The 230,686-nt window shown below is 55.7% G+C and carries 205 protein-coding genes and 8 pseudogenes (2 of these 213 only partly in view); 119 read left to right on the forward strand and 94 right to left on the reverse strand.

From position 1 onward, the window contains the following. From osmV to ACJ69_RS06040, 8 genes are all read right to left on the reverse strand, one after another. Positions 1–41: the 5' portion of an osmoprotectant ABC transporter ATP-binding protein OsmV gene (gene osmV, locus ACJ69_RS06005; protein WP_059346676.1), read on the reverse strand. Its footprint begins 1,108 nt before the window's first position; 41 of the gene's 1,149 nt are visible here — the first part of the coding sequence; the start codon lies at positions 39–41; its stop codon lies beyond the left edge, outside the window. Beyond that, a complete protein-coding gene (osmW, locus tag ACJ69_RS06010) occupies positions 41–688 on the reverse strand; it encodes an osmoprotectant ABC transporter permease OsmW (protein WP_023311514.1) in 648 nt (215 codons plus the stop codon). Before osmW ends, osmV begins: the two co-directional genes overlap by 1 nt. Positions 689–696: 8 nt before the next feature. Next, positions 697–1,596, reverse strand: a complete 900-nt coding sequence (gene osmX / locus ACJ69_RS06015) for an osmoprotectant ABC transporter substrate-binding protein OsmX (RefSeq protein ID WP_059346677.1) — start codon at positions 1,594–1,596, stop codon at positions 697–699. A gap of 18 nt (positions 1,597–1,614) precedes the next feature. Continuing rightward, positions 1,615–2,325: an osmoprotectant ABC transporter permease OsmY gene (gene osmY / locus ACJ69_RS06020; RefSeq protein ID WP_059346678.1), complete on the reverse strand. Its 711-nt coding sequence runs from the start codon at positions 2,323–2,325 to the stop codon at positions 1,615–1,617. 276 nt (positions 2,326–2,601) lie between these two features. Next, on the reverse strand, positions 2,602–3,339 hold the full coding sequence (locus ACJ69_RS06025) for a YoaK family protein (protein ID WP_059347812.1): 738 nt from the start codon (positions 3,337–3,339) through the stop codon (positions 2,602–2,604). A gap of 155 nt (positions 3,340–3,494) precedes the next feature. Further along, a complete protein-coding gene (locus ACJ69_RS06030; protein WP_054830344.1) occupies positions 3,495–4,118 on the reverse strand; it encodes a glutathione S-transferase family protein in 624 nt (207 codons plus the stop codon). 72 nt (positions 4,119–4,190) lie between these two features. Continuing rightward, the gene (locus tag ACJ69_RS06035; RefSeq protein WP_059346679.1) at positions 4,191–5,387 is read right to left on the reverse strand and encodes an MFS transporter; all 1,197 of its coding nucleotides are present in this window, start codon (positions 5,385–5,387) and stop codon (positions 4,191–4,193) included. Between the two features lie 48 nt (positions 5,388–5,435). Then, positions 5,436–6,563: an alpha/beta hydrolase gene (locus tag ACJ69_RS06040; RefSeq protein WP_071886550.1), complete on the reverse strand. Its 1,128-nt coding sequence runs from the start codon at positions 6,561–6,563 to the stop codon at positions 5,436–5,438. Positions 6,564–6,677: 114 nt separating this feature from the next. On the opposite strand from ACJ69_RS06040, the gene ACJ69_RS06045 reads away from it, so the two are divergent. The 4 genes and pseudogenes from ACJ69_RS06045 to ACJ69_RS06055 all read left to right on the forward strand — a co-directional run bounded on the left by ACJ69_RS06045 (position 6,678) and on the right by ACJ69_RS06055 (position 10,450). Beyond that, positions 6,678–7,562, forward strand: a complete 885-nt coding sequence (locus ACJ69_RS06045) for a LysR family transcriptional regulator (protein ID WP_059347813.1) — start codon at positions 6,678–6,680, stop codon at positions 7,560–7,562. Between the two features lie 186 nt (positions 7,563–7,748). Continuing rightward, positions 7,749–8,446, forward strand: a protein-coding gene (locus ACJ69_RS06050) for an IS1 family transposase (RefSeq protein ID WP_223274117.1) whose coding sequence is annotated in 2 segments (ribosomal slippage) — positions 7,749–7,998 and positions 7,998–8,446 — 699 coding nt in all. Because the reading frame shifts where the segments join, the coding sequence is not laid out codon by codon here. A 14-nt stretch (positions 8,447–8,460) separates the two neighbouring features. Next, positions 8,461–8,565 (forward strand): annotated as a pseudogene (locus tag ACJ69_RS25950) (VOC family protein); the annotation flags it as partial. A gap of 169 nt (positions 8,566–8,734) precedes the next feature. Continuing rightward, the gene (locus ACJ69_RS06055; RefSeq protein WP_054830011.1) at positions 8,735–10,450 is read left to right on the forward strand and encodes a SulP family inorganic anion transporter; all 1,716 of its coding nucleotides are present in this window, start codon (positions 8,735–8,737) and stop codon (positions 10,448–10,450) included. A 40-nt stretch (positions 10,451–10,490) separates the two neighbouring features. Here the strand turns inward: ACJ69_RS06055 and dmsD are convergent, their stop codons facing one another. The 3 genes from dmsD to ACJ69_RS06070 all read right to left on the reverse strand — a co-directional run bounded on the left by dmsD (position 10,491) and on the right by ACJ69_RS06070 (position 14,035). Next, positions 10,491–11,105 carry a Tat proofreading chaperone DmsD gene (dmsD, locus tag ACJ69_RS06060; protein ID WP_059346680.1) on the reverse strand — a complete coding sequence of 205 codons (615 nt, stop codon included), beginning with the start codon at positions 11,103–11,105 and terminating at the stop codon, positions 10,491–10,493. Between the two features lie 93 nt (positions 11,106–11,198). Then, on the reverse strand, positions 11,199–13,637 hold the full coding sequence (gene ynfE / locus ACJ69_RS06065) for a selenate/tellurate reductase subunit YnfE (protein ID WP_059346681.1): 2,439 nt from the start codon (positions 13,635–13,637) through the stop codon (positions 11,199–11,201). A 131-nt stretch (positions 13,638–13,768) separates the two neighbouring features. Further along, entirely contained in the window at positions 13,769–14,035 is a 267-nt protein-coding gene (locus ACJ69_RS06070; RefSeq protein WP_029739394.1) for a DUF1161 domain-containing protein, read from the reverse strand. A gap of 104 nt (positions 14,036–14,139) precedes the next feature. On the opposite strand from ACJ69_RS06070, the gene ACJ69_RS06075 reads away from it, so the two are divergent. Next, on the forward strand, positions 14,140–14,850 hold the full coding sequence (locus ACJ69_RS06075) for a YnfC family lipoprotein (protein ID WP_047647900.1): 711 nt from the start codon (positions 14,140–14,142) through the stop codon (positions 14,848–14,850). A 17-nt stretch (positions 14,851–14,867) separates the two neighbouring features. Here the strand turns inward: ACJ69_RS06075 and speG are convergent, their stop codons facing one another. Both speG and ACJ69_RS06085 read right to left on the reverse strand, forming a co-directional pair. Continuing rightward, the gene (gene speG / locus ACJ69_RS06080; RefSeq protein WP_029739396.1) at positions 14,868–15,428 is read right to left on the reverse strand and encodes a spermidine N1-acetyltransferase; all 561 of its coding nucleotides are present in this window, start codon (positions 15,426–15,428) and stop codon (positions 14,868–14,870) included. Next, a complete protein-coding gene (locus ACJ69_RS06085; protein ID WP_008502414.1) occupies positions 15,428–15,766 on the reverse strand; it encodes a DUF1283 family protein in 339 nt (112 codons plus the stop codon). Before ACJ69_RS06085 ends, speG begins: the two co-directional genes overlap by 1 nt. A gap of 152 nt (positions 15,767–15,918) precedes the next feature. Here ACJ69_RS06085 and ACJ69_RS06090 point away from each other — a divergent pair, with 152 nt between their 5' ends. The 5 genes from ACJ69_RS06090 (at position 15,919) to ACJ69_RS06110 (ending at position 21,729) form a co-directional block, all read left to right on the forward strand. Then, entirely contained in the window at positions 15,919–16,245 is a 327-nt protein-coding gene (locus ACJ69_RS06090; RefSeq protein WP_021241222.1) for a YnfA family protein, read from the forward strand. 110 nt (positions 16,246–16,355) lie between these two features. Beyond that, positions 16,356–17,570 (forward strand): D-mannonate dehydratase ManD, encoded by a 1,215-nt coding sequence (gene manD, locus ACJ69_RS06095; protein WP_054830010.1) that lies wholly within the window; start codon positions 16,356–16,358, stop codon positions 17,568–17,570. A 14-nt stretch (positions 17,571–17,584) separates the two neighbouring features. Next, positions 17,585–18,604 carry a Zn-dependent oxidoreductase gene (locus ACJ69_RS06100; RefSeq protein ID WP_054830013.1) on the forward strand — a complete coding sequence of 340 codons (1,020 nt, stop codon included), beginning with the start codon at positions 17,585–17,587 and terminating at the stop codon, positions 18,602–18,604. Between the two features lie 73 nt (positions 18,605–18,677). Next, entirely contained in the window at positions 18,678–20,045 is a 1,368-nt protein-coding gene (locus ACJ69_RS06105; protein ID WP_059346682.1) for an MFS transporter, read from the forward strand. A gap of 220 nt (positions 20,046–20,265) precedes the next feature. Continuing rightward, complete coding sequence (locus ACJ69_RS06110) at positions 20,266–21,729, forward strand: mannitol dehydrogenase family protein (protein ID WP_059346683.1); 1,464 nt, start codon at positions 20,266–20,268, stop codon at positions 21,727–21,729. Positions 21,730–21,772: 43 nt separating this feature from the next. Here ACJ69_RS06110 and ydfZ read toward each other — a convergent pair whose 3' ends face one another. Continuing rightward, on the reverse strand, positions 21,773–21,976 hold the full coding sequence (gene ydfZ / locus ACJ69_RS06115; protein WP_014883679.1) for a putative selenium delivery protein YdfZ: 204 nt from the start codon (positions 21,974–21,976) through the stop codon (positions 21,773–21,775). A gap of 286 nt (positions 21,977–22,262) precedes the next feature. On the opposite strand from ydfZ, the gene ACJ69_RS06120 reads away from it, so the two are divergent. After that, the gene (locus ACJ69_RS06120; protein ID WP_059346684.1) at positions 22,263–22,694 is read left to right on the forward strand and encodes a universal stress protein; all 432 of its coding nucleotides are present in this window, start codon (positions 22,263–22,265) and stop codon (positions 22,692–22,694) included. A gap of 33 nt (positions 22,695–22,727) precedes the next feature. Here ACJ69_RS06120 and ACJ69_RS06125 read toward each other — a convergent pair whose 3' ends face one another. Continuing rightward, positions 22,728–23,414, reverse strand: coding sequence for a GntR family transcriptional regulator (locus ACJ69_RS06125; protein ID WP_023311557.1), 687 nt, complete (start codon positions 23,412–23,414; stop codon positions 22,728–22,730). A gap of 91 nt (positions 23,415–23,505) precedes the next feature. After that, positions 23,506–24,252, reverse strand: a complete 747-nt coding sequence (gene ydfG, locus ACJ69_RS06130) for a bifunctional NADP-dependent 3-hydroxy acid dehydrogenase/3-hydroxypropionate dehydrogenase YdfG (protein WP_023311558.1) — start codon at positions 24,250–24,252, stop codon at positions 23,506–23,508. 142 nt (positions 24,253–24,394) lie between these two features. Here ydfG and dcp point away from each other — a divergent pair, with 142 nt between their 5' ends. The 3 genes from dcp to ACJ69_RS06145 all read left to right on the forward strand — a co-directional run bounded on the left by dcp (position 24,395) and on the right by ACJ69_RS06145 (position 31,013). Further along, complete coding sequence (gene dcp / locus ACJ69_RS06135; protein ID WP_059346685.1) at positions 24,395–26,428, forward strand: peptidyl-dipeptidase Dcp; 2,034 nt, start codon at positions 24,395–24,397, stop codon at positions 26,426–26,428. 76 nt (positions 26,429–26,504) lie between these two features. Further along, complete coding sequence (locus tag ACJ69_RS06140) at positions 26,505–28,127, forward strand: mechanosensitive ion channel family protein (RefSeq protein WP_059346686.1); 1,623 nt, start codon at positions 26,505–26,507, stop codon at positions 28,125–28,127. Between the two features lie 303 nt (positions 28,128–28,430). Further along, positions 28,431–31,013, forward strand: coding sequence for a bifunctional diguanylate cyclase/phosphodiesterase (locus ACJ69_RS06145; protein WP_059346687.1), 2,583 nt, complete (start codon positions 28,431–28,433; stop codon positions 31,011–31,013). A 101-nt stretch (positions 31,014–31,114) separates the two neighbouring features. Here ACJ69_RS06145 and uspF read toward each other — a convergent pair whose 3' ends face one another. Continuing rightward, the gene (gene uspF, locus ACJ69_RS06150) at positions 31,115–31,549 is read right to left on the reverse strand and encodes a universal stress protein UspF (RefSeq protein ID WP_054830009.1); all 435 of its coding nucleotides are present in this window, start codon (positions 31,547–31,549) and stop codon (positions 31,115–31,117) included. Positions 31,550–31,674: 125 nt separating this feature from the next. Further along, entirely contained in the window at positions 31,675–31,965 is a 291-nt protein-coding gene (locus ACJ69_RS06155; protein ID WP_054830008.1) for a DUF1330 domain-containing protein, read from the reverse strand. A gap of 67 nt (positions 31,966–32,032) precedes the next feature. On the opposite strand from ACJ69_RS06155, the gene ACJ69_RS06160 reads away from it, so the two are divergent. Then, positions 32,033–32,488 (forward strand): MarR family winged helix-turn-helix transcriptional regulator, encoded by a 456-nt coding sequence (locus tag ACJ69_RS06160; protein ID WP_232248359.1) that lies wholly within the window; start codon positions 32,033–32,035, stop codon positions 32,486–32,488. A gap of 72 nt (positions 32,489–32,560) precedes the next feature. Here the strand turns inward: ACJ69_RS06160 and ACJ69_RS06165 are convergent, their stop codons facing one another. Further along, on the reverse strand, positions 32,561–33,232 hold the full coding sequence (locus ACJ69_RS06165) for an MgtC family protein (protein ID WP_054830006.1): 672 nt from the start codon (positions 33,230–33,232) through the stop codon (positions 32,561–32,563). 457 nt (positions 33,233–33,689) lie between these two features. Between ACJ69_RS06165 and ACJ69_RS06170 the strand changes: the two genes are divergently transcribed. Then, positions 33,690–34,898: an MFS transporter gene (locus ACJ69_RS06170; protein WP_059346688.1), complete on the forward strand. Its 1,209-nt coding sequence runs from the start codon at positions 33,690–33,692 to the stop codon at positions 34,896–34,898. 19 nt (positions 34,899–34,917) lie between these two features. Here ACJ69_RS06170 and ACJ69_RS06175 read toward each other — a convergent pair whose 3' ends face one another. After that, a complete protein-coding gene (locus ACJ69_RS06175) occupies positions 34,918–35,907 on the reverse strand; it encodes a 2-hydroxyacid dehydrogenase (protein ID WP_023311563.1) in 990 nt (329 codons plus the stop codon). A gap of 210 nt (positions 35,908–36,117) precedes the next feature. Between ACJ69_RS06175 and ACJ69_RS06180 the strand changes: the two genes are divergently transcribed. Genes ACJ69_RS06180 through ACJ69_RS06190 form a run of 3 tightly spaced genes read left to right on the forward strand, consistent with a single transcriptional unit; the run spans position 36,118 to position 39,270 of the window. Next, the gene (locus ACJ69_RS06180) at positions 36,118–38,757 is read left to right on the forward strand and encodes a YdbH family protein (protein WP_059346689.1); all 2,640 of its coding nucleotides are present in this window, start codon (positions 36,118–36,120) and stop codon (positions 38,755–38,757) included. After that, positions 38,754–38,945 carry a YnbE family lipoprotein gene (locus ACJ69_RS06185; protein WP_014169918.1) on the forward strand — a complete coding sequence of 64 codons (192 nt, stop codon included), beginning with the start codon at positions 38,754–38,756 and terminating at the stop codon, positions 38,943–38,945. Before ACJ69_RS06180 ends, ACJ69_RS06185 begins: the two co-directional genes overlap by 4 nt. Positions 38,946–38,952: 7 nt before the next feature. Beyond that, positions 38,953–39,270 carry a YdbL family probable chaperone protein gene (locus ACJ69_RS06190; RefSeq protein WP_028017556.1) on the forward strand — a complete coding sequence of 106 codons (318 nt, stop codon included), beginning with the start codon at positions 38,953–38,955 and terminating at the stop codon, positions 39,268–39,270. Here ACJ69_RS06190 and feaR read toward each other — a convergent pair whose 3' ends face one another. After that, a complete protein-coding gene (gene feaR / locus ACJ69_RS06195) occupies positions 39,271–40,179 on the reverse strand; it encodes a transcriptional regulator FeaR (RefSeq protein ID WP_054830012.1) in 909 nt (302 codons plus the stop codon). It lies immediately after the preceding gene. A gap of 241 nt (positions 40,180–40,420) precedes the next feature. Between feaR and ACJ69_RS06200 the strand changes: the two genes are divergently transcribed. Continuing rightward, positions 40,421–41,920: an aldehyde dehydrogenase family protein gene (locus tag ACJ69_RS06200; RefSeq protein WP_054830005.1), complete on the forward strand. Its 1,500-nt coding sequence runs from the start codon at positions 40,421–40,423 to the stop codon at positions 41,918–41,920. A gap of 51 nt (positions 41,921–41,971) precedes the next feature. On the opposite strand, the gene ACJ69_RS06205 is transcribed toward ACJ69_RS06200, so the two are convergent. Both ACJ69_RS06205 and ACJ69_RS06210 read right to left on the reverse strand, forming a co-directional pair. Beyond that, entirely contained in the window at positions 41,972–42,586 is a 615-nt protein-coding gene (locus ACJ69_RS06205) for an FMN-dependent NADH-azoreductase (protein ID WP_054830004.1), read from the reverse strand. Further along, positions 42,583–43,347: an alpha/beta fold hydrolase gene (locus tag ACJ69_RS06210; RefSeq protein WP_059346690.1), complete on the reverse strand. Its 765-nt coding sequence runs from the start codon at positions 43,345–43,347 to the stop codon at positions 42,583–42,585. Before ACJ69_RS06210 ends, ACJ69_RS06205 begins: the two co-directional genes overlap by 4 nt. A 121-nt stretch (positions 43,348–43,468) precedes the next feature. On the opposite strand from ACJ69_RS06210, the gene ACJ69_RS06215 reads away from it, so the two are divergent. After that, positions 43,469–44,455 carry a GlxA family transcriptional regulator gene (locus tag ACJ69_RS06215; RefSeq protein ID WP_059346691.1) on the forward strand — a complete coding sequence of 329 codons (987 nt, stop codon included), beginning with the start codon at positions 43,469–43,471 and terminating at the stop codon, positions 44,453–44,455. Positions 44,456–44,464: 9 nt separating this feature from the next. Here the strand turns inward: ACJ69_RS06215 and ACJ69_RS06220 are convergent, their stop codons facing one another. Both ACJ69_RS06220 and ACJ69_RS06225 read right to left on the reverse strand, forming a co-directional pair. Beyond that, a complete protein-coding gene (locus ACJ69_RS06220) occupies positions 44,465–45,571 on the reverse strand; it encodes a GGDEF domain-containing protein (protein WP_059346692.1) in 1,107 nt (368 codons plus the stop codon). 72 nt (positions 45,572–45,643) lie between these two features. After that, positions 45,644–47,014: pseudogene (locus ACJ69_RS06225) on the reverse strand (alkyl/aryl-sulfatase); the annotation flags it as partial. Positions 47,015–47,070: 56 nt separating this feature from the next. On the opposite strand from ACJ69_RS06225, the gene ACJ69_RS06230 reads away from it, so the two are divergent. From ACJ69_RS06230 to ACJ69_RS06240, 4 genes and pseudogenes are all read left to right on the forward strand, one after another. Next, a protein-coding gene (locus tag ACJ69_RS06230) for an IS1-like element IS1A family transposase (protein ID WP_103215986.1) occupies positions 47,071–47,768 on the forward strand; the annotation gives its coding sequence in 2 pieces (ribosomal slippage) (positions 47,071–47,320 and positions 47,320–47,768; 699 coding nt in all). Positions 47,769–47,783: 15 nt separating this feature from the next. Continuing rightward, a pseudogene (locus ACJ69_RS23900) lies at positions 47,784–47,948 on the forward strand (winged helix-turn-helix transcriptional regulator); the annotation flags it as partial. Between the two features lie 68 nt (positions 47,949–48,016). Further along, complete coding sequence (locus ACJ69_RS06235) at positions 48,017–48,421, forward strand: VOC family protein (RefSeq protein WP_029740580.1); 405 nt, start codon at positions 48,017–48,019, stop codon at positions 48,419–48,421. Positions 48,422–48,439: 18 nt separating this feature from the next. Continuing rightward, complete coding sequence (locus ACJ69_RS06240) at positions 48,440–48,952, forward strand: GNAT family N-acetyltransferase (protein WP_054830318.1); 513 nt, start codon at positions 48,440–48,442, stop codon at positions 48,950–48,952. Here ACJ69_RS06240 and ACJ69_RS06245 read toward each other — a convergent pair. Continuing rightward, positions 48,933–49,721 (reverse strand): hypothetical protein, encoded by a 789-nt coding sequence (locus tag ACJ69_RS06245; RefSeq protein WP_029740578.1) that lies wholly within the window; start codon positions 49,719–49,721, stop codon positions 48,933–48,935. The two genes, ACJ69_RS06240 and ACJ69_RS06245, sit on opposite strands and share 20 nt — an antisense overlap. A 1-nt stretch (position 49,722) precedes the next feature. Then, the gene (locus ACJ69_RS06250) at positions 49,723–49,920 is read right to left on the reverse strand and encodes a hypothetical protein (protein WP_023311615.1); all 198 of its coding nucleotides are present in this window, start codon (positions 49,918–49,920) and stop codon (positions 49,723–49,725) included. Positions 49,921–50,176: 256 nt separating this feature from the next. Here ACJ69_RS06250 and ACJ69_RS06255 point away from each other — a divergent pair, with 256 nt between their 5' ends. Genes ACJ69_RS06255 through ACJ69_RS06290 form a run of 8 tightly spaced genes read left to right on the forward strand, consistent with a single transcriptional unit; the run spans position 50,177 to position 56,057 of the window. After that, positions 50,177–50,611, forward strand: coding sequence for a nuclear transport factor 2 family protein (locus ACJ69_RS06255; protein ID WP_029740577.1), 435 nt, complete (start codon positions 50,177–50,179; stop codon positions 50,609–50,611). Next, positions 50,608–51,327 (forward strand): SDR family NAD(P)-dependent oxidoreductase, encoded by a 720-nt coding sequence (locus ACJ69_RS06260; RefSeq protein WP_059346693.1) that lies wholly within the window; start codon positions 50,608–50,610, stop codon positions 51,325–51,327. Before ACJ69_RS06255 ends, ACJ69_RS06260 begins: the two co-directional genes overlap by 4 nt. Next, positions 51,324–52,583: an NAD(P)/FAD-dependent oxidoreductase gene (locus ACJ69_RS06265; protein ID WP_059346694.1), complete on the forward strand. Its 1,260-nt coding sequence runs from the start codon at positions 51,324–51,326 to the stop codon at positions 52,581–52,583. Before ACJ69_RS06260 ends, ACJ69_RS06265 begins: the two co-directional genes overlap by 4 nt. A 1-nt stretch (position 52,584) precedes the next feature. Then, positions 52,585–53,307, forward strand: coding sequence for a DUF1365 domain-containing protein (locus ACJ69_RS06270; protein ID WP_054830317.1), 723 nt, complete (start codon positions 52,585–52,587; stop codon positions 53,305–53,307). Further along, positions 53,304–54,524, forward strand: a complete 1,221-nt coding sequence (locus ACJ69_RS06275; RefSeq protein ID WP_059346695.1) for an SAM-dependent methyltransferase — start codon at positions 53,304–53,306, stop codon at positions 54,522–54,524. The genes ACJ69_RS06270 and ACJ69_RS06275 overlap by 4 nt, the downstream gene beginning before the upstream one ends. Beyond that, complete coding sequence (locus tag ACJ69_RS06280; RefSeq protein ID WP_032657304.1) at positions 54,521–55,006, forward strand: DUF2878 domain-containing protein; 486 nt, start codon at positions 54,521–54,523, stop codon at positions 55,004–55,006. The genes ACJ69_RS06275 and ACJ69_RS06280 overlap by 4 nt, the downstream gene beginning before the upstream one ends. Further along, on the forward strand, positions 55,003–55,527 hold the full coding sequence (locus ACJ69_RS06285; protein ID WP_054830316.1) for a hypothetical protein: 525 nt from the start codon (positions 55,003–55,005) through the stop codon (positions 55,525–55,527). The genes ACJ69_RS06280 and ACJ69_RS06285 overlap by 4 nt, the downstream gene beginning before the upstream one ends. Further along, a complete protein-coding gene (locus tag ACJ69_RS06290) occupies positions 55,524–56,057 on the forward strand; it encodes a DUF3833 domain-containing protein (protein ID WP_029740570.1) in 534 nt (177 codons plus the stop codon). The genes ACJ69_RS06285 and ACJ69_RS06290 overlap by 4 nt, the downstream gene beginning before the upstream one ends. Here ACJ69_RS06290 and ACJ69_RS06295 read toward each other — a convergent pair. Both ACJ69_RS06295 and ACJ69_RS06300 read right to left on the reverse strand, forming a co-directional pair. After that, entirely contained in the window at positions 56,054–56,512 is a 459-nt protein-coding gene (locus tag ACJ69_RS06295; RefSeq protein WP_054830319.1) for a DMT family transporter, read from the reverse strand. The genes ACJ69_RS06290 and ACJ69_RS06295 overlap by 4 nt on opposite strands. 4 nt (positions 56,513–56,516) lie before the next feature. Further along, positions 56,517–56,951 carry a DMT family transporter gene (locus ACJ69_RS06300; protein ID WP_029740568.1) on the reverse strand — a complete coding sequence of 145 codons (435 nt, stop codon included), beginning with the start codon at positions 56,949–56,951 and terminating at the stop codon, positions 56,517–56,519. Positions 56,952–57,046: 95 nt separating this feature from the next. Here ACJ69_RS06300 and ACJ69_RS06305 point away from each other — a divergent pair, with 95 nt between their 5' ends. Next, entirely contained in the window at positions 57,047–57,979 is a 933-nt protein-coding gene (locus tag ACJ69_RS06305) for a LysR family transcriptional regulator (RefSeq protein WP_054830315.1), read from the forward strand. Between the two features lie 5 nt (positions 57,980–57,984). On the opposite strand, the gene ACJ69_RS06310 is transcribed toward ACJ69_RS06305, so the two are convergent. From ACJ69_RS06310 to ACJ69_RS06320, 3 genes are all read right to left on the reverse strand, one after another. After that, entirely contained in the window at positions 57,985–59,013 is a 1,029-nt protein-coding gene (locus ACJ69_RS06310; RefSeq protein ID WP_047647832.1) for a methionine synthase, read from the reverse strand. A gap of 23 nt (positions 59,014–59,036) precedes the next feature. Then, positions 59,037–60,011 carry a DUF1852 domain-containing protein gene (locus tag ACJ69_RS06315; protein WP_054830314.1) on the reverse strand — a complete coding sequence of 325 codons (975 nt, stop codon included), beginning with the start codon at positions 60,009–60,011 and terminating at the stop codon, positions 59,037–59,039. 213 nt (positions 60,012–60,224) lie between these two features. After that, positions 60,225–60,704, reverse strand: a complete 480-nt coding sequence (locus ACJ69_RS06320) for a YrhA family protein (protein ID WP_407027163.1) — start codon at positions 60,702–60,704, stop codon at positions 60,225–60,227. A 53-nt stretch (positions 60,705–60,757) separates the two neighbouring features. On the opposite strand from ACJ69_RS06320, the gene ACJ69_RS06325 reads away from it, so the two are divergent. Both ACJ69_RS06325 and ACJ69_RS06330 read left to right on the forward strand, forming a co-directional pair. Then, positions 60,758–61,738: an IS5-like element IS5 family transposase gene (locus ACJ69_RS06325; protein WP_000019402.1), complete on the forward strand. Its 981-nt coding sequence runs from the start codon at positions 60,758–60,760 to the stop codon at positions 61,736–61,738. Between the two features lie 270 nt (positions 61,739–62,008). Then, on the forward strand, positions 62,009–62,548 hold the full coding sequence (locus ACJ69_RS06330; protein ID WP_047647828.1) for a DUF2058 domain-containing protein: 540 nt from the start codon (positions 62,009–62,011) through the stop codon (positions 62,546–62,548). 7 nt (positions 62,549–62,555) lie between these two features. Here ACJ69_RS06330 and ACJ69_RS06335 read toward each other — a convergent pair whose 3' ends face one another. Together ACJ69_RS06335 and azoR are read right to left on the reverse strand one after the other, a co-directional pair. Then, complete coding sequence (locus tag ACJ69_RS06335) at positions 62,556–63,242, reverse strand: RluA family pseudouridine synthase (protein WP_059346697.1); 687 nt, start codon at positions 63,240–63,242, stop codon at positions 62,556–62,558. An 89-nt stretch (positions 63,243–63,331) separates the two neighbouring features. After that, positions 63,332–63,937, reverse strand: coding sequence for an FMN-dependent NADH-azoreductase (gene azoR / locus ACJ69_RS06340; RefSeq protein ID WP_008502313.1), 606 nt, complete (start codon positions 63,935–63,937; stop codon positions 63,332–63,334). Positions 63,938–64,142: 205 nt separating this feature from the next. Here azoR and hrpA point away from each other — a divergent pair, with 205 nt between their 5' ends. Continuing rightward, on the forward strand, positions 64,143–68,045 hold the full coding sequence (gene hrpA / locus ACJ69_RS06345) for an ATP-dependent RNA helicase HrpA (protein WP_059346698.1): 3,903 nt from the start codon (positions 64,143–64,145) through the stop codon (positions 68,043–68,045). A 70-nt stretch (positions 68,046–68,115) separates the two neighbouring features. On the opposite strand, the gene ACJ69_RS06350 is transcribed toward hrpA, so the two are convergent. From ACJ69_RS06350 to ACJ69_RS06370, 5 genes are all read right to left on the reverse strand, one after another. Next, positions 68,116–68,775 carry an O-methyltransferase gene (locus ACJ69_RS06350; protein WP_054830121.1) on the reverse strand — a complete coding sequence of 220 codons (660 nt, stop codon included), beginning with the start codon at positions 68,773–68,775 and terminating at the stop codon, positions 68,116–68,118. A 75-nt stretch (positions 68,776–68,850) separates the two neighbouring features. Further along, positions 68,851–70,230, reverse strand: coding sequence for an efflux transporter outer membrane subunit (locus ACJ69_RS06355; protein ID WP_059346699.1), 1,380 nt, complete (start codon positions 70,228–70,230; stop codon positions 68,851–68,853). Continuing rightward, the gene (locus ACJ69_RS06360; RefSeq protein ID WP_059346700.1) at positions 70,227–71,309 is read right to left on the reverse strand and encodes an HlyD family secretion protein; all 1,083 of its coding nucleotides are present in this window, start codon (positions 71,307–71,309) and stop codon (positions 70,227–70,229) included. Before ACJ69_RS06360 ends, ACJ69_RS06355 begins: the two co-directional genes overlap by 4 nt. 22 nt (positions 71,310–71,331) lie before the next feature. After that, positions 71,332–72,984: an MFS transporter gene (locus tag ACJ69_RS06365; RefSeq protein WP_047647823.1), complete on the reverse strand. Its 1,653-nt coding sequence runs from the start codon at positions 72,982–72,984 to the stop codon at positions 71,332–71,334. A gap of 158 nt (positions 72,985–73,142) precedes the next feature. Continuing rightward, entirely contained in the window at positions 73,143–74,462 is a 1,320-nt protein-coding gene (locus ACJ69_RS06370; RefSeq protein ID WP_059347814.1) for an MFS transporter, read from the reverse strand. Positions 74,463–74,850: 388 nt separating this feature from the next. On the opposite strand from ACJ69_RS06370, the gene ACJ69_RS06375 reads away from it, so the two are divergent. After that, the gene (locus ACJ69_RS06375; protein WP_047647822.1) at positions 74,851–75,645 is read left to right on the forward strand and encodes a YdcF family protein; all 795 of its coding nucleotides are present in this window, start codon (positions 74,851–74,853) and stop codon (positions 75,643–75,645) included. Between the two features lie 53 nt (positions 75,646–75,698). On the opposite strand, the gene gap is transcribed toward ACJ69_RS06375, so the two are convergent. After that, positions 75,699–76,700: a type I glyceraldehyde-3-phosphate dehydrogenase gene (gene gap, locus ACJ69_RS06380; RefSeq protein WP_054830120.1), complete on the reverse strand. Its 1,002-nt coding sequence runs from the start codon at positions 76,698–76,700 to the stop codon at positions 75,699–75,701. A 189-nt stretch (positions 76,701–76,889) separates the two neighbouring features. Here gap and cybB point away from each other — a divergent pair, with 189 nt between their 5' ends. Continuing rightward, positions 76,890–77,420, forward strand: coding sequence for a cytochrome b561 (cybB, locus tag ACJ69_RS06385; protein WP_059346701.1), 531 nt, complete (start codon positions 76,890–76,892; stop codon positions 77,418–77,420). 45 nt (positions 77,421–77,465) lie between these two features. Here cybB and ACJ69_RS06390 read toward each other — a convergent pair whose 3' ends face one another. Together ACJ69_RS06390 and ACJ69_RS06395 are read right to left on the reverse strand one after the other, a co-directional pair. Further along, complete coding sequence (locus ACJ69_RS06390) at positions 77,466–78,533, reverse strand: oxidoreductase (RefSeq protein WP_054830122.1); 1,068 nt, start codon at positions 78,531–78,533, stop codon at positions 77,466–77,468. A 13-nt stretch (positions 78,534–78,546) separates the two neighbouring features. Then, complete coding sequence (locus ACJ69_RS06395; RefSeq protein ID WP_059346702.1) at positions 78,547–79,290, reverse strand: DeoR/GlpR family DNA-binding transcription regulator; 744 nt, start codon at positions 79,288–79,290, stop codon at positions 78,547–78,549. Between the two features lie 739 nt (positions 79,291–80,029). Here ACJ69_RS06395 and ACJ69_RS06400 point away from each other — a divergent pair. The 4 genes and pseudogenes from ACJ69_RS06400 to ACJ69_RS06415 all read left to right on the forward strand — a co-directional run bounded on the left by ACJ69_RS06400 (position 80,030) and on the right by ACJ69_RS06415 (position 99,845). Next, positions 80,030–81,367 carry a TolC family outer membrane protein gene (locus ACJ69_RS06400; RefSeq protein ID WP_059346703.1) on the forward strand — a complete coding sequence of 446 codons (1,338 nt, stop codon included), beginning with the start codon at positions 80,030–80,032 and terminating at the stop codon, positions 81,365–81,367. Positions 81,368–81,488: 121 nt separating this feature from the next. Next, positions 81,489–97,841, forward strand: a pseudogene (locus tag ACJ69_RS06405) (Ig-like domain-containing protein); the annotation flags it as partial. Between the two features lie 114 nt (positions 97,842–97,955). Beyond that, positions 97,956–98,653 (forward strand): IS1 family transposase gene (locus tag ACJ69_RS06410; RefSeq protein WP_223274117.1). Its coding sequence is split into 2 segments (ribosomal slippage): positions 97,956–98,205 and positions 98,205–98,653, totalling 699 coding nucleotides; the frame shifts between segments, so codons are not numbered across the junction. A 1-nt stretch (position 98,654) separates the two neighbouring features. Beyond that, positions 98,655–99,845, forward strand: a complete 1,191-nt coding sequence (locus ACJ69_RS06415; protein WP_232248344.1) for an EAL domain-containing protein — start codon at positions 98,655–98,657, stop codon at positions 99,843–99,845. 29 nt (positions 99,846–99,874) lie between these two features. Here the strand turns inward: ACJ69_RS06415 and ACJ69_RS06420 are convergent, their stop codons facing one another. The 3 genes from ACJ69_RS06420 to ACJ69_RS06430 all read right to left on the reverse strand — a co-directional run bounded on the left by ACJ69_RS06420 (position 99,875) and on the right by ACJ69_RS06430 (position 101,536). After that, positions 99,875–100,147, reverse strand: a complete 273-nt coding sequence (locus ACJ69_RS06420) for a DUF883 family protein (RefSeq protein ID WP_059346704.1) — start codon at positions 100,145–100,147, stop codon at positions 99,875–99,877. A gap of 119 nt (positions 100,148–100,266) precedes the next feature. After that, entirely contained in the window at positions 100,267–100,935 is a 669-nt protein-coding gene (locus ACJ69_RS06425; protein WP_054830369.1) for an epoxyqueuosine reductase QueH, read from the reverse strand. 124 nt (positions 100,936–101,059) lie between these two features. After that, on the reverse strand, positions 101,060–101,536 hold the full coding sequence (locus ACJ69_RS06430; RefSeq protein ID WP_029740546.1) for a GNAT family N-acetyltransferase: 477 nt from the start codon (positions 101,534–101,536) through the stop codon (positions 101,060–101,062). A gap of 89 nt (positions 101,537–101,625) precedes the next feature. On the opposite strand from ACJ69_RS06430, the gene ACJ69_RS06435 reads away from it, so the two are divergent. Next, a complete protein-coding gene (locus ACJ69_RS06435) occupies positions 101,626–102,588 on the forward strand; it encodes a LysR family transcriptional regulator (RefSeq protein ID WP_054830365.1) in 963 nt (320 codons plus the stop codon). Positions 102,589–102,920: 332 nt separating this feature from the next. After that, complete coding sequence (locus tag ACJ69_RS06440; protein WP_233424642.1) at positions 102,921–103,619, forward strand: substrate binding domain-containing protein; 699 nt, start codon at positions 102,921–102,923, stop codon at positions 103,617–103,619. 5 nt (positions 103,620–103,624) lie between these two features. Here the strand turns inward: ACJ69_RS06440 and ACJ69_RS06445 are convergent, their stop codons facing one another. Together ACJ69_RS06445 and ACJ69_RS23920 are read right to left on the reverse strand one after the other, a co-directional pair. Next, positions 103,625–104,215, reverse strand: a complete 591-nt coding sequence (locus ACJ69_RS06445) for a LysE family translocator (RefSeq protein ID WP_059346705.1) — start codon at positions 104,213–104,215, stop codon at positions 103,625–103,627. A gap of 456 nt (positions 104,216–104,671) precedes the next feature. Next, positions 104,672–106,462 (reverse strand): LTA synthase family protein, encoded by a 1,791-nt coding sequence (locus tag ACJ69_RS23920; RefSeq protein WP_071886595.1) that lies wholly within the window; start codon positions 106,460–106,462, stop codon positions 104,672–104,674. A 191-nt stretch (positions 106,463–106,653) separates the two neighbouring features. On the opposite strand from ACJ69_RS23920, the gene ACJ69_RS06455 reads away from it, so the two are divergent. Beyond that, positions 106,654–107,351 (forward strand): IS1-like element IS1A family transposase gene (locus ACJ69_RS06455; protein WP_103215986.1). Its coding sequence is split into 2 segments (ribosomal slippage): positions 106,654–106,903 and positions 106,903–107,351, totalling 699 coding nucleotides; the frame shifts between segments, so codons are not numbered across the junction. Positions 107,352–108,671: 1,320 nt separating this feature from the next. Further along, positions 108,672–109,079 carry a hypothetical protein gene (locus tag ACJ69_RS06460; RefSeq protein ID WP_029740541.1) on the forward strand — a complete coding sequence of 136 codons (408 nt, stop codon included), beginning with the start codon at positions 108,672–108,674 and terminating at the stop codon, positions 109,077–109,079. A 211-nt stretch (positions 109,080–109,290) separates the two neighbouring features. Here ACJ69_RS06460 and ACJ69_RS06465 read toward each other — a convergent pair. Continuing rightward, positions 109,291–110,498, reverse strand: a protein-coding gene (locus tag ACJ69_RS06465; protein WP_116799391.1) for an IS3 family transposase whose coding sequence is annotated in 2 segments (ribosomal slippage) — positions 109,291–110,177 and positions 110,177–110,498 — 1,209 coding nt in all. Because the reading frame shifts where the segments join, the coding sequence is not laid out codon by codon here. Positions 110,499–110,747: 249 nt separating this feature from the next. Between ACJ69_RS06465 and ACJ69_RS06475 the strand changes: the two genes are divergently transcribed. The 3 genes from ACJ69_RS06475 (at position 110,748) to ACJ69_RS06485 (ending at position 114,025) form a co-directional block, all read left to right on the forward strand. Then, positions 110,748–111,023: a metal/formaldehyde-sensitive transcriptional repressor gene (locus tag ACJ69_RS06475; protein ID WP_003857256.1), complete on the forward strand. Its 276-nt coding sequence runs from the start codon at positions 110,748–110,750 to the stop codon at positions 111,021–111,023. Positions 111,024–111,054: 31 nt separating this feature from the next. After that, on the forward strand, positions 111,055–112,173 hold the full coding sequence (locus ACJ69_RS06480; RefSeq protein ID WP_032657150.1) for an S-(hydroxymethyl)glutathione dehydrogenase/class III alcohol dehydrogenase: 1,119 nt from the start codon (positions 111,055–111,057) through the stop codon (positions 112,171–112,173). Positions 112,174–112,333: 160 nt separating this feature from the next. Beyond that, a complete protein-coding gene (locus ACJ69_RS06485) occupies positions 112,334–114,025 on the forward strand; it encodes a methyl-accepting chemotaxis protein (RefSeq protein WP_059346707.1) in 1,692 nt (563 codons plus the stop codon). A 117-nt stretch (positions 114,026–114,142) separates the two neighbouring features. On the opposite strand, the pseudogene ACJ69_RS06490 reads toward ACJ69_RS06485, so the two are convergent. From ACJ69_RS06490 to ACJ69_RS06505, 4 genes and pseudogenes are all read right to left on the reverse strand, one after another. Next, positions 114,143–116,523, reverse strand: a pseudogene (locus tag ACJ69_RS06490) (glucose/quinate/shikimate family membrane-bound PQQ-dependent dehydrogenase). Between the two features lie 259 nt (positions 116,524–116,782). Beyond that, entirely contained in the window at positions 116,783–117,706 is a 924-nt protein-coding gene (locus ACJ69_RS06495) for a LysR substrate-binding domain-containing protein (RefSeq protein ID WP_038417503.1), read from the reverse strand. A gap of 181 nt (positions 117,707–117,887) precedes the next feature. Then, the gene (locus ACJ69_RS06500; protein WP_024908407.1) at positions 117,888–118,772 is read right to left on the reverse strand and encodes an SDR family oxidoreductase; all 885 of its coding nucleotides are present in this window, start codon (positions 118,770–118,772) and stop codon (positions 117,888–117,890) included. Positions 118,773–118,836: 64 nt separating this feature from the next. Beyond that, complete coding sequence (locus ACJ69_RS06505) at positions 118,837–119,226, reverse strand: YdeI family stress tolerance OB fold protein (RefSeq protein ID WP_059346708.1); 390 nt, start codon at positions 119,224–119,226, stop codon at positions 118,837–118,839. Between the two features lie 138 nt (positions 119,227–119,364). On the opposite strand from ACJ69_RS06505, the gene ACJ69_RS06510 reads away from it, so the two are divergent. Genes ACJ69_RS06510 through ACJ69_RS06525 form a run of 4 tightly spaced genes read left to right on the forward strand, consistent with a single transcriptional unit; the run spans position 119,365 to position 121,858 of the window. Continuing rightward, positions 119,365–119,868, forward strand: coding sequence for a hypothetical protein (locus ACJ69_RS06510; protein WP_059346709.1), 504 nt, complete (start codon positions 119,365–119,367; stop codon positions 119,866–119,868). A 9-nt stretch (positions 119,869–119,877) separates the two neighbouring features. Continuing rightward, positions 119,878–120,324: a DUF421 domain-containing protein gene (locus tag ACJ69_RS06515; protein WP_047060810.1), complete on the forward strand. Its 447-nt coding sequence runs from the start codon at positions 119,878–119,880 to the stop codon at positions 120,322–120,324. A gap of 11 nt (positions 120,325–120,335) precedes the next feature. Beyond that, positions 120,336–120,854, forward strand: a complete 519-nt coding sequence (locus ACJ69_RS06520) for a 2-oxo-tetronate isomerase (protein ID WP_054830210.1) — start codon at positions 120,336–120,338, stop codon at positions 120,852–120,854. Between the two features lie 17 nt (positions 120,855–120,871). Continuing rightward, positions 120,872–121,858, forward strand: a complete 987-nt coding sequence (locus ACJ69_RS06525; RefSeq protein ID WP_059346710.1) for an SDR family oxidoreductase — start codon at positions 120,872–120,874, stop codon at positions 121,856–121,858. Here the strand turns inward: ACJ69_RS06525 and ACJ69_RS06530 are convergent, their stop codons facing one another. The 8 genes and pseudogenes from ACJ69_RS06530 to ACJ69_RS06565 all read right to left on the reverse strand — a co-directional run bounded on the left by ACJ69_RS06530 (position 121,859) and on the right by ACJ69_RS06565 (position 128,396). Beyond that, a complete protein-coding gene (locus tag ACJ69_RS06530) occupies positions 121,859–123,484 on the reverse strand; it encodes an alpha-amylase family protein (protein ID WP_059346711.1) in 1,626 nt (541 codons plus the stop codon). It abuts the gene before it with no gap. An 8-nt stretch (positions 123,485–123,492) separates the two neighbouring features. Next, a complete protein-coding gene (gene cydB, locus ACJ69_RS06535) occupies positions 123,493–124,503 on the reverse strand; it encodes a cytochrome d ubiquinol oxidase subunit II (protein WP_059346712.1) in 1,011 nt (336 codons plus the stop codon). Beyond that, entirely contained in the window at positions 124,503–125,906 is a 1,404-nt protein-coding gene (locus tag ACJ69_RS06540; RefSeq protein WP_029739598.1) for a cytochrome ubiquinol oxidase subunit I, read from the reverse strand. The genes cydB and ACJ69_RS06540 overlap by 1 nt, the downstream gene beginning before the upstream one ends. A gap of 68 nt (positions 125,907–125,974) precedes the next feature. Continuing rightward, positions 125,975–126,847: a manganese catalase family protein gene (locus ACJ69_RS06545; protein WP_059346713.1), complete on the reverse strand. Its 873-nt coding sequence runs from the start codon at positions 126,845–126,847 to the stop codon at positions 125,975–125,977. 15 nt (positions 126,848–126,862) lie between these two features. Then, positions 126,863–127,369, reverse strand: a pseudogene (locus ACJ69_RS06550) (ferritin-like domain-containing protein). Between the two features lie 25 nt (positions 127,370–127,394). Further along, complete coding sequence (locus ACJ69_RS06555; protein ID WP_054830211.1) at positions 127,395–127,598, reverse strand: hypothetical protein; 204 nt, start codon at positions 127,596–127,598, stop codon at positions 127,395–127,397. 23 nt (positions 127,599–127,621) lie between these two features. Then, entirely contained in the window at positions 127,622–128,116 is a 495-nt protein-coding gene (locus tag ACJ69_RS06560; protein WP_059346714.1) for a YciE/YciF ferroxidase family protein, read from the reverse strand. Positions 128,117–128,210: 94 nt separating this feature from the next. Then, on the reverse strand, positions 128,211–128,396 hold the full coding sequence (locus ACJ69_RS06565) for a con-10 family general stress protein (protein ID WP_004150795.1): 186 nt from the start codon (positions 128,394–128,396) through the stop codon (positions 128,211–128,213). Positions 128,397–128,923: 527 nt separating this feature from the next. On the opposite strand from ACJ69_RS06565, the gene hglS reads away from it, so the two are divergent. Further along, positions 128,924–130,267 (forward strand): 2-oxoadipate dioxygenase/decarboxylase HglS, encoded by a 1,344-nt coding sequence (gene hglS, locus ACJ69_RS06570; protein WP_059346715.1) that lies wholly within the window; start codon positions 128,924–128,926, stop codon positions 130,265–130,267. A 43-nt stretch (positions 130,268–130,310) separates the two neighbouring features. Continuing rightward, positions 130,311–131,816 carry a carboxylesterase/lipase family protein gene (locus tag ACJ69_RS06575; RefSeq protein ID WP_054830212.1) on the forward strand — a complete coding sequence of 502 codons (1,506 nt, stop codon included), beginning with the start codon at positions 130,311–130,313 and terminating at the stop codon, positions 131,814–131,816. On the opposite strand, the gene ACJ69_RS06580 is transcribed toward ACJ69_RS06575, so the two are convergent. Further along, positions 131,803–132,645 carry a LysR family transcriptional regulator gene (locus ACJ69_RS06580; protein WP_059346716.1) on the reverse strand — a complete coding sequence of 281 codons (843 nt, stop codon included), beginning with the start codon at positions 132,643–132,645 and terminating at the stop codon, positions 131,803–131,805. The genes ACJ69_RS06575 and ACJ69_RS06580 overlap by 14 nt on opposite strands. 114 nt (positions 132,646–132,759) lie before the next feature. On the opposite strand from ACJ69_RS06580, the gene ACJ69_RS06585 reads away from it, so the two are divergent. From ACJ69_RS06585 to rimL, 4 genes are all read left to right on the forward strand, one after another. Continuing rightward, positions 132,760–133,929: a pyridoxal phosphate-dependent aminotransferase gene (locus tag ACJ69_RS06585; RefSeq protein ID WP_059346717.1), complete on the forward strand. Its 1,170-nt coding sequence runs from the start codon at positions 132,760–132,762 to the stop codon at positions 133,927–133,929. A 22-nt stretch (positions 133,930–133,951) separates the two neighbouring features. Next, a complete protein-coding gene (locus ACJ69_RS06590) occupies positions 133,952–134,725 on the forward strand; it encodes a transporter substrate-binding domain-containing protein (RefSeq protein WP_025756391.1) in 774 nt (257 codons plus the stop codon). Between the two features lie 242 nt (positions 134,726–134,967). Continuing rightward, positions 134,968–136,623: a glucan biosynthesis protein D gene (locus ACJ69_RS06600; RefSeq protein ID WP_029739590.1), complete on the forward strand. Its 1,656-nt coding sequence runs from the start codon at positions 134,968–134,970 to the stop codon at positions 136,621–136,623. A 45-nt stretch (positions 136,624–136,668) separates the two neighbouring features. Next, positions 136,669–137,217: a 50S ribosomal protein L7/L12-serine acetyltransferase gene (rimL, locus tag ACJ69_RS06605; protein WP_059346718.1), complete on the forward strand. Its 549-nt coding sequence runs from the start codon at positions 136,669–136,671 to the stop codon at positions 137,215–137,217. Here the strand turns inward: rimL and ydcK are convergent. Beyond that, complete coding sequence (ydcK, locus tag ACJ69_RS06610; protein WP_054829735.1) at positions 137,212–138,192, reverse strand: YdcK family protein; 981 nt, start codon at positions 138,190–138,192, stop codon at positions 137,212–137,214. The genes rimL and ydcK overlap by 6 nt on opposite strands. A gap of 132 nt (positions 138,193–138,324) precedes the next feature. Between ydcK and tehB the strand changes: the two genes are divergently transcribed. Then, the gene (tehB, locus tag ACJ69_RS06615) at positions 138,325–138,921 is read left to right on the forward strand and encodes a tellurite resistance methyltransferase TehB (protein ID WP_121931793.1); all 597 of its coding nucleotides are present in this window, start codon (positions 138,325–138,327) and stop codon (positions 138,919–138,921) included. Here tehB and pepT read toward each other — a convergent pair. After that, on the reverse strand, positions 138,918–140,147 hold the full coding sequence (pepT, locus tag ACJ69_RS06620) for a peptidase T (protein WP_059346720.1): 1,230 nt from the start codon (positions 140,145–140,147) through the stop codon (positions 138,918–138,920). The two genes, tehB and pepT, sit on opposite strands and share 4 nt — an antisense overlap. A gap of 111 nt (positions 140,148–140,258) precedes the next feature. On the opposite strand from pepT, the gene ACJ69_RS06625 reads away from it, so the two are divergent. Both ACJ69_RS06625 and ACJ69_RS06630 read left to right on the forward strand, forming a co-directional pair. Further along, positions 140,259–141,854 (forward strand): ABC transporter substrate-binding protein, encoded by a 1,596-nt coding sequence (locus ACJ69_RS06625; RefSeq protein ID WP_059346721.1) that lies wholly within the window; start codon positions 140,259–140,261, stop codon positions 141,852–141,854. A 135-nt stretch (positions 141,855–141,989) separates the two neighbouring features. Then, positions 141,990–142,659 (forward strand): annotated as a pseudogene (locus ACJ69_RS06630) (DUF3313 domain-containing protein). Between the two features lie 34 nt (positions 142,660–142,693). On the opposite strand, the gene ACJ69_RS06635 reads toward ACJ69_RS06630, so the two are convergent. Next, positions 142,694–143,590 carry a DMT family transporter gene (locus tag ACJ69_RS06635; protein ID WP_029739583.1) on the reverse strand — a complete coding sequence of 299 codons (897 nt, stop codon included), beginning with the start codon at positions 143,588–143,590 and terminating at the stop codon, positions 142,694–142,696. A 174-nt stretch (positions 143,591–143,764) separates the two neighbouring features. Between ACJ69_RS06635 and ACJ69_RS06640 the strand changes: the two genes are divergently transcribed. Then, entirely contained in the window at positions 143,765–144,637 is an 873-nt protein-coding gene (locus ACJ69_RS06640; protein ID WP_059346722.1) for a helix-turn-helix transcriptional regulator, read from the forward strand. Here the strand turns inward: ACJ69_RS06640 and ACJ69_RS06645 are convergent. Then, the gene (locus tag ACJ69_RS06645; RefSeq protein WP_059346723.1) at positions 144,617–145,783 is read right to left on the reverse strand and encodes a benzoate/H(+) symporter BenE family transporter; all 1,167 of its coding nucleotides are present in this window, start codon (positions 145,781–145,783) and stop codon (positions 144,617–144,619) included. The genes ACJ69_RS06640 and ACJ69_RS06645 overlap by 21 nt on opposite strands. 92 nt (positions 145,784–145,875) lie before the next feature. On the opposite strand from ACJ69_RS06645, the gene ACJ69_RS06650 reads away from it, so the two are divergent. Then, on the forward strand, positions 145,876–146,403 hold the full coding sequence (locus ACJ69_RS06650) for a helix-turn-helix domain-containing protein (protein ID WP_054829734.1): 528 nt from the start codon (positions 145,876–145,878) through the stop codon (positions 146,401–146,403). Between the two features lie 80 nt (positions 146,404–146,483). Then, positions 146,484–148,448 (forward strand): peptidase U32 family protein, encoded by a 1,965-nt coding sequence (locus tag ACJ69_RS06655; protein WP_047647740.1) that lies wholly within the window; start codon positions 146,484–146,486, stop codon positions 148,446–148,448. Here the strand turns inward: ACJ69_RS06655 and ACJ69_RS06660 are convergent, their stop codons facing one another. Continuing rightward, positions 148,449–148,679, reverse strand: a complete 231-nt coding sequence (locus tag ACJ69_RS06660) for a DUF2554 family protein (protein WP_039262502.1) — start codon at positions 148,677–148,679, stop codon at positions 148,449–148,451. 243 nt (positions 148,680–148,922) lie between these two features. Between ACJ69_RS06660 and ACJ69_RS06665 the strand changes: the two genes are divergently transcribed. After that, entirely contained in the window at positions 148,923–149,285 is a 363-nt protein-coding gene (locus tag ACJ69_RS06665; protein ID WP_059346724.1) for a hypothetical protein, read from the forward strand. 163 nt (positions 149,286–149,448) lie between these two features. Here the strand turns inward: ACJ69_RS06665 and ACJ69_RS06670 are convergent, their stop codons facing one another. Both ACJ69_RS06670 and ftrA read right to left on the reverse strand, forming a co-directional pair. Next, positions 149,449–149,985, reverse strand: a complete 537-nt coding sequence (locus ACJ69_RS06670; protein ID WP_059346725.1) for a dihydrofolate reductase family protein — start codon at positions 149,983–149,985, stop codon at positions 149,449–149,451. A gap of 40 nt (positions 149,986–150,025) precedes the next feature. Next, positions 150,026–151,033 carry a transcriptional regulator FtrA gene (gene ftrA, locus ACJ69_RS06675; protein ID WP_054829739.1) on the reverse strand — a complete coding sequence of 336 codons (1,008 nt, stop codon included), beginning with the start codon at positions 151,031–151,033 and terminating at the stop codon, positions 150,026–150,028. A 73-nt stretch (positions 151,034–151,106) separates the two neighbouring features. On the opposite strand from ftrA, the gene ACJ69_RS06680 reads away from it, so the two are divergent. The 8 genes from ACJ69_RS06680 (at position 151,107) to zinT (ending at position 159,123) form a co-directional block, all read left to right on the forward strand. After that, positions 151,107–151,520 carry a rhodanese-like domain-containing protein gene (locus ACJ69_RS06680; RefSeq protein WP_054829732.1) on the forward strand — a complete coding sequence of 138 codons (414 nt, stop codon included), beginning with the start codon at positions 151,107–151,109 and terminating at the stop codon, positions 151,518–151,520. A 156-nt stretch (positions 151,521–151,676) separates the two neighbouring features. After that, positions 151,677–152,780, forward strand: a complete 1,104-nt coding sequence (locus ACJ69_RS06685) for a cobalamin-independent methionine synthase II family protein (protein WP_054829731.1) — start codon at positions 151,677–151,679, stop codon at positions 152,778–152,780. A gap of 202 nt (positions 152,781–152,982) precedes the next feature. Continuing rightward, entirely contained in the window at positions 152,983–154,254 is a 1,272-nt protein-coding gene (gene urtA / locus ACJ69_RS06690) for an urea ABC transporter substrate-binding protein (RefSeq protein WP_054829730.1), read from the forward strand. 22 nt (positions 154,255–154,276) lie between these two features. Continuing rightward, positions 154,277–155,851: an urea ABC transporter permease subunit UrtB gene (urtB, locus tag ACJ69_RS06695; protein WP_059346726.1), complete on the forward strand. Its 1,575-nt coding sequence runs from the start codon at positions 154,277–154,279 to the stop codon at positions 155,849–155,851. Next, positions 155,851–156,924 carry an urea ABC transporter permease subunit UrtC gene (gene urtC, locus ACJ69_RS06700; RefSeq protein WP_059346727.1) on the forward strand — a complete coding sequence of 358 codons (1,074 nt, stop codon included), beginning with the start codon at positions 155,851–155,853 and terminating at the stop codon, positions 156,922–156,924. Before urtB ends, urtC begins: the two co-directional genes overlap by 1 nt. After that, positions 156,924–157,721, forward strand: a complete 798-nt coding sequence (gene urtD, locus ACJ69_RS06705) for an urea ABC transporter ATP-binding protein UrtD (protein ID WP_059346728.1) — start codon at positions 156,924–156,926, stop codon at positions 157,719–157,721. Before urtC ends, urtD begins: the two co-directional genes overlap by 1 nt. Before the next feature lie 9 nt (positions 157,722–157,730). Further along, positions 157,731–158,429 (forward strand): urea ABC transporter ATP-binding subunit UrtE, encoded by a 699-nt coding sequence (gene urtE / locus ACJ69_RS06710; protein WP_054829729.1) that lies wholly within the window; start codon positions 157,731–157,733, stop codon positions 158,427–158,429. A gap of 52 nt (positions 158,430–158,481) precedes the next feature. Beyond that, the gene (zinT, locus tag ACJ69_RS06715; protein WP_059347816.1) at positions 158,482–159,123 is read left to right on the forward strand and encodes a metal-binding protein ZinT; all 642 of its coding nucleotides are present in this window, start codon (positions 158,482–158,484) and stop codon (positions 159,121–159,123) included. Positions 159,124–159,169: 46 nt separating this feature from the next. On the opposite strand, the gene ydeE is transcribed toward zinT, so the two are convergent. Next, on the reverse strand, positions 159,170–160,363 hold the full coding sequence (gene ydeE / locus ACJ69_RS06720) for an efflux MFS transporter YdeE (protein ID WP_059346729.1): 1,194 nt from the start codon (positions 160,361–160,363) through the stop codon (positions 159,170–159,172). 193 nt (positions 160,364–160,556) lie between these two features. Between ydeE and eamA the strand changes: the two genes are divergently transcribed. Beyond that, the gene (gene eamA / locus ACJ69_RS06725) at positions 160,557–161,459 is read left to right on the forward strand and encodes an O-acetylserine/cysteine exporter (RefSeq protein ID WP_059346730.1); all 903 of its coding nucleotides are present in this window, start codon (positions 160,557–160,559) and stop codon (positions 161,457–161,459) included. A 32-nt stretch (positions 161,460–161,491) separates the two neighbouring features. Here eamA and marB read toward each other — a convergent pair whose 3' ends face one another. The 3 genes from marB to marR are packed head-to-tail and all read right to left on the reverse strand — an operon-like array spanning position 161,492 to position 162,578. Beyond that, positions 161,492–161,710: a multiple antibiotic resistance protein MarB gene (gene marB / locus ACJ69_RS06730; RefSeq protein WP_029741246.1), complete on the reverse strand. Its 219-nt coding sequence runs from the start codon at positions 161,708–161,710 to the stop codon at positions 161,492–161,494. A gap of 32 nt (positions 161,711–161,742) precedes the next feature. Further along, positions 161,743–162,123 carry an MDR efflux pump AcrAB transcriptional activator MarA gene (marA, locus tag ACJ69_RS06735; protein ID WP_008502237.1) on the reverse strand — a complete coding sequence of 127 codons (381 nt, stop codon included), beginning with the start codon at positions 162,121–162,123 and terminating at the stop codon, positions 161,743–161,745. Positions 162,124–162,143: 20 nt separating this feature from the next. Next, on the reverse strand, positions 162,144–162,578 hold the full coding sequence (gene marR, locus ACJ69_RS06740) for a multiple antibiotic resistance transcriptional regulator MarR (RefSeq protein ID WP_008502236.1): 435 nt from the start codon (positions 162,576–162,578) through the stop codon (positions 162,144–162,146). 255 nt (positions 162,579–162,833) lie between these two features. Between marR and ACJ69_RS06745 the strand changes: the two genes are divergently transcribed. Next, complete coding sequence (locus tag ACJ69_RS06745; protein ID WP_023311775.1) at positions 162,834–163,499, forward strand: MarC family NAAT transporter; 666 nt, start codon at positions 162,834–162,836, stop codon at positions 163,497–163,499. An 85-nt stretch (positions 163,500–163,584) separates the two neighbouring features. Here ACJ69_RS06745 and ACJ69_RS06750 read toward each other — a convergent pair whose 3' ends face one another. Further along, complete coding sequence (locus tag ACJ69_RS06750; RefSeq protein ID WP_059346731.1) at positions 163,585–164,781, reverse strand: sugar transporter; 1,197 nt, start codon at positions 164,779–164,781, stop codon at positions 163,585–163,587. A 177-nt stretch (positions 164,782–164,958) separates the two neighbouring features. Here ACJ69_RS06750 and ACJ69_RS06755 point away from each other — a divergent pair, with 177 nt between their 5' ends. From ACJ69_RS06755 to ACJ69_RS06765, 3 genes are all read left to right on the forward strand, one after another. After that, positions 164,959–165,747: a PhzF family phenazine biosynthesis protein gene (locus tag ACJ69_RS06755; protein WP_054829728.1), complete on the forward strand. Its 789-nt coding sequence runs from the start codon at positions 164,959–164,961 to the stop codon at positions 165,745–165,747. Positions 165,748–165,774: 27 nt separating this feature from the next. After that, positions 165,775–166,566, forward strand: coding sequence for a PhzF family phenazine biosynthesis protein (locus ACJ69_RS06760; protein ID WP_054829727.1), 792 nt, complete (start codon positions 165,775–165,777; stop codon positions 166,564–166,566). An 84-nt stretch (positions 166,567–166,650) separates the two neighbouring features. Continuing rightward, positions 166,651–167,133, forward strand: a complete 483-nt coding sequence (locus tag ACJ69_RS06765; RefSeq protein ID WP_059346732.1) for a GNAT family N-acetyltransferase — start codon at positions 166,651–166,653, stop codon at positions 167,131–167,133. Here the strand turns inward: ACJ69_RS06765 and ptrR are convergent. Further along, complete coding sequence (gene ptrR / locus ACJ69_RS06770) at positions 167,087–167,965, reverse strand: putrescine utilization regulator PtrR (protein WP_029741251.1); 879 nt, start codon at positions 167,963–167,965, stop codon at positions 167,087–167,089. The two genes, ACJ69_RS06765 and ptrR, sit on opposite strands and share 47 nt — an antisense overlap. A gap of 98 nt (positions 167,966–168,063) precedes the next feature. Here ptrR and sad point away from each other — a divergent pair, with 98 nt between their 5' ends. From sad to ACJ69_RS06815, 9 genes are all read left to right on the forward strand, one after another. Further along, positions 168,064–169,452, forward strand: a complete 1,389-nt coding sequence (gene sad / locus ACJ69_RS06775; protein WP_059346733.1) for a succinate-semialdehyde dehydrogenase — start codon at positions 168,064–168,066, stop codon at positions 169,450–169,452. 122 nt (positions 169,453–169,574) lie between these two features. Continuing rightward, positions 169,575–171,164 carry a methyl-accepting chemotaxis protein gene (locus ACJ69_RS06780; protein WP_059346734.1) on the forward strand — a complete coding sequence of 530 codons (1,590 nt, stop codon included), beginning with the start codon at positions 169,575–169,577 and terminating at the stop codon, positions 171,162–171,164. A gap of 62 nt (positions 171,165–171,226) precedes the next feature. Beyond that, positions 171,227–172,153, forward strand: a complete 927-nt coding sequence (glsB, locus tag ACJ69_RS06785) for a glutaminase B (protein ID WP_023311792.1) — start codon at positions 171,227–171,229, stop codon at positions 172,151–172,153. After that, on the forward strand, positions 172,153–172,509 hold the full coding sequence (locus tag ACJ69_RS06790; protein WP_047060875.1) for a DUF4186 domain-containing protein: 357 nt from the start codon (positions 172,153–172,155) through the stop codon (positions 172,507–172,509). The genes glsB and ACJ69_RS06790 overlap by 1 nt, the downstream gene beginning before the upstream one ends. Positions 172,510–172,622: 113 nt before the next feature. Next, positions 172,623–174,062 (forward strand): sensor domain-containing diguanylate cyclase, encoded by a 1,440-nt coding sequence (locus ACJ69_RS06795; RefSeq protein ID WP_059346735.1) that lies wholly within the window; start codon positions 172,623–172,625, stop codon positions 174,060–174,062. A gap of 119 nt (positions 174,063–174,181) precedes the next feature. Beyond that, positions 174,182–175,147 (forward strand): sensor domain-containing diguanylate cyclase, encoded by a 966-nt coding sequence (locus ACJ69_RS06800; RefSeq protein ID WP_059346736.1) that lies wholly within the window; start codon positions 174,182–174,184, stop codon positions 175,145–175,147. Positions 175,148–175,229: 82 nt separating this feature from the next. Beyond that, complete coding sequence (locus ACJ69_RS06805; RefSeq protein WP_054829725.1) at positions 175,230–175,757, forward strand: GNAT family N-acetyltransferase; 528 nt, start codon at positions 175,230–175,232, stop codon at positions 175,755–175,757. Between the two features lie 116 nt (positions 175,758–175,873). Further along, entirely contained in the window at positions 175,874–177,325 is a 1,452-nt protein-coding gene (locus tag ACJ69_RS06810) for a tagaturonate reductase (protein WP_059346737.1), read from the forward strand. A 200-nt stretch (positions 177,326–177,525) separates the two neighbouring features. Beyond that, positions 177,526–178,440 (forward strand): bestrophin family protein, encoded by a 915-nt coding sequence (locus ACJ69_RS06815; RefSeq protein ID WP_029741260.1) that lies wholly within the window; start codon positions 177,526–177,528, stop codon positions 178,438–178,440. On the opposite strand, the gene ACJ69_RS06820 is transcribed toward ACJ69_RS06815, so the two are convergent. Continuing rightward, entirely contained in the window at positions 178,428–178,976 is a 549-nt protein-coding gene (locus ACJ69_RS06820; protein WP_054829724.1) for a GNAT family N-acetyltransferase, read from the reverse strand. The genes ACJ69_RS06815 and ACJ69_RS06820 overlap by 13 nt on opposite strands. A 117-nt stretch (positions 178,977–179,093) precedes the next feature. Here ACJ69_RS06820 and ACJ69_RS06825 point away from each other — a divergent pair, with 117 nt between their 5' ends. From ACJ69_RS06825 to ACJ69_RS06850, 6 genes are all read left to right on the forward strand, one after another. After that, positions 179,094–179,564, forward strand: coding sequence for a GNAT family N-acetyltransferase (locus ACJ69_RS06825; RefSeq protein WP_059346738.1), 471 nt, complete (start codon positions 179,094–179,096; stop codon positions 179,562–179,564). A 12-nt stretch (positions 179,565–179,576) separates the two neighbouring features. Further along, positions 179,577–180,017 (forward strand): GNAT family N-acetyltransferase, encoded by a 441-nt coding sequence (locus tag ACJ69_RS06830; RefSeq protein ID WP_054829723.1) that lies wholly within the window; start codon positions 179,577–179,579, stop codon positions 180,015–180,017. Between the two features lie 145 nt (positions 180,018–180,162). Further along, positions 180,163–181,158: an alpha/beta fold hydrolase gene (locus ACJ69_RS06835; RefSeq protein WP_059346739.1), complete on the forward strand. Its 996-nt coding sequence runs from the start codon at positions 180,163–180,165 to the stop codon at positions 181,156–181,158. Between the two features lie 44 nt (positions 181,159–181,202). Further along, positions 181,203–181,943, forward strand: a complete 741-nt coding sequence (locus ACJ69_RS06840; protein ID WP_054829722.1) for a response regulator — start codon at positions 181,203–181,205, stop codon at positions 181,941–181,943. Then, positions 181,940–183,238: an ATP-binding protein gene (locus tag ACJ69_RS06845; protein ID WP_059346740.1), complete on the forward strand. Its 1,299-nt coding sequence runs from the start codon at positions 181,940–181,942 to the stop codon at positions 183,236–183,238. Before ACJ69_RS06840 ends, ACJ69_RS06845 begins: the two co-directional genes overlap by 4 nt. A gap of 135 nt (positions 183,239–183,373) precedes the next feature. Continuing rightward, on the forward strand, positions 183,374–184,564 hold the full coding sequence (locus ACJ69_RS06850; RefSeq protein WP_059346741.1) for a cytochrome c biogenesis protein/redoxin: 1,191 nt from the start codon (positions 183,374–183,376) through the stop codon (positions 184,562–184,564). A 4-nt stretch (positions 184,565–184,568) separates the two neighbouring features. Here the strand turns inward: ACJ69_RS06850 and tam are convergent, their stop codons facing one another. Beyond that, positions 184,569–185,327 (reverse strand): trans-aconitate 2-methyltransferase, encoded by a 759-nt coding sequence (gene tam / locus ACJ69_RS06855; RefSeq protein WP_059346742.1) that lies wholly within the window; start codon positions 185,325–185,327, stop codon positions 184,569–184,571. A 384-nt stretch (positions 185,328–185,711) separates the two neighbouring features. On the opposite strand from tam, the gene ACJ69_RS06860 reads away from it, so the two are divergent. Beyond that, a complete protein-coding gene (locus ACJ69_RS06860) occupies positions 185,712–186,350 on the forward strand; it encodes an acyl-homoserine-lactone synthase (RefSeq protein ID WP_054829721.1) in 639 nt (212 codons plus the stop codon). A gap of 14 nt (positions 186,351–186,364) precedes the next feature. Here ACJ69_RS06860 and ACJ69_RS06865 read toward each other — a convergent pair whose 3' ends face one another. Further along, the gene (locus ACJ69_RS06865) at positions 186,365–187,057 is read right to left on the reverse strand and encodes a helix-turn-helix transcriptional regulator (protein ID WP_029741270.1); all 693 of its coding nucleotides are present in this window, start codon (positions 187,055–187,057) and stop codon (positions 186,365–186,367) included. Positions 187,058–187,358: 301 nt separating this feature from the next. Then, positions 187,359–187,943 carry an NUDIX domain-containing protein gene (locus ACJ69_RS06870; RefSeq protein WP_059346743.1) on the reverse strand — a complete coding sequence of 195 codons (585 nt, stop codon included), beginning with the start codon at positions 187,941–187,943 and terminating at the stop codon, positions 187,359–187,361. Between the two features lie 86 nt (positions 187,944–188,029). Between ACJ69_RS06870 and ACJ69_RS06875 the strand changes: the two genes are divergently transcribed. Further along, positions 188,030–188,803, forward strand: a complete 774-nt coding sequence (locus tag ACJ69_RS06875) for a DeoR/GlpR family DNA-binding transcription regulator (protein ID WP_054829720.1) — start codon at positions 188,030–188,032, stop codon at positions 188,801–188,803. A 38-nt stretch (positions 188,804–188,841) separates the two neighbouring features. Here the strand turns inward: ACJ69_RS06875 and ACJ69_RS06880 are convergent, their stop codons facing one another. The 5 genes from ACJ69_RS06880 to ACJ69_RS06900 all read right to left on the reverse strand — a co-directional run bounded on the left by ACJ69_RS06880 (position 188,842) and on the right by ACJ69_RS06900 (position 191,762). After that, the gene (locus ACJ69_RS06880) at positions 188,842–189,204 is read right to left on the reverse strand and encodes a TIR domain-containing protein (protein WP_029741273.1); all 363 of its coding nucleotides are present in this window, start codon (positions 189,202–189,204) and stop codon (positions 188,842–188,844) included. 149 nt (positions 189,205–189,353) lie between these two features. Then, positions 189,354–189,725: a VOC family protein gene (locus ACJ69_RS06885; RefSeq protein ID WP_029741274.1), complete on the reverse strand. Its 372-nt coding sequence runs from the start codon at positions 189,723–189,725 to the stop codon at positions 189,354–189,356. Between the two features lie 88 nt (positions 189,726–189,813). Next, a complete protein-coding gene (locus ACJ69_RS06890) occupies positions 189,814–190,242 on the reverse strand; it encodes a DUF4354 family protein (protein WP_029741275.1) in 429 nt (142 codons plus the stop codon). 38 nt (positions 190,243–190,280) lie between these two features. Beyond that, on the reverse strand, positions 190,281–190,724 hold the full coding sequence (locus ACJ69_RS06895; protein ID WP_054829719.1) for a PACE efflux transporter: 444 nt from the start codon (positions 190,722–190,724) through the stop codon (positions 190,281–190,283). 75 nt (positions 190,725–190,799) lie between these two features. Beyond that, the gene (locus ACJ69_RS06900; protein ID WP_059346744.1) at positions 190,800–191,762 is read right to left on the reverse strand and encodes an NAD(P)H-binding protein; all 963 of its coding nucleotides are present in this window, start codon (positions 191,760–191,762) and stop codon (positions 190,800–190,802) included. Between the two features lie 94 nt (positions 191,763–191,856). Here ACJ69_RS06900 and ACJ69_RS06905 point away from each other — a divergent pair, with 94 nt between their 5' ends. Both ACJ69_RS06905 and ACJ69_RS06910 read left to right on the forward strand, forming a co-directional pair. Then, a complete protein-coding gene (locus tag ACJ69_RS06905) occupies positions 191,857–192,765 on the forward strand; it encodes a LysR family transcriptional regulator (RefSeq protein ID WP_054829718.1) in 909 nt (302 codons plus the stop codon). Between the two features lie 382 nt (positions 192,766–193,147). Further along, on the forward strand, positions 193,148–194,185 hold the full coding sequence (locus ACJ69_RS06910) for an aldo/keto reductase (RefSeq protein WP_059346745.1): 1,038 nt from the start codon (positions 193,148–193,150) through the stop codon (positions 194,183–194,185). 51 nt (positions 194,186–194,236) lie between these two features. On the opposite strand, the gene ACJ69_RS06915 is transcribed toward ACJ69_RS06910, so the two are convergent. The 3 genes from ACJ69_RS06915 to ACJ69_RS06925 form a co-directional block, all read right to left on the reverse strand. After that, on the reverse strand, positions 194,237–195,181 hold the full coding sequence (locus ACJ69_RS06915) for an SMP-30/gluconolactonase/LRE family protein (RefSeq protein WP_054829738.1): 945 nt from the start codon (positions 195,179–195,181) through the stop codon (positions 194,237–194,239). Positions 195,182–195,246: 65 nt separating this feature from the next. Continuing rightward, positions 195,247–196,428: an aldo/keto reductase gene (locus ACJ69_RS06920; protein ID WP_059347817.1), complete on the reverse strand. Its 1,182-nt coding sequence runs from the start codon at positions 196,426–196,428 to the stop codon at positions 195,247–195,249. Positions 196,429–196,474: 46 nt separating this feature from the next. Beyond that, positions 196,475–197,461, reverse strand: coding sequence for an aldo/keto reductase (locus tag ACJ69_RS06925; RefSeq protein ID WP_059346746.1), 987 nt, complete (start codon positions 197,459–197,461; stop codon positions 196,475–196,477). Between the two features lie 212 nt (positions 197,462–197,673). On the opposite strand from ACJ69_RS06925, the gene ACJ69_RS06930 reads away from it, so the two are divergent. Next, on the forward strand, positions 197,674–198,582 hold the full coding sequence (locus ACJ69_RS06930; RefSeq protein WP_059346747.1) for a LysR family transcriptional regulator: 909 nt from the start codon (positions 197,674–197,676) through the stop codon (positions 198,580–198,582). A 36-nt stretch (positions 198,583–198,618) separates the two neighbouring features. Here the strand turns inward: ACJ69_RS06930 and ACJ69_RS06935 are convergent, their stop codons facing one another. Then, complete coding sequence (locus tag ACJ69_RS06935) at positions 198,619–199,518, reverse strand: LysR substrate-binding domain-containing protein (RefSeq protein WP_059346748.1); 900 nt, start codon at positions 199,516–199,518, stop codon at positions 198,619–198,621. A 139-nt stretch (positions 199,519–199,657) separates the two neighbouring features. Between ACJ69_RS06935 and ACJ69_RS06940 the strand changes: the two genes are divergently transcribed. From ACJ69_RS06940 to ACJ69_RS06985, 10 genes and pseudogenes are all read left to right on the forward strand, one after another. Next, positions 199,658–199,963 carry a hypothetical protein gene (locus ACJ69_RS06940; protein ID WP_045910563.1) on the forward strand — a complete coding sequence of 102 codons (306 nt, stop codon included), beginning with the start codon at positions 199,658–199,660 and terminating at the stop codon, positions 199,961–199,963. Between the two features lie 11 nt (positions 199,964–199,974). Next, positions 199,975–200,664 carry a type 1 glutamine amidotransferase domain-containing protein gene (locus tag ACJ69_RS06945; protein ID WP_024908508.1) on the forward strand — a complete coding sequence of 230 codons (690 nt, stop codon included), beginning with the start codon at positions 199,975–199,977 and terminating at the stop codon, positions 200,662–200,664. Positions 200,665–200,748: 84 nt separating this feature from the next. After that, on the forward strand, positions 200,749–201,696 hold the full coding sequence (locus ACJ69_RS06950) for an aldo/keto reductase (RefSeq protein WP_024908509.1): 948 nt from the start codon (positions 200,749–200,751) through the stop codon (positions 201,694–201,696). 102 nt (positions 201,697–201,798) lie between these two features. Then, complete coding sequence (locus tag ACJ69_RS06955) at positions 201,799–202,833, forward strand: amidohydrolase family protein (RefSeq protein WP_054829717.1); 1,035 nt, start codon at positions 201,799–201,801, stop codon at positions 202,831–202,833. 150 nt (positions 202,834–202,983) lie between these two features. Next, positions 202,984–203,556 carry an NAD(P)H-dependent oxidoreductase gene (locus tag ACJ69_RS06960; RefSeq protein WP_032674800.1) on the forward strand — a complete coding sequence of 191 codons (573 nt, stop codon included), beginning with the start codon at positions 202,984–202,986 and terminating at the stop codon, positions 203,554–203,556. Between the two features lie 2 nt (positions 203,557–203,558). Continuing rightward, positions 203,559–204,578 (forward strand): aldo/keto reductase, encoded by a 1,020-nt coding sequence (locus tag ACJ69_RS06965; RefSeq protein WP_059346749.1) that lies wholly within the window; start codon positions 203,559–203,561, stop codon positions 204,576–204,578. 38 nt (positions 204,579–204,616) lie between these two features. Continuing rightward, positions 204,617–204,994, forward strand: a complete 378-nt coding sequence (locus ACJ69_RS06970) for a DUF1330 domain-containing protein (protein ID WP_059346750.1) — start codon at positions 204,617–204,619, stop codon at positions 204,992–204,994. A gap of 36 nt (positions 204,995–205,030) precedes the next feature. Then, a pseudogene (locus tag ACJ69_RS06975) lies at positions 205,031–205,635 on the forward strand (NAD(P)H-dependent oxidoreductase). Positions 205,636–205,675: 40 nt separating this feature from the next. After that, positions 205,676–206,371 carry a putative quinol monooxygenase gene (locus ACJ69_RS06980; RefSeq protein WP_054829736.1) on the forward strand — a complete coding sequence of 232 codons (696 nt, stop codon included), beginning with the start codon at positions 205,676–205,678 and terminating at the stop codon, positions 206,369–206,371. 15 nt (positions 206,372–206,386) lie between these two features. Then, entirely contained in the window at positions 206,387–207,190 is an 804-nt protein-coding gene (locus tag ACJ69_RS06985; RefSeq protein ID WP_059346751.1) for a carboxymuconolactone decarboxylase family protein, read from the forward strand. A 358-nt stretch (positions 207,191–207,548) separates the two neighbouring features. On the opposite strand, the gene ACJ69_RS06990 is transcribed toward ACJ69_RS06985, so the two are convergent. Continuing rightward, positions 207,549–208,649 (reverse strand): alpha/beta hydrolase, encoded by a 1,101-nt coding sequence (locus tag ACJ69_RS06990; protein WP_059346752.1) that lies wholly within the window; start codon positions 208,647–208,649, stop codon positions 207,549–207,551. Between the two features lie 160 nt (positions 208,650–208,809). Here ACJ69_RS06990 and ACJ69_RS06995 point away from each other — a divergent pair, with 160 nt between their 5' ends. The 3 genes from ACJ69_RS06995 to ACJ69_RS07005 all read left to right on the forward strand — a co-directional run bounded on the left by ACJ69_RS06995 (position 208,810) and on the right by ACJ69_RS07005 (position 211,354). Continuing rightward, positions 208,810–209,724: an AraC family transcriptional regulator gene (locus ACJ69_RS06995; RefSeq protein WP_059346753.1), complete on the forward strand. Its 915-nt coding sequence runs from the start codon at positions 208,810–208,812 to the stop codon at positions 209,722–209,724. Between the two features lie 124 nt (positions 209,725–209,848). Beyond that, entirely contained in the window at positions 209,849–210,241 is a 393-nt protein-coding gene (locus ACJ69_RS07000; protein ID WP_232248340.1) for a hypothetical protein, read from the forward strand. 189 nt (positions 210,242–210,430) lie between these two features. Continuing rightward, positions 210,431–211,354, forward strand: a complete 924-nt coding sequence (locus ACJ69_RS07005) for an IS5-like element IS903B family transposase (RefSeq protein ID WP_001118619.1) — start codon at positions 210,431–210,433, stop codon at positions 211,352–211,354. Between the two features lie 187 nt (positions 211,355–211,541). Here the strand turns inward: ACJ69_RS07005 and silA are convergent, their stop codons facing one another. From silA to ACJ69_RS07025, 4 genes are read right to left on the reverse strand one after another with little or no spacing between them, the layout of a single operon-like run. Continuing rightward, complete coding sequence (gene silA / locus ACJ69_RS07010) at positions 211,542–214,682, reverse strand: Cu(+)/Ag(+) efflux RND transporter permease subunit SilA (protein ID WP_059346754.1); 3,141 nt, start codon at positions 214,680–214,682, stop codon at positions 211,542–211,544. Between the two features lie 10 nt (positions 214,683–214,692). Beyond that, positions 214,693–215,943, reverse strand: coding sequence for an efflux RND transporter periplasmic adaptor subunit (locus tag ACJ69_RS07015; protein WP_059346755.1), 1,251 nt, complete (start codon positions 215,941–215,943; stop codon positions 214,693–214,695). Positions 215,944–215,954: 11 nt separating this feature from the next. Next, a complete protein-coding gene (gene cusF / locus ACJ69_RS07020) occupies positions 215,955–216,296 on the reverse strand; it encodes a cation efflux system protein CusF (protein ID WP_059346756.1) in 342 nt (113 codons plus the stop codon). A gap of 28 nt (positions 216,297–216,324) precedes the next feature. After that, positions 216,325–217,710, reverse strand: a complete 1,386-nt coding sequence (locus ACJ69_RS07025; protein WP_059346757.1) for an efflux transporter outer membrane subunit — start codon at positions 217,708–217,710, stop codon at positions 216,325–216,327. Positions 217,711–217,872: 162 nt separating this feature from the next. On the opposite strand from ACJ69_RS07025, the gene ACJ69_RS07030 reads away from it, so the two are divergent. Next, positions 217,873–218,556 (forward strand): copper/silver response regulator transcription factor, encoded by a 684-nt coding sequence (locus tag ACJ69_RS07030; RefSeq protein ID WP_059346758.1) that lies wholly within the window; start codon positions 217,873–217,875, stop codon positions 218,554–218,556. Beyond that, positions 218,546–220,000: a Cu(+)/Ag(+) sensor histidine kinase gene (locus tag ACJ69_RS07035; protein ID WP_059346759.1), complete on the forward strand. Its 1,455-nt coding sequence runs from the start codon at positions 218,546–218,548 to the stop codon at positions 219,998–220,000. Before ACJ69_RS07030 ends, ACJ69_RS07035 begins: the two co-directional genes overlap by 11 nt. Before the next feature lie 3 nt (positions 220,001–220,003). Here ACJ69_RS07035 and ACJ69_RS07040 read toward each other — a convergent pair whose 3' ends face one another. Then, a complete protein-coding gene (locus ACJ69_RS07040) occupies positions 220,004–220,909 on the reverse strand; it encodes a LysR family transcriptional regulator (protein WP_059346760.1) in 906 nt (301 codons plus the stop codon). 117 nt (positions 220,910–221,026) lie between these two features. Here ACJ69_RS07040 and ACJ69_RS07045 point away from each other — a divergent pair, with 117 nt between their 5' ends. The 4 genes from ACJ69_RS07045 to ACJ69_RS07060 all read left to right on the forward strand — a co-directional run bounded on the left by ACJ69_RS07045 (position 221,027) and on the right by ACJ69_RS07060 (position 228,428). Beyond that, on the forward strand, positions 221,027–222,451 hold the full coding sequence (locus tag ACJ69_RS07045) for an MFS transporter (RefSeq protein ID WP_059346761.1): 1,425 nt from the start codon (positions 221,027–221,029) through the stop codon (positions 222,449–222,451). A gap of 69 nt (positions 222,452–222,520) precedes the next feature. Continuing rightward, positions 222,521–223,138: a CatB-related O-acetyltransferase gene (locus tag ACJ69_RS07050; RefSeq protein WP_059346762.1), complete on the forward strand. Its 618-nt coding sequence runs from the start codon at positions 222,521–222,523 to the stop codon at positions 223,136–223,138. A 257-nt stretch (positions 223,139–223,395) separates the two neighbouring features. After that, positions 223,396–225,720 (forward strand): inverse autotransporter beta domain-containing protein, encoded by a 2,325-nt coding sequence (locus ACJ69_RS07055; protein WP_059346763.1) that lies wholly within the window; start codon positions 223,396–223,398, stop codon positions 225,718–225,720. 20 nt (positions 225,721–225,740) lie between these two features. Further along, positions 225,741–228,428, forward strand: a complete 2,688-nt coding sequence (locus ACJ69_RS07060) for an Ig-like domain-containing protein (RefSeq protein WP_059346764.1) — start codon at positions 225,741–225,743, stop codon at positions 228,426–228,428. A gap of 81 nt (positions 228,429–228,509) precedes the next feature. On the opposite strand, the gene ACJ69_RS07065 is transcribed toward ACJ69_RS07060, so the two are convergent. Continuing rightward, positions 228,510–230,686, reverse strand: the 3' portion of a protein-coding gene (locus tag ACJ69_RS07065) for a response regulator (RefSeq protein ID WP_155616770.1). 1,429 nt of this gene lie beyond the right edge of the window; 2,177 of the gene's 3,606 nt are visible here — the last part of the coding sequence; its start codon lies beyond the right edge, outside the window; it ends in the stop codon at positions 228,510–228,512.

The raw sequence follows: 230,686 nt of genomic DNA on the forward strand, positions 1-230,686 counted from the left end.
TTCTGTGAAAATTGTTTAGTGAGGTTTTCCAGTTTTATCATTATCGAATCCCCTTTGGAGTCAGAACCACCTGCAGACGGTGCAGCAGCCAGTCGAGCACAATCGCTAAAAGACAAATCATCAGCGCGCCCGCAATCAACATGCGAATATCGCTTCCGCCGATGCCGTTGAGCAGCAGCAGGCCCAGACCGCCCGCGCCGATCACGGCGGCAATCGCCATCACGCCGATATTCATCACCACGGCGGTGCGGATGCCGCCGAAAATCACCGGCAGCGCCATCGGGATCTCGACCCAGCGCAGGCGCTGCCAAAAGGTCATGCCGATGCCGCGTCCGGCTTCGCGCAGGCCCGGCGGCAGGCTGTCGAGCGCCGTATGGGTGTTACGCACAATCGGCAGCAGCGAGTAGAGAAACACCGCCGTGATTGCGGGCAGGGCACCGATACCCTGACCGATCAGCGAAAACAGCGGGATCATCAGGCCAAACAGGGCGATTGATGGAATGGTCAGCACGATGGTGGCAATCCCCAGCACCGGCGTTGCCAGCCACCTGTGGCGGACAATCAGAATGCCCAGCGGTACGCCGATGATAATGGCTAAACCTACGGCCAGCGCCACCAGCCACAGGTGCTGCAGCGTCAGGGTTAAGAGGTAATCCCAGTTGTCCAGAATGTAGTGAATCGTCTCCATAGCGCCTCCTACAGCAGCTGTTTGCTACGCAGGAAATCGCGGGCGACCTGCTGCGGTGACTGATGGTCGATATCCACCTTCTTGTTCAGCTCGGTGATAACCTCGTTGTTGAGCTGGGCCGAGAGGGTGTTGAGCGCTTCTTCCAGACCGGGGTTGGCCTCCAGCGTGTCCTTACGCACCACCGGCGTCACCGCGTAGCTCGGGAAGAAGCCTTTATCATCTTCCAGCACCTTGAGGTCGAAGCCTTTCACGCGCCCGTCGGTGGTGTAAATCAGACCGGCGTCAACGAAGCCGTCGCGCACCGCGTTATAGACCAGACCGGGGTCCATCTGACGGATTTGCGGACGGTCCAGATCCATCTTGTAGGCCGCCTGTAGCGGCTTCATGCCGTCGCTGCGCCCGGCAAACTCCAGGTCTAAGCCCAGCAGCCAGTTTTTGTCCGGGTTGGTTTTACGGACCTGCTCAATCTTCGCCACCATCTCCGACATGGTGTTGATATGCTCCGCCTCGGCGCGCTTGCGCTGCATGGCGAAAGCGTAGGTGTTGTTCATGTCGGCGGGTTTGAGCCAGACCAGACCGTGCTTCGCGTCCAGGCGTTTCACCGTCTCGTAAGACTCCTGCGGCGACATGCGCTTGTTGATGTGGTTAAAGATGATCAGCGACGTGCCGGTGTACTCCCAGGTCATGTCAATCTGTTTGTTGATCATCGCGTTGCGGGAGATGACCGTAGCAATGTTGGTTTGCGGCTGGACCTGGAAACCTTTTTTCTGCAGGTACTGCACGGTCATCGCCGAGAGAATGTGCTGCTCGGTAAAGCTCTTGGTCGCCAGAATCAGCGGGGCCGCCATTGTCTGGCTGGTGAACAGCGCCGCGGCACACAGCGCCGTCAGGCCGGAAAACAGTCTCATAAAAGCTCCTTGTTATTGTTATCGAGCGAGATGTGGACTCATCGCGCGACCCAGCGCCGCCAGCAGGGTATCGAGGATCAGGGCGATCAGGGCGGTGGCCGCCGCGCCGAGGATCAGGGTCGGGAAATCGTTCAGGTAAATACCGGGGAAAATCAGCTCGCCGTAGCTGCTGGCGCCAATCAGGAACGCGAGCGGCGCGGTACCGACGTTAATGGCGGTGGCGATGCGGATCCCCGACAGCATGACCGGCCAGGCGGCTGGCAGCTCAACCTGACGCAGGCGCTGCCATTTGGTCATCCCGATGCCGTTTGCCGCTTCCAGCAGCGACGGCGGGACCGAGCACAGCCCTGCGTAGGTGTTACGCACGATCGGCAGCAGCGAGGCGAGGAACAGGGCGATGATGGCGGGCGTATCGCCAATGCCAATCACCACCATCGCCAGCGCCAGAACGGCCAGCGGCGGCAGCGTGTTGCCGACGTTGAAGATTTGCATCACATATTCGGCGATACCCCGCGCGGCCGGGCGGCTCAGCAGAATACCGGCTGGAATACCCACCAGCAGGGCAAAAAACATGGATGAGAAAACCAGAATCATGTGCTGTTGCCCGAGATAGACCAGGTCAACCAGGCGCGCCTTTATCGTCTCCATCCCGATACCCCAGACGAGGAGGGCGAGGACCACGATAATGGCGCCGACAAACAGCAGCGAACGTTTGAGTAATGGGTGCATTGCGGTGTGTCTCCCTGTGCGCATGCGTTATAGCAACCACCGGTTGCCTGTTGTTATGCCATGTTTCGGCAGGGGTATTTCACCTATAGCAAGCGTTTGGGAAGGGTTCCAGCGAAGGGGTAAAATCAGTAACCCTATGAAAACAGTGACAACCTCGGGTTAAGCCTTATGGCATAAGGGCTGATTGAGGGGCAGGCAGAATAGTCCTAAAGCGAATTTTTAGATGTGACAACGTCACATCTAATGAGCTCTTACGCCCGATACAGGTCATTATCTTCATAGAGAGGCGCGAACGCGTCGAACTCGCGTCGAGACGGTGATAATTGAAACGATAGCGACCACGGCGAGCATCAAGCCGAGCGCCAGCATGGCGTTAAATCCGATCCATCTGAACAGCAGCAGCCCCGCAATACCGCCCGTAATAAACGAGAAAAGGGTGGTTAAATGGGTTTTCAGCTGACTTTTTTGCGCCGCCGTATCTTTGGAGTAATCCCTGCGCAGCATCGCCACCATTACGGAGGCCAGGGATATCCCTGCGTCCGTCAGCGTGCCGGTAATGTGCGTCGATCTCACCCGTCCGCCGGAAAGCTGCGTGGAGGTAGAATTGTGAATGCCCATCAGGCCGCACAGAAAAAGAATAATCACGCGGTTGCTGGTGAGGGCGTGAAAATACATCTCATAGAAGGAGACGCCGGTCAGCAATATCCCCTCGACAAACAGAATCTGGCAAAAAACCAGCCTGACGTTATGGATAATGCCCCATATTACAATCATGCGGGCAAGAATAGCGCCTGCGACAAAGGAGAGAATAATCGAGCCGAAGAAAATAATATCGCTGAGATCGGTGGAGGAGACTTCGCTGGATAACTGTGAGGTGTTGCCGGTCATGTGTGAGGGGAAAAAACCAAATGCACCAAGGGCGATGGCATTCAGCAAACCTGCCGAGGTCGCCAGCCAGAGAGCAAGCCGGCGATCCTCCTTATGCGTTCGTTCTTTCTTGAGTCTAATCAGCAAGAATACCTCCAGGTTGAGCTTTGCCTGAATAGTCAGGCTAGCAAAGCGGTGCAACGGGCTGTCCAGGATATGGCTTAATTATTATTCCCTCTGACACGTTTAAGGGTTTAGTAATTAAATAAAATATCCTTGCTCATCATGGGGGCGTAAATACTTTATATCATGCCGTTATTGCCGTGACGCAAAAACGCCGGGCGCTGGTTAAGACGTTCAAACCAAGCCTCAATCGACGGCACGTCGGGCTTATCAAACGGCGTCATCTTCCAGCGATTCACCGACAGACCAAGCACCACGTCCGCAAGGGTAAACGTCTCGCCTGCCGCATAGGCGCCGGTCTGCTGCAGATGGTTTTCCAGAATGGTGATGCAGTGGTTCCACTCTTTTATTCCCGCCGCAATCCGTGCAGGGTCGTTAAAGTCCGGGTTTTTACGCCCCAGCGCCGGGAAGACATAGCGCCAGGCGTTATTAAATTCGGTTGCCTGCCAGTCCATCCAGCGCTCGACGTTGGCGCAGGCCTGCGGTTCTGCGGGCAGCAGATCGTGACGCCCGGCCTTGCGCGCCAGGTAACGGCAGATGGCGTTGGACTCCCACAGCACGAAATCGTCATCGATCAGCACCGGCACCATGGCGTTGGGGTTCAGCGCGCGGAAGGCATCCGTTTCCGTTGACGCAAAACCGCTGCCGTAATCTTCCTGTTGATACGCGAGGCCCGCCTCTTCGCAGGTCCAGAGCACTTTCCGCACGTTAATGGAGGTGGTTTTGCCGAGGATGTTAATCATGTCGCCGCTTCTCTTCACAGTGATGAATCGTTTAAAAACAATACACCAGCGGTTGAGAAAAGCGTCAACAAATCATCCGGCGAGTGATTTGTGAACACGCGAAAGCAGAAGCGTCAGCACAACCGCGCCCAGGAGCAACATGCCGCTCAATGCAAACGTGCTCTGCCAGCCGCTATGGTCGAATACCAGGCCACCGGCCGTTGAACCCAGCGCAATAGAAAGCTGGATTACGGCGACCATTAATCCGCCGCCGGCTTCAGCATCTTCCGGCAGCGTTCGCGCAATCCATGTCCACCATCCCGTTGGCGCTGCCGTCGCCAGCATCCCCCAGAAGCCTAACAGCAGAGAAACGATCCACACGCTGTGGCCGGTCAGTATCAACACGCCTGCAATAACGGCCATCAGCAGGGGAATGGCGATTAACGTCAGGTACAACGCGGCGTTCAGGACCAGAGCAACAAGCAGTGTGCCAACAAACCCCGCGACGCCGATGGTGAGTAAAATCAGCGATAAGCCGGAGGGGGTGACATGCGTGACGGTTTCGAGAAACGGACGCACATAGGTAAACAGCGCAAACTGTCCCATAAAAAACAGGCCGCAGGCCAGCAGACCGATGGAAACCACCGGCTGGCGGAATAACCCAAAGACGGATGCGCGTGACGCCGTATTTTTATTGCCGTACATATCGGGCAGGCTAAAACGTTGCCAGAGGAACGCCACTATCGCCACGGGAACCAGGCACAGGAAGGCGCCGCGCCAGCCAATGGTGGTACCGAGATAGCTCCCGAGCGGGGCGGCGACTACCGTCGCCAGCGCGTTCCCCCCGTTGAATATCGCCAGCGCGCGAGATACCTGATGCTGCGGAACGAGGCGAATGGCCGTGGCGGCGGACATGGACCAGAACCCGCCGATGGCGATACCGATCAGCGCGCGGCCTGTCATATAAACCAGATAGTTTGGGGCGAAAGCGATAATCATCCCCGAGAGCGCCATCAGGAGCGTCATGCCCAGCAGAAGGTGTTTGCGGTTCATATTCCCGGCAAGCCGGGAAAGGAAGAGGCTGGTCAGAACCGCCAGCGCGCCGGAAATCGCGATCCCCTGGCCAGCGAGCCCCTCCGTAACGCCCAAATCTCTGGCAAGGGGCGAGAGCAGGCTGACGGGCATAAATTCCGAGGCAATCAGGACAAATACGCACAGGGTCATGGCAAAAATACCGCCCCAGTGCGCGCGTTCCTCATTCTGTGGGGAGGCAGGATTCAGAGTGGACATAGTCATCTTTCACAAAGCGCCACCCGCGAAAACGGGCGGCGGAGAGGTTTATTTCAGGCTGGTTTTGAAGAACTGTTCAAACTGGCCGAACGGGATTTTCCCGGCAACGTTGTCGTAGAGATCGACATGGTTTGCGCCCGGGACAATCACCAGTTGCTTCTGCTTGCTGCCGACCGCTTTAAACGCATCTTCAGCAAAGTAGCGGGAGTGTGCCTTTTCACCGGTGACGATAAGCGTCGGGATAGTAATTTCCCCGGCGTAGCTCAGCAGCGGCATATTCATAAAGGATAATGGCGTGGTCGCGGTCCACGCGCCGGTGGAGTTGACGGAGCGCGCGTGGAAGCCGCGCGGCATGCGGTAGTAGTCATAGAACTCTTTCAGCACCGGGTGCGGGTCTGCTGGCAACGCCTCTGGCAGAATACGTTCAGCCGCCGTCACTTTGCCGTTCTCATCGACATAAATGTCATGGCCGCCGTGCGCGAAGGTCCCGTTCTCTGCATCTTTCCAGCGCTGTGCGTTCAGATACTGCAGAACGGCATGGCGGTCAGACGTTGAGTAGCGATCTTTCCCGTCGCCCACGCCGTGACCCATCGCCCGGCTCATGTCGTACATCACGCTGGTGGCGACCGCTTTCACGCGGGTGTCCATGGAGGCCGCATTCAGCGCCATACCGCCCCAGCCGCAGATGCCGAGAATACCAATGCGGTTACGATCAACCTCTTTCTGCAATCCCAGGAAATCCACCGCCGCGCTAAAGTCTTCAGTGTTGATATCCGGAGAGGCGACGTTGCGCGGTTGGCCGCCACTTTCGCCCGTATAGGACGGATCGAATGCCAGGGTCACAAACCCATTTTCCGCCAGGGTCTGCGCATACAGACCGCTGGACTGCTCTTTGACCGCGCCAAACGGCCCGCTGACCGCAATCGCCGCCAGCTTGCGGTCACCGCGGTTTTTAGGAAGATACAGATCGCCCACCAGGGTGATCCCGTACCGGTTCTGGAAGGACACCTTGCGGTGATCGACTTTGTCACTTTCGGCGAAGGTTTTATCCCATGTGCTCACCATCGAAACAGGCGCGTTTGGGTTGGTGGTTTCTGCATAGCTCATTGTTGTCACTCCACTTAATGATGCACATAGCAGCATCGCAACAGACAGTTTTTGGGTGAATGTTTTCATGAAAATAGACCCTGGGTTGTTGTGTTGCGGTCATTATAGTTAGCAGAAATAGTGCTGATTAGAGGCCGAAAGCTGCTAGGATTCATATCATATTGTTATAAATTGGTGAGCATGATGGCGAAACGGGAAAACTATAATGAGCTTTACCTGTTCATGCAGGTGGTACGGGAGGGGAGCTTCACGGCGGCTGCGCAGCGGCTTGGGCTGGCGCAATCCGGGATCAGCCGCTCTGTTCGCGAGCTGGAAGAGCGGTTGGGCGTTCAGCTTCTGGTCCGCACTACGCGCAAGCTCTCGCTAACCCACGCGGGGGAACAGCTTTACCGGACCGCCGAGTCCGCGTTCGATACGCTCGATACGGGCCTGGCGACCCTGGCACACTATCGTCAGACGCCGTCCGGCACGGTACGCATTAATGCCAGCCAGCACGCTATCGACAAATGTCTGCTGCCAAAGCTCGCCATTTTTAAACAGCGTTACCCGGACATCAGGCTGGAACTGATGAATGAAAGCCGCTTCGTCGACATTATCGCCGAGCGGTTCGATGCGGGTGTCAGACTCGGGCCGGAAGTGGGGCAGGGAATGATTGCAGTACGTATCACGCCTGATATGGAAATGGCCGCAGTGGCTGCCCCGGAACACTTCAGACGCTACGGTTTTCCCCAGACGCCTGCGGATTTAGTGGCGCACCCCTGCATTGCCTACCAGTTTGCCGACGGGAGTGACTATCAGTGGGAGCTGGTGCAGGACGGGAAAAAAATCACCCATAGGCCAGAGGGGCAATGGGCGCTGTCTGACAGCTACATGGAAGCCGAAGCCGCCCGGCTGGGGCTTGGGCTGGCCTATGTCCCGGTGGAGCTGGTGGCTGACGATCTGGAGCGCGGAACGCTTATCCGGGTGTTGCAGCGCTATAGCCTGCGCATGGACGGACTGTATCTCTATTATCCGCACCGTAACGTGTCGCCTGCGCTTAGAGCGGTGATTGATACGCTGAAAATTTAGGGCGGTGTTGTCTTTCGAGAATACGCCTCGCAAACTGCAAAGTAAGCACAGGAAATCCCTGGAAAATAATTTTCTGCAATTGACATCCTTTATTGGACACAAAACAACTCCTACATTACAGCCTGTTTCTCGGTAATGGTGCCAACTTACTGATTTAGTGTATGATGGTGTTTTTGAGGTGCTCCAGTGGCTTCTGTTTCTATCAGCTGTCCCTCCTGTTCAGCTACTGAAGGCGTGGTGCGTAACGGTAAAAGTACTGCCGGACATCAGCGCTATCTCTGCTCTCACTGCCGTAAAACATGGCAGCTACAGTTCACTTACACCGCTTCTCAACCCGGTACGCATCAGAAAATCATTGATATGGCCATGAATGGCGTCGGATGTCGCGCCAGTGCACGCATTATGGGCGTTGGCCTCAACACGATTTTACGACACTTAAAAAACTCAGGCCGCAGTCGGTAAACTCACGCATACAACCGGGCAGTGACGTCATTGTTTGCGCGGAAATGGACGAACAGTGGGGTTACGTCGGCGCTAAATCACGCCAGCGCTGGTTGTTTTACGCGTATGACAGGATACGGAGGACGGTTGTGGCGCACGTATTCGGTGAACGCACGTTGGCCACGCTGGAGCGTCTTCTGGGCCTGCTGTCGGCCTTTGAGGTCGTGGTATGGATGACGGATGGCTGGCCGCTGTATGAATCACGCCTGAAGGGAGAACTGCACGTTATCAGCAAGCGATATACGCAGCGCATTGAGCGGCATAACCTGAATCTGAGGCAGCATCTGGCAAGGCTGGGCAGGAAGTCACTGTCGTTCTCAAAATCGGTGGAGCTGCATGACAAAGTCATCGGGCATTATCTGAACATAAAACACTATCAGTAAGTTGGAGTCATTACCCCGATTTTTATGTTGCCTATCTGCGCGATCCTGACGGGCATAAGCTGGCATGCGTTTGTCAGCATTATTCTCCTGAAGCCGATACGTTCCCAGACGAAGAATAGTCACAAGCGGTCGTTTTTGAACTATGTTTAACACCAGTCAGAATAATAAAGAGTTGAACTGTTATTACATTCTGAACAGTGGCGCCTTAATCCGGAGCATTCGAAAGCCAGAACCTCACTGAGAAGTGTGCCAGCATGACGTGGCTAATATCCTTATCCGGAGAACAACGTGTTCGGAAAACAATTATTAAACTACATGCCAGGTTTACAAACTTTGTTAGCCTACGATAAAAGCTGGCTAAAACATGATGTTAAAGCCGGCTTATCCGTTGCGGCTGTCGCGCTACCCGTGGCTATTGCCTATGCTGAATTGGCAGGTGTTGGGGCAATAGTGGGGCTTTATTCCTGCGTTTTACCGATGATAGCGTATGCACTGTTTGGTTCTTCACGTCAGCTTATTGTGGGCCCTGATGCCACGACCTGCGCGGTGATTGCGGCCGTCGTGTTTCCTCTTTCTGCAGGTAATCCCGAACTGCACTGGCAGCTGACCATTATCATGACGTTGATGATGGGCGGGTGGTGCCTGCTTGCCAGTAAATTCCGCCTGGGCGCACTTGCCGATCTGCTTTCTCATCCCATCCTTACGGGTTTGCTTAATGGCGTTGCCGTGACGATTATTGTCGGGCAATTAGGCAAGGTGTTGGGGATAAAACTCGACGAAGCGCAGGTTATTGAGAAAATAATGGCCTTGCCAGGACGTCTTTCAGACAGCCATTTATTAACCGTTGGAATATCGCTTTTAACGTTAATTATTTTAATAGTTATTAAAACGTATCGCAGCCACTGGCCTGCACCGTTGATTGCCATTGTGATGACAACGCTACTGGTATGGGCGACATCTGCACAACAGTATGGTATTGCCACTATTGGAGGGGAAGGCTTCCAGCCTGGTTTACCCGTCGTTAACTGGGGCGCGTTCCAGCCCGGTCCGATGCGTGATTTAGTGATCCCGGCTTTGAACCTGGCGCTGGTCAGCTTTGTCAGCCTGATGCTGACCGCCCGCAGTTTCGCTGCGAAAAATGGCTATGAAATTAATGCTGATGCAGAGTTCAGAGCGCTGGGTATTGCGAACATTATGTCTGGGTTATCTCAGGGGTTTGCTATCAGTGGAGCAGATTCCCGGACCGCGGTTAATGATTCAGTGGGTGGGAAAAGTCAGCTGGTTTCTGTAGTCGCAGCCTTACTCATCGGTATCGTAGTGGTGTTTTTCACTCAGCCATTACAATTTATTCCGGTATCTGCATTAGGTATTGTTTTGATGTACGCATCCTGGTCATTAATTGATCTGCGCGGGTTATGGAATCTGAGGCGAAGAAATAAACAGGCATTTCGCCTGGCCTTTTTCACGTTTGGCTGTGTGTTAATTATCGGCGTCATCCAGGGGATCGGCCTTGCGGTGTTACTTGGCCTGTTACAGTTTCTGCGTACGGTGTTTCGTCCCTCTGAGCACTTACTGGGAACTGACGAAGATGGAATGATTCACTCATTAGGTAATACTACCGATATTAAAATGGTCCCGGGCGTGCTGATGTATCGATTTAACTCACCGTTGACCTATTTTAACGTGGCTTATTTTAAACGTCGGGTATTGAACCTGGTTGATGGTGCAGCATTACAACCCAAATGGGTGGTCATTGACGCCGTTGCTTGCTTCACCTATTCAGACATCAGCGTTCTGGCAACCATAAATGAGTTAAAGCGCGATCTGAAAAGTCGACAGATTACGTTAATCCTTGCGGGCAGAAAAACGGAATTAACGCGCTGGTTTAAAGATAGCCGGCCAACAATGAATGATGATGACATGATTCTGGCGCCAGACCTCTATCTGGCACTTCGGTTCATTCAAAGCAAAGAGAGTGCGAGTGAATCAGGTGGCGAGGTATAAGTTAAAGGCTTGCCCGCCACCCGCGAGCAAGCCACATCCCTTAGCGATACAGCGTCTTTTCCGCAACCGGAATAAGCAACCCGGATCGCCAGTCCGCGAGCGTTAGCTGCGCAAGCCTGCCCAGCGCGGCATAAAACGGATGCCCGGCGTTGTCGACAAACACCGACAGGAAGCGGGTGCTCCACGGCAGCAGGTGCCACGCCAGAAGCTGCTCGCACTCCGCTTCGCGGCCATTCTCGGCCAGCCACGCCCCGAGCAGCAGCAAGGTACCGAAATGATCTTCCGGCTCATTCTGCTGCATCTCAAACGCGATATTGTTCTCACGCATCCACTGGCGCAGCGCGAGGGTCGAGTCGCCAAACAGCACGGATTCACGGTCCAGCCAGACGGAACCCCACGGCGGAGCGGGCAGGGCATACGGACCAATAAACAGCCGTTGCCAGGCGTCCGCCAGCGGCTCATCGGAAGATGAGGCAAACGTATCGGCAACGGGCTGCAGCGTTTCCGCAGGCAGGGGCCAGTCCTGAACCCATTCGCCAGCGGTGAGCGCTTTCACCAGCGGCGCGGCCTGTTCGCTGTCGGGAGCGAAATAAAACAGCGCGCCCAGCACCCGGGCGCTGAACGCGAACGATTCACTATGTGAGACGTCTTTCATTAAACCTTCCTTGCTCGCGCGGATGACGCACGCGCGACTGTGTTAACCGATGATACTGACCATAGAATAAACCAGGGTCTCGTGTTTCACCCTCTACACCTTCTCAATCTGCACCAGATTGGTGTGCTGCGGGTTACCTTTTGCCAGCGGAGAAGTTCGATGGGTCGTCAGCGTGTTGATGCAGGAGCCGTGGTCGATACGATCGCCACTCATATTGGCATCGTGCCAGGCCCCCTGGCCCATGGCGCTCACGCCGGGCATGATGCGCGGCGTGACCTTCGCTTCAATTCGTACCTCGCCGCGGCTATTAAAGACGCGCACCGTATCGCCGTTCTTGATGCCGCGTTTTTCAGCATCGACAGGATTAAGCCACACCTCCTGGCGACAGGCCGCTTTCAGCACGTCGACGTTACCGTAGCTCGAGTGGGTACGGGCTTTGAAGTGGAAGCCAAACAGCTGCAGCGGGAACTGCGCGCGATCGGGTGCGTCCCAGCCGTCAAAGGTCGAGGCGTAGACGGGCAGAGGGCTGATGGTTTCATCTTTTTCCAGCTCCCAGGTGGCCGCAATCTCTGCCAGCTTGCTGGAGTAAATTTCAATCTTGCCCGATGGCGTTTTCAGCGGATTGGCTTCCGGGTTCTCGCGGAATTTTTTATAGGCCACAAAATGTCCGTTCGGATCTTTGCGCTTATAAATGCCCATTTTTTTCAGCTCGTCATAGGACGGAAGCTGAGGATCTTTTGCGAGCATTTTGGCGTACAGGAACTGGAGCCACTGTTCCTGCGTGCGTCCTTCGGTGAATTTCTGATGGATATCCGGGCCGAGGCGTTTCGCCACTTCGCTCATGATCCAGTAGATAGGCTTACGCTCGAACTTCGGTGCGGTCACGGGCTGAAGGAAAATCAGGTAGCCCATGTTGCCCGCATAATCGTTTGGAATGATGTCTTCCTGCTCGACGGTCATCAGGTCCGGTAGCACGATATCGGCATACTTCGCTGACGAGGTCATGAAGTTGTCGATGACGACAATCATTTCGCACTTGCTTTCATCCTGCAGGATATCGTGAGTTTTATTGATATCGGAGTGCTGGTTGATGATGGTATTGCCCGCGTAGTTCCAGATGAACTTAATCGGCACGTCCAGCTTATCTTTCCCACGCACGCCGTCGCGAAGGGCGGTCATCTCCGGCCCGCGGGCGATGGCGTCCGTCCAGCTGAAGCAGGAGATTTGCGTTTTGACCGGGTTATCCGGTATCGGCATACGTTCAATGGTAATGGTGTATGTCGACTCGCGCGCGCCGCTGTTACCGCCGTTGATGCCCACGTTTCCGGTAAGGATCGGCAGCATGGCGATGGCGCGCGACGTCAGCTCGCCGTTCGCCTGGCGCTGCGGTCCCCAGCCCTGGCAGATGTAGGCCGGTTTCGCGGAGCCGATTTCCCGAGCCAGCTTGATGATGCGATCCGCGGGAATGCCGGTGATGCGTGAGGCCCACTCAGGCGTTTTCGCCGTGCGGTCATCGCCCTGGCCAAGAATGTACGCTTTGTAGTGGCCGTTAGCGGGCGCGCCTTCCGGCAGCGTTTTTTCGTCGTAGCCGACGCAGTATTTATCCAGAAAAGGCTGGTCGACCAGGTTTTCGTCGATTAATACCCAGGCAATGCCCGCCACCAGTGCGGCATCGGTACCCGGACGGATAGGGATCCACTCATCTTCGCGTCCGGCTGCCGTATCGGTATAGCGCGGGTCGATAATGATCATTCGCGCGTTGGACCGCTCGCGAGCCTGCTCCAGATAATACGTAATCCCGCCGCCGCTCATGCGGGTTTCCGCCGGATTATTGCCGAACATCACCACCAGCCTGGTGTTTTCAATATCCGAGGTGCTGTTGCCGTCGTTGCTGCCGTAGGTGTAGGGCATGGCGCAGGCGATTTGCGCCGTGCTGTAGGTGCCGTAGTGGCTCAGGAAACCGCCGTAGCAGTTCATCAGGCGCGCCACCAGCGAAGCGTAAGGGGAGGAGCGGGTGATATTGCCGCCGACAATCCCGGAGGAGTAGTTGATATACACCGCTTCGTTGCCGTATTTGCTGACCACGTATTTCAGGCTGGCGGTGATAGCGTCCAGCGCTTCATCCCAAGTGATGCGCTCAAACTTGCCCTCACCGCGTTTGCCCACGCGTTTCATCGGGTAGTTGAGTCGGTCAGGGTGATTGATCCTACGGCGAATAGAACGCCCGCGCAGGCAGGCACGCACCTGATGGTTACCGTAAATATCTTCACCGGTGTTATCCGTTTCGACCCAGTACACTTCGTCGTCGCGGACGTGCAGACGCAGCGCACAGCGGCTGCCGCAGTTGACCGAGCAGGCGCCCCATACCACTTTATCTTCAGCAGGCTGAACGGCGTTCTTCACCGCGGCGGCGGCGCTTTTTAAGCTGAAAGGAAGCGAGATCCCACCGGCGGCCAGCGCCAGAGACCCTATTGCCGTAGATTTCACGAGAGTTCGACGGCTAATCCCGCCGTGATGTTCAGTATCGGACATGGCTCACCCCATCATTATAATTACGTATTATTTTTCCCGAAATGATAACCGGGCTAATGATGGGGTGAGTGTTACTGATTTGGGGGTATTAGATCTTAATCCTCATCAAATCAAAGGGGATTGAGGGTAAATTACTGAGCTTCAGCAGCCCCGTTGCCTGTACGGGTGTACAAAATTTTAAAGGTGTCGTTGGCGCAGTGGCCAACCACCTGCGTGCCCGCCTGGTCGGCCTGATCGTTGGGCACAATGCTCAGCGTAAAACCTGATTCAGGCACACCGTTGTTGATAATTTTCTGCTGAATGTCGCTTTTCACGCGTTCGCAGGAATCCGGTGCCGCCAACGCGGCCGTTGAGGCACTCATTAACAGCAGGGCGGTAATCCAGGGTAACCGTTTCATCTGTAGCTCCTTTTCTCTGTGTAGAGATTAATTTTAGCAGGATTCGTGTAAACAACTGTATTTGCTAATATGATTGGGAATAATCTCCCTGTACGGTAATAAATGTGAAGAAATACGCAGCGATAACGCTACTGGCAGCAACACTGGTGGGGTGCGACAACAGCTCCGCGCCGCTGTCGTTTACGCCCGAAATGGCGAGTTTTTCGAACGAATTTGATTTTGACCCGCTGCGCGGCCCGGTGAAAGACTTCACCCAGACGCTGCTCAACGAGAAGGGCGAAGTGTCCAAACGGGTCACCGGCACCGTGTCGACGGAAGGGTGTTTCGATACCCTGGAGCTGCACGACCTGGAGGCCAATACCGGCGTTGCGCTGGTGCTGGATGCCAATTACTACCTTGATGCGGAAACCCAGCAGCGCAAAGTGAAGCTGCAGGGGAAATGCCAGCTGGCCGAACTGCCGTCAGCCGGGATAACGTGGGATACCGACGACAACGGTTTTGTGGTGGCGGCGCACGGCAAAGAGATGGAAGTGAAGTATCGCTACGATGCAGATGGCTACCCGCTGGGCAAAACCACCGTCTCCGGCGATCAGCACCTGTCCGTCCAGTCGACGCCGTCTAAAGACGTTCGCAAAAGGATGGATTACTCGGCAGTGAGCATGTTGAATGACAAGCCGCTGGGCAACGTGAAGCAGAGCTGCGATTACGATCGACACAATAATCCGGTGAGCTGTGACCTGACGATCACGGACGATAGCGTCAAACCTGCCGTTGAGCACAAATACACCATCAAAAACACGATTGAATACTACTGAGAATAAAACCGCGCAGGTTACTGCGCGGTAGGCTTCAGCAGGCTGGCGCCTGACGGCTTGTGCCCGGCCAGATGCTGATGCTGGAAGATGCACATGCGAATGGTATTGCGGTATTCGCCGTTGATAAAGAACTCGTGAACCAGCTCGCCTTCCACCATAAAGCCCAGCTTGCGGTAAATATGGATCGCTTTCTCGTTCTCTTTGTCCACAATCAGGTAAAGCTTGTAGAGATTCAGAACGTTGAAACCGTAATCCATCGCCAGCTTCGCTGCCCGTGAGGCAAGGCCTTTTCCCTGATGCTCAGGAGAAATAATGATCTGAAACTCCGCCCGACGGTGAACATGGTTGATTTCAACCAGCTCCACAAGACCGGCTTTTTCGCCTTCACACTCCACCACAAAACGACGTTCACTCTGATCGTGAATGTGCTTATCGTAGAGATCGGACAGCTCAACAAAGGCCTCGTAAGGCTCTTCGAACCAGTAGCGCATCACGCTGGCGTTATTGTCGAGCTGGTGGACGAAGCGCAGGTCTTCACGCTCCAGCGGACGGAGTTTAATGTCGCAGGGCGCCGACATTATGGGGCTACCGTGCGGCCAGTGCGGCGATCCAGGCAGCGCAGGGTGTTTGGCTCCCAGTAGGCATTGACGTTTGCACTTTGCTGACACTTATCGCGCGCGTCAAATGCGACATCTTCTTTGTCCCACTCTTTTTCAGCACGTTTGTTGACCTTCTGACGAAGGCTGCGGGTGTCATTCCATTGTTCTTTGTCCATGGCGGCGTTCTGGCGGCTTTGCGCGCTGTCACCAGACTCAATAATGAGCTTGCTGGTTTCCGCTGTCGCAGAGGCGGCAAAGGCGAACGATGACAGCGCCAGCAGGGCTGTCAGACAAAGGCGTTTGCTTAATGTGGTCATAGCGTTTCCTTTTAAATGGGTGCAGATAATCAAGTTACCCCGAACAGATTCTACACCAAAGAGAAATGACGGCATACCCGCGGAGCAAGTATGGAAAAGTAAAGGACATTATCGGGTATGATGTCTAAATAGATCCTCACCTGACGTTAACTATGCTCAAAACGACGCTGCTTTTTTTTGCTACCGCGCTATGCGAAATCATCGGCTGCTTCCTGCCCTGGCTCTGGCTGAAGAAGGGAGGGTCCGTATTGCTGCTCATCCCGGCAAGCGTCGCGCTGGCCCTCTTTGTCTGGCTGCTAACGCTGCATCCGGCTGCCAGCGGCCGCGTCTACGCCGCTTACGGTGGTGTCTATGTCTGTACCGCGCTGCTGTGGCTACGCGTGGTGGACGGCGTCAAGCTCAGCGCCTACGACTGGGCCGGCGCGCTGATTGCCCTGTGCGGCATGCTGATTATTGTGGCGGGATGGGGGCGGGCCTGAGCCCCCTGTTTTGTGATCGTTAGCCGATTTTATGATCATTATACTTGTATGGTAGTAGGGTTGATGGGTAAATTTCCAGCATCACAACGAATGATGTAAGGAAAGGAATTATGAAGATTGTCGCGGCTGACGTGTTTGTTACCTGCCCGGGGCGGAACTTTGTCACCCTTAAAATCACCACCGACGAGGGGATTATCGGCCTCGGTGACGCTACGCTGAACGGGCGTGAGCTCTCCGTTGCTTCCTATCTGAAAGACCACCTCTGCCCGCAGCTGATTGGCCGCGATGCACACCGCATCGAAGACATCTGGCAGTTCTTCTATAAGGGTGCCTACTGGCGTCGCGGCCCGGTCACCATGTCGGCCATCTCCGCCGTGGACATGGCGCTGTGGGACATCAAAGCCAAAGCGGCCAACATGCCGCTCTACCAGCTGCTGGGCGGCGCATCCCGCGAAGGCGTGATGGTTTACTGCCACACCACCGGTCACACCATTGACGATGTGCTGGAAGATTACGCCCGCCATAAAGAGATGGGCTTTAAGGCGATCCGCGTCCAGTGCGGCGTGCCGGGCATGAAAACCACCTACGGCATGGCCAAAGGGAAGGGGCTTGCCTACGAACCTGCGACCAAAGGCGACTGGCCGGAAGAGCAGCTCTGGTCCACCGAAAAATACCTCGATTTCACACCGAAGCTGTTCGACGCGGTGCGCAGTAAATTCGGCTTCAATGAACATCTTCTGCATGACATGCACCACCGCCTGACGCCAATCGAAGCGGCGCGCTTCGGCAAGAGCATTGAAGAATTCCGCATGTTCTGGATGGAAGATCCAACGCCTGCGGAAAACCAGGCCTGCTTCCGCCTGATCCGCCAGCATACCGTCACGCCGATTGCCGTGGGCGAAGTATTCAACAGCATCTGGGACTGCAAGCAGCTCATCGAAGAGCAGCTCATCGACTATATCCGCACCACCATTACCCACGCGGGCGGGATCACCGGGATGCGTCGCATCGCGGACTTCGCCTCGCTCTACCAGGTGCGCACCGGCTCGCACGGCCCGTCGGATCTCTCGCCTGTCTGCCACGCCGCCGCGCTGCATTTCGACCTGTGGGTGCCAAACTTTGGCGTCCAGGAATATATGGGCTATTCCGAACAGATGCTGGAAGTCTTCCCGCACAGCTGGCGCTTTGATAACGGCTATATGCATCCGGGCGACAAGCCGGGGCTGGGCATCGAGTTTGATGAAAAACTGGCGGCGAAATACCCCTACGATCCGGCCTATCTGCCGGTCGCCCGTCTTGAAGACGGCACGCTGTGGAACTGGTAAACGAGGAGCGAACGATGAAAAGCGTAGTGATTCAACAGCCGAACGAACTGGTGATTGAAGAGCGGCCACGCCCGGCGCCAGGTGCAGGCGAAGTTCGCGTCAAAATCACGCTGGCGGGGATCTGCGGTTCGGACAGCCACATCTATCGCGGCCATAACCCGTTTGCGAAGTATCCACGCACGATCGGCCACGAGTTCTTTGGCGTCATTGACGCCGTGGGCGAGGGCGTAGACAGCGCCCGTCTGGGCCAGCGCGTCTCGGTCGATCCGGTGATCAGCTGCGGACACTGCTACCCGTGTTCCGTCGGAAAACCGAACGTCTGCACCTCGCTGGTGGTGCTGGGCGTCCACCGCGACGGGGGCTTCAGCGAATATGCGGCAGTGCCCGCTAAAAATGCCTGGCCTATCCCGGATGACATTCCGGATAAACACGCCGTCATGGTTGAGCCCTTCACCATCGCCGCCAACGTGACGGGGCAGGCCAACCCTACCGAGCAGGACGTTGCGCTGGTTTACGGCGCAGGGCCGATGGGGCTGGTCACCGTGCAGGCGCTGAAGGGCGTCTATAAGGTGAAGCAGGTTATCGTGGTTGACCGCATTGATGAACGCCTGAAAATGGCCCAGCGCAGCGGCGCGGACTGGGTGTTGAACAACGGTGAGCAGTCGTTGCAGGCCGCGCTGGACGAAAAGGGCATCAAACCGACGTTAATCATTGATGCCGCCTGTCATCCGGCGATTTTGCAGGAAGCGATTACCCTGGCCTCGCCGGCGGCGCGTATCGTGCTGATGGGGTTCTCCAGCGAGCCGAGCCAGATTGTCCAGCAGGGCATCACCGGCAAAGAGCTGGCGATCTTCTCCTCGCGCCTCAATGCCAACAAATTCCCGGTCGTCATCGACTGGCTGAAGAAGGGACTGATCGACCCGGAAAAACTGATCACTCATGCCTTTGACTATCACCATGTAACAGACGCCATTGAACTGTTTGAGAAAGACCAGCGGCAGTGCTGCAAAGTCTTGCTCACGTTCGGGCAATAATCATTTACGCGGTTAAGAGCCTGCGCAGACAGGCTCTATGTGGTACGCATCTTACCCTTCAGAGATAGCCATTATGACGCAAGCACAACCTCAAAGAACTACCTCCGATCTGGTGAAAGCCGCCGTTTCCGGCTGGCTGGGCACCGCCCTGGAGTTTATGGACTTTCAGCTTTACTCGCTGGGGGCTGCCCTGGTCTTTCACGAGATCTTCTTCCCGGAACAGTCAGCCGCGATGGCGCTGATCCTCGCGATGGGGACCTACGGCGCAGGCTACATAGCACGTATTGTCGGCGCCTTTATCTTCGGCAGAATGGGCGACAGCATTGGTCGTAAGAAGGTGCTGTTTATCACCATCACCATGATGGGGATCTGCACCACGCTGATTGGCGTCCTGCCGACCTACGCGCAGATTGGGATTTTTGCTCCCGTTCTGCTGGTGACGCTGCGTATCATCCAGGGCCTGGGAGCCGGGGCGGAGATTTCCGGAGCCGGGACCATGCTGGCGGAGTACGCGCCGAAAGGCAAACGCGGCATCATCTCCTCGCTGGTGGCGATGGGCACTAACTGCGGAACGCTGAGCGCCACGGCGATCTGGGCGGTGATGTTCTTTGCCCTCGATCGTGAAGAGCTGATTGCCTGGGGCTGGCGCGTACCGTTCCTTGCCAGCGTCGTGGTGATGATCTTCGCCATCTGGCTGCGTATGAACCTGAAAGAGAGCCCGGTGTTTGAGAAAGTGAACGATGCACAAACCGCGCAGCCGGACACCTCGCTGGGTTCAATGGTGAAAAGTAAATCCTTCTGGCTGGCGACCGGCCTGCGGTTTGGCCAGGCGGGCAACTCGGGTCTGATCCAGACGTTCCTCGCCGGGTATCTGGTCCAGACGCTGCTGTTCGATAAAGCCATCCCGACCGATGCGCTTATGATAAGCTCCATTCTCGGGTTTATCTCCATTCCGCTGCTGGGCTGGCTTTCAGATAAAGTAGGGCGCCGTCTGCCGTACATTATTCTCAATATCTCCGCCATTCTTCTTGCGTACCCGATGCTGTCGATCATCGTCGATAAGAGCTATGCGCCGGGGACAATCATGCTCTCGATCATCGTTATCCATAACATCGCCGTGCTGGGGCTGTTTGCGCTGGAAAATATCACCATGGCGGAGATGTTCGGCTCGCGAAATCGCTTTACCCGTATGGCTATCTCGAAAGAGGCGGGCGGTCTGGTGGCGGTGGGCTTTGGTCCGGTGCTGGCCGGGATCTTCTGCAATATGACCGGCTCCTGGTGGCCGATTGTCGCCATGCTGGTGGCCTATTCCGTGATTGGGCTGGTCTCGGCGATCCTGATGCCGGAAGTGCGCGACCGTGATTTGAGCGCGGCGCAAGACGCAGCGGAGTCCGCACCAGAAGAGAGCGTGGGTTACGGCGCGGTCTCCTCCCGGCGCTAGTGGTTCATAACTTACGCTACCTGTCACATAACTTTATCTTTATGTCACACCACATGAGCAAAAGTTAATATAAATCAAAATCTCAAACGGCAGTATCAGTATGGTTGATGGCAGTTACTTTTTTACCCCAACTGCCATTCTAGTTGGTGTAGTCAGCAGACGCAGCCGCTTCTGAAGGGGCGGCAGCGGTCCACGGCTTTCTAATTAACGAGTCTTAATCATGGAAAACACCTTATTACAGGCCAACGCGACGCTGCCTCATTACGATCGCGAAAGCCTTAAAGCACGCATTGTACATTTAGGCTTCGGCGCATTTCACCGGGCGCATCAGGCGGTGTACGCCGACATTCTCGCGGCTGAGCACGGCAGCGACTGGGGCTACTGTGAGGTTAACCTGATTGGCGGCGAGCAGCAGATTGCCGATCTGAACGCGCAGGATAACCTCTACACCGTGGCGGAGATGTCTGCCGACGCATGGACATCCCGCGTGGTTGGCGTGGTCAAAAAGGCCCTCCATGCGCAGGTTGACGGGCTGGAGACCGTGCTGGCAGCGATGTGTGAACCGCAGGTGGCGATTGTCTCGCTGACCGTCACCGAGAAAGGGTACTGCCACTCACCGGCGACGGGGCAACTGATGCTCGATCACCCATTTATCGTCGCCGACCTGCAAAACCCGCACCAGCCGAAATCCGCGCCGGGCGTGGTGGTGGAAGCGCTGGCGCGTCGTAAAGCGGCGGGTCTGCCCGCGTTTAGCGTGATGTCCTGCGACAACATGCCTGAGAACGGCCACGTGATGCGCAATGTGACCTGCGCTTACGCCCGGGCGGTAGACGGCGAGCTGGCGGACTGGATCGAGGCTAACGTCACCTTCCCGTCAACCATGGTGGATCGCATCGTGCCCGCGGTTACGCCCGATACGCTGGATAAAATCGAACAGCTGACGGGCGTGCGTGACCCGGCGGCAGTAGCCTGTGAACCGTTCCGCCAGTGGGTAATCGAAGACAACTTTGTGGCAGGACGTCCCGAGTGGGAAAAAGCCGGTGCCGAGCTGGTGTCAGACGTGATCCCGTTTGAAGAGATGAAGCTGCGCATGCTCAACGGCAGCCACTCTTTCCTGGCGTACCTGGGCTATCTGGCCGGATACCCGCATATCAACGACTGTATGGAAGATGAGAACTACCGCCTCGCCGCGCATACGCTGATGCTTAACGAGCAGGCCCCCACGCTGAAAGTGAAGGGCGTTGATTTAGGCCGCTATGCCGATCTCCTGATTGCCCGCTACAGCAATCCGGCCCTGCGCCATCGGACATGGCAAATCGCGATGGACGGCAGCCAGAAGCTCCCGCAGCGTATGCTGGACTCCGTGCGCTGGCACCTGGTGCACCAGAAACCTTTCCCGCTGCTGGCGCTGGGCGTGGCTGGCTGGATGCGTTATGTCGGCGGCGTGGACGAGCAGGGTAACGCCATCGACGTGAGCGATCCGCAGCTGGCGGTGATTCAGGCGGCGGTGAAGGGAAGTGCGGAAGGGGAAAATCGGGTTAACGCGCTGCTCGGCATTGAGGCCATCTTTGGTAAAGAGTTACCGCAGGAGCCGCGCTTCGTTGCTGCGGTGATGACCGCGTACCGGTCGTTGCTGCAAAAGGGGGCGAAAGTGACCGTCGCGCAGTACGTGTCTCAACGGTAATTCAGCACATGCCGCCGCGCGCGGCGGCATGGCTGCGCACAGCTTAGTGCATCCCCAGGCGAATCAGCTCAATCGGCTCGAACTTACCTTCGCATCCTTCCACTTCAACCGTTTTGCTGCGGCGCACCTGCGCGGCATCCAGCCCGTCGCTGTGGATCGCTTTAATCACGCCAGTTTTGCCCGTGCCGCTAATCATGACGCGGCTGCCGGTGGTGATTGCATTGCGGTTACGGTCGTATGTCATCATGGTATATTCTCCTCTCTAACCTGTTCGTTACGGCCCTATTTCAAGTTTGCCGTTCACGGGGCATATAAATACGCCTGTCCGCGCTTCATGTTTTTGTTTTTGATCAAACTCACACTTTTTTCTTTATTTCGTCGGGCGCTGACGGTTCGGGACGGTAATTTACAAAGCAGACCGTTATTTTCATTAACTGATAGTTTCGACAGGGAAGCGTTTAGGGTTGGTTTATATTCACGATGTCATTCTGGGTGCAGGAAATAACCCTTCATCGGAATAAGGAGTCAGGCTTATGTATAAGAGCATTTTGATGCCTGTAGACGTGTTTGAAATGGATTTGAGCGACAAAGCGGTTCGCCACGCGGCAAACCTGGCGAAGGCTGAGGGCGCGTCGATTACCCTGGTCAACATTCTGCCAGCCAACAGCCGGTCTCTGCTGCGCGGGTTCAACGCCGATATTAAAAAGTTTGAAGAGTATATGACCGCAGAGTCCGGCAAGAAAATGAACGAGTTAAAAAGACTGTTCGATATTGCCCCTGAGAATATTCACAGCATGGTGCGTTTTGGCAACGTCCGGGATGAAATTATCAAGCTGAGCAAGGAGGGGGAATATGATGCGATTGTGATCGGGTCGAAAAACCCGAGCATCACCACTCATCTGCTGGGTTCAAATGCGGAATCTATTCTGCGCTACGCCACGATCCCGGTGTTAGTCGTTCGTTAATCAGGTCGCCGCACCTGAAAGGGGCGGCGAATTTTACTCTTCGCTAAACCACTCGCTATTTTCCTGACGAATAAGCTGCACGGATTCGCTAATTTCCTGCAGATGCAACGTCATCGCTTTTTCCACACCGTCCGGGTCGCGTTTTTCCAGCGCGCTGAAAATATCATGATGCTGTCGGAGCAGCATTTCCGGCGGGGAGACGTGATCGAGGCTCATGTAGCGCACGCGGTCAATGGTGGCCTTGATGTTCTCGATGGTGTCCCAGGCCAGCTGACAATCCGCGATCTGCGCCAGCTTCTGGTGGAATTCATCATCCAGTTGGAAGAAATCATTGAGCTGCTTACGATCAATCGCAATACGCTGCTGATGAAGGTTCTGCTCAAGCTGGTAACACTGGTTGTCGTTGATAAGCGTTGCGGCACGGCGCGCCACCGCACATTCAATGGCCTGGCGAACGAAACAGCCGTTGCGTACCTGAGAGAGTGAAATTTTGTTCACGTAGCTGCCGCGCTGCGGGCGGATCTGAATCAGCCCGTTTTCAGCAAGCTTAATAAACGCTTCACGTACCGGCTGACGGGAAACGTCAAAACGCACGGACACCTCTTTTTCAGAAAGCGGCGTTCCCGGTGGGATCAGGCAATGGACAATATCACGTCGCAAAATGCGATAGATTTGCTGGTTAACGGGCTGGGTGGGATTGAGTTGCGATTCAGCGGCCATGAGTTGTCATTTCTCAGAGAGTTAGCCTGAACATACTACCATTCTTTTATAACCCGAAACAGACCCGGCCCGCAGGCCGGGAAGGGCAGATTTAGCCACGATGGACGCTAAGTCCGGCAAAACTCTGGCTGACTGGCATCATTTCTACAGTATTGATGTTGACGTGTTTTGGCAGCGTTGCCACCCACCAGACCGTTTCGGTCACATCTTCCGGCGTCAGCGCGTTAGCATTTTCGTAGGTTTTGCCCGCTTTCGCGTCATCGCCTTTGAAACGCACGTTGGAAAACTCGGTGCCGCCCACCAGACCCGGCTCGATATCGGTGACGCGAATGGCGGTGCCGTGCAGATCGGTACGCAGGTTAAGGCTGAACTGGCGCACAAACGCCTTCGTCGCACCATAGACGTTGCCGCCCGCGTAAGGCCAGCTCCCGGCGGTGGAGCCAATATTGATAATGTGGCCGCGGTTGCGCTCGACCATGCCAGGCAGCACCGCGCGGGTCATATAGACCAGCCCTTTGTTATTGGTGTCGATCATGTTTTCCCAGTCTTCCACGCTGGCTTTGTGTGCGGGCTCCATGCCCAGCGCCAGACCGGCATTGTTGACCAGCACGTCGATGGCGCGCCACTCGGCAGGCAGGTTGGCAATCATCTCTTCAATGGCCGCGCGGTTACGCACGTCCAGCTGCGCGGTCAGGATGCTGTCGCCTAATTCGTCCTTCAGCTCCTGCAGGCGCTCCTGACGACGGCCCGTGGCAATAACCTTGTGCCCGTTGGCGACGAAGCGACGCGTGATGCTTTCACCAAAACCTGCCGTTGCCCCGGTAACTAAAATAATCATCTCACTGTTCCTCAACGCTTTTTGTGTTGTACTAACATAGCACGGCCGCAGAGGGTGCGTTAAGGCAACATTTGTATGACGGCGTTGCAGGGGATGGCGGCCTGGCCTACTCTGGGAGGATACCCGTACTCAGGAGTGAAAGATGACGGCCACAAATCCCTTTTTTGAAATCAGCCTGCTGCCCTATCAGGCCCCCCATTTTGATGAAATCAACGACGGCCACTATCGCCCGGCCTTCGATGCAGCGCTTCGCCAGAAGCGGGCGGACGTTGACGCCATTGTGTCTCAAACCGCTGCGCCGGACTTCACCAACACCGTGCTGGCGCTGGAGAAAAGCGGCGCCATGCTCGCGCGCGTCAGCAGCGTGTTCTTCGCCATGACCTCGGCACACACCAATGCGTACCTGCAGGAGCTTGAGGAGCAGTTCTCCACCGAGCTTGCCGCGCTGGCAAACGACATCTGGCTGAATGACACGCTTTTCGCACGCGTGGAGAGCGTCTGGCAGGACCGTGCCGTGCTGGACGCCGAATCCCGCCGGCTGGTCGAGGAGACGTATCAGCGGTTTATTCTGGCCGGCGCGCGTCTCAATGAAACGGAAAAAGCTGAGCTGAAGGCGCTGAATACCGAGGCGGCCACCCTGACCAGCCAGTTCAACCAGCGTCTGCTGGCTGCCGACAAGACGGGCGGCCTGGTAGTGGATTACGCGCATCAGCTTGACGGGCTCAGCGCCAGCGAGATTGCCGACGCGGCGCAGGCTGCCGCAGAGCGAGGGCTAAACGATCGCTGGCTGATTCCGCTTCTGAACACGACCCAGCAGCCCGCGCTTTCCGCGCTGCGCAATCGTCAGACCCGCGAAAACCTGTTCAACGCGGGCTGGACGCGCACCCAGAAAGGGGACCAAAACGACACTCGCGAGCTGATCCTCCGCCTTACGGCGCTACGTGCGCGGCAGGCCCGCCTGCTGGGCTTTGAGGATTACGCTAGCTGGAGTATCGCCGACCAGATGGCGAAAACCCCGGACGCCGCGCTGGCCTTTATGCGCGGCATTGTGCCCGCCGCCCGCGCCCGGGCAGAGCGCGAGCAGGCCGATATTCAGAAAGTGATTGATGACGAGCAGGGCGGTTTCACCGTGCAGGCCTGGGACTGGGCTTTTTATGCCGAGCGCGTGCGTCAGGCAAAATATGCCCTCGATGAATCGCAAATCAAACCCTATTTTGCGCTCAATACCGTATTGCACGATGGCGTATTCTGGGCCGCAAGCCAGCTGTTTGGCATCCGCTTTGTGGAGCGCTTCGATATTCCGGTGTATCACCCGGACGTTCGGGTCTGGGAAATTTTCGACCACACCGGTGAGGGCATGGCGCTGTTTTACGGCGACTTCTTTGCCCGCGATTCCAAGCAGGGCGGGGCCTGGATGGGGAATTTCGTCGAGCAATCCTTCGAGCTTGCTGCCCGTCCGGTGATCTACAACGTCTGTAACTACCAAAAACCGGCTAACGGCGGCGTTGCGCTTCTCTCCTGGGATGACGTGATCACCCTGTTCCACGAGTTCGGCCATACGCTGCACGGTCTGTTTGCCAGCCAGCGTTTCGCCACGCTTTCCGGGACCAATACGCCGCGCGATTTCGTTGAATTCCCGTCGCAGATCAACGAACACTGGGCCAGTCATCCGCAGGTGTTTACCCACTACGCCCGCCATTACGAAACCGGTGAACCGATGCCGGACGCGCTGCGGGAAAGCATGCTCAACGCGACCCATTTCAACAAGGGTTATGACATGACGGAGCTGCTGGCTGCCGCGCTGCTGGACATGAACTGGCACGGGATTAGCGAAGCCGTTTCGAGCGTTGAAGCGTTTGAAGCGGCAGCACTGAAAAAAGAGGGGCTGGATCTGCCCGCCGTTCCGCCGCGCTATCGCAGCAGCTATTTTGCCCATATTTTCGGCGGTGGCTACGCGGCGGGATATTACGCCTACCTGTGGACGCAAATGCTGGCGGACGATGGCTATCAGTGGTTTGTCGAACAGGGCGGCCTGACTCGTGAAAACGGGCAAAAATTCCGCGAGGCGATTTTGTCCCGTGGTAACAGCACGGATCTGGCTGAACTTTATCGCAGCTGGCGTGGGCACGATCCGAAAATTGAACCGATGCTGGAAAATCGCGGGTTGAGCGAATAGAGCCCTTTGGGCAGAAAACAGAACCGGGCGTGTAGCCCGGTTTTAAACGATGGCGTGACTGCTCTGGATGGTAGACATGAACAAAGTAGTGCTATCTCTGATAAGCTCTTTAATCGTCTCAGTCTTCTTTCTCTCATTCAGCGCCATATCGGCTGAACCCCGGCTCGAACCTACGGAACAAGAACGTGCGCGGACGGTTTATATTTTCCATCAGCCCATCGTTATGCTGCAGGCGAAGTTCGGTTTCACCACGCCAGAAGAACGCGTATTACGCATTCGGGATACCTTGCGAAATTTCACGCAGGAAGATGTTCGTGAACCGCTGAAAATCATTCCTGTCACGCGCTACAACCAGCAAGGCAGACTGTTCGTAATGAACGCTAAGCCGGTCATGCTGCTGACCGAATCGGATCTGGATGAAGGGGACGATCTGACGTTAGACCAGGCTGCGCAACGTGTCCTGGCGCGTATGGAAGCGCAGCGTACCTTGCTTCGCGACCAATATGACACTCAGTGGCTTGCGCTTTCCGCTGCGAAGACCGCGGCCGGTTTCCTGGCATGGTTGATGCTGAGTTACGTTGCTTTGCGATCCTGGAGATGGGTGAGAGGATATTATCGCCGCCGGGTAGCCGAGAAACGAAGCTGGATACCTCAAAACTGGCGTCGATTTACAGGCGTCATTGAAGCCCGTCTTTATGGCTTGCTGATGTGTTTTGTAGTGATTTTAGCTTTTTATGGTTGGCTTAGCTGGGCCTTTAGCCTGTTTCCCTGGACGCGCGTCTGGGCAACATCATTAGGCGACTGGTCGTGGCATGTAATACGACAGATTGCCTTAGCGATGGCGTCCGCATTACCAGGGTTGTCGATTGTTCTTATCATTTTCTTCATTACCGCATTAATCCTTAAACTTCTAAAAGTGATCCTCAATCAGGTTGAGGCCGGGCGTTTACAGTTACCGGGACTTCATCCGGAAACCGTCGGCGCGACGCGAAAACTTATTTCCGTGATGGTGTGGTTGTTCGCGCTCTCTGCGGCTTATCCCTTTTTACCGGGTGCAAACTCGCTGGCCTTTAAAGGCATAAGCGTATTTTTTGGCCTGATGCTGACCCTGGGATCGGCAGGCGTGATGAATCATGCCATGAGTGGTCTGGTGCTTATTTACTCTCGCGCGCTGCGCAAAGGCGATGTGATACGAATCGCGGATAACGAAGGTAAGGTGAGTGAAATCGGTATGCTCGCCACCAAAATTATTACGCGAGAAAACTATATTGTTACCGTGCCCAATGCCGTTGTGGTGAGTGGCAAGATAACGAACCTCAGCGCGCAAAATAACGATGGCAGTATCAACCTAACCGTAAGCGTCACCATCGGGTACGACACGCCCTGGCGGCAGGTTCATGCCATGCTTGAGCTGGCCGCGAAGCGGACCCATTGCGTTGATCTTACGATTCCACCGCTGGTGCGGCAGCTGGCGCTGATGGACTGGTACATAGCCTATGAGCTGCAGGTCAGGCTGAGACCGGATACGTCGCTAGCCGTCGCGCGAAATGAGCTCTTCACTCACATTCAGGATGTGTTCAACGAATTCAATGTCCAGATCATGTCGCCAAACTTTGTTATGCAGCCTGAAGGAAGCGTAATGGTCGCGAAAGAAAACTGGTATGCCGCCCCCGCAACCTCGCCAAAGCGGGATGAATAAAACTGCGACCTGATATCAGGTCTTAATATAACAGAGTGAAAGCGATCCCACTAAAATAGTTATACTTATGGAGTATATACATTCTTTTTTTAAATATAAATATTGGGTTAAAAATTATACCAGGCTAAATATCTTATTGACACCGTTTAGACGGTAAAATAGTTAATGATTAATAATTTGATCTGGGTTAGAGAAATCAAATATTCTTTAGCCTCAGATTTTTAGCTATAAATTTTTGTTATTTTGTGCCGATAAATGAAAGTGGCATAAAAATCGACGCAGTAGCAGTTAAGAAGGCGAAAGATGACCCTACCTTTGAACAATCCGGGCTTCACCGATACCGAGCCTTCTAAAGGCCTGATAAATAAAACTTTTACCTATATTGTAACGTTGTTGATAAGTATTTTTATTGCGGCAATAATTTCCCTGCTAATAATAAAAGATAATGTGAATGAAATCAGCGACACGCACGATGAATTTCTGTTAAGGAAAGCCCTGGATACTCGCCAGGAAAGCATGCGAAGTCATTTGAAAGACAATGCCGAGTGGGGAGATGCCTACAAACATCTTCATCTGAACACTGACGTTCACTGGGCATGGGATAAGCAGAACCTGGGTAAGTCCCTGTATGACAACTTTGGCTACGAAGGGGTGTTTGTTCTCTCCCCGGAAGGGAGTACGCGATACAGCGTGGTTGACGGGAAACTGAAGCTTCAGGATCTGGAGCGCTGGTTAGATAAATCAACAAAAGACCGTTTACTGCGTGAAACGAGCATCAAAAACGGATCGCCGGTTTCTGTGCTGACGCTTATCGATTCCGTTCCGGCCATTGTTTCTGCGCAATGGATAACAACGGGTGATGATTCGAGCGTACAAACCCTACCCGGTAAACCTTCGACAATGGTGTTTATAGACAAGTTAACGGCTAGAAAACTCCTCACGATTGGGCAGGATGCCGGTATCCAGAACGTTCGTACTTCTCCCGCTACAGTCACTTCTCAAATAAATAATCAGACAGAATTTACCTTAAGCACCCAGAATGGGGATGTGAAAATTATCTGGGACGGTGAAAATCCTGGCCAGGCGTTAATAATTTATTTTTTGCCATTACTCATTCTTTCAGTCGTTCTGACGGTATCGATGACGGTGATATTGATGCGCCATATTATGCAAAAGGCGAGAATGCTTGACGAAAATACGTTTCTCCTCGAGCAGGCGCGGTTGAATCTTATTACGAGTGAAAAACGTTTTCGGGACGTCAGTGAAACAACCAGCGACTGGTTCTGGGAAACAGATTTATCGTTAAGGATAACGTGGCTATCGGGGCGTTTTTCTACAATAACGGGATATGAAAATAGCAAATGGATAGGCCGCAGGTTGGATGAACTCTTTCCGTCGACAAGCGAATTATCACATGACTGCGCCAGACAGCGGGATTTAACCGAACGCTTTGAATTTAAAAACTGTCCTTATACTCATGCGCAACAAACCACGTCATATTGCACGCTTCTGGCAAAATTTTCTGCTCAGCCTGATGGAACGGTGGTGTTGCGAGGCGCGGCAACCGACGTCTCTCAGGAAGTTGAAGCAACAAAACGCGTGGAGTTCCTGTCACGCCATGATGAATTAACAGGTCTGCCGAACCGGTATCATATTAAGGAATTTCTGGCTGGCAAGTTAGCGAAAGAAGACCTTAACCATTATCCCTTTGCCATGATTTGCCTTGATTTAGACAAGTTTAAACCCGTCAATGATATTTTCGGGCACTCCACCGGCGATGCACTGCTTGGTGAGGTCGCTTCACGTCTTAAAAATTGCGTTCGTCGAGGTGACTTTGTCGCACGGCAGGGAGGGGATGAATTTATGCTTCTCCTCGGCAACACCAGCCAGCAAGACCAGATTGAGGAGGTGTGTCGTCGCATCGTGCAAGAACTTAACCGTCCTTTCGCCATTGAGGGCAATGATGTGGCGATAGGCGTAAGCATGGGCATTGCGCTGGCTCCCCGGGATAGCAGCAGCGCAAACGATCTTCTACGCTACGCGGATATTGCGCTGTATCAGGCGAAACAATCCGGCAGAAACCGATGGGTCTATTATCGCCCGGATATGTCGGAAAAGTTGACCGAACGCAGGAAACTGGAATTAGAACTCAAGACCGCAATTCGCGAAGAACAGCTCTACCTGGTTTACCAGCCGCGTTATAACCTCCGGTATTCTACTATTGATGCCGTCGAAGCGCTGGTACGCTGGCAGCACCCGGCTCGGGGGACCATAATGCCCGATCAGTTTATCCCGCTGGCAGAAGAAACCGGGCTGATTATTAGCCTGAGCAACTGGGTCATACGCAAAGCCTGTGCGGAGACGAAAGATAAATTGCCGGGATTATCGGTCTCCGTCAATATTTCTGCTATCGAATTCCAGGCAAGCGATCTTGCCGAAAGGATAAAAGAGATCCTTCGCGAAACAGGGCTTGAACCCAACCGGCTGGAAATTGAAGTCACTGAAAACGTTACGCTTTCCGATCCTGAAAAAACCTTGCAGACCATGAAGTCTCTCAAAAAAATGGGCGTCCGCATTCTGATTGACGATTTCGGTACCGGCTACGCCTCACTGAGCTATCTGCGGAAGTTTCAGTTTGACGGGCTTAAGCTCGACAAGAGCTTTATTTTTACCCTCGGTGACTCGCCGCAGAACCAGTCAGTCGTGGAGAAAATTATCGGCCTGGGGAAAGCCTATTCCATGGCGGTAACCGCAGAAGGGGTGGAGACCGCGGAACAGCTGTCTTTTCTGAAAAAAAATAAATGTGATGAAGTCCAGGGCTACTTGCTTGGAAAACCGGCCGCCATTACGGACTTAAATTTAAACGCCAACAGAGTAAATATCTAAATCGCGCTTTCACTCAGGGCTGCGTAAATGAAAAACCGGGCATCGCGCCCGGTTTTTGTTATCCGCTATCCGTTCGCATCCACGAGCGTAAACGCCGTTTTCTATCTCACGACCAGGACAGGGCATTTCGCATGCCGAACCACTGCCGCAGCGTTCGAACCCAGCAAATATGTCGATATGTCAGGTTTGTGGGAAGCGATGATAATCAGGTCGGCATCGATCGTGTCAGCGAGCTTAAGGATTTGATCTTTTGGAGATCCCGTCACGGCATGAGACTGTATCTTGTCGGGAGGGATTTTGAATTGCTTAACGATTTCATCCAGCTTCGCTAAGGCCGCGTGCTGGAACTCTTTCAGCTTCGGCATTTCTACCGAATAGGCCAGGCCTAATGATGAATAATACGGTAGCGATGGAATGACAGTAAGAAAGTGAACTTTAGCTGTGTTAAGTGCTGTATGTGCCTGAACGAAGGGGATAACCATGTGCGTCAGGCTATCCTCAGAAATGTCAATTGGAACCAAAATTGAGTTATACATTTGTCCCTCCTGAGTGTTTTTCACACAACTCAGGGTAGACCGTTAATTTCAGGAAAACAGAGAGCAAGCTGTCATAACGGGTACAAATTTCGGTTATGTGATATGCGTACAGTCGAACCTGGCTGTCATTCCGTCGCGACAATGAACATTCTCGCCTCCTGGGCGAGCTGGCGTTCAGCCTTAATCGGCGCATATTTTTCCGAATGATAGAAGGCAAGGGCCTGCTCAAGGGTAGGGAATTCAAAAATGCCCGCATAGGGTAACGGCTCCACTTCCCCTTCCAGGAGCTGTGCGACAGCACCAAAATGAACGATTTTACCTCCTGCCTCTTCTAATGCAGACGTGAAGCGGGGGGCAAGGCTGGCCTGTCTGGCTGGATCAATAACGCGTAAGTTGATATGAACAAAGGCTGGCATAGCCGTTCCTTAACATGATAAATGATGTATATACAGTATTAACTTTGGCATTGATTGTCGAGATGAAATGATGAACAACATTGATGTTGCGCTGTTGAAGACGATCCCGGAAGTCTGCCCGGGGTTTCAGGCGCGCGCTGTCGCAAGGGCTATTACGCGCTATTACAATGCCTGCTTCAGACCGTTTGAGCTGACCGCCGAGCAGTTCAGCCTTTTGGTTGGCATCGGGGGTTCCCCAAATGAAACCGTTGCGGAACTCGCCGCCAGAGCGGGGGTGGATGCGACCACGCTGAGTCGAAATATCCGCAGTCTGGAATCGCGCGGCATTATCGATTCGGCTGGAGGCCGTGGACGTGCAGGGAAACGACTCACGCTGACAGCTGAGGGCTGGCGTCTGCTCGAGGAGCTCATCCCGGTCTGGCAATCCGCTAAGGAGAAATTATCTCATCTTATGGGCAGCGAGCAGCTCGGCCTGACGACGGAGATGATGAAACGCCTGGCTAAAATCAGCACAGCTTTATGAATATCTCCGCATCACCGTTCGTTTCCGGCTAAACGGCAAAGCCTAAACCGGGCGTAACGCCCGGTTTAGGTTTTATATTGCGTGACAGCTGACGGACGCGATAATTTTATTTCCGCCCATATTACCCATAATCAGATCGAGCAATTTTCGGTATTCCTCCCGGGTCATCACCTCCGCCCGGATTTCAGTTTTACCTTCTGTTTGCGCAGTAGCGGAATAAATCGCTTTCAGACTTAACGTCAACTCTTTCGCCATATCTACGATGCTTTGCCGCACCGCATCTTCATGCTCATCATTACAGGTGATTTTCAGGACATAGCATTTTTCGCCTTCATGAAGCACGGGCAGTTGATTAATTCGCTGCGCGGCTTCGCGAAGCAATATGTTAGCGCAGAGAATAATTAGGCTGGCCATGGCGGCATTCCAGAACTGGCCTAATCCGCACAGTACGCCAATTCCGGCCGAGCACCACAGCGTTGCGGCGGTATTCAAACCACGAATATTCATTCCTTCACGCATAATGACGCCAGCGCCAAGAAAGCCGATTCCGGAGACAATCTGCGCTGCGATACGCCCCGGGCTATCAGGAGAAGTCGATACCGAACTTAAAATAAACACTGCCGCACCCGTGGCAACCAGTGCATTGGTACGAAGCCCGGCCATACGCTGGCGCCACTGTCTTTCCGCGCCAATAATTGCGCCCAGCAGCATCGCTGCGAGCAGATGAGAGATATAAGGGAACATCAGCCTGTCGCCTGTTAACGTTATTAAATAATAAGCGTCAGTGCTTTGCTAAGCACATCATAACGCCGTTTAAATGCTAAGCGTGTCAGGACAACGGTGGCGGAAAGAGTGAATGAGTAAACATGAACATGCGATGCCCCACAAATTGAGTGGTTCTTACTGTGTCGGGATACAATCGCTTAAAGAGGATTGCTGCCCACCGTTTCAGGTAAGCAGCGAGAAAATCGCGCTAGCTTACCTTCGTATCGACGATAAAATAACTTTCCAACGAAGGACTCCTGTGAAAATTTATTGCCAGTATAGTCAGGGCCGATAATGAGTAAAGCGAAAAAACAGACTCCGTTATGAATTGTTTAAGTTCGGAAAGCATGTTTTTTAAGACGTCATCTGATTTTCAAAAATACCCGGTATACTACATTTTCTTTTTTAGAGGCGATAACAGACAAAGGCAGGAAGTATGTCTCTTCGTTCGCTGCGGGCATTGTGCCTGACAAGCTTTTTCATTGCGGATGTCCGCGATGGCCTCGGTCCTTTTCTCGGTATTTTTCTGACCGAACGCCACTGGACCCCCGATGATATCGGCATCCTGATGACGGCAGGTGGGCTGGCGGGATTACTGGCCACGCTGCCGGCGGGATTTATCACCGACACCTCACGCAGCAAGCGGACCGTGCTGGCGCTGGTGTGCCTGCTCATCACTCTTAGCACGCTCCTGCTCTGGTTTAGCCAGCAGAGCGCTGTTGTCGCCGTTTCGCAAATTGTCTCCGGTATCTGTGCGGCGTTTGTCGGTCCGCTGATCGCCGGAATTACCCTGGGGCTGACCGGTCAGGGCGGGTTCAGCGCGCAGGTGGGCAAAAATGAGGCGTTCAATCACGGCGGCAACTTTGTTACCGCACTGATTGCGGGCGGCATTGCGTGGTACTGGGGCGTCGGCGGGATTTTCCTGCTGATGACCTGTACCACGCTGTTAACGCTCTGCGCGCTGCTTGCCATTCGCAACGGGGATATCGACAACGACGCCGCACGAGGACTCTCTTCTTCAGCAAGCCTGCCGGTTCCCGGCTTTGCCGTGCTGATTAAAAACCGGGCGCTGTTTGTCACCGGGCTGACGCTGCTGCTCTTTCACCTGGCGAACGCCGCGCTGCTGCCGATGCTGAGCATGAGGGTGGCCGCCGCGCCCGCCTCGATCAACCCCGGTTTGTACGCGGCGGGCACCGTTATCATCTCCCAGGCCGTGATGATCCCCGTCGCCATCTGGGTCGCTAACCGAATAGACCGCTACGGCTACTGGCGCTTAATTATGCTGGCGCTGCTGGTGATGCCGGTGCGCGCGGCGCTGGCGGCGTCTACGGACGCGCCGCTCATGATGATCCCGGTACAAATCCTCGACGGGCTGGCCGCAGGGATCCTGGGGGTGGTGGTGCCGTCGTTTATCGTGGTGCTGTTGCGCGGAAGCGGGCACGTCAATGCCGGGCAGAGCGTGGTGATGCTGATGCAGGGGGTTGGGGCATCCATGAGTCCGGCGTTAACCGGCACGATTGCGGGTCATTACTCATTTGCCACGGCATTCAGCGTCCTGAGCGCGATTGCGCTGGTGGCCGTTCTGCTATGGTGGTGCTTTGCGCACCGGACCTGGGAAACAGACAGTACGCCGGGTGGGGCATAGCCGCCACCCGGCGTCACGCTTATGCCAGTTCGTTAGGGCACGCTTCGCCCTTTTCCAGCTGCTGCAGGTTACCCAGCGTGGTTTCTGAAATGCTGATCAGCGCTTCGGCAGTCAGAAACGCCTGGTGTCCTGTAAACAGCACGTTGTGACAGGCAGACAGGCGGCGGAACACGTCGTCCTGGATCACATCATTCGACTTGTCCTCAAAGAACAGATCGCGTTCGTTCTCGTACACATCCATCCCCAGCGCGCCAATTTTTTGGGTTTTCAGCGCTTCGATAGCGGCCTGAGAGTCAACCAGCCCGCCGCGGCTGGTGTTGATGATCATCACGCCATCTTTCATCTGGTCAAACGCCGCCTGGTTAAGCAGGTGGTAGTTTTCCGGCGTCAGCGGGCAGTGCAGGGAGATCACGTCAGACTGGGAGAACAGGGTCGGCAGGTCGACGTATTCCACGCCCAGCTCCAGCGCAGCGGCGCTCGGGTACGGATCGAACGCCAGCAGACGCATGCCGAAGCCTTTCAGAATGCGCAGGGCGGCGATGCCGATTTTACCGGTGCCGATCACGCCCGCGGTTTTGCCGTACATGGTAAAGCCGGTCAGCCCCTCCAGCGAGAAGTTGGCGTCACGGGTACGCTGATAAGCGCGGTGAATACGACGGTTGAGCGACATCATCATGCCAATCGCATGTTCCGCGACCGCTTCCGGGGAGTACGCCGGGACGCGTACCACCCTAAGACCCAGCTCTTTGGCCGCGTCGAGATCCACGTTATTAAAGCCCGCGCAGCGCAGGGCGATATACTTCACGCCCTGTTTTTTCAACTCTTCCAGTACCGGACGACTGCCGTCGTCGTTAACAAAAATACAGACGCCTTCACAGCCGTGCGCCGTTTTAGCGGTTTTTTCGGACAGCAGAAAGTCGAAAAATTCAAGCTCAAACCCGTAAGCCTCGTTAACATGTTGCAGATACTTTTTGTCGTACTGCTTTGTGCTATATACCGCGAGTTTCATAAGACTTTCTCCAGTGATTTTGCATTCACGTTAGCATGATTAAAATTATCTTACAATTTCTAAAATATTATTGAATTCAATAAGTTCTATCAATTATTCTAGAGCATCTATCCTTAAAAATGGCATTCCCTTCAACTGACTGCCTAAACATGCGACAATGATCGGCACTGCCGGCTTAATTCTTTCGCTAAATCAGGATATTAACTGCCCATGAAGGGTAAATATAAAGCCGCTCTTGCGCTTTTACTGCTGTTCATATTGTTGCCGCTGACGCTGCTGATGACGCTCGCCCAGTGGGTACCGACGCTCGCCGGGATCTGGCTGCCCGTCGGTACGCGCATCGCTTTCGAAGAGAGTCCGAAACTTACCCGTCACGCGCTGGCGATCCCCGATCTTCGCTATCTGGTTGAAGACTGCGAAATTGCCCGCATCGATAACGTGACGCTGTCACATCCGAGCCGCTGGAAGCTGGATATCGGCGCGCTGGATCTTAACTCCATTTGTCTGAGCAAAATCCCCCAGTCTGCGCCTTCAACGGTCGCCCCCAAAACGCTGGCACAGTGGCAGGCGGTATTACCGAATACCTGGATCACGGTTCACCGTCTGACGCTGTCGCCCTGGCAGCAGTGGCAGGGGGAGCTGCATGCGTCGCTAACGCCGTCCAGTCAGGAGATCGCCTATAAAGGCGAGCAGGTCAGCATTAAAGGCACGCTTCGCGGTCAGACGCTCTCGGTCAGCCAGTTCGATGTACAGCTGCCGGACCAGCCGCAGCCGATTAAGCTGGTGGGCGAGTTTACCCTGCCGCTGGTACCGGATGGCGTGCCGGTGAAAGGCCACGCGGTCGCGACCTTTAACGTGCCACAGTTAACGTCTCTGGTCGATGCCGATCTGGACTGGGAAGACAATCAGGGACAGCTGGTGGTGATGGCGCGGGACAATCCCGATCCGCTGCTTGACCTGCCGTGGCAGATTACGGCGGAGCAGCTGAACATCAGCGACGGGCGCTGGAACTGGGATCTTTCCGGTATGCCGCTTAGCGGGCGCGTGTCCCTTCGCGCAGACAACTGGCAGCAGGGGCTGGATAAAACCATCCTGACCGGACGGCTGAATGTGCTTACCCAGGGTGATGCGGGGAAAGGCAACGCGGTACTGAACATTGGGCCCGGCAGGCTCAGTATGGAAAACAGCGACATGCCCCTTCATCTGAGCGGCGAGGCGAAGCAAAACGATATTATTCTTTACGCCAAATTGCCCGCCACGCTGACCGGCAGCCTGTATGAACCGCAGCTGGCCTTTGAGCCTGGCGCGCTGCTCCGCTCGCGCGGGCGCATCATTGACTCACTCGATATCGATGAAATCCGCTGGCCGCTGGCGGGCGTGAAGCTGACGCAGAAGGGCGTGGACGGTCGTTTACAGGCGATTCTGCGCGCCCATGAAAACCAGATGGGCGATTTTGAACTCCACCTCGACGGCCAGGCCAACGACTTTTTACCTGATAACGGCCTGTGGCAGTGGCGCTACTGGGGGAAAGGCGGCTTTACGCCGATGCATGCCCGCTGGGATGTCGCCGGGAAAGGCGAGTGGCGCGACAATCTTATTGAGCTGACGGCGCTCTCCACCGGTTTTGACAAGCTCCAGTACGGTACGATGGAGGTCAGCAAGCCGCGTCTGCTGCTGGATCAACCGGTGCGCTGGCTGCGTGACCCCGAAAAGCCGGCCTTCAGCGGCGCGCTGTCGCTCAACGCCGGGCAAACCCGTTTCTCCGGCGGCAGCGCGTTGCCGCCCTCGGTCCTGACCTTCAGCGTCGACGGTACCGACCCCACCATTTTTCAGTTTAAGGGCGACCTCCATGCGGACAAAATCGGCCCGGTACAGGTGAACGGTCGCTGGGACGGCGTGCGCCTTCGCGGGCAGGCCTGGTGGCCGAAACAGTCCCTCACCGTATTCCAGCCGCTGATCCCGCCGGACTGGAAAATGACGCTGCGCGACGGGGAACTTTACGCGCAGGTCGCCTTCTCGGCGGCGGCCGATCAGGGCTTTGAGGCCGGTGGGCACGGCGTGCTGAAATCCGGCAGCGCCTGGATGCCGGATAACCAGATTAACGGCGTCGATTTTGTGCTGCCGTTCCGCTTCAGCGAGGGAACCTGGTCCCTCGGCACGCGCGGTCCGGTCACCTTGCGCATCGGCGAAGTGGAAAACCTGGTGACCGCACGCAACATTACCGCCGATCTACAGGGGGATTATCCCTGGACGGAGGACAATCCGCTGCTGCTCACCAACGTGAAGGTGGAAACCCTCGGCGGGAAGATCACCATGCAGCAGCTGCGGATGCCACAGCACGATCCGGCCCTGCTGCGCGTGGACAATATCTCCTCCAGCGAGCTGATCAGCGCCGTCAATCCGAAGCAGTTTGCCATGTCAGGGCCGGTGAGCGGGGCGCTGCCGTTCTGGCTGGACAATGAAAAATGGATCATTAAAGATGGCTGGCTGACCAACCCGGGGCCAATGACGCTACGCATCGACAAAGATACGGCCGACGCCATCGTGAAAGATAATATGGTGGCGGGAGCGGCCATTAACTGGCTCCGCTATATGGAAATTTCGCGTTCGTGGACGAGAATCAATTTAGATAATCTGGGTGAATTAACCATGCAGGCGACCATCAAGGGGACCAGCCGGGTGGATGGCAAAAGCAGCTCCGTCAACCTGAACTATACCCATGACGAGAATGTCTTTACCCTCTGGCGCAGCCTGCGTTTTGGGGACAACCTGCAAACCTGGTTTGAGCAACATGCGGCGATACCTGCTCCCCGCAGTTTGACTGGCAAGGAAAGTGAGGAACAACAATGAAAAAGATGGCTGGTGTGCTCACCGTTGCCGTTGCCGCGCTACTGACCGGCTGTACGCCGCGCATTGAAGTCGCTGCGCCAAAGGAGCCGATTACCATCAATATGAATGTCAAAATCGAACATGAGATCCATATTAAGGTCGATAAAGACGTTGAAACCCTGCTGAAATCGCGCAGCGATCTGTTCTGAGGATGCCATGAAACGATTAGCTCTGATTTTACTGGCGCTGGGGATGAACGTGCAGGCGGCTGCGCTGACCTTAAACGATGCACGGGCGCAGGGGCGCGTGGGGGAAACCCTGAGCGGCTATCTTGCCCCGATTCAACAGGACGCGGAAACGCTGGCGCTGGTCAATCGTATCAATGCGGCGCGCACGGAAAACTATCAGAAGCTGGCTGACAGCAATAATTTGCCGGTCGATGAAGTGGCTAAAATGGCCGGTCAGAAACTGGTTGCCCGCGCGCAGCCGGGCGAATACGTAAAGGGCATTAACGGAAAATGGCTCAAAAAGTAGTTAGCGGTAGCGCCTGCGGTATTCACCCGGCGAGACGCCAAAACGCTGCTTAAACGCCGTTGAAAAATGGCTATGGTCGGTGAACCCCCAGCTGTAGCCAATGCCCGCCAGCTTTTCATCATCACCGGTTGATTGCAGTGCCTGCGCGCAGAGATCCAGACGACGGTTTTTGATGTACTGCGCCACCACCAGCCCCTTCTCGGCAAACATGCGGTAGAGGCTGCGCACGGACATACCGCTCTCGGCGGCAATCCATTCCGGGCGCAGCGATTCAGACTGAATATGGTCGTCAATCAGCGCCACCACATGCTGGAACTGGCGCTCCTTGCGCGGCTGAATGATTTCACGCTGCTGGAATGCGGGGCGCAGCAGGCAGATCATCGCTTCGAGCGCCGCTTCGCTTTCGCGGTCACTCAGGTCGGCATTGCTCATGCTCTCCATCAGCAGGCGATGGCTCAGCTGTACCGTGGGCAAGGTGCGGGAAAGGGCGGTCGCGCAGCTTATCTCCTGGAAACGACACTGCTGCTCAATAATCTGACGGGGAACCAGCAGCGAGATCTGACGGGATTTTTCCCGCCAGTTGATCGAGCAGGGACGCGACGCGTCAATCAGCGTGATATCACCGGTTTTGAGCAGCGCGCGACGGTCATCCTGCTCAATTTCCGCGCTGCCTTCGAGCTGGAACACGGTATAAAACCAGGCATCATTACTCTGAGCGATCTCCTGACGGGAGCGGAACAGGTTAACGCCGCCTGCGGTCACGGTGCTGAGCTTCAGGCTGCGCGCATAGCTGGTCTCCAGCTCGCCGAAGAATTTCCCCCCCGTGGGCTGCGCGTTAAAACGCCCGCAAACCTGGTTAATTTGCGCCAGCCACTGCTGATACTGTTCCTGCTCGCTTGCACACGCCATCGCTTCTCTCACTGCACCGTCAACGTTTTCGCATTGTTGCATTTGTGTTGCATTTTGTCAGAGCTATGAGGCTGACTATAGGAAAGAACACTCACCGGTAACAGCGATATAAGCGGCAATTATCGCGATTTGCGGAGCCTGTCACAGGTGGCAAAGCGAATGTCACAGAGACAAAAGCGAGAACGCAAAACCCCACTTAGACTGGATGGACACCCTGCGAAGAATAACGAAGGAGTATCCTATGTCTGAATCACAGGTGGCCATTCAGCCTGCCGTACAACAATTTTTAGACCGACAGCATGGCCTGTGGATTGAAGGGCGTCAGGCCGCGTCGGACAGTGAAAAGCGGCTGAACGTCTTCAACCCGGCCACGGGCGAGGTCATTGCCTCGACTGCCGATGCCAGCGTCGACGACGTTGATCGTGCCGTCATGTCCGGCTGGCGCGCGTTTGTCGCCCGCAGTTGGGCCGGAAAACTGCCGGCGGAGCGCGAGCGGATCCTGCTTCATTTCGCCGATCTGGTCGAACAGCACAGCGAGGAGCTGGCCCAGCTTGAAACGCTGGAGCAGGGCAAATCCATCAACATTTCCCGCATGTTTGAAGTCGGCTGCACCCTGAACTGGATGCGCTATACCGCCGGGCTGACCACCAAAATTTCGGGTAAGACCCTCGACCTTTCCATTCCGCTGCCGCAGGGCGCCCGCTATCAGGCGTGGACGCGTAAAGAGCCGGTTGGCGTGGTGGCCGGGATTGTGCCCTGGAACTTCCCGCTGATGATCGGGATGTGGAAAGTGATGCCTGCGCTGGCCGCGGGCTGCTCTATTGTCATCAAGCCGTCAGAGACCACGCCGCTGACGATGCTGCGCGTGGCGGAACTGGCCAGCGAAGCGGGCATTCCGGATGGGGTGTTCAACGTGGTGACCGGGAGCGGCGCGGTGTGCGGCGCAGCGCTGACCTCGCATCCGCATATTGCAAAGGTGAGCTTTACCGGCTCAACGGCGACGGGCAAGCAAATCGCCCGCGCGGCGGCGGACACGCTAACCGGGGTGACCCTGGAGCTGGGTGGGAAAAACCCGGCTATCGTACTGAAAGACGCGGACCCGGCGTGGGTGATTGAAGGCCTGATGACCGGCAGCTTCCTGAACCAGGGGCAGGTGTGCGCGGCGAGCTCGCGCATCTATATTGAAGCGCCGCTGTTTGACACGCTGGTCAGCGGGTTTGAGCAGGCGGTGAAATCCCTCAGCGTCGGGCCGGGCATGTCGCCGGAAGCGTTTATCAACCCGCTGGTGTCGCGCGCGCACTGCGACAAGGTGCAGACTTTCCTTGATGAAGCCAAGTCGCGCAGCGCGGAGCTGATCGTCGGTAACAGGGGGCCGGAAGGCAAAGGCTATTACGTTGCGCCGACGCTGGTGGTGAACCCGGATGCCTCGCTGCGCCTGACCCGAGAAGAGGTGTTTGGCCCGGTGGTCAACCTGGTGCGCGTCGCCGACGGGGAAGAGGCGCTCCAGCTGGCAAACGACAGCGAATATGGCCTGACGGCCAGCGTCTGGACGCAGAATATCAGCAAGGCGCTGGAGTATACCGACAGGCTGCAGGCGGGCACCGTCTGGGTGAACAGCCATACGCTGATCGACGCCAACCTGCCGTTCGGCGGCATGAAGCAGTCCGGCACCGGGCGTGACTTTGGCCCGGACTGGCTGGACGGCTGGTGTGAAACCAAGTCGGTTTGCGTGCGGTATTAAAAAACACTGCCGGGTAACGCTGCGGTTACCCGGCAGGCTTTAACCCGGCGGCTATTTTAATGCTGCGGCGATGACCGATGGAATAGCGTCAAACGCCTGCGCAACGCCTCTAGTCCGGATCTCCTCACCGCGCGTCGCCCCTTCCGCACGAACGAATTCCACCCTGTCGATGCCCAGAAAGCCAAAAAATTTCTGCAGGTATCGCTCCTGAAAATCCATGTCTTCGATTGGCGTACCGTGATAGATCCCGCCGCGGGTGGAAACGACGATAATCCTTTTGCCGGTCGCATGCCCCACCGGGCCCGTCGGGGTATAGCTAAAGGTTTTTCCCGGCTGAGCCAGTCGATCTAACCAGGCTTTAAGCTGCGTTGAGACTGAGAAGTTATACATAGGGGCGCCTATCACGATGAGGTCGCTATTGAGAAATTCGTTCACAAGCGCCTCGGACAGCTCGTGTTCGCGGACGTCTTCAGCCGTAGCGTCCGTGGCTATCCGCAGCGGCCGGAAGCCTGCAGCGACGGTGCCGGTGAGATGGGCGATGGGGGTTTTAACGACGTCGCGATAGACCACCCGATCTGACGCGAGCTGGCGAACCACCTCTGCCGTCAGCTGACGTGAAAGGGAGAACTCGCCGTTAATGCTTGAATCTATATGCAGGATATTCATTTTTTTGTTTCCTTTGCGTCGGTCTGGGTTGCTCGTTCGATAAACTGGCTGACGGCATCCGGGTGGGAAATCATCGACATATGGCTGCTCTTAATACGCAGGACGGTGGCGTTCATGGCGCCGGCAAGCTGCTGCTGGACGCCGGGAGAAAGGGCGCGATCGTCTTCGGTTATCAGATACCATGAGGGCTTTTCGCGCCAGGCGGCATGTTTGACCTTCTCGCTAAAGGCGTTTGCAGCGATGGGCTGCTGCGTTGCCGTCAGCAGCTTTACGCGTTTAAGAGGCAGGTCATTGGCCATCGTGCGCTGATAGGCATCGGGATCGTCCAGCCAGATCAGCCCATTATTATCCGGGCGCATATCGGCCATCGGGGCGTTAAGGCGGGTAAGAAGAGAGGTGACCGATTCACCGCTGCCGGGGGCAAGGGCGGAGAGAAAAACCAGCTTTTTCACCTTCGGGTTATTGCCTGCCTGAGCGATGACCGCGCCAGCCCAGGAGTGGCCGACAAGGACCACTTCCCCTTGCTGACGGTCAATGACACGCTCCGTGGCGGCGACGTCATCCTTCAGCGAGGTCAGAGGGTTCTGCACTGCCGTGACGCGGTAGCCCCGGGTCTGCAAACGGTCTATCACTTCCTGCCAGACGGAACCGTCGGTAAAGGCACCGTGAACGAGGATGATGTTATTAATCCGCGCCTGTACAGGCTGGGATGCAGCCATGCAAAGCAAAGAAAGAAGAACGGGCAAGCGTGTCGGTTTCATATGCGTGACGTAATTTCCTGAGAGACGTTGAAGCACAGTGTAACGAGAGGCACAAAGAGGTTTGTAGTGTCTGAAATGACGGTTAACATACGAAATCAGACATTCTGCTCAGGCCTGAATCATGAGAATTGGCATTTTAGCGTTACCCGGAAGTATGAAATCCGCCGTGGCCGGGCTCTGCGACATGTTCTGGCTGGCTAACGAGGTGATTGCCCAGCAGCCGGCCGGCGAGGGCATATCGCCATTTGAGGCGGTCATCATCACGGCGGAAGGAAAACCGGTCCCGGACGCGCAGGGTCGGCCGATCGAGGCCGATGGGAGCTTTGCCACCGGGGGAACCTTCGACCTCGTGATAGCCTGCGGGATGAAGCTTGACGAGCAGAAACGCCCGGTCTCGCTGGCGGCGGTCCACGAGGCTGGCGCATGGCTGCGCGACCAGTATGATAAAGGCGCGATGCTTGCGGGAGCCTGTGCCGGTGGGCTGGTTCTCGCCGAGGCGGGTGTACTCAATGGCCGGGCATGCACGACGACATGGTGGCTTTACCATACTTTCCGCCAGCGTTATCCGCTCAGCAAACCCGTCTGGGGGAAAGCGCTGGTGCAGGACGCGCGGGTTATCACATCCGGCGGTCCGCTCTCGTGGGTTGACCTGGCGCTGCATATCATCCGTCTGCACGCGGGGAAGACGCTGGCGCGTCTGACGGCCGATATGGCCGTGGCTGACAGCCAGCCGTTGTCACAGCAGGTTTACGCGCCAGCAGGTTTTTTAAATTCAGTACATCCGATGATAATGAAGGCGGAACATCTCGTCCGGTATGAAAATCCGGCGATTACCGTAGAGCAGCTTGCCCGGGCGCTGAATATGACCACTCGTACCCTTCACCGAAAAATGGCGGAGGAGATGAATGAAAGCCCTAAAAACTTTTTGACGCGCATGCGCGTTGAAAAGGCGATGCGTCTCCTGGAGCAGCCGGGGTACGTCATAGCGCAGATTGCTGGCGCTTGCGGTTACGCTGACGACACGGCATTCAGGCGCGCTTTCACTGGCGTGACTGGAATGTCGCCCGGCCAGTACCGCAGGTGGATCGCCGGGCGTCAAACGGAATAGCCCCCGTTCTCAGCGGCATACTCGATCCCGCCCGGCCTCCTTCGCCCGATACAGCGCCGCATCGGCGCGGGCGATGATCTCTGTGCCCGCTAACCCTTCCGCCATGCTCGCAATTCCCATGCTCGCGGTGACATGGTCGCTAACGGTTGAGGCGCTGTGCGGTATGGACTCCGCGCGCAGGCCGTCCTGAATGCGTAAGGCCACCTTTTCAGCGATGTTTTCCGGACAGTTAAACAGGATCACCACAAACTCCTCGCCGCCGTAGCGTGACACCACATCGTCAGGCGTGCGCACCGACTGCTTCAGCACCCGCGCCACGCGCGTCAGGCAGTCGTCACCCGCCTGGTGCCCGTAGGTGTCGTTGTAGCGTTTGAAATAGTCGATATCCAGCATAATCACCGAGAAGATTTTTTTCTGCTCAACCGCGTTCTCCAGCACCACTTCCATTTTCCGGCGATTGGCGGTTTTGGTTAACGGATCCTGATGCGCCAGCGCATCCAGCCTGGAGATCAACAGCTGATTTTGCTGGTTACGTCGCCAGGCCTCGTCAAACCAACTTAGCAGGATGAAACGCCCGCAGATCAGGATCAGCGTAAAGACGCTCCAGATAACAAAAAAGTGAAGGTTGAGGCCATCGTTCCGTATCCAGCTTGCTACCGGCAGGGTGATCCAGAGCGGGAGCACAAAGGCGAGTAGCCCTTCAGGATAAAAATAGAGCGCCGTTAAGCCGGCGAGTAATAAAATAACGCACAGCGGCCAGACGTGCGGGAGCAGCAGCTGGGTGATAAACCAGAAGCAGGAGACCGACCAGATGGCGCTGCAGATAAACAGCACCACGCTGATGCCGGCGATGCGTCGCCAGGCCATGAGGATCAGCGCAGCGGAGAGGATGATAATGCCGAGCATGGAGGCATCGACTATTCTCGTCAGCTGCGGCGAGTGGGGATAAAGGGGATCGCTGGTATTAAGCAGGACGTGGCGAAGCAGGATCATCACCGCGAAGCTGATATTCACGAAGGCCAGCCACGGCAGGTTCATCGCCAGCCCGTGCATGACCATAGCATGGCGCGTTGGCCAGGTTGCCCGTTCAAGTGTCGGTTTTTTTCTTTTTTCCATTGACGCTTTTACCCTGTCTGGCTAACACGTGAAGCAGGAAAGGGCGGACGAACCGCCCTTTTGCGTGCACCGTTACGGTGTCACAATGTTAAACCAGAAATCAAACTTGTCCATATAGCTAAGCATGGCATCAAGTTTCGCGCTGTCGCCAGTAATTTTAATATTTCCGCTGTCCTGAGCCTGTTTCAGCGTCACCTCCTTGAGGATGATTTTATTCAGGGTGTCACGGTTAAGCGTCAGCGTCGCGTCCGCATCTTTTGCTTCTGCGTTCGCCGTGTGGTTCAGCACGCCGTTTTCCAGCTCGAGTTTGTACTTCCCGCCATCGCTGCCCAGATCGATGTTAAACACAGACTTGGCGTCACCCGCTTTTTGTCCGTTGATATGGACAGCCAGATAGTCAAAGAACATCTCCGGCGTCATCGCGCGCACCGTATCCGGGCTGGCGGTGTTCGGCGTTGGCCCTTTCACCACGCCGTTACGCAGCTCCTGCGCGCCGGTCAGGTAGAAGTTACGCCACGGCCCGGATTCAGCCTGATAGCCAAGCTGTTCCAGCGCATCCGCTTCCAGGTTGCGTGCCGCCTGGTTGTTTGGATCGGCAAAGACAACTTTGCTCACCACCTGCGCCACCCAGCGGTAGTTCCCCTGGTCGAAGTCGGTTTTCGCCTTGTTCAGGATGGCATCCGCGCCGCCCATATACTCCACGAATTTCTTCGCGCCTTCTTCTGGCGGCAGTTCATCCAGCGTTGCCGGGTTGCCGTCAAACCAGCCCAGATACAGCACATAGGTGGCTTTCACGTCATGGCTCACCGAACCGTAATATCCGCGGTTAGCCCAGGTATGCGCCAGTGAATCCGGGAGCTTAAAGTTAGCGGCGATTTCGTCGCGCGTCAGCCCTTCATTCGCCATACGCAGCGTCTGGTCGTTGATGTAACGATAGAGATCGCGCTGGCTTTTCAGCAGCTTGACGACGTTTTCGTTGCCCCAGGTCGGCCAGTGGTGCTGCGCCATGATGATTTCAGCTTTGTCACCCCAGCGCACAATCGCCTGGTTGATGTATTTCGACCACGGCAGCGGCTCGCGGATTTTGGCCCCGCGCAGCGAATAGGTGTTGTGCAGGGTGTGGGTCACGTCCTCAGCGGATTCAATCAGTTTTTTCTCTTCGATATACCAGAGCATTTCCGATGGCGCTTCGGATCCCGGTGCGAGCATAAAATCATAGGTCAGGCCGTCGATAACCTCTTTCTGCCCGTCTTTCTCAATGATGTTAGTCGGGGCAATCAGCGTGACCGTCCCGGCGGAGGTCGTTGTTCCAAGACCGGCGCCCACCTGACCTTTGGCATCGGGCTTCAGCAGGTTGCCATACATATAGCTGGCGCGGCGGCTCATCACGTTGCCCGCCATGATATTCTCGGCAACGGCCGCTTCCATAAACCCGGCTGGCGCGGGTGATGCTGCCAACTTACTGATTTAGTGTATGATGGTGTTTTTGAGGTGCTCCAGTGGCTTCTGTTTCTATCAGCTGTCCCTCCTGTTCAGCTACTGACGGGGTGGTGCGTAACGGTAAAAGTACTGCCGGACATCAGCGCTATCTCTGCTCTCACTGCCGTAAAACATGGCAGTTACAGTTCACATACACCGCCTCTCAACCCGGTACGCACCAGAAAATCATTGATATGGCCATGAATGGCGTTGGATGCCGGGCAACCGCCCGCATTATGGGCGTTGGCCTCAACACGATTTTACGTCACTTAAAAAACTCAGGCCGCAGTCGGTAACCTCGCGCATACAGCCGGGCAGTGACGTCATCGTCTGCGCGGAAATGGACGAACAGTGGGGCTACGTCGGGGCTAAATCGCGCCAGCGCTGGCTGTTTTACGCGTATGACAGGCTCCGGAAGACGGTTGTTGCGCACGTATTCGGTGAACGCACTATGGCGACGCTGGGGCGTCTTATGAGCCTGCTGTCACCCTTTGACGTGGTGATATGGATGACGGATGGCTGGCCGCTGTATGAATCCCGCCTGAAGGGAAAGCTGCACGTAATCAGCAAGCGATATACGCAGCGAATTGAGCGGCATAACCTGAATCTGAGGCAGCACCTGGCACGGCTGGGACGGAAGTCGCTGTCGTTCTCAAAATCGGTGGAGCTGCATGATAAAGTCATCGGGCATTATCTGAACATAAAACACTATCAATAATTTGGAGTCATTACCCAGCTCAGGCAACTTGAATCCGATGGAATCGTTTCGCGGATGGTCTATCCTCAAGTGCCACCGAAAGTGGAATATCGCCTCACCGATTGGGGGCAGGCATTATGTCCGGCGCTTGATGCAATGCTGAAATGGGCAGAAAAGCGCGAGGCTTACGCAAGCAAGTAAACCCGGCAGCCAGCACGCTGCAATGGGATAGCGTTGCCCGTAACCCATTTATGCAAAGGAAACGAAAAATGAGAACACAGAAACGATGCCTTGGCTGCGTGGCTGTTGTGGTTGATGACTACGATCGCGCTATTGAATACTACACCGACAAGCTGGGGTTTACCCTCGTAGAGGATACGCCTCAACCGGGTAAACGCTGGGTGGTCGTCTCACCCAACCCGGAAAGCGACTGCAATATTTTGCTGGCTCGTGCTTCTAACGAGAGGCAGGAAAGCTTTATCGGCAATCAATGCGGCGGCAGAGTTTTCCTGTTCCTTCAGACGGACGATTTTTGGCGCGATTACCGTGCCATGAAAGATAAAGGCGTTCATTTCTGCGAAGAACCTCGTGAGGAAGAGTACGGTACGGTGGTGGTGTTTGAAGATATTTACGGCAACCGCTGGGATCTCTACCAAAATGCCCAACGCGGGTGATTACCAGGGATACTTTTCATGACTCTTCGAATTAGACAGGCCACCGGGGCCGATTCAACGCTTTTAAGCGAGCTGGGATACCGAATCTATCCCGCCCATTTTCAGCATCTGTGGGTGTCAGACGCAGAGATGAAGGATTTTCTGGACGGCGAGTACGCGCTTTCCGTACTTGAACAGAGCCTGAAAGAGAACGCTGTTTCCTGGTATGTTGCCGAGACCGATCGGCCCGTGGGGTTCATGAAAGTGACCTGGGAAGCTCTGCTCCCGGAAACGGATAAGAAGGGCGTTCTCCTCAACAAGCTCTACCTTGATCCCGCCGAGACCGGCAAGAACTATGGCCAGATGATGTTTAACAGCATCACCGACATGGCCCGGAGCGGGGGGAAAGATTATTTCTGGCTGGAAGTGCTTGAGCAGAACGCGGGAGCGTACCGGTTCTACCAGAAGCAGGGCATGCTCTGCGTTAAGAACGTCCTTTTCGAAACCGCTTCACAGCAGAGCATTCTCATAATTATGGGGATGTCTCTTTAGGGCGAGAGCTTTCGTCGCGCTGTGCCAGCGATAGCGCGCTGGCGCTGGCGGGATCGAACAGCGAGAGGCTCTCAATCTGATTGAGTAAAATCACCTTTCGGAATGACATGGCGCTGCGGGGTTCAGAGTCGAGCGTGATGTCATGCTCCGCATACCACTTGCTGTAGTTATTCTCGATGCGAAAGTTCATCGTCTTCGCGTCTCTGTACCCGCTTAACATCGGGATCAGCACGATATTGGCCGTTTTTTCATATTCCAGCGTCGCGGTGTGGATCATGCCGACGTAAATCCGCCTGGAACGGAGCGTAACCTGCGCCAGTTCCCCTTGCTCCATACACTGATACAGCAGTTGTTCAATACCGCTCGACTGCGCCAGACGTTTGTAGAGCTTTTTCCGGCTTTCGCCGTCCAGCCTGGCGCTGCCGGCCCAGTTAGAGCGGTAGAGGCAAAACAGGATGGCAAACGCCAGCATCACGACCACCGGCGCCTGAATGCCTAAAAAGCTCCAGTTCATAAAGTCGATTTGCCAGTCTGTATATTTCGGCGAGGCAAAGTGAAAAGCGTTGTTGGCCGCAGAAAGGGCGAGCAGGAGCAGCCAGAGCAGACCGGTGGCAATCACGCCCTGCAGAACGAAAATACAGCCGTACAGCGCCACAAGAAAATAGACGTCCCAGCCAAAGGAGCGCTTGATTTTGAAGCGGGTCGACAGGTCGCGGCTGGTATACCAGTACCCGCATACCATCAGCACCATAAATATCGCCGTTCCCATATCAGGCCCTCTTCAGCATGTTGACGTGACGCAGAAAATCCTGCCGCACCTCGTTGCTTTTGTAGTTCACCGAGGCGTTCCCGTCCTGGTCGATAATGATGCGATCGCCATCTTCGACGGCTTCAATGATTTCCTGCTGGCTCATCACCTGCAGTAAGGATTCCGGGCTGGAGAAAAGGGAGAGAAAGAAACGTTTCATGCGGGCATCCTTATGAACAAAAAGGATAAGCCTGGAAGAAGACCGGCGAGTTTGCCTTAAGGATATCCTGAAAGTTAAAGCCGGGTGGCGGCTACGCCTTACCTGGACTACAAAACCCACTCTTTTGACTATATATAGGTTATTGATATATATCTAAAATAAAAAATAAATCACCACAAACTTGGACAAATAACGTTAATTGTGTAAGTTTTAATTATGCGATTACGCCACGTTGTTTACAGCCAGGATGTGACCCATGAGCACTTTGCCCTCTGTCGTGAGTCGGTTTGTTGAGTACTACGCCGCACTGGATAGCCAGCCGCCGTCCGCGCTGGTGGGGCTTTACCATTCGAATGCCACGCTTATCGATCCGTTTGGCGAGCATGACGGGATTTTCGCGCTTCAGCGCTACTTCACCCATCTGCTGGCCAACGTCGAGCATTGCCGTTTTTCCATCGATACGCCGCTATGCAGCGGGAACCGGTTTGCTGTGACCTGGGTAATGCACTGGTCGCATCCGCGCATTGCCGGGGGAGAGCCGCTCGAACTGCCGGGATGTTCGGTGGTGGACACGGAAAGCGATCTCATCACGCACCAGCGCGACTACTACGATGCGGGAGAGATGATCTACGAACACCTTCCTCTGCTGGGCTGGGCGGTACGCGGCGTGAAGCGGAGGGTCAAATCATGAAAACGGTCCTGATCACCGGCGCAAGCTCGGGCATTGGTGCCGGGCTGGCGAAATCTTTTGCTGCAGACGGCTACCACGTGATTGCCTGCGGACGCGATCCGGCGCGTCTCGAAGCGCTGCATCAGACCTGCCCCAATCTCACCGTTCGCCTGTTCGATATGACAGACAGGGACGCCTGTCGCCAGGCGCTGACCGGCAGCTACGCCGATCTGATTATTCTCTGCGCCGGTACCTGCGAATATCTCGATGGAGGCGTGGTGGATGCGGCGCTGGTGGAGCGGGTTATGGCGACAAATTTCCTCGGCCCGGTGAACTGTCTTGACGCGCTGCAGCCGCAGCTGACGGCTGGCAACCGCGTGGTGTTGGTGAGTTCGATGGCCCACTGGCTGCCTTTCCCACGGGCAGAGGCCTACGGCGCGTCCAAAGCGGCCCTGAGCTGGTTTGCCGAGAGCCTACGGCTGGACTGGGAGCCAAAAGGGATTGCCGTCACGGTGGTCTCCCCGGGCTTTGTTGATACGCCGCTGACGCGCAAAAACGATTTTGCCATGCCGGGCAGGGTGAGCGTCGAGGAGGCGGTCAAGGCGATCCGTACCGGGCTGGCGGCAGGAAAAATGCATATCGCGTTTCCTGACGGGTTCGGCTTTATTTTGCGGTTGCTCTCCGGGCTGCCCGCGTTTTTACAGCGCGCGCTGCTGCGCAGGATGGTGCGTTCATGAACATTGCGATTATCGGCAGCGGCATCGCCGGGCTGACCTGCGCCTGGCGCCTGGCCGGGCACCATCAGGTGACCTTATTTGAAGCGGGCGCCACGCCCGGCGGCCATACCGCAACGGTTGACGTGACGACGCCACAGGGCACATACGCGATCGATACCGGGTTTATCGTTTACAACGATCGCACCTATCCGCGCTTTATGGGCCTGCTCAGCGAGCTGGGCATCAGCGGGCAAAAAACGCAGATGAGCTTTTCGGTGCACAACCCGGCGACGGGGCTTGAATACAACGGACACACCCTGACGTCGCTGTTTGCCCAGCGCCGAAACCTGGTGAATCCGGCATTCTGGCGGCTGCTCGGGGAGATCGTCCGCTTCAATCGTCTGGCAAAACAGGCGCTGGACGGGGAGGTGGACCCGAACGCCACGCTGCAGACGTTTCTGGAACAGCACGGCTTCACGCCGTTTTTTGCGCGCCACTACATTCTGCCGATGGGGGCCGCCATCTGGTCCTCGTCGCTGCAGGAGATGAAGCGTTTCCCGCTGCCGCTCTTTTTGCGCTTCTTCCACCACCACGGCCTGCTGGATATCACCCAGCGCCCGCAGTGGTACGTGGTGCCGGGCGGCTCGCGAGAGTATATCCGCGCCATGCTCGACAAACTGGGCGACCGTCTGAATCTGCACCTCAATTCACCGGTGCAGCGGGTGAGCCGCCACGAGCACGGGGTTACGCTCCAGCTTGAAAACGGCAGCCATACCTTCGATAGGGTAATTTTTGCCTGCCACTCCGCCAGCGCCCTGGCGATGCTTGATGACCCAACGCTCGCAGAGCGCGAGGTGCTGGGCGATATCGGCTGGCAGCGCAACGAGGTCGTTTTACACAGCGATCCGCGCTGGCTGCCGGAGCGGCAGCGCGCGTGGGCCAGCTGGAACTACCGCCTGAGCGCGCAGGAACAGGCCAGCGCCTGCGTCACCTACAACATGAACATCCTGCAGGGGCTGCCTGCGGGCAGTCCGCTGTTCTGCGTCACCCTCAACCCGGACGCGCCGGTGGATGAGCGCTTCGTTCTGCAACGCTTTGTCTATGAACATCCGCTGTTTAACCCGCAAAGCTGGCGGGCGCAGGCGCGGCGCGGCGAGATCAACGGTCATAACCGGAGCTGGTACTGCGGGGCCTGGTGGTACAACGGTTTTCATGAAGATGGCGTGCGAAGCGCGCTGGACGTGGTCAATGCGATAGCGGCCGGAGAGGGGAACTGAGATGAACAGCTGCCTCTACCACGGCGTGTTACGCCACCGCCGCCTTCAGCCGAAAACCCACGAATTTAGCTACAGCGTCTTTATGGCCTGGCTGGATCTCGATGAACTACCGCAGCTTTCGTCCGTCGGCGTGCGGCGCAATCGCTTTGCCGCCGCCTCGTTCCACGACGCGGACTATCCGCTCGGCGCGCCGCTCAAAGAGAACGTGCTCAGCAGGCTGGAGAGCCTGACCGGGGAACGTCCGGACGGTCGGGTGATGCTCCTGACGCAGCTGCGCTATTTCGGCTTTCATTTCAATCCGGTCAATTTTTACTACTGCTACGACGAAAAGGGAACGCTGCGCTGGGTGCTGGCGGAGGTCCGCAACACGCCGTGGAATGAACGTCATTACTATGCCGTCAACGGACAGGATGCGCAGCCCACGGAAAAAGCGTTTCACGTTTCCCCCTTCAACCCGATGGACATGATTTACCACTGGCGCTTTAACGACCCGGATAACACGCTGCATATGCACATTGAAAATCATCAGGAAGCGAAGGTCTTTGACGCCACGCTCGCGCTGCGCCGGGAGCCTTTGACGCGCCCCGCGCTGCGCTCGCTGTTGCTGCGCATTCCGCTCATGACCCTGAAAACCGTTTTTGCCATTTACTGGCAGGCGCTGCGCCTGTGGCTCAAGCGCGTGCCGCTGTATAACCATCCCGTCAGCAGGAGTGAACGCTCATGACCGATCCCGTCTTTGCGTTAGAACCCGATATTCCGCGCAACGTCCGCCTCGCGCGATGGCTGCTGTTTCGTCTGTTAAGCGGCATCCGCGGCGGCTCGCTCACGCTGCGTGAAGGGGCGCAGACCTTCCATTTTGGCGAGACGTCCTCCGCGCTGCATGCCGACGTGCAGATCCTCACGCCCGGCGTCTACTGGCGCGTCTTAACGGGCGGGAGCCTTGCTGCGGCAGAAGCCTGGATGGACGGCGAATGGGAAACCGCACACCTCACGCCGCTTCTGGAGCTGCTGGCGCTCAACGGCGAGGTGCTTGGCCGTCTGGAAAACGGGTTCCGTCTGCTCGGCAGGCCGCTGGAGCGGATACGCCACTGGACGCGGCGTAACTCCCGCATGCAGGCGCGCGAAAATATTGCCGCTCACTACGATCTGGGCAATACCTTCTATGCCCATTTTCTGGATAAAGAGCTGCTCTATTCCAGCGCGCTGTTTACCGCTGACGAGCAGGATCTCACGGCGGCTCAGCGGGCCAAAATGGCGCGCCTGTGTGACCAGCTCGCGCTAAGCCCGGGTGACCACCTGCTGGAAATTGGCACCGGCTGGGGCGCGATGGCGGAATACGCGGCCCGTCATTACGGCTGTCGGGTGACCACCACCACGCTGTCGCAGGAGCAATATACCTGGGCAACCGAGCGGATCGCCCGCGCCGGGTTGCAGGATCGCGTTGAGGTACTGCTCTGCGACTATCGCGACCTCACCGGACAGTACGACAAGCTGGTCTCAATTGAGATGATTGAAGCCGTCGGGCAACGCTATCTGCCCACGTTCTTCCGCACCTGCCAGGCGCGGCTGCGCCCGGGAGGACGGATGGCGATTCAGGCCATTACCATTCAGGACCAGCGCTATCGCGACTACAGCAAAAGCGTCGATTTTATCCAGCGCTACATTTTCCCGGGCGGATTCTTGCCGAGCATCACCGCGATGAACGAGCTGATGACGCGCCACACCGATTTCGTGGTGCGCAACCTCTTCGACATGGGCCCCGACTACGCCCGCACGCTGGCCCACTGGCGGCAGCGGTTTGTCCATGCCTGGCAGGAGATTGAAAAGCTTGGCTTCGATGAACGGTTCCGCCGCATGTGGCTGTACTACTTTGGCTACTGCGAAGCCGGGTTTAACGCTCGCACCATCAGCGTGGTGCAGCTGACCGCCGAGCGCGTATGAGACGTTACCTTCAGGTCTTCCTGCTCGCCGTCGCGTTCGATCTCTACTGGGCGCTGGTGGTGCTCTTTCGCGAACAAGGCCTGATTATCTGGCTCGCGCTGGCGATCCTGGCGTGCCTGCTCTTGCCGCCTGCTTACCGTTTTTACGCCATTGGGCTGGCCGCGGCGGGCAGTTTGCTGGATGCACTCTGGGCCCTGACCGGGCTGATTGCCTTTACGGGCGAGTCCCTGATGCCGTTATGGATGGTGGCACTGTGGCTGATGTTCGCCACCGTCTGGACGCAGCTGACGCGCACCACCACGCTACCCGGCTGGCTGCTGACCCTGCTGGCCGCCGTGGGTGGACCGGTGGCCTACCTGTTCGGCGAGCGGCTGGGAGGCATCACGTTTCTGGAGCCGACCTTTATCGTCGTGAGCTGGATGGCGCCGGGCTGGCTGGTGTTGATGCTGTTTTTCCACCTGCTGATGGGGAGACAAAAATGAGATCTATAGTCTTGCTGCTTTGGCTGACGCTGGTTGTGCCTGTTGCCCAGGCCGCCGACTGGCTTGCCTGGCGGAAGGTGGGGGACGCCACGCTCACCTGGGGACCTTTCACGGTTTATACCTCCCAGCTACGTACCCCGGACGGGCGTTATAGCCGGGATAATCAGAATCAGGCGCTCATTATTACCTATGCGCGGGACATCGATCGCGATGAACTGGTTGAGGCGACCCGCGACCAGTGGCAGGCGCAGGGGATCCTGGCGCAGGAAGCGCAAAGCGAAGCCTGGCTGCGGATGCTCCGGTCCCTTTGGCCGGATGTCCGACCCGGCTCACAGCTGGCGTTTGTTCTCAATGATAAGCAGGGGCAGTTCTGGTATCGCGAGTCAGCGGCGCAAACATCCTTTATTCCACTCGGACCGCGTCAGTCGGAAGCGTTCAGCACCCGTTTTCTGGCCATCTGGCTCGATCCCCGCACGCAATATCCTGAGCTGCGTCAGCAGTTAATCGGAGGCCAAAAATGAAACGTATCCTGATGATGGCGCTGGCATTCACGATGCTGCTGGCGGGCTGTAGCACTGAGGTGGCCGAGTATCGCCAGCAGCAGCCGCGGCTTGATATCTTTCACTACTTCCAGGGCAAAACCGAAGCGTGGGGGATGGTGCAGGATCGCAGCGGCAAGCAGATCCGCCGTTTTCACGTTGAGATTGCCGGGGATGTTATCGGCGATACGCTTACGCTCAACGAGCACTTCGTCTACGACGATGGCGAGAAGCAGCAGCGGGTCTGGCATATACGCCGCGTGGGGAACGATCGCTACGAGGGAACGGCAGGGGATATTGAAGGGGTTGCAACGGGTCAGGCCGCAGGCAACGCCTTTAACTGGCATTACAGCATGAACGTGAAGGCCAACGGCAGCACCTGGCTACTGAACTTCGACGACTGGATGTACCTGCAGGATGAGACCCATCTGTTTAATAAAACCGAGATGAAGAAATTTGGCGTCACCGTCGCCACGGTGACGCTGTTCTTTACCCGTAATACCTCAGCTTAGTCTCGGACGCTGCCGGTTTTGCTGCTGGAGTAGATGAAGTACAGGGCAATCCCCAGGCACACTACCGCGCTCAGACGGCTCGGTGAAAACGGAATGGCGGGATTGCCCAGCCAGCCAAAGTTATCAATCAACATACTCATGGCGAGCTGGCCGAATATCACCGCCACCGTGGCGACGGCGGTGCCGATGCGCTGCACCGCCAGGACCATGATCACAATGTAAGGCACGCCGAACATCGCCCCGAGGAGCTGCCATTTCGGCACGTCCAGCAGCGTGACCGCCTGCTTAGGCTCAAAGAAGAAAATCAGCAGGGCGGTCACCAGCGCGCCGACGGAAAACGTCAGAAACGCGCTTTTGAAAACGCCCACGCTGCTGCCGAGCTGCCCGTTAATCGCGGCCTGAATGCTCAGCGTTGCGCCGCCGCAGACGGCGAGAAGAATCATTATCAGCGTCATATAATCACCCCTGTGCGACCAGAATCAGTGCCGCAATAATAAAAACCAGCGCCACGATACGTTTTGCGTTTATCTTCCTGTGCGGCGTACCCAGCAGGCCAAAGTGGTCAATGATCAGGCTTTTAAAAACCTGACCAGCCAGAATGCCAATCATCGTCAGAGCGATGCCGATGGTCGGCGTGGCAATCGTCAGAATGACCACGTAAACAGGGCCAAGCACGCCGCCGAGCAGCTGCCAGCCGGGCTGGGCGAAAAACGACGGGCTGCTGCGCGGGCTGAAAAACAGCATCAGCAGAAACGTCAGCGCGGCGCCGACGCCAAAAATGCTGAACGTCGCCCATAAATCGCCCACTTCTCCCCCTAATGGCCCCAGCAGCCCAGCCTCGACGGAAAGGCCCATCCCGCCGGCAATCACCAGTAAAATCAAAACAAACTGCATTACGCTTCCTCCGTTTTCAGGCGAAGAAGATTACGTCGGTAGACCCGTGAGAAAAATGCCATAATGCAGGAAACACCTTTGCAGGAAATGCATTAATGTCAGATGCCGGAAGCATGAACCTTCGCTCACTGCTGCTGTTTATTGCCGTCTATGAAACGCAGAACTTTTCCGTCGTCGCGCGACGAGAGGGAATATCCGCCTCGCAGGTGTCGCGCATTGTTCATCAGCTTGAGGACGCGCTCGGCCAGCAGCTGTTCTATCGCAATACCCGGGCGGTGATCCCCACGGAAAGCGGGCATCTGTTTATCCGCTATGCCCGGGCGATGGTCGATAACTTCGAAGAGGCGCGGCGGGAGCTGGATGAACGCTCGACCGAACCCTCCGGCACGGTCCGCATAAACGGGCCGGTATTTTTTGGACAGAGGCACGTTGCGCCCGGACTGGCAGGTCTGGCCGAGCGTTATCCACGGTTAACCATAGAGCTGACGCTGACCGATGACTTTATCGACCCGCACCGGGATGCCGCCGATCTCATTTTCCGCATCGGCACGCTGACGGATTCGACGTTCCACGCCCGTGTTTTTGGGCAGCAGCGCTACCACCTCGCCGCGTCGCCCGCGTATCTGCGTCAACACGGCGTCCCGGCCGACCCGACCGAACTGAGCCAGCACAAATGTCTGGTCTATCGCGGTTCGTCCGGGCCTAACCGCTGGCTCGTGCGTCGCAAAGGGGAGAATTGGGTGCATTATCCCGTCGCGCCGCTGATGACGTCCAATAATGCGGAGTCGCTGCTCATTGCCGCGCTGGGTGGGATGGGGATCGTCCTGTTTCCGGACTGGCTGATTGGCGACAGGCTGCTGCGGGGCGAGCTGATCGCCCTTATGCCGGATATGACGTGCGCCATCAACATGGAGCAACTCAATATTGCGGCGATCTATCCTAACGCACGTCATCCGCCCCTGAACGTCAGGGCGGTGATTGATTATTACGTGGTGTTTTTCGGCAAGCCGCTCTACTGGCAAACGTAAGGCAATTACGCGCCGAGCTCCTTGCGGATAATCTCTGCGCCGGCGCTAAGCGCTTTCAGCTTGCCGTTAGCCACCTGGCGTGAAAGCGGGGCCATGCCGCAGTTGGTTGACGGGTAAAGCTTGTCGGCATCGACGAACCGCAGCGCTTTACGCAGCGTATCGGCGACTTCCTCGGGCGTTTCAACGGCGTTGGTTGCCACATCAATCGCGCCGACCATCACCTTTTTACCGCGGATCAGCTCCAGCAGATCCATCGGCACGCGGGAGTTGTGGCACTCCAGGGAGATGATGTCGATATTAGAGGTTTGCAGCTTAGGGAAGGCCTCTTCGTACTGGCGCCACTCTGAGCCGAGCGTCTTTTTCCAGTCGGTATTGGCTTTGATGCCGTAGCCGTAGCAGATGTGTACCGCGGTTTCGCACTTCAGCCCTTCAATGGCGCGTTCCAGCGCGGCGATACCCCAGTCGTTCACCTCGTCAAAAAAGACGTTAAATGCCGGTTCATCAAACTGGATAATATCCACGCCTGCGGCCTCTAACTCACGCGCCTCCTGATTGAGGATTTTGGCGAATTCCCAGGCCAGCTTTTCGCGGCTTTTATAGTGCGCGTCGTAAAGGGTGTCGATCATGGTCATCGGCCCGGGCAGGGCCCATTTGATCGGCTTGTCCGTGAGCTGGCGCAGGTACTTCGCATCGTCCACGAATACCGGTTTCTGACGCGCAACGGCTGAAACCACGGTCGGCACGCTGGCGTCGTAGCGGTTACGAATGCGCACCGTCTGGCGATTTTCAAAATCCACACCGCTCAGGTGTTCAATAAAGGTTGTGACGAAGTGCTGGCGAGTCTGTTCTCCGTCGCTGACGATATCGATACCCGCGCGGATCTGCTCATCCAGAGACAGGCGCAGCGCGTCCTGTTTACCCGCCAGCAGTTCCTGATCCTGTAATTTCCAGGGTGACCACAGCGTTTCAGGTTGTGCAAGCCAGGTCGGCTTAGGCAGGCTGCCAGCCGTAGAAGTCGGGAGCAATGTTTTCATAATAAAAGACCTTTTTTGATGAATTAAAGCGTGTAGTTATCAGACCACTGCTCAAGAATGTGTTGGTAAGGCTTAATAAAGTACGCTTCGGTAAAGCGACCCTGTTCAATTGCCAGTCGGCTACGCTCTTCCCGGTCATAAACAATTTTGGTTAATGAATGATCCTGCTGGTTCAGATCCGGTCGGTAGTACAGTCCCGCCGCCGAGTTTGCGTTATAAATTTCCGGGCGATAGATTTTCTGGAACGTCTCCATCGTGCTGATGGTGGCAATCAGCTCCAGATCGGTGTAATCACTCAGCAAATCCCCGGTAAAGAAGAACGCGAAAGGCGCCACGCTGTTTTCCGGCATGAAATAGCGAACCTGCAGGCCCATCTTCGCGAAGTACTGTTCCGTCAGCGACTCGCCATCCGGCTGATACTCAATGCCCAGCACAGGATGCTGGTTGCCGGTGCGGCGGTAGGTGTCTTTGCTGGAGACGCTCAGGCAGATCACCGGACCCTTGCTGAAGTTCTCTTTGTATTCCGGCGAATTGACAAAGTGGCGGAAAATATTGCCGTGCAGTTCGCCAAACTTTTCCGGAATGCTGAAGTGCTGCTCGTTCTTGTTGTGTTCCAGCAGGCGCACGCTGAAATCATAATCCCGCACGTAAGAAGAGAAGTTATTTCCGACGATGCCAGGGATACGCAGGTTATTTTTTTTGTCGACAATAGTGGTTTGTAATATCTCAATGGCCGGGAACGGTTTTTCCGCGCCAATGTTCAAATCGACAGAGATGATTTCAAGCTCAACCGCGTAGCGATCGGCGTTGGGGTTATCCCAGCGCGCTAAGGCGTTAAAGCGGTTGTTGATCATCACCAGCGTATTGCGCAGGTTTTCCTGACGCTTTTCCCCGCGCGCCAGGTTGGCAAAGTTGGTGGTCGTACGCGTATTTTCTGACGGGTTGTAATTCTCATCGAAGCAACTGCGCTTAAGGGTATATGTGAAAGCTTTGCTCATTGTGGTTATGCGTCCTAAGTTCATGTTGCTAAGAAGTTGCCGATGCATAATTTATGCCTGAGCCCGCGGCGCAGGGGAAGTGACTTAATTTCAATGCAACATGAGGGAAGTTCATGAACGGACTGCGATGGTTATCTGCTTCGTGATTGTTCAGGTAGGTTTGGGAAGAGAGAGGCTGGTTGCAAATACAACCAGCAATTGATGTTGCGGATTTCAGTTCACCGTATCAATCAGCGCGGACAACAATTCGCTGAAGTTAACATGTGTTTCAATGGCATAATCCGTCGATGCTTTATCACGGATCTCGAAACAGTCATCTGTGAAGTTGTAGGCAAACACGGACATACCATCTTCACCGATGAGTACCTTGTCAGTAAGGTTCGGATCAACATAGCTTTCGTTGTCACGTATTTCAAAGTTACGAATGTAGATATTCGACCATACGGGTTCACCGTTCTCCGCCTGCACCAGGCTGTACAGCGTCAAACCGTTATACTCAAGTCCATCCATGATTTCGAACATACCAGAGTAGTCCAGCCGGTTAATGATCAGGTGTTGGATATCGTCGTAAACTCTTCTCTTCTGAGCATCCCATACAGCAGGGGCGGCTTTGTGCATCAAGTCTGCCATTACGTCAGGATCTACTGGGTTGGCTACCGGGAAATTATTGTCAACCAGGGAAGGTGCGAACAAGTCCCTGATATGAGATCATGTTTGTCATCTGGAGCCATGGAACAGGGTTCATCATGAGTCATCAACTTACCTTCGCCGACAGTGAATTCAGCAGTAAGCGCCGTCAGACCAGAAAAGAGATTTTCTTGTCCCGCATGGAGCAGATTCTGCCATGGCAAAACATGGTGGAAGTCATCGAGCCGTTTTACCCCAAGGCTGGTAATGGCCGGCGACCTTATCCGCTGGAAACCATGCTACGCATTCACTGCATGCAGCATTGGTACAACCTGAGCGATGGCGCGATGGAAGATGCTCTGTACGAAATCGCCTCCATGCGTCTGTTTGCCCGGTTATCCCTGGATAGCGCCTTGCCGGACCGCACCACCATCATGAATTTCCGCCACCTGCTGGAGCAGCATCAACTGGCCCGCCAATTGTTCAAGACCATCAATCGCTGGCTGGCCGAAGCAGGCGTCATGATGACTCAAGGCACCTTGGTCGATGCCACCATCATTGAGGCACCCAGCTCGACCAAGAACAAAGAGCAGCAACGCGATCCGGAGATGCATCAGACCAAGAAAGGCAATCAGTGGCACTTTGGCATGAAGGCCCACATTGGTGTCGATGCCAAGAGTGGCCTGACCCACAGCCTAGTCACCACCGCGGCCAACGAGCATGACCTCAATCAGCTGGGTAATCTGCTGCATGGAGAGGAGCAATTTGTCTCAGCCGATGCCGGCTACCAAGGGGCGCCACAGCGCGAGGAGCTGGCCGAGGTGGATGTGGACTGGCTGATCGCCGAGCGCCCCGGCAAGGTAAGAACCTTGAAACAGCATCCACGCAAGAACAAAACGGCCATCAACATCGAATACATGAAAGCCAGCATCCGGGCCAAGGTGGAGCACCCATTTCGCATCATCAAGCGACAGTTCGGCTTCGTGAAAGCCAGATACAAGGGGTTGCTGAAAAACGATAACCAACTGGCGATGTTATTCACGCTGGCCAACCTGTTTCGGGCGGACCAAATGATACGTCAGTGGGAGAGATCTCACTAAAAACTGGGGATAACACCTTAAATGGCGAAGAAACGGTCTAAATAGGCTGATTCAAGGCATTTACGGGAGAAAAAATCGGCTCAAACATGAAGAAATGAAATGACTGAGTCAGCCGAGAAGAATTTCCCCGCTTATTCGCACCTTCCTTAGTAAACACTGAATAAACAATAAACAAGGCTCAGGCAACAAAACGCCATACCTACTTCTCTGGCACACGCTCCGCAATTCCCGCTATAATCCCCAAAATTTCCAACCGGTTTAGAAACAATCATGACAAAACTCACCTTACAAGAGCAGATGCTGAAAGCGGGCTTAGTCAGCAGCAAAAAAGCGGCGAAAGTGCAGCGCACGGCGAAGAAATCACGCGTTCAGGCGCGCGAGGCTCGGGAAGCGGTAGAAGAGAACAAGAAAGCGCAGATCGAGCGCGACAAGCAGCTGAGCGAGCAGCAGAAGCAGGCCGTGCTGGCAAAAGAGTTTAAAGCGCAGGTGAAGCAGTTGATTGAGATGAACCGCATCACCGTGACGAGAGGCAACATCACCTTTAACTTCACCGACGGCAATCTGATCAAAAAAATCGAGGTCGACAAGCAAACCCAGGCTCAGCTGATCAACGGCCGTCTGGCGATTGCTCGTCTGGTCATCAACGCCAGCGGCGACTGCGAATACGCGATTATTCCGGCGGTGGTGGCCGATAAAATTGCCCAGCGCGATGCCGACAGCATCGTGTTAAACAGCGCGCTCAGCCAGGAAGAGCAGGACGAAGACGATCCGTACGCGGACTTCAAAATCCCTGACGATTTGATGTGGTAAAACGCATTCAGAACGGGGCGGCGTGACGGGCGTTAACCGGCTCTCCGCTCACGGGATGAATAAAATTCAACTCGCTGGCATGCAGCATCAGCCGGGGCGCGTCTTCCGCCCCCGGCGCTTCAAGACCGCCATACAGATCGCAGCCCAGAATCGGGTGCCCCAGCTGCTGGCAGTGAATACGCAGCTGATGGGTTCGCCCGGTCTCCGGTATCAGTATCACCCGCGTTAACGGCAGTCCCGTACTCTGATAAAACCGTTCCACCACCCGATAGCGGGAGCGGGCGGGTTTTCCGTTGAGGGCGCAGATCGACATCAGCGGGAACAGCGCCGGGTCTTTGGCAATCGGCGCGTCTATTATTCCCTCGTCGTTTTCCACATGGCCACAAAGCAGGGCGCTGTAGGCTTTCTCCACGCTGCGCTGGCTGAACTGCTGGCACAGCGCCGCGTTGATGGCCTTATTGCGCGCAACCACCATCAGCCCGGACGTGCCAAAATCCAGACGGTGTACCAGCGTGCAGCCGGGGAACGTCTGGACCAGACGATAATGGACGGAATCAAGGTTTTGCGGATTTTTGCCCGAGAGGCTGAGCAGACCGGAAGGCTTATCGATCAGCAGCAGATGTTCATCCTGCCAGAGGATCTGAATGTCGTCGTGACACGGTGGAGCAATAAAAGAATCAATAATCGCAGACATCAGGCCGCCCGGCTGGAGAGTGGGAGCGGATGATAACGAAATGCGGGGAAAAGAAAAACCCTCCCACCAGGCGGTGAGAGGGCAAAATCTTAGGCTGCTACCAGGCTGTCGATGGCGGCTTTCGCATCGGTCTGCGCTTTGGTCGCCACTTCCGGACCGTAAGCGATACCTTCAGCGAACACGAAGTTCACGTCAGTGATGCCGATGAAGCCCAGGAACAGGCTCAGGTACGGCGCAACCAGGTCGGTTGGGGTGTCTTTATGGATACCGCCACGGCTGGTCAGTACGATCGCACGTTTACCTTTCACCAGACCTTCAGGGCCGTTCTCGGTGTAGCGGAAGGTTACGCCAGCGCGCGCCACCAGGTCGAAGTAGTTCTTCAGCTGGGTAGGGATGTTGAAGTTGTACATTGGGGCGTTGATGACAATAACGTCGTGCGCCTGCAGCTCAGCAATCAGCTCGTCGGACAGGGCCAGCGCTTCCTGCTGACGTGGAGACAGTGGTGCATCGCTTGGGCGCAGCGCGCCAACCAGCTCGCCGTCCAGCACAGGAATTGGGTTTGCAGCCAGGTCACGCACGGTGATTTCGTCAGCGGAATGCTGTTCACGCCACTGTTCAACGAAGTAATCAGACAGCTGACCAGACTGAGAGTACCCTGCCAGAATACTGGATTTCAAAACTAATACTTTGCTCATGGGTGATTCCTGTTGTTGCATTTGATTGAAGGGGGATGCCCCGTTGCCTGTTGACACTCTATTCACAATCCTGCCACAGAGATAGCGCAATATATCGAAGCCTATGTTCGAATTTTTTGAATAAGGCGCGAAAGACGTCAATGTGGTACTCTATAGCAATCATTAAAAAGAGAGTTTATCAGGGCGTGTACTGCCTTTTAACGCTATGACAGAACAACAAAAATTAACCTTCCCGATGCTCCTGCAACAGCTTGATTCTCTGATGCTGCGCGATAAACAGCGCTTTGCCCGCCGTCTGCACGGCGTGAAGAAGGTTAAAAATCCTGATGCACAACAGGCCATTTACCAGGAGATGGCGAAAGAGATTGAACAGGCGGCAGGGAAAGTTGTGCTGCGCGAAGCCGCGCGTCCGGCAATTACCTACCCGGAAAACCTGCCCGTCAGCCAGAAAAAACAGGACATCCTTGAGGCCGTTCGCGACCACCAGGTGGTGATTGTCGCGGGGGAAACCGGCTCGGGGAAAACCACCCAGCTGCCGAAAATCTGTATGGAGCTGGGACGCGGGCTAAAAGGGCTGATTGGCCACACCCAGCCGCGTCGACTGGCGGCGCGCACCGTGGCGAACCGTATTGCCGAAGAGCTGCAGACGGAGCCGGGCGGCTGCATCGGTTACAAGGTGCGATTCAGCGACCACGTTAGCGATAACACCATGGTCAAGCTGATGACCGATGGTATTCTGCTGGCGGAAATCCAGCAGGATCGCCTGCTGATGCAGTACGACACCATCATCATTGACGAAGCGCACGAGCGCAGCCTGAACATTGACTTCCTGCTCGGCTACCTGAAAGAGCTGCTGCCGCGTCGTCCGGATCTGAAAATCATCATCACCTCCGCGACCATCGACCCTGAGCGCTTCTCAAAGCATTTCAACAATGCGCCGATTATCGAGGTGTCAGGACGCACGTATCCAGTTGAAGTGCGCTATCGCCCGATTGTGGAAGAGGCGGATGATACCGAGCGCGACCAGCTGCAGGCTATCTTCGACGCCGTTGACGAGCTGGGCAACGAAAGCGCGGGCGACATCCTGATCTTCATGAGCGGCGAGCGCGAAATCCGCGACACCGCCGATGCGCTCAGCAAGCGCGACCTGCGCCACACGGAGATCCTGCCGCTTTACGCGCGCCTGTCAAACAGCGAGCAGAACCGCGTATTCCAGCCGCACGGCGGGCGACGTATCGTTCTGGCGACCAACGTGGCGGAAACCTCGCTGACCGTGCCGGGGATTAAATACGTTATCGACCCGGGCACGGCGCGCATCAGCCGCTACAGCTACCGCACGAAGGTTCAGCGGCTGCCGATTGAGCCGGTCTCTCAGGCTTCCGCCAACCAGCGTAAAGGCCGCTGCGGCCGCGTGTCGGAAGGGATCTGTATTCGTCTTTATTCCGAAGATGATTTCCTGTCGCGTCCGGAATTTACCGACCCGGAAATTCTGCGTACCAACCTGGCGTCCGTTATCCTGCAGATGACCGCGCTGGGGCTGGGCGACATCGCGGCGTTCCCGTTCGTCGAAGCGCCGGACAAACGCAACATTCAGGACGGCGTGCGTCTGCTGGAAGAGCTCGGCGCCATTACCACCGACGAGCAGGCGACGGTTTACAAGCTGACGCCGCTGGGCCGCCAGCTCAGCCAGCTGCCGGTGGATCCGCGCCTGGCCCGTATGGTGCTGGAAGCGCAAAAGCACGGCTGCGTGCGCGAGGCGATGATCATTACCTCGGCGCTCTCCATTCAGGACCCGCGCGAGCGTCCGATGGACAAGCAGCAGGCGTCTGACGAAAAGCACCGTCGCTTCCACGACAAAGAGTCCGACTTCCTCGCCTTCGTAAACCTGTGGAACTATCTCGGCGAGCAGCAGAAAGCGCTCTCCTCGAACCAGTTCCGCCGCCAGTGCCGCGTGGATTTCCTCAACTACCTGCGCGTGCGCGAGTGGCAGGATATCTACACCCAGCTGCGCCAGGTGGTGAAAGAGCTGGGCATTCCGGTCAACAGCGAGCCGGCGGAGTACCGCGAGATTCATATCGCGCTGCTGACCGGCCTGCTGTCCCACATTGGGATGAAGGATGCCGAAAAGCAGGAGTATACCGGCGCGCGCAACGCCCGTTTCTCCATCTTCCCGGGTTCCGGCCTGTTCAGGAAGCCGCCGAAATGGACCATGGTCGCGGAGCTGGTGGAAACCAGCCGCCTGTGGGGACGCATTGCCGCGCGTATCGATCCGGAATGGGTCGAGCCGGTGGCTCAGCACCTGCTGAAACGCTCGTACAGCGAACCGCACTGGGAGCGCGCGCAGGGCGCGGTAATGGCGACCGAGAAAGTGACCGTTTACGGCCTGCCGGTGGTCGCCGCGCGTAAGGTCAACTACAGCCAGATTGATCCGGCGCTCAGCCGCGAGCTGTTTATCCGTCACGCGCTGGTAGAGGGTGACTGGCAGACGCGCCATGCCTTCTTCCGCGAAAACCTGAAGCTGCGCGCGGAAGTGGAAGAGCTTGAGCACAAGTCCCGCCGCCGCGACATTCTGGTGGACGACGAGGCGCTGTTTGAGTTTTACGACCAGCGTATCAGCCACGAGGTTATTTCCGCTCGCCATTTTGACAGCTGGTGGAAGAAAGCCAGCAAAGAGACGCCTGACCTGCTCAACTTCGAAAAGAGCATGCTGATTAAAGAGGGGGCGGAGTCGGTCAGCAAACTCGACTACCCGAACTTCTGGCATCAGGGCAACCTCAAGCTGCGTCTGACCTATCAGTTTGAACCGGGTGCCGACGCGGACGGCGTGACCGTTCATATTCCGCTGCCGCTGTTAAACCAGGTCGATGAGGGCGGGTTTGAGTGGCAAATCCCCGGCCTGCGCCGAGAGCTGGTGATTGCGCTGATCAAATCCCTGCCGAAACCGGTGCGCCGCAACTTTGTGCCTGCGCCAAACTATGCGGAAGCCTTTTTAGGCCGCGTCACGCCGCTGGAACTGCCGCTGCTGGACGCGCTGGAGCGTGAGTTCCGCCGCATGACCGGCACCACCATCGACCGCGAGGACTGGAACTGGGATCAGGTGCCCGATCACCTGAAAATCAGCTTCCGCGTGGTGGATGATAAAAACAAAAAGCTGCTGGAAGGACGTTCGCTGAGCGAGCTGAAAGAGTCGCTGAAAGGGAAAGTTCAGGAGACGCTTTCTGCGGTGGCGGACGACGGTATCGAGCAGAGCGGGCTGCATATCTGGAGCTTTGGTCAGCTTCCGGAAAGCTACGAACAGAAACGCGGTAACTATAAGGTCAAAGCCTGGCCTGCGCTGGTGGACGAGCGCGACAGCGTGGCGATCAAACTGTTCGATAACCCGCTGGAACAGCAGCAGATGATGTGGCGCGGGCTGCGTCGCCTGCTGCTGCTGAACATCCCGTCGCCGATTAAGTATCTGCACGAGAAGCTGCCGAACAAAGCCAAGCTCGGGCTGTACTTTAACCCGTACGGCAAGGTGCTGGATCTGATTGACGACTGCATCTCCTGCGGCGTGGACAAGCTGATCCACGAGGCGGGCGGTCCGGTCTGGACGGAAGAGGGCTTTGCTCAGCTTCATGAAAAGGTGCGCGCGGAGCTGAACGACACCGTGGTGGAGATTGCCAAACAGGTCGAGCAGATCCTCACCGCCGTGTTCAATATCAACAAGCGCCTGAAGGGGCGCGTGGATATGACGATGGCGCTGGGGCTCTCGGACGTGAAGGCGCAGATGGCGGGGCTGGTCTATCGCGGCTTTGTCACCGGCAACGGCTTTAAGCGCCTGGGCGATACGCTGCGCTATCTGCAGGCGATTGAAAAACGTCTGGAAAAAATGGCTATCGACCCGCACCGCGATCGCGCGCAGATGCTGAAAGTGGAAAGCGTGCAGCAGGCGTGGCAGCAGTGGCTTAACAAGCTGCCGCCGGCGCGCCGCGACGATGAAGACGTGCAGGCGATCCGCTGGATGATCGAGGAGCTGCGCGTCAGCTTCTTTGCCCAGCAGCTCGGTACGCCGTATCCGATTTCGGATAAACGTATTCTGCAGGCGATGGAGCAGATCTCCGGTTAAAACCCTTGCCCGGTTTTCTCCCTCTCCCTGTGGGAGAGGGTCGGGGTGAGGGCATCAGGCCGCACAATTTTCACCCGTTCACCATTGCCAGCGTAAACCCATCCCATCCCTTAACCCCCACCGTTTGCAGCGCGGTGGCGGTTAAGCGCGGGTTATCCCCAATCATCTCGATAAAACGGCGCACGCCCAGCACGCGCGCGTCGTCGCTTTGCCCGTTAACCACTTCGCCATCGCGCACCACGTTATCGCCGATAATCACCGTACCCGGGCGGGAGTAGTGAAGCGCCCACTCCAGATAGCCGGGATTGTTTGGCTTATCGGCATCAATAAAGATCAGGTCAAACGGCGTAACGTCACCTAGATTTTCGAGTGAATTCAGCGCCGGGCCTTCAATCAGTTCAATGCGATCGTTCAGCCCCGCGAGATGAATATTCTGGCGGGCAACATCGGCATGCGTCGGGTCAGCCTCGAGCGTAACCAGCTTTCCGTCCGGCGGCAGGGCGCGCGCCATCCAGATTGAGCTATAGGCACCCAGCGTCCCGATCTCAAGAATGCGTCTTGCCTGGGTCATGCGCACGAACAGCGCCAGCAGTTGACCCTGATTGGCCGCAACATCGTGTTCGGGTAGCCCGGCGCGCTTGTTGTTTTCCAGTACCTGACTCAGCACGTCATCGTCAGGGATAAGCGAAGAAATCATGTAATTATCTACTGCAGACCATTGTTGTTGCATAGATTGACTCCTTGGATTTTTCTCCCTCTCCCTGTGGGAGAGGGGCGGGGGGAGGGCATCAGCGCGCAAGGCGGTTCATGCATTCTTCCAGCCGCCGCCCAGCGCCCTGTACAAATCGATCTGCGCCAGCAGCAGATTATTTTTCACCTGCACCACGCTGGTCTGCACCGAGTACAGCGTGCGCTGCGCGTCCAGCACGTCCAGATAGGAGGAGTAGCCGTTGCGATTGCGGTTCTGCGCAATGCGCAGCGTCTCCTGCGCCACCTCCTGCTGGGCAAGCAGCTCCGTCAGCTGTTCCTGATAGTGCGTAATAGCATCAAGGCTGTTGTTCACTTCGGCAAACGCGTTACGCACGGTTTTTTCATAGGCGTACAGCGCCTGGTTACGCTGGGACTGGGAAATATCCACCTGCGCATTCAGCGCCTGGCGGTTCAGCAGCGGGGCAAGAATACTGCCCCCGACGCTCCAGAGCTGAAGCGGGTTGTCCAGCAGGCCGGACAGGGTGCGATCCTGTATCGATCCTGTCGCGGTCAGGTTGATCGACGGCAGCAGGCTGGCGCGCGACGCGGCAAGCGAGGCGTCTGCCGCAACCAGCTGTCGTTCGGCCTGAACGATATCCGGTCGACGGTTCAGGAGCGTAGAAGGCAGCTGTGACGGCAGCGTCAGCGGCGTCAGCGCCTCAAAGCTTTCGCTGCGCGCTACCGCGCCGGGATTGCTTCCCAGCAGCAGGCTCAGGGCGTTCTCCTGCTGTGCAATCTGATGCTGCAGCACGGGAACCTGCGCCCGCGTTGAGCGGAGTTCGGAATCCGACTGCATCAGCTCCAGACGCGAGCTGTAGCCCGTCTCAAACTGACGTTTCGCGAGCTTAAATGCCTCTTCGCGTGATTTCAGCGTGGATTCGGTCACGCGCAGCTGTTCGTCAAGCGAGAGCAGGGTGACATACCCGGACGCAACGGAAGACGCGACGGTCAAATCCGCGGCGGCGGCGGCGGCTTTTTGCGCCTCCAGCGAGGCTTCAGCGGCATTGGCCGTGCTGCGGTTGACGCCCCAGATATCCACGTCATAGCTCGCCGTCAGGCTACCTCTGTACAGCGTGCCGTAGACCGGCAGCCCGGTCGCGGCAGATTGCGAACGGGCGCGCGTCCCCGTTACGCCCGCGTCAAGCGACGGAAACAGGCTGCCGTCGGCCGCAAATACCCGCGCCTGATACTCGTTAATTCGTTCGCGGGCGATCAGCACGTCGCTGTTGTTCTTTAACGCCCGATCCACGTAGCGGTTGAGGCTGTTGTCATGAAAATTGCGCCACCAGAGCTGCTCTGCCGGGCTGGCAGGGCCGGCGTCAGCACGCCACTGGGTGGGGATGTGCAGCGTCGGCTGCGCCGGTTTTACGTCGACGGACTGGCATCCGGCGAGCATTACCGCCAGCACCAGACCGGCTATCGGGTGAAGGGTCATTGTTTGCCCTCCCGCGTATCAATGGTCACCTGCACCGACATGCCAGGACGCAGCAGGGCGGACTCCTCAGGCTTGCCGAGGACCTCGATGCGCACCGGAATACGCTGGGCGATTTTGACAAAATTGCCGGTGGCGTTGTCCGGCGTGATGGCGCTGAATTCAACCCCGGTTGCCGGCGAAATGCTCTCCACGCGGCCCTGATACGCTTTGTTGTTTAGCGCATCGACGGTGAATTTGACAGGCTGACCAACGCGCAGCTCCGCGAGCTGGGTCTCTTTAATATTGGCAATGACCCAGTGCTGAGGCGGGACGAGGGTGGTGAGATGGGTCCCTGCGGTTACATACGCCCCGAGACGCACGGCAATCTGGCCGAGCTGGCCGTCGCGCGGGGCGGTAATTCGGGTGTTTTGCAGGTCAATTTGCGCCAGCTCCAGCGCCGCTTTCGCATTTTCGACATCCGCCTCCAGCGCGCCGCGGTTCACAATTACCGTCTGCAGATCCTGACGCGACATCTCAAGCGAGGCTTTGGCCTGCTCGATATCGGCGCTGCCCTGGGCCGCGCTGGCCAGCGCCGCGTCGCGCTCGCGAATGGAAAGCGATCCGTCAGCCGTCAAATCCTTCACCCGCTTTAAATCCGCCTGGGTTTTCAGGCTCTGGGCGCGGGCATTTTTCAGCGCCGCGTCGTTTTTGGCGATCGTCGCTTCGGCGCTTTTACGCTGCTGCAGGTTGTTATTGAGCGCGGCAATTTTCATCGCCAGCTGCGCCTCGGCCTGATGCACGCGCTGACGATAGATACGGTCATCAATCTGCAGCAGCAGGTCGCCTTTTTTAACCCGTACAAAGTCCTGAACCTTCACCTCGGTGATATAGCCATTCACCTGGGGACTGATGAACGTCGTCTGACCGCGCACGTAGGCGTTGTCGGTAAACTGCGCGTGGCGGGTGAACGGCGGCAGCTGCCACGCATAAAGGATCACCAGCACGCCGACAATACCGATGGCGGCGGCGGTGAAAACGGAAACAATGCGCACATTTTTGCGGGTGTTGGCCTGCTCTTTAGCGGCATCCTGCTGACTCATAAACTCTCCAGAACTATTTCAATTATTTATTGCCGGTGGCGTTCTTAAGCGCCATACGGGCAGTGATGCGCAGGCGCAGCAAGCGCCATAAAATCCAGACCAGCGTGGCGGCAGCGATGCTCGCCGTCAGCAGATAAGTATCGTTGTAGGCCAGAATATTCGCCTCAAGCGTGGTGACCGTTTGCAGCTGCGTTATCGCCTGCGTCCCCAGCAGCGAACTGTCGCCAATCAGGCTTCGGTACATCTGGGTATAAATCTGGATACGCTCGTTGACCAGCGGATTGAGCGTGGTGAGCTGGTCCGCCAGCAGGCTGGAGTGGTACTTCTCGCGCCAGGTCTGGAAGGTTCCGAGGATCGCGGAGCCCAGCAGGCCGCCGAGGTTCTGACTCATGCCGAACATCACCGAGAAGCTGACCAGGTTACGCGGATCTGCAATCACCCCGCCAATGGCGGCCAGCATGGCGGGTGCCAGGAAGAAGGCGCTGCCGAAACCCAGCAGAAACTGGCTTAGCATCAGCTGATCCGGCCGGGTCAGGTTGTTGGACTGGCTGTCCAGCAGCGAGGCAACAATCATCAGCGCCAGAGAGGTGATGATTGGCCACGCAAGTTTCGTCGGCTTGATGGTCAGACAGCTGGTGACGATCCCGCAGACGATCCCGGCGAAAATGGACCACGCCAGGTGGGTCATCTGCTCATTCTGTAACCCCACGTACTGCAGCCAGCCGATGACGCCGGTGTTTTGCTCTGCCAGCACGATGCGGATCAGCAGCATGATGAGCCCCAGACGGACGATGCTGCCGCTCGACAGCCAGCGGGTGTTCAGCAGCGGGTTGGCGCGGTTATGTTCAAAGACGATGGCGGCCACAATCAGCACCAGCGATAGCGCCAGCGACCAGCCGATCCACGGCGCCTCGAACCACCAGTCAAGGCGGCCCAACGAGAGCACGGCGCAGAGCAGGGCCATTCCGGGGGCCATTAAAAAGAAGGTGATGAAGTCTTTCTTCTCAAAGACCTTGCGCCGATCGCCCGGCGGCAGCTTTAAGGCTATCACGCAGGCCAGAGAGATCAGCGCCAGCCCGAGCTCGAAGAAATAGAGCCCGCGCCACTCGTCCAGCTGCAGCAGTTCGGTCGAAAACAGGCGGGCCAGAGGGATAGCGAGCGAGGACCCGGTAATCCCGATGGTGAGCGCCTTCAGGCGGTGTTTCGCAGGCCAGGCCTGGATCTGATAGTAAATCCCCAGCGAGCTGAGCGCGGCGGCCACCATCCCGTGCGCGGCGCGCACCATCAGCGCCGAGCTGAGATCGTTAACGAACAGGTGGAAAAAGGTCACCAGCACGTACAGCACCAGAAAACCTTCCGTGAAGGCGCGCAGACCGTACTGCTGGCGGAACTTGACCAGCAGCAGGTTGATAGAGATGTTGGTCATGACGTAGACCGCGGGCAGCCAGGCGATTTCGGTCGACCAGGCCCCGAAGGTCCCCTGCAGATTTTGCAGGTTGGCGGTCACCACCGCATTTCCCAGCGCCCCCGTCAGGCACACCAGCAGGCCAACGACGCCGTAGGCAATGCGTTTTGGCGTAGTGTGCTCGGGTGTGGAAGGCGAACCCAGCAGGGCGGGTTTCTCATGTGGCTGCCACTCGCGAGGAGCATAAGGGTCGCGTTCGGGCAGGCGCATAACGTCGTTTACCTTAGAAATAATTGAATAATTAGCGGGCTAGCGATTCTACGTCTGCCGCAAATGATAATTCAAGTGAATATGATTTACGCATGTTAATCAAATGTAGAAGGGAAGTTTAAGGAAAAAGAGCGGCCCGAAAGTCGGGCCGACAACGATCAGAGATGTTCGGGCTGTGCCTGCAGGAGTGACGCTCGCTTAACGCGGCTGGCGCAGAAAATCGCGATTAGAGAAATGGCTACCGTGACGGCAAGATACCAGGCCACCGGAACCCAGTCGCCGTCATATTTTGCCAGCAGTCCGGTGGCAATCAGCGGCGCGGTACCGCCTGCCAGCGCGGCACCCAGCTGATAACCGAGCGTAATGCCGGTGTAGCGTACGTTTGCACTAAAAATTTCAGAGCACAGCGTGCCGAGTACCGCCGTTACCGGTGCCCACAGCACGCCAAAGGCGATGACCGTCGCGAGCACAATGCCCCAGGTTGTACCGGTATTGAGCAGCATAAACCACGGCACGATAAACAAACCCAGGATGATGACGCTCGCGGCATACATGCGTTGGCGGCCAATTTTATCCGAGAGTAGCCCCATTAACGGGATCATAACCGTGGCCACCAGGGCTCCCAGCGTCACGGCTTCCAGCGCCTGAGACTTTTGATACGTCAGCGTCGTGGTGGCATAGCTCACGACAAACGTCGAGAAGATGTAGAACGGTGCGGTTTCTACCACCTTCAGACCGGCGGCAATCAATACTTCGCGCCAGTGGTGTTTCAGGGTATCGCGCAAAGGCGCTTTCGCCACCTGGCCCGATTGTTTTACCTTCTTGAAATCAGGGGTCTCGTCGATGTCCTTACGGATCCACAGGCCGAGCAACACCAGAACCGAACTCAGCAGGAACGGGATGCGCCAGCCCCAGGAGAGGAAATCCTCCTCGCTGAACAGGGTCATCAGTGAGACGATAAAGGTCGCCATCAGCATGCCGATGGTGACGCCCGCCTGCGGAATACTGCCGAAGAAGCCTTTACGTTTTTCGGGCGCGTATTCGTAGGCCAGCAGCAGCGCGCCGCCCCATTCACCGCCAATGCCCATCCCCTGAATGATACGCATCAGGATCAGCAGAGCGGGCGCCCACAGGCCAATCATTTCATACGTGGGCAGCAGACCGATCATGACGGTTGCACCTCCCATCAAGGAGAGGGTAAGAACGAGAGTTTTTTTACGTCCGATGCGGTCGCCAATATGAGCGAAAAGTACCCCGCCAATGGGACGAATAAAAAAGGTTAATGAGAAAGAGAGATATGAGAGGATGAGCCCGATAACCGGATCGACCATCGGGAAAAAGATCTTATTGAAGACCAGCGCGGCCGCCGTGCCGTAGAGAAAATAGTCAAACCATTCAATGGCGCTCCCGGTAAGGCTGGCGATTAATACCTTCTTATTTTTTCGTAATACCGTCGTCGTACTTTCATGTTCTGTCATGACCTGAAACCCCGCCACGTTGATGATGTATGAGGTGTCACCTGGCGCGCTTCAGGTGCAACCTGTGATGATGAAAAAGGTTGTAAAATTGTTAAGCAACTTAGGGTTGGATGTTGTATTTGGCAAGCTCATGGGGGATGAAACTGGTCAGATCACGGTGAAATAAGCAGCGTTGGGTGCTTTTGCAGAGAGTATGTGCAACATGATGTTTTGTATGATGGAAAACCAAAAGCATAATATGCAGGTGCAACCCGATTGTTTTTGGATATTTCTGGTTATTTCAGAAAATGACAATTTGGGCGATAAAACAACGTCTGGTTTCAGAGTCCGTCTCTGCGTTATCGGTAAGAAGCCGCTACCCTGAAGAGACATAAAGGAGGAGTTCACCATGGTTCAGCCCCATTTTCCCATCCTGCCGGATGCCACGCTGGCGGCCATCAATACTGTCGGTGAATGGCTGGCGCAGGATGACCTGAGCGGCAGCCGCCAGCCCCCGGACGTCGATGCGGTCATCCTGGCAGGGAACGCGGTGATCCCGACCATTGAGGCGGCCTGCCGTATTGCAGCGCAGAGAGACATCCCGCTCCTGATTAGCGGCGGTATTGGCCATTCAACCGCGTTTTTATATTCAGCTATCGGCAGTCATCCGCGTTATCACACCTTACAGGTCGAAGGGCGGGCCGAAGCGAGCATTCTTGCCGACATTGCGCGGGAGTTCTGGCAGATCCCCGAGACGCGCCTGTGGATTGAGGATCAATCTACCAACTGCGGTGAGAACGCGCGTTTTAGCTGGAATATGCTGAAACAGCATCAGCGCGCAACCGGGCGGGTGTTGGTGGTGCAGGACCCGACGATGCAGCGCCGAACGATGGCGACGTTTGCCCGCGTTTGTCGGGATGAACCCGCGTCACCGCACTGGATTAGCCATCCCGGGTTTACGCCAGCGCTGCACAACGGCAAAGAGGGCGTGGAGTTTAGCGAGGTCAATAGCGGACTCTGGCCCGTTGACCGCTATCTGTCACTGGTTCTGGGGGAGCTGCCGCGTTTGTATGATGACGTTAACGGCTATGGCCCGGCCGGGCGGGATTTTATCACGCACGTTGACTTTCCTGAGGGGGTGATTGCCGCGTGGAAACAGCTGCAGCAGGACCCGGTTCTGAAGGGGGCGCGTAAGATAATCTAAGCACGGAACCATTCCCTCGCCCCATTGGGGAGAGGGTTAGGGTGAGGGGGAAATCACAGCGCCGCAAACTTATCCAGCGTCCGCACCAGCTGCGTCACGAAACCGTACTCGTTGTCATACCACGCTACCGCTTTCATCAGCTGCAGCTCCCCCGCTTCTGACACCTCCGTCTGCGTGGCGTCAAACACCGAACCGTAATGCGAGCCAATCACATCGGACGAGACAATCTCTTCGTCGGTATACCCGAACGATTTATTGCCTTGCGTCGCCTTTTTCAGCGCGGCGTTGATCTCCTCGACGGTGACTTTCTTGCCGAGAATCGCCACTAGCTCGGTGACCGAACCCGTTTTTACCGGCACGCGCTGCGCGTGACCCTTGAGCTTGCCGCTGAGCGCCGGGATCACCAGACCGATGGCCTTTGCGGCACCGGTGGTGTGGGGAATAATATTCTCTGCCGCCGCTCGCGAGGCGCGAAGGTCTTTCCCGCGCGGACCATCCACCAGCGCTTGCGTACCGGTATAGGCATGAATGGTGGTCATGGTGCCCACTTTTATTTCAAACGCATCGTTCAGGGCTTTCGCCAGCGGGGCGAGGCAGTTGGTGGTGCAGGATGCGACGGAAATAATGGTGTCACTGGCGTCAATGGTGTCGTCATTCACGCTGTAGACGATGGTTTTCATCTCACCCGCAGGCGCGGAGATCAGCACTTTCTTCGCGCCGGCGTCCAGGTGCGCCCGTGATTTCTCTTCAGAGGTATAAAAGCCGGTGCACTCCACGACGATATCTACGCCTGCGGCTTTCCACGGAATGTGCTTCGCCTCTTTTTCGGCGTACACCGCAATGGTTTTGCCATCAACAATCAGCGCATCCTCGGTGAAATCGACGCTCCACGGGAAGCCACCGTAGTTGGAATCATGCCTGAGCAGGTAGGCCAGCACTTTCGGTGAGGTGAGGTCGTTGATGGCGACGACGGTATTGCTGTCCTGGGTTTCAAGAAGGCGACGCAGTACAAGGCGCCCAATGCGTCCAAAGCCGTTAATGCCAATTTTACTCATGGTGTTCTCCTGTAAACGTGTCGATGCGACAGTTTGAACTCATCCAGGCTTAGACCATCACGGGCAGGGCGGCAATTGAAGATGCTTCATGCGGGAGGAAGTATTTGAAAAACCATACAGAAAAGTTAATGAATTTTTAAGGAAAGGGGATTATGTTGGCGCGGTAACTGTTTTTAATCGGGAAATCACATGCGCACTAAATATACAAGCCTGCAAATCGGCATCCACTGGCTGGTGTTTCTGTTAATCATCGTCGCCTACTGCGCCATGGAGTTCAAAGGTTTCTTCCCGCGCACCGCGCGTCCAGCGATCAATATGATCCACGTCTCGTGCGGTATCAGTATCCTGGTGCTGATGGTGACGCGTCTGCTGGTTCGCCTGAAATTCCGCGCGCCGCCGATTCAGCCAAAGCCAAAAGCGATGGTGACGGGGATGTCCCATCTGGGGCACCTGGTGGTGTATCTGCTGTTTATTGCGCTGCCGCTGATTGGCATTGTGATGATGTATAACCGGGGCAGCGACTGGTTTGCGTTTGGCATGGTGATGCCGCATGCGGCGGAGTCAAATTTTGATCTGGTTGATGTGCTGAAAGAATGGCACGAGACGCTGGCGAACCTGGGCTATTTTGTGATTGGCCTGCACGCGGTGGCGGCGCTGATGCATCACTATTTCTGGAAAGATAATACTCTTCTGCGCATGATGCCGAAAAAGCGTCAGTAGTCTTTAACTCTTGCCGGGTAAGCGCAGCGCCACCCGGCTTGTTTTTTAACCCAGCAGCGCACGCTCTTCGGCAGTTAACGCCAGCGCCTGCCTTGACCCCGTCTCCGACGACTTCACCGCCGCTTCCAGCACGGCCATGACCGCCAGTGCTTCAACAGGGTGGACAGGATTGGTGATTTTCCCGAGCAGCGCATCGCGTACGTTGACGTAATACTGGCGCTGATCGCCTTTCGGGGTAGGAATCGTCTGCGGTGCGCCGTCGGCCCCAAAGAACACCATGCTGTCGCCGTCTTCGCCCCAGGTTTCACTGCCCGGGATCACCCCTGCGAGCAGCTGTGCTTCCTGCTGGTCGATTCTGGCTTTCACCACGCTGCCCTTGTCCCCGTGGACGGTAAAGCGTGCCGTACCGCCAGCAACCAGCATGCTGGCGTGCAGAATGACCTTATGCTCCGGGTAGTTTAAAACCACGTGCGCCCAGTCGTTAATTTCTGCGCCGTCGCGCAGCGTCGCGATATTCCCCTGAACCGACTCCGGCAGGCCAAAGAGCTGTAGCGTCTGGTCAATCAGGTGAGGGCCCAGGTCAAACCACAGACCGCTCCCGGGGACGTTCTGCTCGCGCCAGCGCACGCGCACTTCCGGGCGGAAGCGGTCAATGTGCGATTCCAGGTGTTTAACCTTGCCGAGCGTGCCTTGCTCGATAATCTGCTTAATGCCGAGGAAATCGCTGTCCCAGCGGCGGTTGTGAAAGACGGAGAGCAGCAGCTGCTTTTCATCCGCCAGCGCAATCAGGTCGCGGGCTTCCTGCATGTCGAGGGTAAAAGGCTTATCCACGACCACGTGCTTACCCGAGTTCAGGGCCAGCGTCGCCAGCGGGGCGTGCGTGGCGTTGGGGGAGGCAATCACCACCAGATCGATATCAGGATGCTGAATAGCCTCTTCCGATGTCGCCACCACCTGTACGTCCGGCAGATCGCGTTTAACTTTCTCTTCATCACGAGAAGAGACCACGGCCAGCTTAATCCCGTCCACAGACTGGATCAGCGGGGCATGGAAGGTTTTACCGACAAATCCATACCCGATCAGCGCAATGTTGATTGTTTGAACTTTACTCATGACCTTCTCCACGTTAATTCGCGCACACCGTAACCTGCAGTGCGCTATGGTCCCCAAGCTCAGGCCAGGGACGATCTAAAAAGAGTTGTTGAATGCTGGATAACCCGGAAACCAGATACGGCTCGCAGCGGTTAATTTTCAGGTGGTCGGCGACAATCCAGTGCGCCTGGCTTGCGTCGAGCATCGCGCGTTTAACCTCGGCATCCGCTTCTTTACCTGCGCTCAACCCGAGCTCGGCATGAATGGCGCACGCCCCAAGAATGGCGATATCCGCCCGATAACGGGACAGCAAGGACAGCGTGGCGCTGCCGGCAAACAGTCGCTGCTTGTGGTCCCATTTCCCGCCGAGCAGGATCAGCTCAACGTCTTCCCGGTCGCTAAAATGCTGGGCGATATCCAGCGAGGGAGTAACGACGGTGAGCGGCCCCTGAAGAAAGGTGGCGACGGCCATCACCGTGCTTCCGGCATCCAGAAACAGGGTGGAGCCCGGTGGAACCTGCTGCGCAACCTGTTTACCCAGGCGCTGTTTGGTCTCCGGCAGCAGCGTGTTGCGGCCCTGACGGTTCATGGCGGAGAGGTTGAGCGCAATGGCTCCGCCGTGGTTCTTCTGCGCAAGGCCCTGGTTTTCAAGATCGGTCAGATCCCGACGGATAGTATCCGCTGAAACCTGCAGCTTTTCGGCCAGTTCAGCGATGCTGGCCTGGCCTTGCTCGCTGAGGATATCCAGGACATAGCGTTGACGAGCGGTTTTGTGCATGGGAGCAAATTCCTGCAAAATGTCGCAATAGTTTGCATAATACAGCATTTTGACGCAGAGAGAAGGGGATTGTGGTCATGACGATGTGCATCGGCGTGATGATTCACATGGGTGATTATTAAAATTTTATTAAGCAGGTATAAGGAAGCCGTTTTGAATGTTAATCACAATGTTATTGTTATGTTTTATTTAACGATTTGGATTATGTAACCAGTGCTTTACTCTTATGTGGATTTAAAATCTGATATTTTCATCCTGCGCGGAACTTAATTGCTTACATTAGTTTTTTAATGGTTTTTAATTCCAATCAAACCCCTCGGGTTACTAAAACTGACACTTCTTTGAAAATCTTTGTGTCTGACTCGCTCTGAAATTAACGCAAAAATGTGCATGGAAAGAATTCAGAATTTTCCTTAGATAACAGAGGGTTTATATGTTTCATCTGAAAGGACACTTTTAGGGTTTTGTCCAGAAACCCCATATTTTTTCTTAATTGTAACACCACATTAACATTGTGGGTGTAGTGGGCTATAACGCATTTTGTTATGCTGCTAACCAGTTTAAGAAATAAGTAAATTCTTAATTGAAATAAAACGCAGGCAGATCTCATCTCCAATAGAAATGGGTATGGGGAGTATTACCTTAAATTCAGCAAGGTAGCTAAATAAGATATTTGTCTAATTATCTATACCTCTTTTTGGGTATTTGCTTGAGTATCACTCAGAGTCAGGGAGATAACATGACGATATTACGAAAGCCTATGTTACGCCGATTTACAGCAGCACTGGCATTCATTTCATTAGCCATAAATACGGCTTTCGCCAATAGTAATCAGGTAGGTATTGCCCCGGTGGCAACCACAACCTTAAAAGAAAGTATTCTTTTTGCAATCGATCGCGATCCGTCAATTAGCCAGCAGGCCGCGCAATTAGGTATTGGCCAGGCACAAATAGATGAAGCGCGCAGCGGCTGGATGCCGCAAATATCATTGAACGGGAGTACGGGACACAGCCAGACCACCGATTCCAGCGGGTCGCTGAAGAATTCAGCCGCCTGGGGGCTGAGCCTGACGCAGCTGCTGTACGATTTTGGCAAGACCAATAACAGTATCAGCCAGTCCTCCGCCCAGCGCGATAGCTACCGCTATCAGCTGATGGGCACGCTTTCGGACGTGGCGGAAAAAACGGCGCTGAGCTATGTCGAGGTCAAACGCTATTCCGATCTGCTGCAGGCGGCAATCGAAAACGTACAGGCGCTCAAAAACGTCGAGCAGCTGGCAAAGCTGCGCGCAGACGCGGGCGTGAGTTCCACCTCCGATGAGCTTCAGACCCGCACGCGCATTGCCGGCATGCAGGCGACGGTCGCGCAGTATCACGCCGCCTTAAACAGCGCGCGCGCCAGGCTTGCGGTATTAACCGGAATGCAGGCAGAGGCTTATTCGCCGATGCCCGCGAATCTTGCCGTGGAGCCGGACTCGCTCAACCGCATCGATTATTCCCTGATACCGGCGGTGATGGCCGCGCAGAACATGGAACGTTCGGCTCAGTATGGCGTGGAAACGGCGAAGTCCCAGCACTGGCCGACGTTAAGCCTGAAGGGGGGGCGCACCCGTTACGAATCGGACAACCGTTCCTACTGGGACGACCAGATACAGCTCAATATCGACGCACCGCTGTATCAGGGGGGCGCGGTTTCAGCTCGCGTTCGGCAGGCGGAAGGCGCACGGGCCATGGCCTCCTCTCAGGTCGATCAGGCGCGTTTCGATGTACTGCAAAAAGCCTCCGTCGCGCAGGCTGACTGGACCGGCGCACGGGGAAGAATGGAGGCCGGAAAGCAGCAGCTGGAAAATGCGCTGCGCGCCCGGGATGTTTATAAAAATGAATACACCCTGAGCAAGCGGAGCATTAACGATCTGCTCAGCGTTGAGCAGGATGTCTGGCAGGCCACCTCAGCGAAAATAATCGCTGAGTATGACGGCTGGAGTTCGGCAATTAATTATGCTTCCGCGGTTGATAATTTAATGCCGCTTATTGGAATAGAGAAAAACGCTGCCGCAAAATTACCCGACTTGAGTTAATAAAAGACGCGCAGTGTTGCGCAAAGTAAGACTGAAAATAATGGGTGTTTTTTCCCAGGGATAGCTACATCCGTCTGGTGGACATATCCACAGGAATCCGTACACCTGCAAGGAGAAGAATATGAGTAACATAAAAGTTGTTGATGTCATCATTCGCAAAACGGCGGAGAAAACCAAATTTACCGGCGAAGGAAATCTGTCGGTCTCTATTTCATCGCCGAGCGTGATTGAAATTCAGGGCTCTGCTCAGGATGTGGCGCGTTATGTCCGTCAGGGGAAAGACCTCCTCATTTATATGAAAGATGGCAGCGTTATTCGCTGCAATAACTATTTTGTTGAAGATCCTGAAACGCAAAATCAGTCAGAGCTGGTGTTCAACGACCGTCAGGAACTGACACATATTTCTTTTGCCGATGCCGGGGAAGCGTCAGGCGTTGCGGTGACCGAGTTAACCGCGCAGGCCACACCGATTAGCAGCATTCAACCTTTCCTCGAGCAGGAAAGCGTTTTAAGCGACGCGCCGTGGGGCTGGATTGCGGGGGCTGCGTTAGGCGGCGGTGCCATCGGGGCACTGCTGGCAAACGGCGGTGACGGCGAAACTAAAACAAAAGTCATTGATAATACAAAAGAAGTTGAAAGCGCCACGCCGACCTTCCTGCTGTCGGATAAAGCGGGTGACAAGCAGGGCGTGCTGAGCGCAAACGAGATCACGGACGACATCAACCCAACCTTTAGCGGCACCGGTCAGCCGGGCGCGACCATCCAGATCAAAGACAGCAGCGGCAGCACCATTGCCAGCACCATGGTCGGTACAGACGGCACGTGGACGGTAATATTACCGACCCAGACGGACGGGGAGCACACCTGGTCGGTCGTGCAGATCGACGGCAGTAAAACCACCTCTGCGGGCAGTATCACCGTGACGGTCTCTACCGCCGATGCCGCCATTACGCTGGCCACCACGGCGGGCGATAACGTGCTGAACGCCAGCGAGCAATCTGCGGGCTTTACGCTTTCCGGTGCCAGCAAAAACCTGGCGCAGGGTACCGAACTCACCGTGACGCTGAACGGCAAAACCTACGCGGCTGAAGTCGGGGCAGACGGCGCGTGGAGCGTCAACGTACCTGCGGCAGACGCGCAGGCGCTGGGCGACGGTACCTGGACGGTTAACGTGAGCGGTAAAGACGCGGCGGGTAACACCGTCAGCGGAAGCCAGACGATTGGAGTGGATACCACCGCGCCAACCCTCTCTGTCGATACTCTCGCGCAGGACAACATCATTAATGCCGCTGAGCACAATCAGCCGCTGACCCTGACCGGTAAAACGAATGCGGAAGCCGGTCAGATCGTCACGGTCACCCTGAACGGTAAAAACTATAACGCCACGGTGGGCAGCGACGGCACCTGGTCCGTCACGCTTGCCGCGAGCGACGTGCAGGCGCTCAATGAGGGTAACCACACCCTGACGGTTAACGTGAGCGACAAAGCGGGCAACGGCTCGTCCGTAACGGCAGAATTCACGGTGGATACCGCCGCGCCGGTCGTCACCATCCATACCGTGGCGGGCGACGATATCCTCAACATCAGCGAGCAGGGCCAGGCGCACATTATTTCCGGCCAGGCGAGCGGTGCCGCCGCGGGCGATGTGGTCACCGTGACTCTTGGCGGCCAGACCTTCACCGGCGTGGTGCTGGCGGACGGCAGCTGGAGCGTCGGCGTTCCGGCGTCCGTGCTGGGCGCGCTGGGTGAAGGCAACCACACGCTTTCGGTTTCCGTCACTGACGCGGCAGGCAACACCGGCAGCGCCACGCACGGCATTACGCTGAGCGGACACCCGCCGGAATTTACGATTGATGCCATCAGCCAGGATAACGTCCTGAATGCCCAGGAGGCGATGCAGCCGCTGAGCCTGACCGGCACCAGCAACCTGCCGGACGGCACCACCGTCACCGTGACGCTGAACAACGTCAGTTATCAGGCCACCGTAGAAAACGGTATCTGGGCGGTCCAGGTGCCGGTTTCCGACGTCCTGAATCTGGCGAACACGCTTTACACCGTCAGCGTCAGCGGTACCGACAGCGTGGGTAACAGCGGTTCTGCCGAAGCAAATCTGCTGGTGGATACCGTCCTTCCGCAGGTCATTATCAATACGTTTGCGGGCGACAACCTGGTCAATAACGCCGAAGCGGGCGTCGATCAAACCCTCAGCGGTCGCGTTACCGGCGCGGCGGCGGGCGATACCGTCTCCATCACCGCAGGCGGCAAGAGCTACACCGCAACGGTTGGCAGCGACCTGACCTGGAGCGTGAAAATCCCGTCAGCGGATCTTCAGGCGTTCGGTGACGGGGATTTAACCTTCACCGCGTCCGTCACCAACGCGCACGGCAATACCGGCACCGGCGAGCGTGATATCAACATCAACGCGGAGCTGCCGGGCCTGCGCGTGAACACCATTTCCGGCGATGACGTGATCAACGCCATCGAACAGCAGCAGGATTTGAGCGTCACCGGCTCCAGCAGCCATCTGGCCGCGGGCACGCAGATTATCGTCACCATCAACAACGTTGAGTACGTCACCGCGGTTAACGCCAGCAGCAGCTGGCAGATCGGCGTTCCGGCGGCGGACCTGCAGGCCTGGACGGCTGGCGGCATGACGGTTAGCGTCAGTGCGGTAGATGCCTGGGGCAATCCCGTTTCGGCTGAACACCCGATTGAACTCGATCTGAACGCCGTGGCGGTCACCATTGATACCGTCTCCGGCGACGATCTGCTCAATGCGGCAGAAAAAGGCGGTGATTTAACCCTTTCCGGCCAGACGCAGGGCGTGGAGGCGGGGCAGACCGTGGTGGTGAAATTCGCCGACCAGACCTTCACCGCGCAGGTGCAGCAGGATGGCTCCTGGAGCCTGACCGTACCGGCCAGCGCGATGGAAACCCTGATCGACGGGCGCGCGCAGGTGAGCGTAAGCGTCACTAACGTCAACGGCAACAGCGCGGACGCCGCGCGCGTGGTCACGGTGGATACGCAGCCACCGGCGATTACGCTCGATAACCTGACCGCCGACAACATTATCAATGCGGCTGAAGCGCAGCAGGATTTAGCCTTAAGCGGTACCAGCACTGCGGAAGCGGGCCAGACGGTCACCGTCACGCTGAACGGCAAAACGTATCAGACCACGGTTCAGGCGGACGGCACGTGGCAGCTGAGCGTGCCTGCGGCTGACGTGGGTGCCCTGACGGACGGCATTGTGACCGTGACGGCCACCGTGAGCGACGTGGCGGGCAACGCCAGCAGCTCGGACCGCGTGGGTCTGGTGGACGCAACCGTACCGCAGGTGACCATTAACGACTTTGTCACCGACACCAACACCGTTAACCAGCTCGCCCATTCACAGGCGCAAATCCTGAGCGGCTCCGTCACCGGTGCGGCAGCGGGCGACCTGGTCACCATCACCATTAACAGCGTCGACTACACCACCGTGGTGGATGCGGCGGGTAACTGGAGCCTTGGCCTGCCGGCGTCCGTCGTGCAGGGGCTGACTGACGGCACCTGGACAATCGACGTCTCCGTGACCGACAGGTCCGGCAACACCGGAAGCAGTTCGCTGGATGTGGTGGTGAATACCGTGATGCCTGTCATCGGTATCAACACGCTGGCGGCGGACGACGTGATCAACGCGACCGAGAAGGGCGAAGATCTGCTTCTCTCCGGCACCAGCAACCAGCCGGAAGGCACGACCATTACGGTGATCCTGAACGGGATTCAGTACACGGCCACCGCTGACGCCAGCGGAAACTGGAGCGTGACCGTACCGGCCTCGGCCGTCAGCGCGCTGGGAGAAGCCCATTACACCGTGACGGCGAGCGTCACGGATAGCGTAGGCAACAGCGCCTCAACCACGCACGATGTGCTGGTGGACAGCTCGCTGCCGGTGGTGACGATTAACACCCTGGCGGGCGACAATATCGTTAACGCAGCGGAAGTGGCGGCAGGGCAAACCCTGACCGGTAAGGTGACGAACGCGGCTTCAGGTGACACTGTCACTATTATCCTTGGCGGCCAGACGTACACCGCTACCGTGCAGGACGATCTCACCTGGAGCCTGCCGTTAAGCGAGAGCCAGCTTACCGCGCTCGGCAACGGCGACCTCACCGTCTCCGCCAGCGTGACCAACGCGCACGGCAATACCGGCTCTTCTTCTCACGACTTCACCATCGACGCCCAGATCCCGGGACTGCGTATTGATACCGTGGCGGGTGACGACGTGATCAACGTGATTGAACACGCTCAGAACCTGATTGTGTCCGGCACCAGCACCGATCTGGCGGCGGGCAGCACCGTGACCCTGACCATCAACGGCAAAACCTATTCGGCAACGGTACTGGCGGACGGCACCTGGCAGGCGGCGGTACCGGCGGCCGACGTGTCCCAGTGGGCGGACGGTTCGCTGGATATCAAGGCCAGCGCGCAGGATGCTTCCGGCAACCCGGTGACCATCGGCACCGTCGTGGACGTCGATCTCGCGCCTGTTGCCATCACCATCAGCAGCGTGACCGACGATAACGTGCTCAACGCGGCGGAAAAAGGTCAGGACCTGGTGCTTTCCGGCACCACCTCCAACGTGGAAGCGGGTCAGACCGTTACCATCACCTTCGCAGGTAAAACCTATACCACCACGGTGGATGCCAACGGCGACTGGACCTGGACCGTTCCGGCAGCCGATCTGAGCGGCCTGAAAGACGGTGACGCAAGCGTGCAGGTAACCGTCACCAACGTGAACGGCAACGCGGCGTCTTCGGCGCAGGAATTCAGCGTCGATACCACAGCGCCGACGGTGACCATCAACACCATCAGCAGTGACAATATGCTGAACGCGGCAGAGGCGGCGCAGGATCTGACCCTGAGCGGCACCTCTACTGCCGAAGCGGGCCAGACGGTCACCGTGACCTTCAACGGCAATCAGTACACCGCGCAGGTGCAGGCGGACGGCAGCTGGACGCTCGACGTTCCGGCGGCGGACATGGCTGGCATAACCGACGGCAGCGCGGCGGTCACGGCGACCGTGTCCGATAAGGCAGGCAACCCGGCCAGCGCGGGCTCCTCGGTGCTGGTCGACACCACCGTACCGCAGATTTCGTTCAACATCGTCGCGGGCGACGACGTCGTTAATATTGCCGAGCACGGCCAGGCGCTGATCGTCTCCGGTAAGGTCACGGGCGCGCAGGCGGGTGACGTGATTACCGTGACCCTGAACGGCAAAGACTACACCGCCATGCTGGACGCGTCCGGCTGCTGGAGCGTGGGCGTTCCGGCGGCGGACGTGGGCGCGCTGGTTAACGGCGAACAGACCATCTCCGCGACACTTACCGATAAAGCCGGTAACAGCACCACCGCGACGCACGAGTTTGACGTCTCTCTGACCGCGCCGGTGGTAGCCATCAACACCCTGGCGATTGACGACGTGATCAACGCGACCGAGAAAGGCCAGGATCTGCTGGTGTCCGGCACCAGCAACCAGCCGGACGGGACCACCATTACGGTGACCCTGAACGGTATCAGCTATACGGCCACCACCGACGCCAGCGGCAGCTGGAGCATCACCGTTCCGGCGGCAAACGTCTCCGCGCTGGGCGAAGCAAGCTACGTGGTGACGGCGAGCGTAACCGACGCGGCGGGCAACAGCGCAAGCACCGGCCACAGCGTGCTGGTTGACAGCGCGCTGCCGCAGGTCACCATCAACCCTGTCGCCACGGACGATGTCATTAACGCAGCGGAAGTGGCTGCCGGGCAGACTCTGAGCGGCAAAGTGAGCGGCGCGGTGAGCGGTGACACTGTCACGATTTCAATCGGCGGCAATACCTGGACCGCGACGGTTCAGGACGATCTGAGCTGGTCGGTCAACGTGCCGTCCACGGTCTTAACCGCCATCGGTAACGGCGATCTGACCGTGTTAGCCAGCGTCACCAACGGCCACGGCAACACCGGCACCGGCGAGCGCGACATCACCATTGATGCCAACCTGCCGGGCCTGCGCGTCGATACCGTGGCGGGCGACGATGTCATCAACAGCATTGAGCACGCTCAGAACCTGATTATCACCGGCTCCAGCGAAGGCCTGGCAACGGGCGCGGCGTTAACGGTGACCGTCAACGGTAAAACCTACGCCGCAACCGTGCTGGCTGACGGCACCTGGACGGCCGCCATTCCGGCGGCAGACGTCAGCGCGCTGAATGCGGGCACGGTCACCGTGACCGTGGACGGCCAGAGCGCGGCGGGCAATCCGGTTTCCATCAGCCATGAGGTGAAGGTGGATCTGGCTACAGTCGCCATCAGCATTAACCCGATTGCCTCGGACGACGTAATCAACGCGGCTGAGAAAGGCGCGGACCTGGTGCTTTCCGGCTCTACCTCCAACGTGGAAGAAAACCAGACCGTCACCATCACCTTCGGCGGCAAATCGTACACCGCGACGGTCGATGCCAGCGGCAACTGGACGGCGACCGTACCGTCCGCCGATTTGGGCAGCCTGAAGGACGGCGATGCCAGCGTGCAGGTGAGCGTCACCAACGTCAACGGCAACAGCGCGTCCGCGGGCCGCGAGTACAGCGTGGACGCCACCGCGCCGACGGTGTCTATTGAAATTGTCAGCGAGAACAACATCATCAATGCTGCTGAAGCGCAGCAGGATCTGGTCGTTAACGGCGTGACCAACGCCGAAGCGGGCCAGACCGTCACCGTGACGCTGAACGGCGTGGACTACACCACCACCGTGCAGGCGAACGGCAGCTGGAGCGTGACCGTGCCGTCCGCGGATCTGAGCGGCATTACCGACGGCAACTACACCATCAGCGCCGCCGTGTCTGATAAGGCGGGCAACTCGGCCTCTGCGGATCGCGACGTGCTGGTGGATACCACCGTCCCGCAGCTGACCATTAACACCGTTTCCGACGACGACGTGATCAACAGCACCGAGCATGCGCAGGCACTGATTGTCACGGGTTCCGTGACCGGCGCGGCGGCGGGCGACGTGGTCACCGTCACCCTCAACGGCAAATCGTACACCGCCACCCTGGATGCCTCAGGCAACTGGAGCGTGGGCGTGCCTGCGGCGGACGTGACCGCGCTGGCCGCAGGGGATTACACCATTACCGCGGCGCTGACCGATAAAGCGGGCAACAGCAACAGCGCCACGCACGGCGTGGAGGTGAACCTGACCGCGCCGGTGCTGACCATTGACACCGTTTCCGGTGACGATGTGATCAACAATGCCGAGAAAACCCAGGATCTGACGATCTCCGGTACGGCTTCCGGCCTGGCGACAGGCGCGGTGGTGACCGTGATGCTGAACGGCAAAGCGTACAGCGCGCAGGTGGACGATAACGGAAAATGGACGACTACCGTTCCGGCGGAACAGGTCGGCGCATTGGGTGAAGCGTTGTACACCGTTACCGCATCGGCAACGGACAGCGTCGGCAACAATACCAGCACGTCGCACACCGTGAACGTGGAATCCGTTCTGCCGGGCGTGATCGTCAACACCATTGCAGGTGACGACGTCATTAACGCGGCGGAGCTGGCGGCCGGCCAGACCATCAGCGGTAAGGTGGTGAATGCCGAAGCGGGCAACACCGTGACCGTGACCATTGGCGGTAACAGCTACACCGCAACGGTGCAGAGCGATCTCACCTGGTCCGTGAACGTGCCGTCCGACGTGCTGACCGCGCTGGGCAACGGCGATTTGACGGTGTCAGCCAGCGTCACGAACGGCGTGGGCAATAGCGGAACGGGCGAGCGCGAAATCGTGATAGACGCTAACCTGCCGGGCCTGCGCGTGGATACCGTGGCGGGTGACGACGTGATCAACAGCATCGAACACGTACAGAACCTGATTATCACCGGCACCAGCGACGGGCTGGCGGCGGGCGCGGCGCTGACCGTGACCGTAAACGGCAAAACCTATCCGGCGACCGTGCTGGCGGACGGCACCTGGAGCGCCGCGATCCCGGCGGCGGACGTTGGCGCACTGAGTGCAGGCACGGTTACCGTGACCGTTGCGGGCCAGAGCAGCGCCGGTAACCCGGTTTCCATCAGCCACGATGTGACGGTGGATCTGGCGAGCGTTGCCATCAGCATCGACGCCGTTGCCACCGATGACGTGATTAACGCGGCCGAGAAGGGCGCGGATCTGGTGCTCTCCGGCACAACCTCGAACGTTGAGGAAAACCAGACCGTCACCATCACCTTCGGCGGCAAGAGCTACACCGCGACGGTGGACGCCGACGGCAAATGGACAGCTACCGTGCCGCCTGCGGATCTGGCGGGGCTGAAAGACGGCGACACCAGCGTGCAGGTGAGCGTCACCAACGTTAACGGCAACAGCGCCTCGGCGGGCCGCGAGTACAGCGTGGATGCGACCGCACCGTCCGTGACTATCAATACCCTGGCGAACGACGACATTCTGAACGCCGCTGAAGCGCAGTCCGATCTGACCGTATCCGGCACCACCACCGCTGAAGCGGGCCAGACCGTGACCGTATCGCTGAACGGTAAAGACTACACCACAACCGTCAGCGCGGACGGCAGCTGGACGCTGAACGTCCCGGCGGCGGATCTGGCTGGATTCACCGACGGCAGCGTGACCGTCACCGCATCGGTCAGCGATAAAGCGGGTAACCCGGCCTCCGTGGATCACAACCTGGCGGTAGATATCACCGCGCCTGCGGTGACCATCAACACCGTAGCGGGCGACGACGTCATTAACATCGCAGAACACGGCCAGGCGCAAATCATCAGCGGCACCGCCACCGGCGCGGCAGCGGGTGATAAGGTCACCGTCACGATTGGCGGGCAGACCTACACCACCGTGCTGGACGCGGCGGGGAACTGGAGCGTGGGCGTACCGGCGAACGTGATTTCCGGCCTCAGCGACGGCACCGTGACCGTCACTGCGTCAGTCACCGACGCGGCGGGCAACACCGGCACCGGCACGCATAACGTGACCGTCGATACCGGCCTGCCATCGGTGGCCTTCAACGCCATCAGCGATGACAACGTCCTGAACGCGGTAGAAAAAGGTCAGGACCTGAGCGTCAGCGGCACCAGCGCTAACCTCGCGGAAGGCACCTTGGTGACCGTGACCCTCAACGGTAAAAACTACACGGCGACGACCGCGGCAGACGGCACCTGGAGCCTGACGGTTCCGGCAGCGGATCTGGCCGGTCTCGGCCAGGCCAACTATACCCTGAACGCGACCGCCACCAACGGCGTGGGCAACAGCGTGAGCAATACGGCGACCCTGCTGGTCGACACCGCGCTGCCGACCGTCACCATCAACACCGTGGCGGGCGATAACGTCATCAACGCGGCGGAAGTGGCGGCAGGCCAGACCCTGAGCGGCACCGTGGCGAATGCCGAAGCGGGCAATACCGTTACCGTCACCCTTGGCGGCAACAGCTACACCGCAACGGTGCAGAACGATCTGACCTGGTCCGTGAGCGTGCCGTCCGACGTGCTGACCGCGCTGGGCAACGGCAGCCTGAGCGTGACGGCGACCGTCACCAACGGCCACGGCAACACCGGCACCGGCGAGCGCGAGATCGCTATCGACGCTAACCTGCCGGGACTGCGCATTGATACCGTCGCGGGTGATGACGTGATCAACACCATCGAGCACGCGCAGAACCTGATCGTCACCGGTTCCAGCGACGGGCTGGCGGCGGGCACGGCGCTGACCGTCACCGTCAACGGCAAAACCTATGCGGCGACCGTACTGGCGGACGGCACCTGGAGCGCGGCGATCCCATCCACCGACGTGAGCGCGTGGCCGGAAGGCACCGTCAAAATCAGCGTTACCGGCGACAGCTCTGCGGGCAACCCGATTACCATCAGCCACGACGTGACGGTGGATCTGGCGACCGTTGCCGTCAGCATCAATTCCATCGCTACCGACGACGTGATTAACGCGGCGGAGAAGGGCGCGGATTTGGTGCTGTCCGGTGCGACCACCAACGTGGAAGCCGGGCAGACCGTGACCATCAGCCTGAACGGCAAAATCTATAGCGCGACAGTAGACGACAGCGGCAACTGGACCTACACCGTACCGTCTGAGGATCTGGTACACCTCAAGGATGGCGACGCCAGCGTGCAGGTGAGCGTCACCAACGTCAACGGCAACAGCGCCTCGGCGGGCCGCGAGTACAGCGTGGATGTGACCGCGCCGTCCGTGACCATCAACACCCTTGCGGCTGACGATATTCTGAATGCCGCTGAAGCGCAGTCCGATCTGACCGTGTCCGGCACCACCACCGCCGAAGCGGGCCAGACCGTGACCGTGACGCTGAACGGCAAAGACTACACCACAACCGCAGGCGCGGACGGCAGCTGGACGCTGAGCGTTCCGGCGGCGGATCTGGCGGCACTCGGCGACGGCAGCGTCACCGTGACGGCGAGCGTCAGCGACAAGGCGGGCAACCCGGCGTCGGTTGATCACACTCTGACGGTCGACGTGACCGTTCCTGCGGTAACCATCAACACCGTAGCGGGCGACGACGTGATTAACATCGTTGAGCACGCTCAGGCGCACATCATTAGCGGCACCGCCACCGGCGCGGCAGCGGGCGATAAGGTCACCGTCACCATCGGCGGCCAGACCTACACCACCGTGCTGGACGCGGCGGGTAACTGGAGCGTGGGCGTGCCGGCCAGCGTCATTTCCGGCCTCAGCGACGGCACCGTAACCGTCACTGCATCAGTCACTGACGCGGCGGGCAACACCGGCACCGGCACGCATAACGTGACCGTCGATACCGGCCTGCCGTCCGTGGCGTTCAACGCCATCAGCGGCGACAACGTGCTGAACGCGGTGGAGAAAGGTCAGGACCTGAGCGTCAGCGGCACCAGCGCCAACCTGGCGGAAGGCACCGTGGTGACCGTGACTCTGAACGGTAAAAACTACGCGGCCACGACGGCGGCGGACGGTACCTGGAGCCTGACCGTTCCGGCTGCGGATCTGGCGGGGCTGGGTGAAGCGAATTACACCCTGAACGCCGCCGCGACCAACGGCGTGGGTAACAGCGTGAGCAATACGGCGACCCTGCTGGTCGACACCGCGCTGCCGACCGTCACCATCAATACCGTGGCGGGCGATAACATCATCAACGCGGCGGAAGTGGCCGCGGGTCAGACCATCAGCGGTAAGGTAGCGAACGCGGAAGCGGGCAATACCGTCACCGTCACCCTTGGCGGCAACAGCTACACCGCAACGGTGCAGAGCGATCTGACCTGGTCCGTGAACGTGCCGGAATCCGTCCTGACCGCGCTGGGCAACGGCGATTTGACCGTGTCGGCGACCGTCACCAACGGCCACGGCAATACCGGCGCGGGCGAGCGCGAAATCGTTATAGACGCCAGCCTGCCGGGTCTGCGCATTGATACCGTGGCGGGCGACGATGTGATCAACAGCATCGAGCACGGGCAGAATCTGATTGTCACCGGCTCCAGCGACGGGCTGGCGGCAGGCACCACGCTCACCGTGACCGTCAACGGCAAAACCTATGCGGCCTCCGTGCTGGCAGACGGCACCTGGAGCGCGGCGATCCCGGCGGCAGACGTCGGGGCCCTGGCAGCGGGCACGGTCACCGTGACCGCTGCAGGCCAGAGCGCGGCGGGCAACCCGGTGAGCATCAGCCATGACGTGACCGTCGATCTGTCAGCAGTGGCTATCAGCATCGATGCGATTGCCACCGACGACGTGATTAACGCGGCGGAGAAAGGCGCGGATCTGGTGCTGTCCGGCAGCACCTCGAACGTGGAGGAAAACCAGACCGTTACCATCACCTTCGGCGGCAAGACGTACACTACGAAAGTCGATGCCGACGGTAACTGGACGGCCACCGTGCCTTCCGCCGATCTCGCGGGCCTGAAGGACGGCGATGCCAGCGTGCAGGTGAGCGTCACCAACGCGCACGGCAACAGCGCCTCGGCGGGCCGCGAGTACAGCGTGGATGCGACCGCGCCAGCCGTGAGCATCGATACCGTCGCTGGCGATAACGTGATTAACGGCAGCGAAGCGGCTGCGGGCGTGGCCATTTCCGGCACCACCACGGCGGAAGTCGGGCAGACGGTCACCGTGACGCTGGGCGGTAAGAGCTATACCGCGCAGGTGCAGCAGGGCGGTATCTGGAGCGTGAACGTGCCGGGCGCCGACCTGTCCGCGCTGGCGGATAACGGCTACACCGTGCAGGTCAGCGTGAGCGACGCCGCGGGTAACCCGGGCAGCGCGGGCAAAGCGATTACGCTTGATACCACGCCGCCGACCGTCAGCTTTAACGCCGTCGCGGGCGATGACGTCATCAACAGCGTGGAGCACGGGCAGGCGCAGATCGTCAGCGGCACGGCAACCGGCGCGAGCGTCGGCGATAAGCTGGTCATCACCATCGGTTCGAACCAGTACACCACCACCGTTGACGCCAGCGGTAACTGGAGCGTGGGCGTGCCGGCCAGCGTGATTTCCGCGCTGAACGACGGCACCGTGACCCTCAGCGCGACGATTACCGACAGCGCGGGCAACAGCAGCACCCAGACCCACGATGTGGTAGTGAACACGGCCTCCGTGGCGCTGACCATCAATACCCTCAGCGGCGATGACGTCATCAACGCGGCTGAAGCCGGTTCGTCCCTGGTGATTAACGGCTCCAGCGCCCAGTTCGCCAGCGGTACGCAGGTCACCGTGACGCTGAACGGCAAGAGCTATACGGCCACCATCCATAGCGACGGCAGCTGGACGACCACCGTTCCGGCCGCAGACGTGGGCGCCCTGGCCGATGGCGCGAGCTATCAGGTGTCCGTGTCGGCGCAGGACAGCGCGGGCAACAGCGCGTCGGCGACCCACGGCATCAGCGTGGATACCACTGCGCCGGTCGTGAGCATTGCGACGCTGTCGGCTGACGATATGCTGAACGCGGCAGAAGCACAGCAGCCGCTGACCGTGCGCGGCTCTTCCAGCGCGGAGGCGGGTCAGACCGTCACCGTAACGCTGGGCGGCAAATCCTACACCGCAACCGTCGCGAACGACGGGACGTGGACGCTGGATGTTCCGGCAGCCGATCTGGCCGCGCTGAGCCAGGGCGCGCTGACGGTGACCGCCTCGGTCAACGACAAAGCGGGTAATAACGGCCAGACCACGCACACCTTAACGGTTGATACCGTCGCGCCAGCCGTAACCATCAGCACCGTGGCCGATGACGATATCGTCAACAACGCGGAGCAGCTGGCGGGTCAGACCATCAGCGGCACCACCACGGCGGAACAGGGCCAGACGGTGACCGTCTCCTTTAACGGGCACAGCTATCAGGCGACCGTCGGGGCGGACGGCTCGTGGTCGGTCTTCGTGCCGGGCCGTGATTTCCTCGGCCTGAGCGACGGGGATTACACCATCACCGCTTCGGTGAACGACAGGGCGGGCAACCCGGGCAGCGCAACGCACGACGTGACGCTGAACGGCGATGTCCCAACCATCACCATTAACACCTTTGCGCAGGACGATATCGTCAACGCCGCCGAGCACGGTACGCCGCTGGTCGTCAGCGGCACCACCGACGCCCCGGCGGGCCAGACGGTGACCATCACGCTGAACGGTAAAACCTACACGGCGACCGTTCAGAATGACGGCACCTGGAGCTATACGGTCGGCAGCGCAGACGTGACCGCGCTGGCGGACGGCGGTTCGTACGTCATTAATGCGCAGGTCAGCAACACCATCGGCAACAGCGGCAGCGATAACCACAGCGTCACCGTGGATCTCACCGCGCCGTCGATGGGGATTAGCATTGATTCGCTGCAAAACGACACCGGCCTCAGCGCGAGTGATTTCATCACCAACGACGCTCAGGTGGTGGTCAACGGCTCGCTGAGCGCGCAGCTCGGCAATAACGAGAAGGCGCAGATCAGCCTCGACGGCGGTAACACCTGGATTGACCTGACCGTGACCGGCACCACCTGGCGCTACACCGATGGCCGCACCCTGACGGACGGTACGTATCAGTACCAGGTGCGCGTGATCGATAACGCGGGCAACGTGGGGGCGACGGACAGCCAGGACGTGGTGATTGACCTGACGAAGCCTGTGGCAACGACGATTACGGTCGATTCCATCACCCAGGATACGGGTCTGTCCGGCAGCGACTTTATCACCAGCGACAACCAGATCAGCCTGAAAGGGACGCTCGGCGCGGCGCTGGGCAGCGGCGACCACGCGCAGATTAGCCTTGACGGCGGCGTTACCTGGACCGATGTGAGCGTCAGCGGCCTGAGCTGGACCTATGTCGATGGCCGCACGCTGGCCGACGGGGATTATAACTACCAGCTGCGCGTGATTGACGACGCGGGCAATATCAGCGCCACCACCAGCCAGGTGGTGACCATTGATACGGTTGCGCCGGATGCGAGCAAAACCATCGCCTTCGACAGCATCAGCGACGATACCGGCCTGAGCGGCAGCGACTTTGTAACTAACGATACGTCCCTGACGCTGCACGGCTCGCTCGGCGCGACGCTGGCCGACGGCGAGTATGCCCAGATCAGCATCGACGGCGGCGTCACCTGGCAGAACGTGATCGTCACCGGCAACAGCTGGTACTACGTCGATAGCCGCACGCTGGGTAACCAGACCTATGACTACTACGTTCGCGTGGTGGATGCGGCGGGCAACGTGGGGGCTAGCGCCCATCAGCAGGTGACCGTCGATACGGTCGCCCCGGACGCGGCGATTACGGTGACCGTGGATAACATCACCGTGGATACCGGCTTCGACAATAACGACTTCCTGACCAGTTCGACCTCGTACACGCTGCACGGAACGCTCGGCGCAGAGCTTGGCGCGGGTGAATTCGTGCAGGTGAGCATGGACGGCGGCAGCACCTGGGTGTACGCCACCGTCAGCGGTACGCAGTGGAGCTACAGCGACACGCGTACCCTGACCGACGGCAGCCATAACTACCAGGTGCGGGTCGTTGACCAGGCGGGGAACGTCGGGGCCACCACCTCGCAGGCGGTGACGGTGGATACGCAGGCGCCGCAGTACGGCGTCACCATCGACAGCATCAGCGAAGATACCGGCCAGTCCGGGAGTGATTTCATCACCATGGACACCACGCTGACCATCAACGGTTCGCTGGGCAGCGCGCTGGCAAACGACGAGCGCGTACAGATAAGCCTGGATGGCGGAAATACCTGGCTCGATACCACGGTCACCAACCAGCGCTGGAGCTACACCGATACCCGCGATCTGCCTGACGGAGACTACACCTACCAGGTGCGGATTATCGACCAGGCGGGCAACGTCGGCTCTACCGCCTCTCAGGTGGTAACGGTGGACACCACGCCGCCAACCACGGTAGGCACGGTAGTGAGCTATACCGACGGCGAAGGCGAGCGTCAGGGCACCTTTGGCAGTGCGGTAGCGACGGACGATAACTCGCCGCTGATCAACGGTACGCTTAACCGCGCCCCGGACGACGGTGAAATTGTGCAGCTCTATCGTGACGGGGTCCTGCTCGGCCAGGTGACCATGAACGGCAGCGCAAGCTGGTCCTTCCAGGACAACGGCCTGAGCGACGGCAACCACACCTACATTGTGCGCGTCACCGATAAGGCCGGTAACTACACGGAATCCGACGGCTTTGTGCTGAACGTTGATACCAGCATCCCGACCACCACGGCGGCGATTACCGCGCAGACCACGTCGGACACCACGCCGATCGTCAGCGGTACCGTCTCCGCTGACCTGGTGAACGGTGAATACCTGGTGGTAACGGTGAACGGAAAAACCTACACCTCCCAGACCGGCGGCGCGGTGGTGGTCGACCCGGATCACAACACCTGGTATCTGCAGATCCCGGACGGCGATGCGCTGAGCGTGTCGAGCTACAGCGTGACGGCGCAGGTGAAGAGCAGCGCGGGTAACGGTAATACCACCGGTACGGCGACCGGCAGCCTGGTGATTGATACCACCTCGGTGAATACCGACTGGGCAACCACGGCGGGGAACAGCAACAACTCCACCATGACCCTCGGCATGAACAGCAGCGGTCTGTGGAACATCATTGCTAACGGCCAGTCCTACTCCAGCAGCGATAGCTCGACCTATGCCGGGAATACGCTGACCAACACCCGTAGCTACTACGTGGTGAGCCAGACCGCCGCCGACTTTGACCGTAACGGCACGCAGGATATCTTCGCGACGGAGAACACCTACTCGGGCTCTACGCAGGTGATGTGGACCTACGATGGCAGCACCTATAACGCCAGCCAGCTGGCGATGGGGACCACCATCTGGTACGGCGGCGTGATTGCGTACGATAAAACCGGCGATGGCTATCTGGATCTGGCGTACGGCGATGCCGGCATGGACTCACTGACCTACCTGGTGAACAACAACGGCGTTCTGTCGCCGGACGGCACCGGTGGCGAAGGCGGTTTCTACGGTCAGTTCGATTCCGGACGCGAAATCTCCGGCGTCGACCTGAACAACGACGGGGTAATGGTGCCAACTTACTGATTTAGTGTATGATGGTGTTTTTGAGGTGCTCCAGTGGCTTCTGTTTCTATCAGCTGTCCCTCCTGTTCAGCTACTGAAGGCGTGGTGCGTAACGGTAAAAGTACTGCCGGACATCAGCGCTATCTCTGCTCTCACTGCCGTAAAACATGGCAGCTACAGTTCACTTACACCGCTTCTCAACCCGGTACGCATCAGAAAATCATTGATATGGCCATGAATGGCGTCGGATGTCGCGCCAGTGCACGCATTATGGGCGTTGGCCTCAACACGATTTTACGACACTTAAAAAACTCAGGCCGCAGTCGGTAAACTCACGCATACAACCGGGCAGTGACGTCATTGTTTGCGCGGAAATGGACGAACAGTGGGGTTACGTCGGCGCTAAATCACGCCAGCGCTGGTTGTTTTACGCGTATGACAGGATACGGAGGACGGTTGTGGCGCACGTATTCGGTGAACGCACGTTGGCCACGCTGGAGCGTCTTCTGGGCCTGCTGTCGGCCTTTGAGGTCGTGGTATGGATGACGGATGGCTGGCCGCTGTATGAATCACGCCTGAAGGGAGAACTGCACGTTATCAGCAAGCGATATACGCAGCGCATTGAGCGGCATAACCTGAATCTGAGGCAGCATCTGGCAAGGCTGGGCAGGAAGTCACTGTCGTTCTCAAAATCGGTGGAGCTGCATGACAAAGTCATCGGGCATTATCTGAACATAAAACACTATCAGTAAGTTGGAGTCATTACCCGTTACCCTGTATGGCGACATACCGGATGGCTGGCTATATCGCACCCTGGGCACTCTTTTAAATAATAGTTATCAATTATCTTTGATTCGCATAGCCCGCGTTTCGGATGTCGTCACTGGTTCTCAAACGCACCATCATGTTTTTAAGGATCGTTCGTATTTATTACGCGATCGCTACAAGGATAATTCTTCGCAAGACAACGTAAAGTGGTTAACAAAAAGAGAGATTGACGTTTTATTAAATTTCTACCGCGGCATGTCCGTAAAAGAAATGTGCGATGAAATGGGGCTTTCTAATAAAACGGTTTATACGCACCGTAAGGAAGGCGTGCTGAAATTACGCTTAATTAAGCGGTGGCTACACGATTCGCACAATTTCAATGCGGAAAGAAGTATCAAGCGGCGGAGTCAAAACACGGAGTTTACGGATAAGGAAACAGAGATTTTTAATGCATTATATAAAAAAGAGATCTTCCCTGCTTATCAGATCATTACCGATCGTGACAAAAAAGGCGTAGGCTTTGAGATACTGATCCGCTGGAATAAAAACGGTAAAATTGTCAAGCCGGCCAGTTTTCTCACGGATATTTCAAACCATGAGATATGGTTGAAAATAACAGCGTTAGTCATTCATGCCGCCGTGTCCGGGATTAATAAGTATAACGGTAAATACTATTTTTCTGTGAATATTCCGCCTCGTCTGGCCTCCGGGAATGCATTGCCCGATATGGCAAAGAAAGCTATCGACATGCTGCTCAAACCTCAGTGGGCCGAAAAGCTGGTCTTTGAATTCGCAGAAGATATTGACGTGACGAAGGACAAGAGGATCCCTGAAACCATGCGGCATTTACGTAATACGGGGTGTCGATTGTTTCTGGATGACTGTTTCTCTAATCATCAAACCATGTTCCCGGTGCGGCAGGTGCATTTTGATGGACTCAAGCTGGATCGCGACATCGTTGAGCATTTTGTGGCAAACGATAATGACTATAACCTGATTAAAGCGATACAGCTTTACAGCGACATGACCGGAACGGACTGTATTGCCGAGGGGGTTGATAGTGAAGAAAAGTTTGAAAAATTAGTCGCGCTGGGCGTCAAAAACTTTCAGGGATATTATTTATCGCGGGCTGTGAAAGAGGAAGAGTTAGACCGGATGGTCAGGATTTTTAGCTAAGAAAAAATAAAGCCCCGAAGGGCCTTTTATTATTTTCGACCCAGCAGAAGGCCGAGAACAATACCGACCGCACCCGCTGCGACGAGGCCGGTGAGGGGATTATTTCTGACAGCTTCAGTGACGTCGTAGACGGCATCGCTGGCCTGTGCGGCGTATTTTTTAGCCGCACCTTTTACCTGATGCTTTGGTGAATCGACGAATTCACCAAACTGCTGCTGCGCTGAACCTGCAAGCTCATCAAATTTATTTTTTGCTTTATCTTCAGCAAACTGGGTGTTTTTATCAGTACCGAAATCAGACATTTTTGCCTCCTTTTGTTGATAATTAAAGGATAGCCGCTCTTTGTGGATGTGGGAGACGTAAGCCTAAATTCGGTACATGTCAGGGCTGTTTTCGGATATATCTCTATACCGGGAACCCGTTATTTCTCATTGTCATCCTGACCATAATACAGTTTCCCGATGCGAATCAGCGGGCGGCCCTGAGACTTACGATGCAGGTTACTGTCCCTGAGCGAATAAACGCACCCGCAGTATTCCTGCTGGTAAAACTGCTCCCGCTTGCTGATTTCAATCATGCGAGAGGAGCCGCCCTGTTTACGCCAGTTATAGTCCCAGTAAACCATACCCGGATAGCGCGCGGCAGCACGCTGGCCGCAGTCATTTATCTGCTGCATGTTTTTCCAGCGGGAGATCCCCAACGAGCTGCTGATGACGCTGAATCCATTTTCTGCCGCATAGAGCGCCGTACGCTCGAAACGCATATCGAAGCACATGGTGCAGCGGACGCCACGCTCGGGTTCCCATTCCATGCCTTTCGCGCGCTCAAACCAGTTATCGGTGTCGTAATCGGCATCAACAAACGGCACACCGTGTTTTTCCGCAAAGCGAATATTCTCCTCCTTCCGAATGAGGTATTCCTTTTGTGGATGGATATTGGGGTTGTAGAAGAAAATCGTGTAGTCAATCCCCGACGCCTGGATAGCTTCCATTACTTCACCCGAGCAGGGGGCGCAGCAGGAGTGCAACAGCAGCCTGTCGGCACCGTCTGGCAGGGAAAGTTGTGGGCGGATAAAAGGGGTTGTCGTCATGGCGTTCTGCAATATGTTTATGAAATTTATGGAAGGGTAGCATAAATTCAGAATCTGTTGAGGCGGGATCAAGGCAGGACAGAGCGATCCCGCGGGGCGGGATCTTCTCCGGTACCACGTGTCGCTATTCGGCAAATTTCAGCAGCGCGTCGCCATCAAGACGATAGCGAACCCACTCGGACTGCGGCAGCGCGCCTATGCTCAGGTAAAAATCAATGGCGGGCTGGTTCCAGTCCAGAACGCTCCATTCAAGGCGACCGCACTGCCGTTTTACCGCGAGCTGCGCGATATGTTTCAGCAGCGCTCTTCCCGCGCCTTTACCGCGATAATCCGGAGAAACGTACAGGTCTTCCATATAAATCCCGTTGCGTCCTAGCCAGGTCGAATAGCTGGTGAAGAACACGGCATACCCGGCTATCTTGCCGTCAAACTCCGCGATCAACGCTTCGGTTTTTGTGCCTGCGTCAAAGAGCGTTTCGCGGATCTCCTCCGGCGTGGTAACCACCTCTTCCGGCGCTTTTTCATAAACCGCCAGCTCGTAGATCATGGCGTATATTGCCGCCGCATCTTCGGGGCGGGCCTGACGAATGGTGATGCTCATTGTTTTTCCTGTGTTTTAGCCTGTGTTCGATTGATGGCGTTAAGCATACGGAGTATTGTCCGAAGAATTAAGTGCAATGAAATCAACAAATGATGAATATTATGCATCCAGTGCTGAGGCGTCTTGATTTAAACCTGCTGCCCGTATTCGACGCGATTTACCGCCACCGTTCCGTTCGGCTTGCCGCTGATGAGCTGGCGATGAGCACATCGGCACTGAGCCATGCGCTGTCGCGTTTGCGAATCACCCTTAATGACCCGCTATTTTTTCGGGAAGGGCATCGCATGTCCCCCAGCGTGTATGCCACTCAGCTTGCGCCTTCCATTGCTTCCGCACTGTCGTTCCTGAATCATGAGCTAACCCCGCAGCCGGAGTTTGACCCGTCCAGCAGTACCGAAAGCCTACAAATTGGGATTACGGACTTTACCGCGCTGTGCATTTTCCCGGCGCTGATGCACAAACTGCAGCTTGCGGCCCCGGGTTTGCATTTCGAATTGCGCTATCTGCCGCACAGCCCGGCGCTGACGGAACTGCTGGCGGGCGAAGTGGATCTTGCGCTGGGGTTCAGCACTCAGGATGATATCCGGCACCCGGAGCTGGAAGAGATCGACTGGTTTGAAGATGAGTATGTGGTCATCAGCAACGCGCGCCGGACGCGTCTGACGCTGGAGGAGTATCTCGCGGCCCGACACCTGGTGGTGACGCCATGGAATGAAAAGCAGGGCGTTCTGGACGTGCGGCTCGAACAGCTGGGCTATACCCGACAAATCGCGATCAAAACGCCGTCGATGCTGAGCGCGCCGTTTATCGTTGCGGAAAGCGACCTGCTGATGGCGATCCCCCGGTTTGCCGCTGAGAAGCTGGCTACGGCAGCGGACCTGAGGATTTTTCCTTTACCGTTTTCGATACGCACGTTTGAAGTGAAAATTTACTCGCATAAACGCAGCGGCCAGCGGGGCGCGACCCGCTGGCTTAAGGAGGAGCTGCAAACGCTGGCGCAGGCGCGTCATTCCGGGCAGTCCGGCTCCCAGGAGAGGATGTCGCCGGGTTGACGCTGCAGCGCCTCGCAAAATGAGTAGGGCGCTAAAGTCCACACAGTAAAAAGAGATGCGGCCGGGAGGAAAGTACGATATCGTAACTCTATGATTAAACGCATAGTTCGCAGGAACGCCGTCGCGACAGGACGATAAATGATTGATGACATTCGTTATCTGATAGTGTTTGCAAAGATTGCTGAGGCAGGATCCATTTCAGGTGGGCAGAAGCGTTAGGGCTTACAACTGCAACGGCAAGCGCGCATTTATCAAAGCTGGAAAAAAATCTTGGCTGCGCGTTGCTCTACAGAAACACCCGTAAACTCTCTCTGACTCACGATGGCGCCAATTTGCTGGAAACGGCCAAATCGATGCTGGCGCTGTATGAGCAGGGGGTCATTGAATTTAAGCAGCGTTCAATCTCAACGGCCAATAAGCTGACTATTTCTCTTCCTGCCGTTTTTCTGAAGAGTGCGTTTACTCGCCATCTGGCCGATTTTATAAAACGTCATCCGGGCCTTTTACTGAATATCTCTTACAGCGATACGCGCAGAGATATTATTGCCGACGGTATCGATGTGGCATTTCGAATCGGCGAACTTCCGGACAGTTCACTTAAAGCGCGCCATCTTTTTGTGCTGCCGCGCCAGGTAGTTGCGTCCCGGGAATTGCTCAGCCATTACCCGACGATTACGCATCCTGATGACCTGGTGCGACTGCCATGGATTGGACTCAATATGAGGCAGAATAACCGGGAATTCCGGCATAAAAATGGGGAAGTGGCTGTAGTGACGTATACGCCCACGGTGTATGTAGATAATGTCGAAGCCGCCTATGCCCTTGCCAGACAACAAATTGGCCTTGCAGCACCTCCTCGCTATTTAAGCGAAGAGGACGTTAAGCGTGGAGAAATGCAGGAAATACTTCCAGACTGGTCATTAGAACCGCTGAAAGTCTATGCCGTATGGCCTTCTAATATGTCGACCAGCAGTATTGCCTACAAATTGATTAATGATATTTATAACGCAATTGAGTTTCACGCGTTATAACGGGTTTAAAATGCTAAAAAGAGCATGTAACACGCCGTAATAAGCAACAGTCCGCCCATCAACACGTTAAACGTACGGAGCTGCCGCGTGCTCCTGAGCAGCGTCGACACCTTTTCTCCCATCAATGCCCATGCAGAAAGCGACAGGTAACAGACAAAAAAATAGACCGTGATAAAGATGAGTGCTGTCACAGGGGTTGAGGGTTCAGAAAACATCGCAGCCCCAGAGGCGCACGCGGTCCATGCTTTTGGGTTGATCCACTGCATGACAAAACCCTGAACAAAACCGGGTGAATCCGTTTTTGTTAATGATATATCGGACCGTGACGACGCTATCTTATAGCCCAGATACATGATAAATAAAGAACCGGCAATATTAAGATACCTGAAAAATACGGGATATTTTTCGATTGCAGCGTAAAAGCCGAAACATATAAAGATAAGTAATAACGTAAACCCTATCGTTGCACCGGAGACAAATGAAAAGGTCTTTCTGAAACCATGAACGGCACCAGACGAGATAATCACCATATTAACCGGGCCAGGAGAAAACGAAAGCGTCAGTGAAAATATAAGCATTGTAAAAAGTACCAGCATTTTATCTCCGTGGGTTGGTTTATCTGCAGCACATGAACTGCGAATTTTTAGAAGACTATCTGGTAACGTTTGTCAGAGTAAGTGGCTTTTGTCTAAAGGTGTGTTTGATGTTTTGCTTTGAGAGGGCAGTTAAAACAGAAACGACGCACAATGACACAATACAGACCCGCAGCAGATGTCGTGAAGATCACCATCTGGGGAATTTGCGCTGGCTGACGCAGATGGTTATGGAGCTGATGCCTGCGAGAGCGGGGGATTGATCATACAACTATCCCCCGCCAACTATACCAAGTCAATGCCGTCCAGATCCCGGTGGTATTAACTGCGCTCCACCGGCGGCCGGTTCTAAAAGTGATGAATATGCTATCATTTGTTGTCAGTCATATTTTCACCTTTAGAATTGTCAGTTACGACACCCCGATAATTGCTGTAGGAGGGGCTTGTAAGAAAATAATTTCATTTTTCATTGCCTTCGAATAAGGCCATTGAATATACCCATGAAGGCATTGCATTGATTTTTCTTTGATATGATTGGCTTGTGTTGGAACAACCATTTTTAATATTGTATCTGAAGCTTGGTAGACCAGAATTAATTAAGTGTTTATCTATGAGGGATGAAACACAAAAGTAAGGTTGATTATTTGCTTCCATAGCGAGTTGTTGTAAATTAGTATTACTGCCTGCAGAAATAAACACGGGTACATCGCCATAATCAGTCGGTTTTATATCCCATTTAAATACAAAATCGTTGTCGCGATCACCTGTTTTGCTGAAAAGATTTGCTGGTAAGACATTCTTGTCCATAAAAAATTTATTCAAGGCGGGTTTGTGATCGCCATAGATAACGATAACAGCATTAGGATCTATTTCTCGCACTTCTTTTGAGAAATCAATGAACCGTTCAATAGCCTGTTTTAATTCATATGCATATACATACTCTCCCGAGTCATTCTCTCTAGGATATGGGCCATGTGTAGACATAGTAATCAAATTCATGAAAATACTTTTTCCATCGGCTTTTTTTAGATGTTCAATTGCTGACCTATAAAGAAGGTAATCATCGGGTTGCCACTGCCATTTCTTTTTGGTTGCGACAATTTCATCGGGTAGTTTTATATTGGACATTTCATTGAGGCCATCAAATTGTTCGAAGCCGAATTTTTTGTAAACAATATCTCTATGCCAAAATTCTTTTATATAATTATGTGCTGCATAAGTAGTATAGTTTTTTTGTCTTAAAACGCTTGCAATAGTGTCTGAACCCGATTTGAACTGCGAGGCATATTCTTGATAAATTGTTCCAGATAAAACTCTTGAGTTGCTTGGTAGCCCAGTTAGCATTTCAAATTCAACATTTGCAGTGCCTCCGCCATAAACTGGGGAGGTCGCACGGAAAGATACAAAGCCTTCCTTTAATAAGGGATTGATAATTTCTTTAAAATTTTCATTGTCATACCAGCATGACTCACAGAGCACATAAATAATAGTTTTATGTTTTGGTAATGATGCACTACCTGCTGATTTTTCAAGGGAATAGCTGTCTTTGTTATTTTTGTCAGCCAAAGGTGCAGATTTACGTGAGCCTGTCATCAAAATATGCATTGCCATTCCATTTTCCTGTAGGTTTACAGGCCAATTCCACGATATATAGCTCACATTCATTTCTATAGCAATCAATGTCATTTTTCTGGCGAGGATATTATCCTCCCCTAAGAGGGTGCTAAAATGGGAATAAAATGAAAAGGGTAATGTTATGACAAAGCTAATCGCAAGAAATAATTGGTTTTTCTTTGTCGTGTAGAAAACACGGCTGATAAAAAATAAAATTATACCAAATGATATTGCGAGGAACAGATAAAACACTGGCCAAGGGGTAAGATAGTGCTTTGCAATGGATATATTAGACCCTGAAAATAAATCATTCCAGGAAAGAACTTCACCAGTGAGGGATAATTTCGTGTTGCTTATATAATCTAACAACTTAAAGATTATAAAGACTGTATAAGCTGAAATTAATGATGGTGTTCTTAATAGGCGAAGAGAAATATAGGCTAACGGTAAAGGACTTGCAAGCCAGATATAGTGTATTATTGAATATAAAAAGTTTGGTAATGGTATTGAATTTTTAATGCCCGTTATAGCTATTGTAAAAAAAAGAACAATAAAAATGAAATCTAGTAGTGAAGATTTTACTTTTTTTGAATAATTAGTTGAAGTGAGAGCCGCAGTGTTGAAGTGCACGTTCATTTTTTGAACCATAAAATTAATAATTCTTAGTATATCATGTCATTAACAGAAGTGTAAGATCCTATCTCAATAGCTAACTTCAACAAATACTCAAACATTTGCATTTGATGCTCAAGGATAGGTCAATCACAGAGTGGGTGATGCTGCCAACTTACTGATTTAGTGTATGATGGTGTTTTTGAGGTGCTCCAGTGGCTTCTGTTTCTATCAGCTGTCCCTCCTGTTCAGCTACTGACGGGGTGGTGCGTAACGGTAAAAGTACTGCCGGACATCAGCGCTATCTCTGCTCTCACTGCCGTAAAACATGGCAGTTACAGTTCACATACACCGCCTCTCAACCCGGTACGCACCAGAAAATCATTGATATGGCCATGAATGGCGTTGGATGCCGGGCAACCGCCCGCATTATGGGCGTTGGCCTCAACACGATTTTACGTCACTTAAAAAACTCAGGCCGCAGTCGGTAACCTCGCGCATACAGCCGGGCAGTGACGTCATCGTCTGCGCGGAAATGGACGAACAGTGGGGCTACGTCGGGGCTAAATCGCGCCAGCGCTGGCTGTTTTACGCGTATGACAGGCTCCGGAAGACGGTTGTTGCGCACGTATTCGGTGAACGCACTATGGCGACGCTGGGGCGTCTTATGAGCCTGCTGTCACCCTTTGACGTGGTGATATGGATGACGGATGGCTGGCCGCTGTATGAATCCCGCCTGAAGGGAAAGCTGCACGTAATCAGCAAGCGATATACGCAGCGAATTGAGCGGCATAACCTGAATCTGAGGCAGCACCTGGCACGGCTGGGACGGAAGTCGCTGTCGTTCTCAAAATCGGTGGAGCTGCATGATAAAGTCATCGGGCATTATCTGAACATAAAACACTATCAATAATTTGGAGTCATTACCCACAGAGTGAGCCCCATCCGAAGCGGCGAATTGAATCAGTTCTGACTACGTACCGGGATAGCCTTTTGCTGACAATACTCGTTCAACAGGTACGCCTGCTTATCATCGAACTCCTTGAGCCAGAACGAATATACCGATACATCATTTCTGCATCCTCGTAACCTGGTTGGTAATCTCATTGCGCTGATGCAAGGAGCATAACGCTATGTTGGGCGGATGCCTATGCAAGGTGTGCAATCTCTTGCTGCTGGTGGCGTAACTGTTTGAACCTCTATAATCGTTCAAAACCAAAACTCTCAGCAGCAAACTTACGGTGATAACGATTCTATTTCTCGGGTTTGCAGCAGACCATCGATCAGTCCGCAGGGATTGCCAAGCAGCTCCAGCCCGGAGGTAATCTGTAATGCGAGGAAATTAAGATAAAGTGCTCACTCAGAGAAGGCCCAAGAGGAGTTTGTGAAAATCAAGGTTTTATCTTCCACCCTTTTCAAGGAATCAGAAGAAGACAGTAAGCCTCCGCCCGTAACAAGACTGGTTGTAAAAAATAATTCCGATACTACTAATTCCAGAGCATACCTTCGATGCATGATAACCAGCAATGAACGCTCAACTCCTTGGTTGGTGAGTGATGTTTTTACAACATTCCTGGTGGGCTTAAATCGAATGAAGAAGCTAAATGGGCTCTGGCGCCACCTAAGAATTCGAAATGGGGAACACTTTGCGCTGCGTCTGAGGCTGTTTTCACTACGACAGTGATGAGAACAGAAGGTGCTGATAAACAGGTGTTGTTTGATGCAACTGTGTTTACTGAGCGAGATAACAGTAGGCTAGAAGAATTGAAGAAAAAAACTTTGATCGGTGCCTGCTATCTGGTCCGCTTCGGCGGGCTTTTTTTATGCCCGGAAGAAAAGTGGCGATTGAAACATTTACCTGGAGAACCCAGTTTCAGACGGGCATGGAAGGGGAGTTTACTTACATAACACGGGCCGGATCCTTCGGAGACGGATTTGAGGAGATTGCCTGAGAAGGCTCAACTCTGAAAAACAGTCATGGCCGATGACCTTCCAACCGATGGCGGCTGAGCTCCCCGTTGCCAATATTGTCAGCTTTATCTCCGTGCTCTGACTGGCCTAAGACAATATGTTATAGGAAAGGCACACTCCAGAACGGTGGATGAAATGAGAAATGTTTTCGCTACAGTAGACGATATCCTCAGGTCGTATAGATTATAAAATAAATGCAAGACACAATTATCAAAATAAGGTATCTTATTCATGCACTTATAAATACTTAAATGGAATTGACATGTTAAAACCTATTCTTGCATTAGCAGTTCTTACATTATCTGGGTGTTCAATTATGCAGGAACCACCTAAACATGGTACCCCTGACGCTGTATATACGACTAAGAGCGATACAAAAAGAGTAGCTTTATGCATTGCTGATGTATTTGCTGATTACGATCCCTACATTTTGGCTGGCTATAAAGAAGAGTTTTGGGGTTATAAACTTACATATCCCGCCGGGCCGTATGGTGAAGCTGAGATTTACAGTAAAAACAATGTTACCAATGTGAATTATTTTGAACAGAATAATTCAGATAAAAAAATGGTAAAGCATCTTAAAGATGGCATTCAAAAATGTGTAACCAAAGCGTATGACATGTCTCCTGTTGGTGGTAAGCAGCCAGACGGAAGCGTAAAACTCTGGTAATATCTGGTAGAATATAACTGAATATTTTCAATCAACTCGGCACTCTGTTTTTTTGATTACCAATGGCATGCGACGTAGCATGCCAGATAAACTTGACGGCTGGCACTGCACCATCGGCAGCAATTTCCCCAGTTTTTCCCGCCTATATCCTGACGTACCCACTCCCTTGTAGCTTGATCTTGACCCTCCATCTCCGGACAGCTTTTGTATCTTAAGTTAACGATGTCCGCTGCCGCCGGTATTCCCTCGGGGAGTGATATCCCAGCGCGCTGTGCGGGTGGTTTTCATTGTAATGCGTGAACGCTACTGCAAGGTTTCGCAGTGCTGTTCTCACATCCGGTTTTGGCATGAACGCGATATAGTCTTCTTTCATCGTTTTCACGAACCGTTCGGCCATGCCATTACTCTGCGGGCTGCTCACCGCTGTTGTGCAGGGCTCCAGATTCAGCTCTCTCGCGAACCTCCGCGTTTCATACGCGGTATACGCTGAACCGTTATCCGTCAGCCACTGCACTGGTGTTTCCGGTAGCCTGTCGCCGAAGCGCTTTTCCACCGACCTCAGCATCACATCCTGCACGGTCGAACTGTCATAGCCTCCCGTGCTTGCTGCCCAGTCTATGGCCTCACGGTCGCAGCAGTCCAGCGCGAACGTTACCCGCAGTTTTTCGCCGTTGTCGCAGCCGAACTCGAAGCCATCTGAACACCAGCGCATATCGCTTTCTGCCACCGCTATCTTGCCCTTATGTTCACGCTTCGGTCGCTCTGGTTTGTCATGCAACAACAACAGGTTATGCTCGCTCATTATCCTGTAAAGCCGTTTGGCGTTCACAGGTGGCTGTCCCTCTGTGCGACGTTGCTTGCGCAGGATGCCCCACACGCGTCGATAACCATAACTCGGCATATCGCTGATGATGTCGAGGATAGCCGACAGTATTTCTTCGTCTGCTTCGTCATTACGCCGGTTACAGCGCCTGTCCTGCCAGTCGGCAGAACGGTTAATCCGCAGTGACAGCTGCGCACGCGACACGCCCATGGTGCGGCTGACCAGGGCTATTCCCCGTCCTTTGGCAACAAGGGCGCGTGCGCTATCCATTTTCGCGACTGGCCGTACTCCACGGCTTCTTTCAGGATCTCAACTTCCATCGTCTTCTTGCCCAGAAGGCGCTGAAGTTCCCGGACCTGCTTCAGAGCAGCAGTAAGCTCAGAAGCAGGAACGACTTCCTCTCCGGCCGCAACGGCGGTGAGGCTGCCTTCCTGATATTGCTTCTTCCACTTAAACAGCAGGCTGGGCTGGATACCATGCAGGCGGGCGACATGGGAGACATTCATGCCCGGCTCCATCGTCTGCTGGATAATGGCGATCTTCTCCTGAGGAGTTTTACGTTTACGGGCTTCTTGCCCTAACAGGATCCCGGTCATCTCAAAATTGGCGTTAGTGTTAGACATATATTCAAGCCTATCTCTTATCTGGAGATACAGCTACTGTCCGGTGTTTCAGGGGGCTACATCACACTCCCTTGTAGCTTCTGGTGAAAGCATGAATGGCAGCCATTTCGATGCATACATTAATCAATGGCTGAGTAATTGCATGATAGCTATATAGAAATTAAGGTTTACATACAGCTGCTTTAAAATATACCATACCCCCCTATAGTATCAGGAGGGCGTATGCCGCATTCACCCGAAGATAAAAAACGTATTCTTACTCGCGTCCGCCGCATTCGGGGCCAGGTTGATGCCCTTGAGCGCGCGCTGGAGTCGGGCGATCCCTGTCTGGCCATCCTGCAGCAAATCGCCGCCGTGCGCGGGGCTGCCAATGGCCTGATGGGCGAAATGGTTGAAATTCACCTCAAAGATGAGCTGGTGACGGGGGAAACCACGCCGGATCAGCGAGCCGTACGCATGGCAGAAGTCGGCCATTTGCTTCGCTCTTATCTAAAATAAACCCACACACCTGACAAAAAGGGAAGACATGATGAAATCTCGCGCTGCAGTTGCATTTGGTCCCGGCCAGCCGCTGAAAATCGTTGAAATCGACGTGGCACCGCCGAAGAAAGGCGAAGTGCTGATCAAAATCACCCATACCGGCGTGTGCCATACCGATGCGTTTACGCTCTCCGGTGACGATCCGGAAGGCGTCTTCCCGGCGGTGCTGGGTCATGAAGGGGGCGGGATTGTCGTGGAAGTGGGCGAGGGCGTGACCAGCCTTAAGCCGGGCGATCACGTTATCCCGCTGTACACGGCGGAGTGCGGCGAGTGTAAGTTCTGTAAATCCGGTAAAACCAACCTCTGCCAGGCGGTTCGCGCCACGCAGGGGAAAGGGCTGATGCCGGACGGTACCACCCGTTTCTCCTATAACGGCGAGCCTGTTTATCACTACATGGGCACCAGCACTTTCAGCGAATACACCGTTTGCGCGGAGATCTCGCTGGCGAAGGTGAACCCGCAGGCGCCGCTGGATAAAGTCTGCCTGCTGGGCTGCGGCGTAACCACCGGCATTGGTGCGGTGCATAACACGGCAAAAGTCAAAGAGGGCGACACCGTGGCGGTGTTCGGTCTCGGCGGCATTGGTCTGGCGGTCATTCAGGGCGCGGTACAGGCGAAAGCCGGTCGTATCATCGCGGTCGACACCAACCCGGAGAAATTCAAACTGGCGGGTGAAATGGGCGCGACCGATTTCGTTAACCCGAAAGATCACGAAAAACCGATTCAGGACGTCATCGTTGAGCTGACCGACGGCGGCGTTGACTTCAGCTTCGAATGTATCGGCAACGTGAACGTGATGCGTTCCGCGCTCGAATGCTGCCACAAAGGCTGGGGCGAGAGCATTATCATTGGCGTGGCCGGCGCGGGCCAGGAGATTAAAACCCGACCATTCCAGCTGGTCACCGGTCGCGTGTGGCGCGGTTCCGCGTTTGGCGGCGTGAAGGGCCGTACCCAGCTTCCGGGTATGGTTGAAGATGCCATGGTCGGCAAGATTCAGCTCGACCCGTTCATCACCCACCGTTTGCCGCTGGAACAGATCAACGAGGCGTTCGATCTGATGCACGAAGGAAAATCCATCCGTACCGTCATTCATTTCGGCGACAAGTAACTCTTCTGCCAGCGGTTTTTCACCGCTGGCGTTTCTTTAATAATCTTCTCTAAAGTGTGACCAGTGCGGCGTTTTTAGCCGTAATCTAAATCCCTACCGTGCCGATGACTATTTAACACGCATGTTTTTACGCATCTTACCTACAAGAGAGTCGACGGTCATGGACAACACTACTTCGATGCAGGCGCAGCGCAAGCTGAGCTTCTTGCATCACATCAGGCTGGTTCCGCTGTTTTCCTCCATTCTCGGTGGCATTATTCTTCTGTTCGCCTTGAGCTCTGGTCTGGCGGGGTATTTCCTGCTGCAGGCCGATAACGATCAGCAGGATGTCACATCCGAAATTCAGGTGCGTATGGGGCTGTCGAACAGCTCAAACCATCTGCGAACCGCGCGTATCAATCTGATCCACGCCGGTGCGGCAAGCCGCATCGCGGAGATGGATGCGATGAAGCAGAACATCAGCGAGGCGGAAACGCGCATTAAGCAGTCCCAGGAGAGCTTTACCGCCTATATGAATCGTGCCGTGCGTACCGCTGAGGGGGCAGCGCTGGATGAGGATCTCAAGGCCCGGTACGACGCCTATATTGCGGGCATGCAGCCGATGGTGAAATTTGCCAAAAACGGCATGTTCGAAGCGATTATCAACCACGAAAACGAAAAGGCGCGTCCGCTGGATGACGCTTACAACGCCGTACTGCTGAAGGCGATCAAGATCCGTACCGAGCGTGCCAATGCGCTGACGGCGCAGGCGCACAGCCGCACGCAGCTGGGCCTGATGTTTATGGTGGGCGCGTTTGCGCTGGCGCTGGTGCTGACGGCGATGACCTTTGTCGTGCTCCGCCGCACGGTCATTAATCCTTTGCAGCGTGCAGCGAAACGTATCGAGAATATCGCCAAAGGCGACCTGACGATGCCGGACGACGTGGCCGGGCGCAGCGAAATTGGCCGCCTGACGCGCGATCTGCAAACCATGCAGCACTCGCTGGAAAACACCGTGGGCACCGTACGTCAGGGGGCGGAGGAGATCTACCGCGGCACGAGCGAGATTTCTGCCGGTAACACCGATCTCTCCTCGCGCACCGAGCAGCAGGCCGCCGCCATTGAGCAGACCGCTGCAAGCATGGAACAGCTTACCGCGACGGTGAAGCAGAACGCCGATAACGCCCATCATGCCAGCAAGCTGGCGGAAGATGCCTCCGGGAAAGCCAGCCGCGGCGGCCAGATGGTCTCCGGCGTGGTCAAAACCATGGGCAATATCTCCACCAGTTCGAAAAAAATCTCCGAGATCACCGCCGTTATCAACAGCATTGCGTTCCAGACCAATATCCTGGCGCTTAACGCGGCGGTAGAAGCGGCGCGTGCGGGCGAGCAGGGGCGCGGGTTTGCCGTGGTGGCAAGCGAAGTCCGAACCCTTGCAAGCCGCAGTGCGAATGCCGCAAAAGAGATCGAAAGCCTGATTAACGAATCGGTCTCGCTGATCGACCAGGGCTCCGGTGAGGTTGTGGCTGCCGGTAACACCATGAATGAAATCGTCGAAGCGGTTAAACGCGTGACCGACATCATGCTGGAGATTGCCGCCGCGTCCGATGAGCAGAGCCGCGGTATCGTGCAGGTGAGCCAGGCGATTTCTGAGATGGATAAAGTGACCCAGCAGAACGCCTCGTTGGTGGAAGAAGCCTCTGCGGCAGCCGCGTCTCTGGAAGAACAGGGCGCGCGTCTGACCGAGGCGGTCGGGGCATTTCGTCTGAGTGGTGCAAAGTCGGGCCGCGCGGTGATGTCTGCGCCAGTGGCGAAGAACGCGCCTTTGCGTCCGGCGGCGACGGTTTCCGGGGATAACTGGGAGACGTTCTGAGTGGCGTGTTTTGTCGGGTGGCGGCTTCGCTAACCCGACCTACGTAAATCGGTAGGCCCGCGTAAGCGAAGCGCCACCGGGCAAAAAAAAGGGACCTTTCGGTCCCTTTTTCACATCTTATTGCTTATCGGGTAACGCGTACGCGATAACGTAATCCCCGCGATCCGGCGACTGGCGAGCGCCCCGGCGTTGATGATGATGTACTGCTTACCGGTTTTCGGCGACACGTAGGTCATCGGGCCGGACTGGCTGCCGACAGGCAGACGGTCTTTCCAGATCTCTTTCCCGGTGGCGGTATCAAACGCGCGCAGGTAGAAATCCTGCGTGCCGGCGAAGAACAGCAGGCCGGACTGGGTAGAGAGCGATGCGCCCAGCGTCGGCATGCCGATTGGGATTGGCATGTGCATGCGAATGCCCAGCGGCCCGGTATCTTCCACCGTGCCGACAGGCACCTGCCACACCAGCTTGCCGGTTTTCAGGTCAACGGCCGACATGGTGCCAAACGGCGGCTTCTGGCACGGAATGCCCAGCGGTGACAGGAAGCGTTCGCGCATCGCGCCGAACGGCGTGCCGTCCATCGGTACGATGCCCATCTCGATGCCGCTGGCGTTTTTCGCCACGTTAGCGCGCGGCACCATGTAGTTTGCCAGGCCCAGGCGCATATCGTTGACGAACATCAGGCTGTTGTTCGGGTCAACGGAGACGCTGCCCCAGTTCATCCCGCCGAGTGAGCCAGGGAACTGCAGGGAACGGTCGAGACCCGGCGGGGTGAAGACGCCCTGATGACGCATCTCTTTAAACTGAATGCGGCACAGCAGCAGGTCGACAGGCGTCGCCCCCCACATGTCGGATTCGGTCAGCGTCTGGTTGCCAATCATCGGCATGCCCACGGAATACGGCTGGGTCGGAGAGTAGCGTTCACCTTCAACGTTACCCGCCGGAACGGGACGTTCTTCTACCTTCGCCACCGGCTTGCCGGTTTCGCGGTTAAGCATGAAGATCATGCCCTGCTTGCTGGTCTGCACCAGCACAGGCGTGGTGCCGCCTTTACCGTCTGGCAGATCGTACAGCAGCGGCTGGGAAGGCAGGTCAAAGTCCCACAGGTCGTGGTGGGTTGTCTGGAAATGCCAGCGCACCTGACCGGTGGTCGCGTCCACGGCGACGATGGAGGAACTGTACTTATCGTCCAGCGCGGTACGTTCGCCCGCCCAGAAGTCCGGGGTGGCGTTGCCGGTTGGCAGGTAGATCAGGTTCAGCTTAGCGTCGTAAGACATCGCTGACCAGACGTTCGGCGTGCCGCGCGTGTAGGTCTGGCCTTCCGGCGGCAGGCCGGTCAGGTTCGGATTACCCGGATCCCACGCCCACGCCAGCTTACCGGTGTGCACGTCGTAGGCGCGCACCACGCCCGGCGGTTCGCCGGTGGAGAAGTTATCCGCGACGCGACCGCCGACGACAACAACATTGCCTGCGACCAGCGGCGTGGAGGTCTGCTGATAATACCCGGGCTTGATCTCGCCCATGCCGACGCTCAGATCCACGGTGCCATGGTCGCCGAAGTCTTCGCAGACCTTGCCGGTATCCGCGTTGATGGCAATCAGGCGGGCATCGGTGGTCGGCAGGAACAGACGGCGTGGGCATGCCGCAGGCTGTGTTTCTTTCTGTGACGTTGTCACGCTTGAATGGTCTTCAAAATAGCCCAGACCGCGGCAGCGCTGCCAGTTAGGCGCTGTGGCTTTGGAATCGTAGCGCCATTTTTCTTTGCCGGAATCCACGTCCAGCGCCAGCACTTTACTGTATGGAGTACAGACGTACAGCGTGTCGCCAACCTGTAAGGGGGTATTCTGATCTTCCGCGCCGGAGCCGTTGCTCTGCGGAATATCGCCGGTGTGCGCAACCCAGGCGACTTTCAGATCGCTGACGTTTTGCTTGTTAATCTGATCCAGCGCGGCGAAACGGTCGCCGTGGGTGGTATTGCCCCAGTGCTCCCAGTTCTTTTGCTGCTCGCCTGGGGCGACGGGTTTCACCGGAACGGGCTCGTTCGCTGCCACGAGGGTTTGTGGCTTAAACATCCAGCCCAGGCTGACCAGCATGGCCACCGCGAGCACGGCCGCGACGCCAAAAGCGGGCGCCTTGTTCGCAAAGCTGTGGTTTGCCGCGCGCAGGAAAGGCCAGACGATGGCGCAGAGGAAGGCCAGTACGGCAAAGGTAAACAGGCGAGAGAAAAGCGGCCAGAAGTCCCAGCCCGCATCGCTTACCGCCCAGAACAGCGAGGCAATAAAGGCGATGCCGTAAAGCACGATCCCGCTGCTGCGATTGAGGAAAATCAGGATCGCGGCAATCACCATCACCACGCCCATTATCAGGAAGTATCCACTTCCGCCTACGGTGACGAGCTTAAAGCCCAACCCGCCGACCGCCAGACCGATGAGCATCATCAGTCCGGCAAGAAGCCACTGCAGAATACGAGGTATCCCGCGCGGCGCGCTGCCAAATGCCATGTCTTTCTCCTTTCGATCCCCCCCGCAGCGTCGGGTGTGTACCAGTTGGGTAATAATTGCGGGAAGAATAATGATTAATACGGGTGAATTCGGTTTTATAAAATGATTTGCGAACCATTTGGTGAATTCACCGTTATGATAAAACTGTTAAATTGTTTTACGCAATTGTTAATGGATTATTCCGCATTATTTGATTAACGCACGGGCTAGTCCCCTCGCCCCTAAGGGGAGAGGGTTAGGGTGAGGGGTGAAAAAGGTTTTATACCGGCATTGATTTACGGATAGCGCTCAGCAGCGTCTGTGCGCCCGTTGATAGCGGCGTGTCTACGCGGGTCAAAATGCCGATAGGTTCACCGGGGCCGGGGGAAGTAATCGGCAGGGCGATCAGCGTTCCCTGACGTAAATCATCTTTCACCGCGCCGGAGGGGACGAACCAGACGTAGTCATAATCCAGGGTGAGCTGACGCGAAAGCGAGGCCGACAGTGTTTCGATACACCCTGAAGGCAGCGTACACCCCTGCATTTGCAGCAAGGTTTCGGCGGTCTGGCGGGGAACGGTCCCTTTTGGGCAAACCACTACCGGCCACTCCATCACGCGGCTAAGCGTCACCGTGTCCTGCAGCAGGGGGTGATTGGGACGAACCACCAGCTTCAGGGACTCCAGGAATAGCAGTTCATAGTTGAGGCCGCCCATCAGCTCAGGGTCGGACATGCGACCGATTCCGAGATCCAGTTCACCCGATTTCAGCCCCGCGAGCAGCATGGTGTTATTCATGGTGGCGACCTGAATCGTGGTATGCCGCTGCTGCTTGTGGAACTGGCCGATAACCGGCGGAAGAATGCCCAGCGCCGCGGTAGGCAAAGCACCCACGCGCACCACCTCACTGGTTTGCTCTTCTTTTCGATGCAGGGACTGGCCTGCGGTATTGAGTGCATCCAGCACTTTAACGGCGTGCGTGAGGAACTGTTCGCCCACGATGGTAAGCTGCGCCCCCAGCCGGCCGCGGTCAAAAAGACGGGCACCGGTCAGCTGTTCCAGCTCGTTGAGGGTTTTTGAGAGCGCGGGCTGGCTCAGGTTGAGAGTTTCAGCCGCACGCCCCAGCGTTCCCTGTTGAGCGACGGCCACAAATGTATGCAAATGGCGCAAGCGTATGCGCTGACTGAACAGACCATTTTTTTCCATAGGCGATGTTAAAAACAGAGCGATGCGGGTGACAAGTTAAATTGTTTAATTTTGATAACCTGATGGCAAAATATTTTTAACATTTGATCTGTTTGAGTTACAACATGTTTTTTGGCGGGGGAATAAAAGCGAACATCCTTGTTCATTTATTGCTCATTGCGGAGGGGTATCGTTTACCGGTTTAGATCACGCCGTCACCGCCATCGGAACACCACACCTGGCCGGACGTAAAGGAACATTCATCTGAGGCCAGCGTGACGTACAGCGGGGCAATCTCGACGGGCTGGCCCGGACGTCCCAGCGGGGTGTCGCCACCGAACTCCTTCACTTTTTCCATCGGCTGCCCGCCGCTGGACTGCAGTACCGTCCAGTAAGGGCCAGGAGCAACCGCGTTGACGCGAATGCCTTTCGGACCCAGCTGTTTGGCTAAGGATTTGGTAAACACCGCCAGACAGGCTTTCGTCTGGGCGTAGTCCAGCAGCACGGGGCTGGGCTTCACCGCCTGAACGGACGAGGTATTAATGATAACGGACGACGCTTTCAGGTGACGCAGCGCCGCCTTGGTGATCCAGAACGGAGCGTAAACGTTGGTTTTAAACGTTGCGTCAAAATCTTCCGTGGTCAGTTCTTCAAGCGATTCACGGAACTGCTGACGGCCTGCGTTATTGACCAGAATGTCCAGCCCGCCCAGTTTCGACACGGCTTCTTCGACCAGATTCTGACAGAAGGTTTCGTCCCGGACGTCCCCCGGCAGCGCGACGGCCTTGCGGCCTTCCGCTTCGATCAGGTCGATGACCTCAGAGGCGTCTTTTTCCTCTTCGGGCAGGTAGTTAATGGCAACGTCAGCGCCTTCACGAGCATAGGCGATAGCGACCGCGCGACCAATACCGGAGTCTCCGCCGGTAATTAGCGCTTTTTTGCCGGCAAGGCGTCCATGTCCTTTGTAGCTTTTTTCCCCGTGGTCGGGTACGGGCTGCATTTCTGATGCCAGTCCCGGCGGCGTCTGCGGCTGTTCCGGGAACGGGGGCTGCGGGTAAGCGTTCGTACGTTGTTTAGTATCACTCATAGCTGACTCCTTAAGCCAAGGGGTGAGATTTGATGGATAACTGCAGCGTTAACGCTTCGCTGAATTATTTCTGCAAACGATCAACACGGACGACGGCAGGAGATGATTTTTTATCAAGCGAACCGTTGATACTGATCATCTGGTCGGGTTTTACCGTTCTGCCGTCGAAGACTGCCTGGGGAATAATAACGTCGATTTTTCCGGTTTTATCCTGAAATACAAACTTATCGCCGCTACCGTCAATAAGATTCCCGCGTAATGAAATTGTCGCGCCATCGTGCAATTGTTTTGCCTGTTTGATGGTCATAATACGCGCGTCGTCGGTTCCGCGATATCCGCTATCAAGCGCGTGGGGAGGCGGTGGCGCTTCGCCTTTTTGTAAACCCCCGTTATTATCTGCCCATGCGGCCGGAACCAGAAATATCAATAAAGCGGAAACAAGTGATAATTTCATCCGATATCCTTCATTTTGCGTGTCTTGACTTATTAAGTATTGTTGCTATTCCTTTATGTGGCAAATGTGATAAGTCCTAAAAACATTCGCGTTAGAAATCAAAATTATCGGATAATAAGCGAAACGGTGACGAAGGCCATGAAGCGTGAAAATGAAAAGTTACCCGGGATAGACGAGAGTTATCGCTTGCTGACGTTTGAATACGCGTTTCGTCAGGTGGGGTTTATTGTTCTGCTGGGTATTATCGTCGCGGCGATTGCCGGTCTGTTTTCCAGCGGAATGGTCAGCGACACGGTCAAAACGAATTCCGCTAAATCATTGACCATAAACTATGAACGCTTTGGACGACGGGAGACAGAGACGCGGATGGAGCTCGCGTTTCCGGTGCAGGCCGAGGGGAAGTATGTCCTCAGCATGACCAGCGAGAGCAGCGATGCGTATGAGCCCGGCAGCGTCTGGCCGCAGCCGGACAGTATGTTCAGCCGCGGAAAGACCCTCTTTTTTGTCTATAACAACCTGAAAAAATCCGACCGCTTCTCCGTGTTACTCTTCACGACACCTTCCAGAGCCGGTAAATGGAACACCGTCATCCGCGTCAACAGCGAGCCGGAGATTAACATCTGGCAATTTATTTACCCGTAGGAGGCTGATATGGATATGGTCTTTCGCGCGCTGGCTATTTATCTGTTCCTCGTGGTGGTATTTAAAGTGGCCGGGCGTCGTGCGCTGCTGCAGATGACCAGCTTCGATCTCATTCTGCTCTTGATAATTAGTGAAGCCACACAGCAGGCGCTTCTGGGACAAGATTTTTCCGTCACCGGCGCGATGATTACCATTACCACGCTGGTGGTAGTGGATATTATATTCGGGCTGATGAAGAAATATTTCTCGCCGGTGGAGAATATTCTGGATGGTACACCTGTTATTCTTGTCGAGAACGGCGTGCCGTTAGCCGATAAACTGAAAAAAGTTGACGTGTCCTGTGATGATATTCTGGTGTCAGCGCGCCAAAATAATGGCATTACGAAAATAAGCGACATTAAATATGCCATACTTGAGCGCAATGGTCATATTTCAATCATTCCTTTCGAGAAATAAGAGGCGGTAAGATGAGCAATCTTTTTCACGACAGCAATAATACCGTTGGTGAACTGACGAAAAAGCTGGCGAGCAAATTAACCGATCTCGGGCTTCGCTTAACCACCGCGGAATCCTGCACGGGCGGCAAGCTCTCGGTGGCGCTTTGCGCTGAGGAAAATACCGCCGAATTTTATGATGTCGGCCTGGTCGTGTTCAGCGACGAAGCCAAAATGCGGATCCTCGGCGTGCGTCCCGAGACGCTTGAGCGGTTTACTGCCGTGAGCGAACAGACGGTTACCGAGATGGCCGCCAGTATCCGCGATATCGCCCAGGCGGATATCAGCATCGCCATCAGCGGCTACGCGGGCCCGGAAGGGGGCGACGACGGCACGGCGGCGGGGACGGTCTGCTTTGCGTGGAATATACGCGGCGAGACGGAAACCCGCACCATGCTTTTCTCCGGTGACTGTCAGGATGTGGTGGAAAAAGCGGTGCACTTCTCGCTGGCGGAGCTGCTGGCAGCATTGTCTGACGAGGATAACGGTTAAACTCACGGGGAGGTTCTATGGCTGTCATAGTGATTACCGGCGGAACGGCGGGCGTGGGAAAAGCCACGGCGCTGCACTTTGCAAAGGCAGGTTACGACGTCGGGCTCATCGCGCGCGATGAAGCAAGCCTGCACTCTACCCAGGAGGAGCTGCGGCGCTATGGCGTTAATGCCCACGCCGTGCAGGCGGACGTCGCCGACAGCCAGGCGGTGGTGGAGGCCGCTAACGAAATTGAGTATCGCCTCGGCGCGATTGATGTCTGGGTGAACAACGCGATGGGGGCCGTTCTGGCACCGTTCCGAACCCTCACGCCGGACGAGTTTCGGCGCGTGACTGACGTGACCTACCTCGGCTACGTCAACGGCACCCGCGCCGCGCTCGAACTTATGGTACCGCGCGACAGGGGCGTAATAATCCAGGTGGGCTCCGCGCTGGCCTACCGTTCCATTCCGCTGCAGTCAGCCTACTGCGGCGCCAAAGCGGCGATCCGCGGGTTCACCGATGCGGTGCGTACCGAGCTGATGCATGAGAACAGCCGGGTTCAGCTTTCGATGGTCCAGATGCCGGGGCTGAATACCCCGCAGTTCGAATGGGCGAGGAACAAGTTCGCCTGGGCGATGCGCCCGGTGCCGCCGGTCTTTGAGCCCGAGGTGGCCGCCAGCGCCATCTTCAGGGTGGCGCAAAAACCGGTGCGCGAGCTGTGGGTAGGCAGCAGCACCATCCAGTCAATCGTCGGGCAATTTTTCTTCCCCGGTTTTCTTGACCGGCTGATGGTAAAAAAGGCGTGGGAAGGCCAGATGACCGACGACCTCAACGCGCCGGATCGCCGGGACTATCTCGACCAGCCGGTTAACGATCTGCACAAAATCCACGGTCGCTTTACTGACGAGGCGAAAACCCGCGCGCCGTCCGTCACCTCCGGCATGCCGGGTAAGGTGGCGCTGGGCGCCCTCGCGGTGGCGGGGATAGTGCTGACGCGTCTGATAACCCGCCGGAAACCCTAGTCAGCGCAGCGCGCTACGGTGCGTCCAGAACCAGCGATAGCCGTAGCCGCCAAGAGTGAGCTGAACGGTTTTGCCGCAAATCAGCGCGTCATCGTAGCGCTTGTCCTCGAGACAGGCGGTCCAGGTGGCGTTGCGGATCCCTTTTGCGGTGAACTGCACCGGCTGGTCGCTGAAGTTGACGAAGGTCAGGATGCTGCGCTCGTCGGTCTCGTAATAGAGCCCCAGCACCGCGTCATCATCGATTGTGATAAGGCGAAAGGGCGCAACGGCAATTTCGGGGAACTCCGAGCGGGTATTAGCAATATCGATGATCCGGTGCAGAAGCGAGTTGTGGTGAAGCAGCGAATCGGCGACGTTGACTTTCTGATAGCGGTAAGGGCCGTGGTCGATAATCGGTGCGATAAATTTTTCAGGGTCTGCTGCGGAGAAACCGCCTCCCTGTGACCCCGCCCACTGCATTGGGGTGCGGACGGCGTAGCGCTCCTCCAGAGCCAGGTCGTCACCCATGCCGATCTCGTCGCCATAGCGCATCACCGGGACACCCGGCAGGGAAAACAGCACCGCGTGGCAGAACGCCAGCCGCTTCCGATCGCCGTTGAGCATCGGCGCCAGGCGGCGGCGGATCCCGCGCTGATAGACGTTCATCTCTTCGTCAGGGGCAAACGTGTCGAGGACAAACTGTTTGTCTTTCTGACTAATGCCTTCCAGATCCAGCTCGTCGTGGTTGCGCAGCCAGTTAGCAAAACAGCAGGCATCAGGCGGGACGATCATCTTCTTCACCGCATTGCGCAGCGGGCGGGCGCTTTTTCTGGCCAGGCTGACGTAGAAATACTTGTTGAGCCAGAAGTTGAGCACCAGATTCAGGCGGTCGTTATTGCCGAAGTAGTCTTTATAGGTCTCAACGTCTACGTCCACTTCACCCAGCAGGATCGCGTCCGGATTGCGCTCTTCGATAAGACGCCGCATATGTTCGAGGATCCACAGCCCCTTTTTTTCATCGCCGTTTCCCGCCTGCGTGGTGAGGTGGGATGCGGCGTCGAGGCGAAATCCCGACACGCCAAGCTTGAGCCAGAAGAGGACGATGTTCTCAATCTCTTTAAGCACCGCGGGCGAGGTAAGGTTCAGATCCGGCTCGTGGCGATAGAACATGTGCCGGTAGTATTGTCCCGCCTCGTCGTCCCAGGTCCAGATGCTCTTTTCCACGCCGGGAAACATGGGGGGCGTATCGTCCTCGTCGCTATCCGACCAGAGGTAGTAATCACGATAGGGTGACGCCGGGCTGCGGCGCGCCTGCTGGAACCAGGGATGCGCGTCCGACGTGTGCTGGATCAGCAGCTCGATAATCACCTGCATGCCCAGCTCGCGGGCCTGTTCGATAAAGGCGATGATATCGGCCAGTTTTCCGAAGCGGGGATCCACCTGGAGGTGGTCGCTGACGTCGTAGCCTTCATCGAGAAAGGGCGTGAGGTAAAACGGGGTGATCCAGATAACCGTCGCCCCCATGCGGCGAATATAGCGCAGCTTGGCCGCGATCCCGGCGATGTCCCCGCAGCCATCGCCGTTCAAATCATAAAATAGCGCGGTATCAATCTGATAAATAATGGCTCGTGTATGCCAGTCCGTCATAGCGTTCCTCAGTGATAGCCTTCAGTATCCGATACTTTGCCCCGGAAGACGTAGTAGCTCCAGGCGGTGTACACCAGGATCACCGGAATAATCAGCAACGTGCCTACCAGCATAAACAGCTGGCTGGCAGGCGGGGCCGCGGCTTCCCACAGGGTGATGCGCGGCGGAATAATGTTCGGCCAGAGACTGATGCCGAGCCCGCTAAACCCGAGGAAAATAAGCCCCAGCGTCAGCAAGAAGGGGCGAGAGTGGCTATTCGGGTTGCGGGTGAGGCGCCAGATCAGCACGCTGAAAAGCCCGACCAGCAGCGGAACCGGCAGGAACCAGAAGAAGTTGGGCAGCGTAAACCAGCGGTCGGCCACGTACTGCCAGCCGAGCGGCGTCCAGATGCTCACCACGGCGATGACGACCATCAGCGCCAGCAGCACGTGGCGGGTCAGCTCGCGCATGCGGGCCTGCAGCGCGCCTTCACTTTTCATAATGAGCCAGGTGGTGCCCAGCAGCGTGTAGGCGACGACCAGACCGATACCGCAGAAGAGGTTGAAGGGGGTGAGCCAGTCAAGCGCGGAGCCGACAAAGCGTCGGCCCTCAACGTCAAAGCCGTTGATCATTGCGCCCACGACGATGCCCTGGCTGAAGGTCGCGAGCAGCGATCCGCCCGCAAAGGAGTAGTCCCAGAATTTGCGGTGCGACGGCGTGGCTTTGAAGCGGAACTCAAAGGCGACGCCGCGAAAGATCAGGCCAATTAGCATGGCGGTAAGGGGAATGGTCAACGCATCCACAATCACCGCATAGGCCAGCGGAAAGGCGCCGAATAACCCTGCGCCACCGAGCACCAGCCAGGTTTCGTTGCCGTCCCAGACCGGCGCCACGCTGTTGACCATCACATCCCGCTCCTTCGCATCGCCCACGAAGTTAAACAGCAGGCCGATGCCCAAATCAAAGCCATCCATGATGATGTACATCAGCGTGGCAAAGACGATGATGGCAAACCAGATCACTGAGATATCGACGCCCATCAGGTTCTCTCCTCTTCAGGAACAGACTCAGCGGCAGACAGCGGACGGGCGGGTGTGCCCGAGGTGTTTGACGTCAGCGTGTCGACAGGCTGCGGTCCTTTCTTAATCAGCCGGATAAGGTAAACATAGCCCACGCCAAACACCGACGTGTAGACGACGAAGAACGCCAGCAGGCTGATGCTCATCTGCAGGGTGCTGTGCAGCGATACCGCGTCGATGGTGCGCAGATAGCCATAGACCACCCACGGCTGGCGGCCCACTTCGGTGGTCACCCAGCCGGCGAGCAGCGCCAGCAGCCCGGCAGGCCCCATGCAGAGGGCAAACCAGTGGAAGGGGCGCGAGTGGAAAAGGCGATGGCGATAGCGTAGCCAGACGCTGATAAGCCCGAGGGTAATCATCAGCAGCCCCATACCGACCATGACGCGGAACGACCAGAAAACGATGGTCGAGTTTGGGCGATCTTCTTTCGGGAAATCCTTCAGCGCCGGGACCTGCTTGTCCAGGCTGTGCGTCAGGATAAGGCTGCCGAGCGCGGGGATCTCCAGACCATATTTGGTGCGCTCTTCGTCCATATCCGGCAGGCCAAACAGCAGCAGCGGGGTGGCCTCGCCGGGCGGGTTTTCCCAGTGCCCCTCGATGGCGGCAATTTTGGCCGGCTGATGCTCAAGCGTGTTCAGACCGTGCATATCGCCCACGACCGCCTGAATTGGGGCGACCAGCAGCGCCATCCACATCGCCATGGAAAACATGGTGCGGACGGCGGGGGTATCATTACCGCGCAGCAGGTGCCATGCGCCCGAGGCGCCGACAAACAGCGCGCTGCTCAGAAACGCGGCGATAGCCATATGAATCAGGCGGTAAGGGAAGGAGGGATTAAAGACGATCGCCAGCCAGTCCTGCGGGATAACCTGTCCGTTTTCAATAGTGAAGCCCTGCGGCGTATGCATCCAGCTGTTGGAGGCGAGGATCCAGAAGGTCGACATCAGCGTGCCGAGCGCCACCATGCAGGTTGAAAAGAAGTGCAGGCCCGGGCCGACCTTATTCCAGCCGAACATCATGACGCCGAGGAAACCGGCCTCGAGGAAGAAGGCGGTTAACACCTCATAGGTCAGGAGTGGGCCGGTAATACTGCCCGCGAACTGTGAGAACCCGCTCCAGTTGGTGCCAAACTGGTACGCCATGACCAGCCCGGAAACGACACCCATCCCGAAGTTAACGGCAAATATCTTGAGCCAGAAATGGTACAACGATCGCCAGACGTCGTTTTTGGTGCGCAGCCACATGCCCTCCAGCACAACCAGATAGCTGGCGAGGCCGATGGTGATCGCAGGAAAAAGGATATGAAACGAGACGGTAAAAGCGAACTGAATTCTGGCCAGATGGAACGCGTCGAGTTCGAACATGGTCCGTACCTCTGAAACGATGGGGCACGAGAATTGCCAGGCAGTTTATGGCTGCCCGGCAAAACCGATTACGGTTTAGTCTTACCGGCACCCAGCTCGGCACCGGTCAGCGGGTCAGAATGTGGATCGGACTTCGTGCGGGCAGACATCGCCTTGACCAGGGTTGCCTGTTCGGTCGTGAGCGTGACGCTTGCGCTGCCATCGCCGCCGTCAACCGCAGGCTGGGGGGACTCAACGTAATCGAAATGTTTATCGCTGTTCCAGCTTCCGCGAACCTCTCCACCTTCAGACATATTGTAGTACTTGTTGGTGAATTCCTCGATTGGCGGCAATTTTCCCGGTGGGAAATTATTACGTATGGACTGCAGCGCCTTCTCAAAGGAGAGCTGATGCGCCGCCTCGCGCGTCATCAGAAACGCCAGCGCATCCTTTACGCCGGGATCGTCGGTCACGTTGATCAGCCGTTCATAGATGATTTTCGCTCTGGCCTCTGCTGCCACGTTTGAGCGCAGGTCCGCCGTCGGCTCGCCAATGGTATCGACGTAGGCCGCCGTCCAGGGCACGCCCGCCGAGTTAGTGAGCGGGGTGCCGCCACCGTAGAGCAGGGAGGTGATGTGGCTGTCATTGCCGCTTTCGGTCATGGACCGATACAGCTCAGCCTCGTTTTCCACCCCTTCCGCCAGCGCGCCTTTAGCGCCTTTATTCAGCATGCCGACCAGAGTACCGATGATTTCGAGGTGGCTTAGCTCCTCGGTCGCGATATCCATCAGCATATCTTTACGGCCCGGATCGTCATCGCTCAATCCTTGCGTAAAGTACCGGCAGGCGGCAGCCAGTTCGCCCTGCGGCCCACCGAACTGTTCCAGTAAAAGGTTGGCGAGGCCAGGGTTCGGTTCGGCAACGCGAACCGTGTATTGCAGCTGTTTGACGTGTCGGAACATGGCGATTCTCCCGATTTATTTTTTCGCTTCGACGCCCGATGCGTCTGAACGCAGCAGGAACTGTTCCGTGGTCTGCGGAATATGACGAATCAGCCAGTCGGCCATTTCGCGTTCTTCCGCCAGAATCGTCTCGATGGCTGGCACCGAGGCGACGTCGCCTGCTTTCTTCGCCGCCGCGAGCAGGGAGGTATAACAGGCTATTTAAAACTGTTCGAAAACATAGCCGCTGATGGAACCCTTAACGATCTCATCCGACGGGAACATGCCGCCGATAGACTGGCCCAGCGCCGCCATTTTGCTCATCGAATCTTTTAAAACCGAACGAGAAATATCATTACGGTCGAGGATTTCTTCCAGCAATGTAATTTGCCGTTTTGTCTCATTAATATGCTGCTCAATTCTGGCGCGAACATCAGGATAATTATCGATACGGCTGGCCATGGATTCCAGCATAGATTCGGCTTGCTTTTCCATCGCATGGGCATCGCGTAGCCAGTCATGGTAGTGTTCTACGTGATTCATCATTGTATCCTCATTAGGGGTTCGCTTATTTGGTCTCACTTTCAGCAGCCTGATCGGCACGCGCGGCACTGTAGCCGGATAAATGGCCGACAATATTGGCGTAAATACTGATGATAATGACCCATAGCACGCTATTCTTCCACCGTATTACGGATGGGATGGCGAGAATGAACCATATTATGGCTGCCGCTAAATGGCACCGTTTAATTGTCCTGGGACTGATGCTCATTTTATTTAACCTGTATTATTGCGTCATTTCTGCGCTTTTTGGTTAATATTTCCTACGGCCAGGTCGGTGAGTTTAAGGTCGGTCTCTTTTTCTTCTTCCAGCGTTTCGGCAAGAAGCTTAACGGCTTTTTTATAGCCCAGCTGTTCTGCTAATGTGGCGAGGGTACCGTAGCTGGCAATTTCGTAATGCTCGACCTTTTGCGCGGCGGCAATAAGTGCGGCATCACGTACTTCATTTTTTTCCGTACTTTCGATGACTTCGTTGGCCTCTTCAATTAAGCCTTCCATCGCCACGCATTTCATGCGCTTAAGCTTGATACCGTCTTCCTGCTCGACGATCTGATCGATACGTTCGATCTGTCCCTGCGTCTCTTCCAGGTGTGCGGTAAAGGCTGCGCTCAGCTTCTCGCTGGAGGCGGCGCGGGCAAGTTTGCTTAACGCTCGGGTAAGCTGCTTTTCTGCGCTGTAGGTATCCGACAGAAGATGAATAAAGACATCCTCGACGCTTTTTATATTCATAATAATTACGCTCCGGTAAAATAAAGAAAGGGTACTGCGAGCTTTTCAGCCCGCAGCATGCTCTCTGGTTTTATTAAAAGACTTTTAAATAAGATCAGGAGTTATCAGATTTACGGCCTCCGCCGTGACTGTTCTGTCCTCCTTTCTTACCCGCTTCAGAAGCGCGTTGCGGATCGTTTTTAAAGTTCCCACCGCTATGCTGGCCACCTTTACGACCAGCTTCTGATGCTTTTTCACGGTCTTCAGCGAAATTACCGGAACCACCACGATGCTCTGCCATATTAAACCTCATAGTCATATATTGGTTATGTCAGTACGATACGAAAATATTCCGTATCACTCGTCGTTCGAGTAATAACTCTAGTCGCTGTGCGGCATCCGTCAAATGCGTTTTGCTATTTGCGGTTGCGTTATTTTTAAATATTTGTAAATTTGCGCTTCGCTTAAAGTGGAAATATGGAGAGGCAGGAAGGACTTGTAAACAACCATTCAGATTAATCCTAACTTCGGGCTAAAAATTTGAAAGGCGAGGATAAAAATAATGGCTTACTCGAATTGGTTAATTTGCATTCAGGAGAGAACCAAAAAATACTCCTTTATAGCTAGCAAGCGGAACCCTAAATAATTATAAGGAAAATCCTGGATAAAATCGTTCAGGTCGAAAGGGCGGTTCCGTTCGGGTCTGTTCCGGGGCCCGTAGCACACGGTTTGACCACTGTCGTCTTAAGATCACAAATCAGAAATTCTTCCCCCGGAAGGAACGGGTTTCTCTACACTCCAGGTAATATTCACTGGAGGCATGACATCATGGCGAACACCATCACGGCTGATGACATTCGGGAACACTTTTCGCAGGCTATGTCGGCGATGTACCAGCAGGAAGTTCCGCAGTACGGCACCTTGCTCGAACTGGTTGCGGACGTAAACCTGGCGGTTCTGGAAAACAATCCACTATTACATGAACAACTGGCTAACGCCGATGAGCTTGCGCGCCTTAACGTGGAGCGTCACGGGGCGATCCGCGTCGGCACGGCACAGGAACTTTCAACCCTGCGCCGTATGTTTGCCATTATGGGCATGTACCCGGTCAGCTATTACGATCTCTCTCAGGCGGGGGTGCCCGTCCACTCAACGGCATTTCGTCCGATAGAGGATGCGGCGCTGTGCCGGAATCCGTTTCGTATCTTTACCTCGCTGCTGCGTCTTGAGCTGATTGAAAACGTCGCGCTGCGCGAGCGTGCCGCGGAGATCCTGTCTCACCGCAACATTTTCACGCCGCGCTGCCTGGAACTGATCGACCTTCACGAGTCGGAAGGGCACTTTACTGACGCACAGGCCCACGAGTTTGTGCACGAAGCGTTAGAAACCTTCCGCTGGCACCGTCATGCGACGGTCGATCAGGAGACCTATCTGGCCCTGAGCAACGAGCATCGCCTGATTGCCGACGTGGTCTGCTTCCCGGGCTGCCATATTAACCACCTCACGCCGCGCACGCTTGATATTGATCGGGTGCAGGAGCTGATGCCGAAGTACGGTATCGAGCCAAAAATTCTGATCGAAGGGCCGCCGCGTCGCGAGGTGCCCGTCTTATTGCGTCAAACCAGCTTCAAGGCGCTGGAAGAGCCGGTGCTGTTTGCCGGTGAACATAAAGGCACCCACACCGCGCGCTTCGGTGAGATTGAGCAGCGCGGCGTGGCGCTGACCCCGAAAGGCCGGGAACTGTACGATAGCCTGCTCGCTCAGGCCGGTACCGGTAAAGATAACCTCACGCACCAGCTGCATCTGCGGGAGATTTTTAGCGCCTTCCCGGACAGCGAAATGCTCATGCGCCGTCAGGAGCTTGCCTATTTCCGCTATCGCCTGACGCCATCAGGGGAAGCCCATCGTCATGCGTTTCGTCCGGGAGACGATCCGCAGCCGCTGATCGAGCGCGGATGGGTGGTTGCCCAGCCGATCACCTACGAAGATTTCCTCCCGGTCAGCGCCGCGGGGATTTTCCAGTCCAATCTCGGGAACGAAACCCAGGCCCGCAGCCACGGTAACGCCAGCCGCGATGCGTTTGAAGACGCGCTGGGATGCCCGGTATATGACGAGTTTACGCTCTACCAGGAGGCTGAAACGCGCAGCAAACAGCGTTGCGGTTTGCTCTGAAATCGTTACTCTGCTGGGGTGTGATGGAAAAATTAAGGTCGTTATGCAAAATCCTTCCGCCCCTGTGGTTGAAACGCGCCAGGGCGCACTGTCTGGTTTAACCGATGAAAATGTCCACCTCTGGTGCGGTATTCCCTACGCCGCGCCGCCCGTGGGGGAGTGGCGCTGGCGCTCGCCCCGGCCGCCTGAACGCTGGGATGGTCTGCGCGAGGCCACGGCATTCTCCGCCTCAAGCTGGCAAAGCAGCGAGTATTGTCAGGAGCTAGGCGGCGGCGATCCGGGCCAGTTTTCCGAAGATTGCCTCTACCTTAACGTCTGGTCTCCCGCAGAGCGGGCCGAGCCGCTGCCGGTTATGGTCTGGCTGCACGGAGGCGGGTTTACGATTGGTGCCGGTGGCCTGCCGCCGTATAACGGCAAAGCGCTCGCCACGCGCGGCGTGGTTGTGGTCACGATTAACTACCGTCTCGGTCATCTTGGCTTTTTCGCCCATCCCGCGCTGGAAGGCGAGGAAGGGCGCGTGGTGCATAATTTTGCACTGCTGGATCAGATCGCCGCGCTCGAATGGGTGCGGGAGAATATCGCCGGGTTTGGCGGGGATCCCGCTAATGTGACCCTGTTTGGCGAATCCGCCGGCGCGCGCAGCGTGCTCTCTCTGCTGGCTTCTCCGCTGGCCGAAGGATTGTTCCATAAGGCGATTGTGCAAAGCGGATACACATTGCCTGACACGCCGCGCGAGCAGGCCCTGCAAAAAGGGGAAGCGCTGGCCGCCCATTTCGGCCTGGAAAATGCGACCGCAGGGCAGCTGCGCGCCATTCCGGCCGAGGCGTTCTGGCCGCTCACCGCGCCGCTGAACGTCGCCCCGGCGCCTATCGCTGGAGATTGCGTTCTGCCAGAAGCCATGCTGGACGTCTTTTTCGCCGCCCGTCAGCATCCGGTGCCGGTAATGATTGGCTCCAACAGCGATGAAGCCAGCGTGATGGCGGTGTTTGGCATCGATCTCGCCGGACAAATTCAGAAGCTTCGGCGCGAGCGTCGCTTCGGGCTGGGGCTGATAAAGCTGCTCTATCCGGGCGTGAAGGGCGATGAAGAGCTGGGCAGGCAGGTGTGCCGCGACATGGCGTTTACCACCATGGGCTACGTGGTGATGCAGGCCCAGCAGCGCGTCGGCGGATTGTGCTGGCGTTACTGGTTTGACTATGTCGCAGAGGCGGAACATGCCACGTACATCAACGGTGCCTGGCACGGCAACGAAGTTCCCTACGTCTTCGATACGCTCGGCCAGGTGGAGCCTTCACGTCAGTACGTCAATGAGCGAGATCTGCAGTTTGCTGCCCACGTGGCCGATTACTGGGTGAGCTTTGCGCGTGACGCTGGTCCTAGCGACATTCTGCCCGGGCCGACGCACTGGCCCGCGTGCCGCAAAGGGCGGGACGTTCTGTTACGCATTGGTGTGAATAAACATGCAGCTTTCAGGCTTGAAAACCGCTTTATGCGCGCCCGCATGAGCCTCTTCAAGCGGGTGATGAAGCACCACGTCAGCCTCGATTAAGCAAACAGGCGCGAAACGCCGCGAGACCATTTTCCTCGCCTGGCGTTTCGCGCATCACCAGCCGGTAGCTTGCGCCGGTTTTTATGCTTGTCTCATAGGGCCGTACCAGCCTTCCCGCGTGAACATCTTCTGCCACCAGCGTTTCGTCGGCGATGGCGACCCCCAGCCCCTGAATGGCGGCCGTAATGGCGAGATCCATCGTATCGAAGTGTTGATTTTTGTGCATGACAAAGCCCGGGCCTTCCTGTTTCGTCAGCCACAGCGACCAGTCCGTCTTATCCCTTGTCGGGTGCAGAAACGTCAGCGAACCTAAGGCAGCACCCGCCCGCACCGGGCTTATCACCGGGGTGAGCGCCTCTTCGAACAGCAGATCGCCTGCGCTCATGTGCGTGCCGAACACAATGGCCGCGTCGTAAGATTCGGTTTTGAAATTGACGTTGTGATCGGTGGTGGTGGTCAGCGCGATCTGCAGATCCGGATGCTCGCGCTCCACCTCCAGCAGGCGCGGCACCAGCCAGCGCATGGCGCAGGTGGGGGCCTTCAGACGGATCACCGTGTGCTGGCTGCGGGCCTGGTCGGCCACGGACAGCAGCTGCTCGAAAGCGGACTGCAGCTCCGGAAGCAGGGCGCTGCCCTGCGGCGAGAGGCGTAGCCCGCGCGCGTGGCGCTCAAAAAGTGGAAAGCCAAACCACGCCTCAAGGGAGGCAATCTTACGGCTCACGGCCCCCTGCGTCAGACACAGTTCCGCCGCGGCATGGGTAAGATTGAGGTGACGCGCGGTGACTAAAAATGCGTCGATGGCATTAAGGGGGAGCGAACGGCGCGACATATAAACACCTCAGCTATGCATTTTTCTCATGGCTATTATGACAACAATTCGATTGTCCCGACAGCACAGATGTTGTTTGAATAGTTATGCAATGTCCATGAGAAGGGAAAGAGGATGACTTTACGAACGCCTGTGCAAACGCGCTCCAAACTGCCGGATGTGGGAACCACCATTTTTACCGTTATCGGCCAGCTCTCGGCGCAGCATAACGCGATTAACCTTTCTCAGGGCGCACCGAATTTTTCCTGCGACCCGAAGCTGATTGCGGGCGTCACCCGCGCAATGGAGGCGGGGCATAACCAGTATGCGTCAATGACCGGTCTGCAGCCGCTCAAGGAACGTATTGCCGATAAAATTGCCACGCTCTACGGCACGCAGTACGACCCTGCCAGCGAGGTGCTGGTGACCGCCAGCGCCAGCGAAGGGCTCTATTCGGCGATTAGCGGGCTGGTGCACCCGGGTGATGAGGTGATCTACTTTGAGCCGTCGTTTGACAGCTATGCGCCGATTGTTCGTCTGCAGGGGGCAACCCCGATAGCCATCAAGCTCACCGTGCCGGATTTTGCCGTCAACTGGGATGAAGTCCGTGCGGCCATCACCCCGCGCACGCGCATGATCATCATCAATACCCCGCACAACCCGAGCGGCCAGGTCTTCTCCGCCAGTGACCTGCAGCAGCTGGCGGCGCTGACGCGCAATACCGACATCATCATTTTGTCTGACGAAGTTTACGAACACGTCGTTTTTGACGATGAGCCGCATCACGGGATGGCCACGCACCCGCAGCTGGCGGAGCGCAGCGTGATTATTTCTTCTTTCGGAAAAACCTATCACGTCACCGGGTGGCGCGTGGGTTACTGTGTTGCACCGGCGGTACTGATGGACGAGATTTGTAAAGTCCATCAATTTTTAATGTTTTCTGCCGATACGCCAATGCAGCACGCGTTTGCTGAGCATATGGTCGATCCGCAAACCTGGCTGTCGCTGTCGGCGTTTTACCAGCGCAAGCGCGATCTGCTGCACAGCCTGCTGGCCGATTCACCGTTTACGCTGCTGCCGAGCGCCGGATCGTTCTTCATGCTGGCCGACTACAGCCAGTTCAGCGACGAGCGCGACAGCGAGCTGGTGAAGAGGCTGATCGTTGAATACGGTGTTGCCACTATTCCGCTGTCGGCGTTTTATGCGGACGGTACGGATAATAAATTGATTCGTCTCTCTTTTGCGAAAGATGAGGCGACGTTACGGGCAGGTGCCCAAGCCCTGTGTCGGGTTAAACCACGCTGAGATAGGCTCTGAGGAGTTGTAGATGAAATTACGCGCGTTAGTTGTCGGCATGGGATTGCTGTGTACTTTTTCTTCCTTCGCGGCCACCGAGCTGCGTTACGGGCTGGAAGCGGAATACCCGCCGTTTGAGAGCCGCAATGCGGCGGGCGAACTGGAAGGGTTTGACGTTGAGCTGGGGAATGCCATCTGCAAAGCGGCTGCGCTGAAGTGCAGCTGGGTTGAAACCTCATTTGATGCGCTGATCCCGGGCCTGGTGGCGAAGAAATTTGACGCCATCAACTCGGCGATGAACATCACCGAGCAGCGCCGCAAGAGCATCGATTTTACCCAGCCGATCTACCGTATTCCGTCGCAGCTGGTCGGCAAGGCCGGCACGGCGGTTGAGGCAACGCCAGAAGGGCTGAAGGGTAAAACCATCGGCGTGCTGCAGGGATCCATTCAGGAAACCTATGCGAAAGAGCACTGGGAAAAGCAGGGTGTCACCGTGGTGTCTTATAAAGATCAGAATATGGCCTGGGGCGATCTGCTGAATGGCCGTATCGACGCCTCGCTGGTCATGTCCGCGGCCGGGCAGGCAGGTTTCCTCAGCAAGCCGCAGGGGAAAGGGTTTGGCTTCATCGGCAAACCGGTGTCTGACGACACTATCCTCGGCAGTGGGATTGGTTTTGGGTTGCGTAAGGGTGACGAGGCCACCAAAAAGCAGCTTGATGCCGCGATCGATAAAGTACGTGCCGACGGCACGATCGCTAAACTCGCTGATAAGTACTTTCCGGGTATCGATGTCAGCGTAAAATAACCGCCTCATTAGCCCCGTCAGCTGATGTCCTGACGGGGCATTTTTATACACATTTTCCAGGCTTTCTTTACACCACTTTCGGGCCGTTCTGGTCGACAGAAAATATTTCTCACTTTGTTCAGATAATCACCGGCCAACAATTGGATTCTTAACCATTTTTGTTTAGGCTGTGCGTTCTTTCTTGCCGTCATTTCGCCGAGCGCGAAACACATTCACACGACCATAAGGACGTTTTTCCAGGCATGAATCGCAGACGTTTTCTAAAAGGCTCGCTGGCAGTGGCAGCCCTGAGCGGCACATCTGGCCTTGCTTCCCTGTTTTCCAAAGCGGCATACGCTGCCGACTCTGACATTGCTGACGGCCAGAGCCGTCGTTTCGACTTCTCCGTACTGCAATCCATGGCGCATGACCTGGCGAAAACCCCGTGGGGTGGCGCGCCGCGTCCGCTGCCGGAGACGCTGGCAACCATGACGCCGCAGGCGTATAACGCCATCCGCTACGATGAAAAGCAGTCACTGTGGAACAACATTGAAGGGCGTCAGCTGGACGTGCAGTTCTTCCACATGGGGATGGGGTTCCGCCGCCGCGTGCGGATGTTCTCGCTGGACCAGTCGACCTCTATGGCGCGTGAGATCCACTTCCGTCCGGAGCTGTTCAGCTACGGCGAAACGGGTGTGGATACCAAACAGCTGGAAGGGCAAAGCGATCTCGGCTTTGCGGGCTTCCGCGCCTTTAAGGCGCCTGAGCTGGCGCGTCGCGATATCGTCTCCTTCCTGGGCGCGAGCTATTTCCGCGCGGTGGATGACACCTACCAGTACGGCCTTTCCGCGCGCGGTCTGGCGGTAGATACCTTTACCGACACCCCGGAAGAGTTCCCGGACTTTACCTCCTTCTGGTTTGAAACCGTCAAGCCCGGCGACACGACCTTTACCGTCTATACGCTGCTGGACAGCCCGAGCGTTACCGGCGCCTATAAATTCGTGATCCACTGTGAGAAGAGCCAGGTGATTATGGAGGTGGAAAACCATCTCTACGCGCGGAAGGACATCAAGCAGCTCGGCATTGCGCCGATGACCAGCATGTTCAGCTGCGGCAATAACGAACGCCGCATGTGTGACACCATTCACCCGCAAATTCATGACTCCGACCGCCTGGCAATGTGGCGCGGCAACGGGGAGTGGATCTGTCGTCCGCTGAACAACCCGCAGAAGCTGCAGTTCAACGCCTATATGGACAAAAACCCGAAAGGGTTCGGCCTGCTGCAGCTCGACCGCGATTTCTCGCACTATCAGGACGTGATGGGCTGGTATAACAAACGCCCGAGCCTGTGGGTTGAACCGCGTAACGACTGGGGTAAAGGCGCGGTTGGCCTGATGGAGATCCCGACCACCGGCGAAACGCTGGATAACGTGGTCTGCTTCTGGCAGCCGGAAAAAGCGGTGAAAGCGGGCGACGAGCTCGACTTTAAATATCGTCTGTACTGGAGCGCCATGCCGCCGGTGCGTTCTCCGCTGGCCAACGTCTTCGCCACCCGTACCGGCATGGGCGGCTTCCCGGAAGGCTGGGCACCGGGCGAAAATTACCCGAAAGTGTGGGCCCGTCGCTTTGCTATCGACTTCGTCGGTGGCGACCTGAAGGCCGCTGCACCAAAAGGCATCGAGCCGGTGATTACGCTCTCCAGCGGTGAAGCGAAGCAGGTTGAGATCCTCTACGTTGAGCCGTTTGACGGCTATCGCATCCTGTTTGACTGGTATCCAACCTCGGATTCGACGGAGCCGGTGGATATGCGCCTGTTCCTGCGCTGCCAGGGCGATGCCATCAGCGAAACCTGGCTGTACCAGTATTTCCCACCGGCGCCGGATAAACGTAACTACGTTGACGACCGGATAATGCGTTAACGAACGATTCCCTCTCCCTCCGGGAGAGGGTTAGGGTGAGGGGCAATGACCGCAGCAACATCCGAAATTATCCCGGTATCTGACGCTCTCGAGCTTCGCGCCGTCGAAGAGCGCTACGCCGCCGACCTGCATAATCTTGTCGTCAAAAACAAAACCTTTCTGCAAACCGCCTTTGACTGGGCGCAGCACGTGGGCAGCGAAGAGGATACCCGCCGCAACGTGCAAAGTAACCAGTTGCTGCACCAGCGCGGCTACGCCAAAATGTTTTTGATATTCAAGAGTGATGAACTGGTCGGCGTACTGTCGTTCAATACGATTGAACCTGCCAACAAAGCCGGGTACATCGGCTACTGGCTGGATGAAGCCCACCAGGGGCAGGGCATTCTCTCCCGGTCGCTGCAGGCGTTTATGCGCTACTACGTCGAACGCGGGGAGATCCGCCGTTTTGTGATCAAATGTCGGGTGGCGAATCAGCACAGCAACGGCGTTGCCGTGCGCAACGGTTTTACGCTGGAAGGGTGCCTGCGGGAAGCGGAATACCTGAATGGCCGCTTTGACGATGTGAACATCTACGGGAAGATCTACGCCCTATAACGCCCCCAGCAGCGGGGTGCGGGTGATGCGCTGGTCGCCGTTGATCACTTTTTCGCCGCGCAGGTGAATGCTCTCCCCGGTAAACGCTTCGATGACCGCATCATCGGTGATTTCAACCCGGTGCTCGATGAGCACATCCCCGCTTATCCGCGCGCGTCCCTGGATCACCACCTTATCGTCCAGCATGATAGGACCGCCGCGCAGCCAGGCCTGACCGCCAATCAGAACGTGGTGCTTGATAACGCAGTTTCCCTCCACCACGGCATTTTCCGCAATCTGAGAGCTGTAGCGCACCGTCGGAATGGCATCCTCGTCAAAACCGGCAATCACGCGGCCGTTGCCATAGACCTTTGCGCAGTCGCAGACCCAGACGTTATTTAAGTCGTTACCTTCGAGGATTGCGTTGTCGAATACTTCGGCGCGGTGCTCAACAAAGGCAAAATTCACCATCGCCTCGCCGTAGATTTGCGCCTGATGCACAATGCGCGACTGGCTGACTGTCGCCTTATCGTAAATTTGCAGGATCTGGTCATGGTCCGGCGTCAGTCCTTTGGCGGCAATGATAATGCTGTTGTGCAGAATGCGGGCATCGCCGTAGAGATGACACTCGCCCCGCACGCAGGATTGCTGAATGGTGACGTTGTCACTTATTCTCGAGCCGTGGCTGACCTCTGCCGCGTCCAGCCAGCAGCTGCCGCTGATATGCGCATCGTGGCTAATGATGCAAGGCAGGGTAAGACGCGCGTTGCCGGACACGGTTGCACCGGCGAACACCACGCTGTTTTCGTCGTAGATCCAACATTCGCCGTCCTGGGCGAGTGCACGCTCATCGTCAACCCAGCCGCCTTTGGTACCGACCGTCACGTCGTTAAAATCCACTGTCGCGATAATCTGCCGCAGCGTGACGGAGTGAGTAGTGTCGCCGTTTTTCCATTGCCAGAGGCGTGTTTCGTCGCTAAGGCGATATTTATTCATCTTTAGGTCTCTGATAAGCGTCTTAACTAAACGTAGCAAATTTTTCGGTTTTCGAGCGGCTGGCAACCAGACGGTAAACGCCTTAAAATGGCATTCAGGATGCACTTTCAACTTATGCAGGCTCAGGAAAAAATAATGACCGTCGACGAGAATTACTTCACAGAGAAATATGGCTTAACCCGCACCCATTCAGAGGTGCTGTTCAGTGCGGCAAAGATTAAACCGGGTAAAACGCTGGATCTGGGCTGCGGCAATGGCCGCAACAGCCTTTATCTGGCGGCCAACGGTTACGAGGTGACCGCGTGGGACAAGAACCCGATGAGCATCGAGAATATCGAGCGCATCAAGGCGGAAGAAGGGATCGATAACTTACACACGGCGATTAAAGATCTCAACAACCTGAGTTTTGACGGCGAGTACGATTTCATTCTCTCCACCGTGGTGCTGATGTTCCTGGAGTCAAAAACCATCCCGGGACTTATCGCCAACATGCAGCGCTGCACCAAGCCCGGCGGCTACAACCTGATCGTTGCCGCGATGGACACGGCTGATTACCCGTGCACCGTCGGCTTCCCGTTTGCGTTCAAAAGCGGTGAGCTGAGCAACTACTACGAAGGCTGGGAGTTGCTCAAATACAACGAAGACGTTGGCGAACTGCACCGCACCGATGAAAACGGCAACCGCATCAAGCTGCGCTTTGCCACGATGCTAGCACGCAAGCCCGCTTAGCGGGCAGCAAGCAGGCAGATCTGCAGGGCGGTGTTGTAAGACGCCTCGAACGACGACAGCGGCAGGAATTCAAACTTCGAGTGGAAGTTATGCGCGCCGGTGAAGAAGTTCGGCGTGAGCAGCCCTTTTGCCGAGAGCGCCGCGCCGTCGGTACCGCCGCGCATGGGCGTCGGCTTCGGCGTGATGCCGAGCGATTCCATCGCCTCGAACATCAGATCGATGGCGCGCCGGTCCTCACCAATCGCATTGCTGATATTGCTGTAGGTATCTTCAATGCGATAGTCCACCCTGGCCGTTGGATGCTGGGCGGCAATCAGCGCGGCAACATCGGCAATCTGCTGCTTGCGGGCGGCAAAGCTGTCCTTGTCAAAGTCGCGGATATTGGCCTTAAGAATGGCCTCGTTTTGCCCGGCCTGAATGCCGTTAAACCAGATATAGCCCTCACGTCCCTCGGTGCACTCCGGCGTTTGCTGGCGGTCAAAATGGTTGATGTAGTCAGTCGCCATCAGCAGGGGATTCACCAGCACGCCTTTGGCGGACATCGGGTGCGCCGTTACGCCGGTAAAGCGGATCTCAGCGGCTGCCGCATTAAAGTTCTCGTAGACAATTTCACCCAGCTCGCAGCAGTCGATGGTCCAGGCGAAGTCGACGTCAAAGCGCTTGAGATCCAGCGCTTTTGCACCGCTCAGGCCGATCTCTTCGTCAGGCACAAACGCCACGACGATATCCCCGTGCTGATGCTCCGCCGTCAGGTTTTCCAGCACCGTCATGACCACCGTGACCGCCGATTTATTATCGGCGCCTAATACGCTGGTCCCGTCGCTGAAAATAATCTCCTCATTGGGATAAGCCAGAATTTCAGGATGCTCTTTCACCCGCAGCCAGATGTCTTTCTCTTTATTCAGACAGAGATCTTCACCGGTAAAGGTTAATATTTGTGGATGAATATCCGGTGATAATCCTACGTCCACGGTATCAATATGGGTAATAAAGCCGATGCGCGGCGCGCCGGGCACGTTGCCTTTTTTTACCGCCGTTACCGTGGCGAATTCATCAATCACAATGTCGTCTAACCCCAGCTGTGCCAGCTCCTGCGCCAGCTCCCGCGCCATGTCGTGCTGGCCCGGCGTTGACGGCAGGGTTTTGACTTTGGGATCGCTCTGGCTGGTGATAGCGAGATAGCGGAAAAAACGGTGCGTTAATTGTCTGGAAAGCGGCGAGCCCATAGTGATTTGTTCCTTATTTATTTTTCAGGTGTTTGCCACATCACTTTAATGTTATTTATGAAATGGCAAAAGAATTAATTAGCCGTCGAATTAAAAAGACAGGAATAAATGATGAAAAGCAAACTCACAACTTTAGGGCTGGCGCTTGCTGCACTCACGGTCAGTTCCACCGTTGCCGCGAAAACGCTGGTGTATTGCTCCGAAGGATCGCCGGAAAACTTTAATCCTCAGCTATACACCTCGGGAACCAGCGTGGACGCCAGCGCCGTGCCGGTCTATAACCGGCTGGTCGATTTCAAACCCGGCACCACGGAGCTGGTGCCGAGCCTGGCGGAGCGCTGGGAAGTCAGCGACGACGGCAAGGTGTACACCTTCCATCTGCGTAAGGGCGTCAAATTTCAGAGCAACAAATCCTTCACGCCGACCCGCGACTTTAACGCCGACGACGTGATTTTCTCGTTTATGCGGCAGAAAGACGTGAATCATCCCTATCACAACGTCTCTAACGGCAGCTATTCCAACTTCGAAAGCCTGGAGTTTGGCAGCCTGATAACCGGCATTGATAAAGTTGATGACCACACCGTGCGCTTTACCCTGGCGCACCCGGAAGCGCCGTTTGTCGCCGATCTGGCATGGTATTTTGCCTCGATCCTTTCCGCAGAGTATGCCGACGCGATGCTAAAAGCGGGCACCCCGGAGAAGGTGGATATGGAGCCTATAGGCACCGGGCCGTTTAAGCTGGCGCAGTATCAGAAGGATTCGCGGATCCTGTTTACGGCGTTTGCCGACTACTGGCAGGGGAAATCGAAGCTGGATCGGCTGGTGTTTAGCATCACGCCGGATGCCTCCGTGCGTTTTGCCAAAATTGAGAAGAACGAATGTCAGGTGATGCCGTTCCCGAACCCGGCGGACCTGCCGCGCATGAAGGCGAACAAAGACATCAACCTGATGAGCAAAGCCGGACTGAATACCGGCTTTCTGGCGTTCAATACCCAAAAGCCGCCGCTGGATAACGTAAAAGTCCGTCAGGCGCTGGCGATGGCCATCAATAAGCCGGCCATTATTGATGCGGTGTTCCACGGCACCGGCACCGCTGCAAAGAACCTGCTGCCGCCGGGCGTCTGGGGCGCAGACAGCGAGCTTAAGGATTACGATTACGATCCTGAAAAGGCGAAAGCGCTGCTGAAAGAGGCCGGTTTTGCCAACGGCGTGAGCGTCGACCTGTGGGCGATGCCGGTGCAGCGTCCGTACAATCCGAATGCGAAACGCATGGCGGAAATGATTCAGGCCGACTGGGCGAAAATCGGGGTTCAGACCAAAATCGTCACCTACGAGTGGGGCGAATACCTTAAGCGCGTGAAGGGCGGGGAACATCAGGCCGCGCTGATGGGCTGGACGACCGCGACGGGCGATCCCGACAACTTCTTTGGTCCGCTATTTACCTGTACCTCGGCAAACGGCGGCTCAAATTCGGCGAAATGGTGCTATAAGCCCTTCGATAAAATTATTGCGGAAGCAAAATCAACGACCGATCGCGATAAACGCGTGGCGCTGTATAAAGAGGCTCAGCAAATGATGCATGACCAGATGCCCGCGGTGATGATTGCGCATTCAACCATTTTCGAGCCGGTGCGCAAAGAGGTGACGGGCTATGAAATTGACCCGTTTGGCAAACATCTGTTCTGGCAACTGGATATAAATCAGTAATTTTTCACTGCCCGGCACGCTTCCGGGCAGTCTTTTCGCAATTTGTGCTCTCCGCATCATTTTTTGTCACAACAAACCCGCCAGTCTTTTGCTATAACTTCAAATGCATACTTGCAGATAACATGGAAAACTATCATGCGTACTCAAACTTTTTTTAAAGTTGCAGTGCTTACTGGTCTGTTGGCGTTGGCGGGCTGTTCTTCGAAAGTCGCGGCTCCAGAACAATACTCAGGCTTTTTAAAAGACTATTCTGGCTTGAAGGAAACGACGTCGGCAACGGGTAAACCAACATTGCGTTGATCCGTCATATAGTGATGCCAATTATGACAATATTGTCTGGACCCCGATTACCTATTATCCCGCTCCAAAACCAACCACACAGATTGGTCAAAAAACGCTGGATGAGTTGCTGAATTACACCAACAACAAAATGAAAACCGCGATTGGTCAGCGTAAACCTATCGTCACTACTCCAGGGCCGCGCAGCCTCATCTTCCGCGGCGCGATCACCGGCGTAAGCTCGAAGAAAGAAGGTCTGCAATTCTATGAAGTGGTGCCAGTTGCGCTGGTTGTAGCGGGTACGCAAATGGCGACGGGTCACCGTACCATGGATACCCACCTGTACTTTGAAGGTGAGTTAATTGATGCGAAAACCGGTAAGCCGGTCATTAAAGTAGTTCGTAAAGGCGAAGGTAAAGAGCTGAATAACGAAAATACACCAATGACCTTTGCGACGCTGAAGCATGTTGTTGATGATATGGCGACGGACGCCACCATGTTTGATGTGAAAAAGACCGCTAAATAAAATTAAACGGCCTGCGTAATGCAGGCCTTTTTATTTACGCCGTTCGTAAGCGCCTGAACCAGGTTTCAGGTTTGGTAAACATCACCATATTTCCCCCCAGAATCAGCAATAATCCCACGATACCGTTGATATGCCAGACGTAGCCTTCATACACCGTGGAGATGGACAGCGCCACCAGCGGGAAGAGCAGCGTACTGTAGGCCGCTTTGCCGGGACCGATACGTCCCACCAGCGTGAAGTAGGCGCCAAAGGCAATCACCGAACCAAACAGGGCCAGATAGAGCAGCGCGCCAATGTAGCTGATGGTCCACTCTGGCGCGAAGCTGTCGCCTCTGAACAGGGCAATGCAGCCCATCACCAGCGTGCCGTAGAGCATAGCCCAGGCGTTGGTGGTCATGGTTTCAAGGCCTCTGCGCTGGTGACGCATGCTGATCATATTGCCCAGCGAGAAGCCGTAGGTGCCCAGCGCGGAGAGACCAATCCCGGTCAGGAGCGAAGCGCTCCAGCCGCTGGCCAGCAGATCGTCCCAGAAGAGGGTGACAATCCCAGTCAGGCCCAGTGCTGCCGCCGTCCAGAAACGCGCGGGCGGGCGCTGCCCGAAGAAAATAAAGCTGTTAATGGCGTTATAGAGCACGGCCATGGAGAAGATCACCGATTCCAGCCCGGTGTTAATGTGCGAGGCTGCGGCGTAAAAACACCAGAAGTTAAAGCAGAAAACGCAGCATCCCTGGAGCATACAAAAAAGGTGATCCCGCAGCGCCAGCTTGCGCAGACGGCGCAGGGCGATTAACACCACCATCATCGTGAGGCTGGCGACGGCGAAACGCCAGAAAATAGAGACGGGCGCCGCCACGGACCCCTGCTGCAGGAAAATCGCAATCCAGGTGGTTCCCCAGATGACCACCACCAGTCCGTATAATAATGCGTTCATACTTTTTCTCTTCTCAAACCACGGAAGCCCGCAGTATGGCGCTGAGATCCGCGACGGGCTTTCACCAGCTTGCGGGTGACTTGCAAAATCTTGCGCTTTTTTCTTTCCCGGGGGCTGGCAACGGGAGACAACTCTTCTTAGACTGATATTCCAGTCAATCACGCGCTTACGGTCATGTCTCACGCTTACGATACCTTTGAAACGCTTTGCCAACAGAATGCGGTCCTGCGGGAAACCGTCTCGCTGAATTCGGGCATTCAGCTGGCAGCGTGGTACAACAAGCACGATACGATAACGGTAATAAGTAACCACCATACCCTCAGCCTGTACGTGGCGGACGGCTACGAAAGCTACCAAAAAACGCCGGGCGGCTGGAAGAACGGCGGGGGACCGGACCGTTTCTGCTTGATGCCAAAAGAGAGCGAATCGACGTGGGATATCCGTGATGACCTGTCGTTTGTGCATCTGTACTGCACCGATGAACACCTGCGCGACGTGGGGGAAAAGATCTGGGACAAGCGCCCGCTTTCGCTGACGCTGGACGAGCGCATTTTTGGTAGCGATCCGAAGATCACCGCGCTGTATCGCCAGTTTTTGCTCGGCTGCGACTGGCAGCAGCACGCCAACCAGCTCACTTTGAGCACGGCCTCTACGCTGCTCCTGACCCATCTGCTGCAAAACTACTCTAACGTTCAGTGGAAGCTGCCGGTCGTCACCGGCGGGCTATCGCCATTTGTGCTGCGCAACGTGCTGGCCTTTATTGAAGAGAACCTTGGGCAACCCCTGACGCTGGCTGAACTGGCAGCTCAGGCCGCCCTCAGCGAATACCATTTTGCCCGCATGTTCCGCCAGTCGACGGGGCTGGCGCCGCATCAGTACGTGATGCAGAGGCGAATGGAAAAAGCGAAGGCCCTGGTGCAGAACACGGCGACGCCGCTAACGGACATCGCCCTTGCCTGTGGGTTTAACTCCGCCAGCCACTTCAGCAACCGCTTTCGCAGCGCGACGGGCATGACGCCTTCGCAGCTACGTGCGGCGAGCGCGTGAAAACAGGGCATAGCATACGCCGCCCAGCACCAGCCCCCAGAATGCCGAACCGATGCCGAGGATCGTGACGCCGCTCGCGGTCATCAGGAACGTCACGATGGCCGCGTCTCGCTCCGCCTCGTGGCTCAGTGCCTGATATAAACTCCCGCTGATGGTGCCCAGCAGCGCCAGACCGGCGAGCGTCTGGATCCAGCTGAGCGGCAGAGCCGCCATCAGCCCGGTAATCGAACCGCCGAAAATCCCCGCCAGCAGATAAAATCCTCCGGCTGCGATGGCTGCCAGCCAGCGTTTACCGGCATCCGGATGCGCATCCGGGCTTTGACAAATGGCGGCAGTAATGGCCGCGATGCAGATAGAAAAGACGCCAAAAGGGGAAAGCAGCAGCGCCAGCGCTCCCGTAACGATGATGAGCGGCGAGACCGCCAGCGGGTAACCGGAGGCTTTCATCGTGGCGAACCCCGGCGCGTTTTGTGAGGCCATAGTCACCAGGAAGAAGGGCACGCCAATACTCACCAGGCTGGTGAAGGTGAACGTAGGCGCAATAAACTCGGGCATCACAAGGGAGAGTGTGAGCTTATCCGTGACAACGTCACCGCCCGCCCATGCCACAATACCGCCGACCAGCAGCGTAACCACGATGGCATAGCGCGGCGCCAGCGCTTTTGCTATCAGCCACGCCGCAATCATGCTGCCGCACAGCAGAAAGTGACCCTCCAGGTGCGCAAACGCGTGCAGGCCAAACTGCAGCAACACGCCTGCTAGCATGGCGGCGGCAAGCGAATGGGGGATCAGCCTCATCAGACGGGCGAAGAGCCCGGTGATGCCGCAAAGTAAAATGAGCGCGTTAGCAAAGATGAACACGCCGATCGTTTCCGGCAGCGTCACGCCGTGCAGGCTGGTGGCGAGCAGCGCCGCGCCGGGCGTTGACCACGCGGTCAGCACCGGCGCTTTGTACCACCAGGAAAGCGCCAGCGTGCTGACACCCATCCCAATCCCCAGCGCGGTCATCCAGCCTGCGATCTGCTGTGCGCTGGCACCTGCCGCAGCGGCGGCCTGCCAGATGATGGCGGCCGAGCTGGCGTAACCGACCAGTACGGCGACAAATCCAGCCAGTGCGACTGGAACAAGGTGAGAGGAAGGGCGCATATAAACTCCGTTGTGCGTTATAACGTCCGGTATAAGGTAACACTGTGCGCTATAGCGTACAAGTGGTATGCTGATCGCCATCAGGAGGGACCATGGACATCACACTACACCTTGCAACAACGCTTAAAACGCTGCGCCAGGCACGCGGCTGGAGTTTGTCGAAGCTCGCGGACGAGACCGGTGTGTCAAAAGCGATGCTGGGGCAAATCGAGCGCAATGAATCCAGCCCGACGGTGTCGACGCTGTGGAAAATAGCCACCGGGCTGAACGTCCCGTTTTCCGCGTTCATCACGCCAGAGGCGGACCGGCAGGCGGTGTTTGACCCGCAGCAGCAGGCGATGGTGGTCAAACCGTTCTTTCCGTGGGACGAGACGCTCGGGTTTGATTATTTCTCCATTACGCTGGCACCCGGCGCGCTGAGTGAATCCACGCCGCATGAGGCCGGGGTGATCGAACATGTGGTGGTGGTCAGCGGCGAACTGGAGATGAAGCTTGACGGCGAGTGGCAGACGATTTCTGCCGATTCGGGCGTCCGTTTCGCCGGTGATAAACCGCACGCCTACCGCAACAGCAGCGACCGGACGGTGCATTTTCACTCCCTGATTCATTATCCCCGCTGACGCTACGCAAAACTGTTTCGCTGACGCATACTTCTGACTACAATAGCCGCCATTTTGACCATAACGGATAACGACGAAGTATGCGCCTGCAATCCCATCATCTTGAACTTTTAAGCCCGGCCCGCGACGCCGCAATTGCCCGTGAAGCGATCCTTCACGGCGCTGACGCCGTCTACATTGGCGGCCCTGGCTTCGGTGCCCGCCATAACGCCAGCAACAGCCTGAGCGATATTGCTGAACTGGTGCCGTTCGCCCACCGTTTCGGGGCGAAAGTGTTCGTGACCCTGAACACCATTCTTCATGATGATGAGCTGGAGCCTGCACAACGTCTGATTACCGATCTCTACCAGGCCGGCATTGATGCCCTGATCGTTCAGGATATGGGCGTGCTTGAGCTGGATATTCCGCCCATTGAACTGCATGCCAGTACCCAGTGCGATATCCGCACGGTCGAGAAGGCGAAGTTTCTCTCCGACGTCGGCTTTTCGCAGATCGTTCTGGCGCGCGAGCTGAACCTGAATCAGATCCGCGATATTCACCAGGCGACAGACGCGACGATTGAATTCTTTATCCACGGGGCGCTGTGCGTAGCTTACTCCGGTCAGTGCAACATTTCCCACGCGCAGACCGGCCGCAGCGCCAACCGCGGCGACTGTTCTCAGGCCTGCCGTCTGCCGTACACCCTGAAAGACGATCAGGGCCGCGTCGTGGCGTTCGAAAAACACCTGCTCTCCATGAAGGATAACGATCAGACGGCCAACCTGGGCGCGCTGATCGACGCGGGCGTACGTTCCTTCAAGATTGAAGGGCGCTACAAAGATATGAGCTACGTGAAGAACATCACCGCGCACTATCGCCAGATGCTGGACGCCATTATCGAAGATCGCGGCGACCTGGCGCGCGCGTCGGCCGGCCGCACCGAGCATTTCTTTATTCCGTCGACGGACAAAACGTTCCACCGCGGCAGCACGGACTATTTTGTGAATGCCCGTAAAGGGGATATCGGCGCGTTTGACTCACCGAAGTTTATCGGTTTACCGGTGGGGGAAGTGCTGAAAGTGGCGAAAGATCACCTTGATGTCGAAGTGACGGAACCGCTGGCGAACGGCGATGGCCTTAACGTGATGATTAAGCGTGAGGTCGTGGGCTTCCGTGCCAATACGGTCGAGAAAACCGGCGAGAACCGCTACCGCGTCTGGCCGAATGAAATGCCCGCCGATCTCTACAAGGCGCGGCCGAACGCGGCGCTTAACCGTAACCTCGATCATAACTGGCAGCAGGCGCTGCTGAAAACCTCCAGCGAACGTCGTATCGCCGTGGATATTGAGCTGGGCGGCTGGGAAGAGCAGCTGATTCTGACCATGACCTGTGAAGACGGCATCAGCGTGACGCATACGCTCGATGGCCTTTTCGAGGTGGCAAACAACGCGGAAAAAGCGCTTAACAGCCTGAAGGATGGCGTGGCGAAGCTGGGCCAGACGATTTACTACGCGCGCGCTATCGACGTGAATCTGCCGGATGCGCTGTTTGTGCCAAACAGCCTGCTTAACGCGTTCCGCCGTGAAACGGCAGAGATGTTGGATGCCGCGCGCCTGGCACAGTATCCGCGCGGAAGCCGTAAAGCGGAAGCCGTCCCTGCGCCAGTATACCCGGACACCCATTTGTCCTTCCTCGCCAACGTCTACAACCATAAAGCGCGTGAATTCTATCATCGCCACGGCGTGCAGCTGATCGACGCCGCCTATGAAGCGCATGAAGAGAAGGGCGATGTGCCGGTGATGATCACCAAGCACTGTCTGCGCTTTGCGTTTAACCTGTGTCCTAAGCAGGCGAAAGGGAACATTAAGAGCTGGAAGGCTACCCCTATGCAGCTGGTAAACGGCGATGAAGTTCTGACCCTCAAGTTCGACTGCCGTCCCTGCGAAATGCATGTGATTGGTAAGATGAAAAACCACATTTTCAAAATGCCGCAGCCCGGCAGTATTGTGGCGTCCGTCAGTCCGGACGATCTGATGAAAACCCTGCCAAAACGCAAGGGCAGCTAATCACCGAACGTGCGTGTCCGGTTTGCGCGACTTCTGCCACAGGTGGTGTTCGCGCAAACCCTCCGCCGACTCTTCCGCAGCGCTTCGCAACTCATCGCTGTCGGCTTCATGACGAAGCTGATGCGCCACATTCTTGACCCATAAATATTCGTGTCCTTTGTGTCCGGCCATAAGCTGGCCTGAAAACAGCGCACAAATAAGCATGACGAAAGATAACCCTTTTTTAATCATGGTTTCACCGCTGAAAAACAATGCGCAGTAATCATGTCGATTATTTCTTAGGGTTATTATTCAAAAATTAAAATTAGCGCAAAGAAAATGTCAAATAATGTGCGTTCGAAATAGCGGTTAGGACAGTTCCTAAAAACAACTGAATCTTTGTAAACTACCATTTCTGGTCCACAATTGGATGTATGCATTAAGGATTAATCTTATATAATAGTAATCTTAGGCTAAGGAACAGGTCATTTATAAATGAAAAAAATAATAGCGCTTGCGCTTCTGGCAGTGGCTGTTGGAGCCGCTGTAGGGGTTCGTTACGCAGGTAATGACGAACCAGAATATATTCAATCTGCAGAAATTCGCGTGGGTTCTTATTTAACCAGCGATTATGGTAGCGTTGCCTGCGCCAGCAAAAAAGTGAACGATCTGCGTTGGGAATTAGACTGCACTCATCGGGCGAGAGGAAAAACATTCCAGTTTGCGGTGTATCCCTCTGAAAAAGCACCTTATGGTGTCGCTCGCTCCTTTTATCTGGAAGCCATTAATGACGATGCAAAACAGAGCGCTGAGCAGGGCCTTATGCGTTATTTGCAGATCAATACCCATACTGGTTAATAAGGTTGTTTAGCATTCGTTAAGACAACAGGTGTTAGGTTGTATGAGATCCGCTGCCCGGCCATGGAGTGTCGGGACGTAGAGACCAAAACACAAATCTATCCATGCAAGCATTTACCGCCATTTTTTGGCGGTTTTTTTTGCGCCGACCGTCGCGATAGGGTTATGGCGTCAGCCGATAATGCGACTGCACCAGACCCGAAGGGAAGCTGCGGCTTGATACCAGTGTCAAATCCATATCCCGGGACAACGTTCCGAACAGCGGTTTTCCCTCCCCGAGCAGCACAGGTACGGTCGTGATCACCATATCGGCTACCAGTCCTTCGCGCAGGAACGACTGGATCACCTGCCCGCCATCGAGATAGACGCGATGTACGTCCTGCGCAGCGAGATCGTCCAGCACCTCCTTTGGCGTCCTGGATGAAAACTGCACTTTTCCCTTTAGCGCCTCCGGCACGGGCGTACCGGCCAGCTGTCGGGAGAGCACCAGCACGGGACGATCGTAAGGCCATGCGTCAAAGGTCAGTACCTTCTCATAGCTACCCCGGCCCATCACGTTCCACTCTTTGTCCGCGATGAATGCCTCATAGCCATGATCTTCCGTTGGATCGTCGCGCTGCAACAGCCAGTCGATATCGTCATTCTGTCGGGCGATGTAACCATCAAGACTAACCGCGATAAAAACGTGTGTGGTGACCATCAGATCCTCCGTGTGCCAGTGTAGCCCTAAAACTGACGCCTCAGCGTGCAGTACCTGGACGTGAAAATTGTTTGCGATACTGAGCCGGGGAAAGCGCGAACTGCTGGCGAAAATGATGACGCAGTGTCGACGCCTGACCAAACCCGGTCTGTTCAGCGATGCTGTCGATGCTTAACCGGCTGCTTTCCAGATAATCTTTCGCTCTCAGCAGGCGCTCATTGATCAACCAGCGCGCGGGCGTCGTCCCCGTTGCCGCCTCGAAGCGACGAAGGAAGGTGCGCTGGCTCATTCCGACCCGACGCGCCAGGGAGTCGACGCTGTGCGCCTCGATAAGATGCGTGTGCAGAAAATCAAACAGCTGGCCGAGACGCTGGCTTTCCCGCAGCTGCGCCACCGGACGGCTCAGCTGTTGCGGCTGTGAACCATCCCGGTGAGGGGGAATGACCAGCCGACGCGCCACGCTGTTGGCGGTTTCCATGCCAAAATCCCGCCGCACAACGTGCAGACAGAGATCGATACCCGCCGCGCTACCAGCGGACGTCAGAATATCGCCTTCGTCCTGGTAGAGTACATCCTCAACCACGTCGATGTCAGGGTAACGGGCTTTTAGCGCGTCAATGTAGCGCCAGTGCGTCGTGGCTTTGCGGCCGTTCAATAGCCCCGTTGCGGCCAGCACAAACACCCCCGAACAGATGGAGAGCAGCTGACACCCTCGCGCGCTGGCCTGGTGTAGTGCCTCGCAGAGCGCATCCGGAACCGGTGAATCCAGCCCCCGCCAGCCGGGAACCACAATCAGGTCAGCAGACGCAAGCAGGCTTAAATCACCATCGGTAACGATGCGGATCCCGCCAGTTGCCCGAAGTTCACCGCTGTCCACGCTCGCCACCGCAAAACGATACCACTCGTCGCCCAGCTCGGGACGCGGCAGGCCGAAGATCTCCACCGCCACGCCAAACTCAAAGGTACACAGACCGTCATACGCCAGCACGACCACCTGCGGGCGGGCAATTTGTCTTAAGTTTGTCATCTTTTTGCTGTTTTCTGGCATAAGCGAACGCATTCACGGGCTGAATTTGTGGATAGAGTAGTGTTAACACAAACGCCAAAGATGAGGAAGGATCATGAGCTATGTTACTGAATTTCCAGCTGCCGAGCCGCAGGAAGCCGTTACCCATTTTCTGCGCCGCCTGAGCGTTGAAACCGACTGTGCGGATGTGCATCACGCCATCGTCAACCATGAGCAGGACTTCGTGCTGCTGCACGTGGTGGGAAGCCCAGAGCAGTTTGCCCGCCGTCACGTGCCTGGCTCACTGCACCTGCCGCGGAGCCAGATTACCGCTGAGCGCATGGCCGAATGGCCTGAAGGCACGCTGTTCGTTGTTTACTGCGCAGGGCCGCATTGTAACGGCGCGGACAGAGCCGCGCTCAAGCTGGCGCGCCTCGGGCTGCCGGTCAAAATCATGCTCGGGGGGATCACCGGATGGGAGGATGAAAAGTTCGCCTTTGCCAGCAGCGAAACTGCCGTCGCGCTGTGAACATGAATTTTTTTCAACACCCGTGAAATTTTCTCGTTTGCCGGAACAGGACAGGTATGACATCTTTTTTGGACATTTAGACATCCAGAAGTCTAAAGCTTCAAATGATGAATTATCACTGCGGGCAATTATCGCCGGCAGACCGAGGAGATTTCCATGCAACGACACCATGCCCCGTACCGCGCCGATGTAGTCGGCAGTTTTTTACGCCCGGATGCCATCAAGCAGGCTCGCCTGAAGTTCGCCAGCGGCGAAATTGACGCCGGACAGCTTCGCACGGTAGAGGATGATGCCATCCGCCACGTCGTTGAGCAGCAGTGCGCGTGCGGGCTGCATGTGGTCACCGACGGCGAGTTTCGTCGTGCCTGGTGGCACTTCGACTTCTTTGACGGTCTGCAGGGCGTTGAGCGCTACGATTCACAGCAGGGTATCCAGTTCAACGGGGTACAAACCAAAGCCCACGGCGTGCGCGTCACCGGCAAGCTGGGCTTTGGCGACCATCCGATGCTCGAAGATTTCCGCTACCTGAAAAGCATCAGCGGTAATGCTCAGCCGAAAATGACCATTCCCAGCCCAAGTGTCCTGCATTTCCGCGGCGGGCGTAAAGACATCGATGAGACGGTGTACCCGGATCTGAATGACTATTTCGACGATCTGGCGACCACCTGGCGCGACGCCATCCGCGCATTTTACGACGCGGGCTGCCGTTACCTGCAACTGGACGACACCGTCTGGGCCTATCTGTGTTCGGACGATCAGCGCCGTCAGATCCGCGAGCGCGGCGATGATGCCGATGAGCTGGCACGCATCTATGCCCGCGTTCTGAACAAGGCGCTGGAAGGCAAGCCGGACGATCTGACCATCGGCCTGCACGTCTGTCGCGGTAACTTTCGTTCAACCTGGATTTCCGAAGGCGGCTACGAGCCGGTGGCGGAAGTGCTGTTCGGCACGGTCAACGTTGACGCCTTCTTCCTTGAATACGATAACGACCGCAGCGGTGATTTCGCGCCATTGCGCTTCATTCGCCCGGGCAAGCAGCAGGTGGTGCTGGGCCTGATCACCACCAAAAACGGAGAGCTGGAGAACCCGGAGGGGATTAAAGCCCGTCTGGAAGAGGCGGCGAAATACGTGGCAAAAGAGCAAATTTGCCTCAGCCCGCAGTGCGGCTTTGCCTCTACCGAAGAGGGCAACAGCCTGAGCGAAACCCAGCAGTGGGACAAAGTCCGTCTGGTCACGCAGATCGCCAGCGAAGTCTGGTAAAGCCTCATCCACAGCGCTGCATTATAAAAGTGCAGCGCTGTGCCATTCTGAGACGTTATCTTTACATCCCGCGTTCCCCCTCCAGAAATAGCGCTACCTCCATTCTGGCATCCTTTTTGCTCCTGCTTCGCTGACACATTTTTTTCCGCGTCCACGCCGTAACGGACGTTTTCGCACAGCGTTCTTTTTCAGGAGTGAAAATATGCAGCGTCGTACCTTATTAAAAGCCTTTGCGTTATCCGCGTCCGTCGTGGCGATGGGAATGAGTTTTGGCGTGCAGGCGGCCGATACCATCAAAGTGGGGATCATGCATTCTCTTTCCGGCACCATGGCCATATCCGAAACGCCGCTGAAAGACGTCGCGCTGATGACCATCGACGAGATCAACGCGAAAGGCGGCGTGCTGGGTAAAAAACTGGAGCCGGTGGTGGTGGATCCCGCCTCAAACTGGCCGCTGTTTGCCGAGAAGGCGCGCCAGCTGTTGAGTCAGGATAAAGTGGCGGTGGTATTCGGCTGCTGGACGTCGGTATCGCGCAAATCCGTGCTGCCGGTCTTCGAGGAGCTGAACGGTCTGCTGTTCTATCCGGTTCAGTATGAAGGCGAAGAGATGTCGCCGAACGTCTTCTATACCGGCGCGGCGCCGAACCAGCAGGCCATCCCGGCGGTGGAATACCTGATGAGCGAAGACGGCGGCGCGGCGAAGCGCTTCTTCCTGCTGGGCACGGACTATGTTTACCCGCGCACCACCAACAAGATCCTGCGCGCGTTCCTGCATTCGAAAGGGGTGGAGGATAAGGACATCGAGGAGGTTTACACCCCGTTCGGTCACAGCGACTACCAGACCATCGTCGCCAACATCAAGAAATTCTCTGCGGGCGGTAAAACCGCCGTGGTGTCAACCATCAACGGCGATTCCAACGTTCCGTTCTACAAAGAGCTCGCTAATCAGGGGCTGAAGGCGACCGACGTACCGGTGGTGGCGTTCTCCGTGGGCGAAGAAGAGCTGCGCGGGATCGACACCAAACCGCTGGTAGGTAACCTGGCGGCCTGGAACTACTTTGAATCCGTGGATAACCCGACCAACCAGGCCTTCGTGGCGGATTACAAAGCCTATGCCAAAGCGCACAAGCTGCCGAATGCCGATACCGTGGTGACCAACGACCCGATGGAAGCAACTTACGTGGGGATCCATATGTGGGCGCAGGCGGTCGAAAAAGCGGGTACTACCGACGTGGATAAAGTGCGTGCGGCGATGGCCGGCCAGTCCTTTAAGGCGCCGTCTGGCTTTATGCTCACCATGGATGCCACCAACCACCATCTGCATAAGCCGGTCATGATCGGTGAAATCGAAGGTAACGGCCAGTTTAACGTGGTGTGGCAGACGGAGCAGCCGGTACGCGCCCAGCCGTGGAGCCCGTTCATCGCCGGAAACGATAAAAAGCCCGACCAGCCGATGAAAACCGCCAGCAACTAAGCCATCACCAGGGAGAAACGTCATGAACGCCATGCGCATGTTCATCGCTCTTGTATGGCTTTCCGGACTGCTGCCAGGGATGGCGCAGGCATCGGATGCCGATCGTTTTGTTGCCGCCAGCCGCAGCCAGCAGGCGGAGTTGCTTTCGCAGTGGGCCGCCGCGCCGGACGCCTCGAGGCTGCCGCTGCTGCAGGCACTGCAAAAAGAAAATCTCTATACCGACAGCCAAAAGCACGCCTTTGCGCAGCGCGGCGGTCAAATGGTCTCGCTCGGTGACGCTAAGTCGACCGAAGGGGCAGCTAAAGCCGTTCGTCTGACCAACCGGCTGCGCGTGCTGGCCGCCACGGCAATCGCTACGCATCAGCTGGTGAGTGACAGCGTCACAGAAAGACGGGCAGCGGCACGTCAGCTTCAGCGGGATGCCCAGCCCGGAATGCTCGCTTTTCTGGAAAAGCGGGTAAACGATGAAACGGACGCGGTGGCACGTCAGGCGCTATTACTGGCGGTGGCGAATCTCCAGCTCTCCAGCCCGCAGGCAGAGGTGCGCCGCAAGGCCGTCGAATTATTAGGGCAGTCTGACGATCCGGACGTGGAGTCCAGACTTACCCCGTTTACCCAGGCGCAGACAGAGCCGGATGCCGGGGTTCGCGCCGCCGCGCAGGAGAGTCTTAGCCAGATCCAGCATCGGCTGATGTGGGGCGATCTGCTGGGCCAGGCGTTTATGGGGCTGTCCCTGGGGTCGGTGCTGCTGCTGGCGGCGCTGGGGCTTGCCATCACCTACGGCCTGCTGGGGGTCATCAATATGGCGCACGGCGAGATGCTGATGCTAGGGGCGTATGCCACCTGGATGGTGCAGCAGGCGATGGCCGGGCTTGCGCCACAGTGGCTGGCGCTCTATCCCGTTATCGCGCTTCCGGTCGCGTTCTGCCTGACGGCGGGTATCGGGATGGTGCTGGAGCGCACCGTGATCCGCCATCTGTACGGTCGTCCGCTGGAAACGCTGCTGGCGACGTGGGGGATCAGCCTGATGATTATCCAGCTGGTGCGCATGACCTTTGGCGCCCAGAACCTGGAGGTCGCCAACCCGGCATGGCTCTCCGGCGGGGTGCAGGTCTTTGCCAACCTGACTCTGCCGTGGAACCGCATCGTGGTGCTGGGCTTCGTGCTGCTGGTGCTGTTCTTTACCTGGCTCATTCTGAATAAAACCCGTCTGGGGCTCAACGTGCGGGCGGTGACGCAGAACCGCAGTATGGCCGCCTGCTGCGGGGTACCGACAGGCCGCGTCGATATGCTGGCGTTTGGGCTTGGCTCAGGGATTGCCGGGTTAGGCGGCGTGGCGCTATCGCAGCTCGGTAACGTCGGGCCGGAACTGGGCCAGGGCTACATTATTGATTCCTTCCTCGTGGTCGTTCTCGGCGGCGTAGGCCAGCTGGCAGGCAGCGTGGCCGCGGCGTTTGGCCTGGGTATTTTCAATAAAATTCTTGAGCCGCAGATGGGGGCGGTGCTGGGCAAGATCGTGATTCTGGTGGCGATCGTGCTGTTTATTCAGAAACGCCCTCAGGGGCTGTTTGCGCTGAAAGGGAGGGTGATTGACTGATGAGCCAGCCGCTGACCTTAACGCTGGCGCGCAAAGCGCCGCGCGCAACGCAACTTGCAGGCAGCCTGCTGGTGGTGTGTCTGCTGATATTACCGTTTTTCGCCTTACTGCCTGCGACGCATCCGCTGGCGCTGTCGACCTGGATGCTGACGCTGATTGGCAAGATCCTCTGCTATGCCATCGTTGCGGTGGCTCTGGATCTGGTGTGGGGCTACGCCGGAATGCTCTCTCTTGGGCACGGCATCTTCTTCGCCCTGGGCGGCTACGCGATGGGCATGTACCTGATGCGTCAGGCCGCGGGTGACGGTCTTCCCGCGTTTATGTCGTTTCTCTCCTGGAGCGAGCTGCCGTGGTTCTGGTGGGGAACCCAGCATTTTGCCTGGGCGCTGGTGCTGATTGTGATGGTGCCGGGCCTGCTGGCTCTGGTGTTCGGCTGGTTCGCCTTTCGCTCAAAGATCAAAGGGGTCTATTTCTCGATTATGACCCAGGCGCTGACCTATGCCGGGATGCTGCTGTTCTTTCGCAATGAAACCGGTTTTGGCGGCAATAACGGCTTTACCGGCTTCACCACGCTGCTCGGGTTTTCGGTGACGGAAACGACCACCCGTATCGCGCTGTTTCTGGCGACCGTGCTGTTGCTGATTCTGGCGTTAGGCACCGGATTTGCCCTGGCGAAGAGCAAGTTTGGCCGCATCCTGACCGCCGTTCGTGACGCCGAAAACCGCCTGACGTTTTGCGGCTACGATCCGCGCGGGTTCAAGCTGCTGGTATGGACGCTTTCTGCCGTGCTGTGCGGCCTGGCGGGGGCGCTGTACGTCCCGCAGGTGGGCATTATCAACCCCGGTGAAATGTCGCCGACCAACTCGATTGAAGCGGCCATCTGGGTGGCGCTCGGCGGGCGCGGCACGCTGGTCGGTCCGGTGATTGGCGCGGCGCTGGTGAACGGTGCAAAGAGCTTCTTCACCGTCGCGATGCCGGAATACTGGCAGCTGTTTCTGGGGCTGATTTTCATCGCCGTCACGCTGTTTTTACCGCGCGGCGTCTACGGTCTGTTTCGAAAGGGAGATAAATAATGCAGCCAGCCGAAGGGTTATTTACCCGCCAGTTGCCGGGCGATCGTTACCGTGAACAGACCGACCCGGTGCTTCAGCTTGAGGCCATTAACGTCAATTTTGATGGGTTTCAGGCCCTGACCGATCTCTCGCTGAATATCGGCGTGGGCGAGTTGCGCTGCGTGATTGGCCCTAACGGCGCCGGTAAAACCACGCTGATGGACGTCATCACCGGCAAAACGCGGCCAAAGAGCGGCAGGGCGATTTACGATCAGTCCATCGACCTGACCGCGCTGGAGCCTGCGAGCATTGCCCGCCAGGGGATCGGGCGTAAATTCCAGAAACCCACCGTTTTTGAAGCCCTGACGGTGTGGGAGAACCTGGAGATCGCCATGAAAACCGATAAATCCGTCTGGGCGAGCCTGCGGGCAAAACTCAACGGTGAGCAGTGCGACCGCATTGATGAGATGCTGGTTTTGCTGCGCCTTAGCAGCGAGCGCGACCGCCGCGCCGGGCTGCTTTCGCACGGGCAAAAACAGTTTCTGGAAATCGGGATGCTTCTGGTGCAGGACCCGCACCTGCTGCTGCTGGATGAACCGGCTGCCGGGATGACCGACGCGGAAACGGAATACACCGCCGAGCTGTTCAAAACGCTGGCGGGTAAGCATTCCCTGATGGTGGTGGAGCACGATATGGGCTTTGTTGAGACTATCGCCGACCACGTCACGGTGCTGCACCAGGGGCGGGTACTGGCGGAAGGTTCGCTTCGCGAGGTGCAGGCCAACGAGCAGGTGATTGAGGTCTATCTGGGACGCTAAGGAGCGATGATGTTACAGGTTAACGAACTGAATCAGTATTACGGCGGCAGCCATATCCTGCGCGGCGTGAGTTTTGAGGCCGTCACCGGAGAAGTCACCTGCCTGCTGGGCCGCAACGGCGTCGGGAAAACCACGCTGCTGAAGTGTCTGATGGGGTTGATCCCGGCGAAAACCGGGGAGGTCATCTGGCAGGGTAAAAAGATCACCCACAGCAGGCCGCACCAGCGGGTGCAGTCTGGCGTGGCGTACGTCCCGCAGGGCCGCGAGATTTTCCCGCGCCTGACCGTGGAAGAGAACCTCCTGCTGGGGCTGTCGCGATTTTCCGCCCGCGAGGCGAAGCAGGTTCCGGATGAGATCTGGCAGCTGTTTCCGGTACTTAGAGAGATGAAACACCGCCGCGGGGGCGATCTCTCCGGTGGACAGCAGCAGCAGCTGGCGATTGGTCGCGCGCTGGCGAGCCGTCCGCAGCTGCTGATTCTGGACGAGCCGACCGAAGGCATACAGCCGTCGGTGATCAAAGAGATTGGCCAGGTGATCCGCACCCTGGCGGACCGGGGGGATATGGCGATCCTACTGGTTGAGCAATTTTACGACTTTGCCGCCGAGCTGGCCGACAGCTACCTGCTAATGTCGCGCGGCACCATAATCCAGCGTGGGCGGGGTGAAAACATGGAGCAGGAGGGCGTTCGCGGATTGGTTGCGATATAAAATGTTATATTATAACATCCTCATTCTTACAAAACGGAATGAGGGTGTTATGTTGGCTGCACATATTGGGAAATTTGCCATGACTCTGGGGGCGCTGCTGGTCAGCGGCCAGCTGTTTGCTCACTCGCACGGCCATCAGATGACCGAAGCGGAACAGAAAGCGGCGAGCGGCGTGTTTGAGGATAAGGACGTGAAGGACAGATCGCTTTCTGACTGGGACGGGACCTGGCAGTCGGTCTATCCGTTCCTGCTGGACGGCTCGCTGGATCCGGTGTTTAAAAAGAAAGCGCAGAAAGACAAAAGCAAAACCTTTGACGAGGTGAAAGCGTACTACCGCAAGGGTTATGCGACGGACGTGGATGCTATCGGCATCGAAAATAACGTGATGGAATTTCATAAGGGCAAAGCGGTCAGACGCTGTCAGTATGATTACAGCGGCTACAAAATACTGACCTACGCATCGGGCAAAAAAGGCGTTCGCTATCTGTTTGAGTGTAAGGATGCCGGCAGCAAGGCACCGAAGTTTGTTCAGTTCAGCGACCACACCATCGCACCGAAAGCCTCTTCGCATTTTCACATTTTCATGGGCAACACCTCCCACGAGGCGCTGCTGAAAGAGATGGATAACTGGCCGACCTATTATCCCAATGAGATGTACAAAGAGCAGGTGGTGGAGGAAATGTTGCACCACTGATGCTTTATTGCCGGGTGGCGGCTACGCCTTACCCGGCCTGGAAGCGCTACGCCACGTTGGGCGTTTCGCACCACGCCTTCACGCTCATCCCGCGCAAAATCATCAGCCACGCAATGACGATGGCGACCATCATGATGACAAATAGCGACCAGTGCGGCAGGTTGGTCAGAATGATGCCGGTGATCATCGGGTTTGCCGCCGCGCCGAGCCAGCCCAGCGCCTGAGCCGAGAAATAGCTCGCCTTCATCCCCGGTGGGGCAATGTTGTCGATCAGCATGTATTCGCCCGGCGCATAGATAATCTCACCCAGGGTAAAAATGGCGGCAGCGATGCCCCAGTAGACCAGGTTTTCTCCAGAAATCATAAAGCCACCCAGCCCCACGATAAAAAACAGGGTGGCGAGGGTCATCAGCGGGCGAATATTGCTGGCAGAGATCTTACGACCCAGCGCATATTGCAGCGTTACCACGACGGCGGCGTTGACGGGTAATACCACGGCGACCACCTTTTCGGCGAAATCACTGTCCGCATGCGCGGCCAGAACGTATTGCGAAATGCAGGTCGCGAACGATCCGCCGACGTATGACGCGAGCAGGCCAGAGAGCGTATACCAGAACAGCGCGCGGTCTTTCAGCAGCACCGACGGCTGCCAGGGCATCTTCTCCTCGGCGGTATCCAGCGCAACGCTTTTCTGCACGAAGAAATGGATGAATCCGAGCGGCAGCGCGGCGCAGAAGGCCGCCAGCCAGAACGGCAGCTGCAGGCTGTACATCACCAGCAGGGTGCCAATCGGCGGCCCGATCGTCCAGCCAATGTTCAGAAAGCTGTAGTTAAGCGAGAAGACGCGCGCTTTCTGGCTTGCGGTGAGCACGTCGGAGAACCAGGCCTTCAGCACCGTTGAAAAGACGGAATAGGCGCAGTTGATCAGCGCAAAGAACAGCACCACCAGCGTGACGTTATCGACCAGCGGGATCGCGACAAACCCCGCGATAAAGGCCACGATCGCAATCAGCATGTAGCGCTTTTTATCGAACTTATCGGCCAGAATGCCAAATCCCAGGCTGAACACCACGCCGATAGTCAGCGCAATCGTCAGGGCATAACCAATATTCTCGACGCTCATGCTGTAGACGCGCGTGAGATAAATGGTCATAAACGGCAGCGTTGCCCCCCGACCAATGGTTAATAACAATGACGATGCCAGCAGCGCTGCGGTTGAGCGCCTGAGAGATGGTTTCATATTCCTGCCCGACAAATGCTTATGCTTTTTATGTTGTGTCCTAAAAGGATTATCACGACATAAGGGGCTTGTATAGCGCCTAATTTATCCCTAAGTGCTTCGCCTGACTGCCAGAATTAATGATCTTCTCGCCGCCCGCTTTTTTCTGTTACCTTGAAGTGTTAACAAATAATTAATAATTCAGGGGCAGGGTATGACGCGTAAAGACGGGCTGCTGGCGTTGCTGGTGGTCGTAGTATGGGGGCTCAATTTTGTAGTCATCAAGCTGGGGTTACACAATATGCCGCCGCTGATGCTGGCCGGTTTGCGTTTTTTGCTGGTCGCGTGCCCGGCGCTCTTTTTCGTCGCCCGTCCGAAGATTCCGTTAAAGCTGCTGCTGGGCTATGGCCTGACCATCAGCTTCGGCCAGTTCGCGTTTCTCTTCTGCGCCATCAAGTTCAGTATGCCGGCCGGTCTGGCCTCGCTGGTGTTGCAGGCGCAGGCGTTCTTTACCATTATTCTCGGCGCCTTCGTGTTTGGCGAGCGCCTGCAGGGCAAACAGCTGGCGGGCATTACGCTGGCGGTGTTCGGCGTGCTGGTGCTCATTGAAGCCAGCCTGAACGGCCAGGATGTGGCGCTGCTCGGCTTTATGCTGACGCTGGCGGCGGGGCTGAGCTGGGCCTGCGGGAATATTTTCAACAAGCTGATTATGCAGCACGAGGCGCGCCCGGCGGTGATGTCTCTGGTTGTCTGGAGCGCGCTGATCCCGATAATCCCGTTTCTGGCGGCGTCGTTTATTCTGGATGGTCCGGATGTAATGCTGAACAGTCTGGTCGAAATCGATCTGACCACAATCCTTTCTCTTGTCTATCTGGCCTTTGTCGCCACCATTGTGGGCTACGGGATCTGGGGATCGCTGCTGGGGCGCTATGAAACCTGGCGCGTGGCACCGTTATCCCTGCTGGTGCCGGTGGTGGGGCTTGCCAGTGCGGCACTCTTGCTGGATGAAACGCTGAGCGCGCTGCAGCTTTTTGGCGCCGTACTGATCATGGCCGGACTGTACATTAATGTCTTTGGCCTGCGCGTGCGTCGGGCGACGCGGGTAAGAAAGGCATAAAAAAAAGCCCGCGTCTGCGGGGCAAAAACGAATCAGAGGCCGTGCTGATTATAATAAGGCACGCCCAATTCGTCGGATTTGTCGCTACCAGCACCCATATGGTTGAAATCATAAGGCGACTGGTCATGTGCTGACGGCAAAATCATCGTATCAGGATTATTTTGCTGCGTTGCACGAGGGGTTTGCTCCGCGAAGGTCTGGCTGGAGAACAGCACCAGCAAGGCGAGGGCGGCGGAGGCGGTAACTTTCATGATTTCCTCGGTTACGTCTTTACAGGCGATGATTAACTACAGTGTTTTAACGGATACAGGTATCGGGATTCGCCCGGCACGCTGGTGATTCGGTACTTATGAGGCGGCACGTCAAAATAGTTCTTGAACGTACGCGTCAGGGTCTGTTGCGATTCAAATCCGTAACGCTCCGCCAGATAAAGGATCGGCTCATTGCTTTCTTTCAGTTTCTGGGCAATTTCCGTCAGCTTGCGGCTGCGAATGTATTGACCTAATGAATGACCGGTCTCTTTTTTGAACATCCGTTGCAGGTGCCATTTGGAGTAACCTGAACGCTCTGACACTTTTTCAAGGGAGAGCGGCGATTCCAGGTTATCTTCGATCCAGTCCAAAATGCTATGAATGGTGATAGCGTCAGTATTGCGTCTGGACATCGTCATACCTCTTTTTCTGTTTACGGCAGTATTTTTTTGAGCAGAAGCTCAAGGGTTGCCACTTCATCTGCCGTTAAGTTTTTTGTTAGTTCCTGATGCAGTGTTTGTCCTACTAATTGATGACATTGCTCGCACATGGCCGCGCCATCGCTGGTCAGCTTCACCAGTACGCCGCGTTTGTCATTCGGGTTAGGGCTTCGTTCTATCCATCCTTTGCAGACGAGACGATCCAGCATGCGGGTTAACGCGCCCAGATCGACAGAGAGCACCTTTTTAAGCTCAACCGGTGTGATACACACTTCGCAGCGAATGGAACACAGCACTTTGAACTGTGTTGCGGTGATATCCAGCGGTGACAGATAGTCATTGAGCAGGCGATCTTTTTTCTGATTTACCATATGAATAAGACGACCCAGCGGAACAACGTCGTTAAAGATATCACTGGTGCTTTTCAAAATGGTTGCCCTGGCAAGTAGTTAGTCACGGCAGATATTATTGCTCAGGCAAGTATAAGTCAACTGAATGAGTCAGCCGATGCCACGAATTGCTAAAACGTTTCATGAACTTTTTTTGTGGTCTTTCAAATCATATAGATAACTGTGAGTTATCTTTCCAGGACGGAAATAATCGTTGCGTTGCGCCCATGGCTCAATGTCACACTTTCACCCTATAATTGCTGTGTTAAATATGGATAAGGACGACAACGCACTATGTTGGATTTAATAAAAGCAATCAGCCTTGGGCTGGTGGTCTTGCTGCCGTTGGCTAACCCGTTAACGACGGTGGCGCTGTTCCTCGGGCTGGCAGGGAATATGAACAGCGCCGAACGCAACCATCAGTCGATGATGGCCTCGGTGTATGTGTTTGCCATCATGATGGTGGCTTACTATGCCGGACAGGTGGTGATGAACACCTTCGGGATTTCCATCCCCGGCCTGCGTATCGCCGGGGGGCTGATTGTGGCCTTTATCGGTTTCCGCATGCTGTTCCCGGCGCAAAAAGCGCATGAGTCGCCGGAAGCGGCCAGCAAATCGGAAGAGCTGGAAACCGAGCCGAGTGCGAATATCGCCTTTGTGCCGATTGCCATGCCGAGCACGGCGGGGCCGGGTACGATCGCGATGATCATCAGCTCCGCCTCAACGGTGCGCGACAGCGCAACCTTCCCGGACTGGGTGCTGACGGTTGCGCCACCGCTGATTTTTGCGATTATCGGGGTTATCGTGTGGGCGTCGCTGCGCAGTTCTGGCGCCATTATGCGCTGGGTAGGCAAGGGCGGTATCGAGGCGATTTCCCGTCTGATGGGCTTCTTACTGGTCTGTATGGGCGTGCAGTTTATTATTAACGGCGTGCTGGAAATTATTAAGACCTATCATTGATGCGATTGCCGGGCGGCGCTTCGCTTGCACGGGCCTGCGGGTTTTGTAGGCCGGGTAAGGCGAAGCCGCCACCCGGCAAGAAGGCTCACCCGTGCTGACCCTGTTCCTCCAGCGCCACCGGCCATTTACGGAAGATGAGCACCGACCAGAGCAGCGCCACCAGGGCCGGAATGGCGCCGAGATAGCCAATCGCCGACATTGATACGTGCAGTATTACCTGATTTCCCACCAGCGCGCCCGCGCCAATCCCCAGATTGAAAATCCCTGAGAACAGCGACATGGCGACGTCAGTTGCATCTGGTGCCAGGGCCAGGACTTTCACCTGCATGCCCAGACCAATAATCATGATCGCCACGCCCCAGAACAGGCTGAGGATCGCCAGTTGGCTTTCACTGCCTGCGGCAGGCATCAGCAGCAGCAGGCAGGCCAGCAGCAGACCGATAGCGCAGCTCACCAGCGTCGACGCATGCCGATTACCCAGCTTACCGAACAGCACGCTGCCAATAATGCCCGCTCCGCCGAGGATCAGCAGTAGGACGGTGGCAAAGTTGGCGCTAAAGCCCGCCACCACCTGCACAAAGGGTTCAATGTAGCTGTACGCCGTGTAATGGGCAGTCACCACAATAACGGTAAGCAGGTAGATACCCAGCAGCGCCGGGCGACGCATCAGCAGCGGCAGGCTTTTCAGCGAGCCGGAATGCTCGCTCGGCAGCGCGGGCAGCAGCTTAATCAGGCATACCAGCGTAACCAGCGCGCCCATACCAATGGCGAAGAACGTCGTACGCCAGCCGAAGTATTGCCCTACGATGCGGCCAATCGGCAGTCCCAGTACCATCGCCAGTGCGGTACCGGTGGCAATCAGGCTCAGCGCCTGGGCGCGTTTCCCTGCCGGAGCGAGCCGAATAGCCAGAGACGCGGTGATCGACCAGAACACCGCATGGGCAAAGGCAATGCCGATTCGGCTGATGACCAGCACCGTAAAATTCCACGCCATAAACGACAGGACATGGCTGGCGATGAACAGCACAAACAGACCGATCAGCAGCCTGCGCCGCTCCATCTGGCTGGTCAAAAGCATAAACGGCAAGGACATCAGCGCCACTACCCAGGCGTAGATGGTCAACATAATGCCCACCTGGGCCGTTTCCATCTGGAAACTTTCAGCGATGTCAGACAACAGCCCAACCGGAACAAATTCTGTGGTGTTAAAAATAAACGCGGCGATGGCCAGCGTGACCACGCGTAGCCACGCAACCCTGCGGGAAACTGTGTTCGTTGTCATAGGGATGTCGGAGATTCGTTGCTGAAAAGAAGAGGAGACGATCTTAAAACGTTGAACGGCGAAAACTCAACCATTATGTGACGCAGATCTCAATATTTACCTTATGAAAGCGGTAGCCGGGAACGCTGTTTTCATTGAATATAAAAGAACAACACAATAAAAACAGGCGGTAAGACAATGCAGGAGATTGATTTTTATCTGGTAGATGCGTTCAGCGATACCTCATTTGGCGGCAATCCGGCCGCCGTTTGCCCGCTCAAGGAATGGTTACCCGATGAGACCTTGCTGAAAATGGCGCAGCAGCATAATCAGTCGGAAACCGCTTTTTTCGTCTGCAGTAAAGGGGGCATTGAGCTACGCTGGTTTACCACGCTCACCGAAGTCAATCTCTGCGGCCACGCTACGCTGGCGGCCGCGCACGTGCTGTTTACCGAGCTGGATTACCCGGATTCGCGGATCCACTTTGATACCGCCTCTGGCCGCCTGATGGTCAGCCGGGAGGGGGAGTGGATGACGCTGGACTTCCCGGCATGTCCAACCCATGAAGAGACGCCCCCGCCGGAGATGCTCTCGGCGCTGGGTATCAGCCGCTACGTTGAAGCCCGTAAAGGGCGCGCCTGGCTGATCGTTCTGGAGAATCGCCAGCAGGTTGAAGCGCTTGCGCCGCGCTTCTCGGCGATGAAGCCAGGCGAGCATAAGGTGTGCGTTACGGCGCGCGGTGAGGGGGAATATGATTTTGTCAGCCGCTTTTTCTCACCGGGCGTTTCCGTCCCGGAGGACCCGGTCACCGGCTCTGCGCACACCATGCTGATCCCTTACTGGAGCGAAAAGCTGGGCAAAACGACGATGTTTGCCCGTCAGGTTTCAGCGCGCGGCGGCGACGTACGCTGCGAGCTGAAAGGTTCGCGCGTGCTGATGAGCGGGCAGGCCACGCTTTATCTGAAAGGCACAGTTTTTCTGCGCTAAAAACCCATAACAAGAGAGGAAGAGACAATGCAGGAAATTGATTTTTATCTGGTGGATGCCTTCAGCGATAAAACCTTTGGCGGCAACGCCGCAGCGGTATGTCCTCTGGAAGAGTGGCTGCCGGACGAAACGCTGCTCAAAATGGCGCAGCAGCATAACCAGTCTGAGACCGCCTTTTTCGTACGCACCGACGGCGGGTTTGAGCTGCGCTGGTTCACCACGCTGGATGAAATTAACCTCTGCGGTCACGCTACGCTTGCCGCATCGCACGTCATTTTCGAATACCTTGATTATCCGCATACCGAAATTACCTTCACCACCCGCTTTGTGGGCGAGCTGACCGTCAAACGCAGCGGCGACTGGCTGACGCTGAACTTCCCCGCGTGGTCGACGGAGGTTGTGGAGAACCCACCTGAAGCGCTGTTTAGCGCGCTGGGCATCACGGCGGCAAAAGAGGTGCGCGTCGGACGCGATTACATGGTGGTGCTGGAGAGCCAGCAGCAGGTTGAAGCGTTAACGCCGGATATCGGGGCCATGCTTCCGCTGGATAAAATGGTCTGCGTGACGGCGCCGGGAGAAGAATATGACTTCGTCAGCCGCTTCTTCTGCCCGGGCGAAGGGGTGCCGGAAGATCCGGTTACCGGATCCGCCCACAGCATGCTGATCCCTTACTGGAGCGAAAAGCTGGGCAAAACGTCGCTCAATGCCCGCCAGGTGTCATACCGTGGCGGGGATCTGCGCTGCGAGCTGAAGGGCGACCGCGTGCTGATTGGCGGCCAGGCGACACTGTATATGAAAGGGCGAATCTTCCTGCGCTAGCTGAGTGACGTGCTATAAGTTAATACTATGAACCACCCCGGCAGGCCTGAGCTATGTTGATATAAAAACAGCAAGGAGCCTGCCATGTATTCCATTACCTCTGAATCTGCACGTCATCCGGACATTCTCAACCTGATCGCGGCGCTTGACCGCTATCAGAGCGAGCTCTATCCCGCCGAAAGCAATCATCTTCTCGACCTGTCCGCGCTGCCGGAAGCTTCGCTGATCCTGATGGTCATTCGTGACCAGCAGCTGCACGCCGTGGGCTGCGGAGCCATTGTGCTCAACGGTGATGGAACGGGGGAGATGAAGCGGGTCTATATCGATCCAGCCCATCGCGGGCAGCATCTCGGCGAGACGCTGCTGGCCGCCCTGGAAGATGAAGCCCTGAGCCGCCATTGCCACACGGTAAGGCTGGAGACGGGCATCAAACAGCGCGCCGCGGTTCGTCTGTATGAGCAGTGCGGGTACGATTTGCGTCCAGCATTTGCCCCGTACGCTGAGGACCCGCTCAGCCTGTTTATGGAGAAGGCGCTGGTTGAAGACGTTCGTTTAGCAGCGCTATAAAGGCTTCCAGCTGGCGGGTCATTGCCCCGCGTCGCCACACCAGCCAGGTCGTGAGCCAGCGCCAGTTTTCCGCCAGCGGCCAGGCTTCAACCTGATGATGTCCCGGCATACTCTCCAGCATTGAGCGCGGCATCAGCGCGATGCCCGCGCCCGCAATGACGCAGGCGAGCATGCCGTGATAGGACTCCATCTCATGAATGCGGCCGGGCGTGGCTCTGTCCGCATGAAACCAGCTTTCCAGATGTCGACGGTACGAGCAGTTCGCGCGAAAAGCGTAAACGTCGCTGCCGCTGACCTGTGTAGCGCGCGTCACCTCCGCATGCCCGGCAGGCGTGACCAGCATCATCTCTTCCCTGTAGACCGGCATGCCCTCCAGCTCCGGGTGCGACAGCGGTCCGTCGACAAAGGCGGCGCTTAGCGTTCCCTCCTGTACGCCATCAATCATCGTCCCGGAAGGCCCGGTAGAAAGGGCAAACTGAATGCGCGGATAGCGCTGGTTAAACTGCGCCAGCGTTTCGGGAATGCGCACCGCGGCGGTGCTTTCCAGCGCGCCGAGGGCAAATAACCCCTGCGGCTCATCACCCGCGACGACCATGCGCGCTTCATCCACCAGGGCGAGGATCTGCCTGCTGTAGCGCAGGAAGTTATGCCCGGCGGGGGATAAGCGCAAACGCTGATTCTCACGAATAAACAGCTCAACGCCAAGATCGGCTTCCAGCTGGCGGATGCGGGTCGTCAGGTTGGACGGCACGCGATGCACCTTCTGCGCCGCCTGGGTGATACTGCCCGTCAGCGCGACGGCGTTAAACATTTCAAGCTGGGTTAAGTCCATAGCATTCTCGTTTCGTGAATAAGGTGGTTAGTATTATTCATTTTTAAGAAATAGCAGAGTGAGCCACAATCAATCAACCGAAATGCGTGGAGAACATCATGAAATATTCATCTGCTACACATGCCCTGTCCGTTAACCCGGCAACGGGGGAAACCCTCGGTGCCTTCGCCTGGGCGGCGCCGGAAGAGGTTGAACGCGCGATTTCTCAGTCTGACGCGGGGTATCACCAGTGGCGACGCGAAAGCGTGTCCCACCGGGCGCAGAAGCTGCGGGATCTCGGCGCAGCGCTGCGAAACCGCGCAGAAGAGATGGCGCAGACCATCTCCCGTGAAATGGGAAAACCCATCCTGCAGGCGCGGGCGGAAGTGACAAAATCCGCCGGTCTGTGTGACTGGTATGCCGAGCATGGCCCGGCGATGCTGCGTGCGGAACCCACGCTGGTGGAAAACCATAACGCGGTCATTGAATACCGTCCGCTGGGGCCTATTCTCGCGGTAATGCCATGGAACTTCCCGCTCTGGCAGGTGCTGCGCGGCGCGGTGCCCATTCTGCTGGCAGGTAACAGCTATCTGCTGAAACATGCGCCAAACGTGCTCGGTTCTGCGGATCTTATTGCGCAGATCTTTGCGGATGCCGGTTTCCCTGAAGGCGTATTCGGCTGGGTGAACGCCACCAATGACGGCGTAAGCCAGGCGATTAACGATCGCCGTATTGCGGCGGTGACCGTCACCGGCAGCGTGCGTGCCGGTGCGGCCATTGGCGCGCAGGCAGGAGCCGCGCTGAAAAAATGCGTTCTTGAGCTGGGTGGCTCCGACCCGTTTATCGTACTTAACGATGCCGACCTGGATCTTGCCGTGAAGGCGGCGGTTGCAGGTCGCTACCAGAACACCGGGCAGGTGTGCGCGGCGGCCAAACGTTTTATCGTTGAGGAGGGGATCGCAGAGACCTTTACCCGCCGCTTCGTTGACGCCGTCGCCGCGTTAAAGATGGGCGCGCCGGAAGAAGAAGATAACTATCTGGGCCCGATGGCGCGTTTTGACCTGCGCGATGAACTGCATCAGCAGGTGCAGGCCACCCTGGCCGAAGGGGCAACGCTGCTGCTGGGCGGAGAGAAAATCAGCGGAGAGGGTAATTACTACGCGCCAACCGTGCTGTCGAACGTCACCCCGTCGATGACGGCGTTCCGCCAGGAACTGTTTGGTCCGGTCGCGGCCGTTACGGTAGCAAAAGACGCGGAGCACGCCCTGACGCTTGCCAACGACAGCGACTTTGGCCTGTCCGCCACCGTCTTTACCGCTGACGCAGCGCTTGCGGATAAATTCTCCCGCGAACTGGAGTGCGGCGGGGTGTTTATCAACGGCTTTAGCGCCAGCGACGCGCGCGTGGCCTTCGGCGGCGTGAAGAAAAGCGGCTTTGGTCGCGAGCTTTCCCATTTTGGCCTGCACGAGTTCTGCAACGTGCAAACGGTCTGGAAGGATCGCGTGTAATTTATCGCCCGCCTGTGATTTCGGCCCTCATCACGAGGGCCGTTGTCATTTATCTGCAATGGTTCTGTCATTTTCATTTCGTAGACTCGCACGCGTCTAACGTATTGTTAATGAAGATAATTATGAACCTAACGCAAATTTTTCGCCGTATTGCGCAGCGTCTCACCCCTCGTCACTTTGGCCTGCTGACGGGTATCTTTTGCATTATTGGCCTTTTCTCCGCGCTGCAGCTCTCCTCCTCATTCCTGCTTAACGCCTCCCTGAACGACGCCCAGCGCAACGAGCAGCAAAACCTGCTGGCCTGGCAGCAGCAGAGCAAGCTGGATCTGGCCCGCGTTTCCCTGCTGGCGGCAAGCGACCTGCTTAACCGGTCCGGCGTCTGGTTTATGCAGGATAAAGAGACCGGCTCCGACGGGAGCTGGCACAGCCTGATGGACGATGCGCAAAAGGCGCTGGCGGTTTCTCAGCAGGCGTGGAAGGCCTGGCTGGCGCTGAATCCGCCGAAAGACGATGCCCTGGTGAACAGCTATCAGCTTTTTTACGGCGCGATCAACGAGCAGGCTGAAGGTCTGATTAAGACCAACACCATCGACGCGTTTTTTGCCGTACCGGCTCAGGCGTTTCAGTCTGATTTTAACGACAACTATGCGCGCTATCAGCAGGCAAGCGAGAAGCAGGCCATGCAGGGACGCCAGAGCTTAATGGCGCAGCTCTCCGGCCTGCAAACGTTGTTCCTGTTTGCGCCGGTGCTGCTGCTTGCCATCGCGATTGTTGTTTGGTTCGGCATGTCCAGATGGGTGATTACGCCGCTGCGTCGATTGATTGCGCATATTAACCGGCTGGCGGCAGGGGATCTCTCCGGCACGCCGCCGAAGGTCATGCGCTTCAACCGGGAGATAGGTCAGCTTAGCGACAGTATTGCGACGATGCAGCACGGTCTGCAGCAGCTGGTGACGCAGGTCAGCCATGCCACCGCAACGATGGTGGAGAACATTGACTCCCTTGCGGAGGGTAACCAGAAGCTGTATCAGCAGTCAGCGCGCCAGGCGAAAGAGCTTGAGGATGTGACGGCGCATATCGCGGCGCTGGAAAGCCATGTGGAAGGGAATACCGGCTATGCCAGGCTCGCCAGCTCGAGGGCCGATGAAGCGCGGCATGCGGCCGCGGGCGGCGACCGGATGATGTCGACCGTGAATGCGTCCATGCAGGCGATCGTCGACCGATCTTCTGAGATGCGCGGGATCGTGGCGATGATCGACAGCGTGGCGTTTCAGACCAACATCCTGGCGCTGAATGCCGCCATCGAGGCGGCCCATGCCGGAAACCAGGGGCGCGGCTTTGCCGTCGTCGCCAGGGAAGTCGGGCTTTTGGCCCGAAAAAGCAGCCACTCGACGCAGACCATTCAGGAACTTATTAACCGCTCGCTGCAGGGCATTGAAGACGGTTCCCGCGCCGTTAACCTGATGGAAGAGAATTTGCAGCAGGTCACCGGTCTGGTGGGCAATTTAAGCAGTTTGCTTAATGAGATCTCAACCGCCACGCTCAGCCAGGGAGACAGTATTCACCAGATGACGCGCCAGCTTCAGGCGCTGAATCAGGTCTCCCGTCAGACGGACCTGCTGGTCTCTGACGCCTCGGATGCCTCTGAGCGGCTGCAAAAGCAATCCGATCTTTTATTGCAGGCCGTTTCGCGTTTTCGTCTTAGCGCCTGACGCAATACATAAGCCTCTGTTATACTCGCAGCCCGTTTTAGCCTGAGGGCAAGGAGCAAAGTGTGGCTGCGGTCATCCATAATGAGATGTTGGACGAGATTCTGGCGCAGGTTCGTCCGTTAATTGGAAAGGGGAAGGTTGCCGACTATATTCCGGCCCTTGCCTCGGTGAGCGGGAATAAGCTGGGGATTGCTATCTGTACCATTGACGGACAGCGATACCAGGCAGGCGATGCGACTGAGCGTTTTTCCATTCAGTCCATTTCAAAAGTGCTGAGTCTGGTTGCGGCGATGCGCCAGTATGAAGAAGAAGAGATCTGGCAGCGTGTCGGTAAAGATCCTTCCGGCCAGCCTTTTAACTCGCTGCTTCAGCTCGAGATTGAGCAGGGTAAACCGCGAAATCCCTTTATCAATGCCGGGGCGCTGGTGGTCTGCGATATGCTGCAAAGTCGCCTCAGCGCACCGCGTCAGCGGATGCTGGAGATTGTTCGCCAGCTCTCGGGCGTTGACGATATTGCCTATGATGCGGTGGTGGCACGCTCGGAGTTTGAACACTCCGCCCGTAACGCGGCTATCGCGTGGCTGATGAAATCCTTCGGTAATTTCCACAACGACGTGGCGACCGTGCTGCAAAACTACTTCCATTACTGCGCCCTGAAAATGAGCTGCGTTGAGCTGGCTCAGACGTTCCTGTTCCTTGCACACCAGGGGCACGCGCCGCATCTCGATCAGGAGGTCGTTTCTCCGCTTCAGGCTCGGCAGGTTAACGCGCTGATGGCTACCAGCGGGATGTATCAAAACGCCGGTGAGTTTGCCTGGCGCGTTGGGCTTCCGGCTAAATCTGGCGTTGGCGGCGGGGTCGTAGCAATTGTGCCGCATGAAATGGCGATAGCCGTCTGGAGCCCGGAACTGGATGAAACGGGAAATTCGCTTGCCGGCGTGGCGGTTCTGGAGAAACTGACCCAGCGCCTGGGACGTTCCGTATACTGATGTCCGATCTGGATCCTCTCTTTTCCCGCCTGGCGCGATCGACATTTCGCTCGCGCTTTCGCTTAGGCGATAAGGAACGACAGTACTGCTGGGACAAAGGCCCCGAAACCATTGACCGGCACGCCGCGGATTTTGTCGAAAAGCGCCTTGCGCCCGCTCACCCCGCAAACGACGGTAAACAGACGCCCATGCGCGGTCACCCGGTGTTTATCGCCCAGCATGCCACCGCTACCTGCTGTCGGGGCTGTCTGGCAAAATGGCATAATATTCCACAGGGCGTAACGCTCACGGCGCCGCAACAAAATTATATCGTCAGCGTCATCCACCACTGGCTGGTGCTGCAGATGAACGCCTAAATTTGACGAGTTATGCTCCCGTGGTATTTGTGTTATAGATGCATCCCAAGTTAGTCCCGATCATGCTGACGACCGCAATAATTGCCATAAGCTTTCATATGGAATGATATTTAATGCGTTCTGCTCTTACCGCTTTCAGGCCGTTCCAGGTTGACACGCCGCTGCGAAATGCAGCGACGATCTTCATCCTCACCACCTTATTCTATTTTGTGGGCGCAGAATTACGGCTCGTTGAGGCCCTGTCGCTGTTCTGGCCGCTGAATGGCGTCATGGCAGGGATATTCGCCCGCTATGTTTACCTGAATCGCCTGCATTACTACGCGGTATGTTATGTCGCGATGCTGTTGTACGACGCGGTAACGACCAACTGGGGTATGGCCTCCGTGGTGATCAACCTGTCAAACATGATCTTTATCGTCGCCGTCGCCGTGCTGGTCCAGCGCGACAAGCGGCTGATGAAGAAAACCCCCGATCCGCTTAACGCGCTACGCCTGTTTAACTACTGTCTGATTGCCGCGCTGCTTTGCGCCTTGCTCGGCGCGGTAGGGTCGGTCGGGATTGACAGTCATACCTTCTGGCCGCTGTTTGCCGACTGGTTTAGCGAGCAGTTCTCAACCGGCGTGCTTGTTGTGCCCTGTATGCTCACGTTACGTATGCCCGGGCGTGAGCTCAGGTTACGTCTGGAGCAGCTGCTGCCGGTAATTGCGCTGATCGTCTCGGTGATCGCGTCGGTGGTGATTGGCGGCGCGGGGAGCCTCTCGTTTCCTCTGCCCGCGCTTATCTGGTGTGCGGTTCGTTACTCGTTGCCTGCGACCTGTCTGCTGACGTTTATCACGGGTGCCACTGAAATTATTCTGGTCGCCAACTCGGTTATTAATATTGCCGTGGCGACGCCGTTTACGACGCCAATGATGTTTTCAGCCCGGCTGGGGATCGCCACGATGGCGATCTGCCCGGTGATGGTTTCCGTCAGCATGGCGGCGATAAATTCCCTGATCCGCCAGGTTTCACTGAGGGCGGATTATGACTTTCTAACGCACGTCTACTCGCGTTCCGGGCTTTATGAGGCGTTAAAGCATGAAGAGACGTACCGGCACACGCGTTTTCTGACCGTCATGCTGCTGGATATTGATTATTTCAAAAGCATTAATGATAACTACGGCCACGAGTGCGGAGACCGCGTGCTGGCGTCGTTTGCCCGACAGGTGCAGCAGGTCGTCGGGGAAGACGGCATGGTGGCGCGCATGGGCGGGGAAGAGTTCGCCGTGGTGGTCAATTCAGGCGACGCGCAGCACGGTTTTGAACTGGCTGAACGTATCCGAGCCACCGTTGCCAGCCATCCTTTTACATGGCGTCACCAGACGCTCTATCTGACGGTCAGCATTGGCCTCGGCAGCGGAAAGGCCGAGTCCTGGCAGTTGACCGAGGTCTTCAACAAGCTCATGGCCGAAGCGGACGATCATCTCTATCGTTCAAAAAAAGCGGGTCGAAACCGTACCAGCGCCCGGGTGGCGGACGAGCAACTTGCCGCGCCCTCCGGGAGTGAAACATAGCTGCGTTAATCGTCATAAGGCATTGACGTGAATAGTAAGCGGCTTAACAGGCTGTCAGAACACTGACAATGTCTCTGTTTAAGCTACGCTTTTAGTAACGCTTTACGTCAGGAGACATTATGAAAGCACCTGCAACCCCTGAAAATGAAACAGACAGACTCAACTCGCTACGAGAATCAGGCCTGCTTGATATCGACAGCTCCCCGGCGTTTGACCGCTTAACGCGTCTGGCAAAACGCTTCTTCCAGGTGCCGCTGGCGATGGTCAATCTCATTGATGAGCATTCGCTGATCGTTAAGTCGGCCGACGGCCAGGCGCCCGGCAGCGTTCCGCGCAATATCTCATTTTGTGGCCATACGATCCTCACCGAAGCGCCGCTGGTGGTGGGGGATATGCTGCAGGACGATCGTTTTGCGGATAACCCGCTGGTGGCCGGTGAGCCTCGCGTGCGCTTTTACGCGGGCTTCCCGCTGCGCCTGCGCGACGGCGCAAGCGTTGGCTCGCTGTGCCTGATTGATTACGCTCCCCGCGAGTTTTCTGCCGCCGACCTCGCCGTGCTGGGAGATCTTGGCGCGCTGGCGGAAGATGAATTTGCTGCCATCAGCGCGGCGACCACGGATGAATTAACCGGGTTATTCAACCGTCGGGGCTTTAATCAGCTCGTGCGGTTCACGCTTTCCGTTGCCCGGCGTCGCGCTGAGCAGCTGACGCTCGGCTGGCTGGATTTGGATCGCTTTAAGGAAATTAACGATCGCTTCGGGCATGAAGAGGGGGATAAGGCGCTGAAAGCGATGGCGCAGCTGATGCGCGCCTCTTTCCGTGAAGCGGATCTGCTGGTGCGTTTTGGCGGGGACGAGTTCGCCGTGCTGTTCGCGGATACGGATGAGCAGGGCGCCTGGATTGCCATGCAGTATCTCGCCGAGCAGGTCGAAAGCTATAACGCCCGGAAGCTTCACCCCTGGTCGCTCCATTTCTCGTGGGGGCTAAGTGAATTCGATCATAACGGCAACGACCTGCAGCAGTGGTTAAAAGAGGCCGATGAAAAAATGTATGCCATGAAACAGCAGCGCCAGCGCGTCCGGTAACATAACAAAAGCTTATGTCCGATCCGTTTGCGTTAAGAAGATGTTAAATGCACAGTGACGGTATTCAACGTAAGGAAAAACAATGAATACCTCACTGCAAATCAAAAACCTCACCCGAGACGACATTCTCACCCATCTTGATGCGCTGGCCGGGATCCTCGAAAACTGTGTGAACGGCGGGGCATCCGTTAGCTTTATGCTTCCCTTTAGTCTGGATAAGGCTCGTTCGTTCTGGCGCGGCATCGCTGAAAGCGTAGGGCGCAACGAGCGCCTCGTGCTGGCCAGTATCGACCCGCAGGACCGCGTCATCGGAACGGTACAGCTGATCGTCGACCAGCCGGAAAACCAGCCGCATCGAGCCGATGTGGCGAAGCTGCTGGTTCACGAGAAAGCGCGGCGCAAAGGTGCCGCGATGGCATTGATGGAAGCGCTTGAAGCGGAGGCGCGGGCCAGAGATATTTCGGTTCTGGTGCTCGATACCTCCACCGGCAGCGGCGCCGAGACGTTCTACCAGCGTGCCGGCTGGCAAAAGGTGGGGGAGATCCCGCGCTATGCCCTGATGCCGGACGGCGCCATGACGGCCACGTCCGTGTTCTATAAGTTCTTATGATTATTTTGTACAACTACGCCGTGGATTGATCAAAACAGGGTATCTGGTCGTTAAGTTTTGATAAGTTATCGTACCAATCTTATCAGGCTGTATGACTAATCATAAAAGGAATCCCTGTGAACACGCTCAACCGTCGTGATTTTCCCGGTGCTCAATACCCGGAACGCATTATTCAGTTTGGTGAAGGCAACTTCCTGCGTGCGTTTGTCGACTGGCAAATTGACCTGCTAAATGAACATACCGATCTGAACGCCGGAGTGGTTATCGTCCGTCCTATTCATAGCGACTTCCCGCCGTCGCTGAACACTCAGGATGGTCTCTATACCACTATCATTCGCGGCCTGAACGGGCAGGATGAAGCGGTAAGTGAGAGCCGTCTTATCCGCTCGGTTAACCGGGAGATCGACGTCTACAGCCAGTATGATGCGTTCCTGAAACTGGCGCACAATCCGGATATGCGCTTTGTTTTCTCGAACACTACCGAAGCGGGTATTAGCTACCACGCGGGTGACCGATTCGACGATGCCCCTGCTGTGAGCTACCCGGCGAAGCTGACGCGACTGCTGTTTGAGCGCTTCAGCCACTTCAACGGTGCAGCGGATAAAGGCTGGATCATCATTCCGTGCGAACTGATTGACTACAACGGTGATGCGCTGCGTGAACTTGTCCTGCGCTATGCCCGGGAGTGGGCGCTGCCTGCGGCCTTTATCCGGTGGCTAAACGACGCCAACAGCTTCTGCTCGACGCTGGTCGACCGTATCGTGACCGGTTACCCGCGCGACGAAGCGGCCACGCTGGAAGCTGAGCTGGGCTATCACGATGGGTTCCTGGATACGGCTGAACATTTCTATCTGTTCGTTATCCAGGGGCCGGCATCCCTTGCTCAGGAACTCCGCCTGGATAAGTACCCGTTGAATGTGCTGATTGTCGACGACATCAGGCCCTACAAAGAGCGCAAAGTCGCTATCCTGAACGGCGCACACACTGCGCTGGTGCCGGTGGCATTCCAGGCCGGGCTGGATACGGTAGGCGAGGCGATGAATGATGCAGAGATCTGCGCATTCGTCGAAAAAGCAATTTATCAGGAGATCATTCCGGTCCTCGATCTGCCGCGTGACGAGCTGGAATCTTTCGCCAGTGCGGTAACAGGGCGTTTTCGTAATCCCTACATCCGACACCAGTTGCTTTCCATTGCGCTCAACGGCATGACCAAATACCGCACCCGCATCCTGCCGCAGCTACTGGCAGGGCAGAAGGCAAGCGGACAACTGCCTGCACGTCTGACGTTCGCTCTGGCTGCACTGATAGCGTTTTATCGCGGGGAACGTAACGGGGAAAACTATCCTGTGCAGGATGATGCCTTCTGGCTGGAACGTTATCAGCAGCTGTGGGCACAGCATCGCGACCAGCAGTTGAGCACCCGTGAGCTGGTGCAATCCGTACTGAGCGTGAGCGAGCACTGGGAACAGGATCTCACGCAGTTCTCCGGACTTGTCGACCAGGTCACCCTGGATCTTGACGCCATTCTCCTGAAGGGAATGCGCGCAGCGGTGAACCCCCTTTGCTAATGACGTCACCCGGCTTCGGCCGGGTTTAATTACACCTCATTTTAGTTACAACATACTATATGCTCTTTTTTTAAAAACACATGCAGCACCGTGCGGTTATCGCCAGGCAGGTCATAAAATTCAATGTTCCGTTAACATGCTTGCAACGGTGAGGGAGATCACGTTTAATAGCCACGCTCTTTTCCTTCCTGAAATTCACTATGATTGTTCGTCCTAAACAGCACTGGCTACAACTGATTTTTGTCTGGCACGGTTCGGTACTTCCCAAAATTTACACCCGACTGCTGCTCAACTTCCTGCTTTCTATTGCCGTTATCCTGATGCTGCCGTGGTATACCTCGCTGGGCATCAAATTTACCGTGGCGCCGTTTAGCATTCTCGGCGTGGCGATCGCTATCTTTCTGGGTTTCAGAAACAACGCCTGTTATTCACGCTACGTTGAGGCTCGCCTGCTGTGGGGGCAGCTGATGATAGCGGCGCGCTCGCTGTTTCGCGAGGTAAAAAACACTTTACCTGACGATAAGCACCTGGGGGAATTTGTCCGCCTGCAGATTGCTTTTGCCAACTGCCTGCGCATGACCCTGCGCCGGGAGCTGAACGCCGAGCAGCTTTCTCGCTATCTTGCTCCGGATGATTTACGTCACGTGATGAGCGCCAACTCGCCGGCGAACCGTATTTTACTGATCATGGGGGAGTGGCTGGCCGTGCGGCGGCGAAGCGGGCAGCTTTCAGACATCCTGTTCCACAGTCTGAACAACCGTCTGAACGATATGTCCATCGTGCTTTCCGGGTGCGAGCGCATTGCGACAACGCCGGTGCCGTTTGCGTATACGCTGATTTTGCACCGCACGGTGTATCTGTTCTGCATCATGCTGCCGTTCGCGCTGGTTGTGGATCTGCACTACATGACGCCCTTTGTCTCGGCGCTGATCTCCTACACCTTTATCTCGCTGGACACCCTGGCGGAAGAGCTGGAAGACCCGTTCGGCACAGAGAATAACGATCTGCCGCTGGACGCCATCTGCAACATGATGGAACGCGATCTGCTGCAGATGAACGATGAAGAGAACATTCCGGAAAGGCTGATGCCGGATAAGCATTATCAGCTGACCTGACGGGCGTTCCACTCGTCGCGGGTGATCTCCCACAGTTCGGAATCCAGCATGCCGCTGACGTAGGCTTTTTGTTCCGTTCTGATAAGCCGCATGCCGCTACTGTCTGAAATACGCCGGGAGCGGCTGTTGGCGGCGGCTTTCGGGGCGCGTAATACGGGTTTGTTTAGGGTATTGAACCAGTAATCCGTCGCGGCAATGCTGGCCTCGCGCATGTATCCCTGACCCTGAAACTCCGGGGCCAACCAGAATCCACGGTTGTTATCTTCGACGTCATACAAACAGATAATACCCATCAACTCATCCGGCACCTCGCGACGGCGGATGCTCCAGAACCATGCGATCCCTTTTGCCATATCCGGCAGCGCCACGTTGTTGACATAGTTTTCCGCACCGTTATCCGGGTAGGGCCAGGGCACGGAAGAGACCATATAGCGGACAATCTCCCAGCGCGGATACAGCTTTTGAATCTGGGCCGCATCTTCGGCAACCAGCGGTTTTAGCAGTAGGCGTTCTGTCGTGAGCGTCGGTATCGTCATCCGCGGATCTCCATATTTAAGCGTTATGCTTTTGTTTGCGTTCTGGTATTTTCATCTTTACGGCACTCTATCCCACTGAGCTCTTTTCCCATACTACTAACAATTGCAAAGGTCATCATGGTATTAAGACGGGCCAACCCGCAGGAAGCCGAAATACTCTGGAATATTCGCAATCAGGCAATTCGTCACGGCTGTAAAACCAGCTACGACGCCGACGTCATTGCGCGCTGGACGCCAGATCTCATGCCTGAACGCTTTCGGCAGACGATCGTTGAATACCCTTTTTATGTGGTGGAAGATGAAAAGGGCGACGCTGCGGCAACCGGCTATCTGGATCTGGATACCCACTGCCTGGAGGCGATATTCACCTTGCCCGCGGCATTCGGCAAAGGCATGGCGACCCGGATAATCGAGGCGCTCAAAAGTGAGGCCCGTAGCCGGGGGATAACCCACCTGAGGCTGGATGCAACGCCTAACGCCCAGCCGTTTTATCATAAGCTGGGGTTTGTGACGCTGCGCGAAACCTATCATCACTCGCGTATGGCAGGTGTTGATTTACGCTGTTTCGAAATGGCGATCGATTTGTAATGTGAGGAACACATGGCTGTCACGGTAAGACCTCTATGCGAAGACGATTACTCCCAATGGCGAACGCTTTGGGATGGCTATACCCATTTTTATGATTGCTACCTTGAGGAATCCGTCACCGCATCGACATGGGAAAGGGCGCTCTCTGCGCATTCACCGATGTTCTGCCGGGTGGTCGAGAAGGACCAAAAGGTCATCGGTTTCGCAATGTGCGTTCTACACGAAGGAACCTGGTCAACGGCACCCGTTTGCTACCTGGAAGATCTGTTTGTTGATGCCGACGAACGCGGAGCGGGAGCCGGTAAGGCGCTTATTGATGCTCTGATTGCGGAAGGCAAGCGCGAAGGGTGGTCCAAGCTGTACTGGGTCACCCGTGAGAATAACCCGGCGCGTAAACTCTATGACAAATATGGCGAAGCTGACGATTACGTCCGCTATCGCCTCTCCCTTTAAGGCGACAAGGCCTGGGTTTGTATCACACTGTATCAGCGTCCCGGATACATACACAGGCTTGCAATAAACCCGCTTTCGCACATATCCGCTATACATTGCAGTGTTGTTATATCCCCGTGAATTGTACTCAACCGGAGATACCAACATGTTTAGCAAATTCGCGTACTCAACTCTCGCACTGACCGTTTCTCTTGGCACCGTGATGTCCTGTCAGGCTGAAGTCACCGGCACAAATTTCGCGGCAGCCTTTGATCATCCGCAGCAAATTAACGCCGGCGATCTGAATGTCGGCTATGTCGACATCGGCCCGAAAAACGGTCAGCCGGTTATTTTACTGCACGGCTGGCCGTACGACATTCACAGCTATGCCGACGTCGCCCCCGCGCTGGCGGCAAAAGGCTATCGGGTGATTGTGCCTTCTCTGCGCGGCTACGGCACCACGCGCTTTCTGTCAGCCAAAACGCCGCGCAACGGCCAGCCTTCAGCCATGGCGAAAGATATTGTAAACCTGATGGACGCTCTTAATATTAAGCAGGCGGTATTTGCAGGATATGACTGGGGTGCCCGTACCGCGGATATCGTTGCGGCGCTGTGGCCAGAGCGGGTTAAATCACTGGTATCGGTGAGCGGGTATCTCATCAGCAGCCAGCAGATTGGCAAACAGCCGCTGCCGCCAAAAGCGGAGCAGCAGTGGTGGTATCAGTTCTATTTTGCCACCGCGCGCGGTGCTGAAGGCTATGCCAAAAACACACATGACTTCGCGCGCTTAATCTGGTCTCAGGCCTCGCCTGACTGGAAATTTAGCGATGCTGTTTTTAACGTCAGCGCCAAATCCCTCGATAACCCGGATCACGTCGCCGTGACGCTCAGCAACTATCGCTCGCGTTTAGGGCTTGAAAAAGGCGAGCGCAAATATGACAGCTACGAGCAAAAACTCACCACGCTGCCAGATATCACCGTTCCAACGATCACCATCGAAGGTGGAAACAACGGTGCGCCGCATCCGGCACCGCAGGCCTACGCGGGTAAATTTACAGGTAAATATGAGCATCGCACCTTCGGGGCAACCGTGGGGCACAATCCGCCACAGGAAGATCCGCAGGATTTCGTCAAGGCCGTCGTTGACGCGGACAAGCTCTGAAATGTGCTATTTTCAGTACGTTACCCTTCGGTCTGGAGATTTCGGTGGAGCATATTGATCATATCCTTGTCGTCGATGACGACAGGGATATTCGTGAACTGATTGTCGATTATCTCGGTAAGTCTGGCTATCGCGCGACGGGCGCGGCCAACGGCAAAGAGATGCGCGTCGTGCTGGATAAACAGCATATCGACCTGGTGGTGCTGGATGTCATGATGCCCGGCGACGACGGCCTTACGCTGTGCCGAGAGCTACGCGTCGGTAAATATAAAGATCTGCCCATCCTGATGCTGACGGCCCGCAATGAGGAGACGGACAGGATCCTGGGTCTGGAGATGGGCGCGGATGACTACGTGGTGAAGCCGTTTGTCGCCCGCGAACTGCTGGCGCGTATCAAAGCGATTTTACGACGTTTTCGCACGATGCCGCCCAATCTGCAGGTGACGGAAGTAGGGCGGCTGGTGATGTTCGGTGAATGGCAGCTCGATACCGTTGCCCGCCACTTAATCGATCCGGAAGGGGTGATCGTGGCGCTAAGCGGGGCGGAGTATCGCCTGCTGCGCGTTTTCCTTGATCATCCTCAGCGGGTGCTGACCCGCGATCAGCTGCTCAACCTGACGCAGGGGCGCGACGCTGAGCTTTTTGAACGTTCTATCGACCTGCTGGTTAGCCGGGTCCGTCAGCGCCTGAACGAAGATGCCCGCACGCCCGCCTATATCAAGACCGTGCGCAGCGAAGGCTACGTTTTTACGATGCCGGTCACCATCAAAGAGGCTAACGAATGACGCTTTGGCCACGCTCGCTGCTGGCCCGCTTGCTGCTCGTCGTGCTGTCCGGTCTGCTGCTGGCTAACGGCCTGAGCCTGACGCTGGTCATGATTGAACGAATGCACAGCGCCAGAACGGTGATGCTCGGTAACCTGGAAAACGACGTTGCAACCAGCGTCGCCATTTTAGACCGCTTGCCGGCCAGCGAACGCGCGGCCTGGCTTCCGCGCCTCGAACGGGGCAATTACCGCTATATTCTGGGGCCGGGAGAGCCCGGCAACGCGCCGACGGATAAGCGTTCGCAGGACGCCATCCGGACCTTAAAAGTGACGCTCGCGACACAGTACCCGCTCAGCTTCACCGCCGTTCCCGGTTCCGTTTCACACATCCAGGCGCATCTGACGCTGCGCGACGGCGCGCCGCTGACCATTGACCTGATCCCGCGCATGCCGCCGGTCGCCAGCTGGCTGCCCGTTGTGCTGATCCTGCAGCTGCTGTTACTGGCTGCGTGCGCCTGGATTGCCGTGCGGCAGGTAGTGCGGCCTTTTTCACAATTTACCCGCGCGGTGGATGCACTGGATCCGGCGGCCAGCACGCCAATGACGGAGAAAGGGCCGCTTGAGGTGCAGCGTGCTGCGCATGCCTTCAACGCGATGCAGGCGCGCATTCAGTCTTATCTCCGGGAGCGCGCGCAGATCCTGGCGTCCATTTCTCACGATCTTCAGACGCCGATTACCCGCATGAAGCTGCGCGTCGAGATGGCTGGGGAACCCGAACTTCGCGACAAGCTCCTGAACGATCTTGATAGCATGACGCGTCTTGTTCGCGAGGGCATTGCGTATGCCCGGTCATCAGAATCACTGGAAGAGACTCCGCTGAAGCTGGAGCTGAACGCCTGGGTCAACAGCATCGCCTGCGATTATCAGGACATCGGTAAAAACGTGCAGTTTCAGGCAGGCGAAGCCCGTTTACCGATCGTTACGCGTCCGCAGGCGCTTCGTCGGGTGATGACCAACCTGCTGGATAACGCCCTTAAGTTCGGTGGGTATGCCATTATTGCCATTGATGATTCGTCTTCCGAAGAGGTGGTGATTCACATCACGGACGGCGGGCCGGGAATACCCGATGACGAGCTTGAGGCGGTATTACAGCCGTTTTACCGGGTGGAAACATCGCGCAACCGCGATACCGGCGGAACAGGGCTCGGCCTGGCGATTGCCGCGCAGCTCACCGCTCAGTTGGAAGGAAAGCTCAACCTGACGAACCGGGCCGGAGGCGGACTGGATGTTTCCATTACGCTACCACGCCGTTAATTGTACGGCTTTGTATCTCCCGGCCTGGGTGATACAGAGCCAGACAAAACCCGCGTTTTTACACATATCCTGAACACATCCGCACGATGAAATAGCCTCACTGCAGCGTCGCAGGACTTGTATTGTGAGGTGTCTATGTTTCTGGTAATCGCTTTTCTGGGCGGGGTAATAAGCCTGCTTAGCCCATGTACGCTCCCGGTTATCCCGCTCCTGTTCGCCGGTTTTCAGGGACAGCGACGGCATATTCTGGCCCTGCTCGCGGGGATGATCGTGATGTTCACCCTGGTGGCGATGGTCGTCACCGTCGCCAGCGCGTGGATCGCCGAGGCAACCATCGTTGGGCGCTGGATCGCCCTCGTCATTCTGGCCGCGGCCGCGCTGGCCTTAATTTTTCCGTCATTTGCCCAGCGTATTGCGGGTCCGGCCGTCAGCGCGGGAAACGTCCTCAACGCCCGAAGCGGGCAAACGCGCGGTATGGCATCGGCTTTTCTGGCCGGGCTTGCGGTGGGGCTGCTCTGGTCTCCCTGCGCCGGTCCCATACTGGGCGCCATTTTCAGCATTAATATCGCGGGCCACTCGGCCATTGCGACGGGCGCGCTGCTGGCGGCCTACGGCAGCGGATGCGCGCTGATGCTGAGCCTGCTCGTTTTAGGAGGCCGCACGCTGATGGCACCTCTAAGAGCAAAATCGGCACTGATGGAAAAGCTGCGGCAGGGGGCGGGCGTGGTGATGCTGGCGGCAGTCGTATTTAACGCGACAGGAATGACTTCGCTTCTGAAAGGAGCAAATGGCGTTACAGACCGTCTGGAGAGAACACTTTTGACGCTGGCGAAACCCACAGCCGCGCCGGTGAAGCTCCGGCCGGTGGTGATGGCAGAGCCCAGCAGCCAGTTGCCTTCGTTAAGTGGAGGAACAGGGTGGATTAACGGTGACCCTGTCACGTCTGAATCCCTGCGAGGGAAGGTGGTGTTAATTGATTTCTGGACGTGGGATTGCATTAACTGTCAGCATACGCTTCCCCATGTGAGAGACTGGGACACGAAGTATCAGTCTCAGGGGCTGGTCGTGATTGGGGTTCACACGCCGGAATATCCCTGGGAAAAGCCGCTTTCGTCGGTAAAAACCGCGGTGGAGAAATGGCAGCTGCCGTATCGGGTTGTGACGGATAACAACTATCAAATCTGGAACGCTTTCGGGAACCAGTACTGGCCAGCGCATTACTATTTTGATGCAAAAGGCCAGCTACGCTATACCGCCTTTGGCGAAGGAGATTATGCGCAGCAGGAAAAGGTCATCCAGCAACTGCTGAAAGAAGCCCGGTCATAACCCGTCAGGGCTGGCGTTGAGCCACGATAAATAGCCGCGGAAAAGCGAGCAGTATCTGCCCATTTTCCTGGAGCGGATACTGCTCTTCCAGAAGTTCATGGTAGCGTTTCAGGAAACGTTTCTGCTCGCTCTCATTCAGTTCCTGGAGCCACGGGCGCAAACCGGTGGCGCTTACCCAGTCAATAATGGCCTGGTGCGAGCTCATTTTATGGAAATAAGTTGTTCGCCAGATATCCACGTCACAGCCTGCCTCCGACAAGATGTCGTAATAGGCATGCACGCCCGGGAGAGGTTCGCGGCCGCGGTCAGGGTAGTCTTGCTCCAGCGCCACTTCGCGCATCGCTACGTGAGTGGGTTCAAGCCAGTTGTCAGGCATCTGGATCGCTAATACGCCGTTAAGCGTGAGCAAAGAAACGAGATGAGGCAGGAGATCGTAGTAGCCAGGAACCCATTGCAGCGAAGCGTTGGCATAAATCAGGCTCAGCGGCTGGCCAGGCTTGTACTGGCGGATATCGGCCTCAACAAAATGGCAGTCAGGCAATGCGGCTCTTGCTTCCTCGAGCATTGCAGGGGAGTTGTCGACCCCGGTAATGTGCGCCAAAGGCCAGCGATGCTTCAACAGCACGGTGCTGTTTCCCGGCCCGCAGCCTAAATCAGCGATGGTGGAGACCTCATCCAGAGGAATTCTGGCGAGCAGTTCAGCGGCAGGACGCGTTCTTTCCGCGCCGTATTGCAGGTAAAGAGAAGGATTCCAGTCGGCCATTTTGGTTCTCCGTTTAGCATGCTTCTGCAAGAGTAGCACAGCAGTAAGAACAGAGATAATAGGGGAAAAAATAAGAAAAAGGAAATATTACCCCTTAAATTCTTAAGGGGCAATACTTTAATTGTAATTATTTTATGATTATCGTTTTTTAATATTTTATCGGTTAAGTGCTTCTTACACTCTGTACCCGAAACTATAAATATTAGATAATCATGAGTGGATATATCCCTGGTGTTTCGTAGGTCTTTGACCTCCTGGCCACTGAGTTTCACGAGGACTTAGTGGCCGGGTACTTTTTAAGTATAAGGAATACCATGCACAATGAAAGCTGTCCTAAAAGACAGGGGATAATAGTTTCAGGTGTTATTATCAGGAATAAGAGCAATGAATTCTGTTATTGAGTTTTTTTTGCATGATTACGATGATTTACCGTCAGCATTAGCCCGCGAACTCTTTCGACTCAGGAGAAAAACCTTTCGGGACCGACTCGACTGGAAAGTTGAATGCGTGGAAGATATGGAAAAGGATCAATTTGACAACCCAAACACGACATACTTGTTGGGTATGTATGAGGGAGAATTGTTATGCGGCGCACGATTCATTAACGCGACGCATCCGACGATGATAAGCGAAATTTTTCACAATTATTTTACCGAAACCATTATTTTTCCGGCAGATGTTCCCTGCTGTGAAATTAGCCGTTTATTTTTAGATAAAGAAAGACGAGACTCCTCAAGTCTGCAGGGCGTGCCCGCGAGTAAGGCATTGTTTCTTGCGATGAATATTTATTGCATTAAGAATAAATATCGTGGAATGTACGCAGTAGTCAGTCGTGGTATGTATGCCATTTTTCGCCATGCAAACTGGAAAGTCGAAGTTATTCAACGCGGCGTGTCTGAAAAAGGGGAGGTTATTTACTATATATTTATGCCTGCCAGTATCAGCATTATTGAAGACATTATTAGCAAAGATAAATCCAGTCACTGGCTTCGCGAAATGCTGGAGCATTTACGCCACTTATAACCAGTGGCTGAGGCTCAGTCGTCCAGTAATCGTAGTTCTGTTCCAAGTTTAATTGCGTGCCTGGCATTATTCACACCGAGTTTTTTCATTACATTCCCCATATGGAATTTAACGGTGCGTTCAGCAATAGACAAAATAACAGAAATTTCTGCGTAGGTTTTCCCGGCGCTGACCCATTTAAGGATTTGTCGCTCACGTGGCGACAGAAAAACATTCTTTTTCTGTTGATGCTGGCTATACAGATTGAGTGTCTTCTGATGCAGTTGAACAAGGAAGCTTAAAAATTGTGGCCGATATTTTTCTATATCAATCCCAGAATGCTTAGGACTGATGACGGATAAGACGACAAGATTATTCAGATAATCATGCAGAGGGAAAGTCTGCCCCTGGTAGATATCATACTGGACGCTTTCGTTGAAAATACGCGTCAGGTTATATCCATCAGACAGGATGACATCACTTTCCCAGAAAAAATCTTCAACACAGCGCAAAGCCCGAATGATAACAGGGTCAATGAACTGATATTTCCTGTCGAGGTAGATATCAAACCACTCGGGGCTGTTATTGATTATCCGCATCTGTGAAGGATCTTTCTTGTTCATAATGGCGTAGGCGAAGACGATCCCTTTGAAGTCCTCAAAAAACGCGTCCAGCTCACTCTGAATTAGCGTATTGATCGTTATGTCGTTGTAATATGTATCCTTCACGTGAGTTGCTTGCCTCCTGTTCGAGTGGAGGAGCAAGTATAATATGCTTCGTTATCTGTAGCGAGTCGCATTTTAATCCAGTCAACAGATAAGACAGGCTACCTAAGCGGGCAGCCTGTCGACGTTTGGCATTTCTAAATGGCAAATGCAGATGACTCAGCGAATTGTTGACGATTTTGTCGAATCCCGAAATAGTTCACTAAATATAGTAGGCTGCGAAATTTAGGAGGTTTTCCGCTTTACATTCGAGTGCCGAACAAGCGTAACGAAGCTGATTGTCATCAGGATTTTAACCCGCAGGCTACATAATGCCTTTAAGAGCAATATGATAAAGCAGCATAATGGTTTTACCGTCGACAATCTTGCCTGTTTCAATGCCGCATAATGCCTCTTCAAGCGTCATTTCCAGCACGTCGATATCTTCTCCCTCAGCCTTGATCCCGCCGCCTTCGCCGGTTCTGTCTTTCGGCTGATACTCGGCAAGATAAAAATAGAGTTTTTCCGTGACGGAGCCTGGACTCATATAGGCTTCAAAGATTTTCTGCACGCTCGAAACCTGAAATCCTGTCTCTTCTTCCGCTTCTGCTTTTATGCGGCTTTCGGGATCCATGTTGTCCAGCAGTCCCGCCGCGGCTTCAATTAAATCGTCCTCATGACCGTTGATAAAGACAGGGAAGCGAAACTGGCGCGTCAGGATCACCGTTTTTTTCTCACGGTTGTAGAGAAGAATAGTCGCGCCGTTGCCACGGTCGTAGACCTCTCGTTGCTGTCGTTGCCATTCACCGTCACGGCGCTGCAGGTCGAAGGTGTATTTTTTAAGGTTGTACCAGCTATCTGACAGGGTTTCACTGTCAATGATGCGCACATCTGCACGTTTTGATTGCACGTTTGTTCCTCCTTACGTAGAGTAATTATCATAAACAGCATTATCGTGCAGTTTCAAGATAAAACATGCAACATCAGGAATTCATGATGCTCACCAGTCAGCGAAAACAACTGATCCTTGAAAAGCTTGGCGCCGAAGGTCAGGTCCAGTCAAAAGCACTAAGTATTTTCTTTGACGTCTCTGAAGACACCATTCGGCGTGATTTACGCGAGCTGGCGGCAGAAGGGCGTTTACAGCGTGTTCACGGCGGCGCGCTGCCGTCATCTTCTGCTGTTGCGCCATTTTCCGAACGACAGTCCGTGAAGATGGATGCAAAAAAAAGGGTGGCCCGGAAAGGGGCACAGCTGATTTCATCAGGCCAGGTGGTGATCGTTGACGGTGGCACGACAACTTCGGAGCTGATTACGTTTTTCCCTCCTGACCTGCGCATCACGGTGGTTACGCACAGTCCGAGCATCGCCCTGGGGCTTGTGGATCATCCGTCCATCGAGGTGATTCTGATCGGTGGTCGCTTGTATAAGCATTCCATTGTTGCGGTCGGCGCTGCGGCCATCGAAGGCATCGAAAATATTCATGCAGATCTGTTCTTTATGGGCGTGACCGGGATCCATCCTGAGGCGGGGCTGACAACCGGCGATTTCGAAGAAGCGTGCATCAAACGTGCATTTTCCGGCAGAGCCGCGGAGACGGTTGTCCTGGCTTCTCCGGAAAAGATCAACACAGCGTCTTCGTTTGTGATTGGCGATGTGTCATCGGTGAACACCATTATCGTTGAAGACAATACCGATAATGAGTGGATCCGCGCGGTATCGGAAAAGGGGGTATCCGTCGTGTTGACCTCAGAGAGTGACACTCTCTGATAGCCAGCCTGTGCTCACAGGCTGGCTGGCGGACTGCCTTAAGCCTCAGGAATGTTCTCAAGGGCGGTATAAACCTTCAGGCCATATTTGCGGGCGACCTCAATGTCCATATCGGCACCTTTAGACGCACCGGCAATACGATAAATGGCATCACATTTAGCTATGAGCCGGTGAGCAACGGGGTACAGCATCGCTTCACTGATTTCATCACCAACCGTTTTCGATCCTGCGGCTTTTGCCAACGGCAAAGCCAGCCATTCGCCAATGACCGGGATGTGACCCCGCTGGTAAACGGCTAATGCTGCGCTTTCGAGACGCGCCAGATTCTCATCAATGCGTGCCTGAACGCCTTCGGTTCCGCTGCGATAGGGGCCGGCAATTAAAATTAGCTGTTGTGTCATAGGTACCTCTGTCAGTGTTATTGCATGAAGTTGCACGTTTACTGCCGATACATTACGGGATTGTCGCCGCGTTATGAAATAGTTTCGTGCATTATCGTGCAAAAAGATGCATAGCAGATCATTTAATCGCTTCTGACAGAAGGGCTGAGCTACTGACTTTCCGGCGCATGGCACACCGCCTCGATATTGTGGCCATCGGGCGAGATGACAAACGCGGCATAGTAATTGTCACCGTATGACCTCAGCCCCGGCCCGCCGTTATCGCGTCCGCCGGCGCGCAGGGCGGCATGGTAAAACGCATCGACCTGCTGGCGCGTGTTGGCCACAAACGCCAGATGCAGAGGGGCTGGTTTTTCATTTGTCTGAAAAAGACAGAGCGAAACATCCCCTGAACTCATTTCGACACCGTAGTCTGGCGTGCCTTCATCGATGAGTTCTACGCCAAGCGGCTTAAGCGCATGGAGGAAGAAGGTTTTACTTTTTTCATAATCACTGACGCCGAATTTCACATGATCGAACATGGTTCCTTCCTTTATGAGTTGGAGAAATAACCAGTATAGAAGGAGAGTGGGGTCGAACATGCTAAACAACGTGTCAATGTGACAGTCATCAATTTATGCAGTCTTTCCCGATGCCGAAACGGACAAATGGCATATTTAAAACGTCAGGGTTTGAGCTGGAAAAATAGACCAATCCTGTTCTATTGTCCCGCGGTTTATATTTTTTCAACATCTCAAGTTCAATGCCGGTGCTCATAAATGTTTTTCCCTTTTTATCAAACAGGAAGAAACAAATCTTATTATCTTTGCCCGGCTCAATACTTTTACCCGACGCGTTATCCAGCGTAACCTTATAGCTAACCATATATTTTGCTTCGCCCGTTGTACTGTCCCATTGGCTTCCCTGAGACTCTTTTTGAGCGAAAATGGTTATCCCGGTGAGCTTGTCGTCATGGCTCTCTTTCTGAGCGGCCTGAGCCGTCACGGTGGCGGATAGCGCTAACGCAAGACAAATTCCTTTAGTCAGGAGACTTCGCATTTTTCTTCCTCTTCATTTTTTACATTGATCTACTATAGCTATAACGCCGTACGTTTCCGTCCAACGAACGTCCAACGCAGGTAGTCGTAAAGCCAGTTAAACAGCATCGTATAGGGCAGGAAAAACAGCACCAGACCAATCTCAATAAAAAATGCTTCAGCCACGGTCAGGTTCAGCATAACCATTGCCACAGGGATTAAGGAGATGATAAGTCCCGTTTCAAAACCAACCGCATGGATTGCGCGAACGAGAAATGTGCGCTGAAACTGATGTTTTTTCTGCAGGGAGTCAAAGAGCTTATTAAAAATAAAATTCCAGACCGTTGCGGTAAGGGCGGATATCACGGACAACGAGCCTGACTGGAGTACCGACACGTTCATCAGCCAGGCGAGTGACAGCGCGATGATAACGTTGGCCGTCACTTCAAAAATGACAGCATGGAAAACTCTCTCTTTAACACTCTTATTTAATTCAATTTCCATTTGCTTACGGCAGCGCTTTTCAAAAGCTGAAGTATATCAGATATCTTTCAACCCTTTCTAAACGTGCAGGTTATGTTAAATACAGCCCAGGCCCGCTAATGTAGAACGCACGGCCTCGGTAAGGGGGGTCTGCGGTTCATGGCCTAAAAAGGCAATCAGTTTTGAATTATCCATCTCTATTGTCTGCTCCCAGAGATATCGCATCTCCCGCATTTCACGCAGCGTGGTGTTAAACGGACTCATTGCAGAGACCAGCCACCACGGAAATGACTTCACCTTCGCCTTAATACCGGCATGCTCCGCGACGTGCTTTATGGCTGTGGTCATCGTTGTCCCATCAGGATCCCAGTGACCACGCATATGGAAACAGGAAAACGCTTCGAGTTCATCCCGCCGCGCCAGCAGTGCCGCAACGGTTTCGGCGACATCCGGCAGATAAGCCCACTGATGTCCTGCGCCGGTTTGCCCGGGATTTTTAATGACCTTCGGTGGATGCCCCGGTTTTACCAGTCCCTGTGAAAACCAGTTGTTGCCTGCGAGGGGACCAAAAAAGTCGCCCGCCCGTAAAATGAGCACCTTACCGCCACGCTGAGCATAGGCTGAGAGCGCATTCTCCATTTGCACGCGTATGGCTCCTTTTCGGGTAATTGGATCCTGAGGGGAATCCTCGCGTAAGAGGGGAAAAGCATCAGGACCGTAGTTATAAATCGTGCCCGGCAGAACGATTAATGCACCGTTTCGCTCCGCTGCGTTGATGGTGTTATGCAGCATGGGTAAAACCAGCTGTTCCCAGTTTCGATAACCCGGCGGGTTAACGGCATGGACAATCACGCTGCATTCTGACGCCGCTGCCTCAACCTGTTCAGCATTCTGCGCATCGCCGCTTATCCACGTCATGCTTTCGTTGAGATCGTCATGTTGAGGGGCGCTGCGGCGCAATGCCCGAACATCCCATTCATCACGGATCAATTTACGGGCAATTTCGCCACCGATCCCACCGGTTGCGCCCAGTATCAGTACCTTATTTGTGCTTTTCATCGTCTGGCCCTTATTGGATATCTGCTTGACATCTTAGCGGCCACACGGGCTAAATGTAATTGCATAATATAAGCCAGCAGGTATGCATATTTGTATGAAGCTAAATATTCCGTGGGAATGGTATCGCACCTTTTTGGCCGTGATGAAGGAAGGGTCACTGTCAGGAGCCGCTCGCAGGCTTGCCATTACTCAGCCAACCGCCGGACGGCATATTGCTGCGCTGGAATCAGCCCTGGGGCTTGTTTTATTTACTCGTTCGCAGACGGGATTGCAGGCCACGGATGCAGCCGTTGAGCTGAAGGGTCATGCTCAGGCGATGGAAAATACGGCCATGATGATTGAGCGGTCGGCTGCCAGTTTCAGCTCCGACGCAACCGGATTGCGGGGCGTGGTGCGCGTCGCCGCCAGTGAAATCATCGGAACGGAGGTTCTGCCTCCCGTGATTGCACAGATAAAGGAAGAATATCCGCAAATAACCGTTGAACTGGTTCTGTCTAATCGAGTTCAGGATTTACTGAATCGGGAGGCGGATATTGCCGTACGCATGGCGACGCCGGTGCAGGAGCAACTGATTGCACGTCGGATGGGCAGGGTTGAAATAGGTCTGCATGCCGCGCCAGCATATCTGTCACGGCGTGGTGCTCCGGAAAGTATTGATGAGTTATTAACCCATACGCTTGTCGGTTTCGATAATTTAACGCCCTTTATTTTACAGGCGCTTAAACAATACCCACAGCTAAACCGCGATCTGTTTACCGTTCGGACCGACAGCGATATTGCACAATTAAACCTTATTCGCGCAGGGGCCGGTATCGGAATGTGTCAGGTACAACTGGCAGATTTTTCTCCGCCGTTGCAGAGGATAATGCCTGATTACTTTGCGTTTCATCTGGACACCTGGCTGGTGATGCATGAGGATTTACGCCACAGCCAGGCCTGTAAAACGGTGTTTGATTTTCTTGCTGAGGGTTTACAGGCTTATATCAACAGGGCAAAACGGTAAGCCATGCACTGTGAGATGATCAGCGTGACGATAGCAGCACTTGAGAAGACACACTCAGAGGCCATCAGCAACCAACGATGCCCATAAGATGCCAGATTTCTTCTGATTTCATATTGGTGCACATAATGTATATTATGTTAAATCACCTACTGTGGTAAATAAGTTCATAAGACACTCCCACTAACTTATAAATCAATACGTTAGGATTTCTGATCTCCCTCTCGTTTGTAGGCGCTGTCCTGGTATGTAAAATCCAATGACGATTACGCCCATCTGTGAAAAAAACTCACAACACCATTCGATGACGCATGCTGGTTCCCTTCATGTCAGTGCAATACCCTGTCACACACAGAATTGCTGGCAATAAAAGAAGGAACACAGAATGAAGTATGTGAATCTGGGTCGTAGCGGTTTGAAAGTCTCCCGTCTTTGCCTCGGTTGTATGAGCTATGGTGAACCTGAACGTCTTCCTCAACCCTGGTCCCTGGATGAAAAGGCGTCACGTCCGCTCATTCGTCAGGCGCTTGAAGCGGGCATTAATTTTTTTGATACCGCGAATATCTACTCGGGCGGAAGTTCTGAAGAGATCACTGGAAAAGCACTGAGAGAAATGGCCAGACGCGATGAGATCGTTGTGGCGACAAAGACCTTCTTTCCGTGGCGCAACTCACCCAATACCGGGTTTCTTTCCCGCAAAGCCATTTTTCAGTCTATTGACGATAGCCTGATGCGCTTAGGTATGGATTATGTGGATCTCTTTCAGATTCACCGCTTTGACCACTCCACGCCTGTTGAAGAGACCATGGAGGCTCTGCATGACCTCGTTAAATCAGGAAAAGTACGTTACATCGGCGCATCATCTATGGAAGCCTGGCGCTTTGCAAAAATGCAGCATACGGCAGAGCGTAACGGCTGGACCCGATTTATTACGATGCAACCGCAATACAATCTGCTTTACCGGGAAGAAGAGCGCGAGATGTTGCCCCTGTGTGAAGACCAGGGCGTGGGTGTGATCCCCTGGAGTCCGATGGCACGCGGCAGGCTCACGCGCGACTGGAGTGTCACGTCCCGACGAACGCAAAACGATGCCTTTGCGTTAAAAATGTATGAGAACGCAGCCCTTCTGGATAAGCCCGTTATTGATATTGTTGCCAGCATTGCTGAAAAGCACCATGTGCCAAGAGCCCATGTTGCAATTGCCTGGTTGCTATCAAAAACGGTCATCACAGCACCGATCATCGGCGCGACGAAACCAGAACATCTTTCCACGGCTATCAACGCGCTGGACTTTTCACTAAGCGATGACGAAATCATGGAACTCGAGGCACACTATCTGCCACACCCCGTCGACGGGATCATTCCCCCGCTTCCGGATACGCCACCTTCACTCACGCCGCCTTCAGCAATACAGGACTGTTAATGCCCTACCCTGGCCCGGCGTTGCCGGGTCCCCCAGGACACTCATGTCCGGTCACTGATGTGAAAAGGGAAGCGGTGCCGGCGCGAATGCGCCCGATCGAAAAATCATCGCTCCACCAGGTTCGTTCCCGCTGTTGGTGACAATGAACAACTCGTGATGTCCGGGTCGGATCGCCAGGCTTGTCGATTTAAGATTACGACCTTTGTCGCGGTCAGGCAGCACAATTTGCCCAATCGGCAGTCCGTTGCGGTTGAAGACCATGACGCGCCCCTGGCCTGAGATGGCCACATATATATTGCCTTCGCTGTCGACACGGGCCCCATCTGGAGCCGGCCCGGTGAACTGATAGGTAACAACCGAACCAAAGGGGGCAATCGTGGTGGCGTCTGACAATCTTACGCGATGAAGCCTGTTTTTAGCGTGTTCTGTGGCCCATATCTGAGAGCCGGCGGAGTCAATCGCTATGCCGTTCCCGACCGCGAGTCCAGGCAGGATGGTATGAATTGACCCGACGTTGGGACTAACGTAGAACACCCCACCCTGTGGATCGGCTGAATTTCCCCGGCTGTCAGTAAAATAAAATCCGCCCTGATTATCAAAAACCAGGTCGTTGACAAGAAATCCAGCATCAGGAGCAACAACCATCTGCTCACGGGTGCCGTCGGGTTCGATAGCCCGGACTGAACCTCGCTGCATATCGCCCACCGACGCAATAAAGATCCGTCCATCTTTGTGTACCGCCAGGCCGGAAGCACCGAATGTATTCTCCTTAAGGACAATGGAAAGCTGCCGCTCCGGGGTGAGCTTAAACACGCGTCCCGTCACCACATCAACAAACAGCAGGTTATTGTTCCGATCGAACACAACCCCTTCGAGCACGAGCGACGCCTCTGAAACGCTGAAGTACGGCTGGGCCTCCACGGTCTGAAGAGAACGCTCGCAGGGCGGTATGGGGACGGCACTGCGCGTAAGCGCGTTATGATTTAGTCCATTCATGTGGTTTATCCCCGGCAATAGCACTGAGGGAGACTTTACCTGCAGTCTCCCTGTAACAGCAGGTATTAATTTTTATCAAACTGACTTTCGGTAAACGGATCGGCGCGACCGCCCTGCAATGGGATTTTGGCAAGCGCCGCATCGATTTCGCGTAGCTCGCTGTCCGTCAACCGGACTTGCGGTGCACCGCTATTTTCTATCAGGTGCGGATATTGCGTCGTACCCGGGATGGGGACTATCCATGGCCGCTGAGCCATCACCCAGGCCAGCGCGAACTGAACCGGAGTGGTGTTTTTGCGGCGGGCCCACGATTGCGCAAATTCAAGCAGTACCATGTTTTTGGCAAGGGCATCGGGCTGGAAGCGTGGCAGGTTATGCCGCCGATCTGTGCTGTCGAACCGCTGGCTTGGATTGACTGCCCCGGCAAGGAAACTCCGGGCGGTCGGGCAGTAAGGTACAAAGCCGATACCCAGCTCTTCGAGCGTTGGAAATATCCGCGTCTCCGGTTCACGCCACCACATGGCATACTCACTCTGTACTGCAGTCACAGGGAGTACCGCATGTGCGCGGCGGATTGTCCTGGCACTCGCTTCCGACAATCCCCAGTGTTTCACTTTACCCTCCTGGATCAACGCCTTCACGGTTTCCGCCACATCCTCAATCGGCACATTCGGATCGGGGCGATGCTGATAAAGCAGATCGATGTGGTCCGTTTTCAGACGCTTCAGCGAGCCCTCTACGGCGCGGCGGATATGGTCAGGATGGCTGTTAAGGGAGGTTGGCTTCCCCTCCTCCACGCCGAAACCGAACTTAGTGGCAATCACCACACGATCGCGAACAGGGGCCAGTGCTTCCCCGACAAATTCTTCACTGAGATGGGGGCCATACACCTCGGCAGTATCAAAGAACGTGATGCCTTGTTCGAAGGCGGCCCGGATGAGCGAAACCATGGCTTTACGATCGCGCGGACCACCGCCGTAATACCCCACCATAGGCAGACACCCGAGTCCCATGCTTGAAACCTCCAGCGAGCCGAGTTTACGTGTGGTTAAGGTCTCCTTCTGGACGGGAACAGCATCCGAAGGGGCGCTCGACGTGTCCTGACCAGCCGGGTTCGCCATCACTGCTCCGCTCCTGCCAAGGGTGGTAGCGGCCAACGCCAGACCGGCGCCGGCGATCAGAAAATTGCGACGATCCCGGGAAGCGGGTACGGAAGCAGAATGCTGGTCATGCATCATCTTGCTCATAAACTGGAACTCCCTATAGCGTAGAAAGGATTCATTAATTTGGTCATTACCAGGCATAAGCCTGGGGCGCTTCTCCCCCGGGTCCGGGCCAGATTTCGTCGAGATAGCTCATGGTGTCGTCTGATAGCGTGATTGTCGTTGCGTGAAGCGCCTCCCGGAGTTGTTCCGCCGTACGAGGCCCGATAAGTGGAGCAGTAACGACAGGATTCTGCAGGAGCCACGCAAGCGCCACATCGGAAGGGGTTTCGCCGAGGTCCTCACATAATCCTTCGTAGGCTTCCAGCTGCGGACGATACTGTTCGATTAAACGGGCAAACGCGGGCCTCGCACGGCGCCCGCTTGCCATCTTTTTCAGTACGCCGCCAAGCAACCCTCCGGCAAGTGGGCTCCAGGGAATCAGTCCCAGGCCAAAATGACGGCATGCGGGAATGACCTCCAGCTCAACAGTTCGGGCAGTCAGATTGTAGAGACTTTGCTCAGCAACCAGGCCCAGGGAATGACGGGCCGTGGCCACTGACTGCGCAGTCGCAATGTCCCAGCCTGCGAAATTGCTGCTACCGATATAAAGCACTTTTCCCTGCTGAACAAGGAGCTCCATGGCCTGCCAGACCTCTTCCCATGGTGTATAACGATCGATGTGATGCATCTGATAGACGTCAATATGGTCGGTCTTAAGCCGTCGCAAACTATCCTCGCAGGCCTTGCGAATATGGTAAGCAGAAAGACGGCGATCGTTCGGACCTGGCCCCATAGGCTGATAGGCTTTCGTCGCCAGAACGATACGGTCACGGCGGCCACCCTGCTGGAGCCAGCGACCAATAATCTCTTCAGACAGCCCCGACCCTTGCTGGATATCGGGTGATTGCTCAGTGCCATACACGTCTGCTGTATCAATGAAATTCATACCCGCCTCAAGCGCTTCATCCAGAATGCGGGCGCTGGTTTTCTCGTCGGTGACGTCACCAAAATTCATGGTTCCGAGACAAAGGCGGCTGACTTTCAGGCCGGTGCGGCCAAGATGCGTATAGTTCATACACGGCTCCGTTAGGTGAATGTTACGCCCTGACCGACGGCCAGAGCGCATAATTTTCAAGAATAACGAAGCACAACGTGTTCAGTGAGAGGCGATGAGTGGATGGACTTGTGAAATAAATTCAGCAACGGATTAGCGCTAATCGGTCTATGGTGTATATCATTTCCGTATCAATACATTCGGGCCTTAACGCACAAGGAAAACGATTCTGTATGCAAATAAGCAGAGCTGATGTCGCCGATCTCATTTATTTCATGGCTATTGCACGTCATCGCAGTTTCAGTCGTGCGGCGATTGAATTAGGTGTCAGTGCATCAGCGCTTAGTCATGCCCTGAAGGGACTGGAAACCCGGCTCGGGGTTCGCCTCCTTAATCGCACGACCAAGAGCGTTACCCCTACGGTTGCAGGTGAAGAACTGGTTCAGTCTGTCCTTCAGCCTTTCGACAAGATAGAAGGCGCGCTTGAATCGCTTAACCGGTATCGTAATACCCCTACCGGACGTATCCGCATCAATGCTGCCGTTGAAGCGGCCAATCTTTTGCTTGCGCCGGTCATACCCGCGTTTATGGATCGCTATCCCGATATTGAAATCGATATTGTGGCCAGCAACCGTATGGTTGACGTCACTGATGCGGGCTTCGATGCCGGTATCCGCTATGGTGGCACCGTTCCGGAAGACATGGTTGCCCGGCGTTTATCTGCCGATATTCGCTGGGTTATCGCAGCATCCCCCGGTTACCTGGAACGCTACGGAACGCCTGAACATCCGGATGATTTATTGCACCATCGCTGTATTAGCAATCGCCTCGGCGACGATCGGATTTATCGCTGGGAACTTGAGCGAGATGGCGAAACGTACCAAATCACTGTGCCTGGCTCAGTGACGGTCAACCAGGCTGAAACGGGTCTTGTGGCCGTATTAGGCGGGGCCGGCCTGATGTATTTTCCGGAGCCTCTTGTTGCACCCTATGTGAAGGATGGACGGCTCCGCCTGGTGCTTACGGAATGGTCCCCGCTGGAGGAAGGTTTTCATATCTATTATTCAAGCCGCCGGCAACTGCCGACCGGGCTTCGCCTTCTGATTGAGTTCATACAGGAGGCCAGGCCGCTGGGGTTGTGACATAGCGCTTCCATTCTGAACGATGCGTTGTCGTCTTTATCGCCCCGTAGCGGATATCAGAAAATCAATCAGGGCCTTTACTCTTTTCGTTTTACCCGCGTTTTTGGGGTAATAGAGATAGACTGGCGGGTAGGTTTTCCAGTAACTCTCCATCACGGGGATAAAGTACTCCCTGTCGGGCTGTAACTGCCAGATGGGTTCAAACAAACGTCCAATTCCCAGCCCGTTACGGATCCCGTCAGCCATAACGTCGATATCATTACTGATTAACTGCCCGGGCATCTCAACCGTCAACTGCTCTCCGCGGTCATTCAGGATCAACGGAAGGATGCGGTTGTTCGTAATAAAACGGTAGCCAATCAGCTTGTGTTGACTGAGGTCAGCCGGCACCTGAGGCATTCCATACTCGTTAATATAAGCTGAGGATGCATATAACCCTTCACGAAAGGGTTTCATTAACGGCCGCGCCACTACTCCACCCTCGAGGATATCGCCAAAACGGATCCCAAGATCAAAACGCTCTTCGATGATATTCACGGTACCGTCGTAAACCGAAATTTCCAGCTGTATACCCGGGTATTGCTGACAGAATTCCGCCATTGCAGGCTTAAGAATTAACAGATAGGCAAAACGCGAGAGCGTGATTCGCACGATACCAGAGGGCTCCTGATTCTGGTCGCGAATGCTTTCAAGCGAATGTTCCAGCGACTCCACCGCCGCAGCGGTCTGTTCCAGCAACAGCTGCCCGGTTTCCGTCAGCTCAATACGGCGGGTCGTACGCACAAAAAGCGGATGGCCAATATGATCTTCCAGCAGCTTAAGCGCATTGCTGACGGAGGGAGGCGTAATTTCCAGTTTTCTTGCGGCTGCCGAAATATTGCCCTCACGTGCAATGCTCTGAAAGATGCGTATCTGGTTATACAGGGCGTTATTCATAATGTGTTCCTAAAGCAATCTCCGCCTGATTATTAAGTACAGTCTAAAGATGCTTAAGTCAATGCTCCTCTAATCTTCGTGAAATTCGCCTCTTATACTTTTATCTCTTTCTACAACGACCTGAGTTCAGGAGACTATGATGCGAATTTTATGTCTGGATATCCCCGCACCTGGAGCATCGCTGGAAAAATATGCTCCACACCTTAACGCTGAAGCGCTACACGCCTGGGGATTGTATAAATCCGGCTTCATCCGCGACATCTACTTCCGTCAGGACAGACCTGGTGTCGCTATTTTTCTTGAATGTGACTCTGTCGATGAAGCGATGAACGTAATGGCCGAATTCCCGCTGGCAAAAGCTGGCTTATTAAGCTTTGAGTGCATTCCGCTTGGCTCCTTTATTAACTGGGAAAATCTCTTTGCCGCTGAATTTAAAAATAAATAGTGAGGCCCGATATGAAACCTGCAGATAAACCCGTGCTGTGTGTCGTTTCCAGTCATCCGATTAAAGGCGCATCCGGTGTACCAACCGGTTTTTTCCTGGCCGAGCTGACGCATCCGCTGAAAGTACTGGAAGATGCCGGACTAAAAACGATGATCGCCAGCATTCGCGGGGGTCAGCCGCCGGTGGATGGATTTGACCTCAGCGATCCTGTCAACGCCTGGTACTGGAACGAAACCGATTTTCAGCAGCGCCTGGCAACAACACCAGCGTTATCCGAGCTGAACGGTACCGATTACAGCGCCGTTTTCTTTGCGGGCGGCCATGGAACAATGTGGGATTTCCGCGACAGCCAGGATGCCCAGCGTATTATCCGCGAAGTATATGAAAGTGATGGGATTGTCTCAGCCGTCTGCCACGGACCTGCGGCACTGGTTGACGCAAAGCTCAGCAGCGGCGAATACCTGGTGAAAGGCAAAAACGTGGCGGCCTTTACCAACAAGGAAGAGGAAGAAGTTCACACCACAGATGTGGTTCCCTACCTGCTTGAGACTGCACTTCGCGAGCATGGCGCGCTTCATCATGAAGCCCCGAACTGGTCTGAAAATGTGGTTACTGACGGTCGCCTTATCACGGGGCAGAATCCCGCTTCAGCACACGGTGTCGGTGTGGCGCTGTTAAATGCCCTCCGCCAGTCAGCTTAATCCATTCATCTCTTTTTCACCGTTACTCACCCTCTTTGGCCGGTTTACGTCAGCAATGTTCCGGCCTTTTTACAGGAGCTGAATATGAAAACACTACCTTCCGTCGCGCTGGGCACATGGTCCTGGGGCACAGGTTTCGCCGGTGGCGACACCGTCTTCGGCAATCATCTTTCTGATACTCAGATGGCAGACGTGTTCACCACGGCCATGAGTAAGGGCCTCAATCTCTGGGATACCGCAGCAGTATATGGCATGGGGAGTTCCGAGGCAGCGCTGGGAGCATTAGTCCGTCAGTTCCCCCGCGAGGATATGATTTTATCCACCAAATTCACACCGCAGATTGCGAACGAACAGTCAGCGCAGCCTGTCAGCGATATGCTTGAGGCCAGCCTTGGACGTCTGGGTGTGGACGCGATTGATATCTACTGGATCCATAATCCCCTCGACGTTGAGAAATGGACGCCAGGACTGATCCCACTTTTACAAAGCGGTAAGGTCAAACGCGTAGGTGTTTCCAACCACAATCTGGCACAAATCAGACGCGCCAACGAAATCCTTAACGCTTCCGGTTATTCCCTCAGTGCAGTACAAAATCACTACAGCCTGCTCTATCGCGCTTCTGAAGAGGCCGGGATCCTTGATTATTGCCGAAAAAATAACATCACGTTCTTTGCTTACATGGTCCTGGAGCAAGGCGCGCTCAGTGGTCGTTATGATTCAAATCATCCCATGCCTGCCGGGAGTGGCCGGGCCGAAAGTTATAACGCTGTACTGCCGCAGATTGAAAGATTAACCGCCGCAATGAAAAAAATGGGAGCCGAAAGGAATGCCAGCGTTGCACAGATAGCCATCGCATGGGCTATTGCAAAAGGTACCCTTCCCCTCGTTGGTGCGACTAAAGCCCATCACGTGCTGGACGCCGCCTGCGCTTCAGACATCCAGTTACGCGATGAGGAAATCATCCTGCTGGAACAACTCGCCGCAGAGACCAGAGTGGATACACGAGGCGCCTGGGAAAAACCGATGGTGTAAAACCCATCCGGAACAGACTGTCATGAATCACATTCACGTATGGACAGTTCCGGGCGATCCTAATCTGTATCACTTTTACTGCTTTGTATGAAGGGTGAGAATATGAAAATCATTTGCCTTGAAGAACATTATCTCGACAGCGAGTTAGGGCGAGCGTGTATGCCTGTTGCGCTTGAGCAGGCGCCTTTCCTTGGCGACTTGGGGAAAACCGTCGCTGATGGTCATAATCCTGACCGAAGCCGGCCGCAGATAGAAAAGAATGCGCTGATAAACGCGAAAGGCGCTGATTTGGGAAGCCGCCGCCTCAGGGATATGGATGAGGCTGGAATTACCCTTCAGATCCTTTCTGTGGGCGGATTCCCCCAGCTGGCACCTAAGGATGAAGCGGTAACATTAAATACGGCGGCAAACGACCGCCTTGCCGGGGCGGTAAGAAATCATCCGGATCGCTTCGCGGCATTTGCCACTCTTCCCTGGGCACAGCCGGAAGAAGCTGAAAAAGAGCTTGTCCGCGCAGTTGAAGAACTGGGGTTTAAGGGGGCACTTCTGAATGGCCGACCCTCTTCATGCTTTCTCGATCATCCTGACTATGACTCCCTGCTTTCCCGCTTTAATAAACTGAATGTGCCACTCTATCTTCATCCCGGATTACCGTTTAAAAGCGTGCAACAGGCCTACTTCACGGGCTTCAGCGCAGAGGTCAACGCCCGGCTCTCTATGTTTGGCTGGGGCTGGCATCACGAAGCCGGGATCCATTTGTTACGGCTGATGTTATCGGGCGTATTTGATAAATATCCCCACTTGCAGGTAATCAGTGGCCACTGGGGGGAGATGCTGCCCTTCTGGCTGCAGCGTCTTGATGACAGCCTTCCACTGGCTGCAACGGGTCTGTCACGCACGCTAACGAGAACCTTCCAGGAGCACGTTTACGTTACCCCGTCAGGTATGCTGTCGCTGCCGCACTTCCAGTTTATCTACGCGTTAATGGGGGCAGAAAGGATCCTGTTCTCCGTCGATTATCCCTATCAGACCCTGGACGGTGTAAAAACATTTATCGACTGTCTGCCGGTCAATAAGGCTGAAAAAGAGGCCATCGCGTTTCGCAATGCAGAACGTTTACTGGGCATCACGGCGTAGTTCACGGGTTCGTGATGACCGGTACAATGAGAACAGTCGACCATTATTAGTTTTTGTCTAAAAGTGAATGAGTCTTTACTGCTCTAAAAAAAATAATGGTGTCACTCTATACTGGGTTAAACATTCACCAAATATATTTAACTCATTGAAATGAAAAATATCCTTATTGTTTCAGGCCATCCTGAGCTTACCCATTCCGTCGCCAATGCCACGATCCTTGATGAAGTGGCGACCGCCCTTCCTGATGCTGAAATTCGTCGTCTGGACTGGCTCTATCCGGACGGCAAATTCAATATCGCTGCGGAGCAGGAAAGCCTGCTCAGGGCCGATGTGATTGTCTGGCAGTTTCCTTTTTCCTGGTATGGGCTGCCCGGGTTAATGAAACAATGGCTGGACGAGGTCTTTGTCCACGGCTTCGCGCATGGCTCAACGGCGAAACTGGGCGGTAAAAAGCTGCTCCTCTCCTTCACTACAGGGGCGCCACAGGCGCTCTATACCGCTGACGGTTTCTTTGGCCATGCCATTGAAGAGTATCTTATTCCGTTCGAGACCACGGCAAAACTGTGCAATCTTGAGCTGCTGGCGCCTGTTTATACCTGCGGTATCAGCTATGCCGACCGGGATGCCGACAAAATCGCGCAGCAAAAAACGCTTGCCCGGGAACACGCTTCAAGGCTTGTCGATCTGCTCAATTCCGTCGTGAATAATCCAGAGGGAGAATAACGATGCAGTATACCCGGCTCGGTAAAAGTGACTTACTTGTCTCCCGCATCTGCATGGGGTGTATGGGGTTTGGCGACCCGTTAACGGGCCAGCATAGCTGGACGCTGGACGAAACAGCAAGCCGCGACATTATCCGCTACGGTCTCGAAAAGGGTATCAATTTTTACGATACCGCTATCGCCTATCAGAACGGCTCCAGCGAGCGGTACGTTGGCCGGGCGCTACGGGAGATGGCGAAACGCGATGACGTCGTGCTGGCCACCAAGTTTCTGCCGCGAACACCCGCGCAAATTTCCGAAGGTATCAGCGCAAAGCAGGCGATAGCCCGATCGCTCGACCAGAGCCTGCAGAATCTGGGGATGGACTACATCGACCTCTACATTTACCACATCTGGGATTACAACACGCCAGTTATTGAGGTGCTTGAAGCGCTTCATGCCGCCGTTACTGCGGGCAAAGTGCGCGCTATTGGTATTTCCAATTGCTATGCCTGGCAGCTTGCGAAAGCGAACGCCCTTGCCGAACGCGAAGGGCTGACGGCCTTTGTTTCCATGCAAAGCCACTACAACCTGATTATGCGTGAAGATGAACGAGAGCTCTTCGGTCTGTGCGCTGAAGATGATATCGCCATGACCCCCTATAGCGCGCTCGCCAGCGGCCGTCTCGCCCGGAAAGAAGGCCACACGCGGCGAGCCACGGAGGATGATTATGCGCGCGGGAAATATGACAGCACGGCTGAACAGGATCGGCTCATTATTGAGCGTGTCGCCGAACTTGCTGAACGACATCAGGTGTCCATGACGGAAATCTCACTCGCCTGGCTGCTGACAAAAGTCACGTCACCTGTCGTAGGGGCCACAAAAAAAGATCACGTCGATGGCGCGGTAAACGCCGTAAATCTTCAACTGAGCCCGGAGGAAATCCGGTTTCTGGAAGAAACCTACCAGCCACATGTTCTGACGGGGATCATGGCGCAAAACACGCCGCAAACGAAAGACGTTAAGCAGGTCTGGACGCGGTAGTCCTTATTCACTTTCATGAAAGCTTATGAGGAGGAAGGATGATTTTTAAAACAGTGGTAGCCACTCTTTTCACCCTCTCCGGGCTCGCGTCAGCCCTGGCAGCAACGCCTGCTTATTACATCGCAGAGTTTCAGGCGACCGATCTTGACGCTATCAAACCGTACAGCGCTCAGGTTGAATCCACCTTCAGACCTTTTGGTGGACGCTTCATCGTCAGAGGACGTGAACCCGATGTTAAAGAAGGGTTTGGAGCACAGGGCAGACTGGTTGTAATCAAGTTTGAGAGTCTCAAAAATGCCCAGGACTGGTATAGCTCGGCCGCGTACCAGAAGATCATTCCTATCCGACACCGTGCCGGCAATTCGCGAACCTATATCGTAGAAGGATTGCCAGAACTGGCTCCTGTTACACCATAGCGTTTTACAATCCTGTTAAGACAAAGGAGATTTATGATGGTGTTACTTCAGCGCAGAGCAGCAGCATTGTTTTTGTTTGCCTTTATCTTCCTCATGCCCATTAGTCATGCTCATAGCCGTGAAAAGACCGACATTAAAACGCTCGTTATCGTCTCTCACCCTTATCCGGAACGCTCAGTTCTGACAAAAGGGCTGCAGGAAGCCGCTGAGAGTCTGGAAGGCGTGACGGTTCGCAACCTTGAGACGCTGTATGGCTATGACACACGTCGGATTAATGGCGACGCGGAGCGAAAAATGATGCGTGAGCACAGGCGTGTTGTTTTTATCTTCCCGACACACTGGTTCAACATTACACCAATGATGAAGGCCTGGCTGAATGAAACCTGGGGAAGTGTCGGACCCGGTCTTTGGCAGGGAAAGGAGATGTTTATTGTCAGTACGGCTGCGGGGGGAAGCTCTACTTACGGCCGGACGGCAGGATCGGGGTATCGCTTGCGGATGTGTTTTTACCGATGAAGGCAAGCGCCCTGCATGCAGGTATGACGTGGCTTCCTCCCCTGATCTTTGAGAGCGCCAGCAGCGATCGGTTACCTTCTTACCAACACCAACTTATAGAACGTCTTAAACAGCCATTTCAGTAAAAGGATCATTGTGAAAAAGACTATTATGCTTTTAATTTGCATGCTGATAAGCAGCCCTGTCTTTGCAACAAAACAGGACGCGCCCGATAAGCGAGTGATGAATCTCTTTGAGCTCGGCGTCAGGCCCGATCGGGACAAAGATTTTGCAGACGTAGCCAGACAGACGATTTCCGCTTCGGTTGATCATGAAGCAGGTACGCTGGCGATGTACGCCCTGCACCGCAGCGACAATCCACGTCAGGCATTCATGGTCGAACTCTATGAAAACGAAAGTGCTTACCGCAAACATCTGAATGCCGAACCATATAAGGCATTCGCTGCCCGGGCACCTGACATTATCGATCGGAAAAATAAAATCACCCTGGAGCCCCAATTTCTTGGGGACAAACACATCATACCGGATGAGCGAACCATTAATAATCTGGTAATCGTCGAGGTAAAGCCTGAATTTCAGACCGAGTTTAAAACCATCGTCCTGCCCGAAATGGCGGAATCGCTCAAAGTAGAGAAAGGCGTATTAGCGATGTATGCCGCTACAGATTCACAGACTCCGAGCCGCTGGTATTTCTATGAGATTTACGCCAGTGAGGAAGCGTATCAACTGCACCGACAAACGCCACACTTCCGTGACTATCTCAGGCAAACGGCGCATATGAGCGCCAGTAAGAACGCTATCCCGGTAAAACCGGTATTTCTTCGTAACAAAGGCGGAATCAAACAGGATCCGCACCGTTGACCAGTGAGGATTGACATGAAAAGCGTAATTGCAGCAGCGGCCATGTCGCTTGTTATTTCTGATTTTGCTAATGCTGAGGAAACAAGAGGTAAAACTATGATGAAAATTGAACCTTCAACAATTTCGGAAGCTGATATTCGTTCCGTCTCACCGGCTCTTGCGCGCTTTGGTCGAGAAGCGATTACTGAAGATCTGTGGACACGCGATGCCCTCTCGCCCAGGGATCGTAGTATGGTGACCGTCGCCATGCTAATTGCCAGAAACCAGCCTGGCGACCTTAAGCACTATATAGACATTGCCCTTGATAATGGCGTTACGCCAGCGGAGTTGTCAGAAATCATTACCCATCTGGCGTTCTACTCAGGTTGGTCAAATGCCATGTCAGCCGTCAGCGTGACCAAAGCAGTATTTGAAACTCGTGGCGTCACGGCAGATGTACTTCCTGAAGCTTCTCCGGACCTGCTTCCTCTCAATCAGGAAGCAGAAAAGCAGCGTTCAGAGACAGTGGAAAAAAATGTTGGCCCAATATCTCCGGGCCTGGTTAAATTCACTACAGATCCACTGTTCCTGGATCTCTGGCAAAGACCCGCGCTGAAACCCCGCGACAGAAGTATGATTACGGTCAGCGCGTTAATCGCATCCGGACAGAGCGCGCAGATTGGCTACCACCTCAATAGAGCAATGGATAATGGACTTTCTGTTGAGGAAGCTGGTGAGATCGTTACCCAGGCCGCGTTCTACGCTGGCTGGCCAAACGCATTTACTGCTGCTCCGGTTGTCGGAGAGGTGCTAAACAATCGATCATTGAGTAAAAGGTAATATTACTGAACACTAAAACCTGACGCACATCACAAAATTAGAACGAACAGTTCATGAACCAACAGGCGTGACATCGAGTGATTTATGGACAGCGTTTAACACAGTTATGAACCAAAACTGAGTTCATAACTGTGAGTTTGTATCGCCATATGATTAATATCCATTTAAAACAGTTTGTTATACTGTTTCTGGTACTGTCGTAAATTATGTATATTCCTCAAACCCAGAATAGTTAAATGTGATATGGACATCAGAGAAGAAGCCATAAACCGTTCAGTTCAGTCAAAACCCTCATAGCTGCCTTCCCTCTCACATCAATGCAGTGGCCTTTTGGCCACTGTATCGGTTACTGAGGAGGTTATCTTTTATTCAGATATTTATTGAAGAATGCCGTGATGTTATCGAACGGGATCTTATCCATACGATCATATAAATCGACATGCGTGGCATCTTTAACAATCAGAAGCTCTTTTGGCTGATTTGCCGCTTCATAAGCCGTTCTGGAGAAGTAAAGCGAATGCGCTTTTTCGCCATGAATGAACAGGATTGGACGCGGAGAAATTTCCTTAATGTATGTCATCAGCGGGAAATTCATGAAGGACATCGGCGTTGTCACGGACCATGAATTGCCAGAATTGACGGCTCGTGGATGATATCCGCGCTTGGTCATGTAATAGTCCGCATAGTCCACGAGGAACTGTGCTTCACCGCCCTTCAGCTTGTTGTAGGCTGGCTGGTAGGCCGGTTTGCCGTTTGCCGCATCTTCCCAGCGCTGTAGGCTCATCTTCTCCAGGGCCTGCTCGCGTTGCTCCGGTGTTACGCTGTCATTGTAACCTTTCGACATCACGCGGCTCATATCGTACATGGTGCTGGCAACCACTGCTTTTACGCGTTTATCCACGGCAACAGCATTCAGGGCAATCCCCCCCATACCACAGATACCTATGACACCGATACGTTCACGATCCACATAAGATTGCAGTCCAATAAAATCGACTGCTGCCATAAAGTCTTCGGTATTAATATCAGGTGAAGCAATATTACGGGGTTCCCCACTACTTTCACCGGTATAAGACGGATCAAATGCCAGCGTCACGAATCCGCGCTCGGCTAAGGTTTGCGCATAGAGACCAGAGGCCTGCTCTTTTACCGCGCCAAAAGGCCCGGAAATAACAAGTGCAGCAAGCTTCTTATTTCCGCGATCTTTTGGGAGATACACATCAGCAGCCAGCGTAATGCCGTAACGGTTTTTAAAAGTCACTTTTTGATGATCCACTTTGTCGCTCCTTGGGAAGGTTTTATCCCACGTCTGAACCAGACGCGGTGAAGAGTCTGTTGCGCCTGGTGCAGGCTGGGCGAACGCAGCTTCTGTTGAAATCAGAGCCATCGCTCCGGCAAGGAGTGCGCCGTTTAAGAATCGCGTTGAAGATTTTGTCGTCATGCTATTAAAACCTTTCATTCAGTGAATTCAGGGTTGTTATTTTGGGAGTCTTTAACGAAAGGTGTTATTAAAATACTCTGCATTATTTGCCCGATCCTCTAAACCTTATGCCAAAGCGTATATTTCAGTTTTCATAACTGCTACGTTGATTACGTCGTAAAATGTGAGGCATTACAGAATGATTTCAGACAAGTCGGTTGAGAAACTACTCGGTAAGCTTTCCCGGGAGATTGCTCAGCGCACGCCCTGTACCGGTGATTTCCCTACAGCCGTAGAAGGACTGGAATTATTCCGGCGGAACGAACCCGCTTCGCCGGTGAGCTGCCTGGTCCCTCCCAGTATCGTTCTGGTAGCCGACGGCGCGAAGATCATGTGGGTTGGTGGTGAACCTTATGAATATAATGCGGAAAAATTCCTGATCACGTCTCTCGACCTCCCAGCCAGTTCTGAAGTACTACAGGCGTCGGCAACCCGCCCCTGTGTCGGTGTAGCCTATAAACTTGACCAGCGCGTGCTGATGGAATTAATTGCACAGGGAAGCCTGCCGCCCGTCAAAAAACGAGACGCGGGAACGGGTGTAGGGATCGGTACAGTTACTGATGTTTTGCTGGAGCCCTTCTGCCGCCTGCTCTCTTTGCTTGACGAGCCTCAAGCCATTCCTGTTCTCGGGCCGCTGATTCAAAGAGAGATACATTACAGGCTTTTGATGAGCGATCGGTCCGATCATATCAGGCAGATTGCCGCAGTAGACGGCCATGGCTACCGTATAGGTAAAGCTATCGACTGGTTAAAGACCCATATCGCGTCACCTTTACGTGTCGAGGAGTTGGCAAGCCGCGTGCAAATGAGCACGCCCTCTTTCCACCAACATTTCAGACAGCTTGCGGGAATGAGTCCGCTCCGTTATCAGAAATGGCTGCGCCTCAATGAAGCCAGACGACTGATGCTGAATGAGCATTACGATGTCACCACAGCGGCCTATGCTGTCGGTTACGAAAGCTTATCCCATTTCAGCCGGGAATATTCGCGGATGTTCGGTCAATCGCCTAAGAGGGATATTACTGTGTTGAGAAAGTCAGCCGGTAAGCTTTAGTATTTCCTGAGCTGACATGTTTCACTGCGAGAATATGAAGTGATATTTCTATCACCCGATGGGCTTATTCCCTATCCTGTTCCGGCACTCAAGGAATGAGAGATACAAAACGTTGATTATTAATATGATTAAAATAGTATCCCGTCGCCTGCAACACTGTAACGAGGTGGCTACCAGCATAAGCAATGCCTCCCCGACACAGCTGCAACAGCTAAAGACTGAGTTGGCTGACGAAATGGGCAAACCTGTAGGTCTACACACCATGGGTATTCCAGCGGCGATTAGTACCCTCGGGGTGATTGTCAGTTTCGCGATTCCTCAGCTGTGGCTGGGGTATGGCATACTCGCCGGACTCAACCAACCAGCGGAACACGTATTCGTCTGGGTTGTCCTGATCGCCCTTCTGTTCGCTGGCCTTAACGGCGTGACGATGTTTATGATTGGCAAAGGCAGCATGCGCGTCGTGAGGTTACACCTTACGCTGGCGGTGATAAGCCTGGTATTAACAGCAGCCTAACTGCTGGTCGCGCTGAGCGGTAGCGCAGCTCCGGGCGTCAGTCTGACCGCGGCGCTAGTGAGTATCGGCATGCTACTGCTTAGCGGCACCTGTATCCTTTCAACCGCCTTCTGGCTTTGTTGAATAAATCGAACTTTTGCTGAGTTGAAGGATCAGATCACGTATCTTCCCGACAACGCAGACCGTTCCGTGGCAAAGCAAAAGTTCAAAATCACCAACTGGCCCACCTACAATAAAGCCCTCATCAACCGTGGCTCCATAACTTTCTGGCTGGATGATGAAGCTATTCAGGCCTGGTATGAGTCAGCAACACCTTCTTCACGAGGCAGACCTCAGCGCTATTCTGACCTTGCCATCACTACTGTGCTGGTCATTAAACGCGTATTCAGGCTGACCCTGCGGGCTGCGCAGGGCTTTATTGATTCCATTTTTTCTCTGATGAACGTTCCGCTACGCTGCCCGGATTACAGCTGTGTCAGCAGGCGGGCAAAGTCGGTTAATGTCAGTTTCAAAACGCCCACCCGGGGTGAAATCGCACACCTGGTAATTGATTCCACCGGGCTGAAGGTCTTCGGTGAAGGCGAGTGGAAAGTCAAAAAGCATGGCCAGGAACGCCGCCGTATCTGGCGTAAGCTGCATCTCGCCGTTGACAGTAAAACACATGAAATCATCTGCGCTGACCTGTCGCTGAACAACGTTACGGACTCAGAGGCCTTCCCCGGGTTAATCCGGCAAACCCACCGGAAAATCAGGTCAGCCGCCGCCGATGGCGCTTACGATACCCGGCTATGTCACGATGAACTGCGGCGTAAGAAAATCAGCGCGCTTATCCCTCCCCGAAAAGGTGCGGGTTACTGGCCCGGTGAATATGCAGACCGTAACCGTGCAGTGGCTAATCAGCGAATGACCGGGAGTAATGCGCGGTGGAAATGGACAACAGATTACAACCGTCGCTCGATAGCGGAAACGGCGATGTACCGGGTAAAACAGCTGTTCGGGGGTTCACTGACGCTGCGTGACTACGATGGTCAGGTTGCGGAGGCTATGGCCCTGGTACGAGCGCTGAACAAAATGACGAAAGCAGGTATGCCTGAAAGCGTGCGTATTGCCTGAAAACACAACCCGCTACGGGGGAGACTTACCCGAAATCTGATTTATTCAACAAAGCCCCGCCTTCTTTAAGATGCTGCTGTTTACTCTGCATAATCGTGCCTGGCGCAAGCTTCTCAGCCAGACGCGTGCTAAAACAGCGCGCTAAGCGTTCATCCCGTAAAAAACCAGCCATCGCTGGCGGTTTTTTTTATGGCGTTTTATGCCTGCGCAGCCAAATTAACTTGTACGCCGCAGGAATAATAAACAGCGATAACAGCGGCGCCGTGATCATCCCGCCAATCATCGGTGCCGCTATCCGGCTCATGACCTCTGACCCGGCACCGGTACCCCAAAGAATGGGCAGCAGACCGGCAATAATCACCGCGACGGTCATCGCCTTTGGCCGCACGCGCAGCACGGCGCCATGATAAAGAGCGTCATCAAGCCCTTGTTCGGTGAACGTGTCCCGATGGGACAACGCCGGCTGTGCCTCAACGGCATGACGCAAATACATCAGCATGACCACCCCAAATTCTGCCGCCACCCCGGCCAGAGCGATAAAACCGGTGCCGGTTGCCACAGACATATGGAAGCCCTGCCAGTAGAGGAACCATATCCCACCGACCAGGGCGAACGGCAGACTCATCAGGATCAGCAGCGCTTCATCCACGCGACGGAACGCCAGATACAGCAGAATAAAGATGATCATCACCGTCATCGGCACCATCAGCTTCAGTTTCTTGTTGGCGTGTTCGAGCAGCTCAAACTGCCCGGAGAATGAGACGCTGGTGCCCGGCCTCAGCTTTACGTTCTGACTAATGGCCGTCTTAATGTCGTTCACCACCGACACCATATCTCTGCCGCGAGCATCGATATAAATCCAGCTCGCAGGTCGGGCATTCTCCGTTTTCAGCATCGTGGGGCCGGAAACCACGTTGATGTCCGCCACATCGCCCAGCGTGATCTGCTGTTTCATCGGCGTGAGGATAGGCATCTGCTTCAACGCGCTCGGGCTGTTCCGGTAGTCCTGAGGATAGCGAATATTAATCGGGTATCGGGCGACGCCTTCCACCGTTTCACCCACCGTCGCCCCGCCGATGGCCGAGGAGACGAACAGCTGCACATCGCCCACCGTCATCCCGTAGCGGGAGGCTTTTTCCCGGTTGATATCGACATCAATGTAGCGCCCGCCCTCCAGACGTTCAGCCAGGGCAGACACCACGCCCGGCACCGTTTTGGCTACCGCCTCGATGCTCTGCGCCGTGGCGTCGATATCCGACAGAACGGTACCCGACACCTTGATGCCGATGGGGCTTTTGATCCCGGTGGAAAGCATGTCTATCCGGTTACGAATGGGCGGAACCCACAGGTTAGCCAGGCCGGGCAAACGAACGGTCTTGTCGAGTTCGTCAATAATCTTGTCAATCGTCATGCCGGGCCGCCACTCATTCTCAGGTTTGAGCTGAATCGTGGTTTCCACCATTTCGAGCGGCGCGGAATCCGTAGCCGTTTCGGCCTTACCCGTCTTGCCGAAAACAGAGGCCACTTCAGGGACGGTTTTGATTAACTTGTCCGTGGTCTGTAACAGCGCCGCCGCTTCTTCCGGAGAGACGCCCGGCAACGTTGACGGCATATACAGCAGATCGCCTTCGTTGATCTTCGGCAGGAACTCGCCGCCCACCTGGCTGAGAGGCCAGATCACCGTGAAGATGGATAAGGCCGCAACCAGCAGGGTTGTTTTTGGCCAGTGGAGCACCTTAATCAGTAGCGGGTGGTAGGCTTTAATCAGCAGCCTGTTCAGTGGGTTACTGGTCTCAGCGGGAATTTTACCCCGGATCCAGAACCCCATCAGGATGGGGATAACGATGATCGCCAGCGCGGCCGCGCCCGCCATGGAGTACGTTTTGGTGAAGGCCAGCGGACCAAACAGCCGCCCTTCCTGACCCTCAAGGGTAAAGACAGGAATGAAGGATAAGGTGATGATCAGCAGGCTGATAAACAGCGCGGGGCCAACCTCGACAGAGGCGTTGGTGATCACCTTCCAGCGGGTGGCGTTATCAATCTGCTCTCCCGGATGCTGGCGATCCCACTCTTCCAGCCGTTTGTGCGCGTTTTCAATCATGACGATGGCGGCATCCACCATCGCGCCGACCGCAATGGCAATGCCGCCCAGCGACATGATATTGGCGTTCATCCCCTGGAAATGCATGACGATAAAGGCAATACACAGGCCAAGCGGCAGAGAGATAATCGCGACCAGCGCAGAGCGGACGTGCCACAGGAACAGGGCGCAGACGATGGCCACCACGATAAACTCTTCAAGCAGTTTAGAACTCAGGTTGTCGATTGCCCGATCGATGAGCTGACTGCGATCGTAGGTAGTCACTATCTCAACGCCTTCCGGCAGGCTGGCCTTCAGCGTCTCCAGCTTATCTTTCACCGTCGAAATGACTTCACGCGCGTTTTTGCCCGAACGCAGGATCACCACGCCGCCCGCAACTTCCCCCTGCCCGTTCAGCTCGGCAATACCGCGCCGCATTTCCGGCCCCGTTTGAACGCGGGCAACATCACGAAGGTAAATCGGTACCCCGTTTTCTCCGGTTTTCAGGACAATGTTATTGAAATCGTCCATCGTCTGCAGATAGCCGCTGGCCCGGACCATATACTCCGCTTCCGCCATTTCAACTGACGATCCCCCTGCCTCCTGGTTAGACGACTCAAGGGCCTGCTTAACCTCCGGCAGGCTAATGCCGTACTGAGCCAGCTTTAACGGATTGACCTGGATCTGATACTGCTTCACCACGCCGCCGACAGAGGCCACTTCGGCCACGTTCGGGATCGTTTTCAGCTCAAATTTCAGGAACCAGTCCTGCAGCGAGCGCAACTCCGCGAGATCGTGTTTTCCGCTGCGATCCACCAGCGCATACTCAAATATCCAGCCCACGCCGGTGGCATCAGGACCGATTTCAGAGCTCACACCGGCAGGCAGCTTGCCCTGAACCTGGTTCAGATACTCCAGCACGCGCGAACGGGCCCAGTACAAATCGGTTCCGTCTTCAAAAATGACGTACACGTACGAATCACCAAACTGCGAAAAACCGCGCACGGTCTTTGCGCCGGGAACCGACAGCATGGTGGTAGTCAGTGGATAGGTCACCTGGTTTTCAACAATCTGCGGGGCCTGGCCGGGATAGCTGGTTTTGATAATTACCTGAACGTCAGAGAGATCGGGCAAGGCATCGACCGGAGTGTTGATAATGGTCCATGTCCCCCAGACGCTGAGAAACAGCGCCCCCATCATGACCAGGAAACGGTTGGCGACCGACAGCCGGATAATCCATTCAATCATCATCGTCTCCTTAATGGCCAGAGTGCGCGCCGTCAGCAGCTTCAGCGTGACGCATGCGCTCCAGCGCGCCGGTAATATTGGCCTCCGAGTCAATCAGGAACAGACCGCTGACCACTACCGACTCCCCCTCTTCCAGTCCGCTACCAATGCCGGACTGCTGCTGAGATTCATGCAGTACGTGGATCCTTTTCGGTATAAAATTCCCGTCCGCATCAACCGTAATCACGCGCTGTTCTTTGCCGGTATCGATAACGGCCTGGGAGGGGATCAGCAGCATTTCCTGACTTTGGGTATTCAGCTTCAGGTACGCGTTCATGCCCGGCTTCAGCAGCTCATCCTTGTTAGCGACCTGCAGGCGCACCTGCAGCGTACGGGTGGTTGGATCCACGCTCGGCAGAAGACTCCATTTTTCAACCGGGAAGGATTTATCCGGCCAGGCCGGTATCGAAACAGCAAACTGCGAGGTCTCTTTCAGCAGATAAGCAATGGATTCAGGCACTGCCGCGCCGATCCAGACCGGATCCATCCCCTGAATTTGCGCTACCACCTTATCTTTAGAAATATTCATGCCGGTACGCAGGTCAAAGGCCGTGATCGCCCCGTCGATCGGCGCCCTGATGGTAAACCGGGTCTGGATAGTGCGGGTCGCACGCAGCCTCTGAATATCGTCATCCGGCATACCCGCCAGCCGAAGCCGTTCCAGAACCCCTTTAATTTGCGTCGGCGTTCCGCCTGTGCCGGATAACAGCAGAAACTCGCTCTGCGCCTCGACCCAGTCAGGAATGGTAATATCGATAAGCGGCGTGCCTTTCTTCACCTTATCGCCCGTCGTCAGCGGGTACACTTTCTCCACGAAGCCTTCCGCGCGCGCCTGCACAATGACAAACTGATAGTCGTTATAGCTGACGTTAGCCGGGATCGTCTGGGCATAGTTCAGCGTTCCGCGCGTCACCTTTTGCGTTTTTAATCCCAGGTTCTGAACCTGCGTTGGATCAATACGGATACCGGCACTGCTTTTACTGTCGTTTTCATCCGCATATTTCGGCACCAGATCCATATCCATAAACGGCGATTTGCCGGGCTTATCGAATTTCACGTCTGGCTTCATCGGGTCATACCAGAAAAGCACCTTTCTTTCTGGTGCGCTATTTTCCGTTTTCTCAGATGAATGAATCGCCTGCCATGCCGTCACCGATATCAGCCATCCCGCAATAAGGCTGCTGACTATCAAGGCAGCATATTTTATTTTTAATGAGGCCATGCCGTTTCTCGCTATTTAATGCTCTTGAGTAAAGAGAGATTGCCCTGCTGAACAAACGAGAAATTCACGTGACTGCCGACTTTTAAGGCATTGATACTCTCGTCAGCCTGAATAAAGGTGAAACGCATGGTCATCGCAGGCCAGCCAATTTCCGGGATCGCTTCATGGGAGATCGTGACTTTTTTATTTGTGAAATCAATGTCCTTCACGATACCGGTCCCGGTGATGAGCTGCTCTGAGGTCCCTTCGCTGGCAGCACTCATCATTTCGTGCTGATGAACCTCAGCCTGGAGGCCGGCAGAAAACACAATGGAGATCGCACCAAATACAACGGCCTTAAGTGAATTGCGCATGGTTTTTTTCCTGTTTAATTAAATAACGTTATTCGACCCAACCGCCGCCGAGCGCGGTGAAGAGATTAATTTCATTAACCTGCCGGGCATAAATAAGGTCGAGAATATTTTGCTGCGTGGAGAAAAGAGAACGTTCCGCGTCAAGCACTTCGATATAGCTGACAGCGCCGCTGGAATATAACCCTCTGGCCCGCTGCTGGGTGATGCGTAGCGAATCAAGATACCGCTGCTGCGCAGCAAGCTGCTGGTTAATGCTGTCTCGCAGCGCGAGCGCGTCGGCAACCTGTTTGAAGGCGGACTGAATTTTTTGTTCGTAATTCACAACCGACTGCTGCTGGCGAATTTCGGCCAGCTTAAGGTTGGCCTTATTTCTGCCCGCATTAAAAAAGGGAATTTCAATTTTAGGAATAAAATTCCACATCCCGCTCCCTGACGTGAACAGGCTGGACAACTCCGTGCTGCCGGTTGAAAGCCCGCTGGTGAGAGATATGGACGGGAAAAAGGCGGCGCGCGCCGCGCCGATATTCGCATCGGCCGCTTTAAGCTGATACTCCGCCTCCATAATATCCGGACGCTGCAGCAGTATCGCGGAGGAAAGATGAGGAGGCAGTTTTACCGGCGCAACGTCGCTGGCGTTCATGCCGCCGTCACCCGGCAGCGCGCGATAGGTGCCGAGGACCAGCTGCAGGGCATTATTGGCCTGCGCCAGCTCCCCCTCTCTTTTGGCTATATCTGCACGCGTGCTTTCGATCTGTCCCCGGGCCTGTTCCAGCGCCAGGACGTTCGTACTGCCCGTCACCAGCTGCTGCTCAACGAATGCATAAGACTGCCGGTAATTGTTCAGCGTATCCCGCGCGATACGCAGCTGTTTATACGCCAGCTGCTGGTTGAAATAGCTCTGCGACACGTTAGAGACGAGCAGGATATGCACCGCGCGACGGGACTCTTCACTGGCGAAATAGTTTTGTCGGTCGGCATCGCTCATGTTCTTCAGCTTGCCGAAGAAATCGAGTTCATAGCTAAGCGCAAGGCCCGCGTCGTACTGCTGCGCGGTGGGTTTGTCACTTTTCAGCCCGCCGCTGTACGTGATGCCCGAGGAGGCATTCAGCTGAGGATAACGATCCGCATCCGTCACATTGAACTGCGCCCGGGCTTCCTCGACCTTCAGGGCGGCCATTTTCAGATCGCGATTGTTTTTCAGGGCTTCCGTAATCAGCCCCGCAACCTGAGGATCGACGAAAAAGTTGCGCCAGCCGGTGTCCTGATACCCAGCCGCCGCGGGCGTCAGGCCGTTACGGGAGAGCGAAAACTGCCGGGGGACAGGTGCTTCCGGCCGCTGGTACTCCGGAGCCAGCGAGACGCAGCCTGCCAGAATAAATACCGTGCTGATGCTTAGTCGTTTTAACAGGAACATAACGGTTCAAATAAAGTCCAGAGTAGTTTTAGGGCTACTCTACGGAACGCATCCTGTTTGACGGGTGACAGGATAATGACAATGTTGTCATTTTTAGCGTAAGTCATTGTTAACGGCGGTATGCTCACTAGAATGTCATCAGCAGCCAGTCAGGGGAGCACGATGAAAATACTGATCGTCGAAGACGAAATGAAAACCGGTGAGTACCTGAGTAAGGGACTGACTGAAGCGGGGTTTGTGGTGGACCACGCGGATAATGGCCTGAACGGCTACCATCTCGCCATGACCGCTGAATACGATCTGCTGATTCTGGATATCATGCTGCCCGATGTGAACGGCTGGGACATTGTCCGCATGCTCCGCTCTGCCGGTAAAGGGATGCCCATCCTGTTACTCACGGCTCTCGGCACGATTGAACACCGGGTTAAAGGGCTTGAGCTGGGCGCGGATGACTATCTGATTAAGCCTTTCGCCTTTGCCGAGCTGCTCGCCCGGGTGAGGATGCTGCTGAGACGCGGAAATACGGTGATTGCGGAAAGCCAGCTTCAGGTGGCAGACCTGACGGTTGACCTCGTGTCGAGAAAGGTAAGCCGGGCCGGAAGCCGCATCTCGTTAACCAGCAAAGAGTTCAGCCTGCTGGAGTTTTTCATGCGTCATCAGGGAGAGGTGCTACCCCGCTCCCTGATTGCCTCCCAGGTGTGGGACATGAATTTTGACAGCGACACAAACGCGATTGATGTGGCGGTAAAACGGCTTCGCGCGAAAATCGATAACGATTTTGAACCGAAGCTGATCCAGACGGTGCGCGGCGTGGGCTATATGCTGGAGGTACCGGATGCGCGTTAAGCTTCCCGGGCGCCCCTTTTCTCTTGCCCTGCGGCTGACCTTTTTTATCAGCCTCTCCTCGATACTGGCCTTTTTCGCCTTTACCTGGTTTATGCTGCATTCCGTTGAAAAGCACTTCGCCGAGCAGGATATCAGCGACCTGCAGCAAATCAGCACCGCGATGCACCGCATACTTCAGTCTCCGGTCGATCCTGACCAAAAGAAAATCAGCAAGATCAAAGAGTCGATGGCCAGCTACCGCAACGTGGCTGTCCTGCTCCTGGATTCGCAGGGAAATACCCTGTTCAGCTCGGCGCAAGGGGCGGCACTGCGCCCTGCGATGAACACGGCGGATTTTAGCGAACACCGCCGCACACGGGATGTGTTTCTCTGGACGGTTGAAGACCCTGCCGAAAACATGCACGCCGGGTCCGACATGAAAATGGAAACGTACCGGATTATCGCCTCTTCAGGCACGGCGACGCTGCAGGGCAAAACGCAGAACTACGTGATGCTGATCGGGCTCTCCATTAATTTTCATCTGCACTACCTGGAGGCGCTTAAAAAGAATCTCCTGATGATTGCTGCGGCGATCAGCCTGCTGATTATTCTTGTCATTCGTATCGCAGTTCGTCAGGGACATTTGCCCCTGCGTAACGTCAGCAACGCCATCAAAAATATCACCTCAGAAAACCTGGACGCGCGGCTGGAGCCGTCCCGCGTGCCTGTTGAGCTGGAACAACTGGTCATCTCCTTCAACCATATGATCGAAAAGATTGAAGATGTCTTTACCCGCCAGGCGAATTTTTCCGCCGATATCGCGCATGAAATCAGAACCCCCATCACCAACCTGGTGACGCAAACGGAAATCGCGCTGAGCCAGAACCGCTCGCAGAAAGAGCTGGAAGATGTTCTGTACTCCAGCCTGGAAGAGTACAACCGGATGACCCGGATGGTCAGCGACATGCTTTTCCTGGCGCAGGCGGATAATAATCAGCTCATCCCTGACCGGGTGGTGTTTGATTTAAGTGCTGAGGTCATGAAAGTCTTTGATTTCTTCGAAGCCTGGGCGGAAGAACGCAACGTTACGCTGAAATTTAGCGGGATGCCCTGCCTGATAGAAGGCGATCCGCAGATGTTCAGAAGAGCAGTGAATAATCTGCTCTCCAATGCCCTGCGCTATACGCCAGCAGGGAAAGCAGTGACGGTTTCCATCAGAGAACAGGATGACGACGTTGAACTGATGATAGAAAATCCCGGTAAGCCGATCCCTCAGGAACATCTGGCAAAGCTGTTTGACCGTTTCTATCGCGTCGACCCGTCCAGACAGCGCAAAGGCGAAGGCAGCGGGATCGGGCTTGCCATCGTGAAGTCCATCGTCACCGCGCACCACGGGAAAGTCCGGGTAGAATCGGATGCAGTATCGACGCGCTTCATCCTCTCCGTGCCGGGAAAAGCGGTCTGAGCGTCAGCGCACGGCCCGACACACTTCCAGTACCTTTTCCCTGAGCCAGCGATGCCCCGGGTCCCGCTCCATACGCGGATGCCACATCTGTGACACCGTAATGGTCCGGGTTTTAAACGGCAGCTCAAAGACGTGTACGCACTCGTTCATCGGCTGATTGAGCAGGTACAGCGCCGGCACCATGGCAATCAGATCGGACGCCAGCGCCACGGATAGCGCAGTCGGAAATCCGGGCACCACGCTGGCGACCTTGCGCTTCATCCCCCGTTCCGCCAGCGCGTCATCGACAAACCCGTGTAACGATCCGTCCGGTGAAGCCACCACGTGGCCCCACGCGACATAATCGTCAAGGCTTACCTCGGGCCGTAATGACAGCGGATGTCCCTTACGCACCGCGCCAACAAATCGATCCTGAAAGAGCCTTTGCAGCCGTATTTCAGGCCCCATATTGCTCTGCACGCCGATCTCCAGGTCGACCAGCCCCTCGCGCAAATAGCGCGACGTTTTTTCAGGTTTTGGCGAGAAGCGGATGCACACCTCGGGCGCAACGCTCGCCACCGCCGCAATAAGCAGCGGCCCAAACGCCACCACAAAACCGTCGTTGGCTCTTATGGTGAACAGCCGCTCGAGATTTTCAACCTTTAGCGCGTCGGTGGAGGGCTGTAGCACCGCCCTCGCCTCATGTACGGCGCTTCTGGCGCGGTCCCGCGTGGCTTCGGCCCAGGGCGTCAGCACCATATGACGCCCGGCCCTCACCAGAATAGGATCGCCGGTCACCTCCCGCAGCCTGCTCAGGGTGCGGCTCATGGCGGAGGTGCTGAGGTTCAAACGTCGCGCCGCGCCCGCCACGCTGGCTTCGGCCAGCAGAACGTCGAGCGCAACCAGAAGGTTAAAGTCTGGATCGACCACGGTGACTCCTAAGATAAGGCGTTATATGCAACGATTAAGTGCAACTGATGCGTCTTCCGCCCTGTATACCGCATGATTATAGTTTCGTCATCACTATTCTTATGCGGAGTAACGACGATGACGCTATTTTCAAACCTGCCCGGCGATGAAGGCTTACCCGGTAATGAACGCGCCCGGGTCATGGCCGCCGTCATGACCACCACGCTGATGGGCGTCTTTGACGGCACCATGATCAACATCGCGCTGCCCTCCATGGCAAGGGCGATGCAGGTACCCGCAAACATTGCGGTCTGGTTCGCCAACGGTTACCTGCTGTCAGCGGCAATGACGTTAGCCATCTTCGCGGCGCTGGCGGCGCGCGTGGGCTATCGCCCGGTGTTTCTTGCCGGGCTTGCCACCTTTACGCTCACCTCGCTCGGCTGCGCGCTGGCAGCAACGCCGGAAATGTTAACCGGCATGCGTATTCTGCAGGGCATCGGCGGCGCGGCCACCCTGAGTATCGCCCCGGCGATCCTGCGCTCCGTTTTTCCGGGTCGACTGCTTGGCCGTATTCTGGGGCTGCACGCCCTGCTTATCGCCTCCAGCACGGCGATTGCCCCCGTACTGGGCGGAACGATACTGGACGCGCTGAGCTGGCAGTGGCTGTTCGCCATTAACATTATTCCGGGCAGCGTTGCCCTGCTGCTGGCGTGGCGGGCCTTGCCGCGGGAAACGGCCGTTGACCGCTCGCCCTTTGACGCGCCGGGCGCCGTGCTCTCCGCCGCGCTGTTAGGTTCGGCGATTATGCTGGCCGACAGCCTTCAGCGCGTGACGCAAGACATTAACCAGGCGGCCACAGGCTGGGGGCTGCTCACGCTGGTCAGCGCCCTCGCCTTTATCTGGCGGATTCGGCGCGCGCAAAGTCCCATACTGCCGCCCGTCATGTTCAAAAACGGACGCTTTACCCTCGCAGCCCTGACCTCGCTGGCCTCGTTTGTCAGTCAGGGCATCACCTTTGTCGCGCTGCCGTTCCTGTTTCAGAGCGTGTATGGCTACAGCCCGGTGGTCTCCGCGCTGCTGTTCACCCCGTGGCCGATTGGCATCGTGCTGATTGCGCCGCACGCGGGGCGCTGGGCAGATACGATTTCCGCGCCGCTGATCTCGACAGTCGGGCTGATGATTTTTGTTGGTGGACTGGTCCTGCTGGCGACGTTGCCGGACAATCCTTCCGCATGGAATATCTGCCTGCGCAGTCTGGTGTGCGGGATTGGGTTTGGCTGCTTTCAGAGTCCCAATAACCGGGAGATGCTCTCTAACGTGGCGCGGGAATATGCCAGCTACGCCTCCGGCGTGTTGTCGATTGTGAGGACATTCGGCCAGTGTCTCGGTGCCGCCGCGGTGGGCGTGCTGCTGGCCGCAACAGCTGGGGCAGATCATCAAACGCTTGACGACCGTGCCGTGCATCTGGCGCTGTGGATAGCCGTGATAGCCTCAACGGGATCTGTGTTGTTTAGCGTGAGCAGGCTGCGTAAAACGCGCGAATTGTCGGGTAAACCTGTGTAAACTTTATTGATAAAAACAAGGTTAATATATTATGACGTGTCGCAATATTATTAATAAAGGATTTAAAGCATGACCGACAAGCACTGGTCAAGAATGGAATATCTCCATCAGACGGTAACCAATCCAAATATTCATATCAAAGGGACGCACAGCTATTACAGCGACTGCTGGGACAACGGATTTGAACGTCCCGTGGTGCGCTATTTGCTCGGCGACGACGTCAGTCGGAACTGGGAACCACTCGGGCGGCTGGATAAATTATTTATCGGTAATTTCGTCTGCATTGGCGCCGAGAGCGTTATTCTGATGGGCGGAAACAGCACTCATCGCATGGACTGGTTCAGCCTTTATCCCTTTATGGAGTCGATAAAGGAAGCCTACCTGTCACGCGGCGACACAACGCTGGGCGATGGCTGCTGGCTCGGCATGCGGGCGATGATTATGCCCGGCGTTACCATTGGTGAAGGCGCTGTGGTAGCGGCGGGCGCGGTCGTGACCAAAGATGTGCCACCCTATGCGGTGGTGGGCGGAAATCCGGCCACCGTTATTAAATACCGTTTTTCAGAAGACGATATTGCCCGACTGCTCGCGTTAAAAATATACGATCTGCCTGAAGAAAAACTGCTCGCGATACAGCCAATATTATCCTCGGGAAATATCACCGAGCTGGAAACAATTTTACGATAACAGTCTGCCGTCGCATATATTTCCGTACGACGGCATCTCATCTGTAGTCTACGTCCTACACGCCGTGTTGACTTGTCTGATTTTTTATAAGGTGTGAAACCGGTTTAATAAATTCAGGCCGAATAAGGTGGAAAAGTTTCACCGTAATAATCCACCCCAACTGCCATTAAACCCTTTCAAACAGATCCGATAAGGCTCGTGCAAAACCATTTGGTATTGCCGCGCCCGGTTCTGTTCACTTTATAAGAGACTTTCTTATGAAATCATCAAATGCGCCTACTATTTCGCGCCCGAAGGTTATCGTTGGCTGGCTGACGATAATCACTCAGGCTGCACTCCCTCTGAGTTTTGCTTATACGCCTCTGGTTCAGGCTGCGGCGAAAGAAGATGAAACCAAATGGTATCAGTCAGGCAAAAATACCCCGTCGATCTTCGAAGACAATGCGAGTTCTCTTGCCGCAGCCGGCTCGGCGCTGTCGCAGCGCGATTCTGGAGGAGCAGCAGAAGGTCTTGCGCGCTCTGCCGCCACCGGTGCGCTGAATAACAGCGTTGAGGAGTGGCTGAGCCAGTTTGGTACCGCACGCGTGCAGCTTAATCTCGACGATAAATTTAACACTAACGGTGGCGAAGCTGACCTGCTGGTTCCTCTGTACGACAACAAATCCACTGTTTTCTTCACGCAGCTTGGTTTTCGTCACCAGGACGATCGTAATACCGGTAACGTCGGTTTAGGAGCCCGCCATTTTGCGGGGGACTGGATGCTTGGCGTCAACACCTTTTACGATAATGACTTTACCGGCGACAACCGCCGTTTCGGCCTCGGCGCAGAAGCCTGGCGCGATTATCTTAAGCTTTCGGCGAACGGCTATTTCCGCCTGAGCGACTGGCATCAGTCCCGCGATTTCGCCGATTACGATGAACGCCCGGCAAACGGTTACGATCTTCGGGCTGAGGGCTGGCTACCGGCCTATCCGCAGCTGGGCGCAAAGCTGATGTACGAACAATACCAGGGTGATGAAGTTGCCCTGTTTGGCAAAGATAACCGCCAGAAAGATCCGTGGGCCTTTACCGGCGGCATTACCTATACCCCTGTTCCACTGTTTACCCTCGGTGCCCAGCACCGCGCGGGTAAAGATGGGCAAAATGATTCCCAGCTCTCCCTGCAGCTCAACTACCGTCTGGGCGAGTCCTGGAATAAACAGCTCGATCCGGATCTGGTCGGAGCCTCCCGCACGCTGGCCGGTACCCGCTACGATCTCGTTGAGCGTAACAACAACATCGTTCTTGACTACCGCAAACAGGAGACCGTCACGCTGAAGCTGCCGGAGAAAACGGTGGGCAAAAGCCGTGGAACCGTCGCTCTGACCTTCTCTGTGAAGACCAAAAATACGCTACAGCGCATCGACTGGGATGCCCCAGCCCTGCTAGCCGCAGGCGGCAGTATTATTCAATCAGGTGACAATCGCCTGAACGTCACCCTGCCTGCTTACCAGGTATCGGGAAGCAATACGTATCGGATTGCCGGTGTGGCTTACGACGCTAAAGGCAACAGCGGTAGCGCCACGGCAGATATCCAGGTTGACGTGGGTGACGTAAGCGTCGGCTCCTCTTCGATGACGGCATCCCCGACCACGCTGCCGGCTGACGGCAAGAGTACCTCTACGATTAACATTAATATCGTGGATGCCGACGGTAACCCGGTACCGGGTATGGCAAAGTCGCTGTCAGCCTCCGTGAAGGAAACGCAGGCCGTTGTCACCTACGCGGCAAATTTACCGGCGAAAGAGGCGACCCTCTCTGCGGTTGAAGAGACTTCTCCGGGCGTGTATCAGGCTATTGTTACAGCCGGAACGCGCGCGGGTACCGTCACCGTGTCCTCATCCTTCAATGACACCGCCTTACCGGAGATTACTATCTCCCAGCAGGCAGATAACAGTACCGGACGCATCACGTCTGATGCCATCATCGTGACCAGCGATAACAGCGTGGCCAACAACACCGCAATCAATACCGTGACGGCCACCATCACGGATGCGGCAGGTAACAAGCTGGCGAATGTCCCTGTCACCTTCTCTCTCAGCGGTTCTGCGACCGTGGCGGCGGGTTCAGCTCTGAATACCGTAACGGATGAAAAAGGCGTCGTGTCCGTGGCATTCATCAATAAAGTTGCTGAAACGGTGAAGGTTACCGCCACGCTCGCCAACGGGAACTCAGGTACCGTGGACTCGCACTTTGTTGCGGATTCCACAACTGCCGCGATTAGCAGCGCCGGAGATATTACGGTTGATAAGACCACCGTCATTGCTAACGGCAGCGATGCGGCAACGTTCAGTGCCATAGTGAAAGATGCTAACGGGAACCCGGTGCCAAATGTAGCCGTCACGTGGGGCAGCGATAAAGGCGTTCTCTCCGGGACAAGCAGTACGACCGGAGCCAACGGCGTAGCGACCATCACGCTGAAACACACGGTGGCAGAATCAGCACAGGTCACCGTACAGGTAGGCACCTCCGGCGCTGTTAACGCCCCGCAGTCAACTTCAGCGCGGATACCGGCAGCGCCACTCTCGACAGCGGCAGCCTGAGCGTCGATAAAACCACCCTTGTGGCCAACAATGTCGAATTCGCCACTTATACCGCCACGGTGAAAGATGCCAATGGCAATCCGGTACCGAATCTCCCTGTAGAGTGGAAAACGGATCTGGGAACCTTATCCGGCAGCATCATCCAGACCGACAGCAACGGCAGCGCGAGCGTGACGCTAAAAGGCACGAAAGCCGGTACGGCACAGGTGACAGCGTCACTTAACGGTGCAGCCCCGGTAAATGCCAGCAGCGTTACCTTCACAGCGGACAGCACCAGTGCAGGTATTGGAAGCGGTGACGTGAGCGTTGATAAAACGATCCTGATTGCCAACGGTTCCGACATCGCAACCTTCCGCGCCGTGGTTAAAGACGCCAACGGAAACCCTGTCTCCGGCGCAACCGTTAACTGGGCCACCGATAAAGGGATATTATCCGCAGGATCCAGCGTCTCCGGAACTGACGGTGTTGCCACGATTACCCTCCACGATACGGTAACGGGCAACGCTCAGGTTACTGCTCAAACCGGAAGTTCTGGCAACATCAGCGCACCTCAGGTGGAATTTATTCCCGATAACGCCAGCGCCAACATTGGCAGCGGCGATGTTACGGTCGATAAAACCACTGTTGTTGCAAATAACAGCGACGTCGCGACTTTCAGCGCACAGGTGAAGGACGGCCAGGGTAATCCGGTACCGAACTTTGTGGTGAACTGGAATACCACAAAGGGAACGCTCTCAGGCAGCACGACGATGACGAATGCGAGCGGGATAGCCACGGTCACGCTGAAAGATACCGTAGCGGGCGCAGCAACGGTGACGGCACAGTCGGGTACGTCTTCTGCCATCAGCGCACCTGCCGTTGATTTCACCCCGGACAGCACAACCGCCGCGATTGGCAGCGGCGACCTGACGGTAGATAAAACCAGTATCGTCGCCAACAACACAGACCTGGCCACCTACACGTCAGTAGTCAAGGACGCTTATGGCAACCCGGTTCAAGGTGTGACCGTCACATGGGCGACGGATCTGGGCGTCATGTCCTCGTCAACATCCGTAACCGACAGCAGCGGTCAGGCCACCGCAACGCTGAAAGGCACTCAGGCTGGTATCGCTCAGGTGACGGCCTCCGTTAACGGCAGCACGCCAGTTAACGCGGCAAGCGTAACTCTGACGGCTGACAGCACCTCAGCGGCTGTAGCAAGCGGCGATATCTCCGTGGATAAAACCACGCTTGTTGCGAACGCGACTGATACAGCGACATACAGCGCGGTGATCAAAGATGCCAACGGCAACGTGGTTCCTGGCGTCACCGTGAACTGGGCCACCGACAAAGGCACTCTCTCCGGCAGTACCAGCGTGACCGGGACCGACGGCGTGGCGAAAATCAACCTGAGCAGCACGGTTGCGGGTGATGCACAGGTCGCCGTGAAAATTGGATCATCTGCCAGCGTTAATGCTCCAGTGGTCAACTTTACCGCTGATTCAGCGTCGGCAGGTATCAACAGCAGCGACCTGACGGTAGATAAAACCACGCTGGTTGCCAACAACACGGAGTTTGCTACCTATACGGCAATCGTCAAGGACGCAGGCGGTAACCTGGTGCCAGGCGTAAGCGTCAGCTGGGCCACCAGTAACGGGACACTGTCAGGCGCGAACAGCACCACGGGCACGGACGGCAAGGCAACCATCACGCTTAAAAGCACCGTTGCGGGTAATGCGCAGGTTACCGCGACCGTTAACGGCACGCCTGTCAACGCCAGTAATGTGACCTTCACTGCCGATACCGCGACGGCCGCGATTGGCTCGGGGGATTTAACGGTAGATAAAACCAACGTGGTGGCTAACGATATCGATATTGCTACCTACACTGCCCTGGTTAAAGATGCGAATGGTAATGCAGTACCGAACATTGCAATCAGTTGGGCGACAAATCTGGGCACTCTGTCTGGAGCAACCAGCAATACCGGCGATGATGGTAAAGCGACGATAACGCTGAAAGGGACTAAAGCGGGCGATGCCACGGTTAATGCAACAGTTAATGGTGCATCTCAGCCTGCCGCAGCGGTTACCTTGATTGCTGATGTCACCACCGCAACGGTAACCAACCTGACAGCAAGTCTTTCGAAGATGACGGGAACAGGTACAGAGTCTTCTGTTCTTACTGTCACCGTGAAAGATGCTCATGGCAATGCTATCCCTGCAGGTCAGCCTGTATCCTGGAGTACGACACTTGGTACATTAGTTGATACCACGACTCAGACAGATATTAATGGTCAGAGCAGCACCACATTATCCGGCACTACGGCAAGCGGCAATACGAATGCTATTGCGACCGTTGAAGCTCAAGCATTGGCGGGTAGTCTGACCACAGATATCACCATCCTTCCGGTCTATATGGTTGGGGGAAAAACATACTGGACACTGAATAAAGACCATAAAACTCTTGATGAGGCGAAGGCCGAAGCGAACTGCGCGACTTATGGTGGAGGAACGGTAGCTTCTCAGGCTGATTTGAAAGAGTTCGCGAGTAATGGTGGTGACTTTGCAGTTAAAAATGTCCCAGGTGAATACTTCAATACCTGGTATAACCTGTCGGGCTCATGGATGACCACAAGTGGTAAATTCCACTCCTTTAACTCCGGTGGTTCAACGATCCCAGTTGGGGGGACTACAAGTGGTCCAGGTAGCGATTACGTTTGTGTAAAATAATTTCAAACTTCAAGAGGACTACATCGCTGCCCTCTTTTTTTGGGAAGCACGTCCTTTGGCCCGGTTTACACCGGGCCTTTTTTATTCCACATGGGTAGCCGAATTAAGATACTGGCCGATCGAAAGCCGTAAAACTTTTAGCTTAGTCTCCAGCCTGTCCAGCCCCGCCCTAATTTCGTCGTCATGACCCGTCTTCAGCGCCAGCAGTTCAATTTCTGCCGCAAGCTCATCAATTTCTGTTGCACAGATTATCTGCGCCGCGCCGCTAATTCGATGAAGACAACTGGCCAGTGATGCTCTGTCACCGCAGGCGAGCCATTTACGGCATTCATGTATATCCGCCTCATTCTCTTCGCCAATCCGTGACAGCAACCGGCCAAGCATGCCGTCGTCATGATGAATCATCTCTTTTAAATCATTAAGACGAATTTGCTCATGGAGCGGCGGAGGTAACTCAGTGTTTGCGACCTTCTGCAACGCTGATTTTAAATTCGCCAAGCGCAGCGGTTTAAACAGACATTCATTCATCCCGGCAGCTATCGCCTGCGCCCGGGTTTGTGGTTGGGCATTGGCCGTCAGGCCAAACACAGGCGTTGTGCTTCCCGCATCGCGAATTTTTTGCGTCAGCGTAAAACCGTCCATCCCAGGCATGGTGCAGTCGGTAATCAGCAAATCAAAACGCTCCTGCTGCCAGTAGACCAGTGCCTCCTGCCCGCTCGTCGCCTCGGTTACGGTGTGGCCAAGTAACGAAAGCTGACGATTAAGCACCATGCGGTTCACAGGATGATCGTCCACAATCAGGATCGACAACGCCCGCTGCGTATCTGCACGCAACGCGCTGACGGAATCGGCCTTATGTTGCTGCTGGCGAACGGGCACGGTCAGCTCGATGAAGATCTGCGTCCCTCTGCCGGGTGAACTTCGCATTTGCATGCTGCCGTTCATTCTTTCCAGCAGCTGGCTGCCGATCACAAGGCCAAGACCGGTCCCCGTATGGTTGCGTCCAGCTTCAAGCTGGGCGAAGGGTTTAAACAGCTTTTTCTGATCGGACAGGCTGATGCCGGGTCCGCTGTCCTCAATTTCAATGTGCAGCGTCAGGGCATCATCACCGCTTCTCTGGCTGTAAATTCGCAGCTCAACGTGCCCGTGCTGCGTAAATTTCACCGCGTTACTCAGATAGTTAGCAATGACCTGGCGCAGGCGACCGCTGTCTACCCTGATCTCCAGGTCGTCTTCAGTCTGGCTGGTATAACGCAGTTCGAGGTTTTTCTGACGCGCCATCTCTTCGAAGATTTTAATGACCGGCGGCACGAGCGAATCAAGAGGAAGCCATTCCGGGACGATCTCAAGCTGCCCACTTTCGATCCTCGCCATATCCAGCACGTCGCCAATCAGGCTTAGCAACGTTTGCGCTGAGGCGTAAGAGACCTGAATCGCTTCGTTCTCGGGCTGACGCTTTGACTCAAGCTCAAGGAGTCCCAGGATGGCGCTGATAGGGGTACGGATCTCGTGGCTCATTGTCGCCAGGAAGGCGCTCTTAGCCTTGTTAGCCTCTTCCGCATGGTCTTTTTCTACCGAGAGCGCATTCAGAAGCTGTTTATGATCGGTAATATCCTGCCAGCCGCAAATCAGGCCAGCAATTTTGCCTTTTGAATCCGTGAACGGCGTTGACCAGTGGGCGATGACGCGCGCACCAGAGCCATTGTTTACGTTGAATTCGCGCGTTTGCCCGTGGGGAAGGATCGCTTCATTGTGCACTAACACGTCGGCTAAATACTCCCGAAGCCCGGCCAGCGGATGGCGCTGGTCAAGCAATGAATAGCGAAGATGTTCAACCGGCAGTTGACTAAAATAGTGTGCGTAGGCTTCATTGCTGGTCGTGACCATCATCTGCCGGTTAAGTACATAAACCGGCGTAGGCGATCCGTTGATCAAGGTATCACGGAAAGCCAGCTGGGCCTGAAGTTCCTCCTGCGCCAGCTGACGACGTTTAATCTCTTTGGTGCGGATAAATACCCAGAAAAGGATCAGTAAGATTGTGGTGCCCGCCCCCCCGAGTACCCAGTAAAACTCCTTGTTATAGAGCCGCCAGGTGTTAACCGAGAAATCCGGGGCATTTTGCCATTTATGCACAATCAGCGAAATTTCCTGGGGCTGAATATCCGCCAGCGCTTTATTGAGGATTGCCTGCAGCTCAGGCTCATCCCGACGTACGGCAAAGCCCAATTGGTCCGGCTTTTCACCCAGCTGCGCGACGA

Source organism: Enterobacter asburiae, assembly GCF_001521715.1.
GTDB lineage: Bacteria > Pseudomonadota > Gammaproteobacteria > Enterobacterales > Enterobacteriaceae > Enterobacter > Enterobacter asburiae.

Coding starts and splice junctions, on each gene's coding strand:
- osmW (WP_023311514.1), bottom strand. CDS start 688: ATGGAGACGATTCACTACATTCTGGACAACTGGGATTACCTCTTAACC.
- osmX (WP_059346677.1), bottom strand. CDS start 1,596: ATGAGACTGTTTTCCGGCCTGACGGCGCTGTGTGCCGCGGCGCTGTTC.
- osmY (WP_059346678.1), bottom strand. CDS start 2,325: ATGCACCCATTACTCAAACGTTCGCTGCTGTTTGTCGGCGCCATTATC.
- ACJ69_RS06030 (WP_054830344.1), bottom strand. CDS start 4,118: ATGATTAACATCCTCGGCAAAACCACCTCCATTAACGTGCGGAAAGTG.
- ACJ69_RS06035 (WP_059346679.1), bottom strand. CDS start 5,387: ATGTCCACTCTGAATCCTGCCTCCCCACAGAATGAGGAACGCGCGCAC.
- ACJ69_RS06040 (WP_071886550.1), bottom strand. CDS start 6,563: ATGAAAACATTCACCCAAAAACTGTCTGTTGCGATGCTGCTATGTGCA.
- ACJ69_RS06045 (WP_059347813.1), top strand. CDS start 6,678: ATGGCGAAACGGGAAAACTATAATGAGCTTTACCTGTTCATGCAGGTG.
- dmsD (WP_059346680.1), bottom strand. CDS start 11,105: ATGAAAGACGTCTCACATAGTGAATCGTTCGCGTTCAGCGCCCGGGTG.
- ynfE (WP_059346681.1), bottom strand. CDS start 13,637: ATGTCCGATACTGAACATCACGGCGGGATTAGCCGTCGAACTCTCGTG.
- ACJ69_RS06070 (WP_029739394.1), bottom strand. CDS start 14,035: ATGAAACGGTTACCCTGGATTACCGCCCTGCTGTTAATGAGTGCCTCA.
- speG (WP_029739396.1), bottom strand. CDS start 15,428: ATGTCGGCGCCCTGCGACATTAAACTCCGTCCGCTGGAGCGTGAAGAC.
- ACJ69_RS06085 (WP_008502414.1), bottom strand. CDS start 15,766: ATGACCACATTAAGCAAACGCCTTTGTCTGACAGCCCTGCTGGCGCTG.
- ACJ69_RS06090 (WP_021241222.1), top strand. CDS start 15,919: ATGCTCAAAACGACGCTGCTTTTTTTTGCTACCGCGCTATGCGAAATC.
- manD (WP_054830010.1), top strand. CDS start 16,356: ATGAAGATTGTCGCGGCTGACGTGTTTGTTACCTGCCCGGGGCGGAAC.
- ACJ69_RS06100 (WP_054830013.1), top strand. CDS start 17,585: ATGAAAAGCGTAGTGATTCAACAGCCGAACGAACTGGTGATTGAAGAG.
- ACJ69_RS06105 (WP_059346682.1), top strand. CDS start 18,678: ATGACGCAAGCACAACCTCAAAGAACTACCTCCGATCTGGTGAAAGCC.
- ACJ69_RS06110 (WP_059346683.1), top strand. CDS start 20,266: ATGGAAAACACCTTATTACAGGCCAACGCGACGCTGCCTCATTACGAT.
- ydfZ (WP_014883679.1), bottom strand. CDS start 21,976: ATGATGACATACGACCGTAACCGCAATGCAATCACCACCGGCAGCCGC.
- ACJ69_RS06120 (WP_059346684.1), top strand. CDS start 22,263: ATGTATAAGAGCATTTTGATGCCTGTAGACGTGTTTGAAATGGATTTG.
- ACJ69_RS06125 (WP_023311557.1), bottom strand. CDS start 23,414: ATGGCCGCTGAATCGCAACTCAATCCCACCCAGCCCGTTAACCAGCAA.
- ydfG (WP_023311558.1), bottom strand. CDS start 24,252: ATGATTATTTTAGTTACCGGGGCAACGGCAGGTTTTGGTGAAAGCATC.
- dcp (WP_059346685.1), top strand. CDS start 24,395: ATGACGGCCACAAATCCCTTTTTTGAAATCAGCCTGCTGCCCTATCAG.
- ACJ69_RS06140 (WP_059346686.1), top strand. CDS start 26,505: ATGAACAAAGTAGTGCTATCTCTGATAAGCTCTTTAATCGTCTCAGTC.
- ACJ69_RS06145 (WP_059346687.1), top strand. CDS start 28,431: ATGACCCTACCTTTGAACAATCCGGGCTTCACCGATACCGAGCCTTCT.
- uspF (WP_054830009.1), bottom strand. CDS start 31,549: ATGTATAACTCAATTTTGGTTCCAATTGACATTTCTGAGGATAGCCTG.
- ACJ69_RS06155 (WP_054830008.1), bottom strand. CDS start 31,965: ATGCCAGCCTTTGTTCATATCAACTTACGCGTTATTGATCCAGCCAGA.
- ACJ69_RS06160 (WP_232248359.1), top strand. CDS start 32,033: ATGATGAACAACATTGATGTTGCGCTGTTGAAGACGATCCCGGAAGTC.
- ACJ69_RS06165 (WP_054830006.1), bottom strand. CDS start 33,232: ATGTTCCCTTATATCTCTCATCTGCTCGCAGCGATGCTGCTGGGCGCA.
- ACJ69_RS06170 (WP_059346688.1), top strand. CDS start 33,690: ATGTCTCTTCGTTCGCTGCGGGCATTGTGCCTGACAAGCTTTTTCATT.
- ACJ69_RS06175 (WP_023311563.1), bottom strand. CDS start 35,907: ATGAAACTCGCGGTATATAGCACAAAGCAGTACGACAAAAAGTATCTG.
- ACJ69_RS06180 (WP_059346689.1), top strand. CDS start 36,118: ATGAAGGGTAAATATAAAGCCGCTCTTGCGCTTTTACTGCTGTTCATA.
- ACJ69_RS06185 (WP_014169918.1), top strand. CDS start 38,754: ATGAAAAAGATGGCTGGTGTGCTCACCGTTGCCGTTGCCGCGCTACTG.
- ACJ69_RS06190 (WP_028017556.1), top strand. CDS start 38,953: ATGAAACGATTAGCTCTGATTTTACTGGCGCTGGGGATGAACGTGCAG.
- feaR (WP_054830012.1), bottom strand. CDS start 40,179: ATGGCGTGTGCAAGCGAGCAGGAACAGTATCAGCAGTGGCTGGCGCAA.
- ACJ69_RS06200 (WP_054830005.1), top strand. CDS start 40,421: ATGTCTGAATCACAGGTGGCCATTCAGCCTGCCGTACAACAATTTTTA.
- ACJ69_RS06205 (WP_054830004.1), bottom strand. CDS start 42,586: ATGAATATCCTGCATATAGATTCAAGCATTAACGGCGAGTTCTCCCTT.
- ACJ69_RS06210 (WP_059346690.1), bottom strand. CDS start 43,347: ATGAAACCGACACGCTTGCCCGTTCTTCTTTCTTTGCTTTGCATGGCT.
- ACJ69_RS06215 (WP_059346691.1), top strand. CDS start 43,469: ATGAGAATTGGCATTTTAGCGTTACCCGGAAGTATGAAATCCGCCGTG.
- ACJ69_RS06220 (WP_059346692.1), bottom strand. CDS start 45,571: ATGGAAAAAAGAAAAAAACCGACACTTGAACGGGCAACCTGGCCAACG.
- ACJ69_RS06235 (WP_029740580.1), top strand. CDS start 48,017: ATGAGAACACAGAAACGATGCCTTGGCTGCGTGGCTGTTGTGGTTGAT.
- ACJ69_RS06240 (WP_054830318.1), top strand. CDS start 48,440: ATGACTCTTCGAATTAGACAGGCCACCGGGGCCGATTCAACGCTTTTA.
- ACJ69_RS06245 (WP_029740578.1), bottom strand. CDS start 49,721: ATGGGAACGGCGATATTTATGGTGCTGATGGTATGCGGGTACTGGTAT.
- ACJ69_RS06250 (WP_023311615.1), bottom strand. CDS start 49,920: ATGAAACGTTTCTTTCTCTCCCTTTTCTCCAGCCCGGAATCCTTACTG.
- ACJ69_RS06255 (WP_029740577.1), top strand. CDS start 50,177: ATGAGCACTTTGCCCTCTGTCGTGAGTCGGTTTGTTGAGTACTACGCC.
- ACJ69_RS06260 (WP_059346693.1), top strand. CDS start 50,608: ATGAAAACGGTCCTGATCACCGGCGCAAGCTCGGGCATTGGTGCCGGG.
- ACJ69_RS06265 (WP_059346694.1), top strand. CDS start 51,324: ATGAACATTGCGATTATCGGCAGCGGCATCGCCGGGCTGACCTGCGCC.
- ACJ69_RS06270 (WP_054830317.1), top strand. CDS start 52,585: ATGAACAGCTGCCTCTACCACGGCGTGTTACGCCACCGCCGCCTTCAG.
- ACJ69_RS06275 (WP_059346695.1), top strand. CDS start 53,304: ATGACCGATCCCGTCTTTGCGTTAGAACCCGATATTCCGCGCAACGTC.
- ACJ69_RS06280 (WP_032657304.1), top strand. CDS start 54,521: ATGAGACGTTACCTTCAGGTCTTCCTGCTCGCCGTCGCGTTCGATCTC.
- ACJ69_RS06285 (WP_054830316.1), top strand. CDS start 55,003: ATGAGATCTATAGTCTTGCTGCTTTGGCTGACGCTGGTTGTGCCTGTT.
- ACJ69_RS06290 (WP_029740570.1), top strand. CDS start 55,524: ATGAAACGTATCCTGATGATGGCGCTGGCATTCACGATGCTGCTGGCG.
- ACJ69_RS06295 (WP_054830319.1), bottom strand. CDS start 56,512: ATGACGCTGATAATGATTCTTCTCGCCGTCTGCGGCGGCGCAACGCTG.
- ACJ69_RS06300 (WP_029740568.1), bottom strand. CDS start 56,951: ATGCAGTTTGTTTTGATTTTACTGGTGATTGCCGGCGGGATGGGCCTT.
- ACJ69_RS06305 (WP_054830315.1), top strand. CDS start 57,047: ATGTCAGATGCCGGAAGCATGAACCTTCGCTCACTGCTGCTGTTTATT.
- ACJ69_RS06310 (WP_047647832.1), bottom strand. CDS start 59,013: ATGAAAACATTGCTCCCGACTTCTACGGCTGGCAGCCTGCCTAAGCCG.
- ACJ69_RS06315 (WP_054830314.1), bottom strand. CDS start 60,011: ATGAGCAAAGCTTTCACATATACCCTTAAGCGCAGTTGCTTCGATGAG.
- ACJ69_RS06325 (WP_000019402.1), top strand. CDS start 60,758: ATGAGTCATCAACTTACCTTCGCCGACAGTGAATTCAGCAGTAAGCGC.
- ACJ69_RS06330 (WP_047647828.1), top strand. CDS start 62,009: ATGACAAAACTCACCTTACAAGAGCAGATGCTGAAAGCGGGCTTAGTC.
- ACJ69_RS06335 (WP_059346697.1), bottom strand. CDS start 63,242: ATGTCTGCGATTATTGATTCTTTTATTGCTCCACCGTGTCACGACGAC.
- azoR (WP_008502313.1), bottom strand. CDS start 63,937: ATGAGCAAAGTATTAGTTTTGAAATCCAGTATTCTGGCAGGGTACTCT.
- hrpA (WP_059346698.1), top strand. CDS start 64,143: ATGACAGAACAACAAAAATTAACCTTCCCGATGCTCCTGCAACAGCTT.
- ACJ69_RS06350 (WP_054830121.1), bottom strand. CDS start 68,775: ATGCAACAACAATGGTCTGCAGTAGATAATTACATGATTTCTTCGCTT.
- ACJ69_RS06355 (WP_059346699.1), bottom strand. CDS start 70,230: ATGACCCTTCACCCGATAGCCGGTCTGGTGCTGGCGGTAATGCTCGCC.
- ACJ69_RS06360 (WP_059346700.1), bottom strand. CDS start 71,309: ATGAGTCAGCAGGATGCCGCTAAAGAGCAGGCCAACACCCGCAAAAAT.
- ACJ69_RS06365 (WP_047647823.1), bottom strand. CDS start 72,984: ATGCGCCTGCCCGAACGCGACCCTTATGCTCCTCGCGAGTGGCAGCCA.
- ACJ69_RS06370 (WP_059347814.1), bottom strand. CDS start 74,462: ATGACAGAACATGAAAGTACGACGACGGTATTACGAAAAAATAAGAAG.
- ACJ69_RS06375 (WP_047647822.1), top strand. CDS start 74,851: ATGGTTCAGCCCCATTTTCCCATCCTGCCGGATGCCACGCTGGCGGCC.
- gap (WP_054830120.1), bottom strand. CDS start 76,700: ATGAGTAAAATTGGCATTAACGGCTTTGGACGCATTGGGCGCCTTGTA.
- cybB (WP_059346701.1), top strand. CDS start 76,890: ATGCGCACTAAATATACAAGCCTGCAAATCGGCATCCACTGGCTGGTG.
- ACJ69_RS06390 (WP_054830122.1), bottom strand. CDS start 78,533: ATGAGTAAAGTTCAAACAATCAACATTGCGCTGATCGGGTATGGATTT.
- ACJ69_RS06395 (WP_059346702.1), bottom strand. CDS start 79,290: ATGCACAAAACCGCTCGTCAACGCTATGTCCTGGATATCCTCAGCGAG.
- ACJ69_RS06400 (WP_059346703.1), top strand. CDS start 80,030: ATGACGATATTACGAAAGCCTATGTTACGCCGATTTACAGCAGCACTG.
- ACJ69_RS06420 (WP_059346704.1), bottom strand. CDS start 100,147: ATGTCTGATTTCGGTACTGATAAAAACACCCAGTTTGCTGAAGATAAA.
- ACJ69_RS06425 (WP_054830369.1), bottom strand. CDS start 100,935: ATGACGACAACCCCTTTTATCCGCCCACAACTTTCCCTGCCAGACGGT.
- ACJ69_RS06430 (WP_029740546.1), bottom strand. CDS start 101,536: ATGAGCATCACCATTCGTCAGGCCCGCCCCGAAGATGCGGCGGCAATA.
- ACJ69_RS06435 (WP_054830365.1), top strand. CDS start 101,626: ATGATGAATATTATGCATCCAGTGCTGAGGCGTCTTGATTTAAACCTG.
- ACJ69_RS06445 (WP_059346705.1), bottom strand. CDS start 104,215: ATGCTGGTACTTTTTACAATGCTTATATTTTCACTGACGCTTTCGTTT.
- ACJ69_RS23920 (WP_071886595.1), bottom strand. CDS start 106,462: ATGAACGTGCACTTCAACACTGCGGCTCTCACTTCAACTAATTATTCA.
- ACJ69_RS06460 (WP_029740541.1), top strand. CDS start 108,672: ATGTTAAAACCTATTCTTGCATTAGCAGTTCTTACATTATCTGGGTGT.
- ACJ69_RS06475 (WP_003857256.1), top strand. CDS start 110,748: ATGCCGCATTCACCCGAAGATAAAAAACGTATTCTTACTCGCGTCCGC.
- ACJ69_RS06480 (WP_032657150.1), top strand. CDS start 111,055: ATGAAATCTCGCGCTGCAGTTGCATTTGGTCCCGGCCAGCCGCTGAAA.
- ACJ69_RS06485 (WP_059346707.1), top strand. CDS start 112,334: ATGGACAACACTACTTCGATGCAGGCGCAGCGCAAGCTGAGCTTCTTG.
- ACJ69_RS06495 (WP_038417503.1), bottom strand. CDS start 117,706: ATGGAAAAAAATGGTCTGTTCAGTCAGCGCATACGCTTGCGCCATTTG.
- ACJ69_RS06500 (WP_024908407.1), bottom strand. CDS start 118,772: ATGAGTGATACTAAACAACGTACGAACGCTTACCCGCAGCCCCCGTTC.
- ACJ69_RS06505 (WP_059346708.1), bottom strand. CDS start 119,226: ATGAAATTATCACTTGTTTCCGCTTTATTGATATTTCTGGTTCCGGCC.
- ACJ69_RS06510 (WP_059346709.1), top strand. CDS start 119,365: ATGAAGCGTGAAAATGAAAAGTTACCCGGGATAGACGAGAGTTATCGC.
- ACJ69_RS06515 (WP_047060810.1), top strand. CDS start 119,878: ATGGATATGGTCTTTCGCGCGCTGGCTATTTATCTGTTCCTCGTGGTG.
- ACJ69_RS06520 (WP_054830210.1), top strand. CDS start 120,336: ATGAGCAATCTTTTTCACGACAGCAATAATACCGTTGGTGAACTGACG.
- ACJ69_RS06525 (WP_059346710.1), top strand. CDS start 120,872: ATGGCTGTCATAGTGATTACCGGCGGAACGGCGGGCGTGGGAAAAGCC.
- ACJ69_RS06530 (WP_059346711.1), bottom strand. CDS start 123,484: ATGACGGACTGGCATACACGAGCCATTATTTATCAGATTGATACCGCG.
- cydB (WP_059346712.1), bottom strand. CDS start 124,503: ATGGGCGTCGATATCTCAGTGATCTGGTTTGCCATCATCGTCTTTGCC.
- ACJ69_RS06540 (WP_029739598.1), bottom strand. CDS start 125,906: ATGTTCGAACTCGACGCGTTCCATCTGGCCAGAATTCAGTTCGCTTTT.
- ACJ69_RS06545 (WP_059346713.1), bottom strand. CDS start 126,847: ATGTTCCGACACGTCAAACAGCTGCAATACACGGTTCGCGTTGCCGAA.
- ACJ69_RS06555 (WP_054830211.1), bottom strand. CDS start 127,598: ATGAGCATCAGTCCCAGGACAATTAAACGGTGCCATTTAGCGGCAGCC.
- ACJ69_RS06560 (WP_059346714.1), bottom strand. CDS start 128,116: ATGAATATAAAAAGCGTCGAGGATGTCTTTATTCATCTTCTGTCGGAT.
- ACJ69_RS06565 (WP_004150795.1), bottom strand. CDS start 128,396: ATGGCAGAGCATCGTGGTGGTTCCGGTAATTTCGCTGAAGACCGTGAA.
- hglS (WP_059346715.1), top strand. CDS start 128,924: ATGGCGAACACCATCACGGCTGATGACATTCGGGAACACTTTTCGCAG.
- ACJ69_RS06575 (WP_054830212.1), top strand. CDS start 130,311: ATGCAAAATCCTTCCGCCCCTGTGGTTGAAACGCGCCAGGGCGCACTG.
- ACJ69_RS06580 (WP_059346716.1), bottom strand. CDS start 132,645: ATGTCGCGCCGTTCGCTCCCCCTTAATGCCATCGACGCATTTTTAGTC.
- ACJ69_RS06585 (WP_059346717.1), top strand. CDS start 132,760: ATGACTTTACGAACGCCTGTGCAAACGCGCTCCAAACTGCCGGATGTG.
- ACJ69_RS06590 (WP_025756391.1), top strand. CDS start 133,952: ATGAAATTACGCGCGTTAGTTGTCGGCATGGGATTGCTGTGTACTTTT.
- ACJ69_RS06600 (WP_029739590.1), top strand. CDS start 134,968: ATGAATCGCAGACGTTTTCTAAAAGGCTCGCTGGCAGTGGCAGCCCTG.
- rimL (WP_059346718.1), top strand. CDS start 136,669: ATGACCGCAGCAACATCCGAAATTATCCCGGTATCTGACGCTCTCGAG.
- ydcK (WP_054829735.1), bottom strand. CDS start 138,192: ATGAATAAATATCGCCTTAGCGACGAAACACGCCTCTGGCAATGGAAA.
- pepT (WP_059346720.1), bottom strand. CDS start 140,147: ATGGGCTCGCCGCTTTCCAGACAATTAACGCACCGTTTTTTCCGCTAT.
- ACJ69_RS06625 (WP_059346721.1), top strand. CDS start 140,259: ATGAAAAGCAAACTCACAACTTTAGGGCTGGCGCTTGCTGCACTCACG.
- ACJ69_RS06635 (WP_029739583.1), bottom strand. CDS start 143,590: ATGAACGCATTATTATACGGACTGGTGGTGGTCATCTGGGGAACCACC.
- ACJ69_RS06640 (WP_059346722.1), top strand. CDS start 143,765: ATGTCTCACGCTTACGATACCTTTGAAACGCTTTGCCAACAGAATGCG.
- ACJ69_RS06645 (WP_059346723.1), bottom strand. CDS start 145,783: ATGCGCCCTTCCTCTCACCTTGTTCCAGTCGCACTGGCTGGATTTGTC.
- ACJ69_RS06650 (WP_054829734.1), top strand. CDS start 145,876: ATGGACATCACACTACACCTTGCAACAACGCTTAAAACGCTGCGCCAG.
- ACJ69_RS06655 (WP_047647740.1), top strand. CDS start 146,484: ATGCGCCTGCAATCCCATCATCTTGAACTTTTAAGCCCGGCCCGCGAC.
- ACJ69_RS06660 (WP_039262502.1), bottom strand. CDS start 148,679: ATGATTAAAAAAGGGTTATCTTTCGTCATGCTTATTTGTGCGCTGTTT.
- ACJ69_RS06665 (WP_059346724.1), top strand. CDS start 148,923: ATGAAAAAAATAATAGCGCTTGCGCTTCTGGCAGTGGCTGTTGGAGCC.
- ACJ69_RS06670 (WP_059346725.1), bottom strand. CDS start 149,985: ATGGTCACCACACACGTTTTTATCGCGGTTAGTCTTGATGGTTACATC.
- ftrA (WP_054829739.1), bottom strand. CDS start 151,033: ATGCCAGAAAACAGCAAAAAGATGACAAACTTAAGACAAATTGCCCGC.
- ACJ69_RS06680 (WP_054829732.1), top strand. CDS start 151,107: ATGAGCTATGTTACTGAATTTCCAGCTGCCGAGCCGCAGGAAGCCGTT.
- ACJ69_RS06685 (WP_054829731.1), top strand. CDS start 151,677: ATGCAACGACACCATGCCCCGTACCGCGCCGATGTAGTCGGCAGTTTT.
- urtA (WP_054829730.1), top strand. CDS start 152,983: ATGCAGCGTCGTACCTTATTAAAAGCCTTTGCGTTATCCGCGTCCGTC.
- urtB (WP_059346726.1), top strand. CDS start 154,277: ATGAACGCCATGCGCATGTTCATCGCTCTTGTATGGCTTTCCGGACTG.
- urtC (WP_059346727.1), top strand. CDS start 155,851: ATGAGCCAGCCGCTGACCTTAACGCTGGCGCGCAAAGCGCCGCGCGCA.
- urtD (WP_059346728.1), top strand. CDS start 156,924: ATGCAGCCAGCCGAAGGGTTATTTACCCGCCAGTTGCCGGGCGATCGT.
- urtE (WP_054829729.1), top strand. CDS start 157,731: ATGTTACAGGTTAACGAACTGAATCAGTATTACGGCGGCAGCCATATC.
- ydeE (WP_059346729.1), bottom strand. CDS start 160,363: ATGAAACCATCTCTCAGGCGCTCAACCGCAGCGCTGCTGGCATCGTCA.
- eamA (WP_059346730.1), top strand. CDS start 160,557: ATGACGCGTAAAGACGGGCTGCTGGCGTTGCTGGTGGTCGTAGTATGG.
- marB (WP_029741246.1), bottom strand. CDS start 161,710: ATGAAAGTTACCGCCTCCGCCGCCCTCGCCTTGCTGGTGCTGTTCTCC.
- marA (WP_008502237.1), bottom strand. CDS start 162,123: ATGTCCAGACGCAATACTGACGCTATCACCATTCATAGCATTTTGGAC.
- ACJ69_RS06745 (WP_023311775.1), top strand. CDS start 162,834: ATGTTGGATTTAATAAAAGCAATCAGCCTTGGGCTGGTGGTCTTGCTG.
- ACJ69_RS06750 (WP_059346731.1), bottom strand. CDS start 164,781: ATGACAACGAACACAGTTTCCCGCAGGGTTGCGTGGCTACGCGTGGTC.
- ACJ69_RS06755 (WP_054829728.1), top strand. CDS start 164,959: ATGCAGGAGATTGATTTTTATCTGGTAGATGCGTTCAGCGATACCTCA.
- ACJ69_RS06760 (WP_054829727.1), top strand. CDS start 165,775: ATGCAGGAAATTGATTTTTATCTGGTGGATGCCTTCAGCGATAAAACC.
- ACJ69_RS06765 (WP_059346732.1), top strand. CDS start 166,651: ATGTATTCCATTACCTCTGAATCTGCACGTCATCCGGACATTCTCAAC.
- ptrR (WP_029741251.1), bottom strand. CDS start 167,965: ATGGACTTAACCCAGCTTGAAATGTTTAACGCCGTCGCGCTGACGGGC.
- sad (WP_059346733.1), top strand. CDS start 168,064: ATGAAATATTCATCTGCTACACATGCCCTGTCCGTTAACCCGGCAACG.
- ACJ69_RS06780 (WP_059346734.1), top strand. CDS start 169,575: ATGAACCTAACGCAAATTTTTCGCCGTATTGCGCAGCGTCTCACCCCT.
- ACJ69_RS06790 (WP_047060875.1), top strand. CDS start 172,153: ATGTCCGATCTGGATCCTCTCTTTTCCCGCCTGGCGCGATCGACATTT.
- ACJ69_RS06795 (WP_059346735.1), top strand. CDS start 172,623: ATGCGTTCTGCTCTTACCGCTTTCAGGCCGTTCCAGGTTGACACGCCG.
- ACJ69_RS06800 (WP_059346736.1), top strand. CDS start 174,182: ATGAAAGCACCTGCAACCCCTGAAAATGAAACAGACAGACTCAACTCG.
- ACJ69_RS06805 (WP_054829725.1), top strand. CDS start 175,230: ATGAATACCTCACTGCAAATCAAAAACCTCACCCGAGACGACATTCTC.
- ACJ69_RS06815 (WP_029741260.1), top strand. CDS start 177,526: ATGATTGTTCGTCCTAAACAGCACTGGCTACAACTGATTTTTGTCTGG.
- ACJ69_RS06820 (WP_054829724.1), bottom strand. CDS start 178,976: ATGACGATACCGACGCTCACGACAGAACGCCTACTGCTAAAACCGCTG.
- ACJ69_RS06825 (WP_059346738.1), top strand. CDS start 179,094: ATGGTATTAAGACGGGCCAACCCGCAGGAAGCCGAAATACTCTGGAAT.
- ACJ69_RS06830 (WP_054829723.1), top strand. CDS start 179,577: ATGGCTGTCACGGTAAGACCTCTATGCGAAGACGATTACTCCCAATGG.
- ACJ69_RS06835 (WP_059346739.1), top strand. CDS start 180,163: ATGTTTAGCAAATTCGCGTACTCAACTCTCGCACTGACCGTTTCTCTT.
- ACJ69_RS06845 (WP_059346740.1), top strand. CDS start 181,940: ATGACGCTTTGGCCACGCTCGCTGCTGGCCCGCTTGCTGCTCGTCGTG.
- ACJ69_RS06850 (WP_059346741.1), top strand. CDS start 183,374: ATGTTTCTGGTAATCGCTTTTCTGGGCGGGGTAATAAGCCTGCTTAGC.
- tam (WP_059346742.1), bottom strand. CDS start 185,327: ATGGCCGACTGGAATCCTTCTCTTTACCTGCAATACGGCGCGGAAAGA.
- ACJ69_RS06860 (WP_054829721.1), top strand. CDS start 185,712: ATGAATTCTGTTATTGAGTTTTTTTTGCATGATTACGATGATTTACCG.
- ACJ69_RS06875 (WP_054829720.1), top strand. CDS start 188,030: ATGCTCACCAGTCAGCGAAAACAACTGATCCTTGAAAAGCTTGGCGCC.
- ACJ69_RS06880 (WP_029741273.1), bottom strand. CDS start 189,204: ATGACACAACAGCTAATTTTAATTGCCGGCCCCTATCGCAGCGGAACC.
- ACJ69_RS06885 (WP_029741274.1), bottom strand. CDS start 189,725: ATGTTCGATCATGTGAAATTCGGCGTCAGTGATTATGAAAAAAGTAAA.
- ACJ69_RS06890 (WP_029741275.1), bottom strand. CDS start 190,242: ATGCGAAGTCTCCTGACTAAAGGAATTTGTCTTGCGTTAGCGCTATCC.
- ACJ69_RS06895 (WP_054829719.1), bottom strand. CDS start 190,724: ATGGAAATTGAATTAAATAAGAGTGTTAAAGAGAGAGTTTTCCATGCT.
- ACJ69_RS06900 (WP_059346744.1), bottom strand. CDS start 191,762: ATGAAAAGCACAAATAAGGTACTGATACTGGGCGCAACCGGTGGGATC.
- ACJ69_RS06905 (WP_054829718.1), top strand. CDS start 191,857: ATGAAGCTAAATATTCCGTGGGAATGGTATCGCACCTTTTTGGCCGTG.
- ACJ69_RS06910 (WP_059346745.1), top strand. CDS start 193,148: ATGAAGTATGTGAATCTGGGTCGTAGCGGTTTGAAAGTCTCCCGTCTT.
- ACJ69_RS06915 (WP_054829738.1), bottom strand. CDS start 195,181: ATGAATGGACTAAATCATAACGCGCTTACGCGCAGTGCCGTCCCCATA.
- ACJ69_RS06920 (WP_059347817.1), bottom strand. CDS start 196,428: ATGAGCAAGATGATGCATGACCAGCATTCTGCTTCCGTACCCGCTTCC.
- ACJ69_RS06925 (WP_059346746.1), bottom strand. CDS start 197,461: ATGAACTATACGCATCTTGGCCGCACCGGCCTGAAAGTCAGCCGCCTT.
- ACJ69_RS06930 (WP_059346747.1), top strand. CDS start 197,674: ATGCAAATAAGCAGAGCTGATGTCGCCGATCTCATTTATTTCATGGCT.
- ACJ69_RS06935 (WP_059346748.1), bottom strand. CDS start 199,518: ATGAATAACGCCCTGTATAACCAGATACGCATCTTTCAGAGCATTGCA.
- ACJ69_RS06940 (WP_045910563.1), top strand. CDS start 199,658: ATGCGAATTTTATGTCTGGATATCCCCGCACCTGGAGCATCGCTGGAA.
- ACJ69_RS06945 (WP_024908508.1), top strand. CDS start 199,975: ATGAAACCTGCAGATAAACCCGTGCTGTGTGTCGTTTCCAGTCATCCG.
- ACJ69_RS06950 (WP_024908509.1), top strand. CDS start 200,749: ATGAAAACACTACCTTCCGTCGCGCTGGGCACATGGTCCTGGGGCACA.
- ACJ69_RS06955 (WP_054829717.1), top strand. CDS start 201,799: ATGAAAATCATTTGCCTTGAAGAACATTATCTCGACAGCGAGTTAGGG.
- ACJ69_RS06960 (WP_032674800.1), top strand. CDS start 202,984: ATGAAAAATATCCTTATTGTTTCAGGCCATCCTGAGCTTACCCATTCC.
- ACJ69_RS06965 (WP_059346749.1), top strand. CDS start 203,559: ATGCAGTATACCCGGCTCGGTAAAAGTGACTTACTTGTCTCCCGCATC.
- ACJ69_RS06970 (WP_059346750.1), top strand. CDS start 204,617: ATGATTTTTAAAACAGTGGTAGCCACTCTTTTCACCCTCTCCGGGCTC.
- ACJ69_RS06980 (WP_054829736.1), top strand. CDS start 205,676: ATGCTGATAAGCAGCCCTGTCTTTGCAACAAAACAGGACGCGCCCGAT.
- ACJ69_RS06985 (WP_059346751.1), top strand. CDS start 206,387: ATGAAAAGCGTAATTGCAGCAGCGGCCATGTCGCTTGTTATTTCTGAT.
- ACJ69_RS06990 (WP_059346752.1), bottom strand. CDS start 208,649: ATGAAAGGTTTTAATAGCATGACGACAAAATCTTCAACGCGATTCTTA.
- ACJ69_RS06995 (WP_059346753.1), top strand. CDS start 208,810: ATGATTTCAGACAAGTCGGTTGAGAAACTACTCGGTAAGCTTTCCCGG.
- ACJ69_RS07000 (WP_232248340.1), top strand. CDS start 209,849: ATGATTAAAATAGTATCCCGTCGCCTGCAACACTGTAACGAGGTGGCT.
- silA (WP_059346754.1), bottom strand. CDS start 214,682: ATGATTGAATGGATTATCCGGCTGTCGGTCGCCAACCGTTTCCTGGTC.
- ACJ69_RS07015 (WP_059346755.1), bottom strand. CDS start 215,943: ATGGCCTCATTAAAAATAAAATATGCTGCCTTGATAGTCAGCAGCCTT.
- cusF (WP_059346756.1), bottom strand. CDS start 216,296: ATGCGCAATTCACTTAAGGCCGTTGTATTTGGTGCGATCTCCATTGTG.
- ACJ69_RS07025 (WP_059346757.1), bottom strand. CDS start 217,710: ATGTTCCTGTTAAAACGACTAAGCATCAGCACGGTATTTATTCTGGCA.
- ACJ69_RS07030 (WP_059346758.1), top strand. CDS start 217,873: ATGAAAATACTGATCGTCGAAGACGAAATGAAAACCGGTGAGTACCTG.
- ACJ69_RS07035 (WP_059346759.1), top strand. CDS start 218,546: ATGCGCGTTAAGCTTCCCGGGCGCCCCTTTTCTCTTGCCCTGCGGCTG.
- ACJ69_RS07045 (WP_059346761.1), top strand. CDS start 221,027: ATGACGCTATTTTCAAACCTGCCCGGCGATGAAGGCTTACCCGGTAAT.
- ACJ69_RS07050 (WP_059346762.1), top strand. CDS start 222,521: ATGACCGACAAGCACTGGTCAAGAATGGAATATCTCCATCAGACGGTA.
- ACJ69_RS07055 (WP_059346763.1), top strand. CDS start 223,396: ATGAAATCATCAAATGCGCCTACTATTTCGCGCCCGAAGGTTATCGTT.